The 230686-nt window shown below is 67.6% G+C and carries 224 protein-coding genes, 2 tRNA genes, 1 other RNA gene and 3 pseudogenes (2 of these 230 cut by a window edge); 126 read left to right on the top strand and 104 right to left on the bottom strand.

The genetic code is table 11. From position 1 onward, the window contains the following. Positions 1–229, top strand: the 3' portion of a protein-coding gene (locus NWF22_RS09255; protein ID WP_233752093.1) for a DUF1254 domain-containing protein. It extends 1235 nt beyond the left edge of the window; 229 of the gene's 1464 nt are visible here — the last part of the coding sequence; the start codon falls outside the window, past its left edge; it ends in the stop codon at positions 227–229. Between the two features lie 7 nt (positions 230–236). Here NWF22_RS09255 and NWF22_RS09250 read toward each other — a convergent pair whose 3' ends face one another. The 3 genes from NWF22_RS09250 to NWF22_RS09245 form a co-directional block, all read right to left on the bottom strand. Then, the gene (locus NWF22_RS09250; protein WP_233752094.1) at positions 237–1664 is read right to left on the bottom strand and encodes a plasmid pRiA4b ORF-3 family protein; all 1428 of its coding nucleotides are present in this window, start codon (positions 1662–1664) and stop codon (positions 237–239) included. 329 nt (positions 1665–1993) lie between these two features. Further along, positions 1994–2173 (bottom strand): type II toxin-antitoxin system Phd/YefM family antitoxin, encoded by a 180-nt coding sequence (locus tag NWF22_RS24550; RefSeq protein WP_202399126.1) that lies wholly within the window; start codon positions 2171–2173, stop codon positions 1994–1996. 684 nt (positions 2174–2857) lie between these two features. Continuing rightward, a complete protein-coding gene (locus tag NWF22_RS09245; protein ID WP_160904579.1) occupies positions 2858–4045 on the bottom strand; it encodes a Fic family protein in 1188 nt (395 codons plus the stop codon). Positions 4046–4225: 180 nt separating this feature from the next. On the opposite strand from NWF22_RS09245, the gene NWF22_RS09240 reads away from it, so the two are divergent. The 3 genes from NWF22_RS09240 to NWF22_RS09230 all read left to right on the top strand — a co-directional run bounded on the left by NWF22_RS09240 (position 4226) and on the right by NWF22_RS09230 (position 8364). Beyond that, positions 4226–5026, top strand: a complete 801-nt coding sequence (locus NWF22_RS09240) for a cyclase family protein (RefSeq protein WP_160904580.1) — start codon at positions 4226–4228, stop codon at positions 5024–5026. Continuing rightward, positions 5023–6690: a thiamine pyrophosphate-binding protein gene (locus tag NWF22_RS09235; protein ID WP_160904581.1), complete on the top strand. Its 1668-nt coding sequence runs from the start codon at positions 5023–5025 to the stop codon at positions 6688–6690. The genes NWF22_RS09240 and NWF22_RS09235 overlap by 4 nt, the downstream gene beginning before the upstream one ends. Positions 6691–8010: 1320 nt before the next feature. Beyond that, positions 8011–8364, top strand: coding sequence for a DUF2200 domain-containing protein (locus NWF22_RS09230; protein ID WP_160904582.1), 354 nt, complete (start codon positions 8011–8013; stop codon positions 8362–8364). 80 nt (positions 8365–8444) lie between these two features. Here the strand turns inward: NWF22_RS09230 and NWF22_RS09225 are convergent, their stop codons facing one another. Together NWF22_RS09225 and NWF22_RS09220 are read right to left on the bottom strand one after the other, a co-directional pair. Further along, positions 8445–9434 (bottom strand): ADP-ribosylglycohydrolase family protein, encoded by a 990-nt coding sequence (locus tag NWF22_RS09225; RefSeq protein WP_160904583.1) that lies wholly within the window; start codon positions 9432–9434, stop codon positions 8445–8447. Between the two features lie 64 nt (positions 9435–9498). Further along, positions 9499–10776 carry a vWA domain-containing protein gene (locus tag NWF22_RS09220; protein WP_160904584.1) on the bottom strand — a complete coding sequence of 426 codons (1278 nt, stop codon included), beginning with the start codon at positions 10774–10776 and terminating at the stop codon, positions 9499–9501. Positions 10777–10873: 97 nt separating this feature from the next. Between NWF22_RS09220 and NWF22_RS09215 the strand changes: the two genes are divergently transcribed. The 7 genes from NWF22_RS09215 to NWF22_RS09185 all read left to right on the top strand — a co-directional run bounded on the left by NWF22_RS09215 (position 10874) and on the right by NWF22_RS09185 (position 15913). After that, positions 10874–11593, top strand: coding sequence for an NUDIX hydrolase (locus NWF22_RS09215; RefSeq protein WP_160904585.1), 720 nt, complete (start codon positions 10874–10876; stop codon positions 11591–11593). A gap of 120 nt (positions 11594–11713) precedes the next feature. Beyond that, positions 11714–12115, top strand: a complete 402-nt coding sequence (locus NWF22_RS09210) for a hypothetical protein (protein ID WP_160904586.1) — start codon at positions 11714–11716, stop codon at positions 12113–12115. A 104-nt stretch (positions 12116–12219) separates the two neighbouring features. Then, the gene (locus NWF22_RS09205) at positions 12220–12498 is read left to right on the top strand and encodes a type II toxin-antitoxin system Phd/YefM family antitoxin (RefSeq protein ID WP_160904587.1); all 279 of its coding nucleotides are present in this window, start codon (positions 12220–12222) and stop codon (positions 12496–12498) included. Positions 12499–12532: 34 nt separating this feature from the next. Continuing rightward, positions 12533–12904 carry a type II toxin-antitoxin system VapC family toxin gene (locus tag NWF22_RS09200; RefSeq protein WP_202399127.1) on the top strand — a complete coding sequence of 124 codons (372 nt, stop codon included), beginning with the start codon at positions 12533–12535 and terminating at the stop codon, positions 12902–12904. 122 nt (positions 12905–13026) lie between these two features. Next, the gene (locus NWF22_RS09195; protein ID WP_160904589.1) at positions 13027–13824 is read left to right on the top strand and encodes an oxygenase MpaB family protein; all 798 of its coding nucleotides are present in this window, start codon (positions 13027–13029) and stop codon (positions 13822–13824) included. A 96-nt stretch (positions 13825–13920) separates the two neighbouring features. Further along, on the top strand, positions 13921–14250 hold the full coding sequence (locus NWF22_RS09190) for a hypothetical protein (RefSeq protein WP_160904590.1): 330 nt from the start codon (positions 13921–13923) through the stop codon (positions 14248–14250). Between the two features lie 97 nt (positions 14251–14347). After that, positions 14348–15913: an acyl--CoA ligase family protein gene (locus NWF22_RS09185; protein WP_160904591.1), complete on the top strand. Its 1566-nt coding sequence runs from the start codon at positions 14348–14350 to the stop codon at positions 15911–15913. A gap of 18 nt (positions 15914–15931) precedes the next feature. Here NWF22_RS09185 and NWF22_RS09180 read toward each other — a convergent pair whose 3' ends face one another. Further along, positions 15932–16327 carry a hypothetical protein gene (locus NWF22_RS09180; protein ID WP_258321368.1) on the bottom strand — a complete coding sequence of 132 codons (396 nt, stop codon included), beginning with the start codon at positions 16325–16327 and terminating at the stop codon, positions 15932–15934. Between the two features lie 157 nt (positions 16328–16484). Here NWF22_RS09180 and NWF22_RS09175 point away from each other — a divergent pair, with 157 nt between their 5' ends. Together NWF22_RS09175 and NWF22_RS09170 are read left to right on the top strand one after the other, a co-directional pair. Then, positions 16485–16952 carry a hypothetical protein gene (locus tag NWF22_RS09175; RefSeq protein WP_160904592.1) on the top strand — a complete coding sequence of 156 codons (468 nt, stop codon included), beginning with the start codon at positions 16485–16487 and terminating at the stop codon, positions 16950–16952. Between the two features lie 421 nt (positions 16953–17373). After that, positions 17374–18618 (top strand): hypothetical protein, encoded by a 1245-nt coding sequence (locus NWF22_RS09170; RefSeq protein WP_160904593.1) that lies wholly within the window; start codon positions 17374–17376, stop codon positions 18616–18618. A 288-nt stretch (positions 18619–18906) separates the two neighbouring features. On the opposite strand, the gene NWF22_RS09165 is transcribed toward NWF22_RS09170, so the two are convergent. The 3 genes from NWF22_RS09165 to NWF22_RS09155 form a co-directional block, all read right to left on the bottom strand. Continuing rightward, positions 18907–20172, bottom strand: a complete 1266-nt coding sequence (locus NWF22_RS09165) for an IS701 family transposase (RefSeq protein WP_258321367.1) — start codon at positions 20170–20172, stop codon at positions 18907–18909. A 422-nt stretch (positions 20173–20594) separates the two neighbouring features. Further along, the gene (locus NWF22_RS09160; protein ID WP_160904618.1) at positions 20595–21449 is read right to left on the bottom strand and encodes a DNA-3-methyladenine glycosylase family protein; all 855 of its coding nucleotides are present in this window, start codon (positions 21447–21449) and stop codon (positions 20595–20597) included. A gap of 166 nt (positions 21450–21615) precedes the next feature. After that, a complete protein-coding gene (locus tag NWF22_RS09155) occupies positions 21616–22008 on the bottom strand; it encodes a hypothetical protein (RefSeq protein WP_160904619.1) in 393 nt (130 codons plus the stop codon). A gap of 97 nt (positions 22009–22105) precedes the next feature. Between NWF22_RS09155 and NWF22_RS09150 the strand changes: the two genes are divergently transcribed. From NWF22_RS09150 to NWF22_RS09135, 4 genes are all read left to right on the top strand, one after another. Then, on the top strand, positions 22106–22624 hold the full coding sequence (locus NWF22_RS09150; protein WP_160904620.1) for a hypothetical protein: 519 nt from the start codon (positions 22106–22108) through the stop codon (positions 22622–22624). Positions 22625–22753: 129 nt separating this feature from the next. Beyond that, positions 22754–23356 (top strand): copper chaperone PCu(A)C, encoded by a 603-nt coding sequence (locus NWF22_RS09145; protein WP_160904621.1) that lies wholly within the window; start codon positions 22754–22756, stop codon positions 23354–23356. Then, positions 23349–24572: a Dyp-type peroxidase gene (locus NWF22_RS09140; RefSeq protein ID WP_258321366.1), complete on the top strand. Its 1224-nt coding sequence runs from the start codon at positions 23349–23351 to the stop codon at positions 24570–24572. The genes NWF22_RS09145 and NWF22_RS09140 overlap by 8 nt, the downstream gene beginning before the upstream one ends. Beyond that, positions 24569–25036, top strand: a complete 468-nt coding sequence (locus NWF22_RS09135; protein WP_160904622.1) for an Rv2732c family membrane protein — start codon at positions 24569–24571, stop codon at positions 25034–25036. Before NWF22_RS09140 ends, NWF22_RS09135 begins: the two co-directional genes overlap by 4 nt. Here NWF22_RS09135 and NWF22_RS09130 read toward each other — a convergent pair. Continuing rightward, on the bottom strand, positions 25029–28295 hold the full coding sequence (locus tag NWF22_RS09130; RefSeq protein ID WP_160904635.1) for an ATP-binding protein: 3267 nt from the start codon (positions 28293–28295) through the stop codon (positions 25029–25031). The two genes, NWF22_RS09135 and NWF22_RS09130, sit on opposite strands and share 8 nt — an antisense overlap. 229 nt (positions 28296–28524) lie before the next feature. Here NWF22_RS09130 and NWF22_RS09125 point away from each other — a divergent pair, with 229 nt between their 5' ends. Then, on the top strand, positions 28525–28791 hold the full coding sequence (locus tag NWF22_RS09125; protein WP_160904623.1) for a type II toxin-antitoxin system Phd/YefM family antitoxin: 267 nt from the start codon (positions 28525–28527) through the stop codon (positions 28789–28791). Continuing rightward, positions 28788–29177 (top strand): type II toxin-antitoxin system VapC family toxin, encoded by a 390-nt coding sequence (locus NWF22_RS09120; protein ID WP_160904624.1) that lies wholly within the window; start codon positions 28788–28790, stop codon positions 29175–29177. Before NWF22_RS09125 ends, NWF22_RS09120 begins: the two co-directional genes overlap by 4 nt. An 18-nt stretch (positions 29178–29195) precedes the next feature. Here NWF22_RS09120 and NWF22_RS09115 read toward each other — a convergent pair whose 3' ends face one another. From NWF22_RS09115 to NWF22_RS09105, 3 genes are all read right to left on the bottom strand, one after another. Then, positions 29196–29936 carry a FadR/GntR family transcriptional regulator gene (locus NWF22_RS09115; RefSeq protein WP_160904625.1) on the bottom strand — a complete coding sequence of 247 codons (741 nt, stop codon included), beginning with the start codon at positions 29934–29936 and terminating at the stop codon, positions 29196–29198. A 174-nt stretch (positions 29937–30110) separates the two neighbouring features. Beyond that, the gene (locus tag NWF22_RS09110; RefSeq protein ID WP_160904626.1) at positions 30111–30416 is read right to left on the bottom strand and encodes an EthD family reductase; all 306 of its coding nucleotides are present in this window, start codon (positions 30414–30416) and stop codon (positions 30111–30113) included. Positions 30417–30441: 25 nt separating this feature from the next. Beyond that, positions 30442–31359 (bottom strand): alpha/beta hydrolase, encoded by a 918-nt coding sequence (locus tag NWF22_RS09105; RefSeq protein ID WP_160904627.1) that lies wholly within the window; start codon positions 31357–31359, stop codon positions 30442–30444. 255 nt (positions 31360–31614) lie between these two features. Between NWF22_RS09105 and NWF22_RS09100 the strand changes: the two genes are divergently transcribed. Next, on the top strand, positions 31615–32853 hold the full coding sequence (locus NWF22_RS09100; protein WP_160904628.1) for a cytochrome P450: 1239 nt from the start codon (positions 31615–31617) through the stop codon (positions 32851–32853). Between the two features lie 88 nt (positions 32854–32941). Beyond that, on the top strand, positions 32942–33841 hold the full coding sequence (locus NWF22_RS09095; RefSeq protein WP_160904629.1) for an SMP-30/gluconolactonase/LRE family protein: 900 nt from the start codon (positions 32942–32944) through the stop codon (positions 33839–33841). A 96-nt stretch (positions 33842–33937) separates the two neighbouring features. Here the strand turns inward: NWF22_RS09095 and NWF22_RS09090 are convergent, their stop codons facing one another. Then, positions 33938–35395, bottom strand: coding sequence for an aldehyde dehydrogenase (locus NWF22_RS09090; RefSeq protein WP_160904630.1), 1458 nt, complete (start codon positions 35393–35395; stop codon positions 33938–33940). Between the two features lie 169 nt (positions 35396–35564). Here NWF22_RS09090 and NWF22_RS09085 point away from each other — a divergent pair, with 169 nt between their 5' ends. Next, positions 35565–35705 (top strand): ferredoxin, encoded by a 141-nt coding sequence (locus NWF22_RS09085; RefSeq protein WP_233752098.1) that lies wholly within the window; start codon positions 35565–35567, stop codon positions 35703–35705. A 96-nt stretch (positions 35706–35801) separates the two neighbouring features. Here the strand turns inward: NWF22_RS09085 and NWF22_RS09080 are convergent, their stop codons facing one another. Further along, on the bottom strand, positions 35802–36539 hold the full coding sequence (locus NWF22_RS09080) for a FadR/GntR family transcriptional regulator (protein WP_160904632.1): 738 nt from the start codon (positions 36537–36539) through the stop codon (positions 35802–35804). 106 nt (positions 36540–36645) lie between these two features. Here NWF22_RS09080 and NWF22_RS09075 point away from each other — a divergent pair, with 106 nt between their 5' ends. Next, on the top strand, positions 36646–37413 hold the full coding sequence (locus tag NWF22_RS09075) for an enoyl-CoA hydratase/isomerase family protein (protein ID WP_160904633.1): 768 nt from the start codon (positions 36646–36648) through the stop codon (positions 37411–37413). Between the two features lie 46 nt (positions 37414–37459). On the opposite strand, the gene NWF22_RS09070 is transcribed toward NWF22_RS09075, so the two are convergent. Both NWF22_RS09070 and NWF22_RS09065 read right to left on the bottom strand, forming a co-directional pair. After that, positions 37460–38683: an IS110 family RNA-guided transposase gene (locus NWF22_RS09070; RefSeq protein WP_373692009.1), complete on the bottom strand. Its 1224-nt coding sequence runs from the start codon at positions 38681–38683 to the stop codon at positions 37460–37462. Between the two features lie 353 nt (positions 38684–39036). Further along, positions 39037–40260 carry an MFS transporter gene (locus NWF22_RS09065; protein ID WP_160904432.1) on the bottom strand — a complete coding sequence of 408 codons (1224 nt, stop codon included), beginning with the start codon at positions 40258–40260 and terminating at the stop codon, positions 39037–39039. Between the two features lie 146 nt (positions 40261–40406). On the opposite strand from NWF22_RS09065, the gene NWF22_RS09060 reads away from it, so the two are divergent. From NWF22_RS09060 to NWF22_RS09015, 10 genes are all read left to right on the top strand, one after another. Next, positions 40407–41528 carry an NDMA-dependent alcohol dehydrogenase gene (locus tag NWF22_RS09060; RefSeq protein ID WP_160904433.1) on the top strand — a complete coding sequence of 374 codons (1122 nt, stop codon included), beginning with the start codon at positions 40407–40409 and terminating at the stop codon, positions 41526–41528. Further along, positions 41518–42072 carry a nuclear transport factor 2 family protein gene (locus NWF22_RS09055; protein ID WP_160904434.1) on the top strand — a complete coding sequence of 185 codons (555 nt, stop codon included), beginning with the start codon at positions 41518–41520 and terminating at the stop codon, positions 42070–42072. Before NWF22_RS09060 ends, NWF22_RS09055 begins: the two co-directional genes overlap by 11 nt. A gap of 13 nt (positions 42073–42085) precedes the next feature. After that, entirely contained in the window at positions 42086–42508 is a 423-nt protein-coding gene (locus tag NWF22_RS09050; protein ID WP_160904435.1) for a nuclear transport factor 2 family protein, read from the top strand. A gap of 54 nt (positions 42509–42562) precedes the next feature. Continuing rightward, on the top strand, positions 42563–44347 hold the full coding sequence (locus NWF22_RS09045) for a flavin-containing monooxygenase (RefSeq protein ID WP_160904436.1): 1785 nt from the start codon (positions 42563–42565) through the stop codon (positions 44345–44347). Between the two features lie 36 nt (positions 44348–44383). Then, a complete protein-coding gene (locus tag NWF22_RS09040; RefSeq protein WP_160904437.1) occupies positions 44384–45223 on the top strand; it encodes a mycofactocin-coupled SDR family oxidoreductase in 840 nt (279 codons plus the stop codon). A 213-nt stretch (positions 45224–45436) separates the two neighbouring features. Further along, complete coding sequence (locus NWF22_RS09035) at positions 45437–46597, top strand: ABC transporter substrate-binding protein (protein ID WP_233752082.1); 1161 nt, start codon at positions 45437–45439, stop codon at positions 46595–46597. A 37-nt stretch (positions 46598–46634) separates the two neighbouring features. After that, positions 46635–47519 (top strand): branched-chain amino acid ABC transporter permease, encoded by an 885-nt coding sequence (locus NWF22_RS09030; protein WP_160904438.1) that lies wholly within the window; start codon positions 46635–46637, stop codon positions 47517–47519. Next, on the top strand, positions 47516–48451 hold the full coding sequence (locus NWF22_RS09025; RefSeq protein WP_160904439.1) for a branched-chain amino acid ABC transporter permease: 936 nt from the start codon (positions 47516–47518) through the stop codon (positions 48449–48451). The genes NWF22_RS09030 and NWF22_RS09025 overlap by 4 nt, the downstream gene beginning before the upstream one ends. Next, positions 48448–49212, top strand: coding sequence for an ABC transporter ATP-binding protein (locus NWF22_RS09020; protein WP_160904440.1), 765 nt, complete (start codon positions 48448–48450; stop codon positions 49210–49212). Before NWF22_RS09025 ends, NWF22_RS09020 begins: the two co-directional genes overlap by 4 nt. Continuing rightward, entirely contained in the window at positions 49205–49924 is a 720-nt protein-coding gene (locus NWF22_RS09015; RefSeq protein WP_160904441.1) for an ABC transporter ATP-binding protein, read from the top strand. The genes NWF22_RS09020 and NWF22_RS09015 overlap by 8 nt, the downstream gene beginning before the upstream one ends. 163 nt (positions 49925–50087) lie before the next feature. Here the strand turns inward: NWF22_RS09015 and NWF22_RS09010 are convergent, their stop codons facing one another. The 5 genes from NWF22_RS09010 to NWF22_RS08990 are packed head-to-tail and all read right to left on the bottom strand — an operon-like array spanning position 50088 to position 53842. Further along, positions 50088–50927 carry a mycofactocin-coupled SDR family oxidoreductase gene (locus NWF22_RS09010; protein WP_160904442.1) on the bottom strand — a complete coding sequence of 280 codons (840 nt, stop codon included), beginning with the start codon at positions 50925–50927 and terminating at the stop codon, positions 50088–50090. A 53-nt stretch (positions 50928–50980) separates the two neighbouring features. Beyond that, positions 50981–51406 carry a MaoC family dehydratase gene (locus NWF22_RS09005; RefSeq protein ID WP_160904443.1) on the bottom strand — a complete coding sequence of 142 codons (426 nt, stop codon included), beginning with the start codon at positions 51404–51406 and terminating at the stop codon, positions 50981–50983. Next, positions 51403–51861, bottom strand: coding sequence for a hypothetical protein (locus tag NWF22_RS09000; protein ID WP_160904444.1), 459 nt, complete (start codon positions 51859–51861; stop codon positions 51403–51405). The genes NWF22_RS09005 and NWF22_RS09000 overlap by 4 nt, the downstream gene beginning before the upstream one ends. After that, positions 51858–53411, bottom strand: a complete 1554-nt coding sequence (locus tag NWF22_RS08995) for a class I adenylate-forming enzyme family protein (protein ID WP_160904445.1) — start codon at positions 53409–53411, stop codon at positions 51858–51860. Before NWF22_RS08995 ends, NWF22_RS09000 begins: the two co-directional genes overlap by 4 nt. A gap of 23 nt (positions 53412–53434) precedes the next feature. Then, a complete protein-coding gene (locus NWF22_RS08990; protein WP_160904446.1) occupies positions 53435–53842 on the bottom strand; it encodes a nuclear transport factor 2 family protein in 408 nt (135 codons plus the stop codon). 94 nt (positions 53843–53936) lie between these two features. On the opposite strand from NWF22_RS08990, the gene NWF22_RS08985 reads away from it, so the two are divergent. Further along, positions 53937–54395, top strand: a complete 459-nt coding sequence (locus tag NWF22_RS08985) for an acyl-CoA thioesterase (RefSeq protein WP_160904447.1) — start codon at positions 53937–53939, stop codon at positions 54393–54395. Here the strand turns inward: NWF22_RS08985 and NWF22_RS08980 are convergent, their stop codons facing one another. From NWF22_RS08980 to NWF22_RS08960, 5 genes are all read right to left on the bottom strand, one after another. Continuing rightward, positions 54396–54818: a DUF309 domain-containing protein gene (locus NWF22_RS08980; RefSeq protein ID WP_160904448.1), complete on the bottom strand. Its 423-nt coding sequence runs from the start codon at positions 54816–54818 to the stop codon at positions 54396–54398. It lies immediately after the preceding gene. A gap of 113 nt (positions 54819–54931) precedes the next feature. Then, on the bottom strand, positions 54932–55426 hold the full coding sequence (locus tag NWF22_RS08975; protein ID WP_160904449.1) for a pyridoxamine 5'-phosphate oxidase family protein: 495 nt from the start codon (positions 55424–55426) through the stop codon (positions 54932–54934). Continuing rightward, a complete protein-coding gene (locus NWF22_RS08970) occupies positions 55423–55755 on the bottom strand; it encodes a hypothetical protein (RefSeq protein ID WP_160904450.1) in 333 nt (110 codons plus the stop codon). The genes NWF22_RS08975 and NWF22_RS08970 overlap by 4 nt, the downstream gene beginning before the upstream one ends. Then, entirely contained in the window at positions 55752–55946 is a 195-nt protein-coding gene (locus tag NWF22_RS08965) for a nuclear transport factor 2 family protein (protein WP_160904451.1), read from the bottom strand. Before NWF22_RS08965 ends, NWF22_RS08970 begins: the two co-directional genes overlap by 4 nt. Position 55947: 1 nt before the next feature. Next, positions 55948–57096 (bottom strand): acyl-CoA dehydrogenase family protein, encoded by a 1149-nt coding sequence (locus NWF22_RS08960; RefSeq protein ID WP_160904452.1) that lies wholly within the window; start codon positions 57094–57096, stop codon positions 55948–55950. Positions 57097–57197: 101 nt separating this feature from the next. Here NWF22_RS08960 and NWF22_RS08955 point away from each other — a divergent pair, with 101 nt between their 5' ends. Beyond that, entirely contained in the window at positions 57198–57965 is a 768-nt protein-coding gene (locus NWF22_RS08955) for an SDR family NAD(P)-dependent oxidoreductase (RefSeq protein WP_160904453.1), read from the top strand. Positions 57966–58047: 82 nt separating this feature from the next. Here NWF22_RS08955 and NWF22_RS08950 read toward each other — a convergent pair whose 3' ends face one another. The 14 genes and pseudogenes from NWF22_RS08950 to NWF22_RS08885 all read right to left on the bottom strand — a co-directional run bounded on the left by NWF22_RS08950 (position 58048) and on the right by NWF22_RS08885 (position 71619). Next, positions 58048–58935: an FAD-dependent oxidoreductase gene (locus NWF22_RS08950; protein WP_233752085.1), complete on the bottom strand. Its 888-nt coding sequence runs from the start codon at positions 58933–58935 to the stop codon at positions 58048–58050. 117 nt (positions 58936–59052) lie between these two features. Next, positions 59053–59130 (bottom strand): annotated as a pseudogene (locus NWF22_RS08945) (hypothetical protein); the annotation flags it as partial. A gap of 239 nt (positions 59131–59369) precedes the next feature. Then, a pseudogene (locus NWF22_RS08940) lies at positions 59370–59948 on the bottom strand (oxidoreductase); the annotation flags it as partial. A gap of 160 nt (positions 59949–60108) precedes the next feature. After that, positions 60109–60585: a nuclear transport factor 2 family protein gene (locus tag NWF22_RS08935; RefSeq protein WP_160904454.1), complete on the bottom strand. Its 477-nt coding sequence runs from the start codon at positions 60583–60585 to the stop codon at positions 60109–60111. Then, complete coding sequence (locus tag NWF22_RS08930) at positions 60582–61613, bottom strand: LLM class flavin-dependent oxidoreductase (protein ID WP_160904455.1); 1032 nt, start codon at positions 61611–61613, stop codon at positions 60582–60584. The genes NWF22_RS08935 and NWF22_RS08930 overlap by 4 nt, the downstream gene beginning before the upstream one ends. 62 nt (positions 61614–61675) lie before the next feature. Continuing rightward, the gene (locus tag NWF22_RS08925; protein WP_160904456.1) at positions 61676–62536 is read right to left on the bottom strand and encodes a mycofactocin-coupled SDR family oxidoreductase; all 861 of its coding nucleotides are present in this window, start codon (positions 62534–62536) and stop codon (positions 61676–61678) included. Positions 62537–62671: 135 nt separating this feature from the next. After that, positions 62672–63889 (bottom strand): CaiB/BaiF CoA transferase family protein, encoded by a 1218-nt coding sequence (locus NWF22_RS08920; RefSeq protein ID WP_160904457.1) that lies wholly within the window; start codon positions 63887–63889, stop codon positions 62672–62674. After that, positions 63889–65370: an aldehyde dehydrogenase family protein gene (locus tag NWF22_RS08915; RefSeq protein ID WP_160904458.1), complete on the bottom strand. Its 1482-nt coding sequence runs from the start codon at positions 65368–65370 to the stop codon at positions 63889–63891. Before NWF22_RS08915 ends, NWF22_RS08920 begins: the two co-directional genes overlap by 1 nt. A gap of 1 nt (position 65371) precedes the next feature. After that, the gene (locus NWF22_RS08910; protein ID WP_160904459.1) at positions 65372–65842 is read right to left on the bottom strand and encodes a MaoC family dehydratase; all 471 of its coding nucleotides are present in this window, start codon (positions 65840–65842) and stop codon (positions 65372–65374) included. Beyond that, complete coding sequence (locus tag NWF22_RS08905; protein WP_160904460.1) at positions 65839–66729, bottom strand: HpcH/HpaI aldolase/citrate lyase family protein; 891 nt, start codon at positions 66727–66729, stop codon at positions 65839–65841. Before NWF22_RS08905 ends, NWF22_RS08910 begins: the two co-directional genes overlap by 4 nt. A gap of 26 nt (positions 66730–66755) precedes the next feature. Then, on the bottom strand, positions 66756–67922 hold the full coding sequence (locus NWF22_RS08900; RefSeq protein ID WP_160904461.1) for an acyl-CoA dehydrogenase family protein: 1167 nt from the start codon (positions 67920–67922) through the stop codon (positions 66756–66758). A gap of 30 nt (positions 67923–67952) precedes the next feature. Then, entirely contained in the window at positions 67953–69608 is a 1656-nt protein-coding gene (locus NWF22_RS08895; protein WP_160904462.1) for an AMP-binding protein, read from the bottom strand. Between the two features lie 50 nt (positions 69609–69658). Continuing rightward, positions 69659–70429 carry an SDR family NAD(P)-dependent oxidoreductase gene (locus NWF22_RS08890; RefSeq protein WP_160904463.1) on the bottom strand — a complete coding sequence of 257 codons (771 nt, stop codon included), beginning with the start codon at positions 70427–70429 and terminating at the stop codon, positions 69659–69661. Between the two features lie 11 nt (positions 70430–70440). Beyond that, a complete protein-coding gene (locus tag NWF22_RS08885; RefSeq protein WP_373692010.1) occupies positions 70441–71619 on the bottom strand; it encodes an acyl-CoA dehydrogenase family protein in 1179 nt (392 codons plus the stop codon). Positions 71620–71766: 147 nt separating this feature from the next. Between NWF22_RS08885 and NWF22_RS08880 the strand changes: the two genes are divergently transcribed. The 5 genes from NWF22_RS08880 to NWF22_RS08860 are packed head-to-tail and all read left to right on the top strand — an operon-like array spanning position 71767 to position 77237. Beyond that, complete coding sequence (locus tag NWF22_RS08880) at positions 71767–72945, top strand: thiolase family protein (protein ID WP_160904465.1); 1179 nt, start codon at positions 71767–71769, stop codon at positions 72943–72945. Between the two features lie 45 nt (positions 72946–72990). Then, positions 72991–73755, top strand: coding sequence for an SDR family NAD(P)-dependent oxidoreductase (locus NWF22_RS08875; protein ID WP_160904466.1), 765 nt, complete (start codon positions 72991–72993; stop codon positions 73753–73755). Then, the gene (locus tag NWF22_RS08870; RefSeq protein ID WP_160904467.1) at positions 73752–74510 is read left to right on the top strand and encodes a crotonase/enoyl-CoA hydratase family protein; all 759 of its coding nucleotides are present in this window, start codon (positions 73752–73754) and stop codon (positions 74508–74510) included. Before NWF22_RS08875 ends, NWF22_RS08870 begins: the two co-directional genes overlap by 4 nt. A gap of 4 nt (positions 74511–74514) precedes the next feature. Continuing rightward, positions 74515–76197 carry an FAD-dependent oxidoreductase gene (locus tag NWF22_RS08865; RefSeq protein ID WP_160904468.1) on the top strand — a complete coding sequence of 561 codons (1683 nt, stop codon included), beginning with the start codon at positions 74515–74517 and terminating at the stop codon, positions 76195–76197. Positions 76198–76241: 44 nt separating this feature from the next. Further along, entirely contained in the window at positions 76242–77237 is a 996-nt protein-coding gene (locus tag NWF22_RS08860; protein WP_160904518.1) for an NADPH:quinone oxidoreductase family protein, read from the top strand. A gap of 118 nt (positions 77238–77355) precedes the next feature. On the opposite strand, the gene NWF22_RS08855 is transcribed toward NWF22_RS08860, so the two are convergent. The 3 genes from NWF22_RS08855 to NWF22_RS08845 form a co-directional block, all read right to left on the bottom strand. Next, on the bottom strand, positions 77356–78531 hold the full coding sequence (locus NWF22_RS08855; protein ID WP_233752086.1) for an APC family permease: 1176 nt from the start codon (positions 78529–78531) through the stop codon (positions 77356–77358). Between the two features lie 86 nt (positions 78532–78617). Further along, positions 78618–79553: a serine hydrolase family protein gene (locus tag NWF22_RS08850; RefSeq protein ID WP_160904470.1), complete on the bottom strand. Its 936-nt coding sequence runs from the start codon at positions 79551–79553 to the stop codon at positions 78618–78620. Positions 79554–79701: 148 nt separating this feature from the next. Further along, a complete protein-coding gene (locus NWF22_RS08845) occupies positions 79702–80586 on the bottom strand; it encodes a phosphatase PAP2 family protein (RefSeq protein ID WP_160904471.1) in 885 nt (294 codons plus the stop codon). A gap of 191 nt (positions 80587–80777) precedes the next feature. Between NWF22_RS08845 and NWF22_RS08840 the strand changes: the two genes are divergently transcribed. Next, a complete protein-coding gene (locus tag NWF22_RS08840; protein ID WP_160904472.1) occupies positions 80778–81890 on the top strand; it encodes a ferredoxin reductase in 1113 nt (370 codons plus the stop codon). A gap of 8 nt (positions 81891–81898) precedes the next feature. Next, positions 81899–83140 (top strand): fatty acid desaturase family protein, encoded by a 1242-nt coding sequence (locus tag NWF22_RS08835; RefSeq protein WP_160904473.1) that lies wholly within the window; start codon positions 81899–81901, stop codon positions 83138–83140. A 111-nt stretch (positions 83141–83251) separates the two neighbouring features. On the opposite strand, the gene NWF22_RS08830 is transcribed toward NWF22_RS08835, so the two are convergent. The 3 genes from NWF22_RS08830 to NWF22_RS08820 form a co-directional block, all read right to left on the bottom strand. Continuing rightward, positions 83252–84490 (bottom strand): esterase/lipase family protein, encoded by a 1239-nt coding sequence (locus tag NWF22_RS08830; RefSeq protein ID WP_160904474.1) that lies wholly within the window; start codon positions 84488–84490, stop codon positions 83252–83254. Between the two features lie 28 nt (positions 84491–84518). Further along, positions 84519–85298, bottom strand: coding sequence for a class I SAM-dependent methyltransferase (locus NWF22_RS08825; RefSeq protein ID WP_160904475.1), 780 nt, complete (start codon positions 85296–85298; stop codon positions 84519–84521). Positions 85299–85687: 389 nt separating this feature from the next. Further along, positions 85688–85870: a hypothetical protein gene (locus NWF22_RS08820; RefSeq protein WP_160904476.1), complete on the bottom strand. Its 183-nt coding sequence runs from the start codon at positions 85868–85870 to the stop codon at positions 85688–85690. A 277-nt stretch (positions 85871–86147) separates the two neighbouring features. On the opposite strand from NWF22_RS08820, the gene NWF22_RS08815 reads away from it, so the two are divergent. Both NWF22_RS08815 and NWF22_RS08810 read left to right on the top strand, forming a co-directional pair. After that, entirely contained in the window at positions 86148–86732 is a 585-nt protein-coding gene (locus tag NWF22_RS08815; RefSeq protein WP_160904477.1) for a hypothetical protein, read from the top strand. A gap of 19 nt (positions 86733–86751) precedes the next feature. After that, complete coding sequence (locus NWF22_RS08810; protein ID WP_160904478.1) at positions 86752–87213, top strand: hypothetical protein; 462 nt, start codon at positions 86752–86754, stop codon at positions 87211–87213. A gap of 164 nt (positions 87214–87377) precedes the next feature. On the opposite strand, the gene NWF22_RS08805 is transcribed toward NWF22_RS08810, so the two are convergent. Continuing rightward, on the bottom strand, positions 87378–88043 hold the full coding sequence (locus NWF22_RS08805; protein WP_160904479.1) for a fasciclin domain-containing protein: 666 nt from the start codon (positions 88041–88043) through the stop codon (positions 87378–87380). Between the two features lie 212 nt (positions 88044–88255). Here NWF22_RS08805 and NWF22_RS08800 point away from each other — a divergent pair, with 212 nt between their 5' ends. After that, a complete protein-coding gene (locus tag NWF22_RS08800; RefSeq protein WP_160904480.1) occupies positions 88256–89785 on the top strand; it encodes a molybdopterin-dependent oxidoreductase in 1530 nt (509 codons plus the stop codon). On the opposite strand, the gene NWF22_RS08795 is transcribed toward NWF22_RS08800, so the two are convergent. After that, positions 89777–91285 (bottom strand): flavin-containing monooxygenase, encoded by a 1509-nt coding sequence (locus NWF22_RS08795; protein ID WP_160904481.1) that lies wholly within the window; start codon positions 91283–91285, stop codon positions 89777–89779. The genes NWF22_RS08800 and NWF22_RS08795 overlap by 9 nt on opposite strands. 259 nt (positions 91286–91544) lie before the next feature. Between NWF22_RS08795 and NWF22_RS08790 the strand changes: the two genes are divergently transcribed. Continuing rightward, a complete protein-coding gene (locus NWF22_RS08790) occupies positions 91545–92147 on the top strand; it encodes a TetR/AcrR family transcriptional regulator (RefSeq protein ID WP_160904482.1) in 603 nt (200 codons plus the stop codon). A gap of 67 nt (positions 92148–92214) precedes the next feature. Beyond that, positions 92215–94458 carry a molybdopterin-containing oxidoreductase family protein gene (locus NWF22_RS08785; protein ID WP_160904483.1) on the top strand — a complete coding sequence of 748 codons (2244 nt, stop codon included), beginning with the start codon at positions 92215–92217 and terminating at the stop codon, positions 94456–94458. Positions 94459–94507: 49 nt separating this feature from the next. Here the strand turns inward: NWF22_RS08785 and NWF22_RS08780 are convergent, their stop codons facing one another. Next, a complete protein-coding gene (locus tag NWF22_RS08780) occupies positions 94508–96079 on the bottom strand; it encodes an AMP-binding protein (RefSeq protein WP_160904484.1) in 1572 nt (523 codons plus the stop codon). A 135-nt stretch (positions 96080–96214) separates the two neighbouring features. Between NWF22_RS08780 and NWF22_RS08775 the strand changes: the two genes are divergently transcribed. Next, complete coding sequence (locus NWF22_RS08775) at positions 96215–97018, top strand: helix-turn-helix transcriptional regulator (RefSeq protein WP_160904485.1); 804 nt, start codon at positions 96215–96217, stop codon at positions 97016–97018. 249 nt (positions 97019–97267) lie between these two features. Here the strand turns inward: NWF22_RS08775 and NWF22_RS08770 are convergent, their stop codons facing one another. After that, positions 97268–97537, bottom strand: coding sequence for a DUF7218 family protein (locus tag NWF22_RS08770; protein WP_160904486.1), 270 nt, complete (start codon positions 97535–97537; stop codon positions 97268–97270). 180 nt (positions 97538–97717) lie between these two features. Between NWF22_RS08770 and NWF22_RS08765 the strand changes: the two genes are divergently transcribed. The 5 genes from NWF22_RS08765 (at position 97718) to NWF22_RS08745 (ending at position 102963) form a co-directional block, all read left to right on the top strand. Continuing rightward, positions 97718–98170, top strand: coding sequence for a DNA topoisomerase 2-like domain-containing protein (locus NWF22_RS08765; protein WP_160904487.1), 453 nt, complete (start codon positions 97718–97720; stop codon positions 98168–98170). A gap of 121 nt (positions 98171–98291) precedes the next feature. After that, positions 98292–99551, top strand: coding sequence for a helix-turn-helix transcriptional regulator (locus tag NWF22_RS08760; RefSeq protein ID WP_160904488.1), 1260 nt, complete (start codon positions 98292–98294; stop codon positions 99549–99551). A gap of 147 nt (positions 99552–99698) precedes the next feature. Continuing rightward, positions 99699–100787, top strand: coding sequence for an S-(hydroxymethyl)mycothiol dehydrogenase (locus tag NWF22_RS08755; protein ID WP_160904489.1), 1089 nt, complete (start codon positions 99699–99701; stop codon positions 100785–100787). Then, the gene (locus NWF22_RS08750) at positions 100787–101413 is read left to right on the top strand and encodes an MBL fold metallo-hydrolase (protein WP_160904490.1); all 627 of its coding nucleotides are present in this window, start codon (positions 100787–100789) and stop codon (positions 101411–101413) included. Before NWF22_RS08755 ends, NWF22_RS08750 begins: the two co-directional genes overlap by 1 nt. Before the next feature lie 20 nt (positions 101414–101433). Next, the gene (locus tag NWF22_RS08745) at positions 101434–102963 is read left to right on the top strand and encodes an ATP-dependent DNA ligase (protein ID WP_160904491.1); all 1530 of its coding nucleotides are present in this window, start codon (positions 101434–101436) and stop codon (positions 102961–102963) included. A 158-nt stretch (positions 102964–103121) separates the two neighbouring features. On the opposite strand, the gene NWF22_RS08740 is transcribed toward NWF22_RS08745, so the two are convergent. The 7 genes from NWF22_RS08740 to NWF22_RS08710 form a co-directional block, all read right to left on the bottom strand. After that, the gene (locus tag NWF22_RS08740) at positions 103122–103868 is read right to left on the bottom strand and encodes an anti-sigma factor (RefSeq protein ID WP_160904492.1); all 747 of its coding nucleotides are present in this window, start codon (positions 103866–103868) and stop codon (positions 103122–103124) included. Further along, positions 103861–104547, bottom strand: coding sequence for a sigma-70 family RNA polymerase sigma factor (locus NWF22_RS08735; RefSeq protein ID WP_233752084.1), 687 nt, complete (start codon positions 104545–104547; stop codon positions 103861–103863). The genes NWF22_RS08740 and NWF22_RS08735 overlap by 8 nt, the downstream gene beginning before the upstream one ends. Beyond that, positions 104544–105368 carry a DUF1295 domain-containing protein gene (locus NWF22_RS08730; protein WP_202399108.1) on the bottom strand — a complete coding sequence of 275 codons (825 nt, stop codon included), beginning with the start codon at positions 105366–105368 and terminating at the stop codon, positions 104544–104546. Before NWF22_RS08730 ends, NWF22_RS08735 begins: the two co-directional genes overlap by 4 nt. Continuing rightward, positions 105365–106720 carry a class I SAM-dependent methyltransferase gene (locus NWF22_RS08725; RefSeq protein ID WP_160904493.1) on the bottom strand — a complete coding sequence of 452 codons (1356 nt, stop codon included), beginning with the start codon at positions 106718–106720 and terminating at the stop codon, positions 105365–105367. Before NWF22_RS08725 ends, NWF22_RS08730 begins: the two co-directional genes overlap by 4 nt. Continuing rightward, complete coding sequence (locus NWF22_RS08720) at positions 106701–107486, bottom strand: DUF1365 domain-containing protein (RefSeq protein WP_373691989.1); 786 nt, start codon at positions 107484–107486, stop codon at positions 106701–106703. Before NWF22_RS08720 ends, NWF22_RS08725 begins: the two co-directional genes overlap by 20 nt. Positions 107487–107710: 224 nt before the next feature. Next, positions 107711–109009 carry an NAD(P)/FAD-dependent oxidoreductase gene (locus tag NWF22_RS08715; protein ID WP_202399109.1) on the bottom strand — a complete coding sequence of 433 codons (1299 nt, stop codon included), beginning with the start codon at positions 109007–109009 and terminating at the stop codon, positions 107711–107713. Positions 109010–109095: 86 nt separating this feature from the next. Continuing rightward, complete coding sequence (locus tag NWF22_RS08710; RefSeq protein WP_160904494.1) at positions 109096–109515, bottom strand: YccF domain-containing protein; 420 nt, start codon at positions 109513–109515, stop codon at positions 109096–109098. Between the two features lie 97 nt (positions 109516–109612). Between NWF22_RS08710 and NWF22_RS08705 the strand changes: the two genes are divergently transcribed. Continuing rightward, positions 109613–109858 carry a hypothetical protein gene (locus tag NWF22_RS08705; protein ID WP_160904495.1) on the top strand — a complete coding sequence of 82 codons (246 nt, stop codon included), beginning with the start codon at positions 109613–109615 and terminating at the stop codon, positions 109856–109858. Positions 109859–109866: 8 nt separating this feature from the next. On the opposite strand, the gene NWF22_RS08700 is transcribed toward NWF22_RS08705, so the two are convergent. Further along, a complete protein-coding gene (locus tag NWF22_RS08700) occupies positions 109867–110445 on the bottom strand; it encodes a maleylpyruvate isomerase family mycothiol-dependent enzyme (protein ID WP_160904496.1) in 579 nt (192 codons plus the stop codon). 37 nt (positions 110446–110482) lie between these two features. Between NWF22_RS08700 and NWF22_RS08695 the strand changes: the two genes are divergently transcribed. Then, positions 110483–111328 (top strand): helix-turn-helix domain-containing protein, encoded by an 846-nt coding sequence (locus NWF22_RS08695; protein ID WP_160904497.1) that lies wholly within the window; start codon positions 110483–110485, stop codon positions 111326–111328. Between the two features lie 100 nt (positions 111329–111428). Further along, positions 111429–112700, top strand: a complete 1272-nt coding sequence (locus NWF22_RS08690) for a GAF domain-containing protein (RefSeq protein ID WP_160904498.1) — start codon at positions 111429–111431, stop codon at positions 112698–112700. Positions 112701–112784: 84 nt separating this feature from the next. On the opposite strand, the gene NWF22_RS08685 is transcribed toward NWF22_RS08690, so the two are convergent. Continuing rightward, positions 112785–113393, bottom strand: coding sequence for a class I SAM-dependent methyltransferase (locus NWF22_RS08685; protein WP_160904499.1), 609 nt, complete (start codon positions 113391–113393; stop codon positions 112785–112787). Between the two features lie 43 nt (positions 113394–113436). Between NWF22_RS08685 and dinB the strand changes: the two genes are divergently transcribed. From dinB to NWF22_RS08650, 7 genes are all read left to right on the top strand, one after another. After that, positions 113437–114645: a DNA polymerase IV gene (dinB, locus tag NWF22_RS08680; protein WP_160904500.1), complete on the top strand. Its 1209-nt coding sequence runs from the start codon at positions 113437–113439 to the stop codon at positions 114643–114645. 144 nt (positions 114646–114789) lie between these two features. Continuing rightward, the gene (locus tag NWF22_RS08675) at positions 114790–115281 is read left to right on the top strand and encodes a sensor histidine kinase (protein WP_373691988.1); all 492 of its coding nucleotides are present in this window, start codon (positions 114790–114792) and stop codon (positions 115279–115281) included. Continuing rightward, the gene (locus NWF22_RS08670) at positions 115278–115946 is read left to right on the top strand and encodes a response regulator (RefSeq protein ID WP_160904502.1); all 669 of its coding nucleotides are present in this window, start codon (positions 115278–115280) and stop codon (positions 115944–115946) included. The genes NWF22_RS08675 and NWF22_RS08670 overlap by 4 nt, the downstream gene beginning before the upstream one ends. Positions 115947–116041: 95 nt before the next feature. Continuing rightward, on the top strand, positions 116042–118432 hold the full coding sequence (locus tag NWF22_RS08665; protein ID WP_160904503.1) for a phosphoketolase family protein: 2391 nt from the start codon (positions 116042–116044) through the stop codon (positions 118430–118432). Positions 118433–118525: 93 nt separating this feature from the next. Next, a complete protein-coding gene (gene nhaA, locus NWF22_RS08660) occupies positions 118526–120355 on the top strand; it encodes a Na+/H+ antiporter NhaA (protein WP_160904504.1) in 1830 nt (609 codons plus the stop codon). Between the two features lie 219 nt (positions 120356–120574). Continuing rightward, positions 120575–121873, top strand: coding sequence for a TrpB-like pyridoxal phosphate-dependent enzyme (locus NWF22_RS08655; RefSeq protein ID WP_160904505.1), 1299 nt, complete (start codon positions 120575–120577; stop codon positions 121871–121873). A gap of 26 nt (positions 121874–121899) precedes the next feature. Continuing rightward, positions 121900–122628 (top strand): DUF429 domain-containing protein, encoded by a 729-nt coding sequence (locus NWF22_RS08650; protein ID WP_160904506.1) that lies wholly within the window; start codon positions 121900–121902, stop codon positions 122626–122628. A gap of 25 nt (positions 122629–122653) precedes the next feature. On the opposite strand, the gene NWF22_RS08645 is transcribed toward NWF22_RS08650, so the two are convergent. Then, positions 122654–123226 (bottom strand): GNAT family N-acetyltransferase, encoded by a 573-nt coding sequence (locus NWF22_RS08645; protein WP_160904507.1) that lies wholly within the window; start codon positions 123224–123226, stop codon positions 122654–122656. 52 nt (positions 123227–123278) lie between these two features. After that, a complete protein-coding gene (locus NWF22_RS08640) occupies positions 123279–124253 on the bottom strand; it encodes an NAD(P)-dependent alcohol dehydrogenase (RefSeq protein WP_160904508.1) in 975 nt (324 codons plus the stop codon). 160 nt (positions 124254–124413) lie between these two features. On the opposite strand from NWF22_RS08640, the gene NWF22_RS08635 reads away from it, so the two are divergent. Next, complete coding sequence (locus NWF22_RS08635; RefSeq protein ID WP_160904509.1) at positions 124414–125343, top strand: hydroxymethylglutaryl-CoA lyase; 930 nt, start codon at positions 124414–124416, stop codon at positions 125341–125343. Between the two features lie 90 nt (positions 125344–125433). Here the strand turns inward: NWF22_RS08635 and NWF22_RS08630 are convergent, their stop codons facing one another. The 3 genes from NWF22_RS08630 to NWF22_RS08620 all read right to left on the bottom strand — a co-directional run bounded on the left by NWF22_RS08630 (position 125434) and on the right by NWF22_RS08620 (position 128024). Beyond that, positions 125434–126825, bottom strand: coding sequence for an acyl-CoA synthetase (locus NWF22_RS08630; protein ID WP_160904510.1), 1392 nt, complete (start codon positions 126823–126825; stop codon positions 125434–125436). A gap of 184 nt (positions 126826–127009) precedes the next feature. Continuing rightward, on the bottom strand, positions 127010–127846 hold the full coding sequence (locus tag NWF22_RS08625; protein ID WP_160904511.1) for an NmrA/HSCARG family protein: 837 nt from the start codon (positions 127844–127846) through the stop codon (positions 127010–127012). Positions 127847–127935: 89 nt separating this feature from the next. Further along, positions 127936–128024, bottom strand: a tRNA-Ser gene (locus tag NWF22_RS08620). Positions 128025–128232: 208 nt separating this feature from the next. Here NWF22_RS08620 and ffs point away from each other — a divergent pair. The 5 genes from ffs (at position 128233) to NWF22_RS08595 (ending at position 133876) form a co-directional block, all read left to right on the top strand. Next, positions 128233–128327, top strand: an RNA gene (ffs, locus tag NWF22_RS08615) — signal recognition particle sRNA small type. A gap of 64 nt (positions 128328–128391) precedes the next feature. Then, positions 128392–129669, top strand: coding sequence for an aspartate aminotransferase type Ic (locus NWF22_RS08610; RefSeq protein ID WP_160904512.1), 1278 nt, complete (start codon positions 128392–128394; stop codon positions 129667–129669). A gap of 55 nt (positions 129670–129724) precedes the next feature. Beyond that, entirely contained in the window at positions 129725–131035 is a 1311-nt protein-coding gene (locus NWF22_RS08605) for a glycosyltransferase 87 family protein (protein WP_258321365.1), read from the top strand. A gap of 12 nt (positions 131036–131047) precedes the next feature. Further along, positions 131048–131512 carry a hypothetical protein gene (locus NWF22_RS08600; RefSeq protein ID WP_160904513.1) on the top strand — a complete coding sequence of 155 codons (465 nt, stop codon included), beginning with the start codon at positions 131048–131050 and terminating at the stop codon, positions 131510–131512. A gap of 51 nt (positions 131513–131563) precedes the next feature. Next, positions 131564–133876: a DNA polymerase III subunit gamma and tau gene (locus NWF22_RS08595; RefSeq protein ID WP_160904514.1), complete on the top strand. Its 2313-nt coding sequence runs from the start codon at positions 131564–131566 to the stop codon at positions 133874–133876. Between the two features lie 59 nt (positions 133877–133935). Here NWF22_RS08595 and NWF22_RS08590 read toward each other — a convergent pair whose 3' ends face one another. Further along, a complete protein-coding gene (locus tag NWF22_RS08590) occupies positions 133936–135261 on the bottom strand; it encodes a class I SAM-dependent methyltransferase (protein ID WP_160904515.1) in 1326 nt (441 codons plus the stop codon). Then, on the bottom strand, positions 135258–136649 hold the full coding sequence (locus tag NWF22_RS08585) for an FAD-binding oxidoreductase (RefSeq protein WP_160904524.1): 1392 nt from the start codon (positions 136647–136649) through the stop codon (positions 135258–135260). Before NWF22_RS08585 ends, NWF22_RS08590 begins: the two co-directional genes overlap by 4 nt. A gap of 80 nt (positions 136650–136729) precedes the next feature. Between NWF22_RS08585 and NWF22_RS08580 the strand changes: the two genes are divergently transcribed. From NWF22_RS08580 to NWF22_RS08540, 9 genes are all read left to right on the top strand, one after another. Continuing rightward, positions 136730–137167, top strand: coding sequence for an SRPBCC family protein (locus NWF22_RS08580; RefSeq protein WP_160904516.1), 438 nt, complete (start codon positions 136730–136732; stop codon positions 137165–137167). Between the two features lie 47 nt (positions 137168–137214). After that, positions 137215–138093, top strand: a complete 879-nt coding sequence (locus tag NWF22_RS08575; protein WP_258321364.1) for a pseudouridine synthase — start codon at positions 137215–137217, stop codon at positions 138091–138093. 445 nt (positions 138094–138538) lie between these two features. Next, positions 138539–139762, top strand: a complete 1224-nt coding sequence (locus NWF22_RS08570) for an IS110 family RNA-guided transposase (protein ID WP_373692009.1) — start codon at positions 138539–138541, stop codon at positions 139760–139762. Between the two features lie 66 nt (positions 139763–139828). Further along, a complete protein-coding gene (locus tag NWF22_RS08565; protein WP_160903985.1) occupies positions 139829–140158 on the top strand; it encodes a hypothetical protein in 330 nt (109 codons plus the stop codon). Between the two features lie 21 nt (positions 140159–140179). Further along, positions 140180–140551, top strand: coding sequence for a YbaB/EbfC family nucleoid-associated protein (locus tag NWF22_RS08560; RefSeq protein WP_160903984.1), 372 nt, complete (start codon positions 140180–140182; stop codon positions 140549–140551). A gap of 6 nt (positions 140552–140557) precedes the next feature. Next, positions 140558–141169: a recombination mediator RecR gene (gene recR / locus NWF22_RS08555; RefSeq protein WP_160903983.1), complete on the top strand. Its 612-nt coding sequence runs from the start codon at positions 140558–140560 to the stop codon at positions 141167–141169. Between the two features lie 50 nt (positions 141170–141219). Then, the gene (locus tag NWF22_RS08550; protein ID WP_160903982.1) at positions 141220–142824 is read left to right on the top strand and encodes an alpha/beta fold hydrolase; all 1605 of its coding nucleotides are present in this window, start codon (positions 141220–141222) and stop codon (positions 142822–142824) included. After that, positions 142824–143366, top strand: a complete 543-nt coding sequence (locus tag NWF22_RS08545) for a uridine kinase family protein (protein ID WP_160903981.1) — start codon at positions 142824–142826, stop codon at positions 143364–143366. The genes NWF22_RS08550 and NWF22_RS08545 overlap by 1 nt, the downstream gene beginning before the upstream one ends. A gap of 28 nt (positions 143367–143394) precedes the next feature. After that, positions 143395–144129, top strand: coding sequence for a uracil-DNA glycosylase (locus tag NWF22_RS08540; protein ID WP_160903980.1), 735 nt, complete (start codon positions 143395–143397; stop codon positions 144127–144129). Between the two features lie 293 nt (positions 144130–144422). On the opposite strand, the gene NWF22_RS08535 is transcribed toward NWF22_RS08540, so the two are convergent. Both NWF22_RS08535 and NWF22_RS08530 read right to left on the bottom strand, forming a co-directional pair. Then, entirely contained in the window at positions 144423–145145 is a 723-nt protein-coding gene (locus NWF22_RS08535; RefSeq protein ID WP_160903979.1) for a type 1 glutamine amidotransferase, read from the bottom strand. Continuing rightward, on the bottom strand, positions 145142–146410 hold the full coding sequence (locus tag NWF22_RS08530) for a MurT ligase domain-containing protein (RefSeq protein WP_160903978.1): 1269 nt from the start codon (positions 146408–146410) through the stop codon (positions 145142–145144). The genes NWF22_RS08535 and NWF22_RS08530 overlap by 4 nt, the downstream gene beginning before the upstream one ends. A gap of 64 nt (positions 146411–146474) precedes the next feature. On the opposite strand from NWF22_RS08530, the gene NWF22_RS08525 reads away from it, so the two are divergent. Then, positions 146475–147533, top strand: a complete 1059-nt coding sequence (locus tag NWF22_RS08525; RefSeq protein ID WP_160903977.1) for an alpha/beta hydrolase — start codon at positions 146475–146477, stop codon at positions 147531–147533. Positions 147534–147557: 24 nt separating this feature from the next. Here NWF22_RS08525 and NWF22_RS08520 read toward each other — a convergent pair. Together NWF22_RS08520 and NWF22_RS08515 are read right to left on the bottom strand one after the other, a co-directional pair. Next, positions 147558–148481 (bottom strand): annotated as a pseudogene (locus NWF22_RS08520) (EamA family transporter); the annotation flags it as partial. Positions 148482–148571: 90 nt separating this feature from the next. Beyond that, positions 148572–149591 carry an LLM class flavin-dependent oxidoreductase gene (locus tag NWF22_RS08515; RefSeq protein ID WP_160903975.1) on the bottom strand — a complete coding sequence of 340 codons (1020 nt, stop codon included), beginning with the start codon at positions 149589–149591 and terminating at the stop codon, positions 148572–148574. 63 nt (positions 149592–149654) lie between these two features. Here NWF22_RS08515 and NWF22_RS08510 point away from each other — a divergent pair, with 63 nt between their 5' ends. Continuing rightward, entirely contained in the window at positions 149655–150542 is an 888-nt protein-coding gene (locus NWF22_RS08510) for a LysR family transcriptional regulator (RefSeq protein ID WP_160903974.1), read from the top strand. Positions 150543–150980: 438 nt separating this feature from the next. On the opposite strand, the gene NWF22_RS08505 is transcribed toward NWF22_RS08510, so the two are convergent. Further along, entirely contained in the window at positions 150981–151565 is a 585-nt protein-coding gene (locus NWF22_RS08505) for a TetR/AcrR family transcriptional regulator (RefSeq protein WP_160903973.1), read from the bottom strand. Positions 151566–151642: 77 nt separating this feature from the next. On the opposite strand from NWF22_RS08505, the gene NWF22_RS08500 reads away from it, so the two are divergent. The 3 genes from NWF22_RS08500 to NWF22_RS08490 all read left to right on the top strand — a co-directional run bounded on the left by NWF22_RS08500 (position 151643) and on the right by NWF22_RS08490 (position 154792). Further along, positions 151643–152500 carry an oxygenase MpaB family protein gene (locus NWF22_RS08500; protein ID WP_160903972.1) on the top strand — a complete coding sequence of 286 codons (858 nt, stop codon included), beginning with the start codon at positions 151643–151645 and terminating at the stop codon, positions 152498–152500. A 74-nt stretch (positions 152501–152574) separates the two neighbouring features. Continuing rightward, positions 152575–154047: a tyrosinase family protein gene (locus NWF22_RS08495; RefSeq protein ID WP_160903971.1), complete on the top strand. Its 1473-nt coding sequence runs from the start codon at positions 152575–152577 to the stop codon at positions 154045–154047. A gap of 10 nt (positions 154048–154057) precedes the next feature. Then, the gene (locus NWF22_RS08490) at positions 154058–154792 is read left to right on the top strand and encodes a copper chaperone (protein WP_160903970.1); all 735 of its coding nucleotides are present in this window, start codon (positions 154058–154060) and stop codon (positions 154790–154792) included. Positions 154793–154817: 25 nt separating this feature from the next. Here the strand turns inward: NWF22_RS08490 and NWF22_RS08485 are convergent, their stop codons facing one another. Further along, on the bottom strand, positions 154818–156938 hold the full coding sequence (locus NWF22_RS08485; protein WP_160903969.1) for a DNA/RNA non-specific endonuclease: 2121 nt from the start codon (positions 156936–156938) through the stop codon (positions 154818–154820). Positions 156939–157008: 70 nt separating this feature from the next. Continuing rightward, positions 157009–157164, bottom strand: a complete 156-nt coding sequence (locus NWF22_RS08480; protein ID WP_160903968.1) for a DUF1059 domain-containing protein — start codon at positions 157162–157164, stop codon at positions 157009–157011. A gap of 235 nt (positions 157165–157399) precedes the next feature. On the opposite strand from NWF22_RS08480, the gene NWF22_RS08475 reads away from it, so the two are divergent. Further along, positions 157400–158545 (top strand): alpha/beta hydrolase family protein, encoded by a 1146-nt coding sequence (locus NWF22_RS08475; protein WP_258321363.1) that lies wholly within the window; start codon positions 157400–157402, stop codon positions 158543–158545. 58 nt (positions 158546–158603) lie between these two features. Here NWF22_RS08475 and NWF22_RS08470 read toward each other — a convergent pair whose 3' ends face one another. Further along, positions 158604–158984: an SHOCT domain-containing protein gene (locus NWF22_RS08470; RefSeq protein WP_160903967.1), complete on the bottom strand. Its 381-nt coding sequence runs from the start codon at positions 158982–158984 to the stop codon at positions 158604–158606. A 238-nt stretch (positions 158985–159222) separates the two neighbouring features. Here NWF22_RS08470 and NWF22_RS08465 point away from each other — a divergent pair, with 238 nt between their 5' ends. Then, the gene (locus tag NWF22_RS08465; protein WP_202398949.1) at positions 159223–160665 is read left to right on the top strand and encodes a hypothetical protein; all 1443 of its coding nucleotides are present in this window, start codon (positions 159223–159225) and stop codon (positions 160663–160665) included. A 3-nt stretch (positions 160666–160668) separates the two neighbouring features. On the opposite strand, the gene NWF22_RS08460 is transcribed toward NWF22_RS08465, so the two are convergent. Continuing rightward, positions 160669–160824: a hypothetical protein gene (locus tag NWF22_RS08460; RefSeq protein ID WP_160903966.1), complete on the bottom strand. Its 156-nt coding sequence runs from the start codon at positions 160822–160824 to the stop codon at positions 160669–160671. A 165-nt stretch (positions 160825–160989) separates the two neighbouring features. Between NWF22_RS08460 and NWF22_RS08455 the strand changes: the two genes are divergently transcribed. Then, positions 160990–163662, top strand: coding sequence for a winged helix-turn-helix domain-containing protein (locus NWF22_RS08455; protein WP_160903965.1), 2673 nt, complete (start codon positions 160990–160992; stop codon positions 163660–163662). An 8-nt stretch (positions 163663–163670) separates the two neighbouring features. Here NWF22_RS08455 and NWF22_RS08450 read toward each other — a convergent pair whose 3' ends face one another. The 4 genes from NWF22_RS08450 to NWF22_RS08435 all read right to left on the bottom strand — a co-directional run bounded on the left by NWF22_RS08450 (position 163671) and on the right by NWF22_RS08435 (position 168593). Beyond that, positions 163671–164123, bottom strand: a complete 453-nt coding sequence (locus NWF22_RS08450) for a DUF6325 family protein (RefSeq protein WP_160903964.1) — start codon at positions 164121–164123, stop codon at positions 163671–163673. A gap of 303 nt (positions 164124–164426) precedes the next feature. After that, positions 164427–166280 (bottom strand): 2-isopropylmalate synthase, encoded by a 1854-nt coding sequence (leuA, locus tag NWF22_RS08445; protein WP_160903963.1) that lies wholly within the window; start codon positions 166278–166280, stop codon positions 164427–164429. 153 nt (positions 166281–166433) lie between these two features. Beyond that, complete coding sequence (locus tag NWF22_RS08440) at positions 166434–167024, bottom strand: nitroreductase family protein (protein WP_160903962.1); 591 nt, start codon at positions 167022–167024, stop codon at positions 166434–166436. A gap of 9 nt (positions 167025–167033) precedes the next feature. Next, positions 167034–168593: an MFS transporter gene (locus NWF22_RS08435; RefSeq protein ID WP_160903961.1), complete on the bottom strand. Its 1560-nt coding sequence runs from the start codon at positions 168591–168593 to the stop codon at positions 167034–167036. Between the two features lie 153 nt (positions 168594–168746). On the opposite strand from NWF22_RS08435, the gene NWF22_RS08430 reads away from it, so the two are divergent. After that, positions 168747–169433, top strand: a complete 687-nt coding sequence (locus NWF22_RS08430; RefSeq protein ID WP_258321362.1) for a TetR/AcrR family transcriptional regulator — start codon at positions 168747–168749, stop codon at positions 169431–169433. Between the two features lie 24 nt (positions 169434–169457). Here the strand turns inward: NWF22_RS08430 and NWF22_RS08425 are convergent, their stop codons facing one another. Further along, positions 169458–170729, bottom strand: a complete 1272-nt coding sequence (locus NWF22_RS08425; RefSeq protein ID WP_373691987.1) for a putative hexosyltransferase — start codon at positions 170727–170729, stop codon at positions 169458–169460. A gap of 27 nt (positions 170730–170756) precedes the next feature. On the opposite strand from NWF22_RS08425, the gene NWF22_RS08420 reads away from it, so the two are divergent. From NWF22_RS08420 to NWF22_RS08390, 7 genes are all read left to right on the top strand, one after another. After that, positions 170757–170933, top strand: a complete 177-nt coding sequence (locus tag NWF22_RS08420; protein WP_160903959.1) for a hypothetical protein — start codon at positions 170757–170759, stop codon at positions 170931–170933. A 125-nt stretch (positions 170934–171058) separates the two neighbouring features. Then, a complete protein-coding gene (locus tag NWF22_RS08415; RefSeq protein WP_160904009.1) occupies positions 171059–172324 on the top strand; it encodes an aspartate kinase in 1266 nt (421 codons plus the stop codon). A 2-nt stretch (positions 172325–172326) separates the two neighbouring features. Then, positions 172327–173349 (top strand): aspartate-semialdehyde dehydrogenase, encoded by a 1023-nt coding sequence (locus tag NWF22_RS08410; protein ID WP_160903958.1) that lies wholly within the window; start codon positions 172327–172329, stop codon positions 173347–173349. Between the two features lie 117 nt (positions 173350–173466). Further along, positions 173467–173970, top strand: coding sequence for a gluconokinase (locus tag NWF22_RS08405; protein WP_160903957.1), 504 nt, complete (start codon positions 173467–173469; stop codon positions 173968–173970). A gap of 107 nt (positions 173971–174077) precedes the next feature. Further along, positions 174078–175376, top strand: a complete 1299-nt coding sequence (locus tag NWF22_RS08400; RefSeq protein ID WP_160903956.1) for a lipase family protein — start codon at positions 174078–174080, stop codon at positions 175374–175376. A 96-nt stretch (positions 175377–175472) separates the two neighbouring features. Next, complete coding sequence (locus NWF22_RS08395; protein ID WP_160903955.1) at positions 175473–176876, top strand: hypothetical protein; 1404 nt, start codon at positions 175473–175475, stop codon at positions 176874–176876. 29 nt (positions 176877–176905) lie between these two features. After that, positions 176906–177556 (top strand): hypothetical protein, encoded by a 651-nt coding sequence (locus NWF22_RS08390; RefSeq protein WP_160903954.1) that lies wholly within the window; start codon positions 176906–176908, stop codon positions 177554–177556. A 26-nt stretch (positions 177557–177582) separates the two neighbouring features. Here the strand turns inward: NWF22_RS08390 and NWF22_RS08385 are convergent, their stop codons facing one another. Together NWF22_RS08385 and NWF22_RS08380 are read right to left on the bottom strand one after the other, a co-directional pair. Next, positions 177583–178878, bottom strand: coding sequence for an amidohydrolase family protein (locus tag NWF22_RS08385; RefSeq protein WP_160903953.1), 1296 nt, complete (start codon positions 178876–178878; stop codon positions 177583–177585). 8 nt (positions 178879–178886) lie between these two features. Further along, entirely contained in the window at positions 178887–179906 is a 1020-nt protein-coding gene (locus NWF22_RS08380; RefSeq protein ID WP_160903952.1) for an isopenicillin N synthase family dioxygenase, read from the bottom strand. Between the two features lie 239 nt (positions 179907–180145). Here NWF22_RS08380 and NWF22_RS08375 point away from each other — a divergent pair, with 239 nt between their 5' ends. The 3 genes from NWF22_RS08375 (at position 180146) to NWF22_RS08365 (ending at position 181733) form a co-directional block, all read left to right on the top strand. Then, a complete protein-coding gene (locus tag NWF22_RS08375) occupies positions 180146–180586 on the top strand; it encodes a Fur family transcriptional regulator (protein WP_160903951.1) in 441 nt (146 codons plus the stop codon). 62 nt (positions 180587–180648) lie between these two features. Continuing rightward, positions 180649–181125: a Dps family protein gene (locus tag NWF22_RS08370; RefSeq protein ID WP_160903950.1), complete on the top strand. Its 477-nt coding sequence runs from the start codon at positions 180649–180651 to the stop codon at positions 181123–181125. A gap of 137 nt (positions 181126–181262) precedes the next feature. Further along, the gene (locus NWF22_RS08365; protein ID WP_160903949.1) at positions 181263–181733 is read left to right on the top strand and encodes a hypothetical protein; all 471 of its coding nucleotides are present in this window, start codon (positions 181263–181265) and stop codon (positions 181731–181733) included. 4 nt (positions 181734–181737) lie between these two features. On the opposite strand, the gene NWF22_RS08360 is transcribed toward NWF22_RS08365, so the two are convergent. Further along, entirely contained in the window at positions 181738–182688 is a 951-nt protein-coding gene (locus tag NWF22_RS08360) for a GlxA family transcriptional regulator (RefSeq protein ID WP_160903948.1), read from the bottom strand. Between the two features lie 82 nt (positions 182689–182770). Here NWF22_RS08360 and NWF22_RS08355 point away from each other — a divergent pair, with 82 nt between their 5' ends. The 3 genes from NWF22_RS08355 to NWF22_RS08345 all read left to right on the top strand — a co-directional run bounded on the left by NWF22_RS08355 (position 182771) and on the right by NWF22_RS08345 (position 185942). Continuing rightward, the gene (locus NWF22_RS08355) at positions 182771–182953 is read left to right on the top strand and encodes a hypothetical protein (protein WP_160903947.1); all 183 of its coding nucleotides are present in this window, start codon (positions 182771–182773) and stop codon (positions 182951–182953) included. A gap of 170 nt (positions 182954–183123) precedes the next feature. After that, positions 183124–184467: a DUF2252 domain-containing protein gene (locus NWF22_RS08350; RefSeq protein WP_160903946.1), complete on the top strand. Its 1344-nt coding sequence runs from the start codon at positions 183124–183126 to the stop codon at positions 184465–184467. A 119-nt stretch (positions 184468–184586) separates the two neighbouring features. Then, positions 184587–185942 (top strand): dipeptidase, encoded by a 1356-nt coding sequence (locus NWF22_RS08345; protein ID WP_160904007.1) that lies wholly within the window; start codon positions 184587–184589, stop codon positions 185940–185942. On the opposite strand, the gene NWF22_RS08340 is transcribed toward NWF22_RS08345, so the two are convergent. The 3 genes from NWF22_RS08340 to NWF22_RS08330 form a co-directional block, all read right to left on the bottom strand. Next, on the bottom strand, positions 185911–186948 hold the full coding sequence (locus NWF22_RS08340) for an acyl-CoA dehydrogenase family protein (RefSeq protein ID WP_160904008.1): 1038 nt from the start codon (positions 186946–186948) through the stop codon (positions 185911–185913). The two genes, NWF22_RS08345 and NWF22_RS08340, sit on opposite strands and share 32 nt — an antisense overlap. 78 nt (positions 186949–187026) lie before the next feature. After that, positions 187027–187653, bottom strand: coding sequence for a lipocalin family protein (locus NWF22_RS08335; protein WP_160903945.1), 627 nt, complete (start codon positions 187651–187653; stop codon positions 187027–187029). A 152-nt stretch (positions 187654–187805) separates the two neighbouring features. Next, complete coding sequence (locus NWF22_RS08330) at positions 187806–188222, bottom strand: DUF7144 family membrane protein (RefSeq protein WP_160903944.1); 417 nt, start codon at positions 188220–188222, stop codon at positions 187806–187808. Between the two features lie 198 nt (positions 188223–188420). On the opposite strand from NWF22_RS08330, the gene NWF22_RS08325 reads away from it, so the two are divergent. Next, a tRNA-Pro gene (locus tag NWF22_RS08325) sits at positions 188421–188494 on the top strand. A gap of 115 nt (positions 188495–188609) precedes the next feature. On the opposite strand, the gene NWF22_RS08320 is transcribed toward NWF22_RS08325, so the two are convergent. Beyond that, a complete protein-coding gene (locus NWF22_RS08320; protein ID WP_160903943.1) occupies positions 188610–189641 on the bottom strand; it encodes a 2Fe-2S iron-sulfur cluster-binding protein in 1032 nt (343 codons plus the stop codon). 2 nt (positions 189642–189643) lie between these two features. Next, positions 189644–190855, bottom strand: a complete 1212-nt coding sequence (locus NWF22_RS08315; protein WP_160903942.1) for a cytochrome P450 — start codon at positions 190853–190855, stop codon at positions 189644–189646. 168 nt (positions 190856–191023) lie between these two features. Here NWF22_RS08315 and NWF22_RS08310 point away from each other — a divergent pair, with 168 nt between their 5' ends. Next, complete coding sequence (locus tag NWF22_RS08310; RefSeq protein ID WP_160903941.1) at positions 191024–191986, top strand: AraC family transcriptional regulator; 963 nt, start codon at positions 191024–191026, stop codon at positions 191984–191986. Between the two features lies 1 nt (position 191987). Here NWF22_RS08310 and NWF22_RS08305 read toward each other — a convergent pair whose 3' ends face one another. Then, positions 191988–192389 (bottom strand): DUF7144 family membrane protein, encoded by a 402-nt coding sequence (locus tag NWF22_RS08305; RefSeq protein WP_160903940.1) that lies wholly within the window; start codon positions 192387–192389, stop codon positions 191988–191990. Positions 192390–192557: 168 nt separating this feature from the next. Here NWF22_RS08305 and NWF22_RS08300 point away from each other — a divergent pair, with 168 nt between their 5' ends. Further along, the gene (locus NWF22_RS08300; RefSeq protein ID WP_160903939.1) at positions 192558–193001 is read left to right on the top strand and encodes a nitroreductase family deazaflavin-dependent oxidoreductase; all 444 of its coding nucleotides are present in this window, start codon (positions 192558–192560) and stop codon (positions 192999–193001) included. Between the two features lies 1 nt (position 193002). Here NWF22_RS08300 and NWF22_RS08295 read toward each other — a convergent pair whose 3' ends face one another. Genes NWF22_RS08295 through NWF22_RS08285 form a run of 3 tightly spaced genes read right to left on the bottom strand, consistent with a single transcriptional unit; the run spans position 193003 to position 197189 of the window. Continuing rightward, positions 193003–193707 (bottom strand): haloacid dehalogenase type II, encoded by a 705-nt coding sequence (locus tag NWF22_RS08295; RefSeq protein WP_160903938.1) that lies wholly within the window; start codon positions 193705–193707, stop codon positions 193003–193005. Beyond that, positions 193704–194681, bottom strand: coding sequence for a metallophosphoesterase (locus NWF22_RS08290; protein WP_160903937.1), 978 nt, complete (start codon positions 194679–194681; stop codon positions 193704–193706). Before NWF22_RS08290 ends, NWF22_RS08295 begins: the two co-directional genes overlap by 4 nt. A 60-nt stretch (positions 194682–194741) precedes the next feature. Further along, complete coding sequence (locus tag NWF22_RS08285; protein WP_258321361.1) at positions 194742–197189, bottom strand: penicillin-binding protein; 2448 nt, start codon at positions 197187–197189, stop codon at positions 194742–194744. Between the two features lie 363 nt (positions 197190–197552). Between NWF22_RS08285 and NWF22_RS08280 the strand changes: the two genes are divergently transcribed. Continuing rightward, the gene (locus NWF22_RS08280; RefSeq protein WP_160903936.1) at positions 197553–197867 is read left to right on the top strand and encodes a WhiB family transcriptional regulator; all 315 of its coding nucleotides are present in this window, start codon (positions 197553–197555) and stop codon (positions 197865–197867) included. 60 nt (positions 197868–197927) lie between these two features. Here the strand turns inward: NWF22_RS08280 and bagB are convergent, their stop codons facing one another. Further along, positions 197928–199031: an ArsA family ATPase gene (bagB, locus tag NWF22_RS08275; RefSeq protein ID WP_160903935.1), complete on the bottom strand. Its 1104-nt coding sequence runs from the start codon at positions 199029–199031 to the stop codon at positions 197928–197930. A 3-nt stretch (positions 199032–199034) separates the two neighbouring features. Then, positions 199035–200060, bottom strand: a complete 1026-nt coding sequence (bagA, locus tag NWF22_RS08270) for an ATPase BagA (RefSeq protein ID WP_160903934.1) — start codon at positions 200058–200060, stop codon at positions 199035–199037. 44 nt (positions 200061–200104) lie between these two features. Between bagA and sp36 the strand changes: the two genes are divergently transcribed. The 3 genes from sp36 to NWF22_RS08255 are packed head-to-tail and all read left to right on the top strand — an operon-like array spanning position 200105 to position 201543. Further along, the gene (gene sp36 / locus NWF22_RS08265; protein WP_160903933.1) at positions 200105–200269 is read left to right on the top strand and encodes a Sp36 family protein; all 165 of its coding nucleotides are present in this window, start codon (positions 200105–200107) and stop codon (positions 200267–200269) included. Between the two features lie 3 nt (positions 200270–200272). Beyond that, positions 200273–200746 (top strand): RidA family protein, encoded by a 474-nt coding sequence (locus NWF22_RS08260; protein ID WP_160903932.1) that lies wholly within the window; start codon positions 200273–200275, stop codon positions 200744–200746. Between the two features lie 38 nt (positions 200747–200784). Continuing rightward, the gene (locus NWF22_RS08255) at positions 200785–201543 is read left to right on the top strand and encodes a TSUP family transporter (protein WP_160903931.1); all 759 of its coding nucleotides are present in this window, start codon (positions 200785–200787) and stop codon (positions 201541–201543) included. A gap of 33 nt (positions 201544–201576) precedes the next feature. Here NWF22_RS08255 and NWF22_RS08250 read toward each other — a convergent pair whose 3' ends face one another. Further along, a complete protein-coding gene (locus NWF22_RS08250) occupies positions 201577–202602 on the bottom strand; it encodes a GlxA family transcriptional regulator (RefSeq protein ID WP_202398948.1) in 1026 nt (341 codons plus the stop codon). 98 nt (positions 202603–202700) lie between these two features. On the opposite strand from NWF22_RS08250, the gene NWF22_RS08245 reads away from it, so the two are divergent. Together NWF22_RS08245 and NWF22_RS08240 are read left to right on the top strand one after the other, a co-directional pair. Next, positions 202701–203948 (top strand): MFS transporter, encoded by a 1248-nt coding sequence (locus NWF22_RS08245; protein WP_373692008.1) that lies wholly within the window; start codon positions 202701–202703, stop codon positions 203946–203948. Positions 203949–204070: 122 nt separating this feature from the next. Beyond that, on the top strand, positions 204071–204904 hold the full coding sequence (locus tag NWF22_RS08240) for an MBL fold metallo-hydrolase (protein ID WP_160903928.1): 834 nt from the start codon (positions 204071–204073) through the stop codon (positions 204902–204904). An 89-nt stretch (positions 204905–204993) separates the two neighbouring features. Here NWF22_RS08240 and NWF22_RS08235 read toward each other — a convergent pair whose 3' ends face one another. Both NWF22_RS08235 and NWF22_RS08230 read right to left on the bottom strand, forming a co-directional pair. Continuing rightward, positions 204994–205668: a Crp/Fnr family transcriptional regulator gene (locus NWF22_RS08235; protein ID WP_006330855.1), complete on the bottom strand. Its 675-nt coding sequence runs from the start codon at positions 205666–205668 to the stop codon at positions 204994–204996. 176 nt (positions 205669–205844) lie between these two features. Continuing rightward, positions 205845–206114 (bottom strand): hypothetical protein, encoded by a 270-nt coding sequence (locus NWF22_RS08230; RefSeq protein WP_160903927.1) that lies wholly within the window; start codon positions 206112–206114, stop codon positions 205845–205847. Positions 206115–206396: 282 nt separating this feature from the next. Between NWF22_RS08230 and nth the strand changes: the two genes are divergently transcribed. The 4 genes from nth to NWF22_RS08210 are packed head-to-tail and all read left to right on the top strand — an operon-like array spanning position 206397 to position 209855. Then, a complete protein-coding gene (nth, locus tag NWF22_RS08225) occupies positions 206397–207086 on the top strand; it encodes an endonuclease III (RefSeq protein ID WP_160904005.1) in 690 nt (229 codons plus the stop codon). Next, the gene (locus NWF22_RS08220) at positions 207083–207832 is read left to right on the top strand and encodes a TlpA family protein disulfide reductase (protein ID WP_160903926.1); all 750 of its coding nucleotides are present in this window, start codon (positions 207083–207085) and stop codon (positions 207830–207832) included. Before nth ends, NWF22_RS08220 begins: the two co-directional genes overlap by 4 nt. Then, on the top strand, positions 207829–208659 hold the full coding sequence (locus tag NWF22_RS08215; RefSeq protein ID WP_160903925.1) for an NUDIX hydrolase: 831 nt from the start codon (positions 207829–207831) through the stop codon (positions 208657–208659). Before NWF22_RS08220 ends, NWF22_RS08215 begins: the two co-directional genes overlap by 4 nt. Beyond that, positions 208656–209855, top strand: a complete 1200-nt coding sequence (locus NWF22_RS08210; RefSeq protein ID WP_160903924.1) for a MarP family serine protease — start codon at positions 208656–208658, stop codon at positions 209853–209855. The genes NWF22_RS08215 and NWF22_RS08210 overlap by 4 nt, the downstream gene beginning before the upstream one ends. A 10-nt stretch (positions 209856–209865) precedes the next feature. On the opposite strand, the gene NWF22_RS08205 is transcribed toward NWF22_RS08210, so the two are convergent. The 3 genes from NWF22_RS08205 to acs form a co-directional block, all read right to left on the bottom strand. Continuing rightward, the gene (locus NWF22_RS08205) at positions 209866–210810 is read right to left on the bottom strand and encodes an alpha/beta fold hydrolase (RefSeq protein ID WP_160903923.1); all 945 of its coding nucleotides are present in this window, start codon (positions 210808–210810) and stop codon (positions 209866–209868) included. A 3-nt stretch (positions 210811–210813) separates the two neighbouring features. Then, complete coding sequence (locus tag NWF22_RS08200; protein WP_160903922.1) at positions 210814–211356, bottom strand: phage holin family protein; 543 nt, start codon at positions 211354–211356, stop codon at positions 210814–210816. A 218-nt stretch (positions 211357–211574) separates the two neighbouring features. Beyond that, positions 211575–213527 (bottom strand): acetate--CoA ligase, encoded by a 1953-nt coding sequence (gene acs, locus NWF22_RS08195; RefSeq protein WP_160903921.1) that lies wholly within the window; start codon positions 213525–213527, stop codon positions 211575–211577. 181 nt (positions 213528–213708) lie between these two features. Here acs and NWF22_RS08190 point away from each other — a divergent pair, with 181 nt between their 5' ends. Then, positions 213709–214479 (top strand): Fic family protein, encoded by a 771-nt coding sequence (locus NWF22_RS08190; protein WP_160903920.1) that lies wholly within the window; start codon positions 213709–213711, stop codon positions 214477–214479. Positions 214480–215041: 562 nt separating this feature from the next. On the opposite strand, the gene NWF22_RS08185 is transcribed toward NWF22_RS08190, so the two are convergent. Further along, entirely contained in the window at positions 215042–215926 is an 885-nt protein-coding gene (locus tag NWF22_RS08185; protein ID WP_160903919.1) for an HAD family hydrolase, read from the bottom strand. A 384-nt stretch (positions 215927–216310) separates the two neighbouring features. Between NWF22_RS08185 and NWF22_RS08180 the strand changes: the two genes are divergently transcribed. The 9 genes from NWF22_RS08180 (at position 216311) to NWF22_RS08140 (ending at position 223381) form a co-directional block, all read left to right on the top strand. Beyond that, the gene (locus NWF22_RS08180; protein ID WP_160903918.1) at positions 216311–217255 is read left to right on the top strand and encodes an esterase/lipase family protein; all 945 of its coding nucleotides are present in this window, start codon (positions 216311–216313) and stop codon (positions 217253–217255) included. A gap of 88 nt (positions 217256–217343) precedes the next feature. Continuing rightward, the gene (gene ssd, locus NWF22_RS08175; RefSeq protein ID WP_160903917.1) at positions 217344–218405 is read left to right on the top strand and encodes a septum site-determining protein Ssd; all 1062 of its coding nucleotides are present in this window, start codon (positions 217344–217346) and stop codon (positions 218403–218405) included. Then, on the top strand, positions 218402–219571 hold the full coding sequence (locus tag NWF22_RS08170; RefSeq protein WP_160903916.1) for a TadA family conjugal transfer-associated ATPase: 1170 nt from the start codon (positions 218402–218404) through the stop codon (positions 219569–219571). The genes ssd and NWF22_RS08170 overlap by 4 nt, the downstream gene beginning before the upstream one ends. Continuing rightward, positions 219568–220380 (top strand): type II secretion system F family protein, encoded by an 813-nt coding sequence (locus NWF22_RS08165; RefSeq protein WP_160903915.1) that lies wholly within the window; start codon positions 219568–219570, stop codon positions 220378–220380. The genes NWF22_RS08170 and NWF22_RS08165 overlap by 4 nt, the downstream gene beginning before the upstream one ends. Beyond that, positions 220377–221003, top strand: a complete 627-nt coding sequence (locus tag NWF22_RS08160) for a type II secretion system F family protein (protein WP_258321359.1) — start codon at positions 220377–220379, stop codon at positions 221001–221003. The genes NWF22_RS08165 and NWF22_RS08160 overlap by 4 nt, the downstream gene beginning before the upstream one ends. A 108-nt stretch (positions 221004–221111) precedes the next feature. Then, positions 221112–221330, top strand: a complete 219-nt coding sequence (locus tag NWF22_RS08155; protein WP_233751794.1) for a DUF4244 domain-containing protein — start codon at positions 221112–221114, stop codon at positions 221328–221330. 68 nt (positions 221331–221398) lie between these two features. Further along, positions 221399–221743, top strand: coding sequence for a TadE family type IV pilus minor pilin (locus NWF22_RS08150; RefSeq protein WP_160903913.1), 345 nt, complete (start codon positions 221399–221401; stop codon positions 221741–221743). Next, positions 221743–222102 carry an Rv3654c family TadE-like protein gene (locus NWF22_RS08145; protein WP_160903912.1) on the top strand — a complete coding sequence of 120 codons (360 nt, stop codon included), beginning with the start codon at positions 221743–221745 and terminating at the stop codon, positions 222100–222102. The genes NWF22_RS08150 and NWF22_RS08145 overlap by 1 nt, the downstream gene beginning before the upstream one ends. A gap of 175 nt (positions 222103–222277) precedes the next feature. Continuing rightward, positions 222278–223381 carry a TIGR03857 family LLM class F420-dependent oxidoreductase gene (locus tag NWF22_RS08140; protein WP_160903911.1) on the top strand — a complete coding sequence of 368 codons (1104 nt, stop codon included), beginning with the start codon at positions 222278–222280 and terminating at the stop codon, positions 223379–223381. On the opposite strand, the gene NWF22_RS08135 is transcribed toward NWF22_RS08140, so the two are convergent. After that, a complete protein-coding gene (locus NWF22_RS08135; protein ID WP_160903910.1) occupies positions 223362–223907 on the bottom strand; it encodes a hypothetical protein in 546 nt (181 codons plus the stop codon). The two genes, NWF22_RS08140 and NWF22_RS08135, sit on opposite strands and share 20 nt — an antisense overlap. Beyond that, positions 223900–226263, bottom strand: coding sequence for a DEAD/DEAH box helicase (gene sftH, locus NWF22_RS08130; RefSeq protein ID WP_160903909.1), 2364 nt, complete (start codon positions 226261–226263; stop codon positions 223900–223902). Before sftH ends, NWF22_RS08135 begins: the two co-directional genes overlap by 8 nt. Positions 226264–226583: 320 nt before the next feature. Here sftH and NWF22_RS08125 point away from each other — a divergent pair, with 320 nt between their 5' ends. The 3 genes from NWF22_RS08125 to topA form a co-directional block, all read left to right on the top strand. After that, positions 226584–226787, top strand: coding sequence for a cold-shock protein (locus NWF22_RS08125; protein WP_004022110.1), 204 nt, complete (start codon positions 226584–226586; stop codon positions 226785–226787). Between the two features lie 163 nt (positions 226788–226950). Next, positions 226951–227535 carry a hypothetical protein gene (locus tag NWF22_RS08120; RefSeq protein WP_160903908.1) on the top strand — a complete coding sequence of 195 codons (585 nt, stop codon included), beginning with the start codon at positions 226951–226953 and terminating at the stop codon, positions 227533–227535. A gap of 219 nt (positions 227536–227754) precedes the next feature. Then, on the top strand, positions 227755–230686 hold the 5' portion of the coding sequence (gene topA / locus NWF22_RS08115) for a type I DNA topoisomerase (protein WP_160903907.1). 71 nt of this gene lie beyond the right edge of the window; only the first 2932 of its 3003 coding nucleotides appear in the window; its start codon is at positions 227755–227757; its stop codon lies off the right edge, out of view.

Genomic DNA, 230686 nt, shown 5'->3' with positions numbered 1-230686 from the left:
ATTGCAGACCGGTCAGCCGTTGCCGGGCCGCAGTAGCCGGGATGCGTTGGTCTACAACGACGACGGCTCGGTCGACATCGTCTTCGGCCCCGACGAACCGGCCCGGCTTGCGACGAACTGGCTCCAGACCGTTGCGGGCAAAGGCTGGTTCACCCTGCTTCGGCTCTACGGGCCGTTGGAGGCCTGGTTCGACGGCACCTGGAAGCCCGGCGACATCGAGGTGGACTGATCAGAACTCACCGGCTGAGCGCCCGCCGCGCAATGTCGATGGCCGTGGGACTCACCTTCACGTTCTTGATCCCCCGCACCGGCGCCGACACGTTCTGCATCAACTCGTAGGCTCCGCTGTCGAGCCGATACAGCGCGCTGTGCCGGAGCGGCGCGCGATTGGGCTGCCGCCAGTCGAGGTCGGTGAGCAGTTCGGCGATCGTCTCGAGGGGCAGTTCGTCGTCCGGATCAGCGGTGGCGGCGAAGAACACCAGGAGCAGCGTGGCCTCGGTGGTGAACCGATCCATGCCGTCTGGTAGCAGCGCGGCAGCCAGGTAGTCGGCCAGTGCGTCAGGATCGTCGGCGATGCTCTGGGCCATCCGGGTCGCCAGTAGACATCCCTTGTGCTTGCGCAGCAGCTTGATTCGCTGCAGCGACTCGCGGAACTCCAGCAGCGGCGCACATTGCACCTCGCGGTTCTTGGTGCCGATCCAAAAATGCATGCTCGGCAGCACCTCGCTGGCCGCCACCACATCCGCTGGTTTCAGATAGCCGGCCGAGGTGAGGTCGAAGCCGTGATCGCGGGCCCGCTGCAGGAACCACAGGTAGGGGCGTAGATCGGCGTCGAGTTGGGCGGTCGTCACGGGAGTCGGCGGCGTCACCAGTCGTGCGGCCCGGGCGACGAGGTCGGCGGAGTGGCGGCCGGGTTCGAGGCGATACAGCAGCTCGATCAGTCGTGCGTCGACGCCGGCGTCGAGCAGCTGTGCGATCGGATTGCTGAATTCGGCGTTCACCTCGTCGATGTCGAAGTGTGTCGGATCGTCGAGCACGGTGCTCAACGATTCCGCATCGGTGAGGCCGCCGCAGTCCTCGGGCGGCGCGGCACGGCGCCCACCGACACACCAAGCCGGTGGAGTGGTGTCCGAGGCGTCGTGCACGCTCTCGACACGCAGGGTCAGCTCCCAACTGTCGCCGTAGTCGTACACGTAGCGCAGCACATCGCCCGGCTCGTGCAGCGTCTCGTCGAGACGGACGTCGGCGACCGGCGTGCCCGGGTCCTCACCTTCTTCGACGTCATAGGGGCACAGGAACAGCTCGCTCCGTGGGTGAAAGGGGCTGCCGCCGAGCGCGAATCGGTACAGGTGGTAGTCCAGCCAGCCGAACGCAGCCTGCAGGGCGCGATGGACATCCAGGAGCGAGATGTCGGAGCGCAGGTCGAGGCGCCGCCAGATCGGTGGCCGCGCGCCGTCGAGGTCGACGCGTACGCGGAAGACGACGGTCTGCTCGAGTTTCTCCTTGCGCAAGCGCGGAGCCGGCGGAAGTGACTGATCTGCCGCGCCGGTGCGAGTGAGCTTGCCGAGGAGGTCGGGTAGGTCGCCGGGAGCCATGTCGGCGATCATCGACTCGAGATAGCGGCGTAGTTCGTCGGCGTTGGCTGGTCCGGTGGGGTCGGGCATGGGTATCAGGGTAGGTGGTGGGTCGAGGTGGCCGCCGAACGCAGAGGATGAGCGAATCAAGTACCGCGCGAGCTCGTTCGACTCGGTCATCTCCCGCCGGACGGATAGCTCGAAGCACCCGGTGCGGGCGAGGTCAGAGGAGATCAGTACGGGATTCGCGTCGGTGATCCAGCGGTGTAACGCCGGGGCCTCGGCTTCCGCGATGCCAGTTTGACCAGCGCCGAGGTGTCGACGTACCAGGCCACTCTCAGTACCGTTCGGCGTCACGCATGGTGGCGAGTTCGCGTGACAAGTCCGGGCCTGGTTGTGGGAATTCGAGGTCGCGGATGTCACGCCGCGGCGGACGCGCTGCCCCCGAGGCGATCAGCCCTGCAAGGCGACGCGGGAATCGGTGTCAACTGCGCGACGGGCCAACCTCGGTCGGTGATGATCACGGTCTCACCGGCAGCCGCTTGCGCGACTACTGCTGGCGCATTCTGCTTGAGCGCGCGAATGCCAACCTCGGACATGTACTACAACGTAACCCATCGGCTGTTCACTCCGTGGTCACTGTAGATAGTGAGCACTTGGTGCGACGTCGAGTCGTCTGCCGCTCTTGGCGCAGAGGACGGGGACACGAAACCGTCAGCCGACAAATTTCGATTGTGGCTACGGCCACCAGGGGCTGCCAGATGGGCAGACGTCCGGCAGCACGACTGCGTCTCGCGTCAGATGGGTCACCATCGCCCACACGATCAAAATCGCGATTACCAAAGTGATGGCCGGCGCGGCGTATGCAAACCGAGACGTTCCTCGGATGAGTGCCGCATAGGCGATGCCGGTGACGACAAGGGTTCCCCAAGGCGACTATCGGCAACCAGAAGAAGATAAGGCCGACCCCGTTGACCGAGTACAGCGGATCACATGCCGCCCCGACCCGCTGCTGCAGGGCCCCGACCGCCAGGGCTGCGCCGCCGGCGAGAACAACACACCAGACCGCGCCGAGACGCCGAAGCCAGTTCATGATCCACTCCCGTATTCGATGTGGGGCACATCGGAGCCGAGAGTCCGGCCAGAATCTCGAGAGCAGCTGTGACCATCAACATTTCCCCTTTTGCCCCTGATCGCACACGATTGTGCCAGTCCCGCAATTCTCGGGCGTGGGAGCCGGTCGTCCGAATGACTGTTAGCCGGACGTCAACGCGTGATACCCGTCAATCCTCCAGCATCCGCCGACCTATCGCCGCCGACAACGCGTCCAGTTCGGCGAGCACGTCGACAGCCGCCCAGACCTGGTTGCGTTTGGCGGTCGACAGCGGTTCCAGAATTCCGATCGCGGTCAACCGGCCCAACGCTCGGTAGGTACTCGCATCCGAGGTCTTGGTGATCTGTTGTGCCGCATCGGCATCGAGGACAGGTGTGCCGAGGAGTCGGTCGAGGAGCGCGGCATCGGCCGAGTTGGCACGAGGACGTGCGCGTTCGTCCCACAGCGCGGGCAAGCTTGCGAGTGCTCGGGCGGACTCTTCCGACGCGGCAGCGGCATCCAACGTTCCCGCTGCCACATAGTCGACAAATCCATCGACATCGCCGCGACGGTAGTCGCCCAGCTTCGCGAAGTACTTCGTGGTGTCCGCCAGCATCGCGGAAGCCAGTGGGACAGTGATGCGTTCGGTGAGGCCGCGTCGTCGTAGGATCGCGCTGATCAACGCGCGCCCGATGCGCCCGTTGCCGTCGACGAACCGATGGATGGACTCGAACTGGGCGTGCGCGATCGCCGCGTGTGCCAGCACCGGCAGGTCGGTGCGATTGCAGAACCGAATCAGATCGTCCATGAGCGGCGCGACGAACTCCGGTGGGGGAGGAATGTACATGGCGTGCAGAGGCGAGTGGTCGCTGCCGCCGATCCAGTTCTGCACCTCCCGCAGCGCGCCGGCGTCCCGCGCTTGGTAGTAGTCGGGAGCCATGAGCATCGCGTGGGCGCGGAGGATGAGGTCGAGGGTGATCGGCCCGTCGCCGGCGGCATCGACCATGGCGATCAGCGCGTGAACCGCGGCGAGCTGCGACTGGGCTTCGGCACTGGCCTTTCCGCCCGCAAGCGCCTTGCCGAAAGCGTGCCAGCCGGCGTCGATGTGCTCGATCTTCGACGACGCCACCGACTCGCTGCGCAGCAGGAAGTCGGCCAGCGGCGCCAAGTGTGCGCCGTACCCGGCCTCGAGTCGCGCAACCGCGATCACCGCCGCCTCGTGGGACCGCGCAACCCGGCCTGTGGGGTCGTACTGCAGGTCGGCGATCCGCGGAGGGATCGACACGTTGATGGTCCGCAACATCCGATCCGCGCGCGATCCCGAACGACCGCGCGCTACCCAGGCGCGCTCCTCGACTCGGGAACTGGGCCAGTTCATGCGTACTCCGTAGTGCAAAAGGTACAAGAGCGACTGGCTAAGTGTACTTTCTCATGGCTAAACTTAGCTATACGTCTGATAGTTGCTTCTTGGGTATGGCGCGGGCGTCCATCATGACGACCCCGCGCGGCCGCGCCGACCGACTACCGTCGTGGGCAGCCACCGAACCAAGGAGCAGCCATGACCTCCCCGCAGGCCGACGCCGTCGTCTCGACCTTCCTGTCCGCCCTGTCCACCGGCGACCTCGAGGTCATCGACCTGACCACCCCGCTCAGCGCCGCGACTCCGGCGCTGCGGCTGCCCGACCCGTTCGTCAACCTCATCGACTTCAGCCTCGAGGAGGTCAGCGCCTACAACGAGCCCGGTCCGTTCTGGCGGCACAACAACATCCACACCGGCGAGCACATCGGCACCCACCTCGACGCACCGGTCCATTGGATCACCGGCCGCGACGGTGACGACGTCTCCCAGATCCCCGTGCAGCGACTGATCGGGCCGGCCGCGGTCATCGACCTCACCGCCAAGGTGGCCGACAACCCCGACTACCTGCTCACCATCGCCGACGTCGAGGAGTGGGAGACCACCTACGGCCAGCTCGCCGCCGGCACATGGCTGCTGCTGCGCACCGGGTGGGAGACGCGCGGCGGGTCGCAGGAGGAGTTCCTCAACGCCGACGACACCGGCTCACACACCCCGGGGGTCGCCGTCGACTGCGCCGAATGGCTGGCCAGCCAGCGCGACATCACCGGCCTCGGCGTGGAAACCGTCGGCGTGGACGCCGGTATGGCGGGCGGCTTCGACCCCGTCTTCCCCGTGCACTACTACTTCCTCGGCAACGACAAGTACGGTCTGACCTCGTTGCGTAACCTCGGTGCGCTGCCGGCCACCGGCGCGATGCTGGTGGTGAGTCCGCTGCCCATCGTCGGCGGCACGGGCAGCCCGTCGCGGGTGCTGGCTGTGGTGGACAAGGCGGGTGCGTGAGCACCTACGGACCCACCGTCGCCGACGTTGTCGGCCGCGTGCTGGCCGACCTCGGCGCCGGCCACTGCTTCGGGGTGGTGGGCAGCGGCAACTTCGTGATGACCAACGCCCTGCGCGCCGGTGGGGTGCCGTTCACCGCAGCCCGCCACGAAGGCGGCGCGGCGACGATGGCCGACGCCTACTCCCGCATGTCGTCGCGCGTGGGAATCGTGTCCCTGCACCAGGGATGCGGGCTCACCAACGCGATGACCGGCATCACCGAGGCCGCCAAGAGTCGCACCCCGATGATCGTGCTCACCGCCGACAGCCCTGCCGCCGCCCTGCGCTCCAACTTCCGTATCGACCAGGACGCGTTGGTACGCAGCGTCGGCGCGGTCAGCGAGCGGGTCTACTCGGCGGACACCGCACTCGCCGATGTGGTGCGCGCGTACCGGACTGCGGTCACGCAACGCCGGACCGTGGTGCTGAATGTGGCCATCGACGTGGCGGCGATGCCGGCGTCGGTGGACGGGCCGATCTCGCCGAGGTTCGAGCAGCCGCGCGTGCGGCCGGATGTCGGCACGGTTCGTGACCTGGTGGGTCTGATCGGGGCGTCGCAGCGGCCGGTGTTCGTGGCCGGTCGGGGCGCGCGCAACGCGGGTCCGGTGATCGATGCGCTGGCGGCGACCACCGGCGCGTTGGTGGCGACGTCGGCGGTGGCCAACGGCCTCTTCGCCGGTGACCCGTTCGATCTCGGTATCTCCGGTGGGTTTTCGTCGCCGACGACCGCCGAGCTGATCGCTGACGCTGACCTCATCGTCGGCTGGGGATGCGCGCTGAATCAGTGGACGATGCGCCACGGCAAGCTGATCGGCGCCAACACCCGGGTGGTGCAGGTCGACGACGACGTGGACGCGATCGGTGCACACCGCCCGGTCGCGCTCGGGGTGGTCGGCGACTGCGGGCTGACCGCGGCCGACGTGCTCGACGAGATCCGGCGCATCGGCGCGGCTCCGGCGCCGCGTTACCGCACCGATGAGGTCCGCTCGCGCATCGCCGAATCGTCACGCTGGCAGGATGTTCCGGTCGACGACATCTCCACCGCCGACCGCATCGATCCGCGCGCGCTGACCATCGCGCTCGACGAGACCCTGCCCGCCGACCGGGTGCTGTCGATCGACTCCGGCAACTTCATGGGCTACCCGTCCACCCACCTGTCGGTGCCGGACGAGAACGGCTTCTGCTTCACCCAGGCCTACCAATCCATCGGCCTCGGCCTGTACACCGCGATCGGAGCCGCACTCGCCCAACCGAATCGGCTACCTGTGCTCGGCACCGGCGACGGCGGCTTCCTGATGAGCATCGCCGAACTCGACACCGCAGTCCGGCTCGGTCTGCCGCTGGTGGTCATCGTCTACAACGACTCCGCCTACGGCGCCGAGGTGCATCACTTCACCGACGGCGACCACGACACGGTCACCTTCCCGGACACCGACATCGCCTCGATTGCTCGTGGATTCGGGGCCGAGGGCGTGACGGTGCGAAGCGTCGACGATCTGGGCGCGGTGCGCGCGTGGGTTGACGGCTACCGGGAAGCGGGTTCGGCCCGGCCGCTCGTCGTCGATGCGAAGATCGCCGATGACGGCGGGTCGTGGTGGTTGGCGGAGGCGTTTGCAGGGCACTGACACTTTGAACGTGCAGTCGCCGCAGCGTTCCAATCCGGCTGGGTCGGCTCCATCATAAGCGCGAAAGTCTCGAACTTGGCATGACTGCCGGAGGCCAAATTGTCACTGTCTTCAGGAAGACGATCTGACGAGTCGTGGGTGTGCTGGGTCATAGTTCGCTGTGAACCGGTCGGACTCAGTGCATCGGCGCCGTTTGCCAGCCAGATGCTCAATCTGAGGATGCGTCGTGCGCCTGCAACCCTCATCCAAGATATCCGTTTCGCGCCGCTGAGTTCCACCTTTTCGTCCGCGTCGAAAGTAGGCGAGGCGCCATGATCCAAGCCCCTTCGGGTTGCGGCGAGCCTGAGCTTGGACTGGCGGGCCTTTCCCGCCCAGGCGGCGATACCAGTCATGCCGCTGGCGCGTACTGAATAGGCCTCTGCTGCCCGAGCATCAGTGGGCCCGAGGAGCCCCCACTCGGCCCTGAGCCTTGCCACTGCCGGGAGGAGCGGGTCGTCATGCAACAGGCGCCGCCCCATGAGTGTGAGCCTCATCTCGGCGGCGTCCGAAAAGACCTCACCAGACAGGAAGGAAACCGACATTAGTTGAGCGGTTACGGCGCCGGCGAGCACAAGAGTGAGTAGTCCGTGCGCCGCTTGGCCTAACCAAAACATGGCCACCCCGACGACGATTCCGACAACCATCGCCACGAAAGTGGTCAGCCACAGCGCGAAAGCTGTGAACAGAGCGAGAATGAGTGCCCCGAGGCTCGCTGTCTTTGGCCTCGTGGCTTGGTCGATCAAGTCTCGCGCGGCGATCAGTGGTAGGAAGTCACTCGGCGAGTGCGTCGCTGGTGTTTCCGCGGAGGCCGCTGGTATTTGCGTACAAATCTCGTTCCACTCATTCATGTGTGTGTTTCTCTTACGTCGACCACCCACAACGGAACGGACATAATTTGTAAACCATCGCAAGAACTGCGTCACGATAATGACTGCTGTTGCGATCGCTACGCCTTTCCAGTTCACAGCGACGATCTGGTTAGCTACTTCGGTTGTCACCTTTTCCCGACCTCCGTATCCAAGGCCAAACCCTTCTGGGTCTGTAGGCGTACGGTCGCACGTCGCACCGACAGACAAGCACGAGCGGACTGTCGAGGATCGATACGGGAACTGGACTCTGGAAACGCGCGTCAAGCCGAGAGCGATCTAGCGGACGGCGCGAAGTGGGAGTTTGGTGCGATCGGCGGAATGGCGTGCAACGATGGCGAGCATCACGCACGTGCGACGTGGGATTCAGGGCTGTCCTGGCACAATCATCCCCACCCGACGAAGGAGACCGACGATGGCCGAGCATCGCATCTTCACGATGAGCTTCGCCAGCATCTACCCGCACTATGTGGCGAAGGCCGAGCGCAAGGACCACACCAAGGCGGAGGTCGACCAGGTGATCACCTGGCTCACCGGCTACGACCACGCCGGCCTGGAGAAGGTGATCGCCGACGAGACCGACCTGAGAACCTTCTTCGCCGAGGCGCCCGCCTTCAACCCGAACGCCGAACTCATCACCGGCGTCATCTGCGGACACCGCGTCGAGGAGATCGAGGACCCGCTGATGCAGAAGATCCGCTACATGGACAAACTCGTCGACGAAGTCGCCAAGGGGAAGAAGATGACGTCGATCCTGCGGGGCAGCTGACCCCGCGCAATCACATGGGGAACTGACATCCACACAGGCTGCAACCGGTGTGGATGTCAGTTCCCCATGTGATTGGGACGTCATTGACCTGGTTGCACGGCACCGGCGAGGGCGATGAGGTCACGTGCGGTATGCGGGCGGCCATTGTCGTGCGGCCAACCATGCACCGCCTCTCGCCATTCATCGGGCACGGAACTCGCGCCCCACCTCGCCCCGAGCAACCCGCCCGCGATCGCCGCGACGGTGTCGGTGTCGTTGCCGATCCGGATCGCCGCGTAGAGCGCATTCTCGAGGTGCGCCGCATCATCGGCCGGAGTATGCGTGATCGCGGCCGTGGCCGCCTGCAGAGCGGCCACCGTGAACCCGTTGGGTGCGAACGTGGTCGGATCGCAGGTCAGGGCGTCGTCGAGCCAGCGCTTCCACTGGTCTGCCCGGTCCGCGGGTAGGAGGTCGAGTCCGGCGAAGACGTCGATGCGTCCGTCGAGCACGGCGACCCGAATCGCCTCACACCACAGCACGCACGAATCGCCGGCGAGCGGATCGGCGTGCGTTAGCGACGCGACCAGGCGAGCGGCCTCGGCGAGCCGATCCCGGTCGTCGAGGTGGGCCAGCACGACCGGTGCGGTACGCATCAGTGCGCCGTTTCCGGCGGAGTGCGGATGTGCGGCAGCGTAACTCGCGGCTTCCTCCCGCATCACCCGACTCACGCCGGACTCGCCAGCACTGAGACGACGACGAGTCGCGCTCAACACCGCCCGGGTCTGTACGCCGACGTCAGGCGGACCGTCGTCGAACCATTGCAGGAAGTTCTCGGCGATGGCGTCGAGGGCGTCGTCGGTGGTGAGGTCGGCGCCGGTGGCTGCGACGAGAGCGATCGCCATGGCCAGCGAGGTGTCGTCGCTCCACTCGCCGGGTGCGAAGGGACCGAGGCCGCCGCCGAGCATCTGCGGGGTCTCGTCGGCGCGCAGGATGCGGCACTCGAATTCGTAGGGGACGCCGAGGGCGTCGCCGACGGCGGTGCCGAGGAGAACGCCTGTGGCGCGGTCGAGTTGGGTGGGGGAGAGGAGCAAGTGGGGTCTCCTGTTGGGGTGGTGGTGCTGGTTTCGATACGCCACTCACTACGTTCGCGCCTACTCAACCAGCGGATGGCCGACGACCGCGCTTGCGGTTGCCGAGGTGGTAGGAGTCGCGGGTCGCCTTGGAGGCGTAGATGGCTCCGGTAATCGGGGCCTCGGCGCTGAGTTCCTCGATCATCTGCAGCTCCTGATCGATCAACGCGCGCTCGGCCGGCATCGCCAAGACGGACGCCGCCTGCAGCCGGTCGCGGGATGCCCGCATCGACGCCAGGCCGCCGTCGAGGTCGCCGGCCTCGTATGCCTGCGACGCCTCCAACTTCGCCGCCTGCCCTTCCTGATACAGCTTCTCCGACTGCACCTTCGGGTCGGGAACGCGGTCGCCGAGTTCGTCGCCGGGCACCACATTCACCGAGATCGGAAGCGACACCGTGTGTTCGGTGAGGGTGGCCGTTTCCACGTACCGCAACTCCAGGGTCGCGATCTGTGCGAGCCCCAATGCGGCGAGGCCGTCGACCTTCATCCGCAGCAACAGTTTCCGTTCCTCGAGTGCGTAGAGGTCGCCGAGCTCGATCATCACCTCGCCGTCGGCGGTCTGGTGTGCGGGCAGGTCGTTGTACACCGAGAGCTCCTGCACCTGCGGCACGAACCGCACCGTGAGTGTCACGGCCTGCGCCGACTTCGCCAGCAGTCCCTCGACCTCGTCGGCGATGGCGCCGCCGGCGGCGTCCGGGTCGTCGGCGAACACGTGGTTGCCGTTGCCGGAGCGGGCAATCGCCGAGAGCAGCGTCTCGTCATAGCCGCGGCCGTACCCCAACGTGGAGGTGATGATGCCGTCGGCGGCGGCCTTGGCGGTGATGCTCGCGAACTCGTCGAGATCCTGAAGCCCGCGGTTGACGTGCCCGTCGCTGATCACCAGCACCGTTCCGCCGCGGATGCCGGCCGCGGTGGTGGCGCGACGCAGTTCCTGCAGCCCGCGCAGGTAGCCCGACGACAGGTCGGTGCACCCGCCGGCCGTGATCGCGGTGATCGCGTCGGTGGCGCGTTGCTTGTCGGCCAAGGGCGCGGCGGGGACCACGACCTGCGCGGAGTCGTCGAAGGTGACCACACCGAACACGTCGGACGGAGCGAGCTGCGCGACCACCCCGGCCAACGCCGTGCGGGCACCGTCGAGCGGCGGCCCGGACATCGACCCGCTGCGGTCGAGCACCACCTGCAGCGCGGTGGGCGCGCGATCGGTGTCCGGGCCGGCGGGCGCCTGCAGTTCCAGCAACACGGTGACTTCGTCGGCGGCCTCGTGGGCCACCACCTCGACGTCGAGAGCGGCGGAGAGTTTCATGGTCATTCCTTCCTCCCACCTGGCATCTGACCGAGGCGGTGACTTTGCGCGATTCTGAGAATACTACTTTGCGCAGACATTCGCATAGGGTTGAGTCGTGAGTGCCCGCTCGACCTCTCGACTCAGCGACTATCCGCGGCCCAACGTCGCCGTCGACATCGCGGTACTCACGGTGCACGCCGGCTCGTTGTGCGTGGTGGTCCAACGCAACCCGGACTCCGCAGGAGCCGCGTTGCCGGGCCGGTTCGTCCGTGAACGGCACACCGTCGACGAGACGGTGCGTGAGGTCCTCGAACTCAAACTGGGGCTCTCGCCCGATCACGTCCGACCGCATCTGCTGGCGGTCTTCAGTGATCCTGACCGAGATCCTCGCGGGTGGACGATCTCGATCGCGCATGCCGTGGCGTTGCCGGCCGCGGACTTGTCCGACGTCGACGGCGAGCTCGCTGTGCTCGCCTCGGACGGTCGGTTGGCCTCAGGAGAGCGGCTGCTCTTCGACCACGACCAGATCATTGCAGCCGCCACCGACAATCTTCGCGATCGCTACGAGGACCAGCCCGATCCGGACAATCTGCTGCGTGCGCCCTACACGCTCTCGGAGCTGCGTGAGCTGCACGAAGCGATCCTCGGACGACGGCTGATGCGTGATTCGTTCAACCGCAGGGTGCAGCCGCTGCTGGCCGCCGAGATCGACTCCGAGGGCAAGCCCGCGACGCGGGTGGGTGGGGGTCGGCCGGCGCGGCTCTACAGCAAGGATGCGCCCCCGACGGCGACCTTCGGGTGGCGGTTGCCGACGGCGGAGGACGGCGAGCAGTGAACTGACCGGCTCGCCGAAACCGGCACACCGGGCCCACCCGCGGGTGCAGAATCAAGGCGCGATCGTCAACGGCGACGATCGGCCACGCCTGGCGTGGCGAGTTCGGCGATGAGGTGTGCAGTGTCCGACCACAGCCCGTATTCCGGCCCGCTATCGGGTCAAGCGCACCTGGACCGGATGCTCATCGTCGTGCTGGCGCTGGTCGGTGCGGCGACCACGATCGTGCTGTCGATGATGCCGGTGGCCCTCGGTGCCGACAGCAGCCCGGCCGTCATCGGTGTGATCGGATCGGTGAACATCTTCGGGTACGTGGCCGTGGCGCTGCTCGCCGCCCGAGGCCCCGTCCTCTGGAGCCTGGTCTGCCGGTTGTGTCTGATGGTCGTGGCGATCTCCGCGGTCGGCGCGGTGGCCCCGATGGCCGTGTCGGACACGTCGGTTGCCGGGACGAGTTTTCTGGTGGCGTTGTCGTCGCTGATGGCGTTCGTCATCCTCGGTTACGCGGTGTTGGATCGGCAGCGCTGACGGGTCGTGGCGGGGCGTGGCGACGGTGACGTGCGACGCAGGATGAGTTCGATCCATTTCTCGCGTGCACCGCGTTGTCTGACATACGTAGTACCCTCGGTGGCATGAGAACGGTCACCAAACGCGAGCTCAACCAGCAGACTGCGGCGGTGCTCGACCAGGTCACCGATGACGATCCCATCGTGGTGACCGAGCGAGGTAAGCCGCGGTGGCGGCTCACCACGGTCGCGGGTGGGGAATCGACGCTCGCGCGCCTCGAGCGCGAGGGCCGCTACACCCCGCCGTCGTCTGATCCGACTCCGTGGCCGGAGAGTCCTGGTGGGCCGCACTACACCGATGCGGAGGCCGACGCCTTGATTGACGAGATGCGCGGGGATCACTGATTTGCCCACTGGACTGATCTATTTGGACTCTTCCGTGGCGCTACGAACGATCCTGGACGTACCCGACCGTGAACGGTTACACACGTGGATGCAGACCCCGGGTCTGACATTTGTCTCGTCCAGGCTCTTGCGGACCGAGGTGACCCGGGTTCTGCGTCGCGACGGCAGATCGCTCACCGACGCGACACCGTTGTTCGATCGCGTGGGGATGCTCGACATCAGCCGGGAAACCCACACCGTCGCGGAGTCCATCGAACGGCACATCAAGACACTCGATGCGCTGCACCTTGCCACGGCGCTACTGGTCGGAGAACCGGTCACGGTGGCAACGCACGACACGACTATGCGGCAGGTGGCCGAACACCTGGGGCTGAACGTCACCGACCCCGTCGGCACCACCCGGTAGACAAGTTCGACCCAAGTCGGTTCGGCGTCCACCGCCGCGGGGACCGTCACGGGAGCTAATCTGATAACGTCTGTGTTCAGATGGCCGACGAAGAAGTCGACGCTGCGGCGAGGGGGAAAGCAATGGCGAATCCGACCGAACGCGGATGCGAGGCAACTCTCGACGAGAACTCCCTGCTCTGGCGGTACCTCGGCGACCGGCGGTATCTCCTGTCGATGTGTCGGGCGGTGTCGCTGCAGATGCTGCACCCGTCCATCGCGTCGGCAACCCACGAGTTCTCGCAGGTCAAGCGCCGCGTCTTCGTGCACAAGAGGCGCACGGCACCGTGCATCATCAAGTCCGCCTACGCCGATGATTTCGACGAGGTGCGCCTGATCCGCTACAGCCACGACCAATTCCACGGGCACCGGCCCGACGGGGCGCGCTATCACGCCCTCAACCCCGACGTGTTCTTCTTCGAGCACGCCACCTACGTCGACGCCCTGTTCACGTGTGTCGACGTGTTCTTCGGCGGCCTCGACGCCGCCGGCCGCGAGCAACTGTATGCCGAGACATGCGCGTGGTATCGGCGCTACGGCATCTCGACCCGGATGATGCCGGCCACCAAGGCCGAGTTCGACGAGTACTTCGCCGATGCGCTGGCCACCCAACTGAATCCGGAACCCGGACTCGGCTGGTACCGCGAGCAATTGCTGCGGCCGGATTTCTGGCAGTTCCGGCATCTGCCCACGCCGGCCGTACGGGCCATCCAGCATCCCGTGGCCGCCGAGTATCTCGGCATCACCGTGTCGCGCGCTGACCGGTGGGCGTTGGCGCGCAAGGCCGTTCGAATGTCCGCGATGGACGCGGTGTCGCCGACCCACAACATCTGGCCGAAGGATGTGCGGGACGTGGTGCTCGCGGCGCGCGCCCGGGCGTGAATATGTTGGCTGCCGACACGAGGCGCTGACTCCCCAGGGTCGACCATCCTCGCTCGTAGAGTGGGCGTGAACAGGAGCTGAAGGGTGGCCCGACCGATGAGCAAGAAGCGCGACGCGACCAGACGCCTCGAAGCCGACGTGGCCCGACTGCAGTCGGAGTTCACCCGCGTCGACACCGACCTGCGCACGCGGATCGCGCGACTGGAGAAGACCGCCGACGAGGTGCGGGCATTGGTGCACACGGCAACGGAGGCATCGTCCGTCGCGGATGATCAGTTGGTCGTGGCGCCCACGCTGCACACACCACCAACGCCGACAGCGGTTCAACGCCCGATGCCCGCCCCCGTTGCCTCCCCCGCCAAGAAGGCGATAGCGAACTGGCCGACCATCTCGCGAACCTACCTCGCGCCGACCGCCTCATCGTAGAGTTCCTCCGCCGGGTGTTGTTTCGTCCTCCGGCGGCCGCGGGGGGAGGAAGCCATACCCGGGGAACGAATCACGCGCGACAAGGAGCCGATCACCGATGACGGACCAACCCGCGGCAACACCCGCCGACTTCACGTTCGCTCCGCTCACGCCCGTGACGTTCCTGTCGCGCGCGGCCGCCGTGTTCGCCGAGCGCACCGCCATCATCGACGGTGACCGCACCTTCACCTACGCCGAGTTCCATCGACGGGCAGCGCAGCTGACCGCGGCGCTGGCCGACCTCGGCATCCAGCCGGGTGACCGCGTCGCGGCATTGTGCGCCAACAGTCACGTGATGCTGGAACTGCACAACGCGGTGCCGGGGTCCGCAGCGGTGTTGGTGCCGTTGAACATTCGACTCTCCGAGGCCGAGCTGGCCTACATTCTCGACCACAGCGGCGCGCGACTGCTGGTGGCGACACACGAGTTCGCGGACACGGCGCGGTCGGTCGCCGAAGCCGTCGGTATCCGGGTGGTGATCGCCGGTGGTGCCGACGACGAGTACGAGTCGTTGTTGAGCACGGATTCGGCGCCGGAATGGCGTGATGTCGACGAACGTGGTCTGCTCGCCATCAACTACACCTCGGGCACCACCGGGCGGCCCAAAGGCGTGATGTACCACCATCGGGGCGCCTACCTGCAGTCGCTGGCGATGGCGTATCACTCCGGTGTCGGACCGGGCTCGAACTACCTGTGGACGCTGCCGATGTTCCATTGCGATGGTTGGTGTTTCACGTGGGCACTCACCGCGGCCGGCGCCACCCACGTGTGCCTGCGCGCCATCGACACCGCGCAGATCTGGCATCATCTCACCTCCGACGGCATCACCCACTTCAGCGCCGCGCCGACGGTGCTGACGATGATCGCCGAGGACCCGGCCGCCGCGCCGCTCGAGCACACCGTGCAGGCCGCGACCGGAGGCGCACCACCCTCACCGTCGTTGTTGGCGCGGATGGCCGACCTCGGTATCGAGGTCACCCACCTGTACGGACTGACGGAGACGTTCGGCCCGATCGCCGTCAATCAGTGGCAACCCGAATGGGATGCGGGCGATCCGACCGAACGCGCAATCCTCAAGGCCCGACAGGGGATCGGCAACATCTCCGCCGGGTTGCTGCGGGTGGTGACCCCCAACGGTGCTGACGTCCCGGCCGACGCTGCCACCGAGGGCGAGTTGGTGGCCCGCGGCAACAACGTGATGCTCGGCTACTACCGGGACCCCGACGCCACCGCCGCGGCCACCGTCGACGGCTGGCTGCGTACCGGCGACGTCGCGGTGATGCACCCCGACGGCTACGCCGAGATCCGTGACCGCAGCAAGGATGTGATCATCTCCGGCGGTGAGAACATCGCGTCGGTGGAGGTGGAACGCGTGCTGGACAGTCATCCCGACGTCGTCGAGTCGGCCGTGGTGGCGCGCGCCGACGATCGGTGGGGTGAAGTGCCGGTCGCCTATGTGACGGTGCGTCGGGGCGCGGACCTGGGGACCGACGACCTCGTCGCCTTCGCCCGAGAACGTCTGGCGCGCTTCAAGGTTCCCAAACAGATCGTGTTCGCCGACCTGCCGAAGACGTCGACGGGCAAGATTCAGAAGAACGTGCTGCGGGGGCGGCGGGGCGACTAGACTTCGGGGGACAAACTCTTAGCGAGTCTTCTTGAGGGTGTAGTCGGCGACCGGGATGCCGCCGAGAACGTAGTTCGTCCCACGGTAACCCGACTTGGTCTTCGACCACTCGGTGCGTGCATACCACTGCATCAGTGGGTGCGTGGTGAAGTTCGACGTGATGCCGCCGCGCGGCGTCTGGTCGATTTCGAAAGTCGAGGCATTCGACGGACCGACGCCGTAGAAATCCTGATACATCCGGTTTCCGACGACCTTGACGTTGGTGTCGGGATATGGGATGAACCCATAGACGCGCGACTGCATCTTGTACTGTCCTGGATCGATCTTGGCCTCCGCCGATCCGGCTCCGACGCTGACTCCCACGACCGCGGCCCCACCGATCAAGGCGCCCGCGATGATTCGATTGATGTTCACAAGTGGTGGACTCTATCGAACCCGTTGCGGCGCAAACGAGCCGAGTCGGTTCCCGGCGTAGAACACTCCATGTTGCCCATGTTCTGGACTGCTTTCGCAGTTGACGACGGCCACGAAGTCGTCTCCCGTGGCTTGCCCGACGTGGTATCAACAGCGCATGCAGGATCGATGGGCGGGCGTCCGGCGTGAGCTGACACCGCTACGCGCCGGCATCGGGCTGGTCGTGACGGTGATACTCGTCGTCGTCATCTGGCAGGGTTATCTGACGATGCAGGGGCGGCAGACCAGCGAAGGCGTCGCGACTGCGGCATGTACCGATGCGCTGCGCTCCGAGATCGAGGCGACGTTCGACGCTGTCGGCGGCGACGCGGCCACCGGGGAGGGCGCCCAGTTCAGCGACGTGGCGACACGGCCGGTCGGGCTCACCGACGACGACCGCGCGATCGTGACCGGCGCCGGTCACAGCGTCGACACCATCGAGGTGGCGTGGGCGATGACCGGCAGCGTCACGATCCCCGGGTACCGATCGAGCGGGGCTGCGTACGGCCCGACGAACACCTTCGCGTGCACCGCTGCCGTGCTCGACGACGACACCGCGGTCGTGGTGCGCAGGACGATCAACTGACCTCGGGCCGTCTTGGTGCGGCAAAGGTCAGTGAGTCAACCGAATGAATGAATCTGCTTTCGTCAGCGCCTTGTCGGGCGCTCTCGATTCGGTGCATCCACCTCGCCCATGTCAGAATCCGAGACGCTACGCCACCGATCCATGTTGGTGCATCGGTGGACGTCGCGGCAAAGCTTTGTCGGGGTGAGCGTTGTGATGCTGCTGTCGGGGGAAGGTCGGCGCGTTCCGTGGGAACGACGCCGGCGGTCTACTTCGATGCTGATGTTCTCAGCTGCGCCGTCCGGCCAGGTGGCCCGATCCGGGCAGCCGTCGGCGGGTTGTTTGGGCTACCACCAGCGCTAGCTCAGCGGACAACCGCAGCACGAAATCAGCACGACCAGGCGCTCGGGGGAGGGTTCTGGATGACAGGGGAGTTGTATCGATGGGCGAACCATCAAAGCGCACACAGGGCCGTCGCGAGAACGGTGAACGACGCACGCCGGTGATGATGGGCCTGACCTCGGCGGCCGTGGCGGCCTCGATCGCGGTCGGCTTCGGCGCCGGCATGGCGCAGGCGGTCCCGCACCAGGGCGGCACCAGCCCGAGTGACACCGCACCGCAGCAGGGCGGGACCACTCCGGAGCAGGCCGCACCGCAGCAGGGTGGCACCACGCCGACCCCGGAGGTTGCTCCGGTCGTGGTGCCCGGACCGGGCACGATCCCGGCGCCTCCGCAGGAAGCGCCCTACCAGCCGTACGTCCAGCCGAGCACCTACACCGCGCCGACGTACGAAGAGTCCTACGACCCGGTGCCGCAACGTCCGCTGACTGCACCGAAACCCGTTGCGCCGGTGCGGCCAATCGCGCCGCCGCCGGAGAAGATCCGCGTCGGCAACTTCATCACCGACATCCCGGAAGGCATGTCGGAGAGGGACGTCAACTCCATCAACGCGTGGTCGGCCTATGGTGAGGCGAAGATCGCGCAGGGTCTGATCTCGGTGGGTGTGCCTGAAGACGAGGCGTCTCGGCAGGCCGCATCGACGATCATCGGTGTGATGACCGGCGGAACTGCTGGCGCGATCGCACTTGGGATTCCGTCTGCTGCGGTGGGAGTCGCGGGTGGAGCGCTCATCGGTGCCGGGGTGGGCGCGATCGTCGGCGCTGCCATGACCTGGCCGGCCCCGGGGCCTCTTGTCGGTCCGGGTGCCGCGATCGGAGCAGGCATTGGTGCCGTCGTCGGCGGCATTGGAGTCGGAGCTGCCGGCGCCGCGGTCGGTGCTGCGATTGGCGGAACAGCTGGCGGCGCAATCGCATACACCCTCGGCGCCGGCGACCCCGGAGCCAACCCGGACGAACCGTGGAAGCCGGGCGATCCGGAAGCCAAGCCGCTACCCAATCCGGACGCCAACCAGTTCGAGCTGAAGCTGTCGCGTGAAGACGCGCAGAAGGCCGGCCTGCCGACGGTGGACTACGTCGTCAATAGGCGTGGCGATGTCGACGCATCGATCGCAGGGTTCGACTTCAACTGGTCTGCGGAGCAGGCGATTGCTCCGTACGGGCTACTCGGAGGAAGTGGACCGCGGGCGATGGACCAGGTCCAGCAGGGTACCAAGCAGCAAGGTGAGAGCGCGGCGAAGTCGATTCCTGGACTTCAGGTTGCCTGGCCCCAAGAAATCGTTGCAAAGTAGCACTTCTCGAGACCGCCAGCACAGACGACAGATGAGGTAATCGCATTGCGAAAGAGGCTTGTGGCGCTGATCGTTGCCGCGGTGACAGCGACGCTGACTATTGTCGGGACTGGAAGTGCGCAGTCGGCGCCGCCAGCGGGACCCGTTCTCGGGAGTGACAATTTCGGCACTTTCGGTGACCACGACTATTAGGACTTTGTTAGGTTGGAAAGGTGTGGTGGCAGAGCGGGCAGGTGCCGATCCAATGGGCCAGTGCGCGTTGGATTTCGCGCAGTACGCCGTAGAGGGTCAGGCCTGCCCAGAGGCTTTTGGGTGGGTCAGCCGCAGGGTGGTCAGGAAGAGGTGGGCGGCGGTGACCAGTGTGGCGTGGTGGTGCCAGCCGAGCCAGGTGCGGCCTTCGAAGTGGTCGAGGCCGAGTCCGGTTTTGAGTTCGCGGTAGTCGTGTTCGATGCGCCAGCGGAGTTTGGCCAGGCGTACGAGGGTGCTGGCGGGTGTGTCGGGTGGCAGGGTGGACATCCAGTAGTCGGTGGGTTCCGCTTTGCCGCTGGGCCATTCGGCGATGAGCCAGAGTACGGGCAGACTGCCGTCGGCGGCTCGGGGGATATCGCGGTTGGCAGGTCGGATACGCAGGGTGACAAAGCGTGAGCGCATCACCGTGGCATGAGCAGTTGGGTCGGGGTTGGTGGGCTGGCGCCAGGTGATTTCGGTGGCCGCGGCACGGCCGGCGGCTATCACGAGTTCTTTGCAGGACGCCGGTGGGTCGGGGTATCGGGGTCCGGCCGGACGGCCTCGGCGGCCTGTGGGCGCCGTGGTGACCGGTACCGCATCGCCAGTATGGGCGGTGGTGGCGGATTTGACCGCCAGCACGTAGTCGATGCCGCGGTCGGTCAGGGCGCGCCGAAACTCGGTGGCGTCGCCGTAGCCGGCGTCACCGACGACCACCGGTGGGATGCGTCCCCAGTCGATGAGTTCATCGATCATCTCCACGGCCATCTCCCACTTGCGGCGGTGCTGCTCGGCCGACGGGATCGCGCAGCGGCGGCGTGCCTGGCTGATCGCTGCCCGACTGGAGTCATCGAGGTCCTCGCCGGTATCGTCCCAGCTCTCAGGTACGAATAGTCGCCAATCCAGCGGAGCTGAGGCAATGTCGGTCGCGGCGTGCACGCTGACGGCGATCTGGCAATTGCCGACCTTGCCGAGGGTGCCCGAGTATTGGCGAGCCACACACGCCGATGCCGGCCCGTCTTTGGCGAACCCGGTGTCATCAACAACCCACGCATCCGGGCTGATCAGATCGCACGCTTTGCGAGACAGTGTTCGCCGCACCGGACCCACATCCCACGGCGAGGTGGTGACGAACTGCTGTAGCCGTTGATGATCCACCCGCAATCGCTGCGCCATCGGCTGCATCGATTTGCGTCGACCATCGAGCATCACGCCACGTAGATACAAGCCCGCGACAGCCCGCCGATCCTTACGGAGCAACGATGAGAACACTTGATTGACAAACGAATCCAGCTCCGTCTCGACCCGCCGCAACTCCCTGTCATCCACCTCACGATTATCCCAGCCGCACCAGCGAAATCCGTTGCGACACACCGACCTAACAAAGTCCTACTATTGCCACGGGACGCTGAATGCCCGACTCACTGCGCCGAAGGGCAAACGCGGAGTCGTTCGAGTCACTGTGACCTCCTTCGGGTTTACCGGCTCCGGCACGGGGTGGAAGAAGAATCCGCGATGCACCGTTGTGATCGGCACGAGTCACATCAGCGCGATAGCATTCAACGAGGAGCACTTCTTTGCTGCCACGTTTGGTCCGCGCCGGGGAGTGAGCGTGAGCCGTGACATCGTCACGGGCTCAGGATTGGTCCAATTCGGAGTCATTCCGTATACGAAGAATTCGCCGGTTCGTGCGCGGCAAGGCTATGGGGTCGGGTTCTTCGTCCTTGTGCCGTGACGTTGTCCATCTGACGTCAGCCCTGCTCTGTGCCGGAAGACCGCCGCTCCCCCAACGCCCGCAGGTACACCGACGCCCACGTCCGGAACGGTCGCCACGCCTCGGCGACCTCGGTCAGCGACCGCTCGGTCCCGTAGCGTTCGGCGACCGCGGCCTCCAGTCGGCGTTCGTGGGTCGGTATGGCGTCGGGGGAGTTGGCGCCGCGCAACACGATCAGCTCGGCGGCAAACGGTCCGACCCCGGTGATCGACTGCACGCGAGTCATTGCTTCGTCGGGGGTCATCGCGCGCAGCTCGGCGGTGTCGAGCACACCGTCGAGCGCGGCGGCAGCGATCGCGTGCAGATACTCGGCCTTCCGACCCGGAAGGTCCAGGTCGAGGCGCAGCACCGTCTCCGGGGACGGGAACGCACCGCCGTCGCCGTGGTCGGCGATGAGGCGTTGTCGGAGATGTGCGGCCTGCGTTATCCGCACCCGCTGCGACAGCACCGACCAGGCCGCTGCCTCGTAGGCGGAGTGGAATCCGCACGGCCGCAGGCCCGGCAACTCGTGTTGTGCCTCTGCGATGACCTCGTCGCGATGCCCGATCTCCGGCCATTCCCGGGCGTCGACGTCGAGTGCGAGGAACTGCATCGCCTGGGCCACAGCGGCCTCGAGGTCTCCCTCGCCGGTGACGGTCACGTCGGCGACCGTGTCCTGCTGGATCAGCGTCAGCTCCGCGACAGACCAGTCCGCGTCCACCCGGAAGACTGTGGTCAGTGTGCCCAGACGCTGTCCGCGGAGCGCGGCGGGAGCGAATCCCTCCCAGAAGTCCTGGCTGGTCGCCAACGACCACGGACCCAAGACGTCATGCCGGACGGTCTTCGTCGTCATCGCGATCCGATCTGCCGAGAACAGATCCTTCGAGGATACGACGCGACAAGCCACGTCGTAGCGGGTCGGCGCGGTCCGCACGGGCGGTCGACGACCGGCGTTCTCCGTACCGACTCGCGGCGATCGAGCTCGCCGCGGCACTGCATGCCGGCGTCGTTTGGGAAGTTCACGCCATCCGAGAAGTGACCTGTTCGCTGCGGGCCCGCCAGGCCGCCACCGCGGTCGCTGCGCACACCGGACCCCAGACGCGTTCGACCGGCGAACGCGACACCGTGTTCATCACCGTGCCGGCCGCCATCACCCCGGTCAGGCCGGTCAGTGCTCGTCGTCGAACCCCGGGATCTCCGAGCCGTGCCACGAGCGCACCCGCTCCGGCCGTGTACACAACCGCGGCCACACCACTGAGGCGCCGCAACCCCATGGGCAGCCGGCCGGCGTGTCCGCCGCCATAACTGGCCGCGCCCCACGGGGCGCCGGCAGCGAGCGCCGTCTGGAAGACGGCGAACCCCGTGAGGAAGGTTGCGGTGATCTCGGTGGCGGGCTGTGACGTCGGCACCATGCCTCCAGAGTAGAGGCCGCAGCAGCGCACCAGGCGCCGAACGATGCAGGTCATAGCGGCCTCCGGGCGCTCGAACCACCCCGGTAGACTCCGAAGAATGTCCAACGTGCCCGCATTCGCCGCCCGCCTGCGTGGCGCCGGTGTGGGCATCGTGGCAGGTGCGGCGGCGGTCCCGGCGCACAGTCTGGCCGGCGGAATGCTGCCCTCGACCGGCATGCTCGTCCTCGTGCTCGCCGGCTGTGCCGGGATCGGGCTGATGTCCGCAGCGCGCGGCACCACCCTGCGGAGGCTGATCGGCCAGCTCGTCGTCGGCCAGGGCGCCCTGCACCTGTTGCTGTCGGTCGGCTCGGGACATGTTCATGTTCCGTCGGCGGCGATGGCGGCCGGCCACTTGGGCGTCGCCGTGCTGGTCGGCCTCGGGCTGTGGTGCGCCGAGCACCTGATCCGCGTGCTGCTGACCTCCATCCGCCGGGTGTTGCGTCTGCTGGCCGTGTCGGCATCCGATGCGGCGCCGGCCCGGCGGCCGGTCACCCATGCGGCCGGTTGCGCTCCGACACTGTTGTCTCTTGCCTCGGGCCGGGGTACCCGCGGCCCTCCGCAGTTCTGCGCTGCCTGACCACTGACCTTCCGCGCGCCTTCTACCGGCCGCGTGAGCGACGGCACCCGTATCGGTGTACGTCGACAGCCGCGCGTGCCGCGGGCGCCATCCATCGCAGTTCTTCCTGCCTGAAAGGGCCCATACCCCATGTCCGACACCATCACCACCAACTCCGCACACCTGGCGCCGCCCCGTCCCCGCACAGTCGCCCGACGCCGGTCGAGGCGGGCCGGTGCGCCCGTCGCCGTGCTCGCCGCGCTGCTCGGTCTGGCGCTACTGGCCGGCTGCTCCGACGACTCCGACACGACCGCCGCCCAGTCACTGACCGTCAGCGACCAGTGGGTCAAGGCGGTGCCGCAGGGGGAGATGACCGCCGTCTTCGGTGATCTCGTCAACGACAGCTCCGATGACCTGCAGGTCGTGTCGGCATCGTCGCCGGCGGCCGGTCGGATGGAACTCCACGAGGTGGTGGCCGATTCGGCCGGTGCGATGACGATGCAGGAGAAGGACGGCGGATTCGTCATCCCCGCCGACAGCACACTCACGTTGGCGCCCGGCGGCGATCACCTGATGCTGTTCGACCTGCCGGCGCCGATCACGCCCGGCCAGGACATCACCGTCGAGCTCACCATGTCCGACGGGTCGACGGCCGGCTTCACCGCGCAGGCCCGCGACTTCCCGGGCGCCGACGAGGAGTACGCCCCAGGCCATGGCGGTGACATGCCGATGACCAGTGAATCCGGTGCCTGACCGGCCACACCGACCCGGTGCCGGCGTCAGTCGGCGGCGTCTCCTCACCGGAGGCGCCGCCGCGCTCGGCGCTGCCGGCGTCGGTGCGGCGGCCACCTCGATGGCCGTCGGAGCAGCCACGCAGCCCACGACTTTCGGCGGCGACACGATCGCGTTCTACGGCGCCCACCAGGCCGGGGTGGACACCCCGCCGCAGGCCCACGCCCAGTTCGTGGCGCTCGATCTGCGCCCCGACGCCGGACGCGACGAACTGATCTCGATCCTGCGGTTGTGGACGGCCGACGCGGCACGGCTCACCGCGGGTCGTCCGGCGCTGGCCGACACCGAACCCGAACTCGCCGCCGCCCCGGCACGGTTGACGGTGACGGTCGGCTTCGGGCCGTCGCTGTTCGACCGGATCGGGCTGGCCGAAGCCCGGCCGCCGTCGGTGCGCGACCTACCGTCGTTCACGATCGATCGGCTCGAGCCGCAGTGGAGCGGCGGCGACCTGCTGTTGCACCTCGGCTGTGACGACCCGATGACCCTCGCCCACGCGTCGCGGGTGCTGCTGAAGAACGTGCGGTCGATGACGACGATCCGCTGGACCCAACGCGGTTTCCGCACCGCGCGCGGCACAGCCGACGACGGTGCGACGATGCGCAACCTCATGGGCAGCGTCGACGGCACGGTCAATCCCGCCCCGGGCGCGGAGATCGACGACCTGGTGTGGGATGCGGGTGCCGGACAGCCGTGGTTCGCCGGCGGCACCACGCTGGTGCTGCGTCGGATCCGGATGGAGCTCGACACGTGGGACGAACTCGACACCCACGGACGGAACCTGTCCATCGGGCGTCGCCAGGACACCGGTGCGCCGTTGACCGGGCAGGACGAACACGACCAACCGGATTTCGGTGCCACGAAGAACGGCATCACGGTGATCCCGGAGAACGCGCACATCGCGCGGGCGCACCACCGCACCGCGCGCGAACAGTTCCTGCGCCGCGCCTACAACTACGACGACCCGCCCGCGCCCGGCGCGGTGAGCGATGCCGGCCTCATCTTCACCGCCTACCAACGCGACATCGACGAGCAGTTCCTGCCGGTGCAGCAGCGTCTCGCCGAGGCCGACGCGCTCAACGAGTGGACCACCCCTGTCGGATCTGCGGTATTCGCAATACCGCCGGGTGTGCGGGAAGGTGGATATATCGGCGAACAGTTGGTGGGAGGTGCGCGATGAAGGATGTCTTTGCCGACTACCACCGCGAGCTCGCGGGCATCGAACGGCGCCTGACCCGCGAGGTACGTCCCGGCGGTCGGCGACGACGTGGTCTGTGGGTGACCGCCGTCGTGGCGGCCACCTCGTCGGCCCTGCCGCTGACCCTGTGGGGTGGCGGGTCGGACGCCTCGATCCTCATGCGTGCCGACACCCTGCTGGTGCTCGCGGTCGCGGCCTTGTCGGCGGCGGCATTGTGTACCCGGCGGTGGGGACTGGCGGCGTGCGCGTTCGGCGTCGGCGGATTCACCTCGGCGTTCGGACTGTTCGCACTCTGGTCGCAGAACACCCTGCCCGAACCCGCGCCCGCCGTCTCACCGATCCACCTCGCCGGCTGGATCGCGACGATCGTGAGCACCGCGTTGTGGGCGGCGGTGGTGACCAGTCGACCGATGACCGATCGAGACCCGAGCGCACCGGCTAGCTGATCGCCGTCAGACCGCGCCGCACCTTCTCCTCGACCGCCACCGCGATCTGCCGATGCCGTTCGGCCCCATCATGATCGCCGATCAGATCGGCGAGTTCGGCCAACACGACGTCCATCGGGCCGAACGAGACGCTCGCGGCGTTGAGGCCCGCGATGGTGCCCGACCATTCGATCAAGATCTGGTAGAGCCGGGCCGCCTCGTCGACCATGCCGAGCTTCACCAATGCGCGGGCATGGAAGGCCTCCATGGACGTCCAGTAGTAGTCGCGGCTGGTGTACGGGTCGGTGTCGGCGATCGCGCGGGCCTCATCCACCCGGCCGGCATCGATGAGTGCGTCCACGTAGACCCACCCCACCGCGTGGGGAGAGCGCTCGAAGATGGTGCCCACCTCCTCGACGAGATGTCCGATCGAGCCACGAAACCAGCCGACGCACAGTTGTCCGATGAGGTCGAACTCGTTGCCCGCGGGCATCCCGGCCGCCCGCAACTGAGCGCTCAGAGCGGTGTATTTACCTGCAGCGGAATCAAGTTCACCTCGCAGCACATCGGTGACGGCATTGAACGCGGAGAGCACCACCACCAGCTCGCCCACCCGTCCGCTGGTGGCGCATTCCATGCCGGCGCGCATCTGCGCGACCGCGCCGGGCAGGTCGATCTGCGACATCCGCAGCAGGAACAGATAGAAGCGGGCCGCCGCCTCATACCCGCGGCTGCCGGACTCCTGGGTCAACTCGAGGAACTCGGTGGCCAGCGCCGGGTACCGATCGCGGCTGTCCGGACCCAGCGCGGTGAAGACGCGGGCGTTGAAGGCGGCGCACCGCAGATCGACGTCGTCGGTCTCCCGCGCCAGCCGCAGCGCCTCCTCGGCGCACTCGATGGCGAACGCGTCGTCGAAACCCTCGAACTCGAAGACGGCGCTGATCAGCAGGCGCACCCGATCGATACCCGTGGCGGTGCCCAGGGCGTCGAGCACGGCAGTCGTCATGACCTCGTCGGCGACGCCCTTGGTGCGGGTGGACCAGATCCCCGGGGTCCGCCAGCACGTCAACGCGGCCACCACCAGCGCCGGATCGTCGACGGTCCGGGCCAGTCGCAAGGCTTGTTCGCGTCGTACCCGGGCGGCCGAGATGTCGCCACGATGAGCCAACGCGGTCACCAGGTCACATAGTGCGTGGACCATCCGCACCCGATCGTCGGTTGATGCGGTGGATCGGCTGTGGCCGGCCAGGTCGTGCAGATCCACCGCGTGCTGCCACAGCGGGGCGGAGTCGGCGGCGAACTCGGTCGAGAAACGATGACGGGCAGCTTCTTCGACGATCGGTAAGGCATCGGCGACGGTGTTGCTCGATGCTCCGAGCGCCGCGTGGACCGCCAGCTCGTCGGTGACCGCCGGATTGCGGTCGGCCAGCAACTGCATGGTCCGCCAGTGCAGCCGGCGGCGGCGCAACGTGGGGATGGCGTCGTAGACGGCGTCGCGCATGAGGACGTGGGTGAACCGCGCCTGGTCGGCGTCGGTGGTGAGCAGCCCGGCCACCACCGCGGAGTCGATGGCGTCGAGCACGGAGTCCTCGGCGTTCTCGTCGGGCCAGAGCCCGATGATCGTGTCGACGTCGGATTCGCGCCCGCACACCGCGGCAAGTCGGAGCATGGTGACGGTCTCGTCGGGCAGTCGCTCCACCCGCCGCAGCAGCACCTCTCGCACGCCGCTGGGCACCACGGTCTGGGCGTCGCGGGCGCCCCGGGAGGCGACGAGTTTCGCCAATTCGCGGACGAAGAGCGGGTTTCCGTCGGTGCGGGAGCGCAGTAGCGCCACCGTCGCGTCGTCGATCGGGTCGAGGCCGGCGTCGGCGGCGAGCGCCCGGATACCGTCGTCGGACAGTCCCGCGAGGGCGAGGTGGTCGGCGGTCGCGGAGACCAATGCGGCTGCGGTGGCCAGCAATTCGGTTCCCGCCTCCGACGGTCGGTAGGTCGCGACGATCAGCACCGGCCGATCGGTGAGCCAGGCCACCAGCTGGCGCAACACCTGCAGGGTGGCGCTGTCGGCGCGATGGGCGTCGTCGATGATCAGGGCCACCCCGTGACCCTCGGCGGTGCGGGACTCGCAGGCACCACGAACCTGGCGGGCGATCAGGAACGGGTCCTCGATCTCGTTGTCGCCGGCCAGTTCCGCAACCACCTCGCGCCACGCCCACGCGGTCGGCGCGCCGTCGACCTCCGGGCAGTGACCGGTGGAGACCACCCACCCCGCCGCACGCAGGCGGTGCCCGAACGTCCGTGCCAGGGTGGTTTTGCCACCGCCGGCCTCCGCGGTGATCCACACGATCCGCAATCCGGTGCGCCGGGAGGTCTCTGCGTGCTCGGCGAGTTTCTCGAGTTCGGATTCCCGCCCGGCGAACTCCCGGTGTTCCGGATCGGCGGTGCGGTCCACCTCGGGTGGGGCGGCGACGGTGGCCGGCGGGGTCTCGGGAGCCCGTGTCGCGGTGGGTGCATCGAGCGCGGGATGCTGTTGCAGGATGTCCGATTCGAGAGTGCGGATCTTGGCCGACGGGTCCACCCCGAGTTCGTCGGCGAGGAACTCGCGCAGCGTCCGCAGGGTGCGCAGCGCATCGGCCTGACGCCCCAGCCGGTACTGCGCAAGGGCCAGGAGTCCGAACAGCTCCTCGCGGGTGGAATGGGCCTCGCACAGCGCGGGCAGTTCGGCGACCACCTCGGTCGGCCGGCCCAGATCGAGTGCGGCGGCAGCACGCTGCTCGACGCTGTGCAACCACAGCTCGCCGAGGCGCGCCACCTCGGGTCCGGCCCACTCGTCGGCGGCATGCGGACCGAACGGGTCGCCGCGCCAGAGCGATTGCGCCTCGCCGAGGCGGGCATAGCGTCCGGCCGGGTCCGGGTCGGCGGTGGCGGCCAGATCGGCGAAGCGCCACAGGTCCACCGCATCTCGGGGTAGTCGCAATGCGTAGCCGGGAGGCTCGCTCACCAGGATCCGCGCCGGGGTGCGCGGCGCCCGCTGCGGTTCGAGGATGCGTCGCAGGTTGGAGATGTGCACCTGCAGACCGGCGAGAGCTTTGGGCGGCGGCTCGCCGTCCCAGAGGTCCTCGATGAGTCGATCGGTGGAGACCACCCGGCCATCGGCGGCGGCGAGGCGCGCCAGCACCGCACGTCCACGCCGCGATTTGATCTCGGCCGGCCGCCCGCCGACGTCGACGCGGACGGTCCCGGACAGGGTGAGCGACACGGCGGGACCCGCCTCGACGTCCATCGACACCGTTCACGCTCCTCGGCGACGCGGCGCGCGATCCGCCGCCCTCACGGAAGATTATCGCCGCGACGTGCGTATTGCGTGGGGTTCATCCGTCTGGGGGACGACTGTCCGATTCTCTCGGCGAACTCCGGGGTTCTGTCGGCGACATCGTGGGTTCCGTCGGCGGGTTCGGGGGTCTGTCGGCGGCTCGCTGCAGGCCGATCACCTCGGTGCTACGCTGTGCGACATGGAGTCGGTGACTCACCGTGAGATGCGCAACCGCAGCGCGGAGCTGCTCCGGCGCGTGGAGGCGGGGGAGTCGATCATCGTCACGAACAACGGGCGGCCGGTGGCTGTGATCAGTCCGCTCGAACGCCGCGTACTCGAGGAACTCGTCGACCAGGGCCATGTGCGACGAGCCACGCGCGCTGTCGCCGACCTCCGCGACATCGAACGCACCGCAAGTGCGTTGAGGACGGATCAGATCCTCGACGACACCCGGGGCCACTGGTGAGTCTCACCTATGTGGACACCTCTGCGGCGATGAAGTTGATCGTCGATGAGCCCGAGAGTGAGCCGCTGCTGAGTTCCCTGACGTCGGCCCCGGCTCGGCGTCTGATCGCATCGTGGCTGCTACACGCCGAACTGCACTGTGCCGCCGGCCGATACCCGGACGTGGTGAGTCCCGAGGCGCTTTCGGCTGTCCTCGCAACGATTGACCTCATCGACCTCACTCGGGGTGACATGATCGCTGCGGGCACGTACGCCCCGCTCCGGTCGCACGATGCCATCCATCTCGCGGTCGCCATCCGGGTAGGTGCGGACGACTTCCTCACCTACGACGATGAACTCGCTGCCCGCGCCAGTCGCGCCGGCTTGCGGGCGCTGTCTCCGCGCTGATCGGCGAGGGGGCAGGGCTCAGAAGGTGCGGTCCCAGCGGACCACGGACTTCATCACGTCCGGAAACTTCTTCTCGGCATAGCGCAGGTACTCGTCGATGTGCTCGGTCATCTCGGACATCGATGCCGGGGCGTCATGCCGTTGCATCGCCTGGAAAATGGCATCGTGCGCGGCCAGCGTGGCCTTGCGGCGGGCGAGCGGGAAGTCGAGGCCGACGATGGTGCTGTTGGTGACCTCGAGCAGGGAGTCGGCGAGATACCCGAGCAGCGGATTCTCCGTCGACCAGGCGACGATGTCGTGGAACTGCTTGTTCGCCTCGAGGAAGACGTAGCGGTCGCCGTTGAGCGACGACCGCATCTGCTCGATGTTGGCCGCGATCTCGTCGAGTTTCGTGTCGGTGATGTTGGTCGCCGCCACCTGGGTGATCACCGGCTCGATCGCCAGGCGCGCCTCGAAGATCGACTTCAGCGGCGCGTTCTGCAACTGCATCAGCAGCACGAAGGCACCTGACAGGAATGAGGCCGTCGGCGTCTGGAGCACCGGGCCGCCACGCGGTCCGGGTTTCATCACGATGACGCCCTGGAATTCGAGCAGCCGCAACGCCTCGCGCAGCGTGCCCCGGCCGATCTGGTAACGCTCCACCATCACCTTCTCGGGTGGCAGCAGATCTCCCGGACCGAGGCCGGCGTCGTGAGCCTCCTGGATGATGCGCTGGCTCACGACGACGGCGGCCTTGGGTGATCTCCCCCCGGCGGTCATGTCTGTCCACCCACGACGGTTCTCCTGCGCTCCACTGGTCCCCCCCAACCTCGGTGTACGCGTCTGATTGCCACAGCCGCGTTTCCTGTCATCCATAAGGTACATATGTTTGCCAGGAATTGGGGTGTGCTTTGCGGGAATGTCCGGTATGGGAATCGCGTTGCCGATACCCGCTCAGGCGACGGTGACCTCGTGCATGTTGATAGTGGCCCCTGCGAAGGCGAAATTGGCGAGGTCGGCGCTACCCTTCTGTCCCTCGGGGGAGCCGAGCGCCTCGATCGCCGCCTCCTTCGACGGGAACGTCAACACACCGACCACGAAGTTCTCCGGCGTTGAGCCGTCGAGCATCTCGCAGACACCCCATTCGAACGACGTGATGCCGGGCATGCTCGCGGTCAGCGGTGCGTGCACCGTCCGATAGTGGTGGAGGAAGTGTTCGGGATCCTCGGGGTGGTGGTAGTTCACGGTGATGCGGAACATCGTTGTCTCCCAGGGTGCTCGGTGATCAGTTCGAGGCGAGATGCGCGGTCACGGCCTGGTTGACGTAATCGATGCCATCGTCGGAGCCGGGCAGGATGTTCACGAACTGAAAGAACCCGTGCATCTGTCCCTCGAAGACCTTGGACTGCACGGGGATCCCGGCATCGGCGAGTTTCTGGGCATAGGCCTCGCCCTCGGCGCGCAGCACGTCGTGTTCGGCGATCAGGACCACCGCCGGTGCCACCCCGGTCACATCGCCCTGCAGCGGGGAGGCGTCCCAGTTGGCGCGGGAGGCCGCATCGGGTGCATACAGATCCCAGAACCAGACCATCGACTTGGCGTCGAGCATCAGCTGATTGGCCGGATCGCGGTAGGTGGCGTTGTCGGTGTCGCTGTCGGTGACAGGGTAGATCAGCACCTGCAGGCCGATGTCCGGGCCGCCCTCGCGTACCGACCGCTGCGACACGATGGCCGCCAGGTTGCCGCCGGCGCTGTCGCCGCCGACCAGCAGCGGCCGGTCGGGGAACCGCTGAGCAGTCCACCGGGTGACGTCCCAGGCGTCGTCGGCCGCTGCCGGATATACGTTCTCCGGTGCCAGCCGGTACTCCGGCAGCACCACGATGCAGTTTGTACCCGCGGCGACCTTGCGGGCCAACGTGTCGAACTGGTCGCGGGTGCCCACCACCCAGCCGCCGCCGTGGAAGTAGATGAGCACACCGGCCGGACTGTCCGACGGGGTCAGCACGCGCACGCCGATGGACTGTCCGTCGGCGGTGGGGATGTCGACGTCCTCGACCTCGGTCATGTCCGGGCCGGGTCCGATCAATTCGATGAAGCCGTCGTTCATCGCGCGGACCTCGGCCGGGGTCATCTCGTAGAGCGGTTTGGCGCCCGCTTCGGCAGATTGCGCCAGGAATGCCGATGTTGCCTCGTCCAGTGCCATGAGGTTGTTCCTTATCTGTGGTGGGAATCGGGGGGGGGACTCCTTCGGGAGTACCGAATAATGATGCGCATCATATGGAGCGATAAGAAGATATGTCAACGGTCACATTCCGGGCAGTCTAGGTTGGCTGTCACACTGGTGCTGTCGAGTGGCCGTGGACAAACGGACCGAACATGGCTAACCTGTGACTCAAGCCATTCATGCGCATCATTGTCAGCATCACGGTCGCTGACCTGAGACGAGGAGGAGTCCCCGATGACCTCGACGAAGCCACGTTGTCCGGTGGTCGGTTTCGACCACAACTCGACGTACCACTCCGAGCACCCGGTGGAGTCCTACCGCGAACTCCGCGAAGAGCACGAGGTGGCGTGGAGCGAGGCGAACGGCGGCTATTGGATCCTTGCCGGCTATGAGCCCGTTTTCGAGGCGGCCCGCGACGACGACACGTTCACCTCCCGGCGCACCCCGCACGGCGGTGAAGGTCTGTCGGTGGTGATCCCGAAGACGCCGATGCACGACCACATCCCGATCGAACTGGACCCGCCGGAGCTCATGCCCTACCGCAAGGTGGTCAACAAGATCACCGCCCCGGCCGCGGTCGAGAAGATGATGCCGATGATCCAGCACTACGTGACGTGGTTCCTCGACGAGGTCATCGAGACCGGGAAGTGCGACTTCGCCTCCATCATCGGCGTGCCCTCGATCGTGACGATCGATTGGCTCGGCCTCGACGTCGACGACTGGGATCGCTATTCCCAGGCCCATCGCGCCACCCTGGCCTACCCGCAGGACAGTCCCGAGTTCCTGCACGCGGTCAACGAGGAACTGCCGGTGCTGACCGAGATGGTCAAGAAGCGCATCGCCGAGCGCAAGGCGGAGCCCAAGGACGATGCGATCAGCTTCCTGGTCCACTCGGAGATCGACGGACGTCCGATCACCGAGGAGGAGACCTTCTCCATCGTCGAGCTGCTGATCTCCGGCGGTGTCGGCACCACCGCGTCGCTCGTCGGCCAGTCGCTGATGTGGCTGCACCAGCATCACGACGTGCGTCAGGAGCTGATCGACGACCCGTCGCTCATCGATCACGCCCTCGAGGAGTTCCTGCGGTACTTCTCGCCGACGCAGGCGCTGGCCCGCACGGTCACCCACGACACCGAGTTCCACGGCTGCCCGATGCGCGAGGGCGACCGCGTGCTGCTGAGCTGGGCGTCGGCCAACCGCGACGAAGCGGCCGGGTTCGACGACCCCGACGACCTCGACATCCACCGCTGGCCCAACCGGCACACCGCATTCGGCGTCGGCGCCCACCGCTGCGCCGGATCGCACATCGGTCGCGCGATGGCCAAGGAACTCATCACCCAGATCCTCGAGCGCATGCCCGACTACGTGGTCGACGAGGACAACACGGTGCGCTACGAGCGCCAGGGTGTCAACGTCGGATTCCGCAGCCTGCCCGCCACCTTCACCCCGGGGGAGCGTCGCGGAGGCGAGTGATCCGGCCTCTCCACCAGCACACAGCGGCCGCCGACATCTGGAGTCGGCGGCCGCTGCCGTTCACCACATCTCGACGAGGAGAACTCTCATGACCACTGCATCCGCGGTCACCACCGTCATCGACGGCCGGGCCTTCCTGGAATGCCCGCGCTGGCACCAGGGCCGGCTCTGGGTGTCGGACCTCTACGCCAAGGAGGTGTTGTCGCTCAACGTCGACGGCACCGACGTGCGGGTGGAGGCCACCCTCGACGATCAGCCGTCGGGCCTCGGTTGGCTGCCCGATGGGCGGCTGCTGATCGTCTCGATGGTCGACGGCCTGCTGCTCGTGCGCGACGACGCCGACGATCCGACGTCGTTGTCGGTGCACGCCGACGTGTCGTCGCTGGCCACCGGCAAGCTCAACGACATGGTGGTCGACGACGCGGGACACGCCTTCATCTCGACCTTCGGCATGGAGTTCCGCTCACGCTCTTATGTCGAATCGGCGGTGCTGATCCACGTCGCGCCCGACGGCGCGGCCGATGTCGCCGCCGGCGATCTGTTGTTCCCCAATGGTTCGGTGATCTTCGGATCCGCGGCCGACGAGGTACGCACCCTGGTGATCGCGGAGAGCATGGGCAACCGCTTGACCGCATTCGACGTCGACCGCTCCGGTGGGTTGTCGAATCGACGGGTGTGGGCTGCGTTCGGACCCGAGGTGCCGCGCACCTCGGTGCGCGATGCGATGGCGGCCGCACAGGTGGCGCCCGACGGTATCTGCGCCGGCGCCGACGAGACCATCTGGGTGGCCGACGCCCTGCACCAGCGGGTCATCCGGGTCGCCGAGGGCGGCCAGATCGTCGACGAGAAGGCTTTCCCGACAGGAGTTTTCGCGTGTGCGCTGGGCGGTCGTGACGCCGACGTGCTGTTCGGGTGCGCGGCCGAGTCGTCGTCGGAGCACAAGCGGCGCGACACCCGGGAGGCCAGTCTGCTGTCGATCCGGCTGTGACGTAACTGTCTGTGACGTAACTGTCTGGGGCACACAACCGAAAGGCCCGGAACCTCCGTGGAGGTGTCCGGGCCTTTCGGGCGATCGGGGCTGGTGTCAGCCGACCTTCTGGATCAGCTTGGTCTCGAGATAGGCCGACAGCCCCTCGACATTGCCCTCGCGGCCCAGGCCGGACTGCTTGTAGCCGCCGAACGGCTGCACCACGCACATGTCCCAGCTGTTGATGGAGATCTGGCCGGTGCGCACCCGGCGCGCCACGGACTCGGCCAGCGCGGTGTCCTTGGCGTAGACCGCGCCGGACAGGCCGTAGTCGGTGCCGTTGGCGATCTCGACGGCCTCATCGATGGAGTCGAACGGGATCACCACCACGACCGGACCGAAGATCTCCTCCTGCGCGATGCGCATGTCCGGGGTGACGTCGGCGAACAGGGTCGGCTCCACGTACCAGCCCTTCTCGAGCCCCTCGGGACGCCCGCCACCGGTCACCAGGCGCGCACCCTCGGCCTTGCCGATCTCGATGTAGTCGAGGACGCGCGTGCGTTGACGTTCTGCCGCAAGCGGTCCCAGGATGACCGAGTCGTCGCGGGGATCACCGATGCTGAGCGACTCGAAGATGGTCTTCATGGTCTCGACCACCTCGTCCTGACGCTCGCGCGGTACCAGGATGCGGGTGATGGCCGCGCAGACCTGACCGCTGTGTCCGATGCCGGCGAAGGCCAGTGCCGGGAAGACCTCGTCGAGCGAGATGTCGTCGGCGATGATGCCGGCCGACTTGCCCCCGAGTTCCAGGGTGACCCGGGCGATGCGCTCGCCGCACAGGCTCATGATGCGCCGACCGGCCGCCGTCGACCCGGTGAAGGCGACTTTGTCCACCGACGGATGGGTGACGAGGTGTTCGCCCACCTCACGCCCGCCCGGGAGCAGGCTCACCACGCCCTCGGGCAGCCCGGCGGCCTCGAGTGCCTCGGCCAGCATCATCGTGCTGACGGGGCCCTCGGGGGCCGGCTTGAGCACCACGGTGCAGCCGGCGGCCAGTGCCGGGCCGATCTTGAGCGACGCGGTGGCCACCGGACCGTTCCAGGGGATGATCGTCGCGACCACACCGATCGGCTCGCGCACGATGGTGCCGTGGCCGCCCTCCCAGTCGCGTTCCTCCTCGAAGTCGAAACGCTCGTGCAGGGTGGAGGCATCGCCCCACATCTTGATCGCATTGTTGTGGAACGCGGTGGACGCCGCGGCCGGCGCACCGATCTCCGCGGTGAAGGCCTCGGCCATCCCGTCGAATCGTTTCGCCACTTCCTCACCGACGCGGACGAGGTACTGAGCGCGCTCGGCGGCCGACATCCGTGGCCACGGTCCCTCGTCGAACGCCTTGCGCGCCGCGGCCACGGCCTTGTCGACGTCCTCGGTTTGCGCCTCCGGCACCGTGGCCAGCAACTCTTCGGTGATCGGGGAGACCACCTCGATCACCTTGTCGCTGGACGGGTCGGTCCACCGGCCGCCGATGAGCAGCTTGTCGTAGCTCTTCAGGGTGGTGGGCACGGTTGCGGTCATCGGGTCTCCTAGCTGTCTGCACGCCCACAATTGGGGAGAGGCGCGACTGAGGACTTGAAGTACTGATAATGGTTATACTAGATTTGGATGTTGTCAAGATCACATGAGGAGGTCGATTGTGAAGGTATCGGTCGATGAGAACCAATGTCAGGGTCATGGCCTGTGCTTTATGACCTCGCCCGAGGTGTTCGGCCTGCGCGACGACGACGGGCATGCCTACGTGCTGCCTGACGGAGATGCACCCGAGCATGCCGGCGAGGCCAAGGCGGGTGCGGCATCGTGCCCCGAGCGTGCCATCACCGTCGACTGACGGGTCTGCTTCCGCTGTTCGTCCCCCGGGTATCGCGTCGTCCCCCGACGGCGGCCGGGGGACGAAGTCGTCCCTGGAGGACGAACAGGTCAGGGCTCAGAGCGCGCGGTCCCAGGGGATCACGGACTCCATGACATCGGGGAACTTGCGGTGGGCATAGCGCATGTACTCGTTGATGTGCTGGGTCATCCGGTCCTCGGAGAGATCCGGATTGCGCGTCACCAGCGCCTCCTCGATGGACTGATGCGCCTCGAGGATGGCGGCCCGGCGTGGGGTCGGGTAGTCGATACCGATGATCGTCCCGTCCATGATCCCCAGCAGTGAATCGACCAGATAACCGAACAGTGGATTGCCGCAGGACCACGCGATGACGTCGTGGAAGCGCTTGTTGGCCTCGAGAAAGACGTGCTGATCGTCGAGCGAATCGCGCATCGAGACGATCGTCCCGCGTAGATCGGCCAGCGCGGCGTCGGTGATCCGGTCGGCGGCCAGCCGGCTGATCATCGGCTCGAGGGCCACACGTGCCTCGGCGATCGCCGAGAACGGGGCGTTCTTCATCTGCATCAGCAAGATCACCGTGGAGGCCAGGTGTGAGGCGTCCGGGTCGAGCAGGATGGGGCCACCACGCGGGCCGGGCTTGAGGGCGATGACGCCTTGAACTTCGAGTATTCGCAACGCTTCTCGCAGGGTTCCGCGCCCGATCTGATACTTCTCCAGCATCAGCCGTTCCGGGTCGAGGAGTTCACCGGAGGACAGACCGTCGCGCAGCGTGTCTCGGACGATCTGTTGGGCGACGACCATCGCCGCCTTGGGTGCACGGGAGGTCGTGGTCACCGGCGGTCCTTTCCTGGAAGGGATATAAGGCTTATGATTATAAGCAATGTGTACAAGGTAAGCGCCAATGCGGTCGACGCGGCCGCGAACCAGAACGGAGAAGCGGATGTCCTCGGATGTGCTCGTCAAAGAAGACGGTTCCACCCTGTGGATCACCCTGAACCGACCCGAACGCAAGAACGCCTATGACGCCGACATGGCGGCCGACATCGCCGACGCGCTCGACGGTGCCGCGGGTTACCGCAGCGTGGTGATCACCGGATCGGGCGACAGCTTCTGTGCCGGCGGATCATTGGCGAACCTGAGCACTCCCACCACCAAGGAGATGCGGGGTCTGTATCGCGCGTCGCTGCGTCTGTTCGACTCGATCCGGTCGTGCCCGCGTCCGGTGATCGCCGCGGTCAATGGCGCCGCGGCCGGCGGCGGCAACGAACTGGTGGTCGCCTGCGATCTGGCGGTGGCGGCGCGGTCGGCCACCTTCGGCCAGACCGGCCCCCGAGTCGGGTCTGCACCCGTGACCGGCGCGACCAACGTAATGGGTATCCAGATCGGCGAGAAGCGGGCCAAGGAACTCTCGATGCTGTGCCGTCGGTATCCGGCCGAGCGGGCGCGCGAGATGGGGCTGGTCAACGAGGTGGTCGACGACGACCAGCTCGTCACGACCGTGCAGGACATGTGCGCCGAACTCGAGGCACTCAGCCCTCGCTACCTCGAGATCACCAAGGTCAGCTCGAACCTGTGGTGGAACTCCGCACGCGACAACTTCGCCTCCGGTCTGGGCATGCTCGTGCAGGCCGTCGGCAGCCCCGACATGATCGAAGGTGCGACCGCATTCCTCGAGAAACGGCGCGCGCAGTTCCCCGAACCCGAGTGAGCACGGCCGCATCTGCCGTGATCGAGACATCCCTGAAGGTTTGATGTCAAGCCGCGGCGGGGGTTTGGTCCTTCCATGCGGTGGCGGGGTCGTAGGGGATACCGCGGGCCAGGCAGCCATGGAGTATGCCGACGAGGCGGTTGGCGAGTTGGCGTAGCGCGGCGTTGTGGTCGACGTCTCGGGCTCGTTGTTTGCGGTAGTAGGCGCGGGCGCCGTCGTCGTGCATGAAGGCTCCGTGGGCCTGGGCCATCAGGGCGTCGACGAGTCGGTCGTTGTGGACGTAGCGGGCGGAGACGATCCGCGATTTGCCCGACTGTTTCGTGATGGGGCTGGTGCCCGCCGCGTTGCGGCGGGCTTTGCTGTTGCGGAAACGTAACGGGTCGTCCCCGAACTCGGCGAGCACCCGGGGTCCCACGGTCGGCCCCATGCCGGGCTGGCTGAGGTAGATCTCATGGTCCGGGTGCTGGGAAAAATGGGCATCGACCTCGCCGGCGAGCTCGTCGATCTGCTCGATCACCACACCCAGCACCGCCACCGAGGCGCGCACCGAGGCCGCGTAGGCGTCGGTGACCCGATCAGGTTGGCCGAGGTGCTGTCCGCGTAGGATCTGTTGTATCTCAACAGCTTTGGTGTCTTTGTTGCGGCGACCCTTGAGGAGGGGCAGGATCTGGCTTTTGGTCAGCTTCGCCGCCCGCGCCGGGGTCGGCGCCTTGGTCAGCAAGCCCAGGATCGGCCGGCTCGTCAATTCCAGATCCAACGCCGAACACACCAGCAGGATCGCCGGGAAGTACTCGCGCAGCGCCGCACGCACCCGCAGCATGTGGCGCGTGCGTTCCCAGATCATCGTCTGATGCGCGCGGGCCACCACCTTGACCGCGTCCGCGATCTCGGAGTCCCCACCACTTTCCCGCAACTGGTGGCGACGACTCCGCAGCATCTCGGCCAGCGCATGCGCATCACCCTTGTCGCTCTTGGCGCCCGAACTGACCACGATCTCGCGGTAGCGATGGGCCTGTTTGGGATCGACTCCAAATACCCGATACCCCGCAGCGATCAACGCGTTGACCCACGGACCGCGATCGATCTCGATACACACCAGCACCTGGTCAGGCTGATCGCCCTCGTCGAGGAAGGTCGCCGCGATCTCCCCGAACCTCTCGATCCCGGCGATCCCCTCAGGCAACCGCGCCCGCCGCAACACCTGCCCACGCTCGTCTTGAAACTCGACATCGTGGTGGTCTTCGGCCCAATCATCCCCGACGAACAACACTGCCACTGCCGGTGCCTCCTCACAGCTACCAAGCCGTCGATTGTTCAACACGGCAGCTGGCCGGAGGACCCTCGCGAACTAATGGTTCAGTGCTCACACCCCGAAACCACATCGGAGCCGGCACGACATCCCAGCAGCAATCACACCCTCTTGGCCGACCACCAGGGGCACGGTCTCGATCCAGAACTCGCCATCAACGGTTCCGTAGGCACGAGTGCTCACCCAGCAGCAGCCACCAACACCAAGTCTGACCCAAACTCACGACCAGACCCAGTAGCTCCCATTAGTAGGTCGGAGCGCTAGCGGAGACCGTATCGAGATCACCCCCCGCCGCAACCTCGAACTCACCCGCTCTACGGCCACCGCCGGTATCCGAGAACGGCGACACCCCCGCACAGCGCGACAAACACCCCCGCCATCAGGAACATCCCGCCCATCGTTCCCCATGCGGTGGCGGCTGCGCCGGTGGCGACCGACAGCACGCCGGTGAATCCGTAGCAGATGGACGCATAGCGTGACGCCACACGCCCCTGGTCGGTTGGCAGCAGCCCGGCGGTGACGATGCGCAGGCCGTACGCATAGGCGAAGCCCTGGCCGATGCCCCAGATCATGCAGCACGCCAGGATGGTCGGCAGATTGGCGAGCCAGACACCGATCAGACACATCACCGCGGCGAGTCCGATGATCGCGACCGCCACCTCGGGTCGCATCGACCGGAACAGGTAGGGGCTCAGGCATGCCGCGCCGAGCAGCACGATCGGGCCCAGGGTGGTCACGACGATCGACGGTGACGACATCTGGTCGGTGATCACAGTCGGCAACAAACCCACCACGATGCCGCCGATGGCCCAGCCGGCGATGCCCAGACCGTAACCGGCCCAGCGCAGCCGACGACCGGCCGGGGCGATCACAGGCGGTTCGTCGACGTTCGGGGCATCCGCGACCTCGGGTACCGGACTCCGTCGCAGTTCCGTGGCGAGAATGGTGCGTGCCGAGCGCAGCGTCAGCACCAGGACGACGCCGGCCCCGCTCAGCAACGCGATGTGCATCCAGTACACGGTGGTGGTCGGTCCCGGCAGGAACTGTGCGATGACCGCGGCCCCGGCCAGGCCGAGGAAGGACCCGGCCAGGGTTCCGGTGGCGGCGATCGCGCGGCCGCGTTCCCCGCGCATGGCCACCGCGATGGTGGCGGTGGTCCCGGTGCCGAGTCCCACCGCCACACCGGTCAGCAGGCGTCCGACGAACAGCCATCGCACGTCATCTTGGCCGATCCAGAACGAGACGTCGGCGGTCGCGCCGATCACGAGTGCGAGCGGCAGGACGACCCGGGCCCGTCTCGTCACCGACGTGGCAGCCACGGTGCTGAACGTCGCCACCAGCGCCACCAGGTAGGCCGCGAACAGCGCGGTCACGACGAAGGTGCTCAACTGCAGGTCGTCTCGATACAGCGGCAGGAGCGGCGCGGGGATGTTGGAGCCGACAACGAGGACGCTGAACGCGACGGATGCGGCTATTCCACAGCGGGTTCGGATGGTGCGCTCGCGTTGAGAGCGCAGTGCCGTGAGGGTCTCCGTCACGCCCGTCCTCTCTTTTCATGGCCGAAGCACTATACAAATACCATGATAATGGTTATCGTGATTTGCATCACCGACCAGTGACTGCCGTAGCGCAGCTCATAGGTGATCAATCGCCCGTGCCGGTTGGGACCGTACGAAGGAGAATCATGAAAACCATTGGCGCACTGCTCTGGGAGCCCGGAACTCGCTCCGGCTGGAGTGTCGAGGAGATCGAGATCGATCCACCCAAGTCGCGTGAGGTCCGCGTCAAGCTGGCCGCGTCCGGAATCTGCCACAGCGACGATCACGTCGACACCGGCGACATCCCGCTGGACTGGGCGCCCATCATCGGGGGCCACGAGGGCGCCGGCATCATCGAGGAACTCGGACCGGATGTCACCGGATTCGAGGTCGGCGATCACGTGGTGCTGTCGTTCCTGCCGTCGTGCGGGCACTGCGCGATGTGCACCATCGGCCGATCGAACATGTGTGAGATGGGCGCCGGGGTGTTGGCCGGGTTCGCACCCGACGGAACCCACCGCGTGCACGCCCGCGGCCAGGGCGTCGGACCGTTCTCCTTCCTCGGCACCTTCTCGCCTTATGCGGTGGTCAACATCGACTCGTGCGTGAAGATCGACAAGGACATCCCGCTGGACAAGGCCGCGCTCATCGGCTGCGGCGTCCCGACCGGTTGGGGTTCGTCGGTCTATGCCGCCGAGGTGGAACTGGGGGAGACGGTGGTGATCGTCGGCACCGGCGGCGTCGGCATGAATGCCGTGCAGGGCGCCCGGCACAAGGGTGCGAAGAACATCATCGCCATCGACCCGGTGTCGTTCAAACGGGACCAGGCCAAGATCTTCGGCGCCACCCACACCGTCGAGAACTACGAGCAGGCAGCGGATCTGGTTGCCGGGCTGTCCAACGGTCAGGGCGCCGACAAGGTCATCATCACCGTCGACATCGCCTACGGTCACCTGCTGAATCCGGCGCAGGAGATGGTCCGTCGTGGCGGCACCTTGGTGCTGACGTCGGCGGCGCCGGTCACCCAGCGCGACGTCCCGTTCGACCTGTTCACCTTCGCGATGAGCGGAAAGCGGCTGCAGGGCACGCTGTACGGCACTACCACCGCGCGTCGCGACATCCCGCTGATCGCCGACATGTACCGCCGCGGCGAGTTCAAGCTCGACGAACTGGTCACCAAGACCTACGAACTCGAGCAGATCAACGAGGCCGTCGCGGATATGCGGGAGGGCAAGAACATCCGCGGCGTCATCATGTATGACCTCTGACGCGTTGCCGGACCACGGTGTCGATGATCGGTTGACGGGCCTCGTCGCCAAGGATCAGATTCGCGATCTGGCCATGGCGTACGCCTGGGCCGTCGACGACCACGACATCGACACCGTGGTCGGCATGTTCACCGAAGACGGGATCTTCGATGTGTCAGGCGAAGTGGCCGCCGGCCACGACGAGATCCGCAAGTCCTTTGTCGCCAGCATGAGCCGCTTCACCACCATGTTGCACACCCCGGAGATCCATCTGATCGAGATCAAGGACACCGAGCACGCCGTCGGACGCGCCACCGGTCACGCGGAGCTCGCGTTTCGCGACACCCTGATGCTGACCGCCTACCGCTACCGCGATCGTTATGTCCGCCACGACGGCGTCTGGCGCTTTGCCGAGCGTCACGTGCGATTCATGTACGCGGTCCCCATCGAATCGATGGCCACCGCATTCGGCGACACCAAACGAATCCGCTGGCCGCAGAACCGATACCAACACGCCGACTACCCCGAGTCGGCGTCCACCTGGAACACCTATCGAGAAACCTGACAGGAGCACCATCATGCGCGCAGACGACATCAACGACATCATCAGGGCCACTCACACCTATGCCCGCGGCCTCGATCTGCACGACCCGAAGGAAGCGGCATCCGCGTTCACCTCCGACTGCGTGTGGGATGCCACCGCGGTCGGGTTGAAGCGATTCGAGGGCGAGGCCGAGGTGCTGGCCTTCTTCGAAGCCGACGCCGCCGGCGTGAACGGGCAGTGCCACATCATCACCAACCACATCATCGACTTCGACGACGACGACCACGCGCATGGCACCAACTACGTCTATGCCGAGGGCGAGATGAAGAACGGTGGCTCCATCAAGGCCATCGCGCTCAACAAGGATCGCTACGCCCGCACCCAGGACGGGTGGAAGATCGCCGAACGCGTCATCGAGCCGCTGACCACGCCGCAGATGGAGGGCTTCGACGTCTGATCCGGTTGATCGCCTTCGACCCGTCGACCCCCAGACCCCTGACGTGAGGTGAGCATGACCACCCTGACCGATCCTGTTGACCGTGTGACCGATACGCATACCGTTGTGAAGCAATGGCTCGAGGGCTTTCAAGATGCGCTCCGCGCCGGCGACGACACGATCTACGACTCGTTGTTCGCGCCGGACGCCTGGTGGCGTGATCTGCTCGCCTTCACCGGGGACCTGCGCAGTCTGAGTGGTCCGGGGGCCATCGGGCCACTCATCTCGGCCGGCAAGGGCCGGGGAGTCGACGGGTGCACGATCGCCGACGACGTCGAACCCGTGTTGATGGAATTCGAGGGTGCCGCACCGACGATCCAGGCGTTCTTCGACTTCACGACGTCGGCCGGCCGGGGCCGGGGCATCGTGCGACTCAATCGGAGCGACGATGGCCGGTGGCATGCGGCGACGGTGCTGACCAGCCTGGAGGCTCTCGCCGGCCGGGAGTTCGCGATCGGATCGCAGCGGCCGTCCGGCGTCGGCGCGCCGAGCGACACCTCGTGGGCGCAGCGGCGACACGCAGCGCAGGAGTGCGTCGACGATGACCCGGAAGTGCTGGTGGTCGGGGCCGGACATTCCGGTCTCGGCCTGGCCGCCTACCTCGGCGCGCTGGGCGTACGCACGTTGGTGATCGACAAGAACGAGCGGGTCGGCGACAACTGGCGGAATCGGTACGAATCGCTGGTGCTGCATGACCCGGTCTGGTACGACCACATGCCGCTGATGAAGTTCCCGCCCGGCTGGCCGGTGTACACACCCAAGGACAAAATGGGTGACTGGCTCGAAATCTATTCCCGGGCCATGGAACTCAACGTGTGGACGTCGAGCACCGTCGCCGACAGTTTCTACGATGCGAGCACCGGGACCTGGCAGGTGCGCATCGACCGGGACGGCGTGAACCGAGAACTGTCGGTGCGCCATGTGGTGCTCGCGACGGGGCTCAGCGGCACCGAGCCGTCCGTGCCGACGTTCGACGGGCAGGATGACTTCGCCGGGGACCTCCTGCATTCGAGCGCCTACTCCGACGGCTCGTCGCTGGCCGGCAAACGGGTGGCGGTGATCGGCACCGGCAACAGCGGCCACGACGTGGCGCAGGACCTGCACCAGCACGGCGCCCAGGTGACGCTCGTACAGCGCGGCCCGACATTCGTCGTCGGGGCGGAAACGGTGGAGGCGGTGATGATGAGCGCCTCCTACAGCGAGCAGTCCCCACCCACCGAGATCTCCGACCTCGTCGGCGCGTCGATGCCCAACCGGGCGCCGGCGACCACTGCCGGACTGCAGCAGGCCACCGCGGCGATGGCCGACCTCGATCGCGAGATCCATCACGGTCTGACGCAGCGCGGATTCGAATTGTCCAGTGGGGTCGACGGAACCGGATCGATGATGCTGTTCCTCACCCGCAACGGCGGCTACTACATCGACGTCGGGGCATCGCAGCTCATCATCGACGGTGAGATCGGCATCGTGGCCCGAACGCGGATCGACCGGCTCGATCGCGATGGTATCCGGTTCACCGATGGTCGCCGCCTCGACGTCGACGTGATCATCCTCGCCACCGGATTCCGCGGTATCGGTGACACCGCGCGACGGATCTTCGGCGCGGAGGTGGCCGACCGTGTGGGACCGGTCTGGGACCTGGACGACGAGGGTGAGTTGCGCGGTGTGTGGCGGCCCTCCGGCCACCCCGGATTCTGGTTCAGCGGCGGAAATCTCGGTTTCGCGAGGCTCTACAACAAGTACCTGGCGCTGCGCCTGGCCGCGGAGCTCGACTCCGTCGACATCTCGTCACCGATCTGACAGCACGACCGATACCGCAACCGAGAGGAGTCCAACGTGGGACGACTTGACGACAAAGTAGCCTTCATCACCGGCGCGGCGCGCGGGCAGGGGCGAAGTCACGCCATCCGACTCGCGCAGGAGGGTGCCGACATCATCGCGCTCGACCTGTGCGAGGAGATCGACAGCGTGAAGCGCTTCTACCCGGGCGCGACCGAGGACGATCTGGCCGAAACCGTCTCCGCCGTCGAAAAACTGGGCCGGCGCATCGTGGCCTCCAAAGCAGACGTCCGGGATCTGGCGGAGACCAGGGCGGCGCTCGACAAGGGACTGGCGGAGTTCGGCCATGTGGACGTGGTCAGCGCCAATGCCGGCATCTTCCTGTTCGGCGACAAGACACACGAGGTGTCCGAACAGGATTGGGACGATGTGCAGGACATCAACCTCAAAGGTGTCTGGCACACCTGCAAGGCGGTGATCCCGCAGCTCATCGAACAGGGCACCGGCGGCTCGATCATCCTCACCAGCTCCACCGCCGGCATCAAGGGCACCCCGAATGTGGCTGCCTACACCGCCAGCAAGCACGGCGTGGTCGGTCTGATGCGCACCCTCGCCCTGGAACTGGCGCCGCATGCGATCCGGGTCAACACCGTCCATCCCACCGGGGTGTCGACCGACATGATCCTCAACGAGGCGACCTACAAGCTGTTCCTGCCCGACGTCGAACACCCGACGAAGGAGAAGGCCGAGCCGGCATTCATCGCCGGGAACGCCCTCGAGATCCCCTGGGTGGACCCGATCGACATCAGCAACGCACTGCTGTTCCTGGCGTCGGACGAGGCCAGGTACGTCACCGGCACCGAACTGAAGGTGGACGCCGGCTACACCGTCAAGTAGCCCTCGCAGCAGCCGAATCGAGCCGCGATGCCCAGCCCGGGTATCGCGGCATTCGGCGCATCTCGGGTACGGGGCGTCCGACGGTGAATGTGGCTTGGATCGGAATAACTCTAGATTGTGACGCACCGAACATCTATGATAATCATTACAACCGTGCGGCTCGATATGTCCGATTCTTCAGAGCCGTGACAATCCACCAGGAGGCTGAGGTTGATGACGAGAACAAAGAAGATGCGGTCCGCGTTGGCGATTGCGGCGGCTGCCACGATGATCACCGCCACCGCGTGCAGCAGCGGCGGCACCACCGCAGGAGGCGGCGAGGGCATCGCCGATCAGATCCAGATCCAGGCGGTCAATGACCAGACCGGCGCGGTCGCCTACGCGGGCACCGGTGCCAGCCGTGGCGCGGCGCTCGCGATCGAGGAGATCAACGAGCAGGCCTTCCTCGGCGACGGCGTCACGATCACCATGGAGCAGAGCGACCCGGCCGGCGAGATCGACCGGGCGGTGGCCGAGGTGACCACGGCCGCCGGCAATCCGGAGATCTCGGCGATCCTTGGGCCGACGATGGGCCAACAGGCCGCGGCGGTCGCGCCGATCGTGAATCAGCGTGAGGTGCCGACCATCTTCACCCAGTCCGGTTCCGACGGCGTGGTGACCGGCGACTACACCTTCCGTGCCACGGCACCGATGGAGAGCTACTACGGCACCGCGATGCAGTGGCTGGCCGACAATGACCTGACCGACATCTCGGTCATCTACAACGCCACCTTCCCCACCTTCGCGACGCTGGGCGCCGACGTGGTCCCGGCCGAGGCCGAGGATCGGGGTATCACCGTGGGAACGTCCATCGAGGCGCAGTCGACCACACAGGATTTCACCGGTCAGGCGCAGCAGATCGCCAGTGCCGATCCGCAGGCGGTGGTCATGTTGCTGACCGCGCCGCAGTCGGTGACCTTCCTCAGTCAGCTGCGTCGCGCCGGATATGACGGCCAGGTCGTCGGGACGTCGGTGCAGAGCGCCGGCAATGTGGAGGCGGCCGGAGCGGCAGCCGACGGGTTGGTGTACCCGGTGGACTACTCCCCGGCAATGGACTCCGAGACCGCGCAGCAGTTCGCGTCGGCGTTCGAGGCGAAGTACGGCGAGCAGCCCGACCTCTACGACGCCGAGGGATACGACGCCATGTGGTGGCTGGCGCGGGGCATCCAGGCCTCGGGCAGCTCCTCGCGCGAGGGCATCCAGCAGGGTCTGACCCAGGTGGCAGAGGACGGTTTCACCGGCGCGATGGGCGATATCACCTTCGAGGGCAACGACATGCGCGTCCCCGGCGTGATGATCCAGTGGGAGAACGGCCAGGAGACGTTGGTGTCATGACCGCCGAACAGTTCGCCGACGCCGAGAGGAGGATGACATGCAGGAGATAGTGAATGCCGCGGCGCTCGGCTCGATCTACCTGCTCTTCGCGCTCGGCATGGCCCTGGCGTGGGGCACGATCGGCATCCTGAACTTCGCCCACGGCGCCACCTTCGTTTTCTCGGTCCTGGTGGCGCACCTGATCACCCAGCAGGGAGCACTGCCGCTGCCGGTGATCCTCGTGATCGCCATGGCCGCCGGCGCTGCCCTGTCGGTGGCGACCCAGTGGCTGGTGTTCCAGCGCATCGTCGAACGCAGCAAGGGGCATCGGGCCACCGAACTGCGCATCATCATCGGCGGTATCGGGGTCTCGGCGATCGTCATCGCCTATGCCCAACGGGAAACCGGCAGCAGTCCGTTCGGTCTCGACACCAGTTACGTGTCACAGCAGTTCCAGATCGGATCGGTGCATCTGAGCACCACGGTGCTGATCATCCTGGTTGCTGCGCTCGGCATCGGCGTCGGCCTCACCCGATGGCTCAAGAAGTCCCGGCAGGGACTGGCGCTGCGGGCGATCGGCGTGGACGCCGAGGTGAGTGAGGGCATGGGCGTCAACCGCAGCGCCCTGGCGCTGGGCACGATGGCGGTGGCCGGTGCGCTGGCGGGGCTGGCGGGGGTGCTGTTGACCCTGCAACTCGGCGCCATCGCACCCGAATCCGGTGACCCGCTGCTGATCAAGGCGTTCGCGATCATCGTGCTCGGTGGACTCGGTTCGATGGGCGGCGCCGTCCTGGGCGCCTACATACTGGCCGCCTCGGAGACACTGCTGGTGCACTTCCAGTTCGGCACGTGGGTGGACGCGGTCTCGTTCGGTCTCATCTTCTTGGTGCTGATCTTCCGGCCGCAGGGCCTGTTCGGTCGCAAGGAGGTGCGGCGTACATGACCACCTGGATTGACGCCAATGCTGTTCTCCTGCAACAGACGCTGACGACTCTACTGATGGCGCTGAGTATCCAGATCCCGATGCGCATGGGCGTGTTCTCCTTCGCCGGGATCGGGGCGTTCGGGATCGGCGGGTACAGCGCTGCCGCCGCGATGATCCACCTGGAATGGGGCACCATCCCCGCCATCGCCCTCGGCGTGGTGATCTCCGGTGTCGTCGTCTACCTGCTGGGCCTGGTGGTGCAACGCCTCAGCGGGCTGTACATGGGTATGGCCACGATCGCCTTCACCCTGATCATCGCGGTGATCGCGGTCAACGGCGGCGAGGTCACCGGAGGTGCGTCCGGGCTCTTCGGCGCGTTGGGCAACCTGACACTCGGCGGGATCTTCGTGATCGTGGTGCTGGTGGTGATCCTCACCCAACTGACCGAGTCCGGTGGCCTGGGACGCCGGATCGACGCGGTCCGCGAGGACCCGGAACTGGCCAACGCCATGGGGATCAACGTCAACCACTACCGCCGCCTGAGCTTCTTGGCATCCGGTCTGGTCGGCGGACTCGCCGGCGGGTTGACGACGCTGCTGCGCAGCACGATCACGCCGGAAGAGGTGAACTTCCACCTGGTGGTGCTCGCGCTGACGGTGATCGTCGTCGGCGGAATGCGATCCTGGGTCGGGGTTCTCATCGGTTCGGTCATCTTCGTGTGGCTGCCGACCTGGGTGCACTTCGTCAGCGAGTGGGAGGAATTCATCTACGGCCTGCTGGTGGTTCTCGCCGCGGTCTTCCTGCCCGACGGCATTCTCGGCATCCTGCGCAACCTGTGGCACACGGTCCGCGCGAAGCAGAAGCCGCCGACGAAGAAGCCTGCGGCCGACAGGCACGACAAGCCCACGGCCGATCCCGACCGAGAGGCATTGGAGGTGGCCGAGCGATGACGACCGACCAGACAACCGATCGCAACGCATCGCCCGCGCTGCTCGAACTCGATGATGTTGCAGTTCATTTCGGTGGTGTGAAGGCCGTGGACGGGGTGTCGTTCGAGCTTCGGGAAGGTCTCATCTACGGGATCCTCGGCGCCAACGGTTCCGGAAAGTCCACGCTGCTCGGTGCGATGACGCGGCTGAACCCGTTGACCCGGGGTCGCTTGCAGTTCGACGGCCACGCCTACGAGAACGTGCCACCGCACCGCGTGGCGCATCTCGGGGTGTCGCGGACATTCCAGACCGTGCGGCTGATCGACGATCGCACCGTGCTCGACAACATCCTGCTCGGCCTCGACACCGCCGATCGGGCCAAACGCAAGCACGCCCGGGCACGCGCCGAGGCAGTGATGGAACGCGTCGGGATCACCGACCTGGCGCGTATGCGTCCCAGCGAACTGTCCTACGGGATGCAGCGTCGAGCCGAGATCGCCCGGGCGATCGTCGGCACCCCACGGTTGCTGCTGCTCGACGAGCCGACCGCGGGTATGAACACCGACGAACGCGACGAGATCAGCGACCTACTGCGGTCGCTGAAGGACGAGGGCTACACCCAACTGCTCGTCGAACACGATGTGGCGATGATGGTGTCGGTGTGTGACTACCTCTTCGCGATGAACTTCGGAAAGCTGATCGCGCAGGGCCTGCCGCACGATGTGGTGCAGGATCAGGGCGTGCGTGAGTCGTATCTGGGAAGGCAGGCCAGCGATGCTTGAGGTCAACGACCTGCACGTGAGTTACGGTGCCGTGAACGCGGTGCAGGGTGTGTCGGCGAAGGTCGACGAGGGCCGGGTGACGCTGGTTCTCGGCGCCAACGGCGCCGGCAAGACCACCAGTCTGCGGGCGATCGCCGGCTACCACCGGCCGAAGTCGGGCGAGGTCCTGATCGGCGGCCGCGATGTGGCCGGTAGTCGGGCCCACACCATCGTCCGGCATGGACTGGTGCTGGTACCCGAAGGGCGCCGGGTGTTCTCGACACTCACTGTCGAGGAGAACCTGCGCATGGGTGCCTATCGCGCCCCGAAGTCGCAGATCCAGCAGACCATGGATGAGGTGTACGACCAGTTCCCGATCCTCCAGGAACGCAAGGACACCGCGGCGGGCAACCTCAGTGGCGGCGAGCAGCAGATGCTGGCCTTCGGTCGAGCGGTGATGTCCCGGCCCAAGGTGATCCTCGCCGATGAGCCGTCGATGGGCCTGGCCCCGACGATGGTCGAGACGGTGATGGACAAGGTGCGCGAGATCGCCGACAGCGGCATCGCCGTACTGATCGTGGAACAGAACGCGGATGCGGGACTGGCGATTGCCGACGATGTCTCGGTGATCACCCGCGGCCGCACCGTGTGGACGGGCCGCGCGGCCGACGCCGATCGGGCCGCCGTGCACGCCGTGTTGGGAGAGTCCGAACTCGAGAGTGCGGCGGAGTGAGGGTCACCCTCGTCGGTCCGCTCGCCGTCGACCTCATTCGCGAGTGATGTGCCGATGCCGCGAGCCGCATGCGAATCGCGGCATCGGTGTAACACTCGCGATTTGTCTGGCTGGCTTCCTCGGTTGCTGCAGCAATCGCCGCAGCAACCGGGGAGTGAAACCGCTACTTCACATTGGCGCCGGCATCCACCGGCAGCGTGGCCCCGGTGATGAACTGGGCTTCGTCGCTGGCGAGGAAGACCACCGCATTGCTGATGTCAGCGGCGCCGACCCACGGCACCGGCAGGGTGTTGAGCGACATGAAGCCCGCCATCGCCTTGTCTTGCGTCGGTTCCGGGTCGCCCGGGGCGAACATGCCGTGGGTTCCGGGGTTCTGGATCATCATGGTGTCCACGTTGGTGGGATGAATCGTGTTGACCCGGATGCTGTACTCGCCGAGTTCGTTCGCCATGTTGCGCATCAGCCCGACGATCCCGTGCTTGGCGGCGACGTAGTGGCCCACCTGCTGGATGCCCTTGAAGCCGCCGATGGACGCGGTGAACATGATCGAACCGCCGCGGCCGGCCTCGATCATCGTCGGGATCGCCACCACCGCAGTGTTGTACACGCCGGTGAGGTTGACCGCGATCATGTCGTCCCACTGCTGACGGGTGAGTTCCCAGGACTTGCCGTACGAGGCGATGCCGGCGTTGGCGACCACGATGTCGACGCCGCCGAACTCGGCGGCCCCGGCATCGAAGGCTTCCTGCAGCGCATCCCGGTCACGGACGTCGGCCTTGCGGGCGACGATGCGGCGGCCTTCCTTCTCGACCAGGCGCGCCGTTTCCTCCAGGTCGGCTTCGGTGGCCAACTCGTAGAACGGCGTCACCGTCGAGATGTTCTCGCAGATGTCCACCGCGATGATGTCGGCGCCCTCGGCGGCCAGTCGCACAGCGTGGCTGCGCCCCTGGCCGCGTGCGGCGCCGGTGATGAATGCGACCTTGCCGTCAACTCGTCCGGTCATGTGATTCTCCTTCTGTGAATTCGCGTTGGGGGCCCGGTGCTCGCGCGCAGAGCTCAGCCGAGCCGTACGGTCGCCGTCCCCTGCAACACACGAGCTCCGCCGACGACCTCGAGGTACACGTCGCACTCCGCGATGCGGACGGACGGGGTGTCGTCGATGGCGGTGATCGTCCCGCCGGTGCGAAGTCGATCGCCGGCCGCGACGTTGGCGAGGTAGCGGAAGCGATACGACACCACGTTGGTGACGCCACCGGCCCACGCGCCGAGCGCCGACACCGCGTATGCGACGTTGCTGGGGCCCTGGTTGATGGTGCGGTCACCCAATCCGACTGCGGCGACCGCCACTTCGTCGAAATGGATCGGATTGGGATCGCGCATGAGCGCCGACAACGTCTTCATCCGGGCCGGATCGGCGACCGCGGTCGGCATCTCGGGGAGCGCCTGGCCCACCGTGATCGAATCGGTACTGCTGGCGGTCATGCTGCGACACCTCCACGACGCGGAAAGATGATGGAGTTGGTGGTCGACGCCTGCACCGTGTCGTCGTCGCCGAGGATGTCGAGTCGGTACTCCACGATGTCGAAGACGCCGACGCTGCGGCCCTCCTTGCGGCGTGCCGAGATGATCTCCCCGGCCACGCGGTAGGTGGGTCCGATCCGCAGGGGTTGGTGCACGGTGGTGGCGGTTTCGCCGGCCATCGGGCCGTCATCCTCGCTGGCGGAGAACAGATCGAACAGATCCGACCAACTCCAGCCCATCGAGCCGGTGGCGATCAGGAACACCAGCGCCGGATGACCCGGGCCGTCGTCGGGATGTGCGCCCACGCTGTCGAGGGCCAGATGCACCCACCAGCGTTCCAGACGCACCTCACCGCCCGGGAAGGGTGTACCCACCCGGGCGGCGAGATCGGACTCCGTGAGCAGTGATGCGCTCATACCGGTTGCTTCTCCAGATACGGTTCGCGCAGATCGCGTTTCATGATCTTGCCGGTCGGTGCCTTCGGTAGTGCGTCGACGAAGTCGACCGACCGGGGCTTCTGATACGACGCGAGATTCTGCTTGGCGGTCTCGATGATGTCGGCCTCGGTGGCGGTGGTACCCGGTTTCAGGACCACCACCGCCTTGACCAGTTCACCCCACTCGTCGTCGGGGATGCCGATGACGGCGCATTCCAGCACCGAGGGATGCATCGCGATGGCCTCCTCGACCTGGATGCTGTAGATGTTCTCCCCGCCGGAGATGATCATGTCCTTGGCGCGGTCGACGATGAACACGTAGCGATCGGAGTCCCAGGTGGCGACGTCGCCGGTGTACATCCACCCGTCCCGCAGGGTCTGCGCGGTGAGTTCGGGCTTGTTCCAATAGCCGAGCATGTTGGCCTCGGACCGCACGATCACCTCACCGGGGGTGGCGCCGTCGCGGGGGACCTCGTTGCCGTCCATGTCGACAACCCGCACCGTGGTGCCGAATCCCTCACGGCCACAGGAGCGCAGCCGCTGCTCGTTGATGCCACGCACCGCGTCGTGGTGATCCTCCTGCGACAGGAAGCACATCGTGGTGCCCTCGGTCTGGCCGTATCCCTGGATCAGCGTGCACGGGAAGGAGTCGAGCGCGTTGCGGACCACCGCCGACGGCATGGGGCCGCCGCCGTACTGGATGTTGCGCAGGCTCGACAGGTCGTAGGAGGCGAAGTTCTCCACGGCCATCATCCAGTTCAGCATCGTGGTGATGCCGAGGAAGGCCGACACCCGCTCGGCCTCGATGATCTCCAGCGCCTGTTTGGCCTCGAAGTTCACCAGCACGACCGGGCAGCCGTGCTTCATGTAGTTCATCGAGAGGACCACCGGGATGTGGTACATCTGCCCGGTCAGCATGTAGACGTCGGTCGGCACGATCCGTTCGGCGACGGTCTGATTGAGCATCCCGGCCGCCGCGCTGGTGTGCGAATGCAGCGCGCCCTTGGATTCGCCGGTGGTGCCGCCGGTGTAGAGGATGAAGAACGGGTCGTCGCCACCGATGTCGGGGGTCCAGATCGGTTCGGCGTCCGACGACCTCTCGAGGAGATCCTCGTAGGTGCTGTCACCGTCCGGACCGAACTCGAGCCACGTCTCGACGTCGGCGCTGCGTTGTAGTTCTTCGGTCACGCTATGGAATTCGTGTGCGGTGATGACCACCTTCGGCGTTGCGTCCTCGATCAGCTTCACCAGCGAGGGCGTGGCCAACCGCCAGTTGAGCGGCTGCAGGATGAGTCCGGCGCGGCCGACCGCAAAAAACAGTTCCTGGAACTCGACGCTGTTCTTGGCGAGGACGGCGACGCGGTCCCCCTTCTGCAACCCCAGGCCGCGTAATCCGTTGGCGACCCGACGGACTCGGGAGTCGAGGTCGGCGAAGGTGATGCGTCGGTCGTTGGGGACGTCGTAGATCGCCTGGGCGTTCGGCGTCAACGCCGACCACTTGGCGGGAATGAGCCCTTGGTTCAAAGTCATGGTGTCTGCCTGGGGTCGAGGGGTCAGTACGGGCGGTCCAGGTCGATGTGCCGCTTGGTGAGCTGCCAGCTGCCACCGTCCTTCGACCACTCGTCGATGTAGACACCGGTGGTGACCGGAGTGAGCTCGCCGTTGTCGACGTTGGTGACCAGCAGGTAGCAGGTGGTCTTGGCGGTGGTGTCGTCGAGCGCGTCGACGGCGACGTTGGTGGTGATGTGACGGCCCTGGCCCGAGTGGGACTCGCTGGCCCCGCGGTAGAGACCCATGATCTCGTCGCGCCCGGTGAGCGGACCGACGGTGGCGCCGTCGGTGATGTCCATGGTGAAGACGGCGTCGGGGGCGAAGATCTTCTCCACGGTGGCCAGGTCACCGCTGTCGTAGGCGAGCGCGTACTGGGCGAGGGCATTCTCGATTTCGTGGCGGATGGACATGGACGAACCTCCGGTACATTGGTGTGATGTGGATTACCATACCAATCATGACCATGATTACGATGGTTTTGCAAGAGTCGAGAGGACAACGAGCATGACGATGTCGATCGAGGAGAGGGCCGCCGTGAACGCGCCTACGCAGCAACGCTTTCAACTCTCCTATGGAGACTGCGATGCGCTGGGTATCTCGTACTTCGCGATGAACTACCCGTGGATGGAGCGCACCTACAGCGTGTGGCTGCACGCCCTGGGACTCGACAGCGACACCATGCTGGAGAAGATCGGGGCCTACACCGTCGGCCTGAAGTCGGAGTGCCAGTACTTCACCAGTTGTCGCGTCTTCGATGAGCTGGTGTGCACGGTCGTTCTGGAGAAGCTCGGCAACACCTCATACGTGCTGGGGTTCGACTTCACCCGTGGCGAGGACCTCGTCGCGCACGGTGCGATCACCTACGCGGTCCGCGGCGCGGACGGGGCGAAGACGCCGATCCCGCCGGCGCTGCTCGAGGCGTTGGGGACCCTGGGGGCTCCGCGCGCCGGCCAGGGCGGGTGATCAGCTCCCGAATCGTTCGTGCGCGCAGCTACGGATGGCGTCGAGGTGCAGTCCGAAGGTGGGACCCCCGGTCGCACCGTATTCGGTCAGGCGCTCGGCGCCCCGCGCGTACAGCCGCCTGGCCCCGGTCGGGTTGCCGCGTTCGTGATGTGTGAGACCCACGCAGAGCTGCGCCAGCCCCTGCCACAGCGGACGCTCATCGGCCGGGCAGTCCTTCCAGCGGTTCTCGAACACCTCGTGCGCAGAAAACGGCCGCCCCTCGTCGAGTAGTCGGCGAGCGAGCTCGATGGTCTGTTGCGGAGGCAACGCGTCCTCGGGGATCGGCTCGACGCCCTCGGCGCCGTAGGGCAGCGGTCGTCCCAGCCGGTCACGCGGGCGCGCCTGGCGGGCGCGGCCCTCGGTATCACGGTCGCGATGTGTCATGACGCCACCACCTGCATGACTCCGACTCTACGTCCGTGGTCACCGGAGTGCGCCAAGGAGCAGACAACCCCGGTGGTCGGTGACCACCGGGGTGCTTCGAGTGTTGCGTCGGCTCAGCGTCCCCCGCGCCCGTCCCCGGGCAGCCGGGTCGAGTCGTGGCTCACCGGAATCCGCACCACCTCGACCTGCACGACCACCCGATCGGGGCTGTCGAGCAATCGGGCAAACGCCTCCGGATCGTCGGGTTGCATCCGGTCGATGAACCGCGGGAAGAACCAGTCGCGGGTGGCCCGGTCGCGGTGCACGGTGGCCCGGCCGCGGATGGTGACCATCTGCCGCCCGGGCAGATCGGTGCCGGTGTTCGAAACGACGAGGCTCACGCGGGGTTCATCGGCGAGCGCGCGCACGTGCAGCCGCGACGCCGCCGCGGTGAACCACACCGAGTCGCCATCGACGAGGTAGGACACGATCACCCCGGCCGGCCAGCCATGCGGCGTCGCGAACACGAAGGTGCACTCGGTCTGGGCGGCGAACAGGGCTGCCCGCGAGTCGCCGTCCAGGGTGATCGGCCGCATGTTCTCCAGATCGTCGACTCCGGTGCGGGTCATCGATAGGTGTCCCAGGTGGGCAGCGATTCGGGGTAGTCGGCGGGGGCCGGCGGCGCATCGGGCCACCGGATCCGGTCGCGGTCGGGCATCGAGGCCGACATCGACTCGGCCGGAACCACATAGAGGAACTGCAGGTTTCGGCGCGCGTACCGCCACTGGCCGTCGTCGAAGCAGTAGGTGTCGTGATAGCGGTAGGCGGCCTTCATCAGCGTGCCCCCGTAGAGGAGATCGGCACTACCGGTGGTCAGCGCCTGCACCTCGGACTCCCCGATGCCCCCGACGATCAGCGTCTCCGGGACGTGGCGGGTGAAGCCGTACCGATCCATCATGCAACGTAGAAGGTGCGTAGCGTGTCGTGCCCGGTGAACGCGGTCCCTTCGTGCACAAAACTGCCGTTCGCGGTGAAGCAGTCGAGCACGGCCTTGATGTCGTGGTCGTCGACGGCGACCGAGTACCGCGCACCGAGCTCGGACAGCTCGAAGTGGATCATCATGCGCCGCAGTCGTTCATCGGCGTTCACGTCAGAGTCCGTTCTTGATCAGTTGCTTGGCAAGCGAATCGAAGATGACCTCGGTGGAGCCTTCGTAGATCCGCATCGGCCGGGATTCGCGATACAGGCGTTCGATGGCGGTGTCCCGGGTGATACCGAAGCGGCCCATGATCTGTACGCATCGGTCGACGACGCGCCCGCACATCTCGGTGGCCGAGACCTTCGCCATCGACGACAGGTGCAGGTTGGCGCGCGGGTCGCGGGCGGAGGCCGCGGCGGCGCGGTAGGTGAGCGACCGGGCGGATTCGATGTTGGTCCAGCACGACGCGAGATGTTCGGGGACCGAACCCAGCCGCGACAACGAGGTGCCGAACTGCTGGCGATCGTTGGCGTGTGCCAACGCCAGCCGCAGCGCGGCCTCGGCCATGCCGACCGACGCACCCGCGACGGAGACGCGGAAGGCGGCCAGCGTTGCCAGGACGAGTCCGAATCCCTTGCCGGCCGCGCCGATCCGGTGATCGGCAGGCACTCGGACGTTCTCCATGACCACGTCGGAGAGCACATGCGGCGCGATGATCTGGTGCGGTCGGTGGGTGCTCACCCCGGGGGTGTCGGCGGGCACCAGGACCAGCGAATAGCCCTCGCCCTCCTTGGCCAGGATGCTGTAGAAATCCGCGTCGCCGCCGTTGGTGATGAATGACTTGTGCCCGTTGACGACCAGCTCGTCACCGTCGGTGACGACGGTGGTGGTCAGCGCCTTGAGGTCGGAGCCCACATGCGGCTCGGTGAGGCCCAGCGCGGCCATCGCGTCGAGTGAGGCGACCTTCGGCAACCAGCGATCGCGTACCGCGTCCGAACCCGCCACGGCGAGGCCGTAGCTGCCGATGCCCTGCATGACGAACATCGAATCCAGATGGGCGCTCTCGGCGGCGAGCTGTTCGCGGACGATGGTGACGGCCAGCGAGTCGACCGTGTCGAACTTGCCGCCCCACTGCGCGGGCACCGCCAGTTCGGTGAGGCCGGAGGCCGCCAGGCGCTTGCGCACATCGGGGTCGGTGCCGCTCGACTCGTCGGCACGCGCGGCGATATCACGCATCGAGACCGCCAGGTCACGGGCCTGGGACTGCAGGTCCCGGTAGGTCTGGGGCAGTTCGAACAAGCCTGTTTCGCTCGAGGTCATTGTTGTCTCCGTCGTCGTCGGCGCTCACCATGGCGCTCGTCACATTCCGTAATCTATGATTACCATACTAAGGAATTGATTCAATGGACAGAGGAGATTCGATGGCAGGCCAGTTCCGCCCCGATCAGGCGTTCGACCTCACCGACCGCGTCGCACTCATCACCGGCGGTAGCCGCGGCCTGGGCCGGGCCATGGCCTTCGGGCTCGCGCGGTCGGGTGCCGACGTCATCATCGCCAGCCGCGACGGCGCGTCGTGCGAGGTCACCGCCAAGGAGGTCGAAGAGGAGACCGGACGCGCCGCATTCGGTGTCGCCGCCCACGTCGGCCGGTGGGACGATCTCGAGGGTCTCGTCGACAAGAGCTACGAGCGGTTCGGCAAGGTCGACGTCCTGATCAACAATGCCGGTATGTCGCCGCTCTACGACAATGTCGCCGACATCTCGGAGGCGTTGTTCGACAAGGTGATCGGCGTGAATCTCAAGGGGCCGTTCCGGCTCGCGGCGCTGGTCGGGACGCGGATGGCCGCGGGCGGCGGCGGTTCGATCATCAACATCTCGAGTGCGGCATCGATGCGCCCGCGACCCGACGTCCTTCCGTACGCGGCAGCCAAGGCCGGCCTCAACGCGCTGACCGGCGGTCTGGCCAAGACCTTCGGTCCGAACGTCCGGGTCAACGCGATCATGGCCGGTACCTTCCTGACCGATGTCTCTGCCGCGTGGGACATGGATGCCTTCGCCAAGCGCGCAGACACCTTCGCAGCCAAACGCGGGGGTGACCCCAGCGAGATCGTTGGTGCCGCGGTCTATCTCGCCAGCGACGCGTCGAGCTACACCACCGGGTCGATCCTCACCGTCGACGGCGGTATGTGACCGGCTGTGCCGCGTTGGCCGGCACTGCGGACGACAATGAGCCCGGCCACCTGATGGTGGGCGGGCTCATGTGTAGGCCGAGTCAGATCAGCTTGGCCAGCGCGTAGGCCTGCCGGGTCGCGAAGACCAGCCGTCGTGGCGCATAGGCGTCGCCGAGGATGTGCACCTCGCGGCCGTTCGCGTTCGCCGGCCCCGAGCGCAGGCTCTCGTAGAGGCCGGCGTCGCCGATCCCGCCGCACGCCAGCACCACCGAGTCGAATCCGTCGAGCTCTCGCGTCCGGCCCGAGTACACGTTGCGGGTCACCACACCGGTCGGCGTGATCTCGACGACGTCCTCGGAGAACCGGTACTGCACGCCCTTGTCGTCGAGGCGTCCCAGAATCGCGCCGACGATGTAGCGGCCGAGTAGCTGACCGGCGACCTGGGTGCCGTACACGATGGTCACCTCACGTCCCTGCTCGGTGAGGAAGTCCGCGAGCGACAGCGGTGGCATGTGGTCGTCCTGCGCGACGATCAACACCCGGTTTCCCACGCTCACATCGCCGTTGAGCACGTCCCGGATGTCGGCGACGTGGTCGCCGAAGACGCCCGGGATATCCGGGGTTCGTCTGGTCGAACCGGTCGCCACGGCCACGACGTCGAAGCCGGAGTCCTCGATCTCCCGCTGTGTGGCTCGATGACCCAGGTCGACCTTCACCCCGGCCCGGTCGACGCGGCGGCGCTGCCACTCGAGGTACTTCTCGAACATGTCGTAGGTCGGTGCGTTGACGGCGGTGCGCAGTTGTCCGCCCAAGGTGTCCGAGCTCTCCCACAACTGCACCTCGTGGCCCTTCTCGCCGGCCAATGCCGCCAGCTCCATCCCGGCGGGACCGCCACCGACCACGAGCACGCGCCGGCGGTCGGTCACCACCGGCCACGGGCCGTCGATCTCGTTGCTGGTGACCGGGTTGACCGCACATCCGAACGGCAACCCCTCGACGTAGCGTCGGCTGATGCACTCGTTGCCGCCGACACACGGACGAATCTCGTCGACACGGCCGGTGCGGACCTTCTCGATGATGTCCGGTTCGGCGATATGCGCGCGGGCCATGCCGACCACGTCGGCGTTCCCGGCGGCGAGGACGCGTTCGGCGACGTCGGGGTGATTGATCCGACCGGTGTGCACCACCGGCAAAGAGATCGCGCGCCGCAGCTGCCCGGCCAGGTCCTGCCACTGTCCGGCCTCGTAGAAGTGCGGCTGGATGTAACTCGGATTGCCCCAGGGATTCCGACGACGCCATGGAAGTAGTCGACGAGTCCGGTGCTCTCCAGATACTGCGCGATCTCGATGGCCCCGCCGATGTCGTAGCCGCCCGGCGCCTCTTCGCGCAGGTTGAGTCGGATGCCGATCACCATCGACGATCCGATCACATCCCGGATCGCACGCAGCACCTCGACCGGGAAGCGGCAGCGGTTCTCGATGGACCCGCCGTACTTGTCGTCGCGCCGATTCGTCAGCGGTGACAGGAAGTACTCGAGCAGATCGTCGTGATTCATGTGCAACTCGACGCCGTCGAGTCGGGCGCGCTGGGCCTGCTCGGCACAGGACCTGTACTGGCCGACGAAGTAGGCGATCTCGTCATGGTTGAGCTGGTGCGGCACGTTGTTGATCACCGGTGCGCTGAGCACCGGCGAGGCGCCGTGCGGCATCCCACCCTGGTGCACCATCTGCCCGGTGGCCACCGCGCCTTCGGCATGCAGCGCATCCGAATAGGCCTGCACCCGCTCGACGAAGAACGGCAGACTGTAGTGCCCCTCCACGGTGGCGCCCACACCGGTGGGCTCGAATCCCGGGATCACCCCGGTGTTCGGTACCCAGGCGCTGAGACTGTCGAACCAGGCCGCGCCGCCGCGGGCCCGCGAGACGTAGTAGGCGAGATTGCGTTCGGCGTCCGCGTCGGAGCCGAAGATGTTGCCGATCGCCGACGCATGCGGCGGCAGCATGACGCGATTGCGCAGCTTCAGCGGTCCGATCTCGAACGGGGACAGTAGATGTGCGTACGGCTGGTCGGATTCGGTGGTCACGGTCATCTCCCTTACGGCGTGATGGGTCCCTTACGGCGTGATGGGCGGCATTTCCCCGGCCATGCCCACGGCGGGCTGATCAGCCATGGCGCACCTCGATCGGGAAGGTCTGTTGCACGTCGATGGACTTCACCGCGATCCGATAGCGGCCGGTGTCGTCGCGGACCACCTGATCGTGGTATTCGGCGAGGACCATCATGCCGGTGTCGGCGGTGCGAGAGATCGCCTGGACGTAGGCGTCCACGTCGTAGCCGTGTGAAGTCGCCGTGCAGGTCAGGTTGGTGACGAGGTGCTTGCTCCAGATCGTCGGGCCGTCGAACACGGTCCGGTAGAACGCCAGGACCGCGTCGGCGCCTGCGCGGGCTCCGTCGACGCGATGTAGCACCACGTCGTCGGTCAGTACCTCCGCGAGCAATGACTCATCGCAGGTGTCCACCGCATAGGCGTATTGGTGCAGAACCGCCCGGACGCCCTCGATCTCCTCGGGGCTGACGAGCAGGCGTTGCTGGTCATGAATATTCGACAACGAGCCCTCCGTTCCGGCGTGGCCGGTCATGCGACCAGGGCGTCGAAGCCCACCGACTGCAGATCCTTCAGCGGCGCAACGACCTCGCGTCCCACCCGTTCCAGGTAGAGAGCCGACTGTTCGGCGTCCATCCCCGGCCAGTGTGGGCGTATCAGCAACGGGCCGATCGGAAGTCGGCCGGCGATGGCGGTGATCTGATCGCGCACCTGGGCGCCGGTGCCGAGCAGCACATGGTCGGCGATATTCGCCAGGAACTCGCGCTCGACGCGCTCCTGATCCAGCAAACCCATGCCCTGGGACGCATACGAGACGTACTTGCCGCGGGCGACGGCCGCGAAGTCTCGTAGTGCCTCGTCGTAACTGTCGGCGACCTGGAGTTCCCGGCGCAGCGGGAAGGGAGTGAGCGGCAACCCGCGGGCCTGACGCTCCTCCACGTAGATCTGCACGAGCTGCGCCACCTCGTCGACGGTCTGTTGCGGGGTGATCGTCCAGACATCACCGCTGCGGGCGGCCCGACGTACGCCGACCTTCTTCATCGCGCCCAACCAGATCGGGGGACGCGGTTTCTGGATCGGGTGGATGTGGGTCGTGACGTCATCCAGCTGCCAGAACTGTCCGTCGTAGGTGACGCGATCCTGGGTCCACAGCGCGGTGAGGATCTCGATCTGTTCCTCGAGCATGCCGTAGCGCTTGCTGTACGGCTTGTCGAAGGCCGCGTATTCGCGCTCCAGGTATCCGGTTCCCAGCCCGACGATGAGCTTTCCGCCGGTGATGATGTCGAGGGTGGCGAGATCCTCGGCGAGCTGGACGGGGTGCTGTAACGGGCCCACCAAGACCGTTGTTCCGATGCGGACGTGATCGTCGATCTCCGCGGCCAGCCTGGCGAGGATCGGGATGGGCTGCATCCACCGGAAGTCCGAATACAGGAAATGCTGGCCGATCGTGAAGTGGGTGAAACCGGCACGCTGCCCGGCCTCGACGTTGCGCAGCAACAGATCGAGGTGCTCGCCGGGAGGCGTCGAGAGCGGCTGGTCACCGAGAAGAAATCCGAATTCCATGAGCTTCCTTCGTGATCGGGCGGGATGGGAGGGGATTGGCAGGTCGGGCTGGTGGCGAATCGTCAGAATGTCTCCACCGGCGCGGGATTGAAGCCGGGCATGATGGTGTGCCCGGCGTCCACGACAATGTTCTGTCCCGTCACCGCGTAGGTTCCATCCGATGCGAGCCAGGCGGCGGCGTTCGCGATCGTCTCGGGCGGCAAAGAGCCCTGGGCGCGCAGGATGCCGTAGTGCAGTGCGGCTTTGTCGTAGTCGGAGCGGTCGGCGCCGGGGTGACCGGCCATCTGGTCGTACATGGTCTGGAAGTTGGTCATCGGGGTGTCGATGAGTCCCGGGGCCACCGAGTTCACCCGTATCCCCAAGGGCCCGAGCGACTGTGCGGCACTGCGCATCAGGCCGAGCACGCCGTGCTTGGAGGCGGCGTAGTGGGCGGCGTTGGGATTGCCGATGACGCTGTTCACCGATGAGGTGAGCACGATGGAGCCGCGTCTGTTCTCGATCATGTGCGGCACCACGGCCTTCATCGTGCGCCAGACGCCCTTCAGGTTGACGTCCTGCACGTCGTCCCACATCTGCTCGTCCATCTCCCAGAACGGCGCCTGGGTGAAGATGCCCGCATTGGCGACCACGACGTCGATCTTGCCGAACATTGAAATGCCCTTGGCCACCACCGTATCCAATTGGTCGCTCGACCGGACGTCGGCGGTGATGGCGAGGATGCGGCGGTCGAGCTTCTCCACCTGCGCGGCGGTCTCTTCGAGATCGGCCGTAGTGGCGTGAGCGTAGGCGACGTTCGCGATCGGATCGTCGATGTCGATGGCGATCACGTCGGCTCCCTCGGACGCCAGGGTCACGGCGTGCGCTCGGCCCTGGCCGCGTGCGGCTCCGGTGACGAAGGCGACCTTGCCTTCGAGGATGCCCATGGGGTGGTCCTTTCGGGTTCAGTGATCTCGATACGCTCGCTCGCCTGGCGGCTCGCGGGCTACTCGATCGGCGGGGGAGGGGTGGGGTCCGGCGCGACCCGCGCGGGGGGAGCAGCGGATCGCGCCGGAGGTGTGTCAGCCCGGGATGACGCCGGCATCGGCGAGGCGGGAGAGCTCCGCGTCGTCGAGCGACAGCCGGTCGGTCAGCACCTCGCGGGTGTGCTCGCCGACGGTGGGCACACCGTCGTAGGTGGGCCCGTCGTAGCCGCCCATGTGCAACACCGGACCGGGCATCAGCGTGTTGCGCAGGATCTCGTTGCCGGTGATCTCCACCAGGGTCCGCTCGCGGAAGTGCGGGTCGGCGACGACGTCGGAGGCGTCGTTGACCGGGGCGCACACCACCTCGAACTTCTCCAGCGTGTCCAGGATCTCCTTGCGCGGCAGCGACTTGCACCAGTCGATCACCATCGCCTGCACCTCGTCGTTGTGCTCCAGACGAGCCGCGTTGGTGGCGTACCGCGGATCGGAGATGACCTCCGCACGCCCCATCGCAGCGAACAGCCGGGTGGCGATCGCCTGATTGGAGGCGGCGATGGAGAGGAACTTGCCGTCGGCCGCCTCGTAGATGCCGCGCGGCGACGCCGCACCGGTCGAGTTGCCGATCCGCTGCTGGATCTCCCCGAGCGCTGTGTACTTGAGGAACATGTCGCCGACGATGAACATCAGCGGCTCGTACAGCGCGACGTCGACGACCTCGCCCTTGCCGGTCCGGCTGCGGTTGAACAGCGCCATGGACACACCCATCGCGGCCGACAGTCCGGCGATCGAGTCGGCGAACCCGAACGGCGGGGAGGTCGGCGGGCTGTCCGGCCAGCCGTTCACATTCGCGAAGCCACTGGCGGTTTCGGCCACGGTGCCGAAGCCCGGCAGCAGCCGGTTCGGGCCGGTCTGCCCGAACCCGGACACCCGCGCGATGACCAGACCGGGGTTGATCTCGTGCAGTTCCGCCGGACCCAGACCCCAGCTCTCCAGCCGTCCGGGCCGGAAGGACTCGACGACGACGTCGGCGTCGGCGATGAGCCGCTTGACGAGTTCGCGCCCTTCCGGGTTGCGCAGATCGACACCCACCGAGCGCTTCCCCGCATTGAGTCGCGAGAAGCCGAGCGAGAGGCCGTCCTTCTGCGGAATCCACTGTCGTGCATAGTCGCCGGTGGTCGGGTCCTCGACCTTCAGGACGTCGGCACCGAAGTCGCGCAGCATGCGTCCTGCGGTGGGCGCCGCATACATGGTGCCGAGCTCGATGACCTTGACGCCCGCCAGGGGGGCCGATCCGCTCGTCGCATTGTCGGTCATCACAGCCTCCACTGGATGTGCTTGGGCTCCAGGTACTCCCGCATACCCCACTCGCCGAGCTCGCGGCCGACACCGGATTTGCCGTAACCGCCGAACGGCGCGTCGGGACGCATCGCGCCACCACCGTTGATCCACACGGTGCCGGCCCGGATCTGCTCGGCCACCCGGCGTGCCTCGGTCGGGTCGTCGCACCACACGTTGGCGGCCAGACCGTACGGGGTGTCGTTGGCCAGGCGGATGGCCTCCTCGGTGTCGCGGAACGGCAGGATCACCGCGACCGGCCCGAAGATCTCGTTCTGCACCGCGCGGGCGTCGTGCGGAAGGTTCCCCAGCAGAACCGGATTGACGTACCAGCCCTTCTCCGGCAACGGCTTGGTCACCTCCAGGAGCTTCTTGCCGCCCTCGGCGACCGACCCGTCGATGAAGCCCTGCACGCGGGCCTGATGATCGGGCCGGATCATCGGACCGATGTTGGTGGCCCGATCCCACGGGTCACCGACCACCATCTGGTCGAACGCACTCGCGCCCGCCTCGAGGAACTCGTCGTAGAGGCTGTCGTGCACCAAGAGCCGGGCCAGGGCCGCACAGCCCTGACCACCGTTGCGCGACCACCGCAGATGCATCTCGACGGCGATCTTGTTGACATCCACCCCTTCGAGCACGATGTTCGGGGACTTACCGCCGAGCTCGAGGGTCACACCGGCGAGGTTGGCGGCGGCCTGCTCCATGATCTTGGCGCCGACACCATCCGAGCCGGTGAACGACACCCGGTCCACACCGGGGTGCGACGACAACTGCTTGCCCACCTCGGTACCGCCCACGATGACGTTCATGACGCCCGGCGGGAGGCCGGCCTCCTTGATGAGGTCACCGAGGAACAGTGTGGTCAGCGGGGTGCGCGGGGACGGGAACAGCACCACGGTGCAGCCGGCGGCCAGCGCGGCGCCGAATTTGAAGATCGCCAGGTTCAGCGGATAGTTGTAGCCGGTGATGGCCGCGACCACACCGACCGGATCGTGCACCACGTCGCTCATCGTGGGCACCGGCTTGTCGTACTCGCCGAGATGGATGGTGCGGTCGGTCTTCGCGGCCTCCGCGGCCCACCGCAGGTGCTCGTCGACGGCCATCTTGACCTGCAGGTACTCCGCCAGCGAGACGGGAGTGCCCACCTCGTTCACGATCGACGGCAGCAGTCGGTCGGCGGCGCGTTCCAGGGCGTCGGCGAAGCGGTGGATGTGCGCCGAACGCTGTTCGCCCGAGAGCGCAGCCCAGCCCGGAAAGGCCTGGCGCGCTGCGGCGACCGCGGCATCGACCTGGTCGGCGGTGGCGCCGCCGACGGTGGCGATGACGTCCTCGGTAGCCGGGTTGTAGACATCCCAGGTCTCACCGCCGGGTTCGACGTCGTTGTCGCCGATGAGCAGGGTGCGGGTTTCCGGAACCCAGTTCTTGTCGATGGTGGTTGCGTCGTTCGCTGCGGTCATGTCAGGCACCTTCTTTCAACTCGGCCGGCAGTTTGGCCATCAGGCCGACACGTTCGAGCAGACACACCAGCTCGTCGCGTTGATTGAAGCCCTTGTGTTCGAACCAGACGATGCCGGAATCGTCGCGGCTCTTGGACTCTCGCTTGTCCAGGATCGTGGTCTCGGCGCGCAGGGTGTCGCCGTGGAAGACCGGGTTGGGGAACTTCACCTTGTCGTAGCCTAGATTCCCCAGCGTGGTGCCCATGGTGAGTTCGGGGACGTGGAAGGCGCCGATGAGCGCCACGGTGAACAGGCTGTTGACGACCCGCTGACCGTGGATGGTGCCCTTGCAGAACTCCTCGTCGAGGTGCAGCGGCTGGATGTTCATGGTCAGCGAGGTGAACATGACATTGTCCATCTCGGTGACCGTGCGGGTCATGGCGTGCTTGTAATGCTTGCCGACCTCGAACTCCTCGAAGTACAGCCCTCTCATCGGTTCGCCTTTCCAGCGATCGCGGTGGCTCGCGCCAGCCATCCGATCGCCTTGTCGTAGTGTGCTTTGTCGATGTGCAGCCCCCGGTAGCGCAGCGCTCCCGTGCCGTCGGCCGCGGCCGCCTCGTAGGCCTTGACCATGCCCTCGTAGAACGCGATGTCCTCCTCGGACGGACTGAACGCGTCGTTCACCGTCGCCACATGCGAGGGGTGGATGGCGATCATGCCGCGGAACCCGAGTTGGCGTCCACGGACGGCGAATTCACGCAGACCGTCGAGGTTCTCGAGGTCCTCCCAGAGCCCGGTCAGCGCATGTAACCCGAACTCGCGGCACGCGAGCAACACGCGACTGCGTAGGTAGAGGGTCTCCAGCCCTTCCGGCGTCCACTCGTAGCCGACCTCGCGGGCGATGTCGGCGTGCTCGGCCGACGGCCCGATCATCGCGCCCACCCGCGGAGACGCGCCGGCCACCTCGCGGCAGTTCTGGATCGCCTTCACGGTCTCGACCGGGACGATGTACTCGAGATCGTCAACGCCGTTACGCATCTCGAAGTGATCGAGCAGCGCGTCGTATTGCAGCACGTCGACGGCCTCCTCGATCTTCGGGGCGAAGATGCCGGTGAGCCCGGGGACGACGACAGCCTCGAGGTCACCGCCGGTCAGCCGGGTGGCCAGCGGGTTGACCCGCACGAACAGTCCGACGTCAGGGTTGGTCTGGCGTACCCGGGTGATCGCCTCGGCGACGGTGGCCCGGGCGGGCTCTTTCTGTTCGGCCGGCACCGAGTCCTCGAGATCGAGGACAACGCAGTCGGCGCCCGCGGCGATGGCCTTGTCGACCCACGCCGGCCGGTGGCCGGGGACGAAGAGGATGGAGCGGTATGGCTGCACGGTGGTCCTCCTGATGTCAGAAAAGCTCAGTAGCTGCGGGGCAGGCCGAGGACGTGCTCGGCGGTGTAGTTGAGCACCATCTCCTGGCTGATCGGTGCGATGCGCATCAGGCGGGCCTCACGGAAGTAGCGTTCCACGTGGAACTCCTTGCCGAAGCCGAATCCGCCGTGCACCTGCAGCGCGGCGTCGGCGGCGAAGAAGCCGGCCTCGGCGCACAGATACTTCGCGGCATTGGCCTCGCGGCCGCAGGGCAGACCCTGATCGACCATCCACGCGGCCTTGTCGAGAACTGCTTGGGCCGCATCGAGTTTGATGCGTGCCTCGGCGAGCTGGAAGGCGATGCCCTGGTTCTGGCCGATGGGTCGGCCGAACACCTCACGCTCCTTGGCGTATTGCACGCCGCGGCGCAGCGCGGCCTCACCGATGCCCAGTGCGGCATTGGCGGAGATGACGCGTTCGGCGTTGAGCCCGCCGAGGATGGTGCGGAATCCGTGGCCGACCTCGCCGACCACATCGGAGTCGGCGACGAACAGTTCGTCGATGAACAGCTCGTTGGTGTCGACGGCGTTGCGGCCCATCTTGGGGATCTCGCGGATCTGTACCTTGTCGCGGTCGACGTCGGCGAACAGCAGCGTCATGCCGGCGGTGCGCTTGGTGTTCTCGTCCCGCGGGCTGGTACGGCACAGCAGCAGCATTTTCTCGGCCTCTTGGGCCTTGGTGATCCACACCTTCTTGCCGGTGACCAGCCAGCCGCCGTCGACCTTCTTGGCGAAGGTCTTGATGTTGGTGGTGTCGGTGCCGGCGTCGGGTTCGGTGACGGCGAACGAGGTGTGCAACTCACCGGTGACCACGCGGGGAAGGTACTTGCGCTTCATCTCCTCGCTGCCGTGGTGGATGATCGGCTCGAAACCGAAGATGCCGATGTGCACCGCACTGCAGCCGCCCATCCCGGCGCCCGATGCGGAGATCTCGCGTTCGACGATGGCGGCCTCGGTGACGCCGAGCCCGCCGCCCCCGTACTCCTCGGGGACGGTCAGGCCGAGCCAGCCGCCCTCGGCGATCGCGTTGTAGAACTCCCACGGGAACTCGTGCGAGTTGTCATGTTCCATCCAGTATTCGTCCGGAAACGCCTTGCACAGGGTGCGGACGGCCTGCCGGATGTCGTCGTGTGTGGGATCGGTCGAGTAGTCCACGGTGTTCCTTGTCGAAGAGTGCTGCTGTTGTCAGTGTGCGCTTGCCGGCTCGGCCGGTGTGGCCGTCGCGTCGAAAGTGTCGACGGTGATGCCCTCGTCGCGCAGCACCGATTTGCGGACCTTCTCCGACGGGGTCTTGGGCAGCTCGGTCACCACCCGGACGAAGCGGGGGCGGGCGAAGGCCGGAATCCGGCCGTCGCAGAAGGCGAGCAGCTCGGCGGCGTCGACCTGCTGATTGACCACGACCGCCGCGAGGACCTCGTCCTCGCCGGCCTCGACGTCGGCGGGCACCCCGATCACCGCGCACTCCACCACGGCGGGATGGGCGAGCACGACCTGTTCGACCTCGTAGGACGAAATGTTCTCGCCGCGGCGGCGCAGCGCGTCCTTGTAGCGGTCCACGAAGTAGTACCAACCGTCGTGATCTTTGCGCAGCGCGTCGCCGGTGTGGAACCACAGGTTGCGCCACGCCTCGACGGTCTTCTCCGGCATTCCGTAGTAGCCCATGCTGCACGTCCACGGGGACACCGGCCGCACCACCAGCTCGCCGACCTCGCCGACCTCCACCTCGCGGTCCGTCTCGGGGTCGACGAGCCGGACGTCGAACCAGTCCGATGCCTGCAGTCCGGCGGCGCCCGGCGGGATGTCGACGCCGTACGGCGACAGGATGGGGGCCGACGTCTCGGTGAGGCCGAAGGCGTTGACGAATGTCTCGATCCCGTAGCGGGTCTTGAACTCCTCGGCGATCGTCGAGGCGATGGGGGCGGCGTAGACGCAGCGCAGCTTGTTGTCGAGGTCGTTGTCGCGTGGGGCCTGCTTCCACGCGAAGTCCATCATCACGCCGACGAAGTTGGTGACGGTGACACCGGAGTCGCGGACATGGTCGATCCAGCGGCTGGCGCTGAACTTGGGCCGGATCACCGCGCTGGCGCCGGCCACCAGCGCCGGGAACACCGCCATGAACTGGGCGTTGCCGTGGAACAGCGGGGTGGTGGTGAGGTAGCGGTCGTCGGCGGTCAGCCGCGTCAGCGACACCACCGACTGTGCGAAGAAGTAGAGCTGCGAATGCGGCATCGCCACCCCCTTCGACGGTCCGGTGGTGCCGGAGGTGAAGAAGATCGCACCCAGATCCTGCGCCCGCGGTGCCGGTGCCGACAGTGGGGTACCCGCCCGAAGCTCGTCCCACGGGGCCGCCGCGAAACCGGCGTCGCGCAGGGTGGCCAACGCGTCGTCGAGCCGGCCGGTGTCGATGAGCCAGAACTTCTCGATGCCGCGCGCCTTGTCGCCGAGGGCGACGAACCGCTCGGCGAAGGCGTCGTCGATCACCGCCCACCGGGCGTTCACCACGTCGAGCTGATGGCGCAGGAACTCGCCCTCGTAGTTGGTGTTCACCGGCACCTGCACGGTGCCGCCGACGGCGGTCGCCCACCAGCTCAGCACCAGGCGCGAGGAGTTCAGCGCCATGATCACCACCCGGTCACCGCGCTCGGCACCCGCGGCATCCCAGGCGCCGGCGATCTTCTCGGCTTCGAGAAGTGCTTCGGCGTAGGTGAACTCGACGTCTTCCTCCGGTGCGAGCAGACACGACGCATCCGGGGTGTCGGCGGCGTGGGTGCGCAGCACCGTCGCGAGCGTCCAGTCCTCGGGATTGGCGAAGTTGGGTTTCAAGTCGGTGTAGACGGTCATCAGACGAGTTCCTCGGAGTCGATGTGGTCAGAATGCGCTGGGCCGCGGCATCACTGGGCGGTGAGTCCGCCGTCGACGGGGATCGTCGTGCCGGTGACGTAGCTCGCGTCGTCGCTGTTGAGGAACGCGATCACCGATGCGATCTCCTCTGGCTCGGCGCCGCGGCCCAGCGGGATGGTCTTGACGAAGTCGGCGGTCAGTGCCGAGACGTCGGCACCCGGTTCGCGGCCGAAGAACTGTGCGAGCATCGGGGTCTTGACCTGGCCCGGGCAGATCACGTTGACCCGGATGCCGTCTTTGGCGCCGTTGAGCGCCAGGGCCCGGCCGAAGGGCACCAGCGATCCCTTGGTCATCGAGTAGATCGGGCTGAACGGCGAACCGATCAGTGCCGACGTCGAGGACGTGAGGGTGACCGAACCCTTGCCGTTGGCTTTGCGCAGCAACGGGAATGCCATCGTGGTGGAGTAGTACGCGGTCTTGACGTTGACGTCGATGTTGCGCTGCCAGCCCGCGTCGTCGAGCTCGAGTCCGCCGGGCCCGGGCATGCCGACCTGCGCGTGCAGGACGTGCAGCACACCGTGTTCGGCCTCGATGGTGTCGAACAGTGCCTGCAGCGAATCGTTGTCGGTGGCGTCGACGCGGACGGCCTTGCCCTTGCCGCCGTCGGCCTCGATCTCGGCGGTGACCTTCTCGGCGGCCTCCTCGCTCAGGTCGGTGACGTAGACGAACGCCCCTTCCGATGCCAGACGAAGGCTGATGGAGCGGCCCATGCCGGAGCCGCCGCCGATGACTGCGGCGATGCGATTGTCGAAGCGGTTCATGGGAGTTCCTTTCACTTGCGCTGGTCGAAGGAACGACCGAGCATCTCGGAGACGATTCGGGTGCGTTGCATGGTGGGGGTGCCGCCGGCCAGTGCCCAGCCGTGGGCGTCGCGGTGCATGCGTTCGAGGCCGAATTCCTCGGTGTAGCCGTTGCCGCCGTGCAGCTGCATCGCGAGATCGGTGACCTTCTTGGCCATCTCGTTGGCCGTGCACTTGGCCAGCGACACATGCAGCGGGTTGGGCAGGTCCTCGTCGGTGACCACCGCCGACGCCGCACGTTCGAGCAGCAGCCGGGCGCTCTCCACCTGCAGGGCCATGTCGGCGACGGTCATCTGCACGGCCTGGAACTCGATGAGCGGCTTGCCGAACTGGGTGCGTTCCTGCACGTACTGGGTGGTCAGGTCCAGGGCCCGCTGCCCCAGCGCGAGGCTCATCGTGGTGTTGCCGAGTCGTTCGATGGAGAAGGTGGTGAACAACTTTCGGAAGCCGCCCGGTTGCACCACGATGTTCTCCGCGGGCACCTCGACATCGTCGAAGTAGATGTCGGCCGACGGGATGCCGCGGAAACCCATCAGCTTCTCGCGCGCACCGAAGCTGACGCCGGGGCGGTCGGCCTCCACGAGCACCGCACCGATGCCCTTGGCGCCGGGGGCGTCGCTCATCCGGGAGTAGACGAGGTAGACGTCGGCCTCGCTGCCGTTGGAGATCCAGCGCTTGTTGCCGTTGACCCGCACCGTGTCTCCGTCGACGACGGCTTTGGTGGTGAGGTCGGTGGCCGCCGATCCGGCATCCGGTTCGGAGATCGCGACGGCCATGGTGATGTCGCCGGCGATGATGCCCGGCAGGAACCGCTGCTTGTGCTCTTCGGTACCCAGCCGTGCGACCACCTGCGCGGGTCCGGTGTTGGCCTCGAAGATCTGGAAGGCGGCGGGCCGGCAGTGATAGGCGAACTGCTCGATGACGGCCAGCGCGTGCGACAGCGGGGCGGCCGAACCGCCGAAACGCTCGGGCAGTGCGATGCCGAGGAAGCCGAGGGAGCCCAGGAACCGACGCTCGTCGAGGGGGACCGCCGTGCGGTCGGCATCCCATTGTGCGGCGAGCGGTGCGTAGCGTTCCTCGGCCACCTGCGCGGCGAGTTCTTTGATGGCTTTCAGGTCATCGAGATCGCCGGACACCGTGGTAGACGACATTGTGATCCCTTTCATGCTCATGATTATACTGATATGGCGTACGCCCCAGTCAATACGACTCGTGACGCCGTTCACCATTGATCTGTGGTAAACATAATCATAAATTAGCGCCAAGCGCATCAATCTCGGCAAAAACGGAGGTCAGACATGGCACGCGCGGTCATCGTGGACGCAATCCGCACACCGATGGGCAAGGGAAAACCCGGCGGCGCCCTCGCCGACGTCCATCCGGTGGATCTGCTGGCGCAGGTCCTCTCCGGTCTCGTCGAGCGCTCCGGCATCGACCCGGGCATCGTCGACGACATCCTCATCGGCTGCGTGGGACAGAACCTGGAGCAGTCCGCAACCCCCGGACGACAGGCCGCCCTCGCCGCCGGATTCCCGGTGCACGTGCCGTCGACGACCATCGAACGCAAATGCGGCTCCGGCCAGCAGGCCATCGACTTCGCGGTCCAGGGCATCGAGGCCGGTGCCTACGACATCGTCATCGCCGGCGGTGTGGAATCGATGAGTCGGGTGCGGATGGGCAGCGCGCGGGGAGATGCCGATCCGTTCGGACCGGGCGTGACCGAACGGTTCGGTCCGATGGTGTCGCAGGGTGTGGCCGCCGAACTCGTCGCCGACAAGTGGAAGATCGCTCGCGAGTCGCTGGATTCCTATGCGGCGCGCTCGCATGCGCGGGCCGCGGCGGCCCGTGAGCGCGGGGGCTTCGCGCGGGAGATCCTGCCGATCACCACGCCGAACGGGGTGGTGGACACCGATGAGTCGATCCGCCTGGGCACCACCGCGGACAAGCTCGCCGGCCTGCCCGCCGTGTTCGGCACCGACGCCAACCGGGAACGCTTCGCCGACGTCGACTGGAAGGTGACCGCCGGCAACTCCTCCCAGATCACCGACGGTGCGGCGGCGCTGCTGATCATGAGCGAGGAGAAGGCCGCGCAACTGTCGCTGACCCCTCGCGCCCGGGTCGTGGCCTCGGCCGTCGTGGGCGACGACCCGCTGCTGATGCTGACCGCGCCGATCCCCGCGACGCACAAGGTACTGGCCCGCGCCGGACTCTCCCCCCACCAGATCGCCGCATTCGAGGTCAACGAGGCGTTCGCCTCGGTCCCGCTGGCGTGGCAGCACGAACTCGGCATCGACGACGAGCGGCTCAATCCCGTCGGCGGCGCGATCGCCCTCGGCCACCCTCTCGGCGCCTCGGGCGCCCGGATCATGACCAGCCTCATCCACCACCTCGAGGCCACCGGCGGACGCCACGGCCTGCAGACCATGTGCGAGGCGGGTGGTATGGCCAACGCCACCATCGTCGAATCACTGGTCTGACAGCAGAACTCACAGAAACTGAACGCACAGCAGAAAGGAACCGACATGGAGTTGCAGAACTCGTCGGCAATCGTCACCGGCGGCGCATCCGGGCTCGGCCTGGCCACCGTCAAACGTCTCGTCGACGCCGGCGTGCACGTCGTCATCGTGGATCTGCCGCAGTCGCAGGGCAAGGACGTGGCCCAGGAACTGGGTGATCTCGTCCAGTTCGGCCCCGCCGACGTCGCCGACCCGGACGCGGTCGACGCCGCGCTGGATCTGGCGGTAACCCGTGCGCCGCTGCGCACGGCCGTGCACTGCGCGGGTCGGGGCGGAACCGTCCGGGTGGTGGAACGTGACGGATCCCCGGGCTCGCTGGAGACCTACACCTCGCTGATCCAGACCAACCTCATCGGCAGCTTCAACGTGCTGCGGCTCGCGGCGGCGCGGATGGTGACCAACGAACCCGTGGACGGGGAACGCGGCGCCGTCATCATGACCGCCTCGGTGGCTGCCTGGGAAGGGCAGATCGGGCAGATCCCCTACGCTTCGGCGAAGGCCGGTGTGGTCGGCATGACGCTGGTCGCGGCGCGCGATCTCGCCCGGAAACTGGTACGGGTCAACAGTATAGCGCCGGGCATCTTCGACACCCCGATCCTGTCGCGGTTCTCCCAGGACATCAAGGACGGCCTCGCCGCACAGATCCCGCACCCCGCTCGCCTCGGCGAGCCCGACGAATACGCGCGTCTGGCGATGGCCATCATCGACAACCCGATGCTCAACGGTGAGGTCATCCGGCTCGACGGCGCGATCAGGATGGCACCGAAATGACCGTACGCACCGAGACCAAGGACGGCGTGCTGATCGTCACCATCGATCGGCCCGAGGTCCGCAACGCCATCAACACCGCGACCGCACAGGCGATCGCCGACGCGATGGACACCCTCGACAATACCCCCGAGCTGACCGCCGGCGTGCTCACCGGTGCCGGGGAGACCTTCTGCACCGGAATGGATCTCAAAGCCTTCCTGGCCGGGGAACGGCCGTCGATCGAGGGCCGTGGGTTCGCCGGGGTCGCCCAGACGCCGCCGGCCAAACCGCTCATCGCCGCCGTCGAGGGCCACGCCATCGCCGGCGGATTCGAGATCGTGCTCGCGTGTGACCTGGTGGTCGCCTCCCGGACGGCGATCTTCGGACTACCCGAGGTCAAGCGCGGACTGCTCGCGGGCGGCGGTGGGCTGCTCCGACTGCCGGAGCGGGTCTCCTACGGTCTCGCGATGGAGTGGGCGTTGACCGGCGACTTCGTCGGTGCCGAGGAGGCGCGGGAGGCCGGGCTGGTCAGCCGGGTCGCCGAACCCGGTGAAGCACTCTCTGCCGCAGTGGAACTCGCGCTGCGTATCGCACGCAACGGACCGCTCGCGGTGCGCGGCACCAAGGAGATCATGACCAAGGCCCGGGACTGGTCCAACGAGGAGCGGTTCGCCAAGATGTGGGAGATCTACGAGCCCATCCGCTCGTCGGAGGATGCGCGGGAAGGGGCGTCGGCGTTCAAGGAGAAGCGCACCCCGGTCTGGAAGGGGCGGTGAACCGATGACCCATCTCATCACCCAGGCCTGCTGCAACGACGCGAGCTGCGTGCCGGTGTGTCCGGTCAACTGCATCCATCCGACACCGGCCGAACCGGAGTTCCGCACCGCCGAGATGCTCTACATCGACCCGGAGACGTGTATCGACTGCGGCGCCTGCATCGAGGAGTGCCCGGTCTCGGCGATCGTGACCGAAGACGAGATGACCGAACGTGATGAGCCGTTCCTGCAGATCAACGCCGACTACTACCGCGATCATGACGTCGAGAGCGGACTGATGCGGTCCACCAAGCCCGAGCCGCTACCCGACGGCGAACTGCACGTGGCGATCGTGGGTGCCGGCCCGGCGGCGTTCTACGCTGCCGAGGAACTGGTGCGCCGCGGACCGTCGGTGCGGGTGGACATGTTCGAGCGGCTGCCCACTCCGTACGGTCTGGTGCGCGCCGGGGTGGCCCCCGACCACCAGTCCACCAAAGGGGTGGAACGTGCGTTCGTGTCGGTCGCGAACAAGAAGACCTTCGAGTACTTCCTGTCGGTGGAGGTGAGCGCACCCGAATCCGGCGCCGCGATCAGCCATGCCGAACTGACCGACCGCTACCACGCGGTGATCTACGCCAGCGGCGCCTCGACCGACAAACGCCTCGGCATCGACGGCGAGGACCTGTCCGGCTCGATCGCCGCCACCGAGTTCGTGGCCTGGTACAACGGGCATCCCGACCACGCCGAACGCACCTACGACCTGTCCGGGGAGCGCGCGGTGATCGTCGGCAACGGCAACGTCGCGCTCGACGTGGCCCGCATCCTGCTCACCGATCCCGACGACCTGGCTCGCTCCGACATCGCCGATCACGCGCTGGAGGTGTTGCGGGAGTCCAACATCCGCGAGGTGGTGATCCTCGGACGACGTGGCATCGCGCAGGCGGCCTACACCAACTCCGAGTTCCTGGCGATGGGGATGCTCGACGGTGTCGACGTGGTGGTGGATCCGGCCGAGACGACCCTGGATCCGGCCACGCAGCGCGCGCTGGACGATGACACCCTCGACAGCACCGTCGCCACCAAGGTCCGCTTGGCCCGGGACTATGCCGAACAGGCGCCGACCGCCGGTAGCAAGCGGGTGGTGTTCCGCTACCTGGTGTCTCCCATCGAGTTCCGGGGCGGCGACGCCGTCGACACGGTCCGGTGTGTGCGCAACGAATTCGTCGGCGCCGACGGGGGCAGGGTGCGGGCGACCGGCGAAGAGTTCGAGATCGAGGCCACCGCAGCGGTACGCGCCATCGGGTATCGCGGTCGGCCGGTGGACGGTCTGCCGTTCGACGACGTGCGGGGTGTGGTCCCCAACGACGGCGGCCGGGTCGTGACCTCCGGCGAGGCCGCACCGGTGCCGGGCGTCTACGTGGCCGGATGGCTGAAACGTGGTGCCACCGGCGGGATCGGGATGAACCGGATCTGCGGACACGAGACTGCGGCGGCGGTGCTGGCCGACCACATCGACGGCCGGCTGCCGGCGCCGGCGTCGTCGCGCACCGACGTGCCCGAGCTGCTCGCCGCGCGCGGGGTCAACCGCGTCGACAACGCCGGCTGGAAGAAGATCGACAAGGCCGAGAAGGCCGCCGGACGAGCCGCGGGCCGTCGGCGGGTCAAGTTGGTGCAGTTGTCGGAACTGGCCACCGCGGCAGGCGTCTGACGGATGATCGGGATGTGAGAGTGACCGGCGTGGAGAGGACCGTGATGAAGGCCTGGCGGGTGAAGGACCTGGGGGAGCCGCGGGACGTGCTGCACCTCGACGACGTGCCGACCCCGACGCCGGGGCCCGGTCAGCTGTTGGTGAAGGTGCGTGCCGCGCCGGCGAACTTCCCCGACGTCCTGATGTGCCGGGGCATCTACCAGGTGAAACCGGAGTTGCCGTTCACGCCGGGGGTCGAGCTGTGCGGCGACGTCGTCGAGGTCGCGCCCGATGTCGATACGCACGCCGTCGGCGACCGGGTGGTCGGCAACTCGGCGCCCCCGTTCGGCGGTTTCGCCGAATACGCCCTGATGGATGCGTTCGCCGCGTACCCGGCGCCGCCGTCGCTCGATGACGCCGAGGCGGCGTCGCTGACCATCGGCTACCAGACGAGTTGGTTCGCGCTGCATCGCCGCGCGCATGTGCAGTCCGGCGACGTGGTGTTGGTGCACGCGGCCACCGGCGGGGTGGGCAGCACCGCGGTGGAGTTGGCGAAGGCGGCCGGCGCCACCGTGATCGGGGTGGTCGGCGGGCCGGAGAAGACCGAGCACTGCCGGCGGCTCGGCGCCGACGTCGTCGTCGACCGGCACACCGAGGACTTCGTCGCGGTGGTCAAGGAGGTCACCGACGGCCGTGGCGCCGACATCATCTACGACCCGGTGGGCGGCGACACCTTCGACCGGTCCACCAAGTGTGTGGCGTTCGAGGGCACCATCCTGGTGATCGGCTTCGCCGGCGGCCGCATCTCCCAGGCCACCTTGAATCACGCTCTGCTGAAGAACTATTCGATCGTCGGCGTGCACTGGGGTTTGTACAAGCACAAGAACCTGCAGGCGGTGCTCGACTGCCACGCCACCTTGACCCGACTCGCCGCCGAGGGCGCCATCAAACCGCTGATCGGCGAGCGACTGCCGTTCACCGATCTCGCCGACGGCGTCGCCCGCCTCGGAGACGGCACCACCGTGGGCCGCGTGGTGTTCGAGTTCGATCGCGACGCCTGACTGCTGTCGCGCAACCGTCGCGAGTGCCTCCGGCCCGGGCGGGAGACCTCACCTCTTGCCAAGGACCCTTCGCGCGCGAAAGGTCTTTCGCGAGAGATGAGGTCTGTGACGTGGCGGGCTACCTGAGTCCTCGCCGAACCGCGTAGACGGCGGCACCGAGTGCGACCACCACGACACCGGCGACCACCGAGCCGATCGGCAGTGTCGCGGCGAGGACCACGCAACCGACGAGTCCCAGTGTGGTGACCACGCGTGCGGGTCGTTGCTCGTCGCGACTCAGGGTGGCCGCCGACGCGTTGGCGATGGCGTAGTAGAGCAGCACGCCGAACGACGAGAAGCCGATCGCGCTGCGCACATCCACGGTCGCGGCGAGGACGGCGACGACGACCCCGATCGCCACCTCGGCATGATGCGGCACGCGGTGCTGCGGATGGACCGCGGCCAACCACCGCGGGAGATGACCGTCGCGCGCCATCGCCAGGGTGGTGCGGGAGACCCCCAACACCATCGCCAGCAGTGAGCCGATCGCGGCGACCACGGCACCCACCTGAACAACCGGCGCCAGCCCGGGAACGCCTGCGACACCGACGGTTTCGACCAGGGGGGCGGTGGCGTCGGCGAGCCCGGCCGGACCCACCACCGCCAACGCGGCCACCGCAACCGCCACGTAGACCACCAGCACGATGCCCAGCGCGGTGGGGATGGCCTTGGCGATCGTACGGGCCGGGTCCCGGACCTCCTCACCCAGCGTGGCGATCCGTGCGTAGCCGGCGAAGGCGAAGAACATGAGCGCCGCGGCCTGCAGGATGCCGTACACGGTCGCGTCGCTTCCGAGCGAAAGGTGTTCGCCCGCATCGTCCGGGGTCGACGACACGGCCGCCACCACCACCGCGGCCAGCACCGCGAGCACCACCGCCACGATCAACCGGGTGACCAGTGCGGATTTCTGGATACCGCGATAGTTGACCGCGGTCACCGCGACCACGGCGGCGACGGCCACCGCATGCGCATACTCGGGCCACGCGTAGACGCCCACCGTCAGCGCCATCGCGGCACAGGATGCCGTCTTGCCCACCACGAAACACCATCCGGCGAGGTATCCCCAGAGCTCGCCGAGACGTTCGCGGCCATACACGTAGGTACCACCGGAGACCGGATACAGCGCCGCCAGCCGGGCCGACGATGTGGCGTTGCAGTAGGCGACCACCGCGGCAACGGCCAGGCCCACCAGCAGACCCGACCCGGCGGCCTGTGCGGCCGGCGCCAACACGGCGAACACACCGGCGCCGATCATCGATCCGAGACCGATGGTCACCGCATCGCCGACGCCGAGCCGCCGCGCGAGCTCACCGCCCGACGTGCCCTGGTTCGTCACGACGGTCAGTGTAAGTGTCCGACCACCCCGGGAAAGTGAACGTTCGGTATCGCGAGGCCGCCGGCGGCGACGGGTGGGCCGAGCCGATCGCGCAACACGCCGGCCGCTGCGGCCGCCGCCGTGTCGACCGACTGACGCAGCGTCAGCCAGTCGGGCTCGGGGAATGTCTGCCGGCCGAGAATCGCGACCACGAACCGATGGTCCGCGCCGACCAATCCGGCACTGTGCAGATACGCCGTCTCCGCCGGCCACTGCATCCAACCCTGCTTGGCTGCAGTGATGTCGCGAACCCCCGGCGCTTGCAGCCCGAAGTCCTGGGCGAAACCGTCGGCGGCGACGGGCGGCGCCTCGGCGAGCGCGCCGATGATCACATCCCCTTCGGGCTGCGGCATCTCGGCCACATACCGCAAGAGCAGCGCCACATCGCGCGCCGTCGTCGTCATCCATCCCCAGATGCCGGGGTCGACCGGGGGTGCGGTGCCGGTCAATCCGAGGCGTGCGGTCACCCGCCCGATGGCACCCATCCCGTCGAACCTCGTCCACAAGGTGTTCATCGCGGCGTCGTCACTGGGACCGAGAGCTCGGCGGACGAGGTCGACATCGGCATCGCCGAGCGGCAGCGCCTCGGTCCGTCGACGATCGAACAGGTCGACCGCAACGACGACCTTCGCCAACGACGCGCTGAACATCGGTTCGGTGGCGGCGCTGTTCTGGGCCATGACGCCCGAGGTGCGGTCCAGTACGGCGATCGCCACGCCGACATCGCGTGCCGCACCCACAGCGTCGTCGGCGGCGCGCATCGCACGTGATCCCGCACTCGCCGCGCCGGCCACACTGGTCGCCACCGGATTCCCCTCGGCCGGCGTCCGGACGGTCGGCACACGTATTCCGATCATCGCGGTGATCAGCATGATCGCGGCCAATCCAGCCCACCTGGTCACCGCACTACCCAAGCGCCTACCGGTGATGGGTCGCATGGCTGATCTTCCTGCATATCGGTCTGATATGTCCGAATCTACGCCGCTTTCCGCGTTGTGGTTCGCTCGTACCATGTGTGCAGTCGCACATGGGGGCTGCTGTCGAGTGGCGTCAGTGAATGGTCGGTGGCACCGCGCCCACGGTCGGCCTGACCTCGGGCGCCGCGACGCGACCCGACTGTGGCCTGCCGACGCGACCGACACCCAGCGCGATGACGGCGAGAGCCATCACCAGCGCGATCGCAGCGGCGGCGGCAACCTGGGTGATGGTCGCGTAGAACACCGCGACGATCGTCGGTGCGGCGACCGCGACCAGCAGCGGTGCGGACCGCAACCAGCGCGGCGGCACGCGGACCGAGCCGCGCCACGGATCGGGTAGCAGCATGCCGGCAGCGGCCACCAGCAACGTCGAGATGACCACGTCGGCCGGCCGGTGCCATCCGGCTGCCACGATGACGAATTCCAGCACCGCGGCCCAGGTGCCCACCACGGTGCCGACGAGCGGGCGCACGACGGGTGGGCTCGCGAGCACCAGCACCACGACGACCGCGGTCACCGCGGCGGCGTGACCGCTCGGCGCCGAGTTCGCGGTCTCCGCGATCCAGGAGTGGAGCTGGGGGCGGGTGAGCACATGGTCGCGCAGGAACTGGACGATGAGCACCACAGCCGGTGCGAAAGCCAGCAGCGTCACCGTGGTGGCGAGGCCGCGTCGGGCGTCGGTGGGTGAGGAGAACCGGCGGCACTGCACCAGCACCACCACCGCGGTTGCCACCCCGACCCAGAGCAGTGGGCTGGAGACGACGTCGATGGAGAGCAGAAAGGGCAGGTCATGGACGGGTGGGAGGGCCCGGGACACGTCGAGCAGCCATTGATCGACGCGTTGGCCGGGCCTCGTCCACACCGCCACCGCGAACACCGCGGCCGCCAGCAGGAATGCGGCCGTCACCACCGCTGCGCGCGAGAGGGAGGAGCGCTGCGCAGCGGTGGATCCGGTCACAAGAGTCAATCTAGCGGTCGAAGCTGGGAGCATTCTGCAGACAACCTGAGTACTCGCAGTGTTGACTGAGGGCCTGCGGTCGACTCGAGCCCATGGGTGACCGGGGACTGTCGGGTCGGCCGAACTCGGGTCGGCCCCTTCCGCGCAGTTCTGTGTACAGTCGTGCACAAGGTTCACCGGAGGTGCCACGCATGGATCTGCTCAAGTGGAGCAAACGCCCGGCGGCCGACGTCGAGGCCAGGAAACCCGAGGTCAACATTGTCCGCGGGCTCATCGCCCGGGCCACCACACCGCTGTTGCCCGACGACTACCTGCACCTGCTCAACCCGCTCTGGTCGGCCCGTGAACTGCGCGGACGGGTCGTGGAGGTGGTTCGCGAGACCGAGGACACGGCGACGGTCACCATCCGCACCGGCTGGGGATTTCCGGCCTCGTACAAACCGGGCCAGTACGTCGGGATCGGGCTGCAGGTCGGCGGGCGCTGGCACTGGCGGTCCTATTCGTTGACCTCGATCGGGGATACCGACGACAAGACGATCTCCATCACCGTCAAGGCCAACCCGGACGGGTTCTTGTCCACTCACCTCGTCGGCGGCGTGAGCCCGGGCACGATCATCCGGCTCGCCGCGCCCAAGGGCGATTTCCACCTACCCGAACCGATGCCCGACAGCGTGCTGTTCCTCACCGCGGGCAGCGGCATCACCCCGGTCATGGCGATGCTGCGGTCGATGCGATCGCGCGACACCCAGCCCGACATCGTGCACGTGCATTCGGCGCCGACCCGCGACGCCGTCATTTTCCTCGACGAACTCGAACAGATGGATGCGGACATGCCGTCCTACGATCTGCAGCTGCAGTTGACCCGGGAACAGGGCAAGTTCGACATCGACCAGCTCGATGCGGCCGTACCCGACTGGCGGGATCGCTCATGCTGGGCGTGCGGCCCGGTCGCGATGCTCGACGTGGTGGAGTCGCACTATGCCGAGCAGGGGCTGCGCGACCAACTGCACGTCGAACGGTTCGCCATCGCGCGCACCGACCACGGGGGCGAAGGCGGCACCGTCACCTTCGCCAAGTCCGACAAGACCGCCGAGATCGACGGCGCCACCACGCTTCTTGAAGCAGGCGAGAAGCTGGGAATCCAGATGCCCTTCGGTTGTCGGATGGGGATCTGCCAGACCTGCGTGGTACCCCTCGCCGGGGGATATGTGCGCGATTTGCGCAGTGGCGAGGAACGCCGCGAGGGTGAACGAATCCAGACATGCATCAGCAGCGTGTCCGGAGAATGCACACTCGACCTCTAGGGGGTTCGATGGCCATCACAGACATTGATCAATACGCGCATCTGACCGATGCCGACATCGAGGCGTTGGGTGCCGAACTCGACGCGATCCGCCGCGACATCGAGGAATCCCGCGGCGAACGCGACGCGAAGTACATCCGGCGCACCATCACCCTGCAACGGTCGTTGGCGGCCGGTGGCCGGGTGGCACTCATGTTCAGCAACCGCAAGACCGCGTGGGTGGCCGGCACCGCGATGCTGTCGCTGGCCAAGATCATCGAGAACATGGAACTCGGCCACAACGTGATGCACGGGCAGTGGGATTGGATGAACGATCCCGAGGTGCACTCGTCGTCGTGGGAGTGGGACACCACCTGCCCGAGCGTGCAGTGGAAGCACTCGCACAACTTCGTGCACCATAAGTACACCAACGTCGTCGGTATGGACGACGACGTGGGCTACGGCATCCTGCGCGTCACCCGCGATCAGCCGTGGGAGTGGTGGAACGTCGGCAACCCGATCTACAACCTCACGCTCGGCACATTCTTCGAATACGGTGTGGCGCTGCACCATCTGGAGACCGAGAAGCTCCGCAAGAAGGAGAAGTCGTACCGGCAGGCGCTCAAGGATCTGCGGGTCATCGGACGTAAGGTCGGCAAGCAGGCGGCCAAGGATTACCTGATCTATCCGGCACTGTCCGGGCCGAACTGGAAGTCCACCCTCGCCGCCGACTTCACCGCCAACATCGTGCGCAACTACTGGGCGTACATGGTGATCTTCTGTGGTCACTTCCCGGACGGGGCCGAGAAGTTCACCGTCGAGGAGTACGAGAACGAAGACCAGCCACGGTGGTACCTGCGACAGATGTTGGGATCGGCCAACTTCCGCGCCGGATTGGTGATGCGGTTCATGAGCGGCAACCTCAGCCATCAGATCGAGCACCACCTGTTCCCCGACCTGCCGAGCAACCGGTACGAGGAGATTGGGGTGCGGGTGCGGCAGCTGTGCGACAAGTACGACCTGCCCTACACCACCGGTTCGCTGGGCCACCAGTACTTCCAGTCCTTCCGCACCATCGCGAAGCTGGCTCTGCCCAACGCCCTGCTGAAGGCCACGTCCGACGACGCACCCGAAACCGCATCCGAACTTCGGTTCGCGGTGCGCGACGGGGTGCAGAACCACTTCGGTGTCGACCCGGCCACCGGCAAGCGTCGCGGCTTGCGCACCGCCCTACGCGAACTCAAGAACGCCCCCGTCCAGCCGGCCGCGTAGCCGCCCGCCCCGGCAGAGTTCCTCCCCCGGGTATCACTTCGTCCCCCAGTTGCTCGCGGGGCAAGAACAGAGACCCGGGGGAGGAACCGCGGGCGTGAAATACGCAGCGCGTCAGGCGCTCGGCAGCGCCCGACGTGGTCGCAGCTGGCCGAGCAGCCATGCGTAGACGTCGTCGCTGTTCAGCAGGGTGAAGTGGTGGGCACCGCCCAGTTCGAAGCCGTCGGAGAACCGCAGTCCGAGACGCCTGCGGGTGGGCTCGCCGCGTCCGCTCGGCGCCAGGACCAGGCCGTCACCGATCAGGCGGCCGAACGGGTGGCGGGGATCGCGCGTGATGGTCGCGGTGACGAACAGATGTCGGGCTGTGCGCAGCAGCGGAACGTCGGCGCCCGGTGGATGCTGCCAGGAATCGCGCTCCTGATTCGCCCAATCCGTCGCGGTGAGGTTGCCGTGGAACAGATCGCGCACCCCGGCACTGCGGCGGCGCAGCAGATTGCTGATCGGGCGTGTGGCCGGGACCGAGTGCAGCGCCGACGACGCGGCATGGACGCCGCGCTCGAGTGGGGCGCCCAGGTGGGGCGTGCCGAGGCAGGCGGTCTCGGTGACCAGCTGCGGCCACCAGGCGCCGCGTTCGGTGGCCTGATGACATGCGCTGCGGATGACCAAACCACCCATGGAATGACCGACCAGCGTGAGGCGGCGAACCGGGACCGGCCAGAGCAGGACCAGGTCGGTCAGCAGATCCGCGAGGTCATGTCCGTTGTCGCTGATGTGGCGACCGGTGTTGTACCTGACCTGTATCTCGGTGGCCGAAATGTGTTCGGCGAGTCGGTGACCGTAGCTCGGGCGACCCCCGATGGTCCACGCCTGTTCGGATTCCATCAGGCCGTGCAGGAAGACGACGATGTGTCCGCCGGCATCGGGAAAGGCTTGTCCCAGCGCCGAGGTCTCGACCGCGACCGGCTCCCCGCCGACACGAATCGACATGGGTGCGGCCAACGGTGATCGGGTGGCCTCGAGTTCGTCGCCGATGAGTCCGTTCAGGATGCCGAGCAGCATCGCTCCCCGGGCGGTGTGCGAGATCGGTCGATCGGTGGTCGGCAAACCGTCCGTGACCGTGTCGGCGGCGTCCAGCAGGGCGTCCATCGACTGGTAGGCGCCCTCGCTGACGGCATCGTGCACCATCCGGGGTGACTCGACCACGCGGCCCAAGACGGGACGCAGAGCGCCGAACACGGTGCCGGCGACGGATCGGTGGATGGTGCCGATCCCGGCCACCGCTGAGTGCAGTTCCGCGACGCCGAGCTGCGCGAGGGCGCCGAGCTCGTCGGTTCGGGCCTCGGAGGTTGCCATGCGGTTCAGTGTACGCCTGTGCACCGATTCAGGTCGACGGGAGCGTGAGTGTCGCTCGCAACTGCCCGAACCGGAAGAGGGCTGGTTGCCCGGTCATCTCCTGGTAGCGGTCGATGACGTCGGACGCGAAGCTGCTCGCGCGGTCGTCGGGGAGGCGGTGCGTCCACGCGGTGGCTCCGACCGCGAACCATTGGGTGAAGTCGTCGACTGACTCGAATTGCCACTGCAGGTCATCGACGCCCAGGTCCGCCACGACGAAGCCCGCGGCCCGTGAGTTCTGTGCGAAGTGCTCTGGTGAAACGTGGATGAAGGGTGCCGGGAAGTCGGTGAACCGGTCCCGCCATCGTGCGGACGACGCGACGTCCATCGCGACATCTTCGATGCTGGGGCGCTCCGTCTCGCACACCTGCTGGATGACCGCACGCCCCCCGTCGTCGAGGCTGTGTGCGATCTGCGTGAGTGCCGCCGTCTGGTCGCGCACCCAGTGCAGCGCGTTGAACGACACGGCGATGTCGAAGTCGCGCTCGAAGGGCAAGGCCAGCACGTCGTCCACGTGGAACTGGACGCGCAGCCAGTCGGGCGGGACGCGGGTCAGCGCCCGCTCGATCATCCGGCGCGATGCGTCGACACCCACGACGCTGCCGTTCGGCAATCGTTCGGCCAGCCGCATCGTGATGAAGCCGTCGCCGCACCCGACGTCGAGGAGCCGCTCGTCACCGGTCAGCTCGATGTCGCGGATCGATGCCTCGGCCACCATGCGCTGTAGCGCGCTCACGTCGGCGTAGCGTGCGCCGTCCCAGTCGACCATCGCGGATCTCCGTGTCTCTCGCGGATTCGTGCTTCCCATCTTCGCCCTGTGAGACCGGCTTCACGGCCGAAAGAGAAACTTGCCGGCGCCCGCGACGCTCCCGGAGGGGTGGTTTGTTCCCGGTGTCCATCACACGGACGCTCATTTGTCGTTCGACAGAGGGACTTTCGGGTTCTCGGTGTTCTGTCGATACGCACCGCAGACCTACGTTCGGCTCGGTTCTCACCACCACACAGAACGGGGCGGAACACCATGCCAACAACCACAACAACCAGACATCTGATAAGTGCGTGCGTCACCGTCGTGACGCTGTTTCTGATCGTCGCCCTGCCACTGACGCACGCCGATGCGGCGTCGACGAACAGCCGGAGCGGACCGCAGTCGTCGGCTCAACCCCGGGGCGGCGAAGCGAAACAGATGAAACCTCGGACAGATCCGGGACCGTCACGCGGCAGCAACAGTTCACCGCCCTCACCGGGCCCGAGCAGCGGGGGCAGCCGGCAGCGGCCCTCGTCGCCGGAGACGAACTCGTCGCCGGAGACGAAGAAGCCCGAGAGGCAGCGCAAACCCATACCGAAGCCCGACCGCGGGCCCAACAAGTTCTCGCCCCAAACCAAGGCGCCACAGACCCAGATGCGTGGCTCGTCGCAGCGGGATCGGAAGTCGAAGAGGGACAGGGACAAAGCCGCCGAACGCCGGTCCGGTCCATCGGAGAATCGGGGCCCGAACAGGTACTCGCCGAGCACGTCGGCGCGGCCGGATTCAGAGTCGGACGAACAGGATTCGCCAGGACGACCTGATCGGGACAAGGACAAGAAGCGATTCCGGGACCGGAACAACCCGCCTGCCGTGGCGCTGGACGGCAACCTCGGCACCGAAGACAGCGACGGCGACGGAATCGTCGAGAACCAGACCTGCGCGGCGCCGGGCCTCTGTCCGCGGGAGATCAATCCGCCGCGAATCGGGGGCCTCCCGTTGCCGAGGCCCGTGGTGCCGCCCAGGGTCGCGCCCAAATCGCCCGCTCCGAGGACATCCGAGCGAGCTCCGTCGAACGAACAGCCGAAAGCGGATGACCGCCGCGACCGAGGCGATGGCCGCGACTCGTTGGGCCGCTATGCCAAGGGCAACGATGGTCGAAGCGGCAAGGATGAAGAGAAGAGAATCCTTGATGAACTGGAAAAGGACCAGAAGGTGCCCATCATTCGGGACCAGCGCCAAGCAACAATCCCAGGTGGCAAACATGGCCGGTTCTACGACGGGTTGATGCCCAACGGAGACGGAACATACACAGGTATCGAGGTGAAGAGCGGAGGCGCGTCCAAGACCCGGCAGCAGAAGGAGTTCGACGCGCGTGTGAGTCCTGAAACGCCGGCGAGCGTGCGACTGCCCGATGGCACCACGGTTAAGATAACCGGCGTCTGGGATGAACCGTGACCGCGAAGGAGGCGAGCCGATGAAACCTACGCACATCCAAGAGTTCTCGGACGGGCGTCGGGTAACGATGGGACCTGACACCCTCCCTCGGTTCCTCAAGACTCCGCTGACCGTGCTCGACGGCGGCGACCGGAATCACCTCATCCTGTCACGCCTCGTCCGCCAGGAATGGTTCGACGATCTCAGTGAACAGGAACGCGACGAATCTCTGTCCGCATTCCTGCAAGCTGGTGGAAGCGCCGAGGCGATGACCCTCGAGCTGCGGCGAAAGGAATCCGACGGCTCGTACCGCCAGTACACCCTCGGCCGCGGTGAGGGTTCTGAGTCCGGGTCGACGGTTGAGATCAAGGTCGGTGACCACACCTACCGTGTGACACCCGACGAGGTGTTCACCGCAGAAGACGCCGGCGAGGTTTTCGTGCACTACTTTCGGCACGGCGATGTCCCGGCGGGCTTGTCACTGCGGGAGCTGGTCCGGTGAGGTGATGTAGTACCTCGAATCGACACGATGAGGAGCGTATCGAGGCCTTGGGGTCTCGATACGCTCCTCACTTCGTTCGTCGCTACTCGACCAGCGGGCGGGGAACGACTTCGTTCGTCGCTACTCGACCATCAGGACGAGCGTCTTGACCGGCGGCAGGAGGATCACTCCGCCGGCGGCGTGAGCACCGTGTCGATCAGATAGACGGTGGCGTTGGCGGTCTGGACTCCACCGCACACGACGGCCGCGTCGTTGACCATCCACTCCTCGCCTTCACCGGTGACCTCGACGGACTGCCCCTGCAGGGTCTCGTGCTCACCGGCGATCGCATCCGGGCCGGCCTGACCATCAACCACGTGGTAGGTGAGGATGTCGGTCAGCATCGTGGCGTCGGTCTGCAGGGCCTCGATGGTCTCCGGGGGCAGCTTCGCGAACGCATCATCGGTCGGCGCGAAGACGGTGTACTCGCCGTTGTTGAGCGTATCCACCAGGTTCACTTCGGGATTGAGCTCTCCGGACACCGCCTGGGTCAAGGTGGTGAGCATCGGATTGTTGGAGGCGGCAGTGGCCACCGGTTCGGCGGCCATACCGTCGACGGATGCCGGGCCGGTCGGATTCGCCTCCGCGTACGCCGCACAGCCGGGACCGACGAGGCCGGATGCGGCAGTGGCCGAATCACTTTCGGATTCCATGCTGGTCATGGGTGCGCTGGTCGCGGCGGTCGTCTCGGACGAGGAGTCATCGTCGGACGAGCAGCCGGCGACGAGTCCGACGGCGAGTGTGACACCTGCCGCCGCCGTCAGAACACGATGAATTCGCTTGAGAGCCATGATCGATCCAATCTGTGGTTGACACCCCGCCGCGTGGCGGGTTGTAGGTGATTCGGCGCACCGGTGCTGCCGGATGGGTCGGATTCGCGCGATTTCAAAATCCGGTCGTTGACGCAGTTCAGCGCCGCCCACCAATCCGCTCAGCTGTCGCGTCCGAATGGCTGCCCACACAAGGTGCCGCAGCCGAGGTGCCGCGGCGAGGGGAGTTGTTCATGAGGGCCGAGACCGAACTGCGCGCCGCCCTGGCCGGTGTTCTCGCGGTGGCGGCGGGAGTGGCGACCGGCGAACTGGTGGCTGCCGTGGTGTCGCCGTACGCATCGCCGTATCAGGCGGTGGCCGCGTTCCTGGTGGATCAGGCCCCCGCCTTCGCGCGGGAATGGGCCATCGACACCTTCGGCACAGCCGACAAACCCGCGCTGATGGTGGGCGTGGGCGCCGCGTTGCTGCTGTTGGCCGTCGTCGCCGGGATCGTCCAGGTGCGACGGCCGCCGTGGGGGGTCGCGGTGGTCGCGGTGTTCGCCGGATTCGGGATCGTGGCGGCATTGACGCGGCCGACGTCCGAGGCGTCGTTCCTGTTGCCGCCGCTGACCGCCGGCATCGTCGCCGGGGTCGTGCTGGTGGTGCTGTGTGCCGGGTCGCGCACAGCACCATCCGAGGGCGGGTGGAACCGTCGGCAGTTCCTGACCGCCGCCGCACTGGTCGGCGCAGCGTCGGCGGCGTCCACGCTGGTGGCGCGGCAACTGTCGCGCGCCGGCGATGTACTCGCCGAACGCCGACGACTGGTGCTGCCCGCGCCCGCCTCGCCCGCCGAGCCGATCCCTGCGGGGGCGACTCTACAGATCGAGGGTGCCACTGCGTTCGTCACCGACAACGCCGACTTCTACCGCATCGACACCGCGCTACAGGTACCCCGGCTCAGCAACCGGGACTGGCGACTTCGGGTGCACGGCATGGTCGACGATGAGCTCACGCTCGACTGGGACGACCTGCTCGCGATGACGATGACCGAACGCGTCATCACGCTGACCTGCGTGTCCAACGAGGTCGGTGGTGACCTGGCCGGCAACGCCCGCTGGCTCGGCGTGCCGATGCGCGACATCCTCGACCGCGTCGGGGTCTCCGATGACGCCGACATGCTGCTGTCCACGAGCGTGGACGGCTGGACCTCGGGCACCCCGCTGGCCGCAGTCACAGACGGACGTGACGCGCTGCTCGTCATCGGGATGAACGGCGAGCCCCTCCCTCTGGAACACGGCTACCCGGTGCGCCAGGTGGTTCCCGGCCTGTACGGCTACGTGTCGGCCTGCAAGTGGGTGACGGACTGGGAGATCACCCGCTTCGACCGCGCGCAGGCCTACTGGACCGAACGCGGATGGGGGGTGCGTGCGCCGATCAAGACCGCCTCACGGATCGACCGGCCCGCGCCGCTGTCGACGCAGCCGGCCGGTCGTGTCCTGGTCGCCGGCACCGCGTGGGCACAGCATCGCGGGATCAGTGCGGTGGAGGTTCGGGTCGACGACGGCCCGTGGCGGCCTGCGCAACTCGCGGAGCAGTACTCCATCGACACCTGGCGGCAATGGACCTTCGACTGGGATGCCGCGCCCGGTCAGCACACCCTGTACTGCCGGGCCACCGACGGCGCCGGCCGGGTACAGCCCGAGCAGCGCGTCGCCCCGATCCCCGACGGCGCGACCGGCTGGCACAGCCGGGTGATCCGCGTCGCCGACGGACAGTCAGGCTGAGGGAGCAGCGACCGCCGCGCGCCCGAATACCATCGACTTCTCGATGTCGTCGGTGTAGTGGTCGATGGCATCGCGGTAGTAGTTGTGCCGCACCTTCCAGTAGCCGTGGGTGCCCGACTTCGGCAGCGCCTCGGGTGCACGGAGTACATAGCCGGCCTCGAGGTCCCACAGCGGCTGCGCCGGCATGGACACCTCACCGAGGTGTGGGTAGGCGTGGGTGTAACCGTGGGTCCGCATGTAGTGCAGCAACTTGGCGACCGCCCGGGCGGTCATGTCGGCCCGCAATGTCCACGATGCGTTGGTGTAGCCGACCGACCACGCCAGGTTCGGGACGTCTTCGAGGAGGTGCGATTTGAAGACGAACCGGTCGTGGGGCTTGATCTCGGCGTCGTCCACCCGGATGCGGACACCGCCGAAGGCCTGCAGGTTGAGTCCGGTGGCGGTGACGATGATGTCGGCGTCGAGATGACGTCCCGACTGCAACGAGACGCCGGTGGCATCGATCCGGTCGATATGGTCGGTCACCATCTCCACCGAACCCGCCGAGATCTGCTCGAACAGATCGGCGTCGGGCACCATGCACATGCGCTGATCCCACGGGTCATAGGACGGATTGAAGTGCACATCCACCGGGTAGTTGTCCGGAAGTTCCTTGCGCACACCGTTGGTGAGGAGTTTGCGGCCGACCTTGGGAAAGCGGTGCAGTCCGTGCACCATCGCGGCCGTCTGCGCGGCGTACCGCGTCCGGATCACCTGATGCGCCGCCTTGGCGGGCAACACCTTCCGGATCAGCGGATTGAGCCGCTGGGTCTGAGACATCGACACGATGTAGGACGGCGAACGCTGCAACATCGTCACATGGGCGGCGGTCTTGGCCAGCGAGGGGATCAGGCTGACGGCGGTGGCGCCGCTGCCGATGACGACGATGCGTTTGCCGGCGTGGTCGAGGTCTTCCGGCCAGTGCTGCGGGTGGACCACGGTGCCGGTGAAGTCGTCGATCCCGGTGAACCTGGGAGTGTAGGGCTCGTCGTAGTTGTAGTAACCGGTGGCGAAGTAGACGAAACGGGTGCGATAGCGGCGGGGTACGTCGCCTTCGGTTGCCGAGATCGTCCAGGTGTCGGTGGCCGAATCCCAGTCGGCGGTGGTGACCTGCTGCCCGAAGCGGATGTGTGGGGCGATGCCGTGCTTCTCAGCGGTCTCGGCGACGTAGTTGCGGATGTCGGCGCCCTGGGCCAGGGCCTCAGGTCGATGCCACGGCTCGAACGGAAAGCTGAGGGTGTAGATGTCGCTGTCGGAGCGGATACCGGGGTAGCGGAAGAGGTCCCAGGTGCCACCGATGCGCTCCCGGCGCTCCAGGATGAGGTAGCGCAGGCTCGGGTTCTCCTGCGTCAGGCGGTAGGCGGCGTCGATGCCGGACAGGCCCGCCCCGAGGATGATCACGTCGTAGAACTCGTCCGGATCTCCGGGCGCCGGGGCACCTCCGGTATCGATCTCTGTCATCGCAACCTCCTCCTCGAGCGACGCCCGATCGCGGTGGGCGCAAGGATGCACGCCCACCACACCGTTGAGCGTCACGGTAGTTCGCCGGGACGACGAATGTCGCGGATTCGACAAGTGTCCAGACAGCGAATCGTGCACGGCCGCAACGGAGACCCGACGATGCGCCGTGCTGCCTGGCGTGCGGCCCCGACCGCTGCACGCCAGCGCACCGGCTACCACCGCCGTCGCAGAAATGCGACATCGGTGTTGCATGTACGCTATGCCTGTGACGCACGCCACGCAAGTTCGCGCCGACGTGGAACGCAACCGCGCCGCCATCATCACCGGTGCGATCGGACTGCTCGGCAGCGCGCCGAATGCGTCGATGCAACAGATCGCCCAAGCGTCCGGCGTCAACCGGGCGACCCTCTATCGGCACTTCACCAACCGCGATCAGTTGTTGAGCGCGCTGCATGCCCAGGCTCTCGACGACTCGGCCGCCATCGCGCGTCGTCTGCCGGCCGATGGGCCGGTGCTGCCGGCGCTGCGGACCTTTCTCGACGATGCGATCACCATCGGCGAGCGATACCGCTTCATCCTGATGTATCACCGCACCGATCCCGCGCTGTTCGACGTCGAGGCCCGCGCCACCGCGCCGGTGATCAAGGCGATCCGGCGAGGCCAGCACGGCGGCGAGATCGACCGCCGACTCGACCCGGTGTTCGCGGCCGGCCAGATCACGATGCTCGTCATCGGCGTGGTCGGACTGGTCGAACGTGGTGCGATGACCCTCGACCACGCCCGCCGGCAGGCGCAGATCGGTTTCGGCAACACGATCTCGGCGCGCGCCGAGACGGTGCCGGTCGAGGCCATTCGGCCATGACGGCCTCGGCATCGTGCAACACTTGTTGTCAGATCGATCTGAACGCCATCAGCCCAGGGGAGTCCCCATGCGTCAGGAAAAGGTGACCTACTGCCGGATCTGCGAGCCGCTCTGCGGGATGATCGCGACCGTCGACAACGACGAACTCATCTCGTTGCGACCGGACAAACAGCATCCACTCTCGAAGGGTTTCGCCTGTCCCAAGGGCATCGCCTTCACCGAGATCGTGAACGACCCCGATCGGGTGCTGCATCCGCTGCGTCGCACCCCCGACGGCGAGTTCGAACAGGTCTCCTGGGACACCGCGCTCGCCGAGATCGGCGACCGTCTGCGACAAGTGCATCGGCGGCACGGGAGTTCGGGGATCGGGTGGTACTTCGGTAATCCGGCGACCTTCTCCACCGGTCACACCCTGTGGACCGCGACATTCACGAATCTGCTCGGGACACCGCACGTCTATTCGGCGGGTTCGCAGGACGTCAACAACCGGTTCGTGGCCAGCCATTTCCTGTACGGCAACCCGGTGGCGGCGCCCATCCCGGACATCAACCGGGTCGATCTGCTGGTCATCATGGGCGCCAACCCGGTGGTCTCCCACGGCAGCGTGATGAGTTCGCCGCGCATCCGGGAGGGGCTCAACGCGATCACCGCACGCGGTGGCCGGGTGTTGGTGATCGATCCGCGGCACACCGAGACCGCCCGCGAACACGAATGGCTGCCCATCGTGCCGGACACCGACGCGCTGTTGCTGCTGTCACTGCTGCACGTGATGTTCGACGAGGAACTCGCCGATGAGTCCCGACTACGGCAACAAGCCGCCGGACTCGACACGCTCAAGGACATCGTCGCCGAGTACCCGCCCGAGACGACGGCTGCGCGCACCGACATCGACGCCGGCACGGTCCGGGCGCTCGCACGCTCACTGGTGCACACCGAACGCGCCGCCGTGTACGGCCGGATCGGCACCTCACTGGGCCGCGCCGGCACTCTGACCACCGCGCTGCTGGACATGGTGAATCTCGTCGCCGGCAACCTCGACGTCGTCGGCGGCGCCATGTTCGGCGATCTGGGCATTCCCGGTCAACGCGCCGGAGTCACGGCGCTGCAGCACTTCTCGCGCTTCGCGTGGGCGGGTCGACGGAGCCGTGTCGGGAATCTGCCGCAGGTTCTGGGCACCGCGCCGGCATCGGTGATGGCCAAGGAGATCACCACACGCGGGCGAGGGCAGCTGCGGGCGTTGTTCGTCAGCGCGGGCAACCCGGTGTTGTCGGTGCCCAACGGTGCCGAGTTGAGCAGTGCGCTCGACGACCTGGAGCTGATGGTGTCGTTGGACATCTACCGCAACGAGACCAACGCGCATGCCGACTACATCCTGCCCGCCACCACCATGTACGAGCGCGGCGATTTCCTGTTGCCGTTCCAGGCGCTGTTCACCACCCCGTTCAAGCAGGCCACCGATCCGGTGATCTCCCCACGCGGCGAGGCGCGGGAGGAGTGGACCGTGATCAACGAACTGGTCGCCGCCTTGTCCCGCCGAGTGCCGGCATTGGGTGCGCTGCATGCCATGAACACCGTGTCGGCCCGGGTCGGCCGGATGTGGAACCCCGAGCGGTTGTCCGATGTGGTGGTGCGGATGGGTGTGGGCGGCAACCGCTTCGGTCTGCGCCGTGGCGGGTTGACCTACCGCAGGCTGGTGCGGGACGAGCCGCATGGCGTCGTCGTCGCCGACGGTCTGGCACCCGGACAGTTACGGGACACCATCATCCACCGCGACCGCAAGATCCACCTCGACGCCCCCGAGCTGCTGGCCGAATTCGACCGACTGGCCGACGCGGCCGATCCGCGACTTCCGCTGCGGCTGATCGGTATGCGCGAGATCCGGTCCGAGAACAGCTGGCAGCACAACGCCCCGATGCTGCTGCGCGGCGGGCGCGAGCACGCCGCGCGGATGCATCCCGACGACGCGGAGCAGCGCGGCATCGCCGAGGGCGACCTCGTGGTGGTGCGATCGGCACACGGGCACGTGGAGTTGCCGGCGACGATCACCGACGACATCAAACCCGGTGTGGTCGCGATCCCGCATGGCTGGGGCCACAACGGTTCCGGCGGGTGGACCCGCGCCAACAGCGCCGCGGCCAATGACCTCGGCAGCGGCGGGGTCAACGTGAATGCGCTGATCTCGTCGGACCCCGGCGACCTCGAACGTCTCGCCGGGATGGCCAATATGACCGGGGTGCCGATCGAGGTGAGCCTGCTCGACACCGCTGCCCCTCGTCCCGACGCGTCCGCAACCCTCGGCGCGCAAACGTAGCGAGAATCGCCGCCCGGCGACGATTCCTGCTACGTCTGATCAACTGATTTCAGGGCTGTTTACGCAGGATGAAGCGCTGGATCTTGCCGCTCGGGGTCTTGGGCAGCGCATCGACGAAGTGGACCGTGCGCGGGTAGGCGTGCGCGGCGAAACCGGTCTTGACCAGTTGCTGCAGTTCGGCCTCCAGCGCGTCGGTACCGTCGACCCCTTCGGCGAGCACCACGAACGCCTCGAGAACCTCACCGCGCAGCTCGTCGGGGCGGCCCACCACCGCGACGTCGACCACCGACGGGTGGGTGATGAGGACACTCTCCACGTCGAACGGCCCGATCCGGTAGCCGGCCATGATGATCACGTCGTCGTCGCGGGCGGTGAAGTAGTAGCGTCCGTCGTCATCCTTGCGGCCGGTGTCGCCGGTCAGATACCAGGCGCCGTCGGGGGTGAAGCGCGCGGCGGTCTTGTCCGGGGCGTCGAGGTAGCCGGTGAAGAACAGCAGCGGGCTGTGCGCGACGTCGATGGCGATCTGGCCGTCGACGATGCCGGTGGCGAAACCGGGCATCGGGCTCCCCATCGATCCGGGCACCAGTGGCTGCGCGACGTCGGGATGCCAGTGGTTGTTGATGAACATGCCGTGCTCGGTCTGCCCATAGTGGTCGCGCACCTCGGTCTGCAGGGTCTCCCGTGCCCAGTCGATCACATCCGGGGTCAGCGGTTCACCCGCCGACGAGGCGCGACGCAGCGCGAAACCGGTGAACGACGGATCCTTCGACAGTGAGCGGTACACCGTCGGCGCGGCGGCGAAGTTCGTGACACCCAGCTCGCGGAGGACCTGCGCGGTGACCTCAGGCGAGAAACCGGCGTGCAGCAACAGGTTTCGCCGACCGATCGCCATCGGACCGAGGATGCCGTAGTACAGGCCGTACGCCCAGCCGGGATCGGCCGCGTTCCAGAACACGTCGTCGGCGTTCACGTCGAGGCCGTAGTGCATGTAGCAGCTGAACGCCGCCAGCGCCCGCACCGGCACCGGCACACCCTTGGGGGCGCCGGTGGTGCCGCTGGTGAACAGCAGGATCAGCATGCCGTCACCGCCCACCGCGACGGATTCGGCGACCGGCTCGTGTGCGGCGACGAGCCCGTCGAATTCGTCGCCGGCCACGATGGTCCGGATGCCGTCGATCCCGTCGAGTTTGTCGACCTGACCGGGTTCGGTGATCACCACCCGCGCATCACCGGCGGTCAGCCGCATCTCGATGGCCGGCGTGGCGAAAGCGGTGAACAGCGGGACGTAGACGGCGCCGAGGCGGGCGATCGCCAGCAGCGACACCACCAGCTCGGCGCGTTTGCCCATCAGCACACCGACTCGGTCGCCCCGACCGACCCCCAACTCGGCGAGCGCGGCGGCAAACCGCTTGGACGCGTCGGCCAACTCGCCGTAGGTGAGATCGACGGTCACCAGCTCGTCGTCGTCGTCGATGTCGATGGTGGTGAACGCGACCGCAGCCGGGTCATGCCGGTCGGCCAGCAGGTACGCGGCGTCGGCAGAGTCCGCGCCGAACGTGGTGATCCATTCGTGCAGCTTCTCGTCGACGGACGGGTCGTGGGTGGGTGCGGTCTGGGTCATCGTCGAACCTCCCGGTGAAAGCGGTGGTGGTTGCCGCGGCGCCGCTCGGGTATCCGCGGGTAATGTGGGTCACATTCTGCGCGTCATGAGGTGCGCGGACCACCCCCCGAAGAGGGGGAGAACGCAGGAGGTGACATGGGCGAGGCCGCATCGGTGCTCGACGCGCTGCGGCGTATCCGTCGGTCCAGCGGTGTGTCGCTGGCGTTCGCCGGCATGGTGTCGGCCGGCCGAGCGCGCCAGACGGTGCGGCTCGAGCATTTCGTGGGAGCCACGCGGGGTGCTCTCAACGGGGTGGCCGTCGACGTCGGCCATGGCCTCGGCGGGAAGGTGGTGACGGTGCGCCGACCACTCGCGGTGGACGACTACCTGCGCACACCACACATCACCCACCGCTACAACCCGATCATCGCCACCGAAGGTCTCGGCGCGATGGCGGCGGTGCCGGTGATCGTGGATCGCAGCCCTATTGCCGTGCTGTATGGGGCGGTGCACACCGACAGTCCGCTCGGCGGGCGTACTTTCGACGTCTTGGCCGATGAGGCCCGCGCGCTCGAGCAACGGATCGTCGCCGATCGGCTGTCGGTGGCGTCGCCGGGTCGCGACGAGCTACGCGACCGCCTCACCGATGCCTACAGCCGCCTGCGCCGGTTACAACGGTCGGTCGATGATGTGACGTTGGCCGCCGAGATCGAACGTATCGGCGAGGGCCTGCTCGACGACACGCCTGATGCGGACCCCACGATCCGGCTCACCCAACGCGAGCAGGACGTGCTGGTGTTGGCCGCCCTCGGCCACAGCAACGCCCGGATCGCCGAAGAACTCGGCATCGGTGTGCAGACGGCCAAGGGCTATGTGAAGGATGCGATGGCCAAGCTGGGTGCCACCACCCGTCTGGAGGCCGTGGTGGTCGCCCGACGATCGGGTCTGCTGCCGGGGTAGGGCGTTTGATCACCCCTTCGTGCCGGGCAAGCGGGACGTCGCGTTGGACACCGCTGCACCAGCGCGATCGGCATCGTCGACCGACGATCATCATCGCCACGATTCGTCACACGTGTCCGTCGGCATCACCACTGAGCGTGCCCGGATGGATTATCCAGCCGACGGCGGCCAGCGGTGATGCTCGCGGCCAGCGGTCGCGGTCGAATGCGCCGATCGACACGCCGACCGCGCTTGGTCAGAAGAGGCGGTCTAGTGGTTGCGCAGCTTCTCGATCAACTCGTCCTTTCTCAGATTCGAATACCCTGAGATGTCGAGTTCCTTTGCGCGGTCTTGTAACTCGTCAACAGTCCAGTCCTCGTAGGACGGCGATTCTCCGCCCTTCTCGCCGACCGACGAGCGGGATTGGTTCGCAGCGGCGTTGGCGATGCGCGCCGACTTCTCCTTCGAATTGCCTTCGTCACGCAGCTTTTCGTAGAGTTCGTTGTCCTTGACGGACGGGCCCGGGTCACGTTCTGGCATGTCGACACCTCCTGATGAGTGAAATGGACGCCATCTGGGTACCCAAACATTCCCGACGTTACGCCCGACCCGCCGTCGAAAGGCGGCAACTGGTTCCCGACCAGCCGGTTAGGGTTTGATGAAGACCGACAAACCGCACATCGGCAGCATCCGGACAGCAACGACGCAGAGGAGACGTACATGGGCAAGAAGAAGAAACTCATCAGCCGCCTCGAAAAAGAGGTCGAGCGGTTGCAGGGTGATCTCGCACGCGCCGAGAAGGAGGCGACGAAGCGTCTCAAGAAGGTCGAGAAGGACGCTGCTGCGCTGCAGGACAAGGTCTTGGCGTTGATCGGCCAGAAGGATTCGCAGAAGTCCCCAAACGAGAAGAACTCAGACGAGAAGAACTCAGACGAGAAGAAGCCGGACGAGAAGAAGTCGGGGCCGTCCGACAGCACGTCCGCATCCGAGACGAGGGCTCCTGAAGCGCCACAGTCGGCTCCGCGCAAACGGGCGCCCGCCAAGAAAGCCCCGGCAAAGACCACGGCTTCCGGGCAGCCCACCGTGGCGCAGTTGCGGTCGGAGGCCAAAACCAAGGGGGTCAAGGGCTATTCGACGATGACGAAGGCGCAGCTGCTCGACGCGCTGGGCTGACCCTTCGGCCCCCAACCACATGCGGATCTGACATTCACACACGGAACAACCCCCGTGGATGTCAGCTGCCCATGTGGTTGCGCAGCGGGGTCTCGGCTCGACGGTGTGCGACTGTTGATCTGTGAGTAGCGACCGCCTGCGGCAACTTCGCGCGGTCATCGACGGCCCACTGCCGGAGATCGCCGCACGTTTCTCCCGTTTCGTGGGGCCCGAGTGGCCGCACCACGCGCTGATCATCTTCACCCGGGAATGTACGGGTCGACCGCGTAAGGTCGCCGGCGACCGAGACATCGTCGACCGCGTCACGATCGATGAGCTCGACGCACTCAAGGAGGCGACCGACCCCGGGACGGTCGCCACGACGACCGCGCTGATCGGTGGGGTGACCCGCGACGTCCGAACGGTGCGCGACGAGACCGACACCCTGCTCGTGCTGATCACGAAACCGTCGAGAACGATCTCCGACGATCAGGCGGTGTCCGGCGATCGGCTGCGCGGATGGTTCGCAATCGTCTCGACCTCGATCCGTCAGCAGGTGGCTCAGGCCAGCCCCGACTACCTCGCCGAATCCCGGGCGGCATCGAGCGAACGTGCCCGCACCATCGCTCAGCTGACCCAGACCCACGAGGACGCACTGGTGGCGATCCTCGGGACGCTGCGCGCACGCGACCTCGACGATCGGACAGCACGCTCGGCCGCCGCGGAAACCGCGTCGGCCGCGCTCATCGCGCTGCGGGCGGTGAGCGACTCGGACCACAAGCTCGCCACCGAGGACCTCGACGCGGCGTTCGCGCGTCTGCGCGTCGAGTTGGGACCCGTCGCGGAGCAACTTCGCGTCGACGTCGACTACGTCGGCCCGACGACTCGTGGACGCACCCTCCCCGGCGAGATCGCGCACGCCGCGCGGGCGATCGTGCGGATCGTCGCGGTGGCCTTCGGTACGCAGCGGACGGTGTCCAGACTGCGCATCGCGTGGGACTGCGTTGACGACGAACTGCACATCGACATTCGGGATCAGGGCGCCGGCGACCTCGATGGAGACACGCTGACCAGGCAGTTGACCGGTCGGCTGCAAACCCTCGGCGGCCGCCTGGAGGTGGAGACGTTACCCGGCTGGGGCAGTCGGGTGTCGGCACGGATTCCGCTGGACACGGCCGCCGAGCGCCCCGACCACGACGTGTTGTCGACGCTCAATCCGCGTGAGCTGGAGGTGCTCGGTCACCTGGCGCTGGGGAGACGCAACAAGACGATCGCCGCCGAGCTCGGGGTCAGCGAGAGCACCGTCAAGTTTCATGTGACGGCGATCCTGCAGAAGCTGCAGGTGTCCAACCGGGGTGAAGCCGGGCTGCTGGCGGCGCGGGCCGGGATCACCGCCGAGTGAGCCCGGACACCGCCGCTGTACTTTCGTCTAGGTAGAACCATCCATTCGGACGGATGCATGTATTCACCGTCGACACGAGACTGGGACGAGTAGCGGACTGTCCGGTGGCCAGTCCACAACCACATCGAGAGGATCGAGAAAACCGATATGTCGCAGACAGTCAAGGGAGTCATCTCACGGAGCAAGGGCGCGCCGACAGAGGTGGTCGACGTGGTGATTCCCGATCCCGGACCCCGGGATGTGGTGGTGTCGATCAAGGCGTGCGGCGTGTGCCACACCGACCTCGCCTACAAACAGGGCGGCATCAACGACGAATACCCGTTCCTCCTCGGTCACGAGGCCGCCGGCACGGTCGAGTCGGTGGGTGCCGATGTGACCCACGTCGAGGTGGGTGACTTCGTCGTCCTCAATTGGCGGGCCGTCTGCGGTCAGTGCCGGGCCTGTAAGCGCGGCCGCCCGTGGTACTGCTTCGACACCTTCAATGCGAGTATGCCGATGACGCTGACCGACGGCACCGAACTGAGCCCGGCACTGGGCATCGGCGCGTTCGCAGAGAAGACGCTGATCCACGAATTGCAGTGCACCAAGGTCAATCCGGAAACCGATCCGGCCGTTGCCGGATTGCTGGGTTGCGGTGTGATGGCCGGACTCGGTGCGGCGATGAACACCGGCAATGTCGGCCGCGGTGACTCGGTGGCCGTGATCGGTTGCGGCGGTGTCGGTGACGCGGCCATCGCGGGTGCGAAGCTCGCCGGTGCGACCACCATCATCGCGATCGACCGTGACTCGGCGAAGCTGGAGTGGGCCGTCGATCTGGGTGCGACGCACACCATCAACGGCACCGAGGTCGACGATGTGGTGACCGCCGTACAGGAACTGACCGACGGCAACGGTGTGGACGTCGTGGTGGATGCCGTGGGTCGCCCGGAAACCTACAAGCAGGCCTTCTATGCCCGTGACCTCGCCGGAACGGTGGTGCTCGTCGGCGTGCCCACCCCGGAGATGACCCTGGAGATGCCGCTGATCGACTTCTTCTCACGCGGCGGTGCACTCAAGTCGTCGTGGTACGGCGACTGCCTGCCCGAACGCGACTTCCCGATGCTGATCGACCTGTACGAGCAGGGTCGCTTGCCGTTGGAGAAGTTCGTCACCGAACGCGTCGGCCTGACCGACGTCGAGGCGGCCTTCGAGTCGATGGAGGCCGGCAAGGTGCTGCGATCGGTGGTGGAGCTCTGATGGCGTTGCAGATCGAGAATGTCATCACCTCCGGGAAGTTCGAGCTCGACGGCGGTTCCTGGGATGTCGACAACAACATCTGGATCGTCGGCGACGACTCCGAGGTCGTCATCATCGACGCCGCCCACTCCGCCAAGCCGATCCTCGACGTGGTGGGTGACCGGACGGTGAAGGCGATCCTGCTGACCCACGGCCACAACGATCACATCACCGTGGCGCCGGAGCTGTCGGAGGCGACCGGAGCGCCGATCCTGCTGCACCCGGGTGACGACATGCTGTGGAACGAGACGCATCCCGACGTCACCCATCAGGACCTCGAGGACGGCCAGCAGGTCCAGATCGCGGGAACGTCGCTCACGGTGATCAATACGCCCGGACATTCGCCGGGGTCGTCGGTGGTCTACGCGCCGGAAGCCGGCGTCCTGTTCTCCGGTGACACCCTGTTCCAGGGTGGGCCCGGTGCGACCGGGCGTTCGTATTCCGACTTCCCGACCATCATCGCCTCCATCCAGGAGAAGATCTTCACCCTCGATCCGGAGACGAAGGTCTACACCGGTCACGGCGACGGCACCACCGTCGGCACCGAGTCGCCGCACCTCGAGGAGTGGATCAAGCGCGGCAGCTGATCAGAGTACCGTCGGCAACGATGGAACTCTCCCGGGTCGTCGACACCTCGGCGGCCGTCGCCGCTACCCGATCCCGCAAGGTCAAATCCGCGGAACTCGGGGCGCTGCTCGATGCTGCGTCGGCCGATGAGATCCCCATCGTGGTGGCCTGGTTGTCCGGGATCATCGGGCAGGGCCGCCTCGGGGTGGGCTGGCGTTCGCTGACGTCGCTGGTGGGCCCGCCCGCGGTGGAACCGACGCTGACCGTCGACGGGGTGGACGAAGTCTTCGACCGGCTGGCCGGGGCCCGCGGCCCGGGATCGACGACCTTGCGGCGGGAACTCATGACGGAGCTGTTCGCCGCCGCCACCGAATCCGAACAGCAGTTCCTGCGCCGACTGATGACCGGCGAACTCCGACAAGGGGCGTTGGCCGGCGTGATGGTCGACGCGATCGCGGCGGCATCCGGGCAGCCGCTCGACCTGGTTCGGCGGGCTCACATGCTGACCGGGTCGCTGCCCGAGACCGCGTCGATCGCCGTCCACGGTGGTGCCGACGAGCTCGCGGCCGTGGGGTTGCAGGTGGGGCGTGCGGTGGCACCGATGTTGGCCACGCCCGCCGACTCGCTGGCGGATGCGGTCACCTCGCTGGGCCCAGATCTGGTGGTGGACTTCAAACTCGACGGCGCACGGGTGCAGGTGCATCGCCGCGGCGACGAGGTGCGGGTCTACACCCGCAGCCTGCGTGACATCACCGCGGCGGTCCCCGACATCGTCGACGTGGCACGCAGGCTCCCCTGCGACACGGTGATCCTCGACGGTGAGACGCTCACCCTGGACGCCGATGGTCGGCCGCGTCCGTTCCAGGACACCATGAGTCGGTTCGGTTCGGCCGGGGTGGCCGACGACGATCCCACGGCGCTGCTGCGGCCGTTCTTCTTCGACTGTCTGCACCTCGACGGCGTCGACCTCATCGACCGGCCGCTGACCGACCGGCTCGACGCGTTGACCGCGCTCGCCCCGGATCTGCGCATCCCGTCGGTGGTCAATCCCAGCGTCGAGCAGGCGCAACGCCATCTCGATGCTGCGCTCGACGCCGGCCACGAGGGTGTGATGGTGAAGTCGCTGACCGGGCCGTACGCGGCGGGTCGGCGCGGGAAGACCTGGCAGAAGGTCAAACCGGTGCACACCTTCGACCTGGTGGTGCTCGGCGCGGAGTGGGGCTCGGGTCGCCGGACCGGCTTCCTGTCGAATCTGCACCTCGGTGCGCGCGACCCTGACGGCGGGCGGCCGGTGATGGTCGGCAAGACGTTCAAAGGTCTCACCGACGCGCTGCTGCAGTGGCAGACCGACGAGTTCCCGAAACACGAGAGCCACCGCGACTCCTACACGATGTACCTGCGGCCGGAGATCGTGGTGGAGATCGAACTCGATGGCGTGCAGCGCAGTTCGCGCTACCCAGGGGGTCTGGCGCTGCGGTTCGCCCGAGTCGTGCGGTATCGCCCGGACAAGACCGCCGACGACGCCGACACCATCGATTCGATCCGCGCCTTGCTGCCGGCCGGCGACTGAGGCTCCAACCGCGGTCTCGATACGCCCGCTCGCCTGGCGGCTCGTCGGCTACTCGACCAGCAGGGGGTGCCGTGTCGGGCGTGTGGGGTGACACATGCTGGTCGAGTAGGTGCGAGCCGCCAGGCGAGTGCCGTATCGAGACCGGTGACCTGTTCTGATCAGCTCAACGGCAACTCGGCCACGAGGGGGCCGGTGGGTTGGGTCGACCCGCCGGGTGGTTCGACGGTGAAGGCCAGGGCGGTGGCGTCACCGAGGCCGTCGATCACCGCGGTGGTCGATGGCGCGACGTCCTGGTCGGTCATCGTGCCCGCCGACGTTTCGCCGGTCGGACCGACCAGCCACATCTGATAGACCGTGCCCGGCTCAGGTGGCGGGACGTCGTTCATCACCAACACGCCCGCGTCTGCGGTCGGTGAATACGTGACCGTCGCGCGGCCGGTCGCGACATCACCCGAGGAGGTGCGCACGTCCTTTGCCGCGAACACCTGCTCGGCGGTTTGTGGGGATGAGTCCTCGGAGGTCGTGGCGACGCCGACCACCCAACCGATGGCACCGATGGCCACGGCCACCACAGCCGCGGCGGCGGCATACATCAGGCGGCGCCGGCGATGCAGCGGGATCACCGTCGCGGTCGGCTGGGCCTCGTCGGTGGCGCTCGTCGCCGGCTCGGCCTCGGCGCGTGCGGCGGCGAGCACCCGGTCGCGCAACGTCTCGGGGGGCGTCGTCGCGGTCACGTGGCTGACACCGGCCATCGCCTCCCGCGTGGCGGCCACCTGCCGGTCGAATGCCGCGCGGACCTCGGGCGTCTCGGCGTCCAGGCGGCCCTGCAGCTCGGCGAGTTCGGCAGCGTCCAGGGCGTCGAGGCCCACCACAGGGGCGAGATCGAGGAGTTCGTCGTCAGGCATCACGATCCCCCAGACACTGTCGCAGCCGCTTGAGGCCGTCGCGGATGCGCGATTTGATGGTCGGCAAGGCGACAGAGAGACGTTCGGCGACCTCCCGATAGGTGAGGCCGTGATAGTAGGCGAGGTCCACGGACTGACGCTGCACGTCGGTTAGTGTCTCCAAGCAGCCGATCACCTCGCGGGTGACCTCACGGGACTCGACGGCCTCGGTGACCTCGTCGAAGGTCGACGGGATGCCGGCCAGGCCGTAGTTGACGTCGCGCCGCGTGGCGGCCGACTCCGACCGCACCCGGTCCACGGCGCGGCGGTGGGCGAGGGTGATCAGCCAGGACAGCGCCGACCCGGCGTGGGGATCAAACGAGTGCGCCGAACGCCACACCTGCAGGAACACCTCCTGGGTGGTCTCCTCGCTGAACCCGGGGTCGCGCAACACCCGCAACACCATGCCGTACACACGGTCACAGGTCAGGTCATAGAAGCGTGCAAAGGCCTCGGAGTCGCCGGTCGCGATCCGATCGAGCAGGGCCGGCAGCACGGCCACGTCGGATGCGGGATCTGCGGTCACCGCGCACACTCGGTCGTCATCGTCGATCAGCCTAGTAGGCGGGCGGCCGACCCTCAACGACTTGCCCGCCCCGACCCGGCCGGGCGCCGACCCGCCGGGTGCGAGCAGCATCATGGCGCGGACCCCGCCCGTGTTCGCGGCGGCAGCGGCAGGAAGTACGAGGTGCGCTCCTGATACTCGGGGTACCCGGGTCGTTTGCTCATCGATTGCTCGAGCAGCCGCGCGCCGGTCGCGTAGACCAGGAAGTAGGTCATCGCCACCGGCGACAGCACGGTCAAGACTCCGGGCCAGCTGCTGGCCGCGATCAGCCACACACCCCACCACACGCTGGAGTCGCCGAAATAGTTGGGATGGCGCGTCCACGACCACAGGCCGCGGTCCATGATCTTGCCCTTGTTCGCCGGGTCGGCCTTGAACCGGCGCAGCTGGGCGTCGCCGACGGCTTCGAAGGTGAAGCCCACCAACCACAGCGCGACTCCGGCGACCAGCACGACGGTCCACACGCCGGTGGTGGCGCCGACCACCGCCGAGACCTGGATCGGCAGCGACACGAACCACTGTGAGATGCCCTGGGTGGCAAAGATCTTGCGGGCCACGACGGCGACGCCGGAGCCGCCGGCGCGTTCCAGCATCTCGGTGTAGCGGGGGTCCTCGCCCTTGCCGGCCGACTTCTGATACATGTGCCAGCTCAGCCGCAGACCCCACACGCTGACGAGCGCGGCGAGCAGCCAGCGTCGGGTGGCATCGCCGGGACCGAGGATCAGTGCCAGCCAGGAGATCCCGACGAAGCCGAGCCCCCACGACACGTCGACCACGTTGTAGCGGCCGATGCGATGGCCGATCGCCATCGTGACGCCGTGCAGCACCACCAGGAAGATCAGCGCCGCCGCGGTGATGATCCCGAATGCCGCCCAAGGCGAGATGCCCGGGATCATCGTCGGCCCCTTTGTCGGGGTGCGTCCCGGGTGAAGACGAGCTGGCGAACGTCCAGATAGCCGGCCCGGAAGCCGGCCTCGGAGTAGGCGAGGTAGAACTCCCACATGCGCCGGAAGGTGGTGTCGAATCCGAGCGCGGCGACCTCGCCGCGGCGCGCGGTGAACCGTTCCCGCCACAGGCGCAGCGTCTCGGCGTAGTGCCGGCCCATCGCCGCGCGTTCGGTGAGGCGCAGTGAGGTGTGGCGGCGGGTCACCGCGTCGAGGGCTTTCAGCGAGGTCAACTGGCCGCCGGGGAAGATATATTTGTGCACCCAGGTGTAGGTGCTGCGGGAGGCGACCATCCGGTCGTGCGGCATGGTGATCGCCTGGATGGCGACTCGACCGCCCGGTGCCAGCACGCGGTCTATCGTCTGGAAGTAGATCGGCCAGTACTTTTCGCCGACGGCCTCGATCATCTCCACCGACACCACCGCGTCGTACTCACCCCGCACCGCGCGGTAGTCGCACAGATCGATCTGGACGCGATCGGCGACGCCGGCCCGGGCGACTCGTTGGCGGGCGAGGGCCTGCTGCTCCGACGACAGGGTGACCGAGCGGACCGTCGCACCACGGGCGGCGGCACGCAGGCACAACTCGCCCCAGCCGGTGCCGATCTCGAGCAGACGAGTACCCGGGCCGACCCCGGCGGCATCCAACAGCCGATCGATCTTGCGGTGCTGCGCGGCTTCCAGATCCGACCACGGCGGCCGGGTCCCGCGTTCGAGGTCGGCGAACAGTGCGCTCGAGTAGGTCATCGTCTCGTCGAGGAACAGCGCGAACAGATCGTTGGACAGGTCGTAGTGACGGGCGATGTTGCGCCGCGTGTTCTTGGTGGAATTCTCTTCTGATTCCGGATGTTTCGGCAGGACGACGGAACGCAGCGTCTGCAGGGGCCGCGGCACGAGCCGCGCCACCCGAGTGGCGAACGGCGTCAGGACACCGACCAGGTCGTCGGTGGTCCAGTCGCCGGCCATGTATGACTCCCCGAAGCCGATCAAGCCGCCGGCACCCACCCGCCGGGCGAACTCGACCGGTCGGCGAATGATCATCCGTGGCAGCACCCGATCGCCGTGGTTGCCCAGCACGGTGCCGTCGGGCAGCTCGACCCGGACATCCACGCCGCGTACGGCATGGCGGAACAGTCGGGCGGCCGCAGCGCTTCGGATGGCGGTGGTTCGTCCTCGTGGCGGCTGCGCGACGTCCGGCCAACGCGCAGCCTCGGCGGGCGTCAGATCGGATGCGGTGCTGTCGGTGTCGTCGGGGGTGCGATGGTCGGCGGAGTCGCCGGAGAGGTCACGGAGCGGAGCGTTCATGGTCGTCCTTTCGCGAGACGGGGGTGCCGGATGTGGTGCATCCGGCAGTGGTCAGGGAAGTGCGGTGGGCCGGGCGTGCGATGACGGGGAGTCGTTTGAGCCACAGTCGGATTCCGTGCACCCGGATTCGTGCGGACACCAGCAGCGGGGCCAACGGCGCGCGCACCTGGGTCCGGATGATCTCGGCCGTGGTGGCCGGACGAGCCCGGCCGGCGACGGATGCGGTGAACGGGTCCTGGCCCTCACGGTGCAGGGTCACCGACACCGCGACCCGGCCGTCGGCGCTCGGCGGCGGCACGTGCAGTCGGTAGGTGCCGTTCACGTCGTTGAACGGAGAAACGTAGAACTCCTTGGGTACCAGTGCATCTCCGTGCTCGTCGGGACGCACCACGTAGCAGTGTCGTTCGCCGTAGGTGTTGTGCACCTCGGCGACGACGACGTCGAGCGTCCCGTTGCGATGGTGGCACCAGTACACGCTGAGCGGATTGAACACATGCCCGGCCACCCGCGGTGACAACAGCGCCACCACCCGACCGGTGGGCGGTGCGATGTCGGCGGCGGCGAGCTGGGTGTCGAGTCGGCTGCGCAATGTGTCGTCGGGGCTGCTCGGGTGTGGAAAGTGGTCGGCGGGCCGAAAGTGCGCGAAGGGCCGCAGCCACCGTCGGGGACGTGGTGGGTGATCGACGTCGATCAGCCAGGACACGCTGCGGTGGGTGAACCCGTGCCGGATCGGTGAGGTGCGGGCGTGCCGGATACGGGTGGGCACGATTGACGGGGTGGGGGGAGGCGCGGTCTCGTCACGTGGTCTCGATACGCGCCCTCGCCTAGCGGCTCGGGCGCTACTCGACCACCTGGTTGGGGTGGCTTGGGCGTTACTCGACCACCTGCTTGGGGTGGCTCGGGCGCTACTCGACCACCTATTCAGGGCGGCTCGGGTGCTCGGCCACCGAGCTGGGCGAGCGGTGGACATCGGCTGCACGCGGGTGTCGGTCATACCGACACCTCGGGTTCGGTGGCCGGCCACGTCGCGCCGAGATGCTGCGCGGCACGCAGCCCGGACACGGCTCCGTCTTCGTGAAATCCCCACCCGTGGTAGGCGCCGGCGAACGCGATGCGGTCGGTGTTCGCGTCGGGCAGCAGTGCCTGGGCAGCAACGGATTCGTTGGTGTACACCGGATGCTCGTAGGTCATCTCGTCGATCACCGTGGACTCGTCGACCAGATCGGTGCGGCCCATCGTCACCAGCATGCGCGGCTGATCGGTGGGCAGCCGCATGAGTCGGGTGAGGTCGTAGGTGACCGCGACATCGGACCCGTCCGGGCGGATCTGGTAGTTCCACGACGCCCACGCGCGGCGCGCTCTCGGCAGCAGCGATGTGTCACTGTGCAGCACTGCGTGTTTGACGGAGTAGGGGATCGCGGCCAAAGTGCGTTGTTGCGCAGCGGTGGGCCGGGTCAGCATGGCCAGCGCCTGATGCGGGTGGGTCGCGACCACCACCGCATCGAAGGATTCGTGCCCGGCGTCGGTGGTGACCCGGACCCCGTCGTCGTCGGATTCGACCGCGCGGACCCGAGTGTTCTGGCGCACGTTACCGCCGGTCGCATCGATCCGGTCGGCGATCTTGGCCACATACCGCGCCGACCCGCCGACCACGGTGCGCCAGGTCGGTGAGCCGAACACCGACAGCATGCCGTGGTGTTCGAGGAAGGTGAACAGGTAGCGAGCCGGGTACTCGGCGGCGAGGTCGGCGTCACAGGACCACACGGCCGCCACCAGTGGGACCAGAAAGTTGTCGACGAAGTACGGGGAGAAGCGTTCGCGGGCGACGAATTCCGAGATCGGCTCGTCGGAATCCGGGGTGTCGAGGAGTCGTCGGGCGCTGCGATGGAAGCGGGTGACCTCGCCGAGCATCATCAGGTAGCGCCCGCGCGTCAGGTTGCGCGCGGTGGGGAACAACCCACCTAGTCCGAGAGCCCCGGCGTACTCGAGGCCGGTGAGTTCCGAGCGCACCGACATCGACATGTCGGTGTCCTGGGTCGCGACATCGAGATCGGCGAACAGGCGCAGCAGCGTCGGGTAGGTGCGGTCGTTGTGCACGATGAACCCGGTGTCGACGGGGATCACCTGCCCGTCGGGCATCGTCACATCGTGCGTATGGGCGTGCCCACCGAGGCGGTCGTCGGCTTCGAAAAGGGTCACGGTGCGCTGGTCGGCCAGCAGGTGCGCTGCGGTCAGCCCGGCGACACCACTGCCGATCACCGCGACTGACCCGGACGAAGTTCTGCTCATGTCCGGTCTTCGGCACCGGGACCCGTTCGGATGGGTCGAGCGTGCTGTGACCTGCCACCGAGCCGTCCGGGGTGGTCATCGCCGATTCAGTACGCCGGTCGCTGCACGGGGACGCCACCGGCGCCGACGTCGCTGTCGGTGGAGACGATCTGGGCGCCGAGCGGCAGCAGCGACACCGGCACCATCTTGAAACTCGCGATGCCCAGCGGGATGCCGATGATGGTCAGGCACATCGCCAGGCCGGTGACGATGTGGCCGATGGCCAGCCAGATGCCCGCCACGACGAGCCAGATGATGTTGCCGATCAGCGACATCGCACCCGCGGTGGGTTTGCGGACCACGGTGCGGCCGAAGGGCCACAACGCGTAGTTGGCCATCCGGAACGACGCGATGCCGAACGGGATGGTGATGATCAGGATGAAACAGATGATCCCGGCCACTGCATACCCGATCGCCATCCACACACCGCACAGCAGGAGCCAGATCACGTTGAGGATGGTCTTCATGTGTCCATTGTCCGCCACCGGTCGGCCCGGCGTCGAGAAGTCGGGCGGTCGGGGCGGCCGTAGGGAGATCTGTTCGCGGGCCCGTTACGCTGGCGCCATGGCCGACCGGGGGCGTGAAGCGGTGTGGGCGGTGCTGGCCACCCTTGTGCTCGTCGTGCGCATGTTGGCGACGATCGCGCTGGTGCTGCTGGCGATCGGTTGGGCGGTGGCCGCGGTCCGCGACAGCATGAACAACCAGTTCCTGTGGCCGGCGGTGATCACCGGGGCCGTGCTGCTGCTCAGTACGTACCTGTACAGCTTTCTGCGCGCACGTCATCCGCGGCGCAACGGGTGGATTCCGTAGGGGTCACCTCAGGCGGAACGTCCCAGCGTCGCCAGCAGCCGCGTCTGCCGGTCGGCGTCCGGCGCCACCTCGACTCCGGGCTTGCACACGCCGTCGCCGTAAAGCGCCGGTCCGAATCCGGCTGCTGCGGTTTCCATCAAGGTCAGTTCGTCGTCGGTGAACCGCAGATCGTGGCCGACGGCGTTCGCCACGTCCCAGCGGTGGGCCACCATGTCGAATCCGTAGAAGCGCAGCAATGTCTCACCGATGGTGGTGGGCCCGAAGTGGCCGTCGAAGGCCAGGTCGCCGACGGCGGGATCGTCGAGTCGGGTGGCGACGGCGGTGCTGTGTATATGCCACGCGGCGGCCGGGTCGTCGAGGTCCGGCCGTTGGCCGAGCTCGATGCCGTGGCCGTCGAAGAAACTGCGTTGGGTGTCGATGACGTGGGCGACCACGTCGCGTGCCGTCCACCCGTCGCACGGTGAGTCCGCCGACCAGCCGTCAGTGGGGATGGCGTCGAGAACGGTGGCGAAACCGTCGGCCAGTGAGCGGTAGCGGGCACCCAGATCGGTGCCGGAGCCGTGTGCATTGTCAGTGGTGGTGGTCATGATGGAACGGTAGCCAGACCGACCGGAGCGGGGATTGATGAAATCCGACAGTTCGGGGCAGCCCGCGGGGACCCGGATCGACGACGTGGAACGCGCCCACCTCGTCGACCCGCAGGACACGTCGTTCGCGATCGGCCGGTGGGCGCCGTCGCCCGATCTCACCGACCTCATCAGGCGATTCTGGGTGCCGATCTGGTCGGTCCCACCGGGCGCCGAGGCACCCCAGCGGGTGCTGCAGTATCCGGTCTGCCTGGTGGTGGTGACCGCCGAGTACTCCCGGTTCTACGGCGTCGTGACCGGATTGTCGGAGACGGTGCTCACCGGCGACGGATGGGCCATCGGGACGATGCTGACCCCGGCCGCGGGCGCCTTGATCACCGGCGGCGCGGTGTCCGACTGGACCGACCGGTTCGGCGATCTGTCCGCACCCGCCGGCGCGGCCGGGACCACCCTCACCACCGACGTGCGGGCGGTGATGACGCCCGACCCGCACGAACCGAGCCGACAGCACGAGGCCACTGACCTGGTGGAAGCATGGATTCGTGGGTTCGCGCCGGCCGACGACGACGGGCTGCTGATCAACGCGATCGTCGAGTATGTCGAGGGCGACTCGTCGGTGACGTCGGTGACCCAGATCTGCGACCGCTTTCACGTCACCGAACGCAGCCTGCAGCGACTCACCCGGCGGCGACTCGGGCTGACCCCGAAGTGGCTGATCCAGCGGCGGCGGCTGCAGGAGGCGGCCGAGCGGCTGCGCGGCGCCGATACCACCCTCGCAGTGATCGCGGCCGAACTGGGCTACGCCGACGAAGCCCACCTGGTGCGCGACTTCCGTACGGTCACCGGGATGACCCCGGGCCGGTTTGCCGCGCGATTCTCTTAGAGAGATCTGGATCACGCTAGGCTTACTGGACGGGGGTCGTGGTGCCCCCACCACTCCGGGCGGCACGATCGGAGCAGATGAGACCGATTACGGAGGGCTGATGAGCGATTCTGTCTCGGCGTCCTCTCGTGTCCGCAGGGCGTATGAGGACTTCCTGTCCGGTATCACACCCGCCGACGACTCGGTGCGTTCGCTGGTGCGGGACTCCTGGGCGCGTTCGGTGAGCCGCGGCGTGAACCCCGGCGAGGCCGTGCCCGACAACGACGCCGTGTCGATGACCGCGGCGGAATTCGCCGAGTATCGCGCCGCCCACCCGATCACCGCGGTGCGCCCGCTGGTGCAGTCGCTGATGCTCGACGACATCGCCGACACCGGTGTGGTGGTGGCGCTCACCGATCAGGCCGGCCGGCTGTTGTGGGTCGAGGGTGCCACCGACGCGCGCGACAAGGCCGCCGACATCAACTTCGTCGAGGGCTCGTTGTGGAGTGAGGAGGTGGTGGGCACCAACGCTCCCGGCTTGGCGCTCGCGGTGGACCGCGGCGTGCAGGTGGTGGGCCCCGAGCACTTCGCCGGACCCGTCCAGCAGTGGAGCTGTGCCGCCGCACCCGTGCACGATCCGATGACCGGCCACGTCATCGGCGTCATCGACGTCACCGGCGGACGCGAGGTGGCCGCGCCGTTCGCGCTGGCCGCGGTGCGTTCGGTGGTGGCTGCGGTGGAACGCGAACTGCAATCGCGTGCAGTGGATCTCGCAGATCCGGCCACCTTCTCGCCGGCGCCGGTCGGGGCTCGGCTGTCGGTGCTGGGCTCAGGTGGCTACCTGTGGCGAGCGGGCGCAAGCGAGCGCAGTCTGTCGCGTCGTCACGCCGAGATCCTGCTGCTCCTGGAGGCGTTTCCGGAGGGCCTCAACACCGAGCAACTCGCCCTGCTGCTCGCCGAGGACGGGGTCGACCCGGTCACCGTGCGAGCCGAGATCTCCCGGCTGCGCAGGGATCTGGGGACCGATGTGGTCGCATCGCGGCCCTATCGACTGACCGTTGAACTGAGCTCGGATGTCTCGGCGGTCCGTGACCGGATCGGCGCCGGTGGTGACCTGGGCGCAGCGATCGATCTGCTCGGTCGCGGTGGACTGCTCGCCGAATCGTCGGCGCCGGGTGTCGTGGAACTGTTCGAGGAACTCCGCGAGGACCTGCGGTCGCGGTTGATCGCGCAAGGCGACGTTGCGGCGCTGCGCAAGTGGACGTCGTCGACCCATGGACGTGACGACCTCGTCGCCTGGCGCCGCCTTGAACATCGTTTGCCGGCCGGACATCCGGACCGCGCTGTGGTGGGTGGGCGAATCCGGCTGCTGGACAAGCGCTACGGGGTCTGACGTCGCTGCTCGGTTTCGTTCTCGCGCCTTCGCTCGAGGAAGCGAGACCACAATCGGGGAGCGATAACCCGCCGGTCGGGTCGGCTACGCGTCGCGTCGGGCGTGCAACACCACGTCGTGGGTGTGTGCACCACCGCCGGCAGCGACGCCCCGTTCGCGGGTCTCGTCGGTCACAACCGTCCACCCCTCACCCAGCAGCGCGGCGAAGTCGGCGGGCTGGAAGTAGTCGTCCGGGTTGCGGCCGTGCGCCCGGATGCCCTCGGCCTCGTGCGCCACCACCAACAGTCGTCCGCCGGGGCCCACCGCGTCGATGATGCGGCGCACGGTGGCCTCGTCGGCGCGGGCGACCGGAAAGTACTGCAGCGACACCAGGCCGAAGTCGCGGCCGGGGATCTCGTCGACGGTGAGGTCGGCCCGCAGCCACGTGGTGGCCTCCCGAGGATCGGTCTCGCGGGCCCGATCGATGGCCACCTGGGAGATGTCGACGGCGATCACCCGCCAGCCCCGGTCGGCGAGCCAGCGGGCATCGGCGCCCTCACCCGACCCGACATCGAGTGCGGTACTCGGCGTGACCTCGGAGATCTCGGCGACCAGCGCCGGGTTGACGTCGGCCGTCCAGAGACGATCCGCGTTGCTGTACCGCTGGTCCCACTCCGCTGCGCCGTCCATGTCGCCGTGTGCGTGCTCGCTCATACTCCGACCGTACTTGTCGGACGTCCATGCGAACATATGTTCTATGCGCATCGAGCGTAGGGAGCGGTCGGAGGCCACGATTCTGCATGCCGATTTGGACTCCTTCTATGCCTCGGTCGAGCAGCGCGACGACCCGCGACTGCGCGGACGGCCGGTCATCGTGGGTGGTGGGGTGGTGCTCGCGGCCAGCTACGAGGCCAAGGCGTTCGGGGTGCGGACACCGATGTCGGGTCGGGAGGCGCGGGCGCTGTGTCCCGACGCGATCGAGGTGCGGCCCCGGTTCGACGCATACATGGAGGCCAGCCGTGCGGTGTTCGAGATCTTCGACGACGTGACGCCCATCGTCGAGGGCATCTCTGTCGACGAGGCGTTCATGGACGTCGGCGGCCTGCGCAGAATCAGCGGCACACCGGTGCAGATCGCGGCTCAGCTGCGGCGCCGCGTCGCCACGGAGGTGGGCCTGCCGATCACCGTCGGCCTGGCCTGTACCAAGTTCCTGGCCAAGGTGGCCAGCGCCGTCGCCAAACCCGACGGTCTGCTGGAGGTGTCTCCGGGCACCGAACTCCAGTTCCTCCATCCGCTGCCGGTGCGTCGACTGTGGGGTGTCGGCGCGGTCACCGAGGGCAAACTCGCCGATGCCGGCATCCGCACGGTGGGGGATCTCGCCTCCTTCGGCGAGCGTGGCCTGTGCAGTCTGCTGGGTGGTGGTGCGGGGCGGCATCTGTACGCGTTGTCGATGGCGCGTGATCCGCGGCGGGTGGAGACGGGTCGTCGGCGCCGGTCGATCGGTTCTCAGCGTGCGTTGGGGCGTCGGCCGAAGACCGAGGCGGATATCGAGGCCACGCTGGTCGCCATCGTCGAACGACTGGGCAAACGGCTACGCGGCGCGGAACGGGTGTGCCGCACCGTGGTGCTGCGGCTGCGGTTCGACGACTTCGCCCGGGCCACCCGGTCACGCTCGTTCCTGGAATCCACCGACCGCACCGACATCATCATGGCCGTCGCCCGTGGCCTGCTCGACGAGGCGATGCCGCTGATCCGGGAGCGCGGGTGCACGCTGATCGGGTTGTCGCTGACCAATCTCGACGACCACGACAGCGTGCAGCTGAGCCTGCCATTCGAGTCCGACCACGCCGCCGACCTGGACGTCGCGATGGATGCGCTGCGCAACCGGTTCGGTCGGGATGCGGTGACCCGGGCGGTCCTGGTTGGCCGCCACCACGGCGACGATGCGCCGATGCTGCCGGACTGAGTGTGTGGGATGCGGCGGGGGTCTCGATACGTCCCCTCGCCCAGGGGCTCGGGCGCTACTCGACCGGCGGTTGGACGTAGTTGGGACTGGGCAGCGAGGAGCCGTGCCCTTCCGCAGCGCGTCTTCACCGACCCGTCGAACGCTATGGCCGGCAACGAAGAGGTCACCACCGATCGTGGGACCCTCGGCGAATCGGTGCGGGACCAGCTGACCCGCGAAGTGGATTCGGGCACTCTGCGCGACCCGGTTGTGGTGACCACCGTGTTGGGTAACCTCGTTGACAACGCGATCGACGCGTGTGCGCTCGACGACACGAAGCACGGAGTCGTCGAGGTGGAGGTGATCACCGACGGCAACGACCTGCTCATCAGCGTCGCCGATTTCGGGCCGGGTATCCCGTGCGACGACCCGGAGGAGATCTTGATCGAGGGCATGACCACCAAATCGGCGGCGACCGTGCCCGGCGGGCGCGGTATGGGTCTGGCGCTGTCACGGCAGATGGCCCGACGTGGCGGCGGCGACATCTGGGTCGCCGATCCCGGTGACGACGGCGGCGGTGCGCTACCGGTGGCCCGACTGCGCGAGGTGTTCGACGCCGCCGAGGTGACCAACGATGGGAGCGATGCAATCCGATGACCAACGAGCTGGGTGTACTCATCGTCGACGACGACTTCCGGGTGGCGACCTTGCACGCGAGCATCGTCGAGGCGGTCCGCGGGTTCCGGGTGATCGACCGGGCCGGCAGTGTCGCGGCGACTCACGCAGCCCTGGCCAACTACGGCAGCGCCATCGATCTCGTCCTGCTCGACGTCTACCTCCCGGATGGGTCGGGCATCGACCTGGTCGCCGAACTGCCGTGCGACAGCTTCATCGTCGGTGCGGAGACCGATGCACGTGCGGTGCGCGCCGCGATGCGGGCGGGCGCGTTGGCCTACCTGATCAAACCGTTCGACGACACCGAACTGGCTCGTCGTCTCGCGGGCTACGCCCAGTACCGCCGTGTCCTCGCCGCCGACGTCGTCGACCAGCATAGGGTCGACACCGCGTTGTCGGCGATGCGATTCGGCACCCGCGCCTCGGACCGCGCCGATGCCGCGTCTCCCACCGAACACCGCATCCTGGAGATGTTCGCCGAATCGCACGGACCGTTGTTCGCCGACCAGGTGTCGTCGGCGGTCGGGGTGTCACCGGCCACGGCGCGCCGACATCTCGCGCACCTGGTGAACACCGGGCGACTCACCATGTCGTTGCAGTACGGCAGCACCGGGCGGCCGCGGCAGGAGTACCGGTTGCCCGGGTAGGAGACCGCGATCGGTCTTCGCGCTCGGAGGCGTCTGGCACCATGGAGCCGTCAAGGGAACGAGGCCACGTCCGACAGCGCGACGAAGGGGTCCTGATGACCACAGCCCGAACCGCCGACCAGACCTACGACGATGCCGACCTGTCCGCCGATCTGCGCTGGTGGGATGCGGCCAACTACCTCACCGCGGCGCAGATCTACCTGCAGGACAACGTGTTACTGCGCCAGCCGCTCACCGTCGACCACATCAAACCGCGGCTGCTCGGGCACTGGGGAACCGGCCCGGGCCTCTCGGCGATCTACACGGTCCTCAATCGGGTGATCCGCGAGACCGACTCGCACTGGCTCTACATCACCGGGCCCGGACACGGCGGACCGGCGCTGGTCGCCAACACCTACCTCGAGGGCACCTACACCGAGTTCTATCCCCAGGTCGGCCGAGATGAGCGCGGAGTGCGTCGGCTCTGCCGTCAGTTCTCCACTCCGGGAGGAATTCCCAGCCACGTGAGCGTGCCGACACCCGGCAGCATCCACGAGGGCGGGGAGCTCGGCTACGCCCTGGCCCACGCCGCCGGCGCCGCCTTCGACCATCCCGATCTCGTCGTGGCCTGCGTCATCGGCGACGGCGAGGCCGAGACCGGGCCGCTGGCCGGGTCGTGGAAGCTGCCTGCCTTCCTGAACGCCGAACGCGACGGCGCGGTGCTGCCCATCCTGCATCTCAACGATGCGAAGATCGCCGGCCCCACCGTGTTCGGCCGCAGTCCCGACGCCGATATCGCCGATTTCCTCGGCGGTCAGGGGTGGTCTCCGGTGTTCGTGGAGGGCGACGACCCGCGCGAGGTGTTCAGCGATCTGAAAGCCGCAATCGATCACAGCCACAGTACGATCCGGGAGATCCGGGCGGCAGCCCGGGCGGGCGAACCCAGCAAGGCCACCCGGTGGCCGGCCATCGTGTTGCGCACCCCGAAGGGCTGGACCGGGCCGCACGAGGTGGACGGCCAACGCATCGAGGGCACCCATCGCGCCCACCAGGTGCCGCTGTCGGGGGTGCGCGACAACCCCGAGCATCTGCGCCAACTGGAGAACTGGCTGCGCTCCTACCGGCCCGACGAACTGTTCGACGACGCCGGCGCGGTGGTCACGGAAATCGCCGCACTCGCGCCCGACGGGGACCTGCGGCTCGGCGCCACCCCGTACGCGAACGGCGGCCGTCTGCTCGCCCCGCTGAAGCTGCCGCCCATCGCGCGTTACGCCGTCGACGTCGACAAACCCGGTGCCACCACCCATCCGACCACCACGGTGCTCGGCGAGTACATGCGCGACATCTACACCGCGAACACGACCGACGACGGCGGCGGCACGTTCCGGCTGTTCTGTCCGGACGAGACCGCCAGCAACAAGTTGGACGCCGTGTTCGACGTGACCGATCGGTGCTGGCAACTGCCCACCAACGAATTCGACGACGAGCTCGCGTCGTCGGGCCGGGTGATGGAGGTGCTCAGCGAACACCTGTGTCAGGGCTGGTTGGAGGGCTACCTGCTCACCGGACGGCACGGCCTGTTCGCCTCCTACGAGGCGTTCGCGATGATCAGCGCCTCGATGCTCGTCCAGCACACCAAGTGGTTGCAGCACGCAGTGCAGCTGAGCTGGCGCGAGCCGGTGGCGTCGTTGAACATCCTGCTGACCTCGACGTGCTGGCGCAACGACCACAACGGCTTCTCCCATCAGGGTCCGGGACTGATCGATGCGGTGATGCCGCTGGCGTCCGACGTGGCGCGGATCTGGCTGCCGCCCGACTCCAATTCGCTGCTGTCCATCGCCGAGCACTGCTTCGGAAGCCGCGACCACGTGAACCTGATCGTCGTCGACAAACAGCCGCACCTGCAGTACCTCTCATTGGCGGAGGCCAATGAGCAGGCCGCGGCCGGGGCGTCGATCTGGGAATGGGCCGGCACCGAGGGCGACAGCGGCGACGATCCCGACATCGTGCTCGTCGGTGCCGGTGATGTGCCCACCCAAGAGATCCTGGCTGCGGCCCAGCTGTTGCGGGAATGGGTGCCCTACCTGCGCGTCCGTGTCGTCAACGTGATGGATCTGATGGCGTTGCTGCCGCACGCCGATCACCCACACGGCATGGCCGACGACGACTTCGTCGACCTGTTCACCGAGGACGGGCACGTGGTGGTCGCCTTCCACGGGTATCCGCGGGCCGTGCACCAGCTGTTGCACGGGCGGCCGGACGCCGACCGATTCCATGTGCGGGGCTTCACCGAACAGGGCACCACCACCACACCCTTCGACATGGTGGTGCTCAACAAGATGAGCCGCTATCACCTGGTCCTCGAGGCCTTGCGTCGTGCGCGTCGCGTACCCGAACGCAGCGACGAACTCGCCGACCATTGCCGCAGCCGGCTCGCGCTCCACCACGACTACGTCCGCGAACACTTCGAGGACCTCCCCGACATTCAGGACTGGACCTGGGCCTGAGCAGCCATCGGGAATGCGCGGAGTCCCGCCGTTGTCGATGATGATCGGGTGTGACGCCGTGTCGGTCGTCATCGGTGCGAAGGGAGTTGCCGGATGGTGGTGCGGACACGGCGGTTGAGCGACTGGCTGCGAACCGAGACCGGCAGCGCGGCGCTGCTCGTCGCCGTCACCGTCATTGCGCTCATCTGGGCCAATCTGCCGTCGGACAGTTATGCCGAACTGTGGCACACCGACGTGGGGCTGTCCTTCGGCGAGCACGGCGTCGACATGTCGCTGCAGCACTGGATCAACGACGGCCTGATGGTGCTGTTCTTCTTCGTCATCGGACTCGAGGTGCGTCAGGAGTTCTCCGTCGGTTCGCTGCGCGATCGGCGGCGCGCGATGGTGCCGTTGGTCGCCGGGGTGTCCGGTGTGGTGGTGCCCGCGGTGATCTATCTGCTGATCGCCGGCCGTGACGCCGCCGACGGCTGGGGTGTCGTGGTCGGCACCGACACCGCCTTCCTGCTGGGCGCACTCGCGATCCTCGGCCCGCGGCTGTCCAACCAACTGCGCGTGTTCCTGCTGACGCTGACCGTGGTCGACGACTTCCTCGCGGTCTCCATCATCGGTGTCGTCTACTCCGACGACCTCGACATCGTCGCGCTGGCGATCGCGATCGCCGGTCTCGTCGGGCTGTGGCTGTTGTCGCGGACCACGGTCTGGCGCAGCGCCCCGTACGTCACGCTCGTCGTGGTGGTGTGGGCGGCGACGCTGGCGTCGGGGGTGCATCCGTCGCTCGCCGGGATGGCGGCCGGTCTGCTGGTGCCGGCACGCGCGACCGAGCGCGGCCACGTCGAGTCGGCCAAGGCGCTGTTCCGCGACTACTGGCAGTCACCGGAGGCCACCGTCGCGCGCACCGCCCGCAGCGGACTGGCCCGATCGATCTCGGTGAACCAGCGACTCCACGATGTGCTGCGGGCCCCGGTGTCGCTGTTCGTGGTGCCGGTGTTCGCGCTCGCCAACGCCGGTATCGCCCTGGGCGGGGGCGTGCTGACCGATGCGTTCGCCTCGACCATCACGTGGGGTGTGGTCGCGGGCCTGGTGCTCGGCAAGTTCCTCGGCATCTCGCTGGGCGCCTGGCTGGCGGTGCGTGCCGGACTCGGCCGGCTCCCCGAGGGCGTCGGACGGGGCAGCCTGCTGGGCGGTTCGGCGCTCGCCGGCATCGGCTTCACCGTGTCCCTGCTCATCGTGGGATTGGCGTTCACCGACACCACCCAGGCAGCCGAGGCCACCGTCGGTGTGCTGCTGGCGATGGTGTTTGCCGCCGCGTTGGGCTGGCTGATCTTCACCCGTGCCCGGGTGAAATGGGGCGAGACGACCGCCGACCTGCCCATCACCCTGGACCCGCCCGTCGACCCCGAGGTCGACCATGTGCGCGGGCCGGTCGACGCCCCGCTCACCGTGGTCGAGTTCATGGATTTCGAATGCCCGTTCTGCGCCCGGACAACCGGCATGTGGAACGACGTGCACGCGCACTTCGGCGACGAGGTGCGCTACATCGTGCGACACCTGCCGATCTACGACTACCACCCGCATGCCTATCTCGCGGCGCTCGCCGCGGAGGCGGCCGGCGAGCAGGGCAGGTTCTGGGAGATGCACGACCTGCTGTTCGCCAACCAGGCCCAGCTCGAATCCGAGCACCTGTTCGGCTACGCCGAACAACTCGAACTCGACGTGAACAGGTTTGTGCTCGATCTCGAGAGTGCCGAACTCGCCGGTCGCATCGCCGACGACGAGCGGAGCGCCCAGGCCAGCGGAGCGCGCGGCACCCCCACGTTTTTCCTCAACGGTCGTCGGCACCGGGGCCCGCACGACGCGCGTACCGTGATCGCGGCGCTGGAGGAGAACCGCGACGCACAGTCGGCGGCGCGGCGACGGTCGTAGTCGGTACCCCTGTTCCTGCGCACAGGGGTGCCCGGTCCGGGCTGGAAGCCACCACCCGATCCACCGTGTCCGGCGGGATCACCGCTGAGCCGGCCCGGATGGAATATGCAGCCGAGGGCCCTGAGCGGTGATGCTCGCGGACACGCGGGGCCGCGTCCGGACCGGGTTCGGGCTCGAGGGCATACGACCCAGCTCACGCGGCCCGCTATGGTGACCTACATGACGATGAACGTGGACGCCACCAACCCAGATCTGGTGACCGTGGGGGTGCCCACGCACTGGTACAACCTCGCGGCCGAACTCGAGACCCCGATCCCACCGCACCTGCACCCCGGCACCAAGGAGCCGGTGGGGCCCGACGACCTCGCGGCATTGTTCCCGGCCGGGTTGATCGCGCAGGAGGTGTCGACCGACGCCTACATCGAGATTCCCGAGCCGGTCCGGGAGATCTACCGGATGTGGCGGCCGTCGCCGCTCATCCGGGCGCGGCGTTTCGAGGAAGCGCTCAACACCAAGGCGCACATCTACGTGAAGTACGAGGGTGTCAGCCCGGTCGGCAGTCACAAGACCAACTCGGCGGTCGCGCAGGCCTACTACAACAGCGTCGACGGCGTGCAGAAACTGACCACCGAGACCGGCGCCGGCCAGTGGGGCAGCGCGCTGGCATTCGCCGGCGCCCAGTTCGGCATCGACATCGAGGTGTGGCAGGTCCGCGCCTCTTATGACTCCAAGCCGTACCGCGGCCACCTGATCCGCACCTACGGCGGCACGCTGCACCCGTCGCCGTCGGATCTCACCGAGTCGGGACGTGCCATGCTGGCCAAGGACCCGAACACCACCGGCAGCCTCGGCATGGCGGTCAGCGAGGCCGTCGAGGTCGCCGCCGGTGATCCGGACACCCGGTATGCGCTGGGCAGCGTGCTCAACCACGTGGTGCTGCACCAGAGTGTGATCGGTGTGGAAGCGGTTGAGCAGCTCAACGCCGTCGAGGAGGGCGCCGATGTCGTCTTCGGTTGCGCCGGCGGCGGTTCCAACCTGGCCGGGTTGTCGTTCCCGTTCCTGCGGGAGAAGATCCATGGTCGGTCGAACCCGCGCATCGTCGCGGCCGAACCCGCCGCGTGCCCCTCGATCACCCAGGGCGAGTACCGCTACGACCACGGCGACGTCGCCGGGCTGACCCCGCTGCTCAAGATGCACACCCTCGGCATGGACTTCGTGCCGGACCCGATCCACGCCGGCGGCCTGCGCTACCACGGCATGGCGCCCGCGCTGAGCCACACCGTCGAACTCGGCCTGGTGGAGGGCACCGCCATCAGCCAGCACGATGCATTCAGTGCCGGTGTGCAGTTCGCACGGTCGCAGGGCATCGTCCCGGCGCCGGAGTCGACCCATGCGATCGCCGCCTGCGCCGCCCACGTCGCGAACAGCGACAAGGAGGAGGTCGTGGTGATCGGGTTGTCCGGTCACGGACAGCTCGACCTGCCGGCCTACGCGGAGTTCCTCGACGGGAAGTTCTGACGACCCTTACCGTCGTCCGGATACGCATGCGTACCGCGGGAGTCGACCTCGCCGCATCACCGGCACGCACGGCGGTCGCGGTCATTGAATGGGTCGACGGGATGGCGCGACTCGTCGAGCTGGCCATGCCGGCCGACGATGAGCGGATCACCGAACTCGTGGTCGGCGCCGAACGCATCGGCATCGACGCCCCGTTCGGCTGGCCGGATGCCTTCGTGGATCTCGTTGTGGCGCAACACCGTGGTCGGCTCGAGTCCGGTCGCCGGCTCGACGACATCGAACATCGGCGGCCGCTGGCCTACCGGCGGACCGACCGCGTGGTCGCGGCGGCAAAGCTCGGCAACCCGCTGAGCGTTTCCGCCGACCAGATCGCCCACGTCGCCTTCCGGTGCGCCGGACTACTCGCCGACCTGGGCGTCACCGACCGTGTCGAGGGTTGGGCGGTGGAGGCGTATCCGGCTGCGGCACTCAAGCACTGGGGGCTCACGCATCGTGGCTACAAAGGGGTGGCGCGCCGTGAGGTGCTCGCCGCGTCGTACGGGACGGTGAGCACGCGGGCACCGTGGTTGGACTGTGGCGCATACCGGGAACTGCTCAGGGTCGACGACAACGCCTTCGACGCGGTGATCACCGCGCTGATCGCGCGGGCCGCGGCGCTGGGGCGTACTCGCCTGCCTGAGGGCGCGGACCGGGAGGTGGCGGCGCGGGAGGGGTGGATTCACGTACCGGACTGCGGGCTGGACGAGCTGATCTGAGGTCGCTCCCACAATGAGCGAGCGACTACATCAGGTCGCGTCGCATCAGGACCCGCGGAAATCGGTTGAGCACCGACGTGGTGTCGGCCGCCCACTCGAAACCGGCGTCCTCGAACAACTTCCGGGTGCCCACATACGCCATCGTGAGGTCCACCTTCTCCCCGCGGTTGTCCACCGGGTAGCCCTCGATGGCCGGTGCGCCGTTCTCCCGGGCGAAGTCGACCGCCCCGGCCAGTAGCGAATGCGAGATGCCCTGCTTGCGATGGCCCGGTCGCACGCGGATACACCACACCGACCAGACGTCGAGATCGTCGACGTGGGGGATCTTCCGGTTGGAGGCAAATGCGGTGTCCGCACGGGGAGCGACCGCTGCCCAACCGACCACGTTGTCTCCATCGTAGGCGAGTACCCCGAGTGGAATTCCGCTCTCGCAGAGCTGCTTCACGTACGCGCCGCGTTCCTGCCGCCTGAGGTCACGGTTGAGCTTGTTCGGTATCCGATAGCTCAGACACCAGCAGACGTTGGAATCCGGGTTCTTCGGCCCGACCATGGTCGCGATGTCGGCGAACACAGATGCAGGGCGCACCGTGACGGGCATGCGTCCACGATGGTCCGATCAGCGGCGGTACGCAAGACCGGTTCGGTTCGGATCAGATCGACACGGCGAGCTTGCCGCGCACCTGCCCTTCGGTGAGGTAATCCATCGCCTTCGCGGCCTCGGACAGCGCGAACGTGCGGTCCAGGGTGGGGCGTAGTGTGCCGGCCTCAACCATCGACCTCAGTACGGCGAGGTCGTCGGCGCTCTCCTTGGCGATGATGCCGACCAACCGGTGCTTGACGAACGGCGACAGCAGGATCGCGCCGAGCTGACGTTGGATGCCGCCCAACAGGTTTCCGCCGCCTTCGCCACCGACGATGACGAGGGTGCCGCGCGTGGTCAGCAGGCGTCGCAGGTCCGAGACTTCTCGATTGCCCGCGATGTCGATGATGACGTCGAACGGGCCGGTCGAGACGCCGATGTCGTCGCGGGTGTAGTCGATCACCTGCTGTGCGCCCAACGACCGCACCCACTCGGCTTTCCGACCGCTGGCCACGGCCACCACGTCGGCGCCGAACGCCGCGGCGATCTGCACGGCATAGGAACCGACACCGCCCGATGCGCCGATCACCAGCACACGGTTGCCCGAGGTCACCCGACCCGCGTCGCGCACGGCCTGCAGTGCGGTGAGTCCCGACACCGGAAGCACCGCAGCCTCCTCGAAGGAGACGCTGGCCGGCTTGCGGGCCAGTCGCTTGACCGGCACCACGGCGAATTCGGCCAGTGACCCGTCGGCCGTGCCGATCACCTCATCGCCCACCGACCACCCCTGGACGTCGGGGCCCACCTCCGCGATGGTGCCGGCGAGGTCACGGCCGGGGGTTGACCATCGAGGCCGCAGCCGGCGCAGCCCGAAGATCAGGCGTGAGAGGTAGGGCTTTCCGGTCATGAGGTGCCACGTGCCGCGGTCAATGCCGGCGGCATGGACCCTGACCAATACCTCGGCGTCGCCGGGCACGGGGCGCTCGACCTCGTCCAGCCGGAGTCGGTCACTGTTGCCGTAGTCGACCTGGGTGATTGCTCTCATCGTCTCTCCCGAACTTACGTTGTAAGTGTACCCGCTTCACCGTAGACTTACGATGTAAGTTCGTCAAGGTGGTTGCAGCGCCCGCTCGACGGCTTGGCCACACGCTCGGCCGCCGAAAGGGGTTGGAGCCGCGGACCCGGCGACTCGATAGGGTGGGCGCATGAGCGTCACATCGGCTGAGCGGCAGGTGACGATCGTCGAGGTGGCACCGCGCGACGGTCTGCAGAACGAGACGGTGTCGTTGTCGACCGACGAGAAGCTCGAGCTGGTGCGGCGCGCGGTGGATTTCGGTGCGCGCAACGTCGAGGTCACCAGCTTCGTCCATCCGAAGAAGGTCCCGGCGATGGCCGACGCCGAGGATCTCGTGGGACTACTTCGGCCCGTCGAGGGAGTCACCTACAGCGCGCTGGTCCTCAATGAGCGGGGCCTGGACCGGGCGCTTGCGGCCGGCGTCGGCGAGATCAATGCGGTGGTGCACTGCACCGACACCTTCAGCAATCGTAATCAGGGCACCGATGTCGCCGGCGGGGTGGAGATCTGGAGACGGATCGCGCAGACCGCCCGGGAGGCGGGCGTCACCGCGAACCTGACCATCGCCGTGGCCTTCGGTTGTCCGTTCGAGGGTGAGGTGACGATCGACCGGCTGCGCTCGGTGCTCGATGCGGTGCTGGTGGAGCCGCCGACGGAGCTGTCGTTGGCCGACACCATCGGGGTCGGGGTGCCCCGCGATGTGCGGGAGCGTTTCGCGGTCGCGGCGGAGCTCGCATCCGACGGCACCGCCCTTCGCGCCCATTTCCACGACACCCGGGGCTGCGGGATCGGCAACGCGCTTGCCGCGGTCGAGTCCGGCGTCAGCATCCTCGACGCCAGCCTCGGCGGTATCGGCGGTTGCCCGTTCGCGCCGAACGCGACCGGCAACATCGCCACCGACGACCTGGTCTACGCCCTTGAGCGCAGCGGGATCTCCCACGGCCTCGACGTCGTGCTGCTGCAGGAGGCGGGCGAATGGCTGCAGGCCCGGTTCGGTAGGCGGCTACCGTCGTCGGTGCTGCACGCCGGCGGTTTCCCGGTGCCGTCGGTCGCGAGCTGACGCGCATCGGTTCGTCCTCCCGGTCCGCACGAGTCCCCGCTGAACTCGCAGCGGGTCTGGGGAGTCCAGGGGACGAAAACTGTGTGCCGGTCAGTCGAGCAGCTTCTTCTGCACCTTGCCCATGGCATTGCGCGGCAGCCCGTCGACGAATCGGATCTCGCGGGGACGTTTGTGGTGCGAGAGTTCGGTGGTGACGTGGTCGATGAGTTCGGCGTCGGGGACGCGGTCACCGACCACATACGCCACGATGCGCTGACCGAGGTCGTCGTCGGGGACACCAATCACCGCGACCTCGTCGACGGCCGGATGTCCGAGCAGGACGGTCTCGATCTCGCCGGCGCCGATCCGATAGCCGCCCGACTTGATCAGGTCGGTGGCCCGGCGGCCGACGATGCGGTGCATCCCGTCCGGGTCGACGACGGCGACGTCGCCGGTAGCGAAAAACCCGTCGGCGAGCCAGGATTCGGCACTCTTGGCCGGCTGGTTGAGGTAGCCCGACGACATCATCGGTCCGCGCACGTGCAGGTCGCCGACGGTTTCGCCGTCATGCGGAAGATCGTTGTCGCCCTCGCGGATTCGGGTCTCCACGCCGGTGAGTGGCAGCCCCACCCAGCCGGGGCGGCGTTCCCCGTCGGCACGGGTGCTGACGGTGATCATCGTCTCGGTCATGCCGTAGCGTTCGACGATCTCGTGCCCGGTGAGCGCGTGAATGCGGTCGAACACCGGCACCGGCAGCGGGGCACTACCCGACACGAGCAGGCGTGCCGACGAAAGTCGCTGTGCCGCAGCCTCGTCAGTGGAAACACGGGTCCACACGGTGGGCACGCCGAAGAACATCGACGCACCGAGGTCCATAGCCGCTGCGTAGTTCTCCGGACGTGGCTTCACCGTGTGGATCAGCCGGCCACCGCGCCGCAGCGGTCCCAGCACGCCGAGGATCAGGCCGTGCACGTGGAACAGCGGAAGGCCATGTGCCAGAGCATCGTCGGCTGTCCACTGCCAGGCGTCGGCGAGCGCGTCGAGTCCGGCGGCGATGGCCCGCCGCGAGATCGGCACACCCTTGGGCAGGCCGGTGGTGCCCGACGTATACAGGATCAGGGCCGTCGACGTCTCGGGCGGCTCGGGGTGGCGATGCCACGAACGGGCATAGCGGCGGACCGGGATCACCGGCAGCGCCGGGTCGTCGGGAGCTGCACCGAGCCAGGCCTGCGCACCGGAATCGGTGAGGATGTGGTCGAGTTCGCGGGCGCCGGAATCCGGGGGCACGGGCACCGCGGCGACACCGGCGATCAGGCAGCCGGCGATCGCCAGCACGGTGTCGATGCTGGGCCGGGCCAGCACGGCGAGCGTGTGCGCACCGCCGATCCGTTCCGCAACGGCGGTGGCGGCGCCGACGAGGTCCTCGCGAGACAGTCGGTCGTCGCCGACGGTGATCGCGTCGGCGAGGTCGGGGGCGTTGGGCGTCAGCGTCGGGAACAGCACCAGCCCAGTTTCCCAGACGACGATTGGCCGACGGGGGCGGCCGCCTGATACGGTGACGGCACGTTCACGCGATGCTGTAACTCGCTTGTTGAACCAGAGGCCGGGTGATTACAGAAACCCCCGGTCTTGTCCAAACTTCCAGCTTCGGGCCTGACGCACTGTGTTGTGTCGGGCCCGAACTGTGTCACGCGCCGAACTGGATTGCCGCCCAATCGGCGAACGACTGCCACCCCACACCTGGAAGGCGTTGGTGTAGAGCGGGGATGTCCACGCGGTATCCCTCCCGACCCAGGAACTCGAACATCGCGCTCATGTCCGGCGACGGGATGCGTTCGGGATCAAAGGATTCGGCGTGCACTTCGTGCGCGAGTACGGTGCACAACGCGGCTGCCATCTGATCCGGTGTCATCGTGTCGGAGGCGATGTCGATTCGCTCGCCCACATAGGTGGTTGGATTGCGGAACAGTTCGACGACGAAACGGCCGAGGTCACGCCGGGAGAGCTGCTGCAACGGTTTGTCGGCCGGCATGGCGATGGGCAGAATCCCGGCCGACAGGGCGTCGACGCTGCCGAGCAGATTGTCGTAGAAATAGGTCGGTCCGACGATGGTGTGCGGAATGCCGCTGTCGCCGAGTGCCTGCTCGACGCGGTACTTGCTCTCGAAGTGCGGCACCCCGGTGCCGCGGTCGGCGCCGGCCACCGAAGAGAAGACGAGGTAGGGGACGTTTGCGAGCCGCGCGGCGTCCAGGATCGCCGCCCCCTGGGTCAGCTCCGCCTCGACACCGGTCTCGAACGGCGTCGTCAACGCGAAGACGCCCGATGCCCCGACGAAGGCGTCGACCAGTCCGTCGCCGCTCACCATGTCGCCGAACACCAGCTCGACGCCGCGGGTGGCGAGCTCTACCGCCCGTTTGGCGTCAGGATCGCGGACCACGGCACGGACCGGCATGTCGGCCTCGAGGAGTTCGGTGGCCACTGCACCACCCTGACCGCCGGTTGCGCCGAGCACTACGTAGGTCATGAACTCAAGCTACCCGGGTGCATCGGGGCCGAAACGACGAATCCGTGGCCGTTTTCGACGGTTGCCGACGGGAACGACCACGGATTGCGTGGCGGAGGATAGGGGATTCGAACCCCTGAGGGCTGTTAACCCAACCCGCGTTCCAGGCGAGCGCCATAGGCCACTAGGCGAATCCTCCACCGGGGATGATAGCGGCCAAGGGGGGTGCAACCCAAAATCGGGCGTCCGGCGGATGGCGGCCGAACGGCAGAAGACGCAGAGACGCCGCTTGTGGCCAGGGACCTTCCGCGCGTCGGCGGTCGGTGGCGAGAGGTGAGGTCTGCCGGGGTAGGAGTGTCGACGGTGACCGGTTTGTCTGGCGAGGGGGCCCTCCCGCTACACTGGTCGGCGGATCCCGCGCGGCGTGCATCCTGTGAACTCCCCCAGGGCCGGAAGGCAGCAAGGGTCAACGGGCTCTCTCGGGTGCGCGGGGTCCCCTACAGATTCTCGAGACGAACACCTGAGGCGCCGCCCACCGACACCGGTGTCACGGAGAGGTCCCCGCGTTGAACTACCACTCGATGAGTGCCGACCAACTTCGCGAAACCCAATCCGACCTGCGAAAGCTCTACGACGCGCTGTGCGCGGCCGGTCTTTCGCTCGACCTCACCCGCGGCAAGCCGGCGCCCGAGCAGCTCGACCTGTCCAACAAGCTACTGGCGCTGCCCGGCGACGAGTACCGCGACGCCGCGGGCACCGACACCCGCAACTACGGCGGCGTCGTGGGGCTGCCCGAGCTCCGGCAGATCTTCGGGGAGCTGTTCGCGGTCGATCCCGACCACCTGATGGCCCTCGGCAACGCCAGCCTCGAGGTGATGCACGATCTCACCGTGTTCTCGCTGCTCAGCGGAACGGTGGACTCAGACCGGCCGTGGAGAGACCAGAAGGTCAAGTTCCTGTGTCCGGCGCCCGGCTACGACCGGCACTTCGCGATCACCGAGACCTACGGCATCGAGATGATCCCGGTGCCGATGCTGCCCGACGGCCCCGACGTCGACGCGTGCGCGGCGCTGACCGCCGACGACCCGTCCATCAAGGGCATGTGGGCCGTCCCCACCTACTCCAACCCGACCGGCGTCACGTTCAGCGAGGACGTGACCCGCCGGCTGCTGGAGATGCCCGCCGCCGACGACTTCCGCATCTACTGGGACAACGCCTACGCAGTGCACACCCTGGTCGAGGCGCCGCCGACACCGCTACCGATCCTGGAGATGGCCGCGGCCGCCGGCAACCCGAACCGGGTGTTCGTGCTGGGCTCGACGTCGAAGATCACCTTCGCCGGCGCCGGCGTCTCCTTCTTCGGGTCGTCGACGGAAAACCTCGACTGGTTCAAGAAGCACCTGTCGATCAAGACGATCGGCCCGGACAAGGTCAACCAGCTGCGCCACATCAAGTTCTTCGGCGACGCCGACGGCGTGCGCGCGCACATGGCCAAGCATCGCGAGATCCTGGCGCCCAAGTTCCGTCTGGTCCTCGACATCCTCGACGACCGGCTCGCGGAGTCCAAGGTCGCGACCTGGTCGGAGCCCGAGGGCGGCTACTTCATCAACCTCGACGTCGTCGACGGCACCGCACGGCGCGTCATCGAGCTGGCCAAGCAGGCCGGCATCGCCCTGACCGGGGCCGGCTCGGCGTTCCCGTACAAGCAGGACCCGAACGACCGCAACATCCGCCTGGCGCCGACGTTCCCGACCACCGACGACCTGGCCAAGGCCATGGACGGCGTGGCCACCTGCGTGCTGCTGGCCGCCACCGAGTCGCTGCTCGCGCCCGGCGATTCCTGACGCATCCAGACCGCAGTGAATACGGTGCCGCGATGATCTCGAAACCCCGCGAGGAGTGAAGCACCACCGGCCGGCATTGATCGCCGTCGGCTCCGTGCTCATCGGCCTTCTCGCGTTGTGGTTGCAGGACGTGATCGTCCCCTACACCACCCCGTTCTGGGGTCTGTTCGACAATCAGCTCGACCTCGACGTCTACCTGTCCGGCGCCCGCACGGTACTCGACGGGGCCAGCCTCTACGACGCCAAACTGCTCGGGCAGATGGATTACACCTACGCCCCGATCTCGATCCTGCTGTTCACCCCGTTCACCTGGGTCTCGTTCGAGGCGGCGCGCATCATCTGGTCGGCGGGCATCGTCATCGCGCTGTACCTGGTGATCATGCTCAGCTTCAAGAGTCTCGGCCGGACCCCGACGTGGCCGCTGCGGGTGATCGCGCTGTCGCTGGTCGCGGTGGTGCTGCTGCTCGAGCCGGTACGCACCACCGTCTGGTACGGCCAGATCAACGTCTTCCTGATGCTGCTCATCGTCGCCGACCTCACCCGCACCGAGGGCGCGCGGCTGCGCGGTGTGGGCGCCGGTGTCGCGGCCGGCATCAAACTGACCCCACTGATCTTCGTCCTCTACCTGGCGGTGCTGCGGCAATGGCGGTCGATGGCCGGCGTGTTGGCGGGGTTCTTCGGCACGATGATGGTCGGGTTCGCCGTGTTGCCCCGCGAATCGTGGGCGTACTGGACCGGCACCATGTTCGACTCCGACCGAGTCGGCGCCCCGCAGACCGTCGGCAACCAGTCGATCCGCGGCTGGCTGGCCAATCTGCTGCACTCCGACGACCCGAGCATCCTGCTCTGGGGAGTGCTGGCGGCCGCCGCCCTCGCGCTGGGGATGTACGCCGCGTTGCTCGCGCACCGGCACGGCCAGGAATTGCTGGCAGTCACCATCGTGGGGATGACGGCCGCGGCCATCTCGCCGATGTCGTGGGGGCACCACTGGGTGTGGTTCGTGCCGCTGCTGGTGATCGGCCTGCATCTGCTGGCCACGCCGCGTCGCGGCGTCGTCGCCTACGGGCTGCTGGCCGCCGGTCTGATCGCGATGATGCTGATCGCGTTCTCCTGGCGCACCTACCTGGCTCATCCGATCTGGTTCGTCAACCGGTCCGTGCCCGACGCCTATCTGATCGGCCTGTTCTTCAAACACGGGATCGACTGGCTGGAGTGGTTCACGGTCTACCCCTACAACGCGATCTTCCTGGGCACCACGATCGCGACCATCGTGGTCTTACGGTCCGGTGACGACTCGGCGACAACGGTCGCGGCGGAGCCGTCGGAAGGGTCACAATCCGTACGGGGACGGCCTGCGGGGGAGTGAGGAGAACCGCGCATGGGACGCCGCGGTATCGCGATCGCATGCACGGCCGGCGCGGTCGCCGCCGGGCTGACCGTCGGGGCGGCATCTGCCCAGGCACAGGCCCCGGCTCAGACCGTGGTGGTCAGCCAGCCGATCGGGCCGGAGTGTTGGGCACCCAGCCCGCACATCCTCGATTTGCCTCTGCACGGTGGGGCCGCCGTTCGGACCGATGCCCGCCGTCCCGGGGTGTTCGCGGTCTGGGGGCACGGTATGAGCTTCTTCCGCTACACCGTCGACACCTGGGTGACGATCCATCATCTGCCCACGGGGCACATCGAGACCTTCTACCGGCGTTGGCAGCCGCAGTCGGTCGACGTGCCCGGCTACCGGATCGACAACCTGCATGCCAGCGGGCCGATCCGGCTCCGGATACGGTCGGTGACGCATGGTCCGGTGTCGCTTCCGCCGGTGATCTGTACCGGACGTGCCGTCGTCTGAGCCTGTGGGGGAGTGCGCCCCGGTGTCGGAGGTCGCCGGTACTCTCGTCACGTGGCTCTGTATCGCACCTATCGCCCGGCTTCCTTCGCCGACGTCGTGGGCCAGGAGCACGTCACCGACCCGTTGAGTCGTGCACTCGACGGGGGACGGATCAACCATGCCTACCTGTTCTCCGGGCCCCGCGGGTGCGGCAAGACGTCGTCGGCGCGCATCCTCGCCCGGTCGCTGAACTGTGTACACGGGCCCACGTCCAACCCGTGCGGTGAGTGCGACTCGTGTATCGCGTTGGCGCCCGGCGGGCCGGGGAATCTGGATGTGATCGAACTCGACGCGGCCAGCCACGGTGGTGTCGACGACACCCGCGAGCTGCGGGACCGGGCGTTCTACGCGCCCTCGGAGTCGCGCTACCGGGTGTTCATCGTCGACGAGGCGCATATGGTGACCAACGCGGGATTCAACGCGTTGCTCAAGATCGTCGAAGAACCGCCGGAACACCTGATCTTCGTGTTCGCGACCACCGAGCCGGAGAAAGTGCTGCCCACGATCCGGTCGCGCACCCATCACTACCCGTTCCGGCTGCTCGCCCCGCCGGTGATGCGCAACCTGCTGGAAAAGATCTGTGCCAGTGAGAATGTGGTCGTGGCACCGGATGTCTACCCGCTGGTCATCCGGGCCGGCGGGGGCTCCCCGCGTGACTCGCTGAGCATCCTCGACCAATTGCTCGCCGGCGCCGGGGACGAGGGCGTCACCTACGAGCGGGCGCTGGCGTTGCTCGGCGTCACCGACATCGCACTCATCGACGAGGCGATCGACGCGCTTGCCGACGCCGACGGAGCCGCGTTGTTCGGCACGGTGGAGAAGGTGGTCGACGCCGGCCACGACCCGCGGCGATTCGCCGTCGACCTGCTCGAACGACTTCGCGATCTCATTCTGCTGCAAGCTGTTCCGGATGCCGCCGACCGCGGTCTGGTGGAGGCGCCCGGTGACCAGCTCGCCCGGATGCAGCGCCAGATCGAGGTGCTCGGTCCGGCATCGCTGACCCGGTTCGCCGAGACCGCGCACGCCGCGCTCGGCGAGATGCGCGGCACCACCTCCCCGCGGCTGTTGCTCGAGGTCATGTGCGCGCGGATGCTGTTGCCGGCCGCATCGAGCGATGATGCGGCACTGCTGCAGCGGGTCGAGCGGCTGGAGTCGGGTGTGCCGGCGCCCAGCGGAAGTGGGTCAGCGACAAGGCCTTCGGGCGGTGTGTCGGCGCCGGCCGAGCCGGAGCCGGCGCCGAAATACGTGCGGCCCTCGCAGCGCAAGGCGGCCGAGGAGGCTGCGGCTGCGCGCGCCGAACAGGAGGACGCCGCGCCGGCCGCGTCGACACCGGATGGTGCCCGCGCGACGCCGGCCGCCGGGTCGCCGACCACCCCCGTTCGTGCGGAGCCGACCGCAGAGCGCTCGCCGACCGCCGAGGCTACCGAGCAGGTTGCGCCGCAACAACCGAGCGCACCGCCGACCGCGTCGCAGGCTCCTGTCTCGCCGGAGGAACCGGTCTCGGCGCCGGAGCCGGCTGAGTCCTCGTCATCCGATGCGCCGTCGGCACCACCCGGTACTCCCGCGCAACCCAACCCGACACCGCCCAACCCCACCTCTCCGCGACCCCCGGCGCGGGCGGCGGCCCAGCAGGCGACCACGTCGTTCGACGACGACATCCCATTGCCCGACGAGCCGACCGATGACGAGATGGCGCCGCCGCCGGACTACGCCGAGCCGGCTCCGGCGGGTGCCGAGCAGCCCACGCCGGCAACCGATTCCGGGCTGACCGTGGCCGAGGTCGAGGCTCGATGGTCCGACATCCGCGCCGCCGCACGCGGCATCACGCCGGTGCTGGAGGTGATGTTGTCGGGTGCGTCGATCGCCGGCGTGGACGGCACCACCGTCGTGTTCGGACACGCCACCGAGATGCTCGTCGGACGGTTGAGCAACGAGCACGCCGGCAATTTGCGGGCCGCGGTACAGCAGGTGTTCGGGTCGTCGGCCGACGCGCGCTGTGTGCACTCGACCGGACAGCCGGCCGCCCAGTCGGCCGTGCAACGAGGCAAGGCCGATCGGGCGGCAGCGCAGGCCGCGCCGAAGCGGCCGACCTACTCCCGGCCGAGTCGCGGTCGGGATCAGGCGGCTTCGCCCGCCGCAGTCCCCGAGTCCGCGCCCGAACCCGAGGAGCCCGAGCCGCCACGGGCGGATGACGAACTGACCGACGCCGAACGCGACGAGATGGTCGCCGACGCCCGAACCGGTTCACCGGAACAGCGGCTCGACCCCGACCAGGTCGCCCTGGAACTGCTCAAGTCCGAACTCGGCGCTCGGCCGCTGGAGTGAGCGCGGATCCGTAGTACGAACCGGCGAAAAAATCGCGGGTTCGTACTACGAAACCGGTGTCAGGCGTCCCACCAGGGGCGCAGCGGCAGATCGTTGTGGCCGTAGTCGTCGAGCTTGGTGGCCAGGACGTGGTGCAACTGCACGATGTCGCGTTCGAAGCCGATACGGCAACCGGCCATGTACAGACCCCACAGGCGGGCGGTGCCCTCGCCGACCTCGTCGACTGCTTCTTCCCAGTGTTCGACGAGGTTGTGGTTCCAGTCGCGCAACGTCATCGCGTAGTGGTCGCGGAAGTTCTCCTCGTGCACCACTTCCATGCCGCCGATGTCCTGGAGCTTGGAGATGATCTTGCCCGAGCCGGTCAGCTCGCCGTCGGGGAACACATAGCGGTCGATGAACGATCCGGCACGGCCGCGTTTGTGGTTGTCCGGTCGGGTGATGCAGTGGTTCAGCAGCATCCCGCCGACCCGGAGACGATCGCGGATGAAGCCGAAATAAGCGGGGTAGTTCGCCACACCGATGTGCTCGGTCAGGCCGATCGACGAGACGGCATCGAATCCGGTCTCGGTGATGTCGCGATAGTCGCTGTGGCGCACCTCGGCGAGCTCGGTGAGTCCTTCCTCGACGATCGCCTTCTGCGCCCACTGGGCCTGCTCGGCCGACAGCGTCGCACCGATGACCTTGACCCCGCGGCGCGCCGCGTAGCGCACCATTCCGCCCCAGCCGCAGCCGATGTCGAGGAGGCGGTCGCCGGGCTTGAGCCGGAGCTTCTCGAAGATGAGGCGGTACTTGTTGTCCTGCGCGGTCTCCAACGAGGCCTCGAGCTCGGGATAGACCGCGCACGTGTAGGTCATCGATGGACCGAGTACCCACTCGTAGAAGGTGTTCGAGACGTCGTAGTGGTGGTGGATCACCTCGGCGTCGCGGGACCTGCTGTGCCGCAGGCCCTCGGTGAACCGCCGCCACCGCGGCAGTGCCTCTTGCGGTGGTGGCGCGATCGGCCGGAAGTGTTCGATACCCAGCGACCGGGCCACATGCGCAAGGGTCAACGGGGAGGGCCGGACGAAGTTGAGGTCCGACGCCAACGCGCGCAACGCGCCGTAGGGGTCACCGGGGTGAGCGCCGGTCAAGTCGAGATCACCGGAGATGTAGGCGCGGGCGAGTCCGAGGTCGCCGGGGGCGGTGACCAGGTAGGTGGTGCCGCGCGGAGTCGCCAGATGCAGACCGAACTCCGCATCCTCGGGACCAGCCGCACTGCCGTCGTAGGCGGTGATCCGGACGGTGAGGTGACCGCCCATCAACGCCTCGAAGATCTCGGCCAACGTCATCTTGCCCGCCGCCGCCGGCGTACCGTTGTGCAGCGAACTGTCCTTGAATGTGGTCATTGTCGTTTCACCGCTTTCGCATACAGGTCGAGCAGCCGGCCCTGGGGGTCGTACCGCTTCTTGAGCAGCCGATAGTTCTCACCGCCATAGAGTTCATCGAACTCGTCCGGCGCATAGAAGGATTCCGAATACAGCGACTTGTGGCCATCGAGCTCGGCCACCTTGCGTTCGATCACCTTGTTGGTGTGTCCGGGGTCGCCCGGGGTGATCGGTACCGCAGACCAGAAACCGGCGTTGACGTAGGTACGTCGCGGCTCGAGGGGATACAGCGGCCACGGGCGGGTGGTGTCGCTGTTGGGTAGGGCGGGCTCGCGCAACCGCAACGGGCACAACCAGATCGGCTCAATCGGCACGTTGGCGAGGAACCATTCGACGTACGCGGTGGTGTTCTCGATCGGCACCTCGATGTCCTGCACCACACGTTCGTTCGGTGGTTCACCCTTGCGGGCGTTGAGCTTGTCGCCGATGTTGAAACGATGGTCGAGGGCGATGAGTTTCCAGTAGAAACTGCTGCGCAACAACCTCTTCGGCCACAGGCGCCGGATGCGCGGGTGCTGTGCACCGAATGCGCGGGAACACCAGAACCAGTCGGTGTCCCAGCGCCACAGGTAGTCGTGGATGGTGAGGCGGTCCCGGATCACGCCGGAGTCGTGCTGGAGGGACCGGTAGAAGATGTTCATGCCGGTGTAGTCGCTGACGGGTCCGGGCTCGTCGGTCTGCCGACCCAGGGTCAGATAGCTTTCGTCGGCGGTGAACACGACGCCGTCGAGGTAGTCGACCCGCTCACCGTCGTAGGAACCGTCGACGACGATCGCCGCCATCGTCTCCTGCAATTCGGCGAGTCGATCGAACCGGAGGTGGCGGAGCGCCACGAATGGCGCCACCTCCTCGAGTTCGATCTTCAGTCGAACCGAATATCCCAACGTGCCATAGGAGTTGGGAAATCCGAAGAAGAGGTCGGCGTATTCGTTGGTGGGGGTGGCGGTGAGGATCTCGCCTGAGCCGGTCAGGATGTCGATCTCCAGGACCGATTCGTGCGGAAGGCCGTTGCGGAACGACGTGCTCTCGATGCCCAGTCCGGTGACCGCGCCACCGAGGGTGATGGTCTTGAGTTGCGGCACCACTTTCGGGGCCAGGCCGTAGGGCAGCGTCGCGGCGACCAGGTTCTCGTAGGTGCACATGCCGGCAACGTCGGCGGTCTTGGTGGCCTTGTCCACCGTGATGACCCGATCAAGCCCGGACACATCCAACCCGGGGTGCGGATTTGCGGCACGCTTACGGAACAGGTTCGACGTCTTCTTGGCCAGCCGCACCGTCGCACCCGGCGGAATCGCGCGGTAGCTCGCCAGAAGGGTGGTCACACCCTCGTCGAATGCCTGTGCCCCCATCTCCAACCGGTCCGAGCTCACTTGGATAGCCTAGGACGAGAGATTGCCCCCCGCCAATCAGTTCGAAGGAGAACACGCCCGTGGGTCAGGTTTCCGCAACGCAGACGACCGACATCACCGCCGCCCCCGATGTGGTGATGGCCGCCCTCGCCGACTACACCGAGGTGCGCCCGGCGATCCTGCCCGCGAACTACCGCGACTACCAGGTGCTCAGCGGCGGCAACGGCGACGGCACCGTCGTCCACTGGATTCTGCAGGCCACCGAGAAGCGGCAGCGCGATGTGAAGGCGACCGTGAACGTGGTGCCGGACACAGTCACCGAGAACGACGAGAACTCGTCGATGGTCACCACCTATGTCGTGGCGAAGTCGGGTACCGGTAGCCGCGTGACCACCACCACGACGTGGACCGGCGCCGGTGGCATCGGCGGCTTCTTCGAGAAGACCTTCGCGCCGAAGGGCCTGAACAAGATCCAGGCAGAGCTGCTCGGCAATCTCAAGAAGCGTCTCGAGAGCTGACCCGCCGCCGACGACGCCCCGCCGCGCCGCTGCCGGCGCGCGACGGCGTGGATGCGACCCGGGTCGTGCTGCGCTCGGGTCCCGAGCGCACCGTCGGAGAGTGTCTGCTCGCCACGCCGGCGCTGGCCGGCTGCACGCTCGACGATCTCGCCGAGCGCGCCGCAGCGGGCGAGCTCGTCGATGCCGACGGCGCGCCTCTCGATCCGGGCACACCGGCGCGGCTCAACTCCTCGGTGTATCTCTACCGGGATCTGCCCGACGAGACGCCGATCCCGTTTGACCTACCGATCCTGTATCGCGACGACGCCATCGTCGTCGTCGACAAGCCCCACTTCCTGGCCACCATGCCGCGCGGTCGGCACGTGACGCAGACGGCCCTGGTGCGGCTGCGGCGCGAGCTCGGCAGCGATCACGTGTCACCCGCACATCGGCTGGACCGGCTGACCGCGGGAGTGTTGCTGTTCACGCTGCGGCCCGAGGTGCGGGCCGCCTACCAGGCGTTGTTCGCCGAACGACGCGCCGACAAGGAGTATCGGGCGCTGGCGCCGGTGCGGGCCGATCTCGCCGATCCGGTGACCGTCACCAACCGGATCGAGAAGACCGCGGGCGATCTGCGAGCGCGGGTCGTCGACGGCGAGATCAATGCGTCGAGCGCCATCACCCTGGTCGAGGAAACCGATGCCGGTGGGGTCTATCGCCTGCAGCCGCACACCGGCCGGACCCATCAGCTGCGCATGCACATGGCGCAGCTCGGCGTCGGGATCGTCGGCGACCCGCTGTACCCCGATATCCGTCCCGAGCTGGCGGAACTGCCCGATCACGGTGATTTCTCCCAGCCGTTGCGCCTGGTGGCGCATTCGCTGGCGTTCGACGATCCGTTGACGGGGAAGCGGCGGGAGTTCGTGTCGGGACGGTCGGTTGCCTGACTGCGGGTGGGGCACTATTCGCTGATCGAGTAGCCCGCGAGAGTAGTCGGTGAGCCGCTCCAACTCGCTGATCGAGTAGCCCGCGAGCCGCTAGGCGAGCGAGCGTATCGAGATCAGCCACCTGGCCTCGATACGCCTCGTCGCAAGCTCCTCGGCTACTAATGGGAGCTACTGGGTCTGGTCGTGAGTTTGGGTCAGACTTGGTGTTGGTGGCTGCTGCTGGGTGAGCACTCGTGCCTACGGAACCGTTGATGGCGAGTTCTGGATCGAGACCGTGCCCCTGGTGGTCGGCCAAGAGGGTGTGATTGCTGCTGGGATGTCGTGCCGGCTCCGATGTGGTTTCGGGGTGTGAGCACTGAACCATTAGTTCGCGAGGGTCCTCCGGCCAGCTGCCGTGTTGAACAATCGACGGCTTGGTAGCTGTGAGGAGGCACCGGCAGTGGCAGTGTTGTTCGTCGGGGATGATTGGGCCGAAGACCACCACGATGTCGAGTTTCAAGACGAGCGTGGGCAGGTGTTGCGGCGGGCGCGGTTGCCTGAGGGGATCGCCGGGATCGAGAGGTTCGGGGAGATCGCGGCGACCTTCCTCGACGAGGGCGATCAGCCTGACCAGGTGCTGGTGTGTATCGAGATCGATCGCGGTCCGTGGGTCAACGCGTTGATCGCTGCGGGGTATCGGGTATTTGGAGTCGATCCCAAACAGGCCCATCGCTACCGCGAGATCGTGGTCAGTTCGGGCGCCAAGAGCGACAAGGGTGATGCGCATGCGCTGGCCGAGATGCTGCGGAGTCGTCGCCACCAGTTGCGGGAAAGTGGTGGGGACTCCGAGATCGCGGACGCGGTCAAGGTGGTGGCCCGCGCGCATCAGACGATGATCTGGGAACGCACGCGCCACATGCTGCGGGTGCGTGCGGCGCTGCGCGAGTACTTCCCGGCGATCCTGCTGGTGTGTTCGGCGTTGGATCTGGAATTGACGAGCCGGCCGATCCTGGGCTTGCTGACCAAGGCGCCGACCCCGGCGCGGGCGGCGAAGCTGACCAAAAGCCAGATCCTGCCCCTCCTCAAGGGTCGCCGCAACAAAGACACCAAAGCTGTTGAGATACAACAGATCCTACGCGGACAGCACCTCGGCCAACCTGATCGGGTCACCGACGCCTACGCGGCCTCGGTGCGCGCCTCGGTGGCGGTGCTGGGTGTGGTGATCGAGCAGATCGACGAGCTCGCCGGCGAGGTCGATGCCCATTTTTCCCAGCACCCGGACCATGAGATCTACCTCAGCCAGCCCGGCATGGGGCCGACCGTGGGACCCCGGGTGCTCGCCGAGTTCGGGGACGACCCGTTACGTTTCCGCAACAGCAAAGCCCGCCGCAACGCGGCGGGCACCAGCCCCATCACGAAACAGTCGGGCAAATCGCGGATCGTCTCCGCCCGCTACGTCCACAACGACCGACTCGTCGACGCCCTGATGGCCCAGGCCCACGGAGCCTTCATGCACGACGACGGCGCCCGCGCCTACTACCGCAAACAACGAGCCCGAGACGTCGACCACAACGCCGCGCTACGCCAACTCGCCAACCGCCTCGTCGGCATACTCCATGGCTGCCTGGCCCGCGGTATCCCCTACGACCCCGCCACCGCATGGAAGGACCAAACCCCCGCCGCGGCTTGACATCAAACCTTCAGGGATGTCTCGATCAGCGACAAGGGCGCCCAGTCGACGCGCTAGCCTGAGCGCATGGCCATCCAGGCGACCTACGAGCGCCACCCGGACCTCGGGTGCGAAGCCGTGGTGTTCATCGACGACGAATCGCTCGCGTGCTTCCAGATCCAGCGGGATCTCACCGGCGGGCCGCGGGCCGACGAATACTGCGTCACCACCGGCGCCAGCGCGCCGATCTACGGCGCGATCACCCAGTGGCGGCGGGTCGAGGACCGATTCGAGTTCGCGCTGACCCACAACGCCGGCCGGCTGTTCGGTGACGACGTGCTGTCGTTCGTGGTCACCCCGGGCGACGGCGCGACGGTGGACGAACTCGCCGAGCACGTCGAACGGTTGCTGCGCTGAGACGGCGATACAGTTGAGGGCGTGAATCAACCTTTCGACCCCAGCGCACTGTTCGGCGGCGGCGAGGGCGGCGAGAACCCGATGGCCGGCTTGCTCGCCCAGGCGCAGCAGATGCAGGAACAGCTGCTGAGCGCCCAGAACGAGATCGCGGCGGCCGAGGTCACCGGATCGGCCGGCAACGGCCTCGTGACGGTCACCGGTAACGGAACCGGCGAGGTCACCGCGGTCACCATCGACCCGAAGGTCGTCGACGCCGACGACGTGGAGACCCTGCAGGATCTGGTGCTCGGCGCACTCGCCGACCTGTCGACCAAACGCGAAGCACTCGCCCAGGAGAAGATGGGGCCGCTCGCCGGAGGCCTCGGCGGTGGCATCCCCGGCCTCGGCCAGTAGGCCGCCATGTACGAGGGACCGATCCAGGATCTGATCGACGAACTGGCCAAACAGCCGGGTCTGGGGCCCAAGGGAGCCCAGCGCATCGCCTTCCACCTGCTGTCGGTGGAGAACAAGGAGATCGATCGCCTGATCGCGGCCCTCGCCCGGGTCCGCGACGACGTCACCTACTGCGCCGAATGCGGCAACGTCTCGGCGAACACGCTCTGCCGGATCTGCTCGGACGCCCGCCGCGACGCCACCAAGATCTGCGTCGTCGAAGAACCCAAGGACGTCCACGCCATCGAACGCACCAAGGAGTTCGACGGCCGCTACCACGTTCTCGGCGGAGCGCTCGACCCGTTGTCGGGGATCGGACCCGACCAACTGCGCATCCGAGAACTCCTCAAACGCCTCGCCACGCAGGAGGACGGCAACGACGTCACCGAGGTCATCGTGGCCACCGACCCCAACACCGAGGGCGAGGCCACCGCGACCTACCTGTTGCGGATGCTCAAGGATTTCCCCGGACTGTCGGTGACCCGGCTGGCGTCGGGACTCCCGATGGGTGGTGACCTGGAGTTCGCCGACGAACTGACCCTGGGACGTGCGCTGTCGGGCCGGCGGGTGCTGGCATAGGCGGACCGGCGGGGCTCTGCGACAGGTGCAAGTCTGCTACAGATAGACCCGTGACCAGCCGGGGAAGTGTTCGCGTCGGCCGCCTGTATGCCGTCGCCGCCGCGGTCGCACTTGCGGTGGGGTTGCTCGCACTGCCGCCCGCCGCTGCCGCACCCGTGCCGGAGTTGCGGTGGGGGTCGTGCCCGCCGATCCATGACGCCCTCCCGGCGGCGCGGTGTGCGACGGTGCAGGTACCGCTCGACCATGCGAACCCGGACGGTCCGACGATCGACATCATGATCAGCCGGCTGGCGGCGCGGGACCCGGCTCGTCGTCGCGGCGTGCTGATCGGCAACCCGGGTGGGCCCGGTTCGGATGCCATCGGGATGTTCTCGCGATTGCCGGTGCCCGACGACATGCGCGACGAATGGGACCTGGTGGCCGTGCAGCCACGGGGACTGCTGTCCGCGACGCCGCTGAAGTGCCGGCCCGTCTCGGACTCGGAGCAACTGGCCGCGCTCACCGAGGGCGGGGCGCTTCAACGCAGGCGGTGTGCCGCGTCGACGCCCGCCTACCTACGCACCATCACGACCGAGAACACCGCCCGCGACATCGAGGCCGTACGCCGACTGCTCGGCGAGCAGAAGGTGAGTCTCTACGGCATTTCCTATGGCACGCTGCTGATGTCGACGTACGCCACGCTGTTCCCGAGGCACACCGACCGGCTGGTGCTGGACTCGGGGGTGAACCCGGCGCTGGTCTGGAATGGTGTGCCGGCCTCGCAGACGCAGGCGTTCAAGCGCCGGATGAACGAGATGATGGCGTGGATCGCAAAGCACGACAACATCTATCACCTCGGTCGCACTCCACTGGCGGTGTACCACCAGTGGAGTGCCGAGATCGTCGCCGAGTCCGGTGTCCCACCGTCGCTCGCGGCGCCACCGGCGCAGGTCGGTGATGTCCCGCCCGGACTACGTACGGTGACGCAGCAGTATCTCGCGGGTGTGAATCTCACCGCTGACACCCGCGCGCGAGTCGAGAATCTGATCGTGACCCTGACCCGTCCGGGCGTGCAGGCGAACTCGTTGTTGCTCGGGATCACTCGCATCGCCGCCCCGGACCGCAACAAGTGGCCGTTCTTGGCGATGCGGATCAACGGTCGCTCTCAACCGAAGGCCGAACCCGACCCGGAGGTTGTCGCGATCCTGACGAGCTTGCAGGACCTGCAATCGGTGATCATGTGCAACGAGAACCAGGTCCCCGCGCAGCCTTTTCAGCTCCCGGCGTCGGCGTTCATGAACGCCGTGGTGGGCGACGTCTTCGACGGGCCGGGCCTGTACTACCAGTCGGGCATGGCCTGTACGGGCGCGCCCGCAGTGACGACCCCGGTGGCGTTGGCCAACAAGAACCTCGCTGTGCAGCCGCTGCAGATCCAGGCGCGCGATGACGCGCAGACCCCCTACCGGGAGTCGCTTGCGCTGCAACGGCTGATGGGCAGCCATCTGATCACCGTGGGCGGCGGCGACCACGCACAGCTGGGGCGGTCACATCCGCCGCTCGATCGCGCGATCGTCGACTACCTGCGCACCGGGACCACCTCGGTGACCTCGGTTCCGGAACCCCCGATCACCGCGTCGCTGACCACACCGCCCAGGACCGGGATCGGGAGGCTGTGATGATGCCGGACGTCGCCCGGGCACTCGACGAGCTCGCCGCAGAGATGGACTCGGGGATCGTCGCCATCGACGGACCGTCGGGTGCCGGGAAATCGACGGTGGCCGACGCCTTGGTGGCCCGCCTGCGTGAGCGCGGCACGGGGGTGCAGCTGATCCGCACCGACGACTTCGCCACCTGGGACAACCCGGTCGCGTGGTGGCCGGAGCTGGAAACCGACATCCTGCAGGCCTTCGTCCGGCGGCACGACTACCACTACCGTCCACGGGTCTGGCACGACGGCGTGGCCGAACCCGGCCGGCTGGTGTGGCTGCGGTGGGAACCCCTGCTCGTCATCGAGGGGGTGTCGTCGGCGCGGCGCCGCATCGCGCCGCGCCTGACCCATTCGCTGTGGCTCGACGGCGGCTCCGCAGCCGAACGCCTCGAACGGACGGTGGCCCGCGACGGCGAGCAGTCGCGGCCGATGTTGCAGCGGTGGCAGCAGTTCGAGCGGGGCTGGTTCGCCGTTGATCGGACCCGGCAACGCTCCCGCGTGTTGGACTGACCGATCCCGGCGGGCGTTAGGGTGGGCCATGGTCGGTTACCCGACGATCGCCGCACTCGACGCCGACCTCGTCGAGTGCCGCGCCTGTCCGCGCCTGGTCGAGTGGCGGGAACAGGTCGCGCGGGACAAGCGGGCGGCGTTCGCCGACCAGACCTACTGGGGTCGGCCGGTACCGGGCTTCGGGCCCGCCGATGCGCGGGTGGTGATCCTGGGTCTGGCGCCCGCGGCACACGGCGGCAACCGCACCGGTCGGATGTTCACCGGTGATCAGAGCGGCGACGTACTGTTCCGAGCGCTGTACGACGTGGGGCTGGCGAGCCGGCCCACCGCGGTGTCGGCCGACGACGGGATGCGCTTGCACGGGGTGCGGATGACCGCACCGGTGCATTGCGCACCACCACAGAACAAGCCGACCGTCGCCGAACGCGACCGGTGTGCCGCGTGGCTCGACGCCGAACTCGCGGTGCTGCAACCCACGCTGCGGTCGGTGGTGGTGCTCGGGGCGTTCGGATGGCAGGCCGGGCTACGCGCCTTCGCCGACCTGGGGTGGATTGTCGACCGACCGAGACCGAAGTTCGCCCACGGCGCCCGCACGGTGATCCGCCGCGACGGGAAGGAGCTGGTCATCTTCGGGAGCTATCACGTGAGTCAGCACAACACGTTCACCGGTCGCCTGACGCCGACGATGCTGGAAGATGTGCTGACCGCGGCGGCCGAACACGCCGGTCTGTCGCCGGAGCGTCCCGTCGCGATTGACGAGTAGGCTGCGATCGGCGGTGACATGCGAGGAGCGGGGGTCGACTCATGAAGAACGTGCTCGCCAGATGGCTCGGGCGCCACCCGGATTCCCGCTGCCGCTGCGGTCACACCCGTGAAGCGCACACCCACTACCGAACCGGCACCGACTGCGCCGTCTGCGGCCAGACGTTGTGCGCGCGGTTTCGGCCCGACCGGTCGCTGCGCTGAGGTCACCGGACCTCGGCGAGTTCCCCCTGGTCTTCGCAACCCCTCTCTGAACTCATGGAGGGTATGGAGATTTCGGGAGGAGGAACCGCGTCAGCCCCGACGGCCGGCAGCCAGTCGTTCCGTACGCAGCCGGTCCACCTCGGGCAGGTTCAGCGGCGTCAGCGCGTCGGTGCCCATCGCCCGCGCCAGCAGGTGATCGGCGAGTTCCGGGTTGCGCGCCAGCGCGGGACCGTGCATGTACGTGCCGATCACCGAGCCCTGCACCACGCCTTCGGTGCCGTCGCCCACGCCGTTGCCGACGCCGTGCCGCACTCGGGCCAGCGGGCGGGCATCGGCGCCGAGAGTGCTTCCGCCGCGGTGGTTCTCGAAGCCGGTTAGCGGTGCGGTCAGTCCGTCGATGGCGGGTTCGGTCACCAGTTCGCCGATGCTTCGGGTCGCCTGCGGTGACGTCGTCAGATCGAACAGCGAGATACCGTCCACCCGTTCGCCCGCCGACGTCTCGTACCAGTGGCCGAGCACCTGGATCGCCGCGCAGATCGCCAGGACCGGACGGCCGGCCGCGGCTGCGCGCTGCAGACCGGGGAACCGGGTGAGATGCCGGGTGGCCAGTCGCTGCGCATAGTCCTCGGCGCCGCCGAGGGTGTACACGTCGAGCGAATCGGGCACCTCGTCGTCGAGGGTGATCTGGATGATCTCCGCGTCGATGCCGCGCATCAGGGCGCGCTGGCGCAGTACCAGAGCATTGCCGCCGTCACCGTAGGTGCCCATCACGTCGGGCAGGACGAGGCCGATACGCAGTGTGGATTCGCTCATGACTCTGCCCTTCGGGCACGTTCGGCCCGCTCGAGGGCGGTGCCGAGATCGCGGAACGCGGTGTAGTTGGCCAACACCTCCACCCGTCCGGGTGGGCACGAGGCGATCGCCTTCATCGGGTCGGCGATGGTGGTGTGCTCGGCACCTGCATACAGCAGCCGCACCGACAGATCTGCTGCACGTTCGCCCGCAGCGACCACCTGCATCGTCTCGAACGCCTCGAACCGCACGTCCCACAGCCACGAGAGGTCCTCGCCGTCGGGGACCTGCCCGTTGACCGCGATCACCAAGCCGTCGGCGTCCTGGTCGATCATCGACAGCGCTTCCTGCCACCCGGCCGGGTTCTTGGCCAGCAGCGTGCGCACCGAGTGGTTGCCGACCTGATGGATGCCGTAGCGACCGGCGACCTCGCCGACCGTACCCACCGCGGCCACCGCCTTCGCCGGGTCGGCGCCCATCGCCACCGCGGCGGCCACCGCCTGGGTGGCGTTGCCGCGATTGGCCCGCCCGGGCACCGACAGCGTCATCGGAGCGCTGAATCCGTCCGGGCCGTAGATGTTCTCGTCGTCGAACCACCAGTCCGGGGTGGGGCGGCGGAAGTTCTCGTCGCCGGTGGAACGCCAGTCGTCGCCAGAGCGGACGATGGGTTCGCCGGTGCGTGGGCAGCTCACCGAGTCGCCGACCCAGCCGGCGCCCGCGGCCACCCACACGACGTCGGCGGCGTCGAATGCGGCCGAGGCGACGAGTACGTCATCGCAGTTGGCGACGATGGTCATCGACGGATGTCGGGCGATGCCCTCGCGGAGTCGCCGTTCGATCATGTTGATCTCGCCGACCCGATCGAGCTGATCGCGCGACAGGTTCAACATGACGAGAACCTCGGGATCGACCGCGTCGCTGACGCCCGGCACGTGCAACTCGTCGACCTCGAGGGCGCAGATGATGGCGGGACGGTGCAGGGTGAGGGTGGCGATGATGCCGGCGTCCATGTTGGCGCCGTCGGCCTGGGTGGCCACGTCGCCGAGCTCGGACAGCGCGGCCGCCGTCATCCGGGTCGTCGTCGACTTGCCGTTCGTGCCGGTCACCAGAGCTGAGCGTTTGCCGGCCGCCAGGCGCGCCATGATGTTCGGATCGATCTTCGCAGCGACCAGCCCACCGATCATCGACCCCTTACCGCGACCTGCGGTTCGCGACGCCCAGCGGGCCGCCGACGCGGCAGCCAGCGCCAGGGTGGTGCGCATCGGGACACGGGTGCGGTCGGGCATGGCACGAGTCTGACACAAGCGCCCGTCGGCAGCGTGCTCGTACGGCGCCGGTACGCTCACGGGCGTGAGTCAGGCCACAACGATGACGCCCTCGGTCCAGACCCGCCTCCAGCGTGCGCTGATGCGCGGCGCCGGACGTATCCCGCCGACACTGTGGCAGATCATCGGCCAACGGGGTCGGGTGAACGCCGACGGCGACCGGCTCGCCCCGGAGATGGCATTGACCGGGCTGATCGCCCACAAGATGCCGGCGTTCGCGCTGGGCGGCAAACCGGTGGCACAGGCACGCGCCGACGTCACCGAGAATGCGGCGACGCTGGCCGAGAGGCTGCCCGCGATGGCGGTCGAGGAGGACCTGGTCATCGACGGGCCGGCCGGCGCGATCCCGGCCACGCGCTACCGGGCCCAGGTCGACTCGGCCGGACTCGTCGTGTTCTTCCACGGCGGTGGATTCGTGGTGGGCGACCGGGCCAGCCACGACAACCTGGTGCGTCGACTCGCCCTGTCGACCGGTGCCGACATCCTGTCCGTCGACTATCGACTGGCTCCCGAGCATCGGTTCCCGGCCGCGGTCGACGACGCGGTCGCCGCCTGGCGTTTCGCCGTCGACAAGGCACCGCACTGGGGTGTGTCGACCGACCGTCTCGCGGTGGCCGGCGACAGCGCGGGTGGCAACCTGGCCGCGGTGGTGAGCCAGCAGGTGCGCGACGACGCGGTCACGCCCTGCCTGCAGATGCTCATCTATCCGGTGGTCGACTCGACCACGAAGCGGGCCTCACGCCGGGAGTTCGCCGAACGGCACTATCTCACCGACGAGCAGATCGACTGGTACCTGGACACGTACGTGCCCGACGAGGCCCACCGCGCCGACCCGCGTGTGTCACCGCTGCTGGCCGACGACCTCGCCGGACTCGCACCGGCGTACGTCATCGTCGCCGGCTTCGATCCGTTGCGCGACGAGGGCATCGCGTACGCCGACCGACTCAAGCAGGCCGGTGTCCCGGTGACCCTCGACCGCGCCGGCAGCCTCATCCACGCCTTCGCGAACATGACGCTGATCAGCCCGGACGCGCGTGCCGCCGTCGACCGGATCGGTGCGGCGTTGGCGTACGCCTTGCGCTGAGCCGCTCTGTGTTGCGGGTTTCGGCCGTGATCTCGGGGCGGCCAGCACCCCGGCAGCACACCCGACGATCACGGTCATCGCGCCGATCAGTTCGATGACGGTGGGCCGCTCGCCCAGCAACAGCCACGCCGCAGTGATCCCGACGATCGGCACGAGCAACGACAGTGGCGCCACACTGCTGGCGGGGTGACGCGACATCAGATACACCCACAGCCCGGAGCCGGCCACGGTGCCCAGCAGCACCGTGTAGGCAAGTCCGGCCAGCGCGAGCAGGCCGCCGGGTGAACCGAGCGTGGTCAGCGATTCGACACCGGCGGTGGGGCCGTCGAACACCAGGCTCATCACGGCGAACGGGATCGGCGGCACCACCGACATCCACAGGGTCATCCGCAGTGCGTTGTCGAGGCGGACGTCGGGGGCGGGCCGCGCGGGCGGGTGTTGGGCGGCCAGACGGCTGCCGATGTTGCCGAAGGCCCAGCCGAGGCCACCGAGCACGGTCAGCACCATCGGCACGAGTGCCCCGACGCCGAGCGGGTCTCCGCTGACCCGAGCGACTGCGATGACCACCATCCCGGCGACCGCCACGATGATGCCCAGCACCTGGAGCGGCGCCATCCGCTCGCGCAGGAACAGCACACCGAGCAGCACGGTGAACGGCGCGGATGTCTGCAGCACCAGCGACGCGAGTCCCGTCGGCATCCCCAGGTGCATGGCCAGGAACAGGAAGGCGAACTGGACGAACCCGAATCCGCAGGCGTACAGCAGAAACCAGCGCAGGTGGACGTGCGGGAAGGTGACGAACGCGATGACCGGAATCGCCATCACCGCGAAGCGCAGCGCTGCGCAGAAGAACGGCGGGAAGTGGTCGAGGCTGAGGCGGATCGCAATGAAGTTCAGTCCCCAGAGCGCCACCACTGCGAGCCCGAGGAGCCGGTCGCGGTTGGTCATGACGACCATCGTCGGCACAAGTTCGATCAAGAACAATCGAATTGTTATGCACCTACAATGAAGTTCTACTTCATTGTTTCGGTGGTATGGTCACCGCCAGCCGAGGGCGGGCGCCACGTGCGTCAGGATCGATTCGATCACGTGGGCGTTGTAGTCCACGCCGAGCTGATTGGGCACGGTCAGCAGCAGGGTGTCCGCGGCGGCAATGGCCTCGTCCTCGCCCAACTGCTCGATCAGCTTGTCCGGCTCATCGGCGTAGCTGCGGCCGAACCGCGCGACGGCGTTGTCGATCACGCCCACCTGATCGTCGTCGGAACCGCCGCGGCCGAAGTACGCGCGGTCGAGGTCGTCGACGATCGCGAAGATGCTGCGGCTCACCGACACCCGTGGCTCACGGGTGTGTCCGGCTTCGGTCCAGGCCTTGCGGAACCGTTCGATCTGTTCGGCCTGCAGCTGGTGAAACGGTACGCCGGTGTCCTCGGTGAGCAGCGTCGAACTCATCAGGTTCATGCCTTGCTGCGCAGTCCATTCCGCGGTCGCGCGGGTGCCCGCGCCCCACCAGATGCGATCACGCAACCCGGGTGATTGCGGTTCGATGGGCAACAGCCCCGGCGGGTTCGGGAACATCGGACGCGGATTCGGTTGCGCGAAGCCGCCTCCCGAGATGACCTGGAGGAAGACGTCGGTGTGGTGGCGCGCCATGTCGGCGTCGGTCGAGCCCTCCGGTGGTACGTAGCCGAAGTACTTGTAGCCCTCGATCACCTGCTCGGGCGATCCGCGGCTGATGCCGAGCTGCAACCGGCCGCCGGCGATCAGATCTGCCGCACCGGCGTCCTCGGCCATGTACAGCGGGTTCTCGTAACGCATGTCGATGACGCCGGTGCCGATCTCGATGCGGTCGGTCTTCGCGCCGATCGCCGACAGCAGCGGGAACGGAGAAGCGAGCTGTCGGGCGAAGTGGTGCACGCGGAAGTAGGCGCCGTCGGCCCCGAGTTCCTCGGCGGCAACCGCGAGGTCGACCGACTGCAGCAGTGCGTCCGACCCGGATCGCACCTGCGATCCGGGTGCATCCGACCAGTGCCCGAAGGACAGGAATCCGATGTTCTTCATGACCGGTAAATGATACTCCGGTCCGCTTTATTCCGTGCGCTGGTTCCGACGTAGGTTGAGGGGGTGGATGTGAAGCGGCTGCGGTTGCTGCGGGAGTTCGCCGACCGCGGGTCGATCGGAGCGGTGGCCGACGCGATGCACATGACGCCTTCGGCGGTGTCGCAACAACTGAAGGTGCTGGCGAAAGAGGCAGGCGTGGACCTGCTGGAGCAGGATGGCCGCCGCATCCGGCTGACCGACGCCGGTCGCGCGTTGGTCTTGCGGGCCGACGAGGTGATCGCCGCGGTGCAGCGGGCTCAGGAGGAGATGGAAGGGTACCGGTCGGGGGCCACGACGGTGCGGCTGGCGATGTTCCCGTCGGGTGCAGCGCTGTTGTTGCCGGGCGTCCTCGACCGCGTGGTCGGGTCCGGCGTCGAGGTGGCGGCCGCCGAACTCGACGTCGGTTATCCCGATGCAGCTCCCGCGCTCGCGGACTTCGACATCGTCGTGACCCATCGTGACGAGCGCACGCCACCCGTACGGGAACCGCGGGTCGAGGTCACCGAACTGATGCGGGAGCCGGTCGATGTGGTGGTCGCCGCCGGTTCCGAGTTCGCCGATCGCGGCGAGGTCGCGGTCGGTGACCTGGCCGACTGCGACTGGATCAGCGTGGAAGGCGGTTTCCCCGTGGACGACGTGCTGCTGTCGATGTCGGCGATCACCGGGGTGGCGCCGCGGGTGACCCAGCGCATGCTCGATTTCGGCACGATCCAGTCCATCGTGGCCGCCGACCACGGCATCGCACTGATACCCCGCTTCGCGGTGCGCCACCCCGGGGTGAAGCGGCTGACGCTCAAGGGAGTTCGCGCGGCCCGCGTCTACGAGGCGCTGACCCGACCGGGACGTCGGCGGGCGGTGGCCGATGTCGTCGGTCACCTGGCGGCATCTGCGGCGGCCGTCGGCCCGACGTGATCTGGGAATCCTGCCGGGATACGCCGGCAAGATGTCGCAGCTTCCGTCGGCACTGATCGCGCAGGGCCTCGCGTTCGTCGGATGCCAGGTGCCCGACGATGTCGGAACGACCGAGTGCCTCGGTGATTCGCCGATAGAACGTGATCGGCGCGGTACCGAACTCGACGAAGACCAGGTCGTCGGCGCCGTCGAACGGCATCCATCGCAGGGCATGGTCGATCATCGCCCGCAGATGGCGGTCCATCGGGACGGTCATGACGGCTCCTCGTTCTCGGCAGTGACTGCTGCGCGGAGTCACTATGGCGTAGATCACACCGATGGCGGGAGGGTTGCAGGGGGTTGCGCGTCTCGTCCGCAACGCACTGCAACTCTGGAGCGCGGACTACATGACCGGTCAGGCCGTGCTGATCGACGGTGGTCTGGTGGACCGCTGACCGGTCACGAGTCGTCGGTGAGGCCGGCGTCCCGAAGGGTCTTGTCGATGAACGTCTGAAACGCCCACGCGAGCGTCTCCCGAGAGCGGTGGCTGCCGTTCTCGTAGCCCACCAGCAGATACATGGCCGCCGTGGCGTAACGATCGGCGTCGGTTCGATCTCCCAGCACCTCGAGATAGGTGTCGGAGATGAACCGGCGCCGTTCGGCGTCGGCGTCGACCTGGACGGCGCGCACGTCGGGGTCGTGTTCGGCCCACACCCGGATCGCCGCCTCGGTGTCGTGGGGCAACCGCATCGCGATGTCGGTGAGGAACTGCAGGCGCCGGACCGGATCGGTCACCGTCCGGGCTTCGGCGATCGGGCGCCGACTCTCCTGTTCGCGCCAATGGCGGATGAGTGCAGCCGTGTACGCCGGCCAGTTCGGAAACGCGTGATAGAACGAGCCGGTGGTGGCGCCGACCACCTCGCATACGGTGGCCAACTTGAGTCCTGCATGCCCTCGATCTGCGAGAACTCGCAGTCCCGCATCCAGATATCGGACCTGGGCCGAATGGGACGGCGTACTGGCCTTCTTGTCGGTGGACGTCACAGGGTCAGTGTAGATGTGACTGCTTGCACAAAACCATAAGTCGACTTACGCTTGCTGCATTCGGACAGGAGAGCGCAGTGAGCACATCGAACCGCAATACCGGGCTGGACCCGGAGACCCAGTACACGCAGATCTATCGGAACCTGTCGACCTATGAGTTCCCGTGGGACATCAACCAGTCGCTGAGCTTCGCACTGTTCCGTACCTACGCCGTCCCCAGCATCGGTAACCTGCTCGACCGCACCGGTGCGTTCACGCAGCAGACGCAGAAGCGCTACGACGACACCGCGATCCTGCTCGAGGTGCCCCTCGTCGAAGGGTTCGACAGCGCTTCCGGCAAAGCCGCCATCCGCCGGATCAACCAGATGCACAAGATGTACGACATCTCCAATGACGACATGCGGTACGTGCTGTCGACGTTCGTGGTGGTCCCGGTGCGCTGGCTGGCGCAGTTCGGCTGGCGCGAGCTCACCGACACCGAGCGACTCGCGATGGTGCGCTACTACCAGGATCTCGGACGGCACATGGCCATCAAGGACATCCCGGACACCTACGAGGAGTTCGAGACCCTGATGGACACCTATGAGGACAAGCACTTCGCATTCGACGCCGGTGCGCGGCGCGTCGCCGATTCGACGATGGATCTGATGGCCTCGTTCTACCCGTCCGTCGCCAAACGTGGGGTGAACATCTTCAGCCGGTCACTCATGGACGAACCGTTGATCACCGCATTCCGGTATCCGGAGCCCGGTCCGGTCGCCCGAGCGCTGTCGGTGGGCGCACTCAAGGCCCGCGCCGGGCTGCTGCGGTTCTTCCCGGCCCGTCGCAAGCCGGCGCTGGTGCAGAACATGCCGCGAATCCGGTCCTATCCCAACGGATACGACATCGAGACGATGGGCACGTTCGCGCCGGGGTGTCCGGTGCACGTCGAGTAGCGCAGTACGCATGTGCGCGCCGACAACGGCAACTAACGTCGACCTCAACCCATCGGGGATGAGGAAGGCTCGCCATGCGCACACGACACGATGTCTGGCGGTTGACCCGCGACGACGGTGATTGGCCGGAGGTGCTGGAAGCCTATCGGTCGGCAGTGCGGGCCATGCGTGATCTGGACCCACCCCCAGGCGGGTCGCCCACCGAGCCACGGTCGTGGCAGTTCCAGGCGGCGCTGCATGGCCGAAACCGCGCAGACGGCCGCCCCGACACCCGCCACGGCTGGAGTGCGTGTCAGCACGGGAGCTGGTTCTTCCTCGCCTGGCATCGGATGTATCTGGCGGCTTTCGAACTGCTCATCCAGGGCTTCCTCGACGACGACGACTGGTCACTGCCCTACTGGTACGCCATCGACCCCGACGACCCGGCCGGTGCTGCGCTGCCACCGGCTTTTCGAGATCCGGCGGCGGACAACGAGCTGTTCACCGCCGAGCGCTCTGCGGAGATGAACGCCGGCCGACCGCTCGACGGACTCGACTTCCTCGCACCGGCCGTGCTCAGCGCCCTCGGCGACGACGTGTACGCGACCGACGACGGGACCAACTCGTTCGGCGGCGGGCGACGCGACCGGCCGGCCTACAGCGGGGGCGAGCAGGGGTCGCTCGAAGACGCCCCGCACGGCAGCGTCCACGTGCTGGTGGGCGGTGTCATCACCGCCGCCGACGGCACACCGCTGCGTCGCGGCTGGATGGGACAATTCGACACCGCGGCACTCGATCCGGTGTTCTGGCTGCATCACGCCAATATCGACCGGCTGTGGCAGGTGTGGCTCGACATCGATCCCGACCGCACCAACCCAGTCGGCGAGAGCGCTTGGCGCGACACGCGTTTCACCTTTCCCGCATTCGCCGGCGGGGACGTGTCGTGGTCGATCGGCGACGTCGTCGACACCCGGGCGCTGGGCTACGTATACGAGAGCAGCGCAGCGCCGTCGGCGATCGCCTCGGTTGCCCGCCGCGGCCCACTGGAACGGATCGAGGTCGCATCGGGTCCGCCACGCGATGGTCGGCCCGAGGTCGTCGGCGGAGTCGTCGACGTGCCGCTCTTCGACGACACGGCCACGACCATCGAGATGGCGCGTCCCGCCACCCGCGGACTCGAATCGCTCGACGAGCGGCGGGTGCTGTTGCGGCTGGAGGGCATCACCGGCATGGTGTGCGCACCGCTCTACACCGTGTACCTGAACATTCCCGCCGGTACGCCGGCGGCCGACTTCCCGGAGCGCCTCGCCGGCACCATCGCCACCTTCGGGGTCGCGGAGGCGTCGGTGCCGAGTCGCGCACAGGACGGCACCGGGGTCACCAAGGTTCTCGACATCACCGCGGTGCGGGATCGGCTGCTCGCCGACGGTCTGTGGGACCCCGACACGGTGACCGTCCGCTTCGAACCGGTCGGCCCGACCGGTCCGGCGGTGCTCGGCGACGGCCCCGCAGATACCGCGACCACACCCGACATCCGCGCCGCCCGCGTCGTCGTGGTGCTGGCGTGACGGTGAAGCGTTGACCCGCGCGCTGGTGGTGTGGCCCACGCCCGCGCCACGGCTGCTGGTGTACACGTCAGCGGTGGTGGCCGGTGTCGCCGTGCTGGCCTGGCATGCCGGCGCGCACCACGCGACGCCGATGGCGCGCGACGGTCCACCGCTGACGACGCTGGGCGTCGCGGTGATGTGGTGGACGCTGATGGTGATCGCGATGATGTTCCCGCTGGTCGCCGACGACGCGGTCCGTGTGTGCGAGGCCGGTTTACGGTCCCGTCGACTGCCATCGCTGGTGGCCTTCCTCGCCGGCTACCTGGCCGTGTGGGTCGTGATCGGCGCGCTCGGCATCAGCGCGGCGAGTGTTCTCTGGCCGCACGGTGCGCCGACGGCCGCCGTCCTCGCCATTCTGCTCGCGGCCGCCGCGTGGCAGCTCACACCGGTCCGGCGCCAGACCTTGACGCGTTGTGGTGGAAGACCGTTCGTCGCGGTGACCGGATGGCGGGCGCTGGGTGATTGCGCTCGCCACGGCCTGGTCAGCGGCCGGCGCTGTGTGATCACCTGCGGCGTCGCGATGCTCACGATGGTGCTGATTCACAGCCTCATCGTGATGGTCGTCGTCTCGGCGGTGCTGTACACCGAACGTCGGGTCGGCCCGAATCCGGATCGGCGCCACAACGGGGTCGAGTCATTTGCGCTGGTTCTCCTCGCCGGCCTGGTCGGTTGGTGGTCGCTGCGCAACGTCGGTCCCTTACCGTGACCAGCGGACCCGGCGGATCCCGGGCTCACCAGTGCGCGTCGCCCAGATCATCGAGCGCGGCAGCCGATTCCAGTGCTGCGGGCATGGTGTCGGCGGTGCGTAGAGTCGCCATCCCCAGCCCGGTCCGCTTTTCCAGCTCGGTGATCGGGGTCTGATACACGGTGAGTTCGTCGAGGTCGGCGAACGACTCCGGGCCGGTGGCGAGCGCGGCGTCCAGCGCCGTGCCCTGGTCGGCGAGGAAGCCGGTGGCACGCAGCCGCCCGTCCTGCACACGCGCGACGATCTTCCAGAACTCGCGCGGGATCGCGACCTCGCGGTAGCGCGGATCGTCCACGCCGAACACGGGTCCGGTGACGACGATGATCCGCGCCCTGTCGGTGGCCGCGTTACGCAGCGCGTAGTTCTCGATGCCCTGCCACAGATGCTGATTGAACGACGAGATCTGTGGACAGCAGTTGGTGAAATGGAAGGTGTCATCGGCGGCACGTTTGGCGGTTTCGGGACTGCCCCAGGCCGGGTCGAGCCGGCGCACCAGATGGCCGCGGTCGAACACCCGGGGCCGCTGCGCAGCGAACAGGCTCTGATCGAGCTGAGCGTGCTCGGGGATGCGCGGATCGGTGTACCAGACCTCGGCGGCCTCGACCGCGCCGGTGCGCCGATTGATGCTGCGCAGCCGGCGGCCGTCGACGTCGACGATCGTGAACAGCGGCATCCGTCGCGTCGCGTGCACGACCAGTGAGAAATGGTGATACCGCAGCAGAGTCGACGCGGCGGTGGCTCGTCCACCACCGGGCACCGCGCATTCCTTCAGCAGTGCCGCAGACAGTTTCGGCGGCCCGACGCGGACCGGCAGGTAGTCGTCGTGGTGTCCGCGGCGGTCGTCGTAGTGCTTGTCGGGAGCATCGTTGCGTTCGAGGGGGATGGAGTCCACGGCGGCGGGGACCGCAGCCGGTGTGGTCGCCTGTGGGCGTGCCCCGGCCGCGATGTCGGGTCGTCGGGAGTCCTGGGTGATGACCAGTTGTGGGAGCCGGAGATCGCCGGCCGCGATCGTGACGGTGGGTGCATCGGCGATGTCGGCCATCGTGGGCTCGCGAGCGCCCACGCCGCGACCGGCCGACACGGGTGGAGTCATGCCTGTGGTCGGCGGATTGAGGGCTTCCGCCAACAGGTTTCGGCGTCCTGGGGGGAGAGTGTCGTGTACGCCGCGCAGCGCCGTGACGATCGCGCTGATCCGGATGCCCTCGTTGCACTCATCGGGGACCGGTCGGCCGTCGTCGAGTCGGGTGTCGTTGTGTGACCCACCGGCGTGGTGCAGGGCCACCAGATCGAACTCGTCGTTGAACACCGGACTGCCACTCGAGCCGCGTAGCGTGTCCGCGGAGTAGTAGAGGGTAGTGCCCTTGCTGCCCCGGCCGAGCACCCGATTCTCGCGCAGCGCAATCTGTTTGAAGTCTCCGTCGGGATGCTGCACCACGGTGACGAAATCACCTTCGGCGTGTTTGTCCCCTGCCGACGACAACGCGGTCCACCCGAAGGTCGCGAGATCGCGGTCACCGGTGAGCCGCGGGCCCACCGCGACGAGACTGACATCGAGCTCGTCGACCGGGCACGTCCAGAAGAACGTGGAGGGATCCAGCCGGTACTCGCTGACCGGTTCGGGCAGATCATCCACCCCGAGCTGGTAGTCGAACTGGATGCTGCCGCCGGCCGCCACTGCGTCGGATTCGATGACGTGGTGGTTGGTGAGGAACAGGTGCGGCGACACCATGACCCCGGTCCCGCGCGGGCGGCGCCGGTCGTCGAGAACGCGGGCGACCGCCGCCGCCGAGGTGCGGGCGAGGTCGAGGAAACAGATGGGCACGTAGTCCGGGGTGGCACCACCGACCAGCGCCTCGAGGGTGTCCCGGTTCGCGGGCGCGACGAGCGCGGCAACCTTCTGCTTGGTCATCGGCGCCAACTCGCCGAGCACGGAGGCGTCGCCGTCGGCGAGCCTCGTGACCTCGGTGTCGCTGAGGTCACCGTTGGTGACGGCGGCGAGCCTACGCTGCAATCGTGCGGGGTCGGATTCGGCGAACAGGGTGACCATGACCGCAACCTCCGGATCGGGTGTGATCCCCAGGATCGCGGAGTCTGCGCCGCGCCACATGCGTAGCGCACTACCCCAATCACGTTGCGTCGAGACGCCACGAACTACGGTCGAGACGCCACGAACAAGGTCAATACGCCATGAACAAGATCTCGTCGCGGCTGTAGTCGTGCCCCGGGTGATTCTCCTTGAGATGCTCGCGGACCTTCTGCACCAGATCGTCCTCGTCGGTGCCCTTCATCGCCTCGCCGCACGGGCAGTTCAGACGCGTCTTCGGTCGGTTCATACGGTCCTCACCTCGGTTGGCCGGTGCGCGGTGTGTCCCTGCGCAGTGTGTCCGGACTACTCGCGCGAGCGTACCTGTGACGCGCATCTCACGGGAGGGCCCTGGGGTCGAACACCGCCACCAGAGCGACGGCGCAGGCCATCGCTACTGTGGCCATGTGACGCATTGTCCGAACGGAGGAGTCCCGCAGCCGCTGATGGTTGGGAGCCCTACATCCACGGACGGTGTGTGACACGTGCGTCGATTCCGATACTCGACACCGTTCGTACTGCTGAGTGCCGTGGCCCTGGTGGCGTCTGCGCTGGTCGGCGCACCATACGCCGCCGCGCACTCGGCCATCGGTGAGCCGGGTCGGGCGATCGCGCTCTCCCAGCTGGGGCAGTGGGGCGGTCTGGACCGTGTCGTGCGGCTGTCGTATCTGACCAAGGACGCGCGCGGTGCCGTGGTACCCGCGAGCGGCATCGTCCGGCTCCCCGACGGTCCGCGGCCCCGCGACGGATGGCCGGTCGTCTCGTGGGCACATGGCACCTCCGGACTCGGGGAGAGCTGTGGGCTCGCGGACTCCGACGATCTGATCCGGTCGACGGCGCCGGTGGTCGAAGCGCTCACCGACGCGGGGTATGCGGTGGTGGCCACCGACTACATCGGGCTCGGCCCGGACTCGCTCGGCCCACACGCCTACCTGCACACCCGGTCGGAGGCGACCGCCGTCATCGACATCGTCAAAGCCGCCCGCACCGTGGTCATCGGGCTCTCGGACACGTGGGCGGCGGCCGGATCATCGCAGGGTGGCCATGCCGCATTGGCGGCGGGCCACTACGCCGACAGATATGCGCCCGAACTGGACTTCCGCGGCACGGCGGCGTTGGCCCCGGCATCGAACTTCGAGGACGTCATCTGGTTGATGCGCCCCGGTATCCCCGCGTTGCCCCGGGCGATGTCGGGACCGCTCGCGGCCATCCTGGCCGGGATGTCGGCCAATCAGCAGGATGTCGACGTGGCGTCCTACCTCTCCGATTTCGGCAAGCGTGCCGTCGACGAGGTGGGTCGATCGTGCGGTCCGAACTGGGAGTCGATCCTCGACGGCAAACGGCCGGACGCGCTGTTGTCGAAGCCACTCGGCGACGACGCCTTTCGGGACGCTCTCCGCGACTACATGACGGTGCCGGTGGCCGAGCAAGGCGGACCGATCCTCATTGTGCACGGACTGCGCGATATCACCGTGCCCATCCCGATGACCCTTCGCTTGTTGCGCGAGTTCCGTGAGGCCGGCACCGACTATGAGCTCGAGACGATCAACACCGATCACACCGACCTGCGTGCCGACGGCGGAATGGACGATGTCCTGGACTTCCTGGACCGGGTGATCCCCGCCGGATGACCGCACCCGGGTTGGGGATCACCGGGTCGCGGATCACCCGGTTGGGGGGCCGTCGCGGTCAGCTCAGCGCCTTGGCCTTGAGCGACTCGAACTCCTGCTGATCGATCGTGCCGGCGTCGAGAAGCGCTTTCGCATCCGCGATCTGGTCGGCCGACGACTTACCGGCCACCGACCGGATGTAGGCGTCGGACTGCTGCTGCATCTGGCTCTGCGCCTCGGCGGCGCGTCGCGACATCCCCGGCCCGCGAGCGATCAGGTAGACCAGTGCAGTCAACCACGGGATGAAGATCAGCAACACCATCCACACGGCTTTCCACCAGCCGGACAGTGCCCGATCCCGGAAGAGGTCGCTGATGATCCAGAACAGCATCATCAGATAGGCCACGAAGATGAAGATCACCACCGTGTACCAGATGAAATCCCAGAACGAATCCCACATGTCGTCACTCCTTGAACGCGGCGGCATGGCGATGCCGCAGACGGATCGTCAGGCCAGCATGCCTGCTGCGAACCCACTGGGGATCACCTGGAACGGGTGACTTCGTCTCGTCGTCGCCGATTCACCCGTCACGGAGGATGTCTTCGGGTCCACAGCGTGAGACGGTCGGAGCGTTGACCGGCGGGTTCGATCTCGCCGTGCGAGGATTTCGCGGGGATCGACAGAGCGGAGACATGACGTGAGTGAGCCGACCGGGGACCGCGCAGAACCAGACGCGGGTGGCGATCATCCGGAGGACGCCGGCGCGGAACGGTCCGCGGGCACCGCTGCTGAGCGCCCAGTCGACGGAAAAGGGCGCCCACTCGACACCGACGAGCGTGCGGAACTCGAACGTTTACGGGCGCAGGTCGCCGACCTCACCGCGACCCGAGCGCCGGCGCCGCATCGTCGCATGTTCTGGCGACGTTTCGCCGCGGTGGTGCTCGTGGTGTTGTGCGCCGTACTGACCCTGCTGTCGGTGACGACGCGCTATGTGCGCGGCGAACTCCTCGACACCGACCACTATGTCTCGACGGTGGCACCGCTCGCCTCCGATCCCGCGGTGCAGAATCAGGTCACCGACTCGATCACCGCGGCAATCGATGAGCAGGTCGACATCCGGCAGATCACCGAGGACGCCCTGCAGCAGCTCGTCGACCTCACCCCGGCCGAGCGACCCCGCCTCGATCAGACCGTTGTGGGGCTGGCCCCGGTCCTGGCCAACCAGGCGGAATCGTTCATCCAGCAGACGGTCAGCCGATTCGTGCAGTCCAACGAATTCGAACAACTGTGGATGGCAGCCAACCGCGCCGCACACCAGTCGGTGGTCGCCGTCCTCACCGGCGACACCGAGCGCGGCGCCGTCGAGGTCGACCCCAACGGCACCATCAGCATCGAGCTCGGCCCGATCATCGAACAGGTCAAACAACGGCTGGCCGACCGGGGATTCTCCTTCGCCAACAACATCCCCGAGGTCGACAAGAGCTTCGTGGTGTTCGAATCACCGCAGCTGGCCGATGCGCAACGTTGGGTCAACGCGTTGGACAAGGTCGCCGACGTGTTGCCGTGGCTGGCGCTCGCCGCCGCGATCGGCGCCATTCTGGTGATCGGTACGGGGAGCCGGCTACGGATGACCGCGGCTGTCGCGATCTCGATTGCCGTCGCCATGCTCGTGTTGGCGATCGGGCTGCTCATCGGGCGCGCGGTGTACATGAGTGAGATCCCCGCCGACGTACTCGCACCGGATGCCGCCCGGGCGATCTTCGATACCGTCGTCAACCCGCTGCGGCTGGCGTTGCGGGCGGTGGCCGTGGCCGCGCTGGTGGTGGCCGTCGTCGTGTTCTTCGCCGGCGGGTCCCGGTCCGCGCAGGCTGTCCGGCGCGGCTTCAGTGGTGGCATCGGGGCGCTGGACGCACGACGCAAACAACGCGAACCCAACGCCGTCGAACAGGCGCTGTATCAGGCACGGATTCCGGTACGCATCGCCGTCGTGGTCGCGGCCGCCTTGATCTTGATGTTCTGGTCCTATCCGACGGGGCTGGTGGTGATCTGGACGGTCGTGATCACCTGCCTGGTGCTCGCGGCGCTCGAGATCGCGATGCGGCCGGCCCGGCGGGACCGGCAGGTCGAGGCCGCGCAGTAGCGCTCAGTCGGATCGGTCGGTCGCGCCGTGGCCGTCGCGGGCCTTGCGGCGGGCCACCCCCTTTGCCACCAACGACGCCGAGTCGATGGGTGCGGGTGATCGGACGACGGGGTGTCCGATCACTGCACGCCGGGTGAACCGGCCGTGACGCATAGGCATTGAGATCGCCTCCCTCGAGCGGTGGTCGCCCTCGATGATGCCAGGTCAGCGTGGTCAGGGTGCTCATCCCGGCCGGATGATCACTCGCCCGTGGGTCTGCTTGCCGATATCATCTTCTCGAGGGTCCCCGAGGTCGGGTCGGGGTTGACACGGAGTGGGTGCCGCGTGGACACGCCGAGAGGTCGACTGTCGCCGAGGTTGCGGCTACGTACTGCCCGGCCCGCCCTGCCGCCGACCTACGTCCATCGGGCCCGGCTCGACGACGCCCTGACCGCGTGCGGGCCCGGCGATGTCGCTGTGGTCGCGGCCGGTCCCGGGTATGGGAAAACGCTCGCCGTCTCGGCGTGGCTACAGCGACGGGCCGTCGACGGTCCGGTCGCGTGGCTCGCGGTCGGCGAGCGCGGTGGGCTTCGCGGCTTCTGGAACGACGTGCTCGGCGCGCTCGGTGCCGCCGGTGCGCCGACCGGGCCGAGCGGACTCCACGACATCGCGCCCGCCATGGCATTCGCCGAGTCCGAGGTGGATCTGATCATCGACGGGATCGCCGCCGCACCTGCCCCGGTGACGCTGGTCCTCGACGATCTGCACCGCATCCGCGCGCCCGAGGTCATGCATTCGATCCGCCATCTGATCGCGCGCCAACCCGAGCGGCTGCGACTGATCCTCATCACCCGTACGGCGGCCGAGTTGCGGCTCCAGCGGGTGCGGCTCGACGGCCGGCTCACCGAGATCACCACGCGTGACCTGCAGTTCACCGCCGACGACGTCGTCGAGTTCGGTAGGTGCGTCGGCACCGATTTCACCGCCGCCGACGTCGATGCGCTCCTCGAGCGAACCCAGGGATGGGCGACCGGACTGCGCCTGGCGGTGCTCAGCGCGCGCGACGACCTCGGCCATGTCACGACCCCGCGACTCACCGGGCAGAACGAACTTGTGGCGGCCTATCTGCTGGAAGAGGTGCTCGAGGACCTTGCCCCGACCGACCGCAGATTCCTGCTGGCGACGTCGGTCGTGGAGACCATCACACCGTCGTTGGCCCACGCGCTGACCGGGCGGGTGGACAGTCGCCGGGTCCTCGACAACCTGGTTGCCGGCAACGTGCTGACCGTGCGACTGGCCGACCGACCCGATTGGTACGCCTACCATCCGCTGTTCCGGGAACTGCTCGTCTATCGGCTCGGCGCCGAGAATCCGGATGCGCCCGCCGATCTGCACAGTCGTGCGGCGCGCTGGTGGGTGGACAACGGTGACCCGATCGCCGCGATCGGCCACTTCGCCCGGGCCGGTGCCTGGCACGACGTGACCGCCGTGCTCGGCAACGTGGCCGGCCCGCTGGTGGTGTCCCCACAGGCATCGTCGCTGGCCGCCGAACTCGAGGCGGCGGCGACGGAGGCGGCGCGCCGACCCACCGCCGATACCCTGCTGGCCACAGCTGTCCTCTGCTATCACCGCGGTGACTTCGCCGAGATGTCGCGCAGTGCCGAGGATGCCGGTCGGCTTCTGGATGCCGACCCTCACCGTTCGTCGCCGGGTTCGCGGATACTGATCGCGCTGACCCGTATGGTCACCGCGCGCACCAGTCGGCTGCTCGAACTGATCGACCGCTGCGACGACGTGCTGGCGCTGGTGGCGCAGGCATCCCGCGTCGAGGTCCCCGCGGCCCAGGCCTACGCGCTGCTGGCTCGCAACAATCGAGGGATCGGGCTGTTTCACCGTGGTGATATCGATGCGGCTGCAAGAGAACTCGTGGCAAGTCGCGCCACCGCAGAGGATCTCGGCCTGGATCTGACAGCATTGGCCGCCGAGACCTATCTCGCGTTGACGGATCTGGTACGCGGAGATCTGACCGTGGTCGCCGAGCGCATCGCTGCGATGACCGTAGTGGTCGACGGTCACGGGTGGACGCGGCAGCCACAAGCGGTGGCGCTGTACGCGTCGCAGGCACTGCTGCACCTCGAACGCAATGATCTCGATGCCGCCGACCGGGCGGTATGGATGGGACGCCGCGCCGTCGGTCCGGGGTGTGACATCGCAGCACTGCTGATCGTCGAGGCCGCCGCCGCGGGTATCGCGGTTCTCCGGGCCGACGCGTACGGGGCACGCGCGGCATGCCGGCGCCTCGAGGCAGCCCGGCAGATGTCGTCCGGGCTGCCTGCGCTGCTGTGCAGCTGGCACGAGGTGGTGGTCGCGGAGACACGAATCCTGATGGGCGAGGCCGAATCCGTGATCGCCTTCCTGGGGGAGTCGTCGTCGGCGGCCACCTACTCCGGTGCGTTGACGCGCGTCGTGCTGGCCAAGGCGCATCTGGCGGCCGACCGGCCCGCAGCGGCGATCGACGCGCTGGGCCTCACGGCCGGGTTCGCACCGCACCGGCTGCAGGCGGTCGAGGCCGAACTGCTCTCAGCCGTGGCCTGGGCTCGGCTGCACCGGGAGTCGGTGGCGCTGGAACACCTGGCGACGGCGGTACGGCTGGCGGCGCCGGTGCGACAGATTCGGCCGTTCGTGGCCGGTGGGCCGTGGACGGCCGGGTTGCTCACCCGCCTGGACCACACGACCACCGACGAGCCGGAGTTCCTGCGTGAGCTGATCGGTGTCTGTGGTCGAGGTCAGATGGTGGAGGCGACATCCGCTGTGCCGCCGCCGATGGAATCGCTGACCGACCGCGAGTTGATGGTGCTGCGCTACCTGCCGACGATGTACAAGGCAGCCGAGATCGCCGCGGATCTGTTCGTATCGGTGAACACGGTGAAGACCCACCAGCAGTCGATCTACCGCAAGCTCGGGGTGTCCTCCCGCCGGGACGCGGTGGACCGGGCGAAGGAGTGCCACCTGATCTGAGGTTCGGCTCAGGCGTCCTCGTCGTCGCCCCGCAGGGTGGCCGCGATCGCCTGGGCGGGAATGCGCCCCTGCGCCACCAGCGTTGCCCCGGACGCGCGAACGGCTGCGGTGAAGGAGGTCGCCGTCAGGTATTCCCACACGATCACCACCGCACACCGGCCCGGCGCGATCGCACTGGCCAGATTGTGCACATCCTCACCGGCGAGTATCTCCACCAGCGATGCGTCCAGTCCGCGTAATCCCCGGTCGGTCAATTCCTCGAACTCGGTGACCGTGAGGTCGCCGGCGCCATCGCGTTCGACGATGAGCAACTCGAGGATGCGCAGCGTGCGATCCGACACCGAGCGGATGATCTGGTCGGTCATCTGCTCGGTCAGAGTCGTTGTGCCCTGGGGAAGTTCGATGACGAGATAGTCGATCGGACCCAGCTCGCACGGTTCGTGTCCGGTCGAGGCCACCATGCGCTCCTCCTCGCCGGGGGGATGGGTTCGAGGTCGTTGAGACGACCTGATCGTGGATACCTTCGATTGTGTGTGACAACCGTCCCGGGCCGGTCATCCGGAACGGGTGATTGCATCGGGTCCGATGACTCGGGCCGGACAACGGGCCACACACGAGAATGGGCCGGAACCCTCGGCGGGGATCGCCCGCCCGGCTGGTTCCGGCCCAGTCTCTGGCACGATGCGCGCGGAGGTCGTCCGGGCATCGCGGGTCATCGGGCGGCGTCAGACCGCCGCCGTGATCGGGATGTGCTGCGCGTGGTGTTACGGAGCCCAGGTACGCGGCGCCGTTTCGGCGACGGCGCTGAGGTCGGGGCCGGCCACCCGGTGGGCGCGGTTGACCGCCGACACGACCGCACGCAGGCTGGCCGTGGTGATCGACGATGCGACTCCCACACCCCAGACGGTCTCGCCGTTGACCTCGGTCTCCACGTACGCGGCTGCGCTCGCGTCACCACCGGAGGTCAACGCGTGCTCGCTGTAGTCCAGCACCCGTACGTCGAAACCGACCGTCGAGAGGGCGTCGACGAACGCGGCGAGCGGGCCGTTGCCGCGGCCACTGATCTCGCGTTCCACCCCGTCGACCTTCACCACGGCGGAGATGTTGTCCTCGCCGCCGTCGACCTCGGCCGCATCCACCTTCTGGCGCATACGTTCCAGCGGGCGGACCGGGTTCAGGTACTCCTCGGCGAAGACGTCCCACATCTCCTTCGGGTTGACCTCACCGCCCTCGCCGTCGGTGATCTTCTGGATCTCCTTGCTGAACTCGATCTGCAGCCGGCGCGGCAGATTCATGCCGTGGTCGGCCTTCATGATGTAGGCGACACCGCCCTTGCCGGACTGGCTGTTGACGCGGATCACCGCTTCATAGTTGCGTCCGACATCCTTGGGATCGATCGGCAGATACGGCACCTGCCACAGGATGTCATCCATATCCTGATCGGCGTCGTCGGCGTCGAACTTCATCTGATCGAGGCCCTTGTTGATCGCGTCCTGGTGGCTGCCGGAGAAGGCGGTGTACACCAGGTCGCCGCCGTAGGGGTGACGTTCGGGCACGTTGAGCTGGTTGCAGTACTCGACGGTGCGCCGGATCTCGTCGATGTCGGAGAACGTGATCTGCGGGTCCACGCCCCGGCTGAACAGGTTCATGCCCAGGGTGACCAGGCAGACGTTGCCGGTGCGCTCACCGTTACCGAACAGGCAGCCCTCGATGCGGTCGGCGCCCGCCTGATAGCCGAGTTCGGCTGCGGCGACGGCGGTTCCACGGTCGTTGTGTGGGTGCAGGCTCAGGATGATGGAGTCCCGTCGCGCAAGGTTGCGGTGCATCCACTCGATGGAGTCGGCGTACACGTTGGGGGTCGCCATCTCGACGGTCGCCGGGAGGTTGATGATCATCGGGTTCTCCGGCGTCGGAGCGATGATCTCGGTGACCGCATCGCACACCTGCTTGGCGTAGCTCAGCTCGGTGCCGGTGTAGGACTCTGGTGAGTACTCGTAGCGCCACTGGGTGTCGGGGTACTTCTGCTGCTCGGCGAGCACCTTGTGCGCCGCGTCGGTGGCGATCTTGGTGATCGCGTCCTTGTCGGCGCGGAAGACCACCCGGCGCTGTAGCACCGAGGTGGAGTTGTAGAAGTGCACGATCACCTTGCCGGCGCCTCGGCAGGCGTCGAAGGTGCGCTCGATCAGCTCCGGGCGGCACTGGGTGAGCACCTGGATGGTGACGTCGTCGGGGATGGCGCCGTCCTCGATGATCTCGCGGACGAAGTCGTAGTCGGTCTGGCTGGCCGACGGGAAACCGACCTCGATCTCCTTGTAGCCCATGCGCACCAGCAGCTCGAACATGCGGCGCTTACGGGCGGGACTCATCGGGTCGATCAGCGCCTGGTTGCCGTCGCGCAGATCGACGGCGCACCACGCCGGGGCGGTGGTGATGGTCTTGTCGGGCCAGGTGCGGTCGGGCACCGCCACGTTCTCGACCTCGTCGGCGAACTGGCGGTAGCGGTGTACCGGCATCGCCGAACTGCGCTGGGTGTTCCAGACCGGTTGGTCTGCGGGGATGGGGCCGGCGGGCTCGACGATGCGGCTCGTGCCGGAGGTGAAGCTGTCTGCTGGTGCCATGATGGTCATTCTCCGTGGATCAGATCGGGTGAAGATGACCGGCGCGTGAAAAGGCCCCGCGACGGAGGGCCGGTCGAATCAGACCCCGCCGCGGCAACCGAGAAGGAGTGCACGCTGCATGTGCTGGACTGTACTCCCCGCCACGGTCGCGGATCAAATGCCCTCTGGCGAACGTCGGTCGGACGGCCGATACGGGGTGCCCCAGGTGTCGGCGAAGGCGACCTCGGCCAGCGGCAATCGGGTGCGCGGCCGGGCGTCGCGTTCGCGGATCTCCGGTGCCACGTTCGTGGGGTCGGCCACGCGGCCGATGCCGAGCAACACGAGCGGACGCCGGTCGTCGGGGATGCCGAACCGCCGCCGGGCCGCGTCGGGGTCGAAACCGGCCATCGGATGGCCGTTGAAGCCGAGCGCGCCCGCCTGCAGGATCATCTGGGACACAGCCAAACCCGCATCGACTGCGGCGTAGGTGCGGGCCTTCTCGTCGTCGGGCTCGGCGCTGGTGCACACGAGCACCAGCGCCGCCGACGCCGGCGCCCATCCCGCGTTGCCACGGGTGAGGATCTCGGTGAGTCCGGCGAACGTGGCATCGCCGCGCACGCCGACGACGAACCGCACCGGCTGCATGCGGCCCCAGGTGGGCGCCCAGCGTCCGGCCTCGAGGACGGCGGTCAGGTCGGCGGCGGTGATGGTCGCATCGGGGTCGTAGCCGCGCGCACTGCGCCGGCCGGCGATGAGTTCGTGCACTCCGCCAGGCTACGGGTGCACGACCTCGGCGCCGGTCACCGTCGGTGACGTCGGTCGGCCGGCAGCGGGAGCGGGCCGGGGGCGCATCACCACGGTCAGCACCACCGCGAGCACGCCGAGTGCGATCACGCTTGCCAACGATGCGGCGTGCATCCCGTCGACGAAGGCGACCCGCGCCGCGCCGGCGAGTTCGGTGCCACTGCTGCCCATCTCGGTTGCCCGATGCAACGTGTCGCCCAGGGTGTCGCCGAAGCTCCAGCCGTCGGAGCGTTCCCGGAACACCAGCGTCGCCAGTGAACCGAGCAGCGCGAGACCCATCGCGGTGCCCAGCTCGAAACTCGTCTCGGAGATGCCGGATGCGGCGCCGGAGCGTTCCACCGGCACCGACCCCACGACGACGTCGGAGACCAGACTGAACACGATGCCGTAGCCGATGCCCGCGATCGAGGTGAAGGCCAGGTACACCCATAGCGGGCTCGACAGCGACAGTGCCAGCAATCCGAGGTTTCCGAGCGCGGCGAACAGCACCGCCCCGACGAATGCGGTACGCAGCCCGAACGCCACCACCACCCGGGAGGCCCCGATGGAGAACACGGCCACCGCGACCGCCATCGGCAGGCCGGCCAGCGCCGCGGTGAGCACGTCGAACCCGCGCACCGACTGCAGATACACGCCGGTCAGGTACGACATACCGCCCAGTGCCATCATGCCGACGAGTGCTGTCGACACCGCCGCGCTGAACTGCGGGTTGCGGAACAGGGCGAGATCGAGCAGCGGTGCGGGCGCCCGGCGTTGGTGCGCCAGGAACGTGACCAGCATCGCCAGGCCGAACAACCCGATGACGACGACGCCGCCGTCGAGGCCTTCGGCGGCCATCGTCTTGACCGCGTACACCACCGGCAGGATGCCCAGCAGCGACAGCACGACGCCGACCACGTCGAACCGCGCCACCACCGGGGCCCGGTACTCCGGCACGAGTCGCGGGGCGGCGACGAACAGCACCGCCAGCACCGGCACGTTGATCAGGAACACCGCACCCCACCAGTAATGGTGCAGCAGCACGCCGCCGACGACGGGCCCGATCGCGCTGCCGCCGGCGAACGCCGCGGTCCACACGCCGATGGCCTTGGCCCGCTCGCGGGCATCGGGGAACATGTTGGCCAGCAGCGACAGGCTCGACGGCATCAGCGTGGCGCCACCGACGCCCATCAGCGCGCGTGCCGCGATCAGCACCGCCGCGTTCGGTGCGAACGCGGCGATGACCGAGGCCAGGCCGAACAGTGCGGCGCCGGCCAGCAGCACCCGACGCCGACCGATGCGGTCGCCGACGTTGCCCATCGTGATGAGCAACCCGGCGATCAGGAAGCCGTAGATGTCGAGGATCCACAGTTGCTGCGCGGCGGTGGGGGCCAATGCGTCGGTGATGGCGGGGATCGCCAGATAGAGCACGGAGAAGTCCATCGACACCAGCAGCACCGGCAGCGTCAGCACCGCCAGACCCCACCACACACGTCGATCGGCGCCGGACGGGTTCCGGTGCCGATCGGATGACGAGATGATGACGGACATGGGAGTGCTCCTCGGTTCTGCTCGCGGCGGCGACGAACGGTGTCGCGTACGCCGTACGCAACGACGGTACTCCACGTGGGTACGCTGTACGCAAATCATTTATTCCCGCAGGTGGTGGTGCACACACGCGGGTGGCACGGAAGGGAGTCGTCGGTGGCGTCAGCGGACAAGGGGACCGCGAGCCTGAAGCTGACCCTGGAGGCGATCGTGGACACGGCCATCGCGGTGGCCGACCGCGACGGGATCGGCGCGTTGTCGATGCGCCGCATCGCCGACGACCTGGGCGTCGGGGCGATGTCGCTGTACCGCCATGTCGACGACAAGGATGCGCTGCTGCAGGAGATGTCGGAGGAGATCGGCCGGCGGTTCCCGTATCCGGTCGATGACCCCGCGCACTGGGGCTGGCGGGACCGGGTGCGGGTGGTGGTCGACATCGACTGGAAGCTGTATCGGCGACATCCCTGGGTCGTCCTGGCCTATTCGTCGCCACGACACAGCTTCGGCGACGAGTCGCTGCGGTGTCTGGACTGGTTCGCCGCCGGGTTCCTCGACCTGGGCGTCGACCTGGTGGAGGCCACCGGCATGGCGTTGACCGTGTGGAGTCACGTGCATGGCGTGGCGCTGGTGGCGGTGAGCGATGATCTGCTGCGCGCGGAGAAACCCTCTGAGGGCCCCGACGGGCTGGCGAAACTGATCGCGGGTGAGCCCAAAGCGCTCGCGCCGCATCTGTCCGGACTCGCCGCGAGTCCGGTCGCGCCGGGGTTGCTGGACCCGCGTAGCCGTCTCGACGACGGGATCGCCTACCTGTGCGAGGGGTTCGCCGCCCGTGGCGAACGCTGAGTCTGTGGGCCTCCCGGCGCGGGTTCACATCGCGTGCGGATACACCGTCAGCATGTGCGCGCCGAACCAGGCGCTGCCCAGCACGACGGGGGTCAGCGCCGCGGCCGCGACCCCCGGCCGCCACCGGGCCATGATCACGGCCACCGGGATCAGCAGGACGAACGCCGGCAACAGGAGCCGTGCCCGGCTCATCATCAGGCCACTCGACAGCACGATCGACGCGACCACCAGCGCCCCGTAGAGCAGCACCGGCCACGGCAGCCGCGACCACACCGCGAGGATCAGCAGGCCCAGGGTGCCGATGATGATCCCCGATGTCGCCACGGGTGCGACCTCACCGGAATGCACCAGCGAGTCGTTGACGAACGCGAAGGTGGTGCGTCCCCAGTCGAACCGGGTGCCCCAGCCCTCGGTCTGGATGCGGAACCAGCCGGTCGGCGAGCCGGTGCGCCACCAGACGACCGCCAGATAGCCGAGGTATCCCAGCGGGCTGATGACCACCGCCGCCCATGCCCGCCATCCGTCGCGCCGCGCCAGCACGGCGGCGAGGACCACCACCCCGACCACCACCACACCGGTCGGGCGACTCAGCCCGGCGAGCAGCGCACAGGTGCCGGCCAGCAGCCACCGATGCTCCAGCACCCCGATCAACGCCCACACCGCGAGCGCGCAGAACAGCGCTTCGGTGTACGCCATGTTCAGCACCACCGACATCGGTGTGGCCGCGAACAACGCCACCACCAACAGTCCCGTGCGCCGGGGGTCGGCCGGACCGAGGGGCGAGCGCCGCGCCATCAGCCGCGCGCACCACGCACCGAGCCGGGCGGCGCCGACCGCGGCCACACACCCCAACACCACATTCACCGCGATCGCTGCGCCGTACGGGGTGATCAGCGGTAACTTGGCCACCCCACCCACCAGCACCGGATATCCCGGGAAGAACGCGTAGGCGGTATCCGGGGTGTGCAGTCCGCGCGCATCGGTCTGCGTGAACGGCACATTGCGGTAGCCGTACTCGGCGATCGCCACCATCCACTGTCCGTCCCAGAGCCACAGGGTGTCGCCGAGCGTGGTGTCGCGTAGCTCGGCGAAACGCGCCAGCACCGCGATGCCGATCGCACGGATGACCAGGAAGACGACGATCGGTTCGATCCACCGCAGGACCGAGGGGCGAGCGAGGAACTCCCACACCGTCGCATCGCGGCCCCGGGACGTGCGTGCGGTGGTGGAGTGTGCAGTGCGCCGCGGCACGCGCCCACCGCGTGCGGAGGCACCGATGTCGGTTCCGGTGGCCACCTCAGCGATGGTAGGACGACCCGCGACATGGCCACCACCACACTCGCCGGGCCATCGGCGGTCAGTCACATCTGGTCCGAGGGAATCGGCGTGGCGGCACCGACGACCGCGTCCGCATATATGGCCGGTCTCACACCGGCGTGGGTGGCGGATTCGGGCATGAAGGTCGCCGCCGGTAAGGTGATGGCCGCTAAGTGGTGCTGATCGCAAGTTCGTCCGAATACCCCGACGAACGTGCGGACAGGATCTCCAGGTTCGCCCCGATGCTCAACGTCGAGCACTCCGAACTGGGGCGATGCACATCCGACAACCCCCGAAAGGTGGTCGACGTGGCACTCGTAGTGCAGAAGTACGGTGGGTCCTCGGTCGCAACGGCCGAGCGGATTCGCCGTGTCGCCGAGCGCATCGTCGAGACCAAGAAGCAGGGCAACGACGTCGTGGTGGTGGTCTCCGCGATGGGTGACACCACCGATGAACTCCTCGACCTGGCCCAGCAGGTGAATCCGACTCCGCCGCCGCGCGAGATGGACATGCTGCTCACCTCCGGTGAACGCATCTCCAACGCCCTGGTCGCCATGGCGATCAGCTCGCTGGGCGCGCAGGCACAGTCGTTCACCGGCTCCCAGGCCGGCGTCATCACCACCAGCAGCCACGGCAAGGCGAAGATCATCGACGTGACGCCGGGCCGCGTCCGCAGCGCCCTCGACGAGGGCAAGATCGTGCTGGTCGCCGGTTTCCAGGGCGTGGCCCAGGACACCAAGGACATCACCACGCTCGGTCGTGGTGGTTCCGACACCACCGCGGTCGCTCTCGCGGCCGCGCTCAAGGCCGACGTCTGCGAGATCTACACCGATGTCGACGGCGTCTACTCCGCCGATCCGCGCATCGTGCCCGATGCCAAGCGTCTCGAAACCGTCTCCTTCGAGGAGATGCTGGAACTCGCCGCCTGCGGCGCCAAGGTGCTGATGCTGCGGTGCGTGGAATACGCACGCCGCTACAACACCCCTGTTCATGTGCGCTCGTCGTACTCGACAAAACCCGGCACACTCGTCGCCGGCTCGATGGAGGACATCCCCGTGGAAGAAGCCATTCTCACCGGCGTCGCCCATGACCGCAGCGAAGCCAAGATCACCGTGGTCGGTCTCGACGACAAGCCCGGCTACGCGGCCAAGGTCTTCCGTGCCGTCGCCGACGCCGAGATCAACATCGACATGGTCCTGCAGAACGTGTCCAAGGTGGACACCGGCAAGACCGACATCACCTTCACCCTGCCGCGCGAGCTCGGCCCGCTCGGTGTGGAGAAGCTGACCAAACTCAAGGACGAGATCGGCTTCACCGATCTGCTCTACGACGATCACATCGGCAAGGTGTCGCTCGTCGGCGCCGGCATGAAGAGCCATCCCGGCGTCACCGCCACCTTCTGCGAGTCGCTGAGCAACGCCGGCATCAACATCGAGCTCATCTCCACCTCGGAGATCCGCATCTCGGTGCTGTGCCGCGACACCGAGCTCGACGACGCCGTGCGCGCGCTGCATGCGGCGTTCGATCTCGGTGGCGACGAGGAAGCCGTTGTCTACGGGGGAACGGGGCGATAGAAATGGTGAGTATCGGAGTTGTGGGCGCGACCGGCCAGGTCGGTGGCGTCATGCGTACCCTGCTGGCGGAGCGCAAGTTCCCGGCCGACGAGGTTCGGTTCTTCGCGTCGTCGCGGTCGGCGGGCAAGAAGCTGCCGTGGGGCGACGGCGAGATCGTCGTGGAGGATGCCGCCACGGCCGATCCCTCGGGCCTGGACATCGCACTGTTCTCCGCCGGCGGGACCATGTCCAAGGAGCAGGCACCGCGCTTCGCCGCGGCCGGCGTGACCGTGATCGACAACTCGTCGGCATGGCGCAAGGACCCCGACGTCCCGCTGGTCGTGTCCGAGGTCAACGGCGAACTCGCCAAGAACCCGCCCAAGGGCATCGTCGCCAACCCCAACTGCACCACCATGGCCGCGATGCCGGTGCTCAAGCCGCTGCACGAGGCGGCCGGTTTGCAGCGCCTCATCATCTCGAGCTATCAGGCGGTGTCGGGCAGCGGACTCGCGGGCGTCGAGGAACTCGCCTCGCAGACGCGCGCGGTGATCGGCGACGCCGAGAAGCTGGTCTACGACGGCAGTTCCGTCGACTTCCCGGCCCCCGACAAGTACGTCGCGCCGATCGCCTTCAACGTGCTGGCCATGGCCGGCGCGCTGGTCGACGACGGATCGGGTGAGACCGACGAAGATCAGAAGCTGCGCAACGAATCCCGCAAGATCCTCGGGTTGCCGGAACTGTTGGTGAGCGGCACCTGCGTGCGGGTGCCGGTGTTCACCGGTCACTCGCTGTCGATCAACGCCGAGTTCGCCAACCCGCTGTCGGTGGCGAAAGCGCAGGAGATCCTCGGTGCGGCAGCCGGCGTCGAGCTCGCCGATGTGCCGACTCCGCTCGCCGCGGCCGGCAAGGACAACTCGCTTGTCGGACGTATCCGCCAGGACCCGGGTGTGCCGGACGGCCGCGGACTCGCGCTGTTCGTCTCGGGTGACAATCTGCGTAAGGGCGCCGCGCTCAACACGATTCAGATCGCGGAGTTGTTGGTCTGACACCACTCTGTCCGCCGATGCGCCTGCGCAGGTGAGCGTGCGAGAACGTCACGAGGGACTGCCCTCGTGACGTTTTTCGCTTTTCGGGCCGTCGCCGACAACAGCTGAGGAGCACACATGCGATCGTCGGTCGTGGTGATGGGAGTGTCCGGATCGGGAAAATCGACGGTCGGGATGGCGCTGGCCCGGCGCCTACAGGTCCCGTTCGCCGACGCAGACGATTTCCACTCGCCGCAGAACGTCGCCAAGATGTCGTCGGGTTCAGCGCTCGACGACGATGATCGGCGTCCGTGGCTCGACGCGGTCGGGCAGTGGCTGGCCGAGCACGCCGACGGTGGCGTGGTGAGCTGTTCGGCCCTCAAGCTCTCCTACCGCGACCAGCTCCGCGCCCATGCGCCGTTGGTCTTCTTCGTCCATCTGGACGGCCCGATCGAGGTCATCACCCGTCGGCAGGCGTCCCGTCCTGGACATTTCATGCCCGCGGCATTGCTGGAGTCCCAATTCGACACCCTCGAGCCACTCGGTTCCGACGAGGCCGGTGGTGTGGTTGACGTAGACCAGGACGTGGCGGTGATCGTCGGGCAAACCGTGGCACTGCTCCAGGAGTGCGACCGGGCGTGACGACCGCGTGGAGCCGCCCGTCCTGACCCTCGAGGACAACCGGACCTTTCGGTTATGGGATGACCCCGCTCACCCGCAGTTGTTACTGTGCGGTAGCTTACCAAGGTATGAGACAAATCTGGGGGAACATCTCAATGATGCGATTTCCTGAACTCCAGGCGACCCGACGGGTCATCGCGCTCGTCGTCACCGGTCTGATCGCCGGCTCCGGTCTGGTGGTGGGTACGCCCGCCGCGTCGGCTGTCGGCAACTTCTACACACCGCCCGCCCGGTTCGACACCGAGCCCGGGTCGGTCATCCGTAGCGAACCCAGTCCGCTGTTGCTGCAGATCCCCGGCATGGGAAATCAGTGGCCGGGTACGGCGACGCGCGTCATGTACACCTCGCAGTATCAGGACGGGACGCCGGCAGCGGTCACCGGCACGCTGGTCGAACCGACTGCGCCGTGGCAGCGGCGGGGCGCGCGACCGACCGTCGTGCTCGGACCGGGCACTGTCGGTCAGGGCGACCAGTGCGCGGGCTCGAAACTGATGAACTTCCCCCTCGCGATCGATCCCGCGAAGCCCAGCATCGCGGTCAACTACACCGCCCTCGAACTGAATCTCTTGCTGCTCAACGGCGTGCGCGTGTTCATCACCGACTACATCGGAATGGGCACACCTGGCATCCACACCTACGTGAACCGCCGGGAATCGGGTGCGGCCATGCTCGACGGTGCGCGGGTGGCATTGTCGCTCTCCAAGGCGGGCGACGACGCCCCGGTCGGCTTCTCCGGCTATTCGCAGGGTGGCGGAGCCGCGGCATCGGCAGCGGAGATGGCCCAGACCTATGCTCCGGAACTGAACGTCAAGGCCACCTACGCGGGCGCCCCGCCGGCCGATCTCGCGAAGGTGACCCGGCAGGTCGACGGCACGTTCATCACGGGTGTCCTCGGGTACGCGATCAATGGTCTGGCCGCTCGATACCCTGCGCTGCAGTCGGTGATCGAACGGGAGACCGCTCCGACGGGACGCCGGGTGCTCGCTCAGTTGGCCACGCAGTGCATCGGGGACACCGGTCTGGCATTCGGCTTCCAGCGCACCAACCAGTGGACCCGCACCGGTGAGCCGCTGTCGGCGGTCATCGAGCGCACGCCGGCCGCGCGAAAGGCCGTCGACGATCAGCACATCGGTCGGTTGACCCCCAACGCCCCGGTGTTGCTCGAAGGCGGCATCAATGACGACGTCATCTCCTACAACCAGGTCGAGCAACTGTATCGGGACTGGCGCGCGCAGGGTGCCGACGTCGCGCTGGTGACCAACCAGATCCCGCCGATCTTCCCCGGGCTGGTGGTCAATCATGCGCTGCCGATGCTCACCACCCTGCTGCCCGGCACCCAGTTCCTGCTCACACATTTCGATCAGTAGCGCCGGCAATTGCGACCTTCTCACCCAAGACGGCACCGGCCGACGGCGAGACGTGGTGAGCTGTCGACCATGTGGGGGTACCGAGGCCGGATTCGGATGTCGACGTTCGCTGCGGTGGTCGCCGCAGTGCTGACGATGATCGTCGCCCCGCCGGCCACGGCGGTCCCGGCAGCCGCGCCACAACCCACGACAGGTGTGGGGCCGGTGGGAACGTCGCTCATGCATGGCGACCTGTGGTCGACCGACTCGACACCGTTTCACGGTCCGGGTCGCACCGCCCGGCTGGTCGCGTCGGCGGTACCGGGCGGGGCGTGCGCGGCGACGTTCATCGGCCGCGACGGGATGCCCGTGTCGCTGTGCACGCAGTTCGTGGGAACCTCGCCGCCGGAGTTCGCGGTGCCGACCGTCGCCTTGTTCGACCCCGCGACGGCCACGCCGGTCGCCCGGCTGCAGCTGACCAAAGGCGGGCTGCTCGGCGGGGTGTACGGCTATCTCGACAGCCGCGACCGGGTGGTGGTGGCGGACGGTTCCGGCGCGATCTTGCGGGTCGCGCATCGTCGGGCCGGTTCGGGTTGGCAACTCTACGTCGACGACCGGGTCGATGTATCGGCGCACATCCCGGACGGGGATGCGATCACCGGTCTGGCGCCGGATTTCGCGCACCGCGTCTGGTTCGCCACGACGCACGGGGTGGTGGGTACGGTCACCGGCGGACGGGCCCGTTCAATGCATCTGCCGCCGGGTGAGGATCTGGGTAACGGGCTGTCGGTGCGGGAGTCCGGTGTCTCGGTGCTGTCCACCCACGCGCTCTACGAGATGCGCGCCGGCGGAGACGGCACGCCACAGGTGGTGTGGCGGCGGACCTACGACCGTGGTGAGGCCCGGCGGCCCGGCCAGCTGACCTGGGGTTCGGGCACGACGCCCACCTATTTCGGTCCGGGTGGGGACGGGTGGGTGGCCATCGTCGACAACGGCGAGCGCCCGCAGCTCACCGTGTACCACAGCGACACCGGTGCGACGGTCTGCCGGATGGCGGCCTTCGGTACGTCCGGGCAGGGCACCGAGAACTCGATCATCGCGTGGGGCGACTCGCTGGTGATCCCGAGCACCTACGGCTATCAGTATCCGCCGATGGCGGTGACCGGGCCGAGCTCGCCGGCCGACGCGCCATTCGTGGGCGGGTCGACCCGGATCGATGTGTCGGACAGTGGGTGCCGGCGGGTCTGGGAGAACGGCGATCGCCTCGCGACCCTGCCCCGGCTGTCCCGTGGGGACGGTCTGATCAACGCACTCGGGTACGGCCCATACGTGCCGGGGTCGGTGCAGCAGCTGGGCCCGGTCTATTACGTGGCAACCGATTTCGCGACCGGCAAACGGGTGCGCACACTCCGGGTGGGGGATGCCCCGATCGACGAACCGCTCGAACTCACTGGCACCATCGCGCGTGATGGAACCCTGTGGCAGGCGACGATCGGACGCATGCTGAAGATCACTCGGTGACCGGTGACGGCCGTGGAACAATCGATCCCATGACCGACCCTGACGACCCGGATCGGATCCCGACGCAGGCCGAACTCGATGCCGAGGACCTGGCCGAGATCGCGCACACCTCCCGCGACCGCGACCACGCGAACCTGTATCCACCACGCCCCGGCGATCCGGGCCCGCCGCCGGCGGCATTGAGCCTGCATGCGCGGGTCGCCTGGTGGGGCGCCGCGATCGCCGGCCTCGTCAGCGCGGTCTACGGCTTCATCAACCTCGGACTGATCACCGATCTGTTGCGTGCACGCCTGCTCCAGGGTGTGCTGACCGATCCGCGCAACGCGAGTCCCGAGGATCAGGTCGACACCCTCGCCGGCTTTTTCCCGCCGTTCATGCTGGTGATGATCGTGGTGTTCCTGGTGGTCGAATACGCACTGCTGGTCGCCGCGGCGTCGCGGCACAGCCGCAACAGCCGCAACTTCTTCTTGGCCGCCGTCGCGGTGAACCTCCTGTGCATCCCGATCGGCATCGACCTGCTGTTCGACTACCCGGAGGTGTGGTCGGCGATGTCGGTGATCGCCTGGCTGCAGTTCGGGTTGTTGATCCTCGCAGCCTTGTTCACGCTGCGGCGCAACGTCAATCAGTGGCTGCCCGATTCCACGCGGATGCGTCCGACCCGGGTGTTCCGGGAGCGGTAGCAAGGGTTTCGATACGTCGACGAACCTCAGACCTCCAGCGCCATCAACTCTTTGGTGAACTCTGCCTCGTCGATGCGGGTGCTGCGGCCGTCGGCGACCACCACCTCACCGCCGACCATCACGGTGTCGACGATCCGCGGCGAACCGGTCGTGAGCAGCGATGCACCCGGATCGCGCACCGGCAGGGTTGCATGGTCGCGATCAAACCGGAACAACGTCAGATCGGCCGGCGCCCCGACGGTGACCCCGCCGCTGACCGCAGGGAGTCCGAGAGCCGCATTCGCCCCGCCGCAGGCGATGTCGAGCATCTCGCCGAAGCCCAGTAGGTCGGCGCGCCGGTGTACCGCCCGTTGCAGGTAGGCGGCGATCCGAAACGTCTCCAGCATGTCCTGGGTGTCGTTGCTCGCCGCCCCGTCGACGCCCAGCCCCACCCGCATGCCGCGCCCGAGCATGTCCGGAACCGGCGCGACACCGCTGCCCAGCCGCATGTTCGACAGCGGATTGTGCGAGATGGCCACCCCGCGCTCGGCGAGGATCCGCCGGCCGATGTCGTCGAGTTCCACGCAGTGCACGGCGAGCACCCGGTCCCACAAGAACCCGTTTCCGTCGAGATACTCGACGGCGCCGACGCCGGCGTGCGCCAGACACATCCGGTCGTCGGTCGGGGTTTCGAGCAGGTGGATCGACACCGGGAGGTCGCGGCTGCGCGCGAACTCCCGCACCGTCCCCATCCCCGCCTCTGTCACCGACCGCGGGTTGGGCACAGCGAGGGCCATCGAGATGCGCGAACCCGCGACCTGGTCGCGCAGCTGATCCACATGGTCGAGCACGTCGTCGAGCGGTTGCATCAGGCGTGGCTCGAAACCCCACTTGCGGGTGGCGTCGGGCCGGTCGGCAACCCCGCGGCCGAGGACGGCGCGGATGCCGGTATCGCGCAACGCCTGGATGACCGCACCGTGGACCTCGGGCGACGGATGCGGCCACATGTGCTCGACGACGGTGGTGGTCCCCGAACGTAGCGCTTCCAGGCAGGCCGACACTGCCGCCAGATAGGCGCGCTCCGGCGTGATGGCCACCGACTCCTCGCCGACGGCCAGCAACCATTCGAGCAACGGGGTGCACTCGGCGATCCCACGCATCAGGGACTGCTGCAAGTGCGTGTGGGTGTTGACGAAACCGGGGATCAGGTGACCGTTCCCGTCGCCGGGGTGCGCGGTATCGGTGATCGCCGCGACCACACCGTCGTCGAGGTGGACATCCTGGTGGGGGCGCCAAACGCCGGCCGTGTAGACGGAGACGTCGGTGAATGCGGGCGTGCTCACGACGTCGCCTACTTGCCGTAGTTGGCGGCGACGCGTTGCGCGATGTAGTCGGCCGCCGTGATCGGTGGGTAGCTGCCTGCAGCGCTCTCGATCAGCACATCGGTGTTGGCCTGCGCGAAATACGCGATCGTGTAGCGCGGTCCGCTGTACTCGCCGCGTCGCGGGGCGCGCACGCGGTGGAAGTTGGACGGCAGCCGGTCGTCGGACCACCGCATCAGCATGTCGCCGATGTTGCAGGTGATGGCGTCGTCGGACGGCTCGACCGGCGTCCACGCCTGACCGTCGGCCTCGGCGCCGGGCAGCACCTGCAACCCGCCCTGGCCGGAGCGCTGGAACAGCAGCGTCAGCGCGTCGAAATCGGTGTGGGCGCCCGCCCGCCACACGGACTCCTCGTCGAGGAGTTCGTCGGGGAAGGCGTAGTAGTGCAGCAGCCGCAGCGTGCTCTGGTAGGTGCTCGACGCCGGGTCGTGTGCCCGGGTGAAGAATTCGCGGTCGAGCCCGAGTTTGTCGGCGAAGCACCCGAGCAGGTCCATCGCCAGCCGCCAGCACCTGCGCTCGAAATCCTCGATCGTGGTGCGGAATCCGGCCAGCTCGTCGTTGCTCGGCCAGAGCCCGTCCATGCGGGGGCGGGTGACCTGGAAGGATTCCTTCTGGTCGGGTGTGCCGACCGAGGGCCGGACCTGGCTCATGTACTCCCAGCCCGCATTCTGGCCCTTCTCGAGCGGATACCGGTCCTTGACCGCACGAGGCAGGGCGAAGAAGCGTTCCGACATCTCGAACGCGTGGTCGACCTCGGCCAGGTCGATGCCGTGGTCGACGACCTGGAAGAAGCCGATGTCGGTGGCCGCGGACCAGAGGTCGTCGGCGATCTGACCGCGTCGCTGCGCGAAGTCGGCGAGGCTGATGCGCCGGACCTCGCGGTCGGTGGTCTCGGTGCCGAGTCCGCCCATCGCGCGTTCGCGGTGCAGCTCGGCCATCTCCTCGGCCCGGACAGAACGAGTAGGGGTGGCGGTGGTGACGTCGGACATGAGTTCTCTCTCGTGGTGATGAGTCCGCATGCGCTTTTCGACGCGGCACCTGAGAGATGAGGACACCGCGGACGCGAACACCGGGACTCTGGCCCGCTGCTACATACGAACTCTGGCCTCAGAGCATAGGTGACATCCGCTGGGCGTGCTCGTCGTGAGGGTGTGAGGCGAGGCTCACCGAATTTTCTGGAGTCACTCCTATTTCTGGACGTATTCCAGATAAGTGCTACGGTGGAGTCATGTCGGATCGTCACCAGTTCCATCGTCGGCTTCGCGACGCGGGCATGCGGGTCACCGCCCCACGCGTCGCGGTGCTCGAGATCCTGGACGACCATCCGCACTCGACCGCGGATTTCGTGGCCACCGGAGTGCGGGAACACCTCGGTGGTGTGTCCACGCAGACCGTCTACGACGTCCTGCGGGCATGCACGAACCGGGGTTTGTTGCGGCGAATCGAGCCGGCCGGATCGCCGGTCCGCTACGAGACGCGTACCGGCGACAATCATCACCATCTGATCTGCCGCCGCTGCGGAGAGATCGTCGACATCGACTGTGCCGCCGGGCAGGCCCCGTGTGCGCTGCCCGACGACGACCACGGCTATCGCATCGACGAAGCCGAGCTCACCTATTGGGGTGAGTGCCCGCGATGCCTCGAAATCCCTGCCATGCAACGACAGTGACGGGTGCGGTGCCGACCTGCACCGTTGAGTACAGCCCACCACAACGAAAGGAATGGTTCCCCATGACCACCACCCCCATCACCAGCACACTCACCGACGACCAGAAGGCCGTCACCGGTAAGGCGTTGCAGGACACCCTGGTCGACCTGATCGACCTCAGCCTCATCGCCAAGCAGGCGCACTGGAACGTCGTCGGACGTCAGTTCCGTTCGGTGCACCTCGAACTCGACGAGTTGGTCTCCGTCGCACGCGAGTTCACCGACGCCGCGGCCGAGCGTGCGACCGCGATCGGCGTCAGCCCGGACGGTCGCGCGGAAACCGTCGCAAAGACCGCGAACACCAAGGGATTCGGCGAGGGCTGGACCCAGGACACCGACGTCGTCGCCGCGGTCATCGAGAATCTGCAGTCGGTGATCAGCGGACTGCGCGAGCGCGTCGAGGCCACCGAGTCGGCCGACCCGGTGACGCAGGATCTCCTGATCGAGATCGTGTCGAAGCTCGAGCAGCTGCATTGGATGTGGCAGGCGCAGGCCGTCTGACGCCTGCTCGGATACGCCGACATGACCGACAGCCCCGGTCATGTCGGCGTCGTCGTGTCCGGGAGCGCTGTGGTGGCGACGCCGACCCGACTGTGACCCGGCGCACTGGGCCGATCGTCCGCCTGTAGCGTGGCACCGTGGACAGTTGGGCAGTGGTAGTGGGGTTGGGGCTACTCGCGGCGGCCATCGGGGTCGTCGCGTTCGTGCGCTACCGGCAGCGTGAGACCGCGACGTTGCAGCACGACGTGGCTCTGGCCCGCGACCTGCGCGATCTGGCCGGAACCGACGAGGTCCGCCGCGCGTCGGTCGACGAGTTCGAGCTGGCCATCTATCAGCGACTCTTCTATGTGTCGGTGGTCGGCCCGCGCATCCGAAGCGCCGCGTGGGCGGTTCTCGGTGCCGCGCTGTCGATGACGGCGGCCCTTGCCGCATCGGCCGGCGACGGGGTGCTCTACACCGTGGCGCAGATCGGCGCTCTCGTGGTGGCAGCGGTGTTCACGCTGGCCACCGTGACCTTCGCGGTGATGGCACTCGTGCATGCGGCCACCACGCCGCGCGTCTCCTTTGTCGAGTCCTATGCCACCGAGGGCGCGTCCACCGACTCCTGACCGGTCAGCCGGCGGCGAACCGGCGGCGGTAGACCGTCGGCGTGACCCCGACGTTGGCATTGAAGTGATGCCGCAACAGCGTGGCGGAGGCGAAACCCACGCGCGAGGCGACCTCGTCGATGGGCAGGGTGGTGGATTCGAGTAGTCGACGCGCCTGCAGCACCCGTTGCTCGGTGAGCCATCGGTGGGGGGACACGCCGACCTCGTCGACGAAACGCCGGGCGAAGGTACGGGTCGACATGTGCATCTTCGCTGCCAGGTCGTCGACGGTGATGTCGACATCGAGGTGTTCCACCATCCAGTCGAGCACCGCGGCGAACCCGTCGGACTCGCAGGCGGGAACCGGTGCCTCCACGAACTGGCGCTGACCGCCGTCGCGGTGCGGTGACACCACCATCCGGCGTGCGATGCGGTTGGCCACTTCCGGCCCGAATTCCTCGCGGACGAGGTGCAAGGACGCGTCGATCCCGGCGGCCGTGCCGGCGCTGGTGGTGATGGGCCCGTCGTCGACGAACAGCACATCGGTGTCGACGATGGCTGCGGGATACCGGCGTGCGAGTTCGGCGCCGTGACGCCAATGCGTGGTGCAGCGGCGGCCGTCGAGCAGTCCGGCCTCGGCGGCGGCGAAGGCGCCCGTGCACACGGTCAGCACCCGTCCGCCGTTGTCGACCACGGTGCGCAACGTCTGGAGAACCTCAGGGGCGAAATCAGGGGTGGTGCTACCGCCCGGGATGGCCACCAGGTCGGCGTCGGCGCAGTCGTCGAGCGCGTGTGGTGGCACCACGGTTGCGCCGTGTCCGATACTGAGCGGGACCCCCGGCTGGGGTGATGCGACCAGGAACTCGAAGGCCGGGACGCCGTCATCAGTGCGATCGAGGCCGAAGACCTCATTGACCACACCGAACTCGAACAGCGCCACCTGACGATGCAGTACGACGGCGACTTTCCTGAGCACCCCACCAGTATGGCGGAAAATTTGCGAACAATGTCATCACAGCCACTGTTGGCGGAATGTGTACGAGAACATACTTTCTGTCATGAACGTACTCATCTTGCTCGCACTCCTCATCGTCATCCTCGCGCCGGTCGCGATCCTGATACAGCGGACCGAGGGCTGGGCCCCGCCGCGGAATCGGCCGCCGTCCGGGCTCGGCCCCGACGCCGAGCGCATCCGCGCGGAACTCGATCTCCTGTTTCTTCAGCGTCGCGACAGCGCTTGACCTGCACCGGTCGAAAATGGGTCCGCCGGCGGGTGATCGTCGATCCTCCTGCGAACGGATGGCCGGGGTGGAAGAATTTTCACACCGGAGACACCCCGACGTTCACACCGGCGCGGACCATGCAGCTGCGGCCCACACCGTCGTTCGTCTCGTATCAGTAGGAGGCGTCGATGACGGCGACCATCACCGATCTCGCCACGTGCGTGGACCCCGACGGTCGAGATGATGCGATCGCGATCCTGACCCGGCAGGCCGCCTCGCGCGTCCCCGAACTCGTTCCCGTGCGCAATTCGCGGATGGCGGCGACGCCGTTCACCTTCTTCCGCGGCGCGGCCGCGGTGATGGCCGCCGACCTCGCCGCGGTGCCGCATTCCGGTGTGATGACGCAACTCTGCGGGGACGCGCACCTGAGCAACTTCGGTTTGTTCAACACCCCGGAGCGGCGGATGATCTTCGATCTCAACGACTTCGACGAAACGGCGCCCGGCCCGTTCGAATGGGATGTGAAGCGCCTCGCGGCCAGCTTCACCGTGGCCGGACGCGGCAACGGCTTCGATGCCGCAACCACCCGCAAGCACGCCCGCGACGTCGCCAAGTCGTATCAGAAGTGGATGATGGCCAGCGCCACCATGTCGACGATGGACTGCTGGTACGCCCGGATCGACGCCGACGACATCCTGACAAAGGTCTCCACGAAGCTCGACACCTCGACCGAGGAGCGCACCCTGCGCGGACTGCGGAAGGCACAGCACCGCAACAGCGCCCAGGCCGTGGCGAAACTCTGTGTGATCGATGCCGACGGCAATGTGCACATCCGCAGCGATCCGCCGTTGCTCGTCCCGATTCATGAACTGTTCCCGGATGCACGTGCCGATGAAGTGGCCAATCGTGTTGCGAGCCGGGTGGGCGAGTACCGGACGATGCTGCCCGACCACATCCGGGCGCTGTTCGACCAGTTCTCCATCGTCGACGTGGCGCGCAAGGTGGTGGGTGTGGGCAGCGTCGGGACCCGTGCCTGGATCGTGCTGCTGCACGGTGCCCGGTCCGATGACCCGCTGTTCCTGCAGATGAAGGAGGCCCAGCGATCGGTGCTCGCGGACCACGTACCGGCCCAGCAGTACGCCAATCAGGGGCAGCGGGTCGTGGAGGGGCAGCGGTTGTTGCAGGCGGCCAGCGACGTGTTCCTGGGCTGGACCTCGGGCCTCGACGAGAACGACGAGAAGCGCGACCTCTATGTGCGTCAGTTGCGTGACGGCAAGGGATCGGTCGTGATCGAGGCGTTGAACCCCGACGACATGAAGTTGTACGCGAAACTGTGCGGCCGGGCGCTGGCCCATGCGCACGCGCGTACCGGTTCACGTCTGGAGATCGCCGACTATCTCGGTAGCGCCAAGGGTTTCGCCGACGCCATCGCCGACTTCTCGGTGGCCTACGCCGACATCGATGACAACGATCACGCAGCGATGCTCGATGCGATCCGCAGCGGGCGGCTGGAGACCCACGATCTCGTGTGAATCCGGGTCCCGAGGTCGGCCTGCCGTCACCCGTCTGTTATCGCACCCGTCCGCGAACATCGTGACAGGGTTGTGTCACCGGGATACGACAGTGAGGGACGCCCATGACCGATGACACGATGGCCGGCGCAGCGCTGCGCGAACGTGTACGAGATCTGATGCCGCAGGCGAAAGACGAACTCGCCGAGATGGTCGCGTTCGAATCCGTCTACGACCCCAGCGGTGCGCCCCCGGAAGACTGTGACCGGATGGTCGACTGGTTGCTCGGCACGTTCACGGAGTTGGGTTTCGCCGACGTCGAATCGCATGTGACCGCCGACGGCAGCAAGGCGGTCACCGGCCATCTGGCCGGCCCCGACGACGCGCCGACGGTGCTGTTGTACTTCCATCACGACGTGCAGCCGCCGCTGGGTGCCGACGAATGGGATTCTCCGGTCTGGGAACTCACCGAACGCAACGGTCGCTGGTACGGGCGCGGCGCCGCGGACTGCAAGGGCAACATCGCGGTCCACCTGGCCGCGTTGCGCGCACTCGGCGGCGACATCCCGGTCAACATCACCATCGTCGGTGAGGGCTCGGAGGAACAGGGCACCGGCGGGATGGAGGACTTCGTCCCGAAGAACCCGGACCTGCTGCGTGCCGACGCCATCCTGGTGTGCGACTCAGGTAACTTCGCCGTCGGCCGGCCCAGCCTGACGACCAGTCTGCGGGGTATCGCCAACGTTGTGGTGACCGTCGAAACACTCTCGTCAGCAATGCATTCCGGAATGTTCGGCGGGGCCGCGCCGGATGCGCTGGCGGCGCTCATCGCCATGCTGGCCTCGCTTCGGGACGCCGACGGCAACACCACCGTCGCCGGGCTGGACGCATCGGCGACCTGGCCGGGCGTCGAGTACCCGGTCGAGGCCTTCCGCGCCGACGCCAGTGTCCTCGACGGGGTGGATGTCATCGGCTCGGGTGCCGTCGCGGACATGGTCTGGGCGCGACCGGCCGCCACGGTGCTGGGGATCGACTGCCCGCCGGTCGTGGGATCGTCGGCGGCCGTACAACCGAAGGCCCGGGCGCGCATCAATCTTCGGGTACCGCCCGGGATGGACGCCACGGTGGCCCAGCAGGCACTCATCGACCACCTCATCGCCGCGGCGCCGTGGAACGTCCGGGTCTCCGTCGAACCCGAGGCCCACGGCGCCCCGTTCTGCGGCACCACCTCGGGGCCCGGCTTCGACACCATGGTGGATGCGATGCGCGCCACCTACGGCACCGACGTGGTGCTGATGGGCCAGGGCGGTTCCATCCCGCTGTGCAACGTGTTCGCCGAAACCTACCCGGAGGCGGAGATCATGTTGCTCGGTGTGGAGGAACCTTCGTGTCTGATCCACGCGCCCAACGAGAGCGTCGATCCCGGCGAGATCGAGAACATGGCCATCGTCGAGGCCACCTTCCTCAGGGAGTACGCGCGCCGGGCCGCGCGCTGAACCGGTCCACGAGCAGTTCCTTGAGCTGCGGCCTGCTCGCCGCCACCAACGTGAACGCGGCCTCGCGGGCGAGGCGTTCGGGATGGGCGCCGCGCAGCAGGGCTTTGCCGCCGTCGGCGGCGATCAGCGTGGCCGCCGCGTCCACGGCGAGTTGTGCGCCGTCGGCCCGTGCCGCGATCAGCGTGGCGGCGTCGGTGAGCCCGGCGTCCAGCGCAGTGCGGATGGTGCTGCCGCGGTCGCGCAATGCGCGAGCGGCCCGTGGGTGCCCGCCGACATCGAGCAGCGCGGCGCACCGCCGCACGAGGCCCAGCGGCAGGGTGCCGTTGATCCGGACACCGGTGTTCTGGGTGGCGAAGAAGTCGTCGAGCGTCACCCGGCTCACGATGCGATCGTCGGGGACGACCAGGCCGGTGACCGCCAGCGACACCGTGCGGGTCGCATCGGCGACGCCGAGGTGCAGCGGCGTGACGGTGATGGCGTCCGGCGGCTGCTCGATCGGCAGGATCGCCGCGAGCACGTCATCGGTGTCGGCGTCGCGGGCCGAGATCTGTAGCAGATCGACGATGCCCCACCCGCTCACGAACGGGGCGTGGCCGTCGAAGCGCCACCCGCCGTCCAGTCGGGTGGCCCGCATCCGCGGCGGCGTCGGGACCACCCCGGCGTAGGCCACGCCCGCGCGCAGTGCTCCCGAGGCCGTCGCGGCGAACAGGCCCTCGCGCAGTCGGTTGTTGGCCGTCGTGGCCAGCGAGATCACCACGCCGTGATGCTGTTGCCAGGTGAACGCGGTGGCCAGACACCCGCTCGCCATCACCTCACTGATCTCGATGACCTGCGCGAAGTCGAGGTCCGGGCCGCCGGCATCGGCGGGGGCGGCGATGCCGAACAACCCCGCCTCGGCAATCGCCGACCAGTGGGTGGCGGGAATCGCGCCGGTGCGGTCCACCTCGGCGGCACCGGAGAACAGCACGTCGTCGGCGATCCGATACGCGTCGGCGACCAACCGCATCCGCCGGAGGTCGGGATCGGTGCTCACCCGGTCAGCCTACGACCGGGTGAGCACCGGGTGCGGTCTGATCGGGCGGCGTCAGACGGTGCAGAGCGGGGAGTAGTCGGTGCGGCCACCGGTGGTCGGCGACACCAGGAAGGTGCAGGAGTTGAACCCTGCCTTCTCCACCTGTCCGCGCAACATGCGCAGGGTGTCGGTGGAGACGACCTTCTCGCGCGAGAGCACGAAACCAGACAGGCGTGTCGGGTTGCCGACGAGGGCGAACCGGTACGGGTCATCCGGGGTGGCACCGTCGGCGATCCAGGTGACGATGTAGTTGGGCGCGTTGTTCGGGTCGATGCTCACCGGAACCTGCGGGAACGATACGGACAGTTGCGCGTTGGTGACCGGGTCGACGACCTTCGCCTGGCCTGTGATTCCGTTGGTCTGGCCGGTGAAGGTGGTGCAGGTGTTCTCGACGCCGATGGTGGTCGCGTCGATGAGGGTGTAGGTGGCCTTGGTGTCCTTGGCGCAGTTCAGGTTGAAGAACGCCGGGATCGCCGCGAGCTGCCACCAGGACCCGAGATACCGCTCGGTGTCGAGCTTCGGGATCGGTTGCAGCGGTGCGGCAGCCGCCGGGCCGGTGCTCGCGACCAGCGCGGCGACGGCCAGGGCGGTGGTCGCGAGAAGGGTGAACAAGCGTCGAATCGTGCGGGTGATACCCATCGTGCGGCTCCGTTCGGGTCATCGGAAGGACTCGGTCACTGGACGAACGGTGGCGATTCGGAGGCACGGCGTTGTCGGATGGGTCGAGTGAGCAACACGCCGCCCGCCGGCCGGAAAACCGGGCGAGCGGCGTGCGTGGTGGTGCGTGCGGATCAGGCGATGTTGGACGGCTTCCACGTCGCGACCGCCCAGATCACCACCAGGTCGAGTGCGATGATCAGAATTGCCCAGATCGGGTAGTAGGGCAGCCACAGGAACTGGGCGATGATCGAGATGGAGGCGATGATGATCGCGGAGATCCGCGCCCAATCGGCCCCGACCGCCAGGCCGCCCGCCACGAGAATCGCGAGGATGCCGATGATCAGGTGAATCCAGCCCCACGTGGTGAGGTCGAATTTGTAGACGTACTCGGTGCCGATCACGAACAGATCGTCGTTGGCCAAAGCGGAGATGCCCTGGAAGACCGCGACGATACCGGCGACGAACAGCAATGCGGCCGCGACGATCGAGATACCGAACGCAAAACCCTCTTTGACGCCGTAGTCGACGTCGTCACCCTGCGTGCTCATGAACGTTCCTTTCGATACCGACGAGGTAGATGAGGCGAAAGCGCTGAAACAACCCTAGTGGGCAGATGTGGACAGAAACCCAAGAACACGCAGACGGGTCGCAACCGCTGTGTCACGGCGATGGATGCTCGGCGACGAGGTTGACCAGGCGATTTAGTTATGGCGGGGACGTGGGGGTAAGCTATCGCAGGTTGCACACGGGGTGTGGCGCAGCTTGGTAGCGCGCTTCGTTCGGGACGAAGAGGTCGTGGGTTCGAATCCCGCCACCCCGACGCTAGGTTGAGATAGCAGAAGAGGCCCGGACCAGGGATTCCTGGTCCGGGCCTCCTCGTTTCGATGCGAGTGCGGTGAACGTTTCGGTTACCAGCACGTTCACCTCACTTGAAATTAGGTCAGCACCATGGCGCCCGCCGGGGCGGGGGTGTACTTCTCCCGGTGGATGTTGCGGCCCGACATCCGACGCCGTTTGCAGGCCTTCACCCCGGCGTCGACCATCGCGGGCGGGCCGCACAGGTAAGCCGAGAACCCGCGCAATGAGTCGAAGTCGTCGACGAGGACGTCGCCGACATACCCGTGCCGGCCGAACCCCTCCTCCCGGCTGAGACAGGGGGTGTAGCGCAGACCCGGGTGTCGGTCGGCGAGCGACTGCCAGAACTCCACGTCATAGAGGTCGGATCGATGGCGCACCCCGTGGTAGAGGTGGATCTCCCGGTCCGGATCGCGTTCGAGTGCGTGCAGTGCGATCGACTTCAGCGGAGCCAGTCCGGTGCCGCCGGCGAGCAGGATCATCGGTGCGTCGGACTCGGTGTCGTGCACGAAATCACCCCACGGCCCACGCATCTCGACGGGGTGCCCGTGGGCGAGTGAGTCGAAGATCCATCGGTCGGTGGCCAGTCCGTCGGGTACGCGCCGGATGTGGAACTCCAGTCGGTCGGGCCGGCTCGGCGGATTGGCCATCGAGTACTGCCGCAGGGTGCCCGAACCCGGCACCACGAATTCGATGTACTGCCCGGCCGAGAACTCCAACGGTTCGTCGATCCCCACGGTCACCGCGAGGGTGTCATGTGCGATCTCGCTGACCTCGTGCACGGTGCCGGTCAGATCCCGCAGCGGGTGGCGGGGGCCGCTTCCGGCGTCCACGGGTACCTCGATCTGCGCGTCGGAGGTGGGCGTCGACTGACACGCCAGCACATATCCGTTCGCCTGGTCGTCGGCGCCGAGTACCGTCTCCGACACCTCGGGTGCCGACACGCTGCCACTGCACAGCCGCACCTTGCAGGTGCCGCATGTGCCCTGGTTGCACGAGTTCGGTAGGTAGACACCGTGGCGCAGGAAGGCGTCGAGCAACGGCTGCCCGGGGGCGCAGTCGACGGTACGGGTGTCCGAGCCCACCACGGTCACGGAGTGAGCGGCGGTCATCGTCACACCTCCCAGGTCGTGTGCAGCGAGGTGGGACCGCGGAATCCCCAGCCCCAGAACTCGACGTCGCTGTCGGTGTCGCGTTCGAGGTTGGGGATCGAGTCGAACAGTTCCTCGAGACCGATCCGGCAGACGTGGTTGGCGAAGTAGATCCCCGCACACGCGTGGTTGCCGGCCCCGAACGCCAGGTGGGGCAGCGGGGGCCGCGAGAGGTCGTACTCCGACGGCGCCTCGTACACCGAGTGGTCGTGGTTGGCCGAGCCGTAGGACATGAGCACCACCGAGCCCGCCGGCAGCGACACGCCTGCCACCTCGACGTCGGCGGTGCTGATGCGAGCGGTCGCCGACCAGATCGGCGACGTCCACCGCATCCCCTCGGAGATCGCGCGCGGGATGAGACCGGGTTCGTCGACCACCTCTTCCATCTGCTCGGGCCGGGTGAACAGGCCCACCAGGGTCGACGCCATCGCATGACCCGGCTCCTGCATCGCACCGAGCAGATAGACGAACAGCGTCGGATAGATGTAGTCGCGCTCGCGCGTCTGCCCCTCGGGCATACCGTCGTGTAGCCAGTGGCTGATGGCGCTGTCGTCGGGGTTGACGATCCAGTTGTCGATCAGTGGATCCACGATGGCCCGGATTTCGGCCTTCGCCTCGTCGCCCTCGTCGAAGCCCGCCGGATTGGTGAACTCGCCGTTCTCGTCGACGCCGGCGTTGGTGAAGGACCGCGACAGTTTGTGGAACCATTCGCGCAGCTTGTCCGAGCTCACCGACTGCAGTCCGAGCAGGTCGCCGAGTGCCCGCACCGACACCGGCTCGCAGTACTGCGCGACGAGTTCGGCGCGGCCCTCGTCCTCGAAGGTCTCCAGGTAGCGACGGGCGATCGGGCGCACCAGGTCGTCGATCCACCGGTCCACCTCCTGCGGCTGCAGGGCCGGGTCGACCATCGAGCGCAGGTCCTCGTGGATCTCCCCGTTGACGCCGATGACGGCCGGGTGGCCGAAGGTGCGGCCGCCGGCCTTGGTGATGATCGCCTCGAAGTCGTCGCGGGTGGCGATCTCCCGGCAGATCTCCGCGGTGCTCGCGACGTAGGAACCGAGCACCGGGACGTAGGCCAGCGGCGCCTCGCTGCGCAGCCGCTCGTAGACGGGGTAGGGGTTGCGCTCCAGCTCGGTCATGGTGATGTCGTCGAGCCAGGACACGGTTGCGGTCATCAGCTTGCTCCTCGTCGAAGGTCGGCCCGGGGGGCCAGGTGCCGACAGACGTTATGCGCAGGAGTGGCGATCGATCGATACCGTTCGCGCGACCCCGACACCGATCACGCGAGCGAGTTGTGATGTGTATCGCAGAATGGATGTGTAATGCGGTAGAACACAATGACCATGTCCACATCCGAGCAGCTCGTGGGAACACGCGATTGGGATAGAGCGCACCGCGCAGTCGCCGATGCGTACTTCCCGCACGAACTCCGCGCGCTCGATGAGCGCGACGACGTGGACCTCACGATGCGCACGGTCGAACTCGGTGGCGTCACCATCGGCCGACTCACCTGGGGTGCCGCGGTATCGATCGCGTGCGACTATCCCGGCGCCTACGAGGTCAACGTGCCGCTGACGGGTCGGTTGCACTCGCGGGCTGACCACGACGAACTGGTCTCGGCGCCGGGTCAGGGCACGATCTTCACCGCCGACCGACCGTCGCTGATCACCCGGTGGACCGCGGACTGCCAGGTGCTCGGCGTGAAGTTCGATGCCGATCACCTCGAGCGCGAGGCCGACCGCATCCGCGTGGCCCCGATCCGTCGTCGCCTGTCGTTGCCGGATCAGATCGACGTGTCCACCGATGCGGGCGCTTCGTGGCTGTCGTTGGTGACCGCGTTGTCGGCGCAGGCCCGCGAGCCGGTGGATCTGTTGGCCAACCCGCTGGTCGGCCCGCAGCTGGCCAGCGCGGTGACCACCGCGTTCCTGCTGGCGGTCACCCCCGATTCCGCCGACACGGACCAGATGCGGCCGGGCATGGTGAAACGCGTGCTCGACGCCTTACATGACGACCCGGGACGGCCGTGGACGTTGGCGGAGATGGCGGCGATCGGCGGGAGCAGCGTGCGCCGGTTGCAAGAAGCGTTCGCGCAGTACGTGGAGACCTCACCGACGAGGGCGCTCGCCGACATCCGGCTCGACCGCGCACACCTCGACCTCGAGCGTGGCGAGGGCACCGTCGCCGACGCCGCGGCGCGCTGGGGTTTCAGCAGTCCGAGCCGGTTCGCCGCCGCCTACCGCCGCCGATACGGCGTGAGTCCCGCGCAGACCTTGCGGGGTCTGCGCGGGACTCGTCAGCCGGACTGAATCAGACGGTCCGCCAGGTGGCGACCGCCCAGATGATGATCAGGTCGATGGCGATCACCAGGACCGACCACCACGGGAAATACGGCAGCCACAGGAAATTGATGATGATCGACAGCGACGCGATGCAGATCGCACCTACGCGGGCCCAGGTGGCGCCCGTGAACAGGCCGATGGCGATGGCGATCGCGATGATCGCCAGCACGATGTGGATCCAGCCCCAGGCGGTGAGGTCCAGCTGGTAGATGTACTCGGGACCGACGACGAACAGCTCGTCTTCGGCGACAGCCGAGATCCCCTGCAGCAGTTCGAGGACACCGCCGACGAGCAACAGGATGGCGGCGCCGATGGCGCCGATCGCGGCGAATCCCTGCTGCACCGGATGGTCGGAGTGCTGAGTGGTCATGACGGTTTCGCTTTCTCTCGATGGGTCGGGAGTGATGTCAGGTGACCCCACCGTGATGGTGGCCGCGACGGCGCGCGGTCTACATCATCCGTAGTGGGTGATTCCGTGAGAGGCTGGGGCTCGGCGGGGGAGTGAGTCCTTCGTTCTGCGAACGAGATTGGAGCCGACATGAGTCTTGCCGCTCGGCTGCTGCGGACCCGCTGGCTGGTACGCGCACCGATCGTCCTGTTCCGGGCACGGCTGGGTTTCGTGTTCGGCGGCCGGATGTTGTTGCTGGAACACGTCGGCCGGAGCTCCGGCGAGCCGCGCTACGTGGTGCTCGAGGCGGTGGAGCGGCCGAGTCCGGATCGAGTGGTCATCGCGTCGGGTTTCGGCACGACATCGCAGTGGTTCCAGAACCTGCAGGCAGACCCGAATTGTCATGTCTCGATCGGCCGGCGCCACCGCGTTCGGGCCGTGGCGCGGGTGGCCGACGACGCCGAGAGGGCCGAGATCGTCGCCCGTTACCGGCACGATCACCCGAAGGCCTACGCCGAATTGTCCGGTGTAATCCAGGAATCGATCGGCAAGACGATCGACGAGGTGCCCTACGTCGAAGTGACGATGAGCTGATTCAGCAGCCGAGCCGGTACGCCAGATCGTCGAGATCCGTTGCGTGCAGATCGTTGTCGGCGGAGCCGAAGTCGTCATGCGGGGCGCCGCCCCACTCCAGGGGCCGGTCGACGAACGCGGTGCGCAGGCCGAAGGACCGGGCCGCATCCAGATCTGCCTGATGCGCGGCCACCATCATCACCTCGCCCGGGTCGGCTTCGAACAGGGCAGCGAGCCCACAGTAGGTTTCCCGCGCCGGCTTGTAGTGGCCCCACAGATCGGAGCCGCCGACGAAGTCCCAGGCGAACCCGTTGCGCTTGGCCATCTCGGTCAGCAGCGCGACGGTCCCGTTGCTGAGCGCGCAGACGATGAACCGCTTTTTGAGGCGCCGGATACCGGGCGCAGCGTCGGGCCATCCCGGGATCGTGCGCCATGCGTGCACGAGCGTCGCCGACGACGAGTCGTCGAGTCGGACGCCGAAGTGGCTCGCGACGTCGTGCAGCGTCTCGGTCTGCAGGTCGTCGAGGCGGCGCCAGGGCAGCTCTCCGGACTCCACCCGCGCCAGGATCGGCGCGTAACGGCGCCGCCACTCGCGGGTGAACTCGGCGGCGTCGACGTCGGGGACCGTCGCACCGACCGCGGCGGAGATGCCGGTGAACCAGTCGGTGACGGTGCCGAAGGTGTCGAACGCCAGTACCCGCACCCCGTCGAGGGGGTACGGGGTCACGTGGTCTCGGAGGCCAGCTGCGGCAGCGAATGATCCTCGTCGAAGGCGGCGTCACCATGCGAGACCGGGGTGAGGGTCAACAGACTCGCCTCTGGGCGGCAGCAGAACCGCGCAGGTGCGTACGGCGACGTGCCGAGGCCGGCACTGACGTGCAGCTTCATCGATGTACCCCAGCTCGAGACCCCCTTGACGCGGGAGCGATCCAGATCGCAGTTGGTGACCAGTGCACCGACGAACGGCAGGCACAGCTGTCCGCCGTGGGTGTGGCCGGCCATCACCAGGTCGTAGCCGTCGGCGGCAAACCGGTCCAGCACGCGCGGTTCGGGCGAGTGGGTGAGCCCGAGTCGCAGGTGCGCCAGCGGGTTGGGGCGTCCGGCGACGGTCTCGTAGCGATCGCGTTCGATGTGCGGGTCGTCGACGCCCGCCGCCACCACCCGCACCCCGCCGACCTCGAGCTCGCGGACGGTGTGGGTGGCATCGAGCCAGCCGCGCTCGGTGAACGCGGCGCGCAGGTCCTGCCAGGGCAGGGGCTCCCCGAAGGTCCGGGTGTGGTCGGTCTTGAAGTACTGGAACGGGTTCTTCGGCTTCGGCCCGAAGTAGTCGTTGGAGCCGAATACGAACAGGCCGGGCCGCGAGAGCAGTCCGCCGAGCGACTGGATCACCGACGGCACCGCCTGCGGGTGGGCCAGGTTGTCGCCGGTGTTGATCACCAGATCGGGTTCGAGCGTCTCGAGTTCGGACACCCATGCCTGCTTGAGGCGCTGGTTGGGCATCATGTGCAGGTCGCTGATGTGCAACACCCGCAACGGCGCCGCGCCCGGCTCCAACACGGCAAGCGTGTTGTGCCGCAACGTGAACGCGTTGCGCTCGATCACCGTCGAATAGAAGAGACCCGCAGCCGCCAGGCCGGCCAGCCCCCCGAGAGCTGGCGCAGCCGCGACGCGGCGGGCGAGGGCGTTGTCGAGGTGAGCCATTCATCCAGGATACGCAGATCCGGGTGCTGCTCGCCCCCGGGTTTTGTTCCTACCCGACGGTCATCCCGGAAGCTGGATCACCACCGGACCGACTCCCGGCACCTCGACGGTGGTCTCGGTGGGCCCTTGCGCTCCGTCGGAGCGGCGACCGTTGCTGACGTAGATGGTCACCGTGCTGCCCGGCATGGCCGAGTCCGACGGTGCGGTGAACACCACCGTGCCCTGCGGCCGGTTGCTGTCCACGTCGAGCTGGTTGACCTTGAATCCGGCGGCCTGCAGCCGGGAGGTCGCCGCGCTCGCGGTGAGTCCGCTGACCTTCGGGATGCGGCCGCGGTCACTGCCCCGCATGTAGCGCGGATCGGTCGGCGGGAGCTTCACGGGCCCGAATTTGGTGGCCACCGGCTTGATGGCCTGGAACCAGGTGCGCGCCGGCTCCATGCCGCCGAAGAGGGTCCCGTCATAGCACTGACGCAGCGGACTGCTGCAGATCTCGGTTGGGTTCGGTCCGTCGTTGTAGACGTAAGCCGAACCGGCGATCTGGTTGGTGAAGCCGATGAAGGCCGACGAGCGGTGTGCCTCGGTGGTCCCGGTCTTACCCGACATCGGCAGGGTCCAGCCGGCCGAACCGGCCGCGCCCGCCGCGGTGCCACCGCCCAGGTGGTCCTGGCCCATGGCGTTGGCGAGCGTGTTGGCCAGGCCCTCCTCGACGACCTGCTCGCATGGCGGTGTCTCGAACGGGATCGCGGTCAGCGCCGGCTCGCCCTCGGGTGTCATCACCCGGTTGCCATAGGCGTCGCGCTTGATCCGGCTGATCGATGCGATCGGATTCGGCGGGCACCAGGTGCCGCCGGAGGCGAGGGTGGCGCCCACGTTGGACAGCTCGAGTCCGTTGATCGGCAACGGACCGAGGGTGAACGAACCGAAGTTGCCGTCCTTGACGTACTGCGCCATCGTCTTCTCGCCGTAGCCCGACGAGCCCGGGACGGTGTAGGAACGCAGACCCAGGCGGACCGCCATGTCGACCGTCGGCTTCACGCCGGTCTGCTGCAGCAGTTTCACGAATGCGGTGTTGGGGGACTGGGCCAGCGCCTGGGTCACCGTCAGCGTCGGCGGGTACTTGCCGGCGTTGCGCACACAGTAGGCCTCCTCCGGACACCCTGGGGTGCTGCTGTTACCCATCCCCTCGACGGCGACGAAGCTGGGCACCTGCAGATTCGAGGACACGCCGAGCCCCTTCTCCATGGCCGCCGCGGTGGTGAAGATCTTGAACACCGATCCGGCGCCGTCGCCGACCATCGAGAACGGCTGCGGTTGCACGGTCTGACCGGCCTTCAGGTTCAGCCCGTAGCGGCGGCTCGACGCCATCGAGAGGACGTCGTGGGACTCCTTGCCCGGCCGGATGCTGCTCATGACGTTGGCGACGCCATCGGTGTCGGGTGAGGCCTGGGCGCGGACCGCGCGGATGGTGGACCGCTGGACCTGGGGGTCGAGGGTGGTGCGGATGATGTAGCCACCGCGCATCACCGAGTCGCGCGCCATCCCGTTCTCGGCGAGGAACTGCAGCGCGTAGTCGCAGAAGAAGCCGTTGGCGTCCGCGCCGATGCAGCCCTGCGTCGGTGTGCGCGGGCTGGGCAGCACACCGAGCGGCGACTCCTTGGCCGCGACCAGTTCCTCGCGGCGGTCGGGGAAGTTCTCGATCATCGTGTCCAGCACGGTGTTGCGCCGGTTGGTCGCGGCCTCGGGGTTGGTGTACGGATCGAGCGCCGAACTGGACTGCACCATGCCCGCCAGCAGCGCCGATTCCGCGACGTCGAGGTCGATGGCGTGCTTGCCGAAGTAGGTCTGGGCGGCCGCCTCGATGCCGTAGGAGTTGTTGCCGAACGGCACGACGTTGAGGTAGCGGGTGACGATCTGCTTCTTGGCCTCCTGCTTGGCGGCGGCGTCGTCGAGGCCCTTGTCGCGTTTGGCCTGGTCGATGAGCGACTGCTCCATCGTCAGCGCCATCCGGACCTCGCGCAGCTTGCGGGCCGGTGTGGTCTCGACCGCGGCCTGCCGGTCGGCTTCGGTGCGTGCGAGCACCAACAGCTGGTAGTTCTTGATGTACTGCTGGTCCAGCGTCGACGCGCCCTGCTGAACCTCGCCGGCCGACGAGTTCGTCAGCGCCGCGCGGATGGTGCCCTTCCAGTCGACGCCGTCGTGTTCGAGGAACCGTCGGTCCTCGATGGAGATGATCGCGCGGATCATGTCCGGTGAGATGTCGTTGTACCCGACCTGATAGCGGTACTGGTCGTACAGCAACGCGATCGGGTTGCCGGCCGAATCGGTCATCGTGGTGACCTCCGGCAGCGTGCCGTTGAGCAGCTCGGAGGACACATTCTCGACGGCGGCGGCCGCGCGGTTGGACATCACGCCCAGGCCGCTGGCCGCGGGGTACAACATTCCGGCCACCAGCACACCGGCCAACAGGCAGGCGCCGGCCAGTGACCACAGCTTCTTCGACTTCGGCACACGCACAGGATACGTGCGATGTCGCCGAAGTCGTCTGAGCGCGCGCCACCGAAAGGTCGCGAGCCGGTCACGGCCGAGGCTGAACACCACCACCCGCGCTGACCTGCGCAGATCGCTGCGGGTTGCACGATGGTGCCATTTTCTTTGCCCCAGGGCTTGCGTCGTGATGCACAGATCCTTAAATTGAGTGCAGAATGTGACTCACTTAACAATGACCCCGAGCTTGTGAACCGCAACCAGTGTTCCGGTGAACAGAAAAAGAATCGGGCAGGTGGGGTGGGGGCATTCGGGTCAGGACCGTCGGGCGGCGCAGCAGCGCCGATTTGGGTCCGGCGAGACGCAACGACAGACAGGGGTCGGCGGATGGCGATAGCGGCAGTTTCCACCGGAGATGATGCTCGATTGATGTGGGTGTCCCAAGCTCGATGCCGGGGAGGAAACCCCGATGACCTGTTCGTCCGCGGAGCAGCTCAGCGCAAAGCCGCCACGATCTGCCGGCACTGCCCGGTGCAGCTCGAGTGCGGCGCGGACGCCCTCGACAACCGGGTGGAGTTCGGCGTCTGGGGTGGTATGACCGAGCGTCAGCGGCGGGCCCTGCTCCGCCAGCATCCGGAGGTCACCTCGTGGGCCCAGTTCTTCGAGGCCCAGCGACGCAGGCACCGCGCCGACGCGGTGTGAGCTGCAGGACGAACACACGAATGGCCGACCCAATGGGTCGGCCATCGTCGTTCCCGGGCCTCAGCCGCGACTGGTGATCTGTTCGGCCACCGCACGCAGCGCGACGACGTCGGCGACCTCGAACGGCAGCGACGGCACGCCGACGATCGGCACCGCCGGATGCGCGGCGGTGAAGCGCTGCAGCAGGTGCAGCTCCCGCTTGCCGGTGGCGGCACGTTCGGCGTGGATCTCGAGCACGCCGCGGGTCAGTTCGTCCTCGACGGTCTCGAGTGCCGCCCGTGCCGACGACTCGGAGATCGAGGTGAGGTTCGGGTGGGTGCGGTTGAGGATGAGGCCGGCCAGCGGCATCCGTTCCTCGGACAGCCGATCCACGAAGAACGCCGCCTCGCGCAGGGCGTCGGGTTCGGCCGCGGCGACCACCGCGAACTGCGTGCCCGGTTGTTTGAGCAGCTCGTAGGTCTTGGTCGCGCGGTCCTGGAAGCCACCGAACATCGAGTCCAGCGACTGCACAAAGGTCGCGACGTCGCGCAGCATGTCGCCGCCGATGATGGTGGACACCCCGCGCATGGCCAGGCTCATCGCGCCGGTGACCATCCGTCCCACGCCGCGACCACCTCCCACCAGCATCTTCATCAACCGGCCGGAGAGGAACGAGCCGAGACGTTGCGGTGCGTCGAGGAAGTCCAGGGCGTTGCGCGACGGCGGGGTGTCGACGACGATCAGGTCCCAGCGGTCCTCCTCGATGAGCTTGCCGAGTTTCTCCATCGCCATGTACTCCTGCGTGCCGGAGAACGACGACGCCATCGTCTGATAGAAGGAGTTCTCCATGATCGCCGAGGCACGGTCCGGTGACGAGTACTCGAGCACCATCTCGTCGAAGGTGCGCCGCATGTCCAGCATCATCGCGTCCAGCGAGCCGGACCCGCCCACCTCGGCCGCGGTTACCGGCTGCGGATCGTTGGTGAGCTCGGACATGCCCAACGACTGGGCGAGCCGTCGGGCCGGGTCGATGGTCAACACCGCGACCTTGCGGCCGTGCTCGGCGGCGTACATCGCCATCGCCGCAGCGGTGGTGGTCTTGCCCACGCCGCCGGCGCCGCAGCAGATCACCACGCGGGTGCCGGGGTCGGTGAGCACCGACGCCATCTTCAGATCGAGCGGCATGGGTCAGGCACCTGCCTTCTGCAAGAGGGTGGCGAGCTCATAGATCGAACCGAGGTCGATGCCGTCGCCGAGGGCCGGCAACTCCAGCGTCGGCAGCTCCACCTCGTCGAGCTGGGCCTTGGCGACCTGCTGGGCCTGCAGGCGTGTCGCGTGCTCGATGGTCTCGGTCAACAACCCCGACAGGTCGCCGTCGGTGAGATGCAGACCGCTCTGGGTCAGGTGCTCGAGCACCCGCGGGGCATCGATCGTGCCCTCGGCGATGTCGTCTATCGACCCCGTCGGCAGGTGTGTGGAACTGACCCGATTGATGATGAGGGTGCCGACGGTGAGATTCTTCGCGCGCAGTTCGGTGACCGCCTCGATCGTCTCCTGGATCGGCATCGCCTCCAGCAGGGTGACGAGGTGGATGACGGTGTCCTCGGAGTGCAACAGCTTCACCACGCCGTCGCTCTGATTGCGGATCGGCCCGGTCTTGGCGAGGTCGGCCATCGCCTGGGTGACGTCGAGGAAGTTGCCGATCCGGCCGGTCGGCGGGGCGTCGACGACCACCGCGTCATACACCCGCAGGCCCTGCTTGTCGGTGTGGATGATGCGTTCTTTGATCTTGCCGGTGATCAACACGTCACGCAGGCCCGGCGCGATCGTGGTGACGAAGTCGATCGCCCCGATCCGCTTCATCGCGCGGCCGGCGAAACCGAGGTTGTAGAACATGTCGAGGTACTCGAGCAGGGCGTGCTCGATGTCGATGGCCAGCGCCGACACCTCGCCGCCGCCGGAGGCGGTCGCGATCTTCGTGTCGGTGGACGGCAACGGCGGAATGTCGAAGAGCTGCGCGATGCCTTGACGGCCTTCGCATTCGACCAACAGCACCTTTTTGCCGTCGGCGGCCAGCGCCAGCGCCAACGCCGCCGCGACGGTCGTCTTGCCGGTGCCCCCCTTGCCCGATACGAAGTGCAGCCGAGCGCGTCCGGCGGTCTGCGGCCATTCGTTGGTGTGCCCGGAGTCGTCGGGCGGTGTCTCGTTCACCACCGCATCACCATATCGACAACGGCGTACCCATTAGGCTCTAGTCCATGAGTGAATCGACCGTATGGGAATACGCGACGGTGCCGTTGCTGACGCACGCCACAAAGCAGATCCTCGACCAGTGGGGTGCCGACGGCTGGGAACTGGTGACCGTCCTGCCCGGCCCGACCGGCGAGCAGCACGTCGCCTACCTGAAGCGTCCGAAGGGATAGGCGATGGCAGGGATGTGGTCGCAGCGACTGGCCGAACTGGGCATCACCCTCCCCGATGTGGTGACCCCCGCCGGTAGCTATGTTCCCGCAGTTCGCAGCGGCAACCTGGTCTTCACGGCGGGGCAGATTCCCATCGTCGACGGCAAGCTCGAGGTGGTCGGCAAGGTGCACGTGGGTGCCGAAGGTGTGGTCGATCCCGACCAGGCCACCCAGGCCGCCCGTCAGTGCGCACTCAACGCGCTGGCAGCCGTGGACGGACTCGTCGGCATCGATTCCATCGTGCGGATCGTCAAGGTCGTCGGCTTCGTCGCGTCCGCACCCGGATTCACCGGACAACCCGCGGTCATCAACGGCGCGTCGGATCTGCTCGGCGAGATCTTCGGCGATGCGGGAGTGCATGCCCGGTCGGCAGTCGGCGTCGCCGAGCTGCCGCTGGGCGCCTCCGTCGAGGTCGAGATGATCGTCGAGGTCTCCTGACCGCGAGCCCCGGCCGCCGCGCTCGACGGTGACCCGTGGTGGAGCTCGCTGCGCTGCTCGCCGCGGCGGCTGCGGCCGGGTGGGTCGACGCCGTCGTCGGCGGTGGCGGACTGGTACTGATCCCCGCGCTGATGATCGTTCAACCCGGGCTGGCGCCGGCCACCGCACTCGGCACCAACAAACTGGCCGCGGTGTTCGGCACCGCATCGGCGGCCGTCGCGTTCGCCCGTCGGCTGACCATCGATCTTCGTCGCCTCGCACCGGTGTTCATCAGTGCGGTGGTGTTCTCGGGTCTGGGTGCCTACACGGCGAGTCGACTGCCGGCCGACGTGTTCACCCCCGTGGTGCTCGGTCTGCTCATCGCGGTCGGACTGTTCGTCGCACTCAACCCGGGCTTCGGTTCCGGTCTCGCACGGCAGCGGCCCCGGTGGTCGGTGCTGCTGGGGCTGGTCCTGGCGGGTGTGGTGATCGCTTTCTACGACGGCGTGATGGGGCCGGGGACGGGAACCTTCCTCATCATCAGTCTCACGGCGCTGGTGGGTACCGGGTTCCTGGAGAGCTCGGGGATGGCGAAGGTGATCAACACCGGGACCAACCTGGGTGCTCTCGCGGTGTTCGCTTGGCAGGGAAACGTGTTGTGGCTGTTGGGTCTCGCCCTTGCGGCGGCGAACATCGCCGGGGCGCAACTCGGTGCGCACATGGCGATCGGACGGGGCAGCGGTTTCGTCCGGTGGGTACTGCTCGCAGTGGTGGTCGTGATGGTGGGCAAGCTCGGTTACGACATGGTCACCGGGTGAGGATCTCGTCGCGGGGATGACCCGGCGGCGCGGTCAGTGCGAACGCGGACGAAAGTTGTTGCGGTAAGCGCTCGGCGACAACGACATCCGTCGTTGGAAATGAGTCCGCAGCGATTCCGGTCCCAGACCCACCCGGGCAGCGATCTGCTCGACCGGTTCGTCGGTGCGTTCGAGTAGTGCCGCGGCCGCGCGCACCCGTTGTCCGGTGAGCCACGAACCCGGGCCCAACCCGTAGCTGTCGGTGAAGCGACGGCTGAACGTGCGCAACGACATCGACGCGTGGTCGGCGAGATCGCGCGTCGTCAGCGGCCGGTCGAGATGGCCGATGGCCCACGCGGTGGTGGCCGCCAGTGCGGCATGACCGCGCGTGCCCGGTCGGGCGACGTCGTGGCGCTGTCGGCCGTGCACGATCTCCTCGACGGCCTCGTCGTGCAGACTCGTGCCCGCCGGCATGAACTGCGCCTGTCCGCCCGGCCGATGGACGGCCACCACCGTCCTGCGCGCATAGTCGCGTGCGACATCGGCGCCGTGGTCACGTTCCACCAGATGTAGACACAGGTCGATGCCGGCGGCGAGGCCGGCACTGGTCAGAATGTCGCCGTCGTCCACGTACAGCACCGCCGGGTCGACCGTCACCCGCGGATAGCGGGTGGCCAGCGCGTCCGCGTCGAGCCAATGAGTGGTCGCACGACGACCGTCGAGCAGCCCGGTTTCGGCCAACGTGAACGCACCCACGCAGATGGACATCAGCCGGGTCCGGCGTCGATGGGCGTCCCGGAGGGCCTCGACCACCGCCCGCGACGGAGTGCGCCGCGCCGCATCGTGGTAGCCCGGGATCACCACGGTGTCCGCATCGACGAGGGCATCGAGGCCGTGCTCGACGTGCACCGACACCCCGGCGCAGGTCCGCACCAAACCGGGAGTCTCGGCGCAGGTGGACAGCGTGTAGCGTGGCGCGCCGATGTGCCCGAAGATCTGGACGGGTGCGGCCATGTCCATCATCACCAGGCCGTCGGTGACCAGGACCACCACGCGGTGGGTGCCGAGATCGGTTGGCATGAATAGAGGGTATACCGGCATTCATGCCACTGGTGTCGCACGCTCCGACGGTTCACGCTGGACTGGTGACCGAGCGAGCCACCCCCGAACCGACATCCATCAGCCCGCCCCCCGCGATACCCCCGCGCGCCACGCTCACGCGGATACAGCACCGGACGATCGCACTGCTGTGTGTCGCGCAGGTGCTCGGCGGGCTGGCGATGGGCGCGTCCCTGGCCCTCGGTGCGATTCTCGCCGAGCGGCTCTCCGGCTCGGAGTCCCTGGCCGGACTCGCCACCACGGTGCTCACCTTGGGTGCGGCCGCCGCCGGTCTGCCGCTGGCGGCGCTCGCGCAGCGGTCGGGGCGGCGTCCGGCTCTGGCGACCGGCTTCGTGATCGCCGCGATGGGTGCGGCAGTGGTCGCGGCCGCGGTCGACATCGGATGGTTCCCGCTGCTGCTCGTCGGCATGGCCGGGGTCGGCAGCGGAACCGCGGTCAGCCTGCAATCCCGTTTCGCCGCAACAGACCTCGCCGAACCGCGGACCCGTGGCCGCGACCTCTCGCTGGTGGTGTGGACGACGATGGTGGGTGCGGTCGCAGGGCCGGCCCTGCTCCCGGTGGGCGCCGATGTCGCCGGGGTGCTGCACATCGACGAGCTCGCCGGGCCGTTCGTGATCGGCGCCGCCGGTGCCGGCGCGGCCGCCGTCGTGCTGTGGGCCGGGCTGCGGCCCGATCCGCTGATCGTGTCGACCGCCGCCGCGTCGTCCACCTCGACGGGCACGGTGAAACCGACGCTCGCGCAGGGCTGGCAGACGATCCGGAGCATCGCCGAGGCCCGCAACGCGGTGGTGTCGGTGGTCTCCGCACACGCCGTGATGGTGGCCGTGATGGCCCTGACGCCCGTCCACATGACCCACGGTGGTGCGAGTATCACGCTCGTCGGCCTGTCCATCAGTGCGCACGTCGCCGGCATGTACGCGCTCGCGCCGGTGATGGGTGTGCTGACCGACCGGTTCGGGCGAGTACCGACCGTCGTGTTCGGGCAGGGGCTGTTGTTGGCGGCGTGTGTCACCGGCTTCACTCTGCGGCACAGTCAGACCGGCCTCGTCGTGGCCCTGGTTCTGCTCGGGCTGGGCTGGTCGGCCACCACCGTCGCCGGCTCTACGCTGCTCACCGAGAGTGTGCCGGTGCCGCGACGACCACGCGTGCAGGGGATCTCGGACACCCTGATGAGTCTCGCCGGCGCGGTGGCCGGTGCGCTGGCCGGTGTCGTCGTCGGTCTCTTCGGCTATCCGGCCCTGGTGCTCGGCGCGGGCGTGATCAGTGTGCTGGCCGCGATCTACGTGCTGACCGATCGACCGCGGTGACCTCGAGTCTGCAGACCGCGTTCGCGCCCGAGGTTCATCGACGACGTGGAGGACGATGTCGACGAGCGGGCGGCGTGACCTGAGCCACTGCCGGCGGCCGGCCGTGGGTAGTGTCGGACGTTGTGACCGACAACGAGAACGGAAACGCGGAAGCAGCCCCGACACACCCGGCGTACGGCGTCGTCCGTGAGGTGACCCCGTTCGCGTCGGTGTTGTTGTGCAACAACCCGGGCACGATGGAGCTCGACGGCACCAACACCTGGATCCTGCGTGCTCCGGGCCACCCCGAGTGCGTCGTCGTCGATCCCGGCCCGCCGAACAAGAAGGGGCATGTCAGGCGGATTGCGGAACAGCCGGGGATCGCACTCGTACTGATCACCCACCGCCACTTCGACCACACCGGGGCCATCAAACCGCTGCGGAAACGGGTCGATGTCCCGGTGCGCGCCCGGTCGGCCAAGTTCACCCACGGTGCGGCACCGCTTGTCGACCGAGAGATCATCGACGTGGCGGGTCTGCGGATCACCGTGCTGCACACCCCGGGCCACACCGGGGACTCGCTCAGTTTTCTCGTCGAGTGCGACGGGCATCGCGCCTTGCTGTCGGGCGACACCATCCTCGGCAGCGGCACCACCGTCCTCGATCCCACCGACGGCACCCTGCGCGACTACCTGAACTCGCTCAACCGCATCATCGTCGAAGGCGAGGACGCGGTGCTGCTCCCCGCGCACGGCCCCGACCATCCCGAGGTGGGTCCGGTCGCGCGGTACTACAAGGCGCACCGCGAGGAACGCATCGACCAGATCGTGGCCGCGCTCGACGACCTCGGGGTGCCGGCGCACAAGGCGAAGCCGATGAAGGTGGTCCGAAAGGTCTATGCCGACGTCGACAAGAAACTCTGGCCGGCCGCCCGGATGTCGGTCAAAGCCCAGCTGGAGTACCTGCGGGACCGCTGACACGTTTCGTCCCCCGGGTATTGCTTCCTGCCCCGGCGGCCGCAGGGGCAGGAAACGATACCCGGGGGACGAAACGCCAGGTCAGTGGGTCAGCGTGCGCGCCGTGCCAGGCGCTCGGAGTCGGCGATGAGGACGCTCTTGCCCTCCAGTCGTAGCCAGCCGCGCTGCGCGAAGTCGGCGAGCGCCTTGTTGACCGTCTCCCGGGATGCGCCGACGAGCTGGGCGATCTCTTCCTGCGTGAGGTCGTGGGTGACGCGCAGCGCGCCGCCCTCCTGTGTGCCGAACCGCTGGGCGAGCTGCAGCAGCTGCTTGGCGACACGGCCGGGGACGTCGGTGAAGATGAGGTCGGCGAGGTTGTTGTTGGTGCGGCGCAGACGACGGGCGAGCACGCGGAGCAGCTGCTCGGCGATCTCGGGGCGATCCTTGATCCAGGCACGCAGTGCGTCGCGGTCCATCGACACCGCACGCACCTCGGTCACCGTGGTGGCCGACGACGTGCGTGGGCCGGGATCGAAGATGGACAGTTCGCCGAACATGTCCGAGGGTCCCATGATCGTCAGCAGGTTCTCTCGACCATCGGGCGAACGACGGCCGACCTTCACCTTGCCGGACAGGATGATGTACAGCCGATCACCGGGTTCTCCCTCGTGAAAGATCACGTGACCGCGAGGGAAATCGACCGGTTGAAGCTGCTTGGTCAGCGCTGCGACGGCGGAGGGCTCGACACCCTGGAATATGCCCGCCCGCGCCAGTACGTCCTCCACCTAAGGAACCTTTCTCGTCCTAACCACACTCGCATGGCAACCCCACGCCGGTGATGAATTATGCCGTCGGTCGCCGTGTTGCCTCGTGCAACGCTACTCTCGCCCCAAGCATATGTGTTGAATGGGTCACTGGCCGGTACATAGCGGCGAGTCGGGATCTGTGTCGGACGTCGGCCTCAGCTTGCCCGCTGCGGCGAGGCCGACAACGCAGCATCGCGCCCGGCGCCCGCGGTATCGGGCATACGGCGGCTGCGAAACTCATCGAGTGCGGCGGGGAAACCCTCTTTGGCCAGGGTGTCGACCTGCGCGGCGCCGGCCGATTCCAAGAACTCCTCGACGTGATCCTGAGTGACCGCGAGACGGTCGATCCTGGTCTGCACCTTCTCCATCGCGAGCGCGAAGAGCATCAGCACAGCCGGGAAAAGCAGCGCGGCGAGTCCTTGCATGGGGACCAGTAAACACAATTCGATGAGGCTCCCGCCAACCAGAACGACCGGCTTCACTGACTTGTTACCAACGCGAAGCATGGCCAGGACCGGCAATTCACCGACCGCCGGCGTCGGCTCTTCGACCCCGTTGGCCGCGACGTCGCTAACCTGAAATGCGTGACCGCACGTAAGACCACCGACTCCGTCGAGGAGTCGGCGAGACCGACGCGCGCCCGTGGCGGCGCCGGACGCCGGTCGAAGACCGAGACCCGGCTGGGGCTGGTTCGGCGGGCGCGCCGGATGAACCGCACCCTGAAGGTCGCGTTCCCGCATGTGTACTGCGAACTCGATTTCACCACTCCGCTCGAGCTGTCGGTCGCGACGATCCTGTCGGCGCAATGCACCGACGTGCGGGTGAATCAGGTGACACCGGCGTTGTTCGCCCGCTATCCGACCGCCCGGTCGTATGCGGAGGCCGACCGTACGGAACTCGAGGAGATGATCCGGTCCACCGGCTTCTACCGGAACAAGGCCAACTCGATCATCGGGCTCGGTCAGGCCCTGGTGGAACGGTTCGACGGTGAGGTACCCGGCACCCTCAAAGAGCTGGTCACACTGCCCGGTTTCGGCCGCAAGACCGCCAACGTCGTCCTGGGCAACGCCTTCGGTGTCCCCGGGATCACCGTCGACACCCATTTCGCGCGGTTGGTGCAGCGGTGGGGGTGGACCGAGGAGACCGATCCGGTCAAGATCGAACGCGCCGTCGGTGAGCTGATCGAGCGCAAGGAGTGGACTGATTTCTCACACCGGGTGATCTTCCACGGCCGCCGCGTCTGCCATGCGCGTAAACCGGCGTGTGGCGTCTGCATCCTGGCCAAGGACTGCCCGGCCGCCGGCACCGGCCCGATGGCGAAAGCCGAGGCCGCCAAGCTGGTCAAGGGGCCCGAGACCGAGCATCTACTGGATCTGGCGGGGCTGGCGACACAGTGAACCAGACCCCGACCAGCGCGGCGTCGGGCCCCGACGAGGACGACGCCGCCGCCACCCCACCGACCCGACGGCCCAGCCGTTTTCCGGCCTCGGCACGGTGGACCATCGTGTTCACCGTCGTCATCCTGGCGTTGGTGGTGGCGATCTGGCCGCGCGGCGACGACAGCGCCGGCCCCGGCACGCCGACGGCGCCGACCGCGTCCGGGCTCAGGGCGACCGACGCCCAGGTCGACGACGCGCAGCTGGTGCAGGCGCGCAGCGACGCGGCCCTACCGCCCTGCCCACAGACCGGACTGCCCGAAGGGCCGCAATCCGTCCTGGCCGGCGTCACGGGGCCGTGCCTGGCCGACGGCACGGGCTACGACGTCGGCGCCGGCACTGCGGGCCGGCCGCTGGTGGTGAACATGTGGGCCGTCTGGTGCCTGCCGTGCCGGCGTGAACTCCCGGTGGTCGAGAGCTACGCCCGTCAGGCGGGCGACGAGGTGACCGTGCTTGCCGTCCATGCGGCCGAGGGCGCCCAGAATCCGTACCTGGCGCTGCAGTTCCTCATGGAGAACGACGTACAGCTACCGGTGGTGCTCGACACCGACGCGACGATCGCCGCGGCCCTCGGCGCGCCCCGGGTCTTCCCGTCGACGATCCTGGTGCGCGCCGACGGCACGGTCGCCCAGGTGTTGCCGCAGGTGTTCGACACCCCCGACGAACTCGCCGCCGTCGTACAGCAATACCTGGGGGTGAGGACATGACCGCCGAACACGATCCCGGGGTCCACGCAGGCCCCCTGGTCCCGACCGAGCAGATCCCGCCGTGGATGCGGCGCCTCACCGACAACGTGGCCGCCGTCACCGACTCGGTGCTCAATCGGGGCGGTGACCGGACCAGGTGGGCGTCGATGCTCGGCCGCGACAAGCGCGCGGCGGCGGTGCTGGTCCTCATCGGCGGGTCGTGGGACGAGGCGTTCGATCATCCCGGCGGCCTCCCGCCCGACGCCGAGATACTACTCACCGAACGGGCACCCACCCTGCGTCAACACAGCGGTCAGGTGGCCTTTCCCGGCGGCGGCCTCGATCCCGGCGACGAGTTCCCGGTGGGCACTGCCATGCGCGAGGCGGCCGAGGAGACCGGGCTGGTGTCCGAGGGCGTGGACGTGCTCGCGAATCTGCCGTCGTTCCCGGTTCCGGTGTCCAGTTTCGACGTGACCCCGGTGTTGGCGCATTGGCGTGACCCCGGTGAGGTCCGGGTCGTCGACACCGGCGAGACCGCGCGGGTGGCGCGGGTCAACCTGCGTGCGTTGCTCGCGCCGGAGAGTCGGTTTCAGGTGCAGCGCACGGTGATGGGCGCCCGCGCCTACAAGGGTCCGGCCTTCATGGTCGACGGCCTGCTGGTGTGGGGATTCACCGGCGGGCTCATCGCCGCGATCAGCGAGGTCGCCGGGTGGGACGTGCCCTGGGACTCCTCGGATGTCCGGCCGCTGGATCAGGCGATCGAGGCCGCGGGTAGCCCGCAGACGATCGGCCCGGGTGCGGTACTGCCCGCGCACCTGCGCCGTGCATCACAGGGCGGTGCCCGATGACCGGATCGGGATGGGTCGACCTCATCGTCGTGGTGATCGCGCTGCTCGCCGCCGCCAGCGGTTTCCGGCAGGGAGCGGTCGCCTCGGCGCTGGCGTTCCTCGGTGTGGTGCTCGGGGCGATCGCCGGCATTCTGCTCGCCCCGCACGTCATCTCGAATTTCTCCGATCGCACCACCCGGCTGCTGGTCGGCGTGGTGTTGCTGGTCGGGTTGATCATCATCGGCGAGGTGTCCGGGATGATCCTCGGCCGGGCCGCGCGCAGCGGCATCCGATCACGTGGTGTGCGCCGCATCGACAGCGTGATCGGGTCGATGCTGCAGGTCGTGGCGGTGCTCATCGCGGCGTGGCTGTTGGCCATCCCGCTGAGCAGCTCGGCCGAGCCACAGGTGTCGACGGCGGTGCGTGGGTCCAAGGTGCTCACCGGGGTGGACGTGCTGGCACCGCAGTGGCTGCGCGATCTGCCGAAGGACTTCAGCGCGCTCCTCGACAACTCCGGGTTGCCGCAGGTCATCGGGCCGTTCGGGCGGACCCCGGTGGCCGAGGTCGGCCCACCCGATCCGACGGTGCTGCAGCTGCCGATCGTCGCGCAGACCCGACCGAGCGTGATGAAGATCGAGGGCACGGCACCGAGCTGCCGTCAGGCCCTCGAAGGCAGCGGCTTCGTGGTGTCACCCGAACGGGTGATGACCAATGCGCACGTCGTCGCAGGCACGCGTCGGCTCACGGTGTCATCACCCGCAGGTGAGCAGTTGCCCGCCCGGGTGGTGCTCTTCGACAGCGAAAACGACATCGCCGTGCTCGACGTCCCCGGGCTGACCGCCCCGGCGCTGACCTTCGCCGATGGCGAGGCCCAGACCGGCGACGACGCGATCGTGCTCGGCTACCCCGAGGCCGGCCCGTTCGCGGTCAGCGCGGTGCGGGTGCGCGACACCATCAACCTCTCCGGCCCCGACATCTACCGCACCGGTCAGATCCTGCGGCAGGTGTACACGGTGCGGGGCGTGATCCGGCAGGGCAACTCGGGCGGCCCGATGATCAACTCGGCGGGCGAGGTCGTCGGCGTGGTCTTCGGTGCGGCCGAGGACACCAACGATCAGACCGGGTTCGTCCTGACCGCCGAGCAGGTGCGGCAGAACCTGACCGACTCCGAGGCGCGGTCGGCGCGGGTCAGCACGCAGACCTGCGTGCATGCCTGAGGTCGCCGGCTCAGTCCACGTCCTTGCGCAGCAATCCGAGCAGCCGCTCGGTCACCACGTCGGGCCGCTCCTGGTGGGCGAAGTGCCCGCTGTCGGCGATCTGTCGGTACTCCATGTGCGTCGCATAACGGTGGCTCGCGGACATCACCTGATCGAGGATGTACGGGTCGTCGGCGCCGCGCATCGCGAGTACCGGCAGATGCAGCCGCTGATTCATCAGGTCCATGAACCGCGATCCGTCGGGGCGGAACTGAGACCGGAACGCCCAGCGCCGGTACTCCAGGCTGGAGTGCGCGACGTAGGGGATCTGCACCGCCGAGCGGTTGCGGTCCACGGTGACCGCGTAATCGTCGGTGGCCTGCCAGCTGGGCGAGGCCCGCTCGGCGAAGTACTGCGTGAGGTAGCCGCCGTCGTGCGCCGCGAGCCGACGCTCACCCAGCTTGGGTAGCTGGTTGTGCAGGAAGCCGGGTAGGAACGCGCCGCGTTGACGGCGGTCGGCGAGCATGGCGCGGCGCAGCGCACGAGGGTGCGGAGAGGCGATGACGGCGACGCGGTTGACCACGCGAGGATGCAGCGTCGCGGTCGCCCAGCACACCAGCCCGCCGTCGGCGTGGCCCACCAGGGTGGCGTCGGCGTGGCCGAGCGCCCGGACCAGACCGTTCGTGTCACCGGCCAGCGTCCAGCCGTCGTAGCCGCGGGGTGGTTTGTCGGAGTCGCCGTAGCCGCGTAGATCGACGGCGACGGCCCGGAAACCGGCTTCGGCCAGCGCGGTGATCTGGTGGCGCCAGCTCCACCAGAACTCGCCGAAGCCGTGCAGCAGCAGCACCAGCGGCCGGTTGGCCGTGCCCGGCTCCGACGCCTCGACGGCGTGGAAGCGCAGTCCGTTGGCGCGGACGTCGAAGTGATGCCAGTCGCCGGAGATGCGGACGCTCGACGGGTCAGGCGGTCCGGCCACCACTCATCCCTTGGCGGGATCGTGCGCGCGCGGGATCGCCGGGTGCTCACGATCGGTGGCGCGCTTCGTCGACTCCGACGACCCACCGGCGTGGCTGCCCGGCAACACCGTGGGCACTTCCTTGACGCTCGCGATCGTCTTCTTCGGGCCCCGGACCCGTCGGAAGAACAGGTACCCGACGAACGCCATCACGACGGTGATGAGCACCAGGATCAGGAAGACGATCAGGAACGCCAGCCACCGCGGCATCCAGTTGTCGAGGAGTTCGGCGAGGAAGAAGAAAAAGAAGAAGCTCGAGTAGAGGGCCATCACACCGGCGACGACCAGCAGGCCCGTACCCGCGCCGGCCTTCTTGGCCTCGCCGACGAGTTCGGCCTTGGCCAGCGCGACCTCGGACCGGAACAGTGTCGACACGTTCGCCGACGCGTCTTTGACCAGGTTCCCGATGCTCGGTTCACCGTTGCGGCCCTGCGTGGGATCTGACAGCGGGATCGACGGCGCCGATCCGGCGTCCTGAGCGGTTTGGCCGGGCTCGTTGCGGCTCACAGAATCCTCCGTACCTCGGTGTCGAGCTTATGTTGCCATGCCAAAGTCGGCTTGGCCGTCGGCGGGGAGACGTCTCGTGTCGATTGGGCGCTGTTTTCCATCGAGTGGGCGCTGAGTTTCGTCGGATGTGTGCAGCTCGAGGGGGCGAGTGCCCACGCAACGGAAAACAGCGCCCACTCGACCGCCGTCAGGCGGGTGGGTGCCTGGGGTCGCCGGGGTTATGCGCGCTTTTGGCGGATCGCCTCGAAGACGGACGGGTCGACCAGGGTGGAGGTGTCGCCGAGGTCTCGGCCTTCGGCGACGTCTTTGAGCAGGCGTCGCATGATCTTGCCGGAGCGTGTCTTGGGCAGCTCGGGTACGACGTTGATCTCACGGGGTTTGGCGATCGGCGAGATCTCGATCGACACCTGTTCGCGCAGCTCGGCGATGAGGCCGTCGCCGGTGTCGACAACCCCTTCACGCAGGATCACGAAGGCGACGATGCCCTGGCCGGTGGTCTCGTCGGCCGCGCCGATGACCGCGGCCTCGGCGACCCCGGCATGTCCGACCAGTGCGGACTCGACCTCGGCGGTGGAGATGCGGTGCCCGGAGATGTTCATGACGTCATCGACACGGCCGAGCACCCAGAGGGCGCCGTCGTCGTCGTAGCGGGCGCCGTCACCGGCGAAGTACCAGCCCTGTTCGGCGAACCGTGACCAGTAGGTGTCGCGGTAGCGCTCCTCGTCGCCCCAGATGCCGCGCAGCATCGACGGCCACGGCTGATCGAGCACCAGGTAGCCCTGTTCGCCGTGCGAGACCGGGTTGCCCTGGTCGTCGACGATGTTGGCGCTGATGCCGGGCAGTGGTTTCATCGCCGAGCCGGGTTTGGCGGCGGTCACGCCGGGCAGCGGCGAGATCATGATGGCGCCGGTCTCGGTTTGCCACCAGGTGTCCACGATCGGTGCGCTGTCACCGCCGATGACCTCGCGATACCACTTCCACGCCTCGGGGTTGATCGGCTCACCCACCGAGCCCAGTAGCCGCACCGAACTCAGATCGTGCGCGTCGGGGATCTCGCGGCCCCACTTCATGAACGTGCGGATCAGCGTGGGCGCGATGTAGTAGATCGTCACCCCGTACTTCTCGATGATCTCGAAATGACGATGCTCGTTGGGGGAGTTGGGGGTGCCCTCGTAGACGACCTCGGTGGCGCCGTTCGACAGTGGTCCGTAGACAAGATAGGAGTGGCCGGTCACCCAGCCGATGTCGGCGCCGCACCAGAAGACGTCGCGGCCTTCCTTGTGGTCGAACACGTAGTGGAAGGTGTAGGACGCCTGGGTGAGGTAGCCACCCGAGGAATGCACGATGCCCTTGGGCTTGCCGGTGGTGCCGGAGGTGTAGAGCAGAAACAGCGGATGCTCGGCGTCGAAGAATTCCGGGGTGTGGTCGGTGGACTGCTCGTCGACGGTGTCCTCCCACCACACGTCACGACCGTCGACCCACGGCAGGTTCTCGTCGTGGTTGGTGCGGCGCACCACCAGCACCTTCTCCACCGAGGCCGCGGCATCGTCGCCGGAACCGAGTGCCTCGTCGACAGCGGCCTTCAACGGCGCGGGCTTGCCGCGGCGGTACTGGCCGTCGGTGGTGATGACCAGCTTGGCCTCGGCGTCATCCACCCGGGAACGCAGCGCACCGGCGGAGAAACCGGCGAACACCACCGAATGCGTCAACCCCAATCGCGCGCACGCCAACATCGAGATCAACGCCTCGGGCACCATCGGCATGTAGATCGCCACCCGATCGCCGGCCACGAGCCCGATGGCGGCGAAATAGTTGGCGGCCTTGGACACCTCATCCTTGAGCTGGGCGTAGGTGATGTCGCGGTGATCGCCGGGTTCGCCCACCCAGTGGATGGCGACCCGCTCACCCTTACCCGCGGCGACGTGGCGGTCCACACAGTTGACCGCCACATTCAACGTGCCGCCGACAAACCACTTCGCAAACGGCGCATCCGACCAGTCCAGCACCTGATCGAAATCGGTATCCCAATCCAGACGACGGGCCTGCTCGGCCCAGAACCCGAGACGATCCGCATCGGCACGGTCATACATCTCGGCGGTGGCATTGGCCTGGGCGGCGAACTCCTTCGACGGCGGATAGCCCTGCGCAGACGAAGTGGTGGCGGGAGACATCGGTCAGTTGTGCCTTTCACTCTCGACGACTATGGCGTGACGTGCGGTCATGCCGAGTACTGATTGTGAGGGTAGTCACGTTGGAACCCCGTTGCAGGTACCGATCGGCCGGACCACCGGACATCCGCGACGAATGGTCCGATGGGCACGACGAACGGCGCCCTCATTATCGTGGGAAGGCGTGAGTTCGGAAACGTCGGCGGCCGACCCGCTGGCACCACTGTTGCAGTTGCCCGGCGTACGCGAAGCCGCCGACCGCGCCCGCGACGCGTTGAGCGCGGTCCACCGGCACCCGGCGAATCTGCGTGGCTGGGACAAGACGGCCACCGAGGCGTCCTGGCGCGCCGGTCGGTCGTCGGCGGCCATCGACGGCGGCAGCGTCGATCTGCGCCGCGACGGCGACTTCGATGACCCGGTGTTGGCCGGGGCCATGCGCGTCGCGCAGGCCCTCGACGGCGATGCGCTCGAGCAGTTCACCGGGGTCTTCCGCCGCGCGCCGGCGCAGGCATTCGCCCGGCTGCACATGCTCGCCGCGGCCGGGCTCGTCGACGACCCGGACGAGCTGGGCCGCCCCAGTTCGGCGCCCGGCGTCGCGGGCCGACTCGACCTGCTCGGACAATTGGTCACCGGCGCCACCGCGGTTCCCGCGCCGGTGCTGGCCGCTGTTGTGCACGGAGAGCTGTTGGGGCTGGACGCATTTCCGTCGGCCAACGGGGTGGTGGCACGTGCGGCGTCGCGGCTGGTGTGTACGTCGTCGGGACTGGACCCGCACAACCTCGGCGTCCCGGAGGTCACGTGGCTACGGCGGCTCGACGACTACCGCACACTGTCGGCGCGCTTTGCAGAGGGTGACCCGGCGGGCGTCGGCGCCTGGATCGTGCTGTGTTGCGAGGCGCTGGCGGCGGGTGCGGCCGAGGCCCGCTCCATCGCCGACGCCGCTCGTGCCGGCTGAACCGAAACTCCGTGTCCACCAACCCCGTACAACGCACTGCGGGCGGCTGTCCGACCGATGAACCGGTCAGGCTGCCGCCCGCGTAGCACGGACTCAAGTTACCAAGCGTGCTTGGTGGGTTGTGGTATCGCCTCGGCGAGGGAAAGAGTGCCGATCGGTACGCCCCGGTGTGAACCACTTGTGAATTACGGTGCCGTGCAATTGAATCGAGCTTCTTCGGATCGATTCGTTCCGTCTGACGAACCGTGCGGCTCGCCTCGATCGGATCGATTCGTCCGGCCCGACAGGGATCCTTCGTGTCCCGGTCTACGGCCCGTTGGTGGTCACCGGCTTGTCCGTGTCGACCTACGATGTCGCAGGCGCACAACGCTTTTGCCTTATGCGGCGCGCTCCGCGTGGGTGCTTGCCGCCCGTGCTGGGAAGTGCTCGGCGTGGGGGTCCGTTCCTTCTCTTCCGGAGCGAACTTTGCCTTCCGAGATTCCGTAAAACCTTTTGTACACCGTGACTGCGGTCACATCAAGGGTCTTTCGGACCAATATCCGATGGTGTCGTGGTGGCCTTCTCACACCGCGCCTGCGTGCTGCCCGTACCGGCGGAGCGCGTGCGTACCCATGCCGCCGGCCACCGCGAGGCCCGCGCACACAGCCCCGGCGACAGCTGCGGTGCGGTATCGCGACGGGGTTCGCCGTCGCTGCGAACCCGGGCGGGAACTGTGCGAAGTCGGCCGCACGAAGTCGAGGACCGGCCAGCCTTCGTCGATCGCGCGCCGACGCAGCCGCCGGTCCGGATTGACCACAAACGGATGGCCGACCGCCTCCAACATGGGGAGGTCGGTGATCGAGTCGGAGTACGCATAGCAGGTCGCCAGGTCGTAGCCACGATCTTCGGCGAGTTCGCTCACCGCGGCCGCCTTTGCCGGGCCGTAGAGGTACACCTCGAGTTCGCCGGTGTAGTGGCCGTTCACCACGGTCATCTCGCTGGCGACGACATGATCGACCCCGAGCATGCCGCCGATCGGCTCCACCATCTCCCGCCCGGATGCCGACACCAGGATCACGTCGTCGCCGCGGGCGCGGTGGGTGGCGATCAACTCGGCGGCCTCGTCGAACACCAGCGGGTGCACCACCTCGTGCAGGGCCTCGGCGACGACGGCCCGGACGTGCGCGACATTCCAGCCCCGGCACATCTCGGTCGCATGCTGCCGCAGATGTTCGACCTGTTTCTGGTCTGCCGCCATCAGCCGGAACCGCAATTGGGCGTAGCCGGATTTGATCACCCAGCGGCGGTCGAGAAGGCCCTCCGCGAAGAACGCCCGGGAAAAGGCGAGCACGCTGGACTTCGCGATCACCGTCTTGTCGAGGTCGAAGAATGCTGCGCTGCGCCGTGTCGGAGCGGTGGCAGGAGCCGACCGAGCCTGTGGATAACTCGCCGGCGAGGTGTCCGTCACCGGTTCAGGCTACGGCCGGGAGCGCGGCAAGGGCTAGTCTCGATGCAACCTCGTTGCAGCGTGAAAGCGCAGGCAGCGATATAGAAATGTGACCTCCCCGGCCCGCTGGTTGTAGTTGCAATGCTCGAAAAGCCGTGTGTATAGTCGGCCTTAACCGGTGAATAACCGGTGCCTTTCAGCCCGACCCCCCGGGGCTGAAAACGCGATGACCCCGGCCTCCTCCCCCCCTGGCCGGGGTCGTCCTCTATCCAGGGGCCTTTTCTCTCCTCGCCGCCTTCGTCCTACGGCCGATCCCACAAAACCGGGACACTTGACCAAGCAATTGTTAGGTTCTCTCGCAGATGCCGACGCGGGGGGAGAGTGGTCGAATTGTCCGCCAAAGGAATGAACCGATTCACGGTCCTGATCACGACGTTGGTGACGGTGTGTGCGGCCGTGACCGTCTGGGCGGGCGCCGCCCCGGCCACCCCACAGCGGCCACTGCCCGAGAGTTACAACTTCTTCGCCGGCATCCCCGCCGAACTGGCGCACCCCGGCGGATCGCTGCCCGGTTCCAACGACTTCACCTGTCGTCCGACACCGCAGCACCCTCGGCCGGTGGTGCTGGTGCACGGCACGGGCGGTTCGCAGCAGACCAACTGGGGCGCCTACGTCGCGATGCTCGCCAACCGCGGGTACTGCGTCTACGCCCTCACCTACGGAGCGATTCCCGGGACGCCGTGGCCGGTGTCGGCGATCGGTGGGATGACCCGGATGGAGCCGAGTGCCGCGCAGTTGTCGCGGTTCGTCGACCGAGTCCTCGCCGCGACCGGCGCACGGACCGTCGACCTGGTCGGGCACTCGCAGGGCACATACATGCCCGGGTACTACCTGAAGCGCCTCGGCGGAGCTGCGAAGGTCACGAAGTACGTCTCGCTGGCGCCGCTGTGGCGTGGTTCGTTCGAGGGCGCTGGATTCACCGAGATCACCCAGCAACTGTTGGGTGGTGCTGACCTGCCGATCTGCGCTGCCTGCGGCCAGATGGCCGCGGGGTCGCCGATGAACCGGGCGATCTGGGCGGGCGGCAGCCCGTATGTCGCGGGTGTGGACTACACCAACATCTCCACCCGCTACGACGAGTTCGTGGTGCCCTACACCAGCGGTCAGGTCCCGGGCCGTCCCGGCGAGAGAGTGCGCAACATCGTCGTGCAGGACGGATGCGAACAGGACCACAGCGACCACCTCGCCATCGCGGGCTCGCGACGCACGGCCTACCTGGTGCTCAATGCCCTGGACCCCGAACATCCGGTCCCCGTGCCCTGCGAATACGTGCCGCCCTTCACCGGCTGACCATCCACACGCGGGCGACTGTCCACAGATCTTCCGACGGTCGGCCGTGCAGCCGTATCGTCGCCGCGTCGTCGGCGACGATGGCGTGGTGACCGATGAACTACTCACCCTCGTGGGTGCCGATCTGCACGAGGACGTCGCCCGCTGCGCGGCCGCCGCCGGTTACCGCATCGTGCCCGGCTCGCCGACGGAATGTCGGCGAGAGTGGTTGCGGGCCGGGGCGATCGCCGTCGACGGGCACGCCATCGATGAGCTCACGGGCCTCGCGCCGCCGCGGCGAGCCGGGATCGTGATGGTGACCGCCGGCGAGCCCTCGGCGGAGACCTGGCGCGCAGCAATGAATCTCGGCGCGGAGTATGCGGTCGCGTTACCCGCGGAGGAGTCGACCCTGGTCGGGCTGCTGACCGACTTCCGGGCACCGGCCACCAACCCGGCCGCCGCGATCGCGGTGATCGGCGGACACGGCGGGGCCGGTGTCACCACGCTTGCCGCGGCCGTCGCGCTCGCGGGGGCCGACCTGGGGCCGCGGGTGCTGCTGCTCGACGTCGACGATCTCGGCGCCGGCATCGACCTCGCATTGGGCATCGAGGGCCGCGCCGGGCTGCGCTGGCAGGATCTCACAGTGGCCGCAGGGGCCATGCGGGCCAGCGCGTTACACGATGCATTGCCGCATGTCGACGACCGGCTGTCGGTGCTCGCGCCCCGCCCGGACAGCCACCACCCGATCGCCGTCGAACCGGTCGTCGCCGCGCTGGACGCCGCACGCGCAGAGGGCGATACGGTGGTCGTCGACCTGCCGAGGGCGGGCGGCCCGGTGACCGACGCGGTCCTCGACACGGTCGACCTGGTCGTGGTGGTCACCACCGCCACCGTGCCCGGTGCGGCGTCGACCCGACAGGTCGTGACCCGGGTCCGCCGCCACGGCGTGTGGGCGGAACTGGCCGTGCGCGGACCGGCGCCGTCGGGTCTGCGCGCCGCGCAGGTGGCTGCCACCGTCGGGTTGCCGCTGCTCGCCGCATATCGATCGGACCCGGGCCTGCCCGGGCGGATGGATGCCGGACGCCTTCGCATCACACCACGCAGTCCCCTCGGCCGCGCAGCACGTGCGGTGCATCGTGCCGCCGACCGCGCCACCCGGGTGGCGGCATGACGGTGCACGACGATCTCCTCGATCGCGTCCGCGACCGCCTGGCCGCCGACGCGGCCGACCCGACTCCCGACGTCATCGCCGCGGCCATCCGCGCCGAATCCCGAGGCATGCTCGGTGACACCGATCTGCTCGCGGCCCTGCGCTTTCTGCAGACCGAGCTGATCGGGGCCGGACGGCTCGAACAGCTCCTCGGTGATCCCGACGTCGCCGACATCCTGGTGGTCGGACCCGACAACGTCTGGATCGATCGCGGAGCCGGGTTGCAGCGCACCGACATCCGGTTCGACGGCGAGCATGCGGTGCGGCGCCTCGCCGGTCGACTGGCGCTCAATGCGGGCAAGCGACTCGACGACGCCCAACCCTGGGTCGACGGCCAACTCGTCGGCGTCGGCCGACGCGGACACACGGTGCGACTGCATGCGGTGATCCCGCCCGTCGCGCACGACGGCACCTGCATCTCCCTGCGCGTCTTGCGCACCGCCACCCGCAACTTCGACGAACTGGTGGCGCTGGGTGCCATCCCCGACGACACCGTCCCGGTACTGCGCGGGATACTCGCGGCGCGACTGGCCTTTCTCATCGTCGGCGGCACCGGATCGGGCAAGACCACCCTGCTGGGATCGCTGATCGGCGCGATGGCCCACACCGAACGCATTCTGTGCGTGGAGGACGCACTCGAACTCGACCCACCGCACCCGCACATCGTCCGCCTGGTCGCCCGAACCGCGAATGTCGAAGGTGCCGGCGATGTGCCGGTGCGTGCGCTGGTCCGGCAGGCACTACGGATGCGGCCGGACCGGATCGTGGTCGGCGAGGTGCGCGGCGCCGAGGTGATCGACCTGCTGACCGCGCTCAACACCGGCCACGACGGCTGCGCCGGGACCCTGCACGCGAACTCCACCGCAGAGGTGCCGGCGCGGATGGAGGCGCTCGCTGCGCTCGGCGGAATGGCCCGAGCGGCGTTGCACAGTCAGCTCGCGGCCGCGGTCCAGGTGGTGCTCGGGGTTGCCCGTACACCCGGCGGCAACCGAGGTCTCACCGAGATCGGCGTGGTGTCGCGCGGCGACGACGGGCTGGTGCGGATTCGGCAGGTGTGGACTCGCAGAAGCGGATTCGCCGAGTCTGCCGCGCAACTCGATGAGCTCATCCGAACCCGATCCCGGTGACCCCGCTGTTGCTGGCGGCGGCACTGTGCGTCGTGTGGTGGCCGGTCACCCGCACCGAGCACCGGTTGGGCAACCTGCGAGGTGCGAAGGCCCGGCGTGCGTCGATGCCGGCGCGGGTCGTCGCGGTCGTTGCGCTGCCGGTGGGGCTGGCCGTGGGGGCCGGTGTCGCCGCAGGACTGTCGGCGGCCCTGGTCGCCGCGGGTCTGCTGTGGCAGTGGCACCGCACACGGCGGGTCCGGCGCCGCGACCAGGAGACCACCGACCTGCTGCTGGCGTTGTCGGTGATGATCGCGGAACTGTCGGTCGGTGCGCCACCCGCCCACGCGTGCGCGGCCGCAGCACGCGAACTCCATTCGTCGCACGGCCCTTCGGGGGCGGTGGCCGGCGGACTGACCGCGATGTCGGGGCGTGCGGAGCTCGGTGGCGACGTCCTCGACCGCGCACCGGCCGGACAGCCCGATCTCGGCGACGACGCGTCGTGGCGCCGCATCGCGGTGGCGTGGCAGATGGCCGATCGGCACGGCTTGCCGATGATCGAACTGCTGGAATCGGTGCGGTCGGATCTGCTCGAGCGCCGACAGTTCGCGGCCCGCACACATGCCGGCCTGGCGGGGCCGCGCGCGACGGCCGCGGTCCTCGCCGGGCTGCCGGTCATCGGGGTACTGCTGGGTCAGCTGATGGGGGCGGAGCCGCTCACCGTACTGCTGGGCAGTGACCTCGGCGGCATCCTGCTGGTTGTCGGCACCGCTATGGCGATGGCCGGATGGATGTGGGCGCAGCGCATCACCGACCGGGCGGCCCGACGGTGAGCGTCCCCGAGGCCGTCGGCGTCATCGTGTTCGCAGTCGCGCTGTGGTGGTGGCCGGGTCCGGATTGGGCGCTGCAGCGGGCCGGGGCGGTGCAGGACGAAGTCGGACCCGATCGAGTGAAGGAGTCTCGCGACGACCCGTTCGGGGTCGCCGCCGCATTCGATCTGTTCGCGGTGTGCCTGCGCGCCGGACTGCCGGTCGGCGCGGCGGCGGCCGTCGTCGTCGATTCCGCGCCTCCGGGGTTGGCACGACCGCTGGGCGTGACCGCCGAACTGTTGGCGCTCGGTGCGGACGCCGAGCACGCCTGGCGGCGCAGCGGTCCCGCGGGCAACGCGGACAAGCGCATGAGTGGAGGATCTCGCGTGTCCACAGATGCCGAACGATTCGATGCGTTGGCCACCCTGGCACGGCGATCGGCGCGAGCCGGATCATCACTCGCCGGCGGCCTCACCGAACTTGCCGAGGGAGTCCGCCGCGAGGCCCACGACCAGGCCACGGCTGCCACCGAACGTGCCGGTGTCGCGATCAGTGCCCCACTGGGACTGTGCTTTCTGCCCGCATTCGTCTGCCTGGGCATCGTGCCGGTGGTTCTCGGTCTCGCCGGGTCGGTCCTCGGCGGGTGACGAGATGTGCTGCCCGGGAAATTCTTCCGAAGACAATGGATCCTGAACGGCCCCTGCTGCGTCCAAAGAACGAGAGGACGCACTCGGCGTCCCGGGGAGGGCACCATCATGACCGACAACATGTTTCGTCGACCGGTCGAGCGCATCTCGACCGAGGTGCTGCGATTGATCACCGACGATGAGGGCATGAGCACGGCCGAATATGCGATCGGCACCATTGCGGCCGCGGCGTTCGGGGCGATCCTCTACACGGTCGTGACCGGCGACAACATCGTCAGCGGATTGACCGGCATCATCGGCAAGGCGTTGAACACGTCGGTCGGTTGAACCCGTCGGTGTGCGGCGTGCGACGAATCGGCAACGTCTTTCGGACCGCGTTCGCGGACGAGGGTGGCATGGTCACGGTCGAGGGAGCATATGCGATCGCTGCCATCGTCTCCACTGTCGTGATCGGGGTCGGTGCGGTGGCGGGCGCCAGTGTGCAGATCCGCTGTACTGACGCCGCCCGGGAAGCGGCGCGACTGGCCGCGATCGGCGATGCCTCGGCAGAGTCGACAGCGCAGGCGATCGCCGGCTCCGACGCCCGAGTCACCCTGCAGGACAGGGGCTCACACGTGGCTGCCGAGGTACGCGACGACGTGCCGCTGCTGCCGGTGGTGCAGTTGTCCGCTCGGGCCGTCGCGGCGAAGGAACCCGAGTCCTCGGCAATCGGCCACACCACCGGGGATCAGCCGCCCTGATGTATCGGTGGGGCGATGACCGGGGGTTCGCAACCCTGCTGGGTGCCTTCGCGATCGCCACCATCGCGGCGGTGGCCGTCGCGATGCTGTACGTCGGCGGGGCGGTGGTGGCGCGTCATCGCGCCCAGTCGGCGGCGGATCTGGCGGCGCTGGCCGCGGCGCAGCAGCATGTGCTGGCGGCACCCGAGCCGTGCCGGGCGGCCGAGGAGATCGCTCAGGAACAGCGCGTGGGCGCCCGGATCGAGCGATGCGCTGCCGACGGGATCGATGTGGTGTTGACCGTTGCGGTGCCGGTGCGGCTGGGCCCGTTCGGGGTTCGCGACGCGCTCGCCTCCGCCCGGGCGGGGCCGGTGGACTGAACGCCGTATCCGGTTACGGTCTGGGGGATGCGCCGCGGAGACTATTGTCCCGGCCTGCCGCTGTCACCGTGGCTGCGATCGGCGCCGTTCACAAGGGGGTTCGCCGGATTCCTTGCTCGCCGCGTGCGCCGCGCACTAGGTTCGGAGATCAGTGCCGACTGATCTGAGGTGGGACGTGCCGGAAGCGCGGGTGCTCGACGAACTCGGTTATTACCTGCTGGCCGGTGCCGGCGGCACCGGACCGGCGGCGCTGGTGGACGAGACCCGGCAGGGTGAGGCGTTGGGCCTGGGCACCGCGTTCATCTCCGAGCGGTGGAACCTCAAGGAGGCGGCGTCGCTGACCGGGGCGGCCTGCGCGGTCAGCGACCGGATGCACATCGCCACGGCGGCAACCAATCACAACACGCGCCACCCCCTGATCACGGCGTCCTGGGCCACCACCATGCACCGATTGTCCGGCGGCCGGTTCACGTTGGGGCTGGGTCGGGGGATCGCCGCGATGTACCAGGCGTTCGGCGTCCCGCCGGTCACCACCGCGCAGATGGAGGATTTCGCCCAAGTGATGCGCCGGCTGTGGCGTGGTGAGATGATCTTCGGTCACGACGGGCCGATCGGATCCTATGATCTGCTGTATCTGGATTCGGATTTCGACGAGGACATCCGGCTGGCGCTGGTGGCGTTCGGACCGCAGACCCTGGCTCTCGGCGGACGCGCATTCGACGACGTCATCCTGCACACGTTCTTCACGCCGGATACGGTGCGGCGCAGCGTGCAGACGGTCAAACGCGCCGCCGAGCAGGCCGGCCGGGACCCCGATACCGTCCGGGTGTGGTCGTGCCTGGCGACCGTCGGCGACCACCTACCGGACGAGGTGCGGTTGACCAAGACGGTGGCACGGCTGGCCACCTACCTGCAGGGGTACGGCGACCTGCTCGTACGGACCAACGACTGGGACCCGATGGTGCTGCAGCGCTTCCGGGAGGACTCCGTGGTGACGTCGATCCCCGGGGGCATCGACCACAAGGCCACCACCGACCAGATCGAGCACATCGCCGGCCTCATCCCCGACGAGTGGCTCGAGCCATCGGCCACCGGGTCGTCGCAGCAGTGTGCGACGCGCATCCGGGAGGAGTTCGGTCACGGCGCCGATGCCGTCATCATGCACGGTGCGACGCCCGACGAACTCGCACCCGTGGTGGCCGCCTACCGCGCGGGTGACAGCCGAGCGGCAGCCGGGACCTCGCGACCCGGCCCGACGGTCAGTGTTCGTCCGGAATGACGATCCGTTCCGGATGCACCCGCCGCGACTGCAACGGCGCGAACCAGATGTGGCCGAAGTCGACGGTGTCGTCGCCGAGGTGGGCCAGTTCGAAGGCGGGCGCCGACGGTGCCGCGGGCATGAAACGGGTCGCGGCCCGCACGAAGGACGTCCAGTGGATCAGCTCGCCCTCGGTCAGAAAGCCTCCGCCGACGGCTCGCCGGTGACCGGAACCGTCGGCGAGTGCCACGTAGACATCGCCGAGACCCGGGGACACCTGCGGCCCGATCATCGCGCTCTGCAGATACCAATGCGCAGTGCGCACCACCGCCGCATGATAACCGCCGCGTTGGGCCGCACACCACGCATAGTGCAGGTCGAGGGCATCCATCGCGGTCTCGTCGTCGAAGAACACATCGCGTTCGCCGATGGTGGCGGGTAACTCGTCGACGTTCTGGGTCGGACGTGCCAACAAGAACCACGCCGGGCGCACCGAGGTGATCGTGCGGGCCGCCTCTTCGCGTCCGTCTGCGCGATCGTCAGTCATCCTTCGAGTATCGCCGACCCAGTAGGGTCAGGACCTTGATCGCGCCATCTTTGTCGAGCGGATCGTTACCGTTGCCGCACTTGGGGGACTGCACACACGACGGGCAGCCGCTCTCGCACCGGCAGCTCGCGACCGCGTCGCGGGTGGCGGCGATCCAGGTGTCAAAGGTCGCGAAGCCGCGGTCGGCGAAACCCGCACCACCCATGTACCCGTCGTAGACGAACACCGTCGGCAGTCCCGTGTCGGGATGCTGATTGGTCGACAGGCCGCCGATATCCCACCGATCGCAGGACGCGACCAGCGGCAGCAACCCGATGGCGGCGTGTTCGGCGGCGTGCAGCGCACCCGGGAAATCGCCGATGGTCACGCCCGCCTCCGCCAGCGACTCCGGCGTGAGCGTGTACATGACGGCGCGAGTGCTCAACGTCTGCGCCGGCATGTCGAGTTCCACCGCATCGAGCACCTCACCGGACAACAACGTGCGGAGGTATCCGACGACCTGATGGGTCACATCGACATCCACCAGCGACACGGTGAGGTCCCCGCAGTCGCGGCGGGCCACCTCATCGGTGATCGTGATATCGGTGAGCTCGCGGGCCGACGTCGTCCAGTCCGGCTCCTCGGGATGCGCCAATGCCAGACCGTCGTCGAGGTCGAGTTCGTCGATCACGAAGGACTCGCCCTGATGGATGTGCAGGGCACCAGGATGCACCGTGGACATGGCGCGACCGGAGTCGACCGTGCCGAGCAACTGCGACGTCGTGGTGTCGACGATCAGGACCTGCCCGCCGATCCCGCCCCGGATGTCGATGTCGGCGTGCGGCTCGATACCCGCCGCCACATACCACCCGGCCTTACGCTGCTTGAGCTTGCCCTCGGCGGTCAGCTCGGCCACCGCGTCCGTGGCGTCCCACGCCGCGATCTCCGCCTCGCGCAACGGGAGTTCGGCAGCGGCGCACAACAGGTGGGGTTTGAGGATGTACGGGTTGGCGGGATCGGTGACGGTGGCCTCGACCGGTCGCCCCAGCAGCGCGTCGGGATGGTGGACGAGGTAGGTGTCGAGCGGGTCGTCGCGGGCCACCAACACCACCAGCGAGTCGCCCGAAGTGCGTTGGCGCCCAGCGCGTCCGGCCTGCTGCCAGAACGACGCGACGGTCCCCGGGTAGCCGCCCACGATCACCGCGTCCAGGCCGCTGATGTCGACGCCGAGTTCGAGCGCATTGGTGGTGGCCACGCCGATCAGATCTCCGTCGGAGATGGCCCGTTCGAGTCGTCGCCGGTCGACGGCGAGATAGCCCGCGCGGTAGGCGGCCACCCGCTCGACGAGCTCGGGTGCGATCTGCGCCAGCAGGTTCCGGGCTTGCAGCGCGGTCAGTTCCACCCCACGCCGGCTGCGCTGGAAGCACAGTGTCCGTGCTCCCTCGATCACGAAATCGGCAAGCAGCCGGGCTGATTCGGCACCGGCCGAGCGTCGGATGGGCGCGCCGTTCTCACCTGTCACCGCGGGCAGGAAATCGGGTTCCCACAGCGCGACCGTCCGCTCGCCGCGTGGTGAGCCGTCCTCGGTCACCGCCACCGCGGGTTCACCGATCAGCCGCGTCAACGCCTCGGCCGGTCCGGCCATCGTGGCGCTGGTGGCGATGACCACCGGGTCGCCGCCGGCCGAGCGGGCGATCCGCAGCAGTCGGCGCAACACCAGTGCGGTATGGGAGCCGAACACCCCGCGGTAGTGGTGGGCCTCGTCGACGACGACGTAGCGCAGATGGCGGAAGAAGTGTCGCCAGCGCGCGTGTCCCGACAGGATGCCGATGTGGAGCATGTCGGGATTGGTGAAGATCCATCGGGAGTGCGCTCGGGCCCACTGTCGTAGCTCCACATCGGTGTCGCCGTCGTACGCGCACGGTTGCAGATGCGTGAACCGGCGTTGAACACCTGGCGCCGCACCCGGCGGAAGGTCACCGGTGGCGCTGAGTACCGATGCGACCGAACGGATCTGGTCGGCACCCAGCGCCTTGGTCGGTGAAAGATACAACGCCGTCGCATTCGGATCCTTCAACAACGTGGTCAAAATGGGTAGTTGATATGCCAACGATTTCCCGGAGGCGGTACCGGTACACAACGCCACGTGTTTTCCATCGAATGCGTGCTCGGCCGCCTGCACTTGATGCGCCCAGGGTCGGTCGATTCCGTCGGCTCGGAAGGAATCCACCAGTTCGGTCGGAACCCAATCCGGCCAGTCGGCGAAAGAGGCTGCACGCGAAGCGATCACCGACATATGTGTGAGCGGTGTGCGGGCCGGGTCGGTGCCGGCCATGCTGCGTCGGAGGAGTTCGGACCCGAAGGTTGGAGTGTGCATTGCGTGGGGAGTTGATCGTGGGTGTCGGCGGTCGACACGGAACTTTCATGTTACTGGCGGATGTCGGAACGACGAAAATTGACCGGGTTGTTCGGGGTGACTATCGCGGGCGCGCCGAACATGATTGACTTATGGGCGGTCGCAGCTTTCGTGAGCCGCCGGGACCCCGGTGTTCTCCCGAGATCGTGTTGCGACCGTGGTACTGAGGCAGGTTTTCGGGGATTCTCCATGGGGAACTATCGAGGTATGGCGGTCGGGACCGGCCACGACACGAGACCATCGTGTCGCGTCTGTTGGAATGTATGTAAAGGATTGCAGTAATGGCACAGGGAACTGTGAAGTGGTTCAACGCGGAAAAGGGCTTCGGCTTCATCGCACCTGATGAGGGGTCCGACGACGTGTTCGTCCACTACTCCGAGATCCAGGGCTCGGGATTCCGCACCCTCGAGGAGAACCAGCGGGTCGAGTTCGAGGTCGGCCAGGGCACCAAGGGCCCGCAGGCCACCGGCGTCCGCGCCGTCTAGGAGTCGCCTCCTGCAAGCTGCGAAGCAAGCTTGAGCGAAGTCGCTCCCGGTCACCATCCACGGTGACCGGGAGCGACTCTTGTGTGGGCCTTCCCCGCTGTACGAGACTGTCCGAGGCGCCGCGTGACACTGCGCGGACCCGATGAGGAAGTAACCTCGGTGTGTGGGCCAGTTGTCGTTCTTCTCCGCGCAGCTCGACCAGCCCGCGTACGAGGACCTGTCGGGTCTGCTCGCCGCGCACGGGCAGGCGGTTCGTTCCGACGGTGGTACGCGGATCTCGGTCGTGGTGGCGCAGCGTTGGCGGGCCGACGCGCTCGTCGAGGAGATGTCGGCGACCGGGGTGCCGGCCGAGGTCGTCATCTCCGAGGAGGGCAATCCGATCGCGCGGACCGCTCCCACCCACGACCTCGACGACCTGCATCGCCGGTGGTCCTCGGGCGCGGTGAAGGCGATGCCGGCCGGCTGGGTGCCCTCTCCGCGTGCGTTGCGCCTGTGGACCCTCGCCGCCGGCGAACGCGACGGCGACCGGTTCCTGTTGGGCCTCGATACCCACGCACCCGACACCCATCCGGCGCTGGCAACCGCGCTGATGCGGGTCGGAGTGGCCCCCACCCTCGTCGGTCGCGGGCTGTCGCACGCCCTGCGCGTCGCCGGTAAACGGCGACTGAGTCACCTGCTGGAGTACATCGGGGAGCCGCCCGCGGTACCCGAGGCGGCCGCACACTGGCCGTACGTCGACGGGCTGTGACACCGACGACCCACCGACGCCGAAAAATTCATCGTCGATCCGCCTGACCAGGCGTTATGCTGCCGCAGCGCGCCAATTTGCCACACTGGGAGTTTGCCGACGGGAATCCGAGTGTGCAGACGACGCTATATATAAGGTACAAACCTCATCGAGTGTCGTGTGTGTGACGAGGCCGTTGGCACGAACGACACATCAGCGAATGCGAAGTAAGGACGCCCGGTGGCCGATTCCAGCACCGCAACTCCCACCACAGGGAGCTCGACCCGACGACTGGTCATCGTCGAGTCGCCGACAAAGGCCCGCAAGATCGCGGGATACCTGGGAGCGAACTACGTCGTGGAGTCCTCCCGCGGTCACATCCGGGATCTGCCGCGCGGCGCCGCCGACGTCCCCGCCAAGTACAAGGGCCAGCCCTGGGCCCGCCTCGGCGTCAATGTCGACGACAACTTCGAACCGCTCTACGTGGTGTCCGCCGACAAGAAGTCCACGGTCACCGAACTCAAGTCCCTGATGAAGGACGTCGACGAGCTCTACCTCGCCACCGACGGTGACCGCGAGGGTGAGGCGATCGCCTGGCATCTGCTGGAGACACTCAAGCCGAAGATCCCGGTCAAGCGGATGGTGTTCCACGAGATCACCGAATCCGCGATCCAGGCCGCCGCCGAGAATCCCCGCGACCTCGACATCGACCTCGTCGACGCGCAGGAGACCCGCCGCATCCTCGACCGGCTCTACGGCTACGAGGTGTCGCCGGTGCTGTGGAAGAAGGTCATGCCGAAGTTGTCGGCGGGCCGCGTGCAATCGGTGGCGACCCGCATCATCGTCGACCGCGAACGTGAGCGGATGGCCTTCGTCTCCGCCGAGTACTGGGATATCGCCGCGACCATGGACGTGGGCGCCGACAGCGAGTCGACCCCGCGCACGTTCTCCTCGCGGTTGGTGTCGGTGGACGACGCGCGCGTGGCGACCGGCCGCGATTTCGACGCCCGCGGCGCTCTCAAGAAGTCCGACGGTGTGCTGGTGCTCGGTTCCGAACGCGCCACCGCCCTGGCCACCGCCCTCGACGGCGCCGCCATGACGGTCTCGTCGGTGGAGGAGAAGCCCTACACGCGCCGGCCGTATGCGCCGTTCATGACCTCCACGCTGCAGCAGGAGGCCGGCCGCAAGCTGCGCTTCTCGTCCGACCGCACCATGCGCATCGCACAGCGGCTCTACGAGAACGGCTACATCACCTACATGCGTACCGACTCGACCTCGCTGAGCGAGTCGGCCATCAACGCCGCCCAAAGTCAGGCCCGCGAGCTCTACGGCGACGCGTTCGTGCATCCGACGCCACGCCAGTACAACCGCAAGGTCAAGAACGCCCAGGAGGCCCACGAGGCGATCCGGCCGGCCGGCGAGACGTTCCGGACGCCGGGGCAGGTCGGCGGACAGCTCGAGGCCGACGAGTTCCGCCTCTACGAACTGATCTGGCAGCGCACGGTCGCCTCGCAGATGGCCGACGCCAAGGGCACCACCATGAGCCTGCGGATCAGCGGCACCGCCACCTCCGGTGAGCGTTGCACGTTCGCCGCGTCGGGCCGCACCATCACCTTCCCGGGCTTCCTGTCGGCCTATGTGGAGACCGTCGACGAGCAGACCGGCGGTCAGGCCGATGACGCCGAGAACCGGCTGCCCAACCTCACCGAGGGGCAGGCGCTGACCGCCACCGAACTCGACGCCGACGGTCACTCGACGAACCCGCCGGCCCGCTTCACCGAGGCGTCGCTGGTCAAGGTGCTCGAGGAACTCGGCATCGGTCGGCCGTCGACCTATGCGTCGATCATCGGCACCATCCAGGACCGCGGCTATGTGGTGAAGAAGGGCAACGCGCTGGTGCCCTCCTGGATCGCGTTCGCCGTCGTCGGCCTCTTGGAGGCCTATTTCCAGAGCCTGGTCGACTACGACTTCACCGCCACCCTGGAAGACGACCTCGATCAGATCGCGACCGGTCAGGCCGACCGCACGAGCTGGCTGAGCGACTTCTACTTCGGGGACGCCGACGCCGAGAGCGAGACCGCGAAGTCGGAGGTGGCCAAATACGGTGGCCTCAAGAAGCTCGTCGGCGTCAATCTGGAGGAGATCGACGCCCGCGAGGTCAACTCGATCCGGCTGTTCGATGACGACGCCGGCCGCCCGGTGTTCGTGCGGGTGGGCCGCTACGGGCCGTACCTCGAACGCAACGTCGCCGGGCCGGACAGCGAGCCCGACCTGCAGCGCGCCAACCTGCCCGCCGACATCACACCCGACGAACTCACCCTCGCGGTGGCGGAGAAACTGTTCGCCACTCCGCAGGAAGGCCGTTCGCTCGGCCACGACCCGTTGACCGGGAACGAGATCGTCGCCAAGGAAGGCCGCTTCGGTCCGTACGTGACCGAGATCCTGCCGTCCGACGACGATGACGACGACGGCAAGGCCCCGGCCACGGTGCCGGCAGGCCCCACGCCACGCGATGGTGGGGCCGGCGGCTCCACCGATGGTGACGGGGAGGTCGTGCCGCTCGACGACACGTTGGGAGGAGCCACCAAGACGGCGGCCAAGACCGCCAAGAAGACGGCCAAGAAGGCAGCGAAGAAGGCCGGGCCCAAGCCGCGCACCGGGTCGCTGTTCAAGTCGATGGACATCTCGACGGTGACCCTCGAGGACGCGCTCAAACTGCTGTCGCTGCCGCGGGTGGTCGGCACGGACCCGGAGTCCGGAGACGAGATCACCGCGCAGAACGGCCGCTACGGCCCCTACCTCAAGAAGGGGACCGACTCTCGGTCGCTGACCAGCGAAGACCAGATCTTCGGCATCACCCTCGAGGAAGCCCTCAAGATCTACTCCGAACCCAAGCGACGCGGTCGGCAGGCGGCCGCTCCGCCGCTGCGCGAGCTGGGGAAGAACGATCAGGTCTCCGACAAGCCGATGGTGATCAAGGACGGCCGGTTCGGGCCGTATGTGACCGACGGTGAGACCAACGCCAGCCTGCGCAAGGGCGACGAGGTCGCCACCATCACCCCGGAACGGGCGATGGAACTGCTGGCGGACCGTCGCGCCCGTGGCCCGGCCAAGAAGGCGACGAAGAAGGCCGCCAAGAAGGCCCCGGCCAAGAAGGCAGCGGCCAAGAAGA

Source organism: Gordonia mangrovi (assembly GCF_024734075.1).
Taxonomy (GTDB): domain Bacteria; phylum Actinomycetota; class Actinomycetes; order Mycobacteriales; family Mycobacteriaceae; genus Gordonia; species Gordonia mangrovi.
The sequence above is the reverse complement of the archived record's forward strand: the minus strand, read 5'-3'. Positions and strand labels throughout refer to the sequence as shown.

Coding starts and splice junctions, on each gene's coding strand:
- NWF22_RS09250 (WP_233752094.1), bottom strand. CDS start 1,664: ATGCCCGACCCCACCGGACCAGCCAACGCCGACGAACTACGCCGCTAT.
- NWF22_RS24550 (WP_202399126.1), bottom strand. CDS start 2,173: ATGTCCGAGGTTGGCATTCGCGCGCTCAAGCAGAATGCGCCAGCAGTA.
- NWF22_RS09245 (WP_160904579.1), bottom strand. CDS start 4,045: ATGAACTGGCCCAGTTCCCGAGTCGAGGAGCGCGCCTGGGTAGCGCGC.
- NWF22_RS09240 (WP_160904580.1), top strand. CDS start 4,226: ATGACCTCCCCGCAGGCCGACGCCGTCGTCTCGACCTTCCTGTCCGCC.
- NWF22_RS09230 (WP_160904582.1), top strand. CDS start 8,011: ATGGCCGAGCATCGCATCTTCACGATGAGCTTCGCCAGCATCTACCCG.
- NWF22_RS09220 (WP_160904584.1), bottom strand. CDS start 10,776: ATGAAACTCTCCGCCGCTCTCGACGTCGAGGTGGTGGCCCACGAGGCC.
- NWF22_RS09205 (WP_160904587.1), top strand. CDS start 12,220: ATGAGAACGGTCACCAAACGCGAGCTCAACCAGCAGACTGCGGCGGTG.
- NWF22_RS09195 (WP_160904589.1), top strand. CDS start 13,027: ATGGCGAATCCGACCGAACGCGGATGCGAGGCAACTCTCGACGAGAAC.
- NWF22_RS09190 (WP_160904590.1), top strand. CDS start 13,921: ATGAGCAAGAAGCGCGACGCGACCAGACGCCTCGAAGCCGACGTGGCC.
- NWF22_RS09185 (WP_160904591.1), top strand. CDS start 14,348: ATGACGGACCAACCCGCGGCAACACCCGCCGACTTCACGTTCGCTCCG.
- NWF22_RS09175 (WP_160904592.1), top strand. CDS start 16,485: ATGCAGGATCGATGGGCGGGCGTCCGGCGTGAGCTGACACCGCTACGC.
- NWF22_RS09170 (WP_160904593.1), top strand. CDS start 17,374: ATGGGCGAACCATCAAAGCGCACACAGGGCCGTCGCGAGAACGGTGAA.
- NWF22_RS09160 (WP_160904618.1), bottom strand. CDS start 21,449: ATGACGACGAAGACCGTCCGGCATGACGTCTTGGGTCCGTGGTCGTTG.
- NWF22_RS09155 (WP_160904619.1), bottom strand. CDS start 22,008: ATGGTGCCGACGTCACAGCCCGCCACCGAGATCACCGCAACCTTCCTC.
- NWF22_RS09150 (WP_160904620.1), top strand. CDS start 22,106: ATGTCCAACGTGCCCGCATTCGCCGCCCGCCTGCGTGGCGCCGGTGTG.
- NWF22_RS09145 (WP_160904621.1), top strand. CDS start 22,754: ATGTCCGACACCATCACCACCAACTCCGCACACCTGGCGCCGCCCCGT.
- NWF22_RS09135 (WP_160904622.1), top strand. CDS start 24,569: ATGAAGGATGTCTTTGCCGACTACCACCGCGAGCTCGCGGGCATCGAA.
- NWF22_RS09130 (WP_160904635.1), bottom strand. CDS start 28,295: ATGGACGTCGAGGCGGGTCCCGCCGTGTCGCTCACCCTGTCCGGGACC.
- NWF22_RS09125 (WP_160904623.1), top strand. CDS start 28,525: ATGGAGTCGGTGACTCACCGTGAGATGCGCAACCGCAGCGCGGAGCTG.
- NWF22_RS09115 (WP_160904625.1), bottom strand. CDS start 29,936: ATGACCGCCGGGGGGAGATCACCCAAGGCCGCCGTCGTCGTGAGCCAG.
- NWF22_RS09110 (WP_160904626.1), bottom strand. CDS start 30,416: ATGTTCCGCATCACCGTGAACTACCACCACCCCGAGGATCCCGAACAC.
- NWF22_RS09105 (WP_160904627.1), bottom strand. CDS start 31,359: ATGGCACTGGACGAGGCAACATCGGCATTCCTGGCGCAATCTGCCGAA.
- NWF22_RS09100 (WP_160904628.1), top strand. CDS start 31,615: ATGACCTCGACGAAGCCACGTTGTCCGGTGGTCGGTTTCGACCACAAC.
- NWF22_RS09095 (WP_160904629.1), top strand. CDS start 32,942: ATGACCACTGCATCCGCGGTCACCACCGTCATCGACGGCCGGGCCTTC.
- NWF22_RS09090 (WP_160904630.1), bottom strand. CDS start 35,395: ATGACCGCAACCGTGCCCACCACCCTGAAGAGCTACGACAAGCTGCTC.
- NWF22_RS09085 (WP_233752098.1), top strand. CDS start 35,565: ATGACCTCGCCCGAGGTGTTCGGCCTGCGCGACGACGACGGGCATGCC.
- NWF22_RS09075 (WP_160904633.1), top strand. CDS start 36,646: ATGTCCTCGGATGTGCTCGTCAAAGAAGACGGTTCCACCCTGTGGATC.
- NWF22_RS09060 (WP_160904433.1), top strand. CDS start 40,407: ATGAAAACCATTGGCGCACTGCTCTGGGAGCCCGGAACTCGCTCCGGC.
- NWF22_RS09055 (WP_160904434.1), top strand. CDS start 41,518: ATGACCTCTGACGCGTTGCCGGACCACGGTGTCGATGATCGGTTGACG.
- NWF22_RS09050 (WP_160904435.1), top strand. CDS start 42,086: ATGCGCGCAGACGACATCAACGACATCATCAGGGCCACTCACACCTAT.
- NWF22_RS09045 (WP_160904436.1), top strand. CDS start 42,563: ATGACCACCCTGACCGATCCTGTTGACCGTGTGACCGATACGCATACC.
- NWF22_RS09035 (WP_233752082.1), top strand. CDS start 45,437: ATGACGAGAACAAAGAAGATGCGGTCCGCGTTGGCGATTGCGGCGGCT.
- NWF22_RS09030 (WP_160904438.1), top strand. CDS start 46,635: ATGCAGGAGATAGTGAATGCCGCGGCGCTCGGCTCGATCTACCTGCTC.
- NWF22_RS09025 (WP_160904439.1), top strand. CDS start 47,516: ATGACCACCTGGATTGACGCCAATGCTGTTCTCCTGCAACAGACGCTG.
- NWF22_RS09020 (WP_160904440.1), top strand. CDS start 48,448: ATGACGACCGACCAGACAACCGATCGCAACGCATCGCCCGCGCTGCTC.
- NWF22_RS09015 (WP_160904441.1), top strand. CDS start 49,205: ATGCTTGAGGTCAACGACCTGCACGTGAGTTACGGTGCCGTGAACGCG.
- NWF22_RS09010 (WP_160904442.1), bottom strand. CDS start 50,927: ATGACCGGACGAGTTGACGGCAAGGTCGCATTCATCACCGGCGCCGCA.
- NWF22_RS09005 (WP_160904443.1), bottom strand. CDS start 51,406: ATGACCGCCAGCAGTACCGATTCGATCACGGTGGGCCAGGCGCTCCCC.
- NWF22_RS09000 (WP_160904444.1), bottom strand. CDS start 51,861: ATGAGCGCATCACTGCTCACGGAGTCCGATCTCGCCGCCCGGGTGGGT.
- NWF22_RS08995 (WP_160904445.1), bottom strand. CDS start 53,411: ATGACTTTGAACCAAGGGCTCATTCCCGCCAAGTGGTCGGCGTTGACG.
- NWF22_RS08990 (WP_160904446.1), bottom strand. CDS start 53,842: ATGTCCATCCGCCACGAAATCGAGAATGCCCTCGCCCAGTACGCGCTC.
- NWF22_RS08985 (WP_160904447.1), top strand. CDS start 53,937: ATGACGATGTCGATCGAGGAGAGGGCCGCCGTGAACGCGCCTACGCAG.
- NWF22_RS08980 (WP_160904448.1), bottom strand. CDS start 54,818: ATGACACATCGCGACCGTGATACCGAGGGCCGCGCCCGCCAGGCGCGC.
- NWF22_RS08975 (WP_160904449.1), bottom strand. CDS start 55,426: ATGACCCGCACCGGAGTCGACGATCTGGAGAACATGCGGCCGATCACC.
- NWF22_RS08970 (WP_160904450.1), bottom strand. CDS start 55,755: ATGATGGATCGGTACGGCTTCACCCGCCACGTCCCGGAGACGCTGATC.
- NWF22_RS08960 (WP_160904452.1), bottom strand. CDS start 57,096: ATGACCTCGAGCGAAACAGGCTTGTTCGAACTGCCCCAGACCTACCGG.
- NWF22_RS08955 (WP_160904453.1), top strand. CDS start 57,198: ATGGCAGGCCAGTTCCGCCCCGATCAGGCGTTCGACCTCACCGACCGC.
- NWF22_RS08935 (WP_160904454.1), bottom strand. CDS start 60,585: ATGACCGGCCACGCCGGAACGGAGGGCTCGTTGTCGAATATTCATGAC.
- NWF22_RS08930 (WP_160904455.1), bottom strand. CDS start 61,613: ATGGAATTCGGATTTCTTCTCGGTGACCAGCCGCTCTCGACGCCTCCC.
- NWF22_RS08925 (WP_160904456.1), bottom strand. CDS start 62,536: ATGGGCATCCTCGAAGGCAAGGTCGCCTTCGTCACCGGAGCCGCACGC.
- NWF22_RS08920 (WP_160904457.1), bottom strand. CDS start 63,889: ATGACCGACAATGCGACGAGCGGATCGGCCCCCCTGGCGGGCGTCAAG.
- NWF22_RS08915 (WP_160904458.1), bottom strand. CDS start 65,370: ATGACCGCAGCGAACGACGCAACCACCATCGACAAGAACTGGGTTCCG.
- NWF22_RS08910 (WP_160904459.1), bottom strand. CDS start 65,842: ATGAGAGGGCTGTACTTCGAGGAGTTCGAGGTCGGCAAGCATTACAAG.
- NWF22_RS08895 (WP_160904462.1), bottom strand. CDS start 69,608: ATGACCGTCTACACCGACTTGAAACCCAACTTCGCCAATCCCGAGGAC.
- NWF22_RS08890 (WP_160904463.1), bottom strand. CDS start 70,429: ATGAACCGCTTCGACAATCGCATCGCCGCAGTCATCGGCGGCGGCTCC.
- NWF22_RS08885 (WP_373692010.1), bottom strand. CDS start 71,619: ATGTCGTCTACCACGGTGTCCGGCGATCTCGATGACCTGAAAGCCATC.
- NWF22_RS08880 (WP_160904465.1), top strand. CDS start 71,767: ATGGCACGCGCGGTCATCGTGGACGCAATCCGCACACCGATGGGCAAG.
- NWF22_RS08875 (WP_160904466.1), top strand. CDS start 72,991: ATGGAGTTGCAGAACTCGTCGGCAATCGTCACCGGCGGCGCATCCGGG.
- NWF22_RS08870 (WP_160904467.1), top strand. CDS start 73,752: ATGACCGTACGCACCGAGACCAAGGACGGCGTGCTGATCGTCACCATC.
- NWF22_RS08865 (WP_160904468.1), top strand. CDS start 74,515: ATGACCCATCTCATCACCCAGGCCTGCTGCAACGACGCGAGCTGCGTG.
- NWF22_RS08860 (WP_160904518.1), top strand. CDS start 76,242: ATGAAGGCCTGGCGGGTGAAGGACCTGGGGGAGCCGCGGGACGTGCTG.
- NWF22_RS08855 (WP_233752086.1), bottom strand. CDS start 78,531: ATGATCGGCGCCGGTGTGTTCGCCGTGTTGGCGCCGGCCGCACAGGCC.
- NWF22_RS08840 (WP_160904472.1), top strand. CDS start 80,778: ATGGATCTGCTCAAGTGGAGCAAACGCCCGGCGGCCGACGTCGAGGCC.
- NWF22_RS08835 (WP_160904473.1), top strand. CDS start 81,899: ATGGCCATCACAGACATTGATCAATACGCGCATCTGACCGATGCCGAC.
- NWF22_RS08830 (WP_160904474.1), bottom strand. CDS start 84,490: ATGGCAACCTCCGAGGCCCGAACCGACGAGCTCGGCGCCCTCGCGCAG.
- NWF22_RS08825 (WP_160904475.1), bottom strand. CDS start 85,298: ATGGTCGACTGGGACGGCGCACGCTACGCCGACGTGAGCGCGCTACAG.
- NWF22_RS08820 (WP_160904476.1), bottom strand. CDS start 85,870: ATGGGTTTGCGCTGCCTCTCGGGCTTCTTCGTCTCCGGCGACGAGTTC.
- NWF22_RS08810 (WP_160904478.1), top strand. CDS start 86,752: ATGAAACCTACGCACATCCAAGAGTTCTCGGACGGGCGTCGGGTAACG.
- NWF22_RS08805 (WP_160904479.1), bottom strand. CDS start 88,043: ATGGCTCTCAAGCGAATTCATCGTGTTCTGACGGCGGCGGCAGGTGTC.
- NWF22_RS08800 (WP_160904480.1), top strand. CDS start 88,256: ATGAGGGCCGAGACCGAACTGCGCGCCGCCCTGGCCGGTGTTCTCGCG.
- NWF22_RS08795 (WP_160904481.1), bottom strand. CDS start 91,285: ATGACAGAGATCGATACCGGAGGTGCCCCGGCGCCCGGAGATCCGGAC.
- NWF22_RS08790 (WP_160904482.1), top strand. CDS start 91,545: ATGCCTGTGACGCACGCCACGCAAGTTCGCGCCGACGTGGAACGCAAC.
- NWF22_RS08785 (WP_160904483.1), top strand. CDS start 92,215: ATGCGTCAGGAAAAGGTGACCTACTGCCGGATCTGCGAGCCGCTCTGC.
- NWF22_RS08780 (WP_160904484.1), bottom strand. CDS start 96,079: ATGACCCAGACCGCACCCACCCACGACCCGTCCGTCGACGAGAAGCTG.
- NWF22_RS08775 (WP_160904485.1), top strand. CDS start 96,215: ATGGGCGAGGCCGCATCGGTGCTCGACGCGCTGCGGCGTATCCGTCGG.
- NWF22_RS08770 (WP_160904486.1), bottom strand. CDS start 97,537: ATGCCAGAACGTGACCCGGGCCCGTCCGTCAAGGACAACGAACTCTAC.
- NWF22_RS08765 (WP_160904487.1), top strand. CDS start 97,718: ATGGGCAAGAAGAAGAAACTCATCAGCCGCCTCGAAAAAGAGGTCGAG.
- NWF22_RS08755 (WP_160904489.1), top strand. CDS start 99,699: ATGTCGCAGACAGTCAAGGGAGTCATCTCACGGAGCAAGGGCGCGCCG.
- NWF22_RS08750 (WP_160904490.1), top strand. CDS start 100,787: ATGGCGTTGCAGATCGAGAATGTCATCACCTCCGGGAAGTTCGAGCTC.
- NWF22_RS08745 (WP_160904491.1), top strand. CDS start 101,434: ATGGAACTCTCCCGGGTCGTCGACACCTCGGCGGCCGTCGCCGCTACC.
- NWF22_RS08740 (WP_160904492.1), bottom strand. CDS start 103,868: ATGCCTGACGACGAACTCCTCGATCTCGCCCCTGTGGTGGGCCTCGAC.
- NWF22_RS08735 (WP_233752084.1), bottom strand. CDS start 104,547: ATGATGCTGCTCGCACCCGGCGGGTCGGCGCCCGGCCGGGTCGGGGCG.
- NWF22_RS08730 (WP_202399108.1), bottom strand. CDS start 105,368: ATGATCCCGGGCATCTCGCCTTGGGCGGCATTCGGGATCATCACCGCG.
- NWF22_RS08725 (WP_160904493.1), bottom strand. CDS start 106,720: ATGAACGCTCCGCTCCGTGACCTCTCCGGCGACTCCGCCGACCATCGC.
- NWF22_RS08715 (WP_202399109.1), bottom strand. CDS start 109,009: ATGAGCAGAACTTCGTCCGGGTCAGTCGCGGTGATCGGCAGTGGTGTC.
- NWF22_RS08710 (WP_160904494.1), bottom strand. CDS start 109,515: ATGAAGACCATCCTCAACGTGATCTGGCTCCTGCTGTGCGGTGTGTGG.
- NWF22_RS08705 (WP_160904495.1), top strand. CDS start 109,613: ATGGCCGACCGGGGGCGTGAAGCGGTGTGGGCGGTGCTGGCCACCCTT.
- NWF22_RS08700 (WP_160904496.1), bottom strand. CDS start 110,445: ATGACCACCACCACTGACAATGCACACGGCTCCGGCACCGATCTGGGT.
- NWF22_RS08695 (WP_160904497.1), top strand. CDS start 110,483: ATGAAATCCGACAGTTCGGGGCAGCCCGCGGGGACCCGGATCGACGAC.
- NWF22_RS08690 (WP_160904498.1), top strand. CDS start 111,429: ATGAGCGATTCTGTCTCGGCGTCCTCTCGTGTCCGCAGGGCGTATGAG.
- NWF22_RS08685 (WP_160904499.1), bottom strand. CDS start 113,393: ATGAGCGAGCACGCACACGGCGACATGGACGGCGCAGCGGAGTGGGAC.
- dinB (WP_160904500.1), top strand. CDS start 113,437: ATGCGCATCGAGCGTAGGGAGCGGTCGGAGGCCACGATTCTGCATGCC.
- NWF22_RS08675 (WP_373691988.1), top strand. CDS start 114,790: ATGGCCGGCAACGAAGAGGTCACCACCGATCGTGGGACCCTCGGCGAA.
- NWF22_RS08670 (WP_160904502.1), top strand. CDS start 115,278: ATGACCAACGAGCTGGGTGTACTCATCGTCGACGACGACTTCCGGGTG.
- NWF22_RS08665 (WP_160904503.1), top strand. CDS start 116,042: ATGACCACAGCCCGAACCGCCGACCAGACCTACGACGATGCCGACCTG.
- nhaA (WP_160904504.1), top strand. CDS start 118,526: ATGGTGGTGCGGACACGGCGGTTGAGCGACTGGCTGCGAACCGAGACC.
- NWF22_RS08655 (WP_160904505.1), top strand. CDS start 120,575: ATGACGATGAACGTGGACGCCACCAACCCAGATCTGGTGACCGTGGGG.
- NWF22_RS08650 (WP_160904506.1), top strand. CDS start 121,900: ATGCGTACCGCGGGAGTCGACCTCGCCGCATCACCGGCACGCACGGCG.
- NWF22_RS08645 (WP_160904507.1), bottom strand. CDS start 123,226: ATGCCCGTCACGGTGCGCCCTGCATCTGTGTTCGCCGACATCGCGACC.
- NWF22_RS08640 (WP_160904508.1), bottom strand. CDS start 124,253: ATGAGAGCAATCACCCAGGTCGACTACGGCAACAGTGACCGACTCCGG.
- NWF22_RS08635 (WP_160904509.1), top strand. CDS start 124,414: ATGAGCGTCACATCGGCTGAGCGGCAGGTGACGATCGTCGAGGTGGCA.
- NWF22_RS08625 (WP_160904511.1), bottom strand. CDS start 127,846: ATGACCTACGTAGTGCTCGGCGCAACCGGCGGTCAGGGTGGTGCAGTG.
- NWF22_RS08600 (WP_160904513.1), top strand. CDS start 131,048: ATGGGACGCCGCGGTATCGCGATCGCATGCACGGCCGGCGCGGTCGCC.
- NWF22_RS08590 (WP_160904515.1), bottom strand. CDS start 135,261: ATGACCACATTCAAGGACAGTTCGCTGCACAACGGTACGCCGGCGGCG.
- NWF22_RS08585 (WP_160904524.1), bottom strand. CDS start 136,649: ATGGGGGCACAGGCATTCGACGAGGGTGTGACCACCCTTCTGGCGAGC.
- NWF22_RS08565 (WP_160903985.1), top strand. CDS start 139,829: ATGGCCATCCAGGCGACCTACGAGCGCCACCCGGACCTCGGGTGCGAA.
- recR (WP_160903983.1), top strand. CDS start 140,558: ATGTACGAGGGACCGATCCAGGATCTGATCGACGAACTGGCCAAACAG.
- NWF22_RS08545 (WP_160903981.1), top strand. CDS start 142,824: ATGATGCCGGACGTCGCCCGGGCACTCGACGAGCTCGCCGCAGAGATG.
- NWF22_RS08540 (WP_160903980.1), top strand. CDS start 143,395: ATGGTCGGTTACCCGACGATCGCCGCACTCGACGCCGACCTCGTCGAG.
- NWF22_RS08535 (WP_160903979.1), bottom strand. CDS start 145,145: ATGAGCGAATCCACACTGCGTATCGGCCTCGTCCTGCCCGACGTGATG.
- NWF22_RS08530 (WP_160903978.1), bottom strand. CDS start 146,410: ATGCCCGACCGCACCCGTGTCCCGATGCGCACCACCCTGGCGCTGGCT.
- NWF22_RS08515 (WP_160903975.1), bottom strand. CDS start 149,591: ATGAAGAACATCGGATTCCTGTCCTTCGGGCACTGGTCGGATGCACCC.
- NWF22_RS08495 (WP_160903971.1), top strand. CDS start 152,575: ATGCGCACACGACACGATGTCTGGCGGTTGACCCGCGACGACGGTGAT.
- NWF22_RS08485 (WP_160903969.1), bottom strand. CDS start 156,938: ATGTGGCGCGGCGCAGACTCCGCGATCCTGGGGATCACACCCGATCCG.
- NWF22_RS08480 (WP_160903968.1), bottom strand. CDS start 157,164: ATGAACCGACCGAAGACGCGTCTGAACTGCCCGTGCGGCGAGGCGATG.
- NWF22_RS08470 (WP_160903967.1), bottom strand. CDS start 158,984: ATGTGGGATTCGTTCTGGGATTTCATCTGGTACACGGTGGTGATCTTC.
- NWF22_RS08460 (WP_160903966.1), bottom strand. CDS start 160,824: ATGCCTATGCGTCACGGCCGGTTCACCCGGCGTGCAGTGATCGGACAC.
- NWF22_RS08450 (WP_160903964.1), bottom strand. CDS start 164,123: ATGGTGGCCTCGACCGGACACGAACCGTGCGAGCTGGGTCCGATCGAC.
- leuA (WP_160903963.1), bottom strand. CDS start 166,280: ATGGCACCAGCAGACAGCTTCACCTCCGGCACGAGCCGCATCGTCGAG.
- NWF22_RS08435 (WP_160903961.1), bottom strand. CDS start 168,593: ATGTCCGTCATCATCTCGTCATCCGATCGGCACCGGAACCCGTCCGGC.
- NWF22_RS08420 (WP_160903959.1), top strand. CDS start 170,757: ATGGCCACCACCACACTCGCCGGGCCATCGGCGGTCAGTCACATCTGG.
- NWF22_RS08410 (WP_160903958.1), top strand. CDS start 172,327: ATGGTGAGTATCGGAGTTGTGGGCGCGACCGGCCAGGTCGGTGGCGTC.
- NWF22_RS08405 (WP_160903957.1), top strand. CDS start 173,467: ATGCGATCGTCGGTCGTGGTGATGGGAGTGTCCGGATCGGGAAAATCG.
- NWF22_RS08400 (WP_160903956.1), top strand. CDS start 174,078: ATGAGACAAATCTGGGGGAACATCTCAATGATGCGATTTCCTGAACTC.
- NWF22_RS08395 (WP_160903955.1), top strand. CDS start 175,473: ATGTCGACGTTCGCTGCGGTGGTCGCCGCAGTGCTGACGATGATCGTC.
- NWF22_RS08390 (WP_160903954.1), top strand. CDS start 176,906: ATGACCGACCCTGACGACCCGGATCGGATCCCGACGCAGGCCGAACTC.
- NWF22_RS08380 (WP_160903952.1), bottom strand. CDS start 179,906: ATGTCCGACGTCACCACCGCCACCCCTACTCGTTCTGTCCGGGCCGAG.
- NWF22_RS08375 (WP_160903951.1), top strand. CDS start 180,146: ATGTCGGATCGTCACCAGTTCCATCGTCGGCTTCGCGACGCGGGCATG.
- NWF22_RS08370 (WP_160903950.1), top strand. CDS start 180,649: ATGACCACCACCCCCATCACCAGCACACTCACCGACGACCAGAAGGCC.
- NWF22_RS08355 (WP_160903947.1), top strand. CDS start 182,771: ATGAACGTACTCATCTTGCTCGCACTCCTCATCGTCATCCTCGCGCCG.
- NWF22_RS08350 (WP_160903946.1), top strand. CDS start 183,124: ATGACGGCGACCATCACCGATCTCGCCACGTGCGTGGACCCCGACGGT.
- NWF22_RS08345 (WP_160904007.1), top strand. CDS start 184,587: ATGGCCGGCGCAGCGCTGCGCGAACGTGTACGAGATCTGATGCCGCAG.
- NWF22_RS08340 (WP_160904008.1), bottom strand. CDS start 186,948: ATGCGGTTGGTCGCCGACGCGTATCGGATCGCCGACGACGTGCTGTTC.
- NWF22_RS08335 (WP_160903945.1), bottom strand. CDS start 187,653: ATGGGTATCACCCGCACGATTCGACGCTTGTTCACCCTTCTCGCGACC.
- NWF22_RS08330 (WP_160903944.1), bottom strand. CDS start 188,222: ATGAGCACGCAGGGTGACGACGTCGACTACGGCGTCAAAGAGGGTTTT.
- NWF22_RS08320 (WP_160903943.1), bottom strand. CDS start 189,641: ATGACCGCCGCTCACTCCGTGACCGTGGTGGGCTCGGACACCCGTACC.
- NWF22_RS08315 (WP_160903942.1), bottom strand. CDS start 190,855: ATGACCGCAACCGTGTCCTGGCTCGACGACATCACCATGACCGAGCTG.
- NWF22_RS08310 (WP_160903941.1), top strand. CDS start 191,024: ATGTCCACATCCGAGCAGCTCGTGGGAACACGCGATTGGGATAGAGCG.
- NWF22_RS08305 (WP_160903940.1), bottom strand. CDS start 192,389: ATGACCACTCAGCACTCCGACCATCCGGTGCAGCAGGGATTCGCCGCG.
- NWF22_RS08300 (WP_160903939.1), top strand. CDS start 192,558: ATGAGTCTTGCCGCTCGGCTGCTGCGGACCCGCTGGCTGGTACGCGCA.
- NWF22_RS08290 (WP_160903937.1), bottom strand. CDS start 194,681: ATGGCTCACCTCGACAACGCCCTCGCCCGCCGCGTCGCGGCTGCGCCA.
- NWF22_RS08280 (WP_160903936.1), top strand. CDS start 197,553: ATGGCGATAGCGGCAGTTTCCACCGGAGATGATGCTCGATTGATGTGG.
- bagB (WP_160903935.1), bottom strand. CDS start 199,031: ATGCCGCTCGATCTGAAGATGGCGTCGGTGCTCACCGACCCCGGCACC.
- sp36 (WP_160903933.1), top strand. CDS start 200,105: ATGAGTGAATCGACCGTATGGGAATACGCGACGGTGCCGTTGCTGACG.
- NWF22_RS08260 (WP_160903932.1), top strand. CDS start 200,273: ATGGCAGGGATGTGGTCGCAGCGACTGGCCGAACTGGGCATCACCCTC.
- NWF22_RS08250 (WP_202398948.1), bottom strand. CDS start 202,602: ATGCCAACCGATCTCGGCACCCACCGCGTGGTGGTCCTGGTCACCGAC.
- NWF22_RS08230 (WP_160903927.1), bottom strand. CDS start 206,114: ATGCAAGGACTCGCCGCGCTGCTTTTCCCGGCTGTGCTGATGCTCTTC.
- nth (WP_160904005.1), top strand. CDS start 206,397: ATGAACCGCACCCTGAAGGTCGCGTTCCCGCATGTGTACTGCGAACTC.
- NWF22_RS08215 (WP_160903925.1), top strand. CDS start 207,829: ATGACCGCCGAACACGATCCCGGGGTCCACGCAGGCCCCCTGGTCCCG.
- NWF22_RS08210 (WP_160903924.1), top strand. CDS start 208,656: ATGACCGGATCGGGATGGGTCGACCTCATCGTCGTGGTGATCGCGCTG.
- acs (WP_160903921.1), bottom strand. CDS start 213,527: ATGTCTCCCGCCACCACTTCGTCTGCGCAGGGCTATCCGCCGTCGAAG.
- NWF22_RS08180 (WP_160903918.1), top strand. CDS start 216,311: ATGAACCGATTCACGGTCCTGATCACGACGTTGGTGACGGTGTGTGCG.
- NWF22_RS08170 (WP_160903916.1), top strand. CDS start 218,402: ATGACGGTGCACGACGATCTCCTCGATCGCGTCCGCGACCGCCTGGCC.
- NWF22_RS08155 (WP_233751794.1), top strand. CDS start 221,112: ATGACCGACAACATGTTTCGTCGACCGGTCGAGCGCATCTCGACCGAG.
- NWF22_RS08150 (WP_160903913.1), top strand. CDS start 221,399: ATGGTCACGGTCGAGGGAGCATATGCGATCGCTGCCATCGTCTCCACT.
- NWF22_RS08145 (WP_160903912.1), top strand. CDS start 221,743: ATGTATCGGTGGGGCGATGACCGGGGGTTCGCAACCCTGCTGGGTGCC.
- NWF22_RS08135 (WP_160903910.1), bottom strand. CDS start 223,907: ATGACTGACGATCGCGCAGACGGACGCGAAGAGGCGGCCCGCACGATC.
- sftH (WP_160903909.1), bottom strand. CDS start 226,263: ATGCACACTCCAACCTTCGGGTCCGAACTCCTCCGACGCAGCATGGCC.
- NWF22_RS08125 (WP_004022110.1), top strand. CDS start 226,584: ATGGCACAGGGAACTGTGAAGTGGTTCAACGCGGAAAAGGGCTTCGGC.